Source organism: Asticcacaulis endophyticus, assembly GCF_014652575.1.
Classification (GTDB): Bacteria; Pseudomonadota; Alphaproteobacteria; order Caulobacterales; family Caulobacteraceae; genus Asticcacaulis; species Asticcacaulis endophyticus.
This window is the reverse complement of the sequence record NZ_BMZB01000001.1, coordinates 1,041,393-1,272,078: the sequence shown is the minus strand read 5'-3', so window position 1 is coordinate 1,272,078 and position 230,686 is coordinate 1,041,393. Positions and strand designations below refer to the sequence as shown.

At 57.6% G+C, this 230,686-nt stretch carries 202 protein-coding genes, 2 tRNA genes and 2 riboswitches (2 of these 206 only partly in view); of the genes, 100 read left to right on the top strand and 104 right to left on the bottom strand.

Going from position 1 to position 230,686, the window contains the following annotated elements; all coding sequences use genetic code 11:
* Nucleotides 1-90, bottom strand: the 5' portion of a protein-coding gene (locus IE102_RS05740) for a molybdenum cofactor biosynthesis protein MoaE (protein WP_229807578.1). The gene continues 375 nt to the left of window position 1, outside the view; the window shows 90 of its 465 coding nt (coding positions 1-90); it begins with the start codon at nucleotides 88-90; the stop codon falls past the left edge of the window.
* Between the two features lie 346 nt (nucleotides 91-436).
* On the opposite strand from IE102_RS05740, the gene IE102_RS05735 reads away from it, so the two are divergent.
* Entirely contained in the window at nucleotides 437-1,645 is a 1,209-nt protein-coding gene (locus IE102_RS05735) for a polysaccharide biosynthesis protein (RefSeq protein WP_189485458.1), read from the top strand.
* Nucleotides 1,646-1,707: 62 nt separating this feature from the next.
* Here the strand turns inward: IE102_RS05735 and cydX are convergent, their stop codons facing one another.
* From cydX to IE102_RS05720, 3 genes are all read right to left on the bottom strand, one after another.
* Nucleotides 1,708-1,830: a cytochrome bd-I oxidase subunit CydX gene (gene cydX, locus IE102_RS05730; RefSeq protein ID WP_189485457.1), complete on the bottom strand. Its 123-nt coding sequence runs from the start codon at nucleotides 1,828-1,830 to the stop codon at nucleotides 1,708-1,710.
* A 71-nt stretch (nucleotides 1,831-1,901) separates the two neighbouring features.
* Nucleotides 1,902-3,050 carry a cytochrome d ubiquinol oxidase subunit II gene (gene cydB / locus IE102_RS05725; RefSeq protein ID WP_189485456.1) on the bottom strand — a complete coding sequence of 383 codons (1,149 nt, stop codon included), beginning with the start codon at nucleotides 3,048-3,050 and terminating at the stop codon, nucleotides 1,902-1,904.
* A 23-nt stretch (nucleotides 3,051-3,073) separates the two neighbouring features.
* Nucleotides 3,074-4,663: a cytochrome ubiquinol oxidase subunit I gene (locus IE102_RS05720; protein ID WP_189485455.1), complete on the bottom strand. Its 1,590-nt coding sequence runs from the start codon at nucleotides 4,661-4,663 to the stop codon at nucleotides 3,074-3,076.
* Nucleotides 4,664-4,954: 291 nt separating this feature from the next.
* Here IE102_RS05720 and IE102_RS05715 point away from each other — a divergent pair, with 291 nt between their 5' ends.
* From IE102_RS05715 to IE102_RS05705, 3 genes are read left to right on the top strand one after another with little or no spacing between them, the layout of a single operon-like run.
* Complete coding sequence (locus tag IE102_RS05715; protein ID WP_189485454.1) at nucleotides 4,955-6,643, top strand: ABC transporter ATP-binding protein/permease; 1,689 nt, start codon at nucleotides 4,955-4,957, stop codon at nucleotides 6,641-6,643.
* Nucleotides 6,640-8,208: an ATP-binding cassette domain-containing protein gene (locus tag IE102_RS05710; protein ID WP_189485453.1), complete on the top strand. Its 1,569-nt coding sequence runs from the start codon at nucleotides 6,640-6,642 to the stop codon at nucleotides 8,206-8,208. The genes IE102_RS05715 and IE102_RS05710 overlap by 4 nt, the downstream gene beginning before the upstream one ends.
* Before the next feature lie 57 nt (nucleotides 8,209-8,265).
* A complete protein-coding gene (locus tag IE102_RS05705; protein WP_189485452.1) occupies nucleotides 8,266-9,129 on the top strand; it encodes an isoaspartyl peptidase/L-asparaginase family protein in 864 nt (287 codons plus the stop codon).
* Between the two features lie 7 nt (nucleotides 9,130-9,136).
* On the opposite strand, the gene IE102_RS05700 is transcribed toward IE102_RS05705, so the two are convergent.
* Nucleotides 9,137-9,541 carry a YbaN family protein gene (locus IE102_RS05700; RefSeq protein WP_229807577.1) on the bottom strand — a complete coding sequence of 135 codons (405 nt, stop codon included), beginning with the start codon at nucleotides 9,539-9,541 and terminating at the stop codon, nucleotides 9,137-9,139.
* A gap of 188 nt (nucleotides 9,542-9,729) precedes the next feature.
* On the opposite strand from IE102_RS05700, the gene IE102_RS05695 reads away from it, so the two are divergent.
* Entirely contained in the window at nucleotides 9,730-11,988 is a 2,259-nt protein-coding gene (locus tag IE102_RS05695; protein ID WP_189485451.1) for a bifunctional diguanylate cyclase/phosphodiesterase, read from the top strand.
* Here IE102_RS05695 and IE102_RS05690 read toward each other — a convergent pair.
* Nucleotides 11,954-12,352, bottom strand: coding sequence for an acyl-CoA thioesterase (locus IE102_RS05690; RefSeq protein WP_189485450.1), 399 nt, complete (start codon nucleotides 12,350-12,352; stop codon nucleotides 11,954-11,956). The two genes, IE102_RS05695 and IE102_RS05690, sit on opposite strands and share 35 nt — an antisense overlap.
* 465 nt (nucleotides 12,353-12,817) lie before the next feature.
* On the opposite strand from IE102_RS05690, the gene IE102_RS05685 reads away from it, so the two are divergent.
* Nucleotides 12,818-13,219 (top strand): response regulator, encoded by a 402-nt coding sequence (locus tag IE102_RS05685; RefSeq protein WP_189485449.1) that lies wholly within the window; start codon nucleotides 12,818-12,820, stop codon nucleotides 13,217-13,219.
* A 161-nt stretch (nucleotides 13,220-13,380) separates the two neighbouring features.
* Nucleotides 13,381-14,136, top strand: a complete 756-nt coding sequence (locus IE102_RS05680; RefSeq protein WP_189485448.1) for a helix-turn-helix transcriptional regulator — start codon at nucleotides 13,381-13,383, stop codon at nucleotides 14,134-14,136.
* Here the strand turns inward: IE102_RS05680 and alkB are convergent.
* From alkB to IE102_RS05665, 3 genes are read right to left on the bottom strand one after another with little or no spacing between them, the layout of a single operon-like run.
* Nucleotides 14,129-14,773 carry a DNA oxidative demethylase AlkB gene (gene alkB, locus IE102_RS05675; protein WP_189485447.1) on the bottom strand — a complete coding sequence of 215 codons (645 nt, stop codon included), beginning with the start codon at nucleotides 14,771-14,773 and terminating at the stop codon, nucleotides 14,129-14,131. The two genes, IE102_RS05680 and alkB, sit on opposite strands and share 8 nt — an antisense overlap.
* Nucleotides 14,774-15,499 (bottom strand): 2OG-Fe(II) oxygenase, encoded by a 726-nt coding sequence (locus tag IE102_RS05670; RefSeq protein WP_189485446.1) that lies wholly within the window; start codon nucleotides 15,497-15,499, stop codon nucleotides 14,774-14,776.
* Nucleotides 15,486-16,019, bottom strand: a complete 534-nt coding sequence (locus IE102_RS05665; protein ID WP_189485445.1) for a methylated-DNA--[protein]-cysteine S-methyltransferase — start codon at nucleotides 16,017-16,019, stop codon at nucleotides 15,486-15,488. The genes IE102_RS05670 and IE102_RS05665 overlap by 14 nt, the downstream gene beginning before the upstream one ends.
* 243 nt (nucleotides 16,020-16,262) lie before the next feature.
* Between IE102_RS05665 and IE102_RS05660 the strand changes: the two genes are divergently transcribed.
* Nucleotides 16,263-17,753, top strand: a complete 1,491-nt coding sequence (locus IE102_RS05660) for a DNA-3-methyladenine glycosylase 2 family protein (RefSeq protein WP_189485444.1) — start codon at nucleotides 16,263-16,265, stop codon at nucleotides 17,751-17,753.
* 60 nt (nucleotides 17,754-17,813) lie between these two features.
* The gene (locus IE102_RS05655; RefSeq protein ID WP_189485443.1) at nucleotides 17,814-19,613 is read left to right on the top strand and encodes a monovalent cation:proton antiporter-2 (CPA2) family protein; all 1,800 of its coding nucleotides are present in this window, start codon (nucleotides 17,814-17,816) and stop codon (nucleotides 19,611-19,613) included.
* Here IE102_RS05655 and IE102_RS05650 read toward each other — a convergent pair.
* The 3 genes from IE102_RS05650 to IE102_RS05640 all read right to left on the bottom strand — a co-directional run bounded on the left by IE102_RS05650 (nucleotide 19,610) and on the right by IE102_RS05640 (nucleotide 25,344).
* Nucleotides 19,610-21,046 (bottom strand): hypothetical protein, encoded by a 1,437-nt coding sequence (locus IE102_RS05650; RefSeq protein ID WP_189485442.1) that lies wholly within the window; start codon nucleotides 21,044-21,046, stop codon nucleotides 19,610-19,612. The two genes, IE102_RS05655 and IE102_RS05650, sit on opposite strands and share 4 nt — an antisense overlap.
* A 132-nt stretch (nucleotides 21,047-21,178) precedes the next feature.
* Complete coding sequence (locus IE102_RS05645; RefSeq protein ID WP_189485441.1) at nucleotides 21,179-23,512, bottom strand: S9 family peptidase; 2,334 nt, start codon at nucleotides 23,510-23,512, stop codon at nucleotides 21,179-21,181.
* A 14-nt stretch (nucleotides 23,513-23,526) separates the two neighbouring features.
* Complete coding sequence (locus IE102_RS05640) at nucleotides 23,527-25,344, bottom strand: DUF885 domain-containing protein (RefSeq protein WP_189485440.1); 1,818 nt, start codon at nucleotides 25,342-25,344, stop codon at nucleotides 23,527-23,529.
* Nucleotides 25,345-25,465: 121 nt separating this feature from the next.
* On the opposite strand from IE102_RS05640, the gene IE102_RS05635 reads away from it, so the two are divergent.
* The gene (locus tag IE102_RS05635) at nucleotides 25,466-26,566 is read left to right on the top strand and encodes an alpha/beta fold hydrolase (protein WP_189485439.1); all 1,101 of its coding nucleotides are present in this window, start codon (nucleotides 25,466-25,468) and stop codon (nucleotides 26,564-26,566) included.
* Between the two features lie 59 nt (nucleotides 26,567-26,625).
* Here IE102_RS05635 and IE102_RS05630 read toward each other — a convergent pair whose 3' ends face one another.
* The 3 genes from IE102_RS05630 to IE102_RS05620 form a co-directional block, all read right to left on the bottom strand.
* Nucleotides 26,626-27,135: a DUF6438 domain-containing protein gene (locus tag IE102_RS05630; RefSeq protein WP_229807576.1), complete on the bottom strand. Its 510-nt coding sequence runs from the start codon at nucleotides 27,133-27,135 to the stop codon at nucleotides 26,626-26,628.
* 66 nt (nucleotides 27,136-27,201) lie between these two features.
* A complete protein-coding gene (locus IE102_RS05625; protein ID WP_229807575.1) occupies nucleotides 27,202-30,318 on the bottom strand; it encodes a glycoside hydrolase family 2 TIM barrel-domain containing protein in 3,117 nt (1,038 codons plus the stop codon).
* Between the two features lie 8 nt (nucleotides 30,319-30,326).
* Nucleotides 30,327-32,747, bottom strand: coding sequence for a glycoside hydrolase family 127 protein (locus IE102_RS05620; protein WP_189485436.1), 2,421 nt, complete (start codon nucleotides 32,745-32,747; stop codon nucleotides 30,327-30,329).
* 95 nt (nucleotides 32,748-32,842) lie between these two features.
* On the opposite strand from IE102_RS05620, the gene IE102_RS05615 reads away from it, so the two are divergent.
* Nucleotides 32,843-34,621: a DUF885 domain-containing protein gene (locus IE102_RS05615; RefSeq protein ID WP_229807574.1), complete on the top strand. Its 1,779-nt coding sequence runs from the start codon at nucleotides 32,843-32,845 to the stop codon at nucleotides 34,619-34,621.
* Nucleotides 34,622-34,655: 34 nt separating this feature from the next.
* Here IE102_RS05615 and IE102_RS05610 read toward each other — a convergent pair whose 3' ends face one another.
* The gene (locus IE102_RS05610) at nucleotides 34,656-36,998 is read right to left on the bottom strand and encodes a twin-arginine translocation signal domain-containing protein (protein ID WP_189485435.1); all 2,343 of its coding nucleotides are present in this window, start codon (nucleotides 36,996-36,998) and stop codon (nucleotides 34,656-34,658) included.
* Nucleotides 36,999-37,157: 159 nt separating this feature from the next.
* Entirely contained in the window at nucleotides 37,158-40,118 is a 2,961-nt protein-coding gene (locus tag IE102_RS05605) for a TonB-dependent receptor domain-containing protein (protein ID WP_189485434.1), read from the bottom strand.
* Nucleotides 40,119-40,347: 229 nt separating this feature from the next.
* On the opposite strand from IE102_RS05605, the gene IE102_RS05600 reads away from it, so the two are divergent.
* A complete protein-coding gene (locus IE102_RS05600; protein WP_189485433.1) occupies nucleotides 40,348-41,337 on the top strand; it encodes a cupin-like domain-containing protein in 990 nt (329 codons plus the stop codon).
* Here the strand turns inward: IE102_RS05600 and IE102_RS05595 are convergent.
* Entirely contained in the window at nucleotides 41,334-41,573 is a 240-nt protein-coding gene (locus IE102_RS05595) for a hypothetical protein (RefSeq protein WP_189485432.1), read from the bottom strand. The genes IE102_RS05600 and IE102_RS05595 overlap by 4 nt on opposite strands.
* Nucleotides 41,574-41,879: 306 nt before the next feature.
* On the opposite strand from IE102_RS05595, the gene IE102_RS05590 reads away from it, so the two are divergent.
* Nucleotides 41,880-42,512: a TetR/AcrR family transcriptional regulator gene (locus IE102_RS05590; protein WP_189485431.1), complete on the top strand. Its 633-nt coding sequence runs from the start codon at nucleotides 41,880-41,882 to the stop codon at nucleotides 42,510-42,512.
* 2 nt (nucleotides 42,513-42,514) lie between these two features.
* Nucleotides 42,515-43,219: a DUF6445 family protein gene (locus tag IE102_RS05585; RefSeq protein ID WP_189485430.1), complete on the top strand. Its 705-nt coding sequence runs from the start codon at nucleotides 42,515-42,517 to the stop codon at nucleotides 43,217-43,219.
* Between the two features lie 389 nt (nucleotides 43,220-43,608).
* Here the strand turns inward: IE102_RS05585 and hisS are convergent, their stop codons facing one another.
* Entirely contained in the window at nucleotides 43,609-45,126 is a 1,518-nt protein-coding gene (gene hisS, locus IE102_RS05580; RefSeq protein WP_189485429.1) for a histidine--tRNA ligase, read from the bottom strand.
* A gap of 274 nt (nucleotides 45,127-45,400) precedes the next feature.
* On the opposite strand from hisS, the gene IE102_RS05575 reads away from it, so the two are divergent.
* The 4 genes from IE102_RS05575 to IE102_RS05560 are packed head-to-tail and all read left to right on the top strand — an operon-like array spanning nucleotide 45,401 to nucleotide 50,463.
* Nucleotides 45,401-46,609 carry an efflux RND transporter periplasmic adaptor subunit gene (locus tag IE102_RS05575; protein ID WP_189485428.1) on the top strand — a complete coding sequence of 403 codons (1,209 nt, stop codon included), beginning with the start codon at nucleotides 45,401-45,403 and terminating at the stop codon, nucleotides 46,607-46,609.
* A gap of 12 nt (nucleotides 46,610-46,621) precedes the next feature.
* Nucleotides 46,622-48,577, top strand: coding sequence for a MacB family efflux pump subunit (locus IE102_RS05570; protein WP_229807573.1), 1,956 nt, complete (start codon nucleotides 46,622-46,624; stop codon nucleotides 48,575-48,577).
* A gap of 3 nt (nucleotides 48,578-48,580) precedes the next feature.
* Nucleotides 48,581-49,936 carry an efflux transporter outer membrane subunit gene (locus IE102_RS05565; RefSeq protein ID WP_189485427.1) on the top strand — a complete coding sequence of 452 codons (1,356 nt, stop codon included), beginning with the start codon at nucleotides 48,581-48,583 and terminating at the stop codon, nucleotides 49,934-49,936.
* 41 nt (nucleotides 49,937-49,977) lie between these two features.
* Nucleotides 49,978-50,463: a hypothetical protein gene (locus IE102_RS05560; protein ID WP_189485426.1), complete on the top strand. Its 486-nt coding sequence runs from the start codon at nucleotides 49,978-49,980 to the stop codon at nucleotides 50,461-50,463.
* Here the strand turns inward: IE102_RS05560 and IE102_RS05555 are convergent.
* The 3 genes from IE102_RS05555 to IE102_RS05545 all read right to left on the bottom strand — a co-directional run bounded on the left by IE102_RS05555 (nucleotide 50,452) and on the right by IE102_RS05545 (nucleotide 55,002).
* Entirely contained in the window at nucleotides 50,452-52,527 is a 2,076-nt protein-coding gene (locus IE102_RS05555) for a protein-disulfide reductase DsbD family protein (protein ID WP_189485425.1), read from the bottom strand. The genes IE102_RS05560 and IE102_RS05555 overlap by 12 nt on opposite strands.
* 8 nt (nucleotides 52,528-52,535) lie before the next feature.
* Nucleotides 52,536-53,678 (bottom strand): flavodoxin-dependent (E)-4-hydroxy-3-methylbut-2-enyl-diphosphate synthase, encoded by a 1,143-nt coding sequence (gene ispG, locus IE102_RS05550; protein WP_189485424.1) that lies wholly within the window; start codon nucleotides 53,676-53,678, stop codon nucleotides 52,536-52,538.
* Nucleotides 53,679-53,742: 64 nt separating this feature from the next.
* Nucleotides 53,743-55,002: a helix-turn-helix domain-containing protein gene (locus IE102_RS05545; protein WP_189485423.1), complete on the bottom strand. Its 1,260-nt coding sequence runs from the start codon at nucleotides 55,000-55,002 to the stop codon at nucleotides 53,743-53,745.
* Between the two features lie 258 nt (nucleotides 55,003-55,260).
* On the opposite strand from IE102_RS05545, the gene IE102_RS05540 reads away from it, so the two are divergent.
* The gene (locus IE102_RS05540) at nucleotides 55,261-55,680 is read left to right on the top strand and encodes a hotdog family protein (protein ID WP_189485422.1); all 420 of its coding nucleotides are present in this window, start codon (nucleotides 55,261-55,263) and stop codon (nucleotides 55,678-55,680) included.
* A 171-nt stretch (nucleotides 55,681-55,851) separates the two neighbouring features.
* Here IE102_RS05540 and IE102_RS05535 read toward each other — a convergent pair whose 3' ends face one another.
* The 11 genes from IE102_RS05535 to IE102_RS05485 form a co-directional block, all read right to left on the bottom strand.
* Nucleotides 55,852-57,243: an aminotransferase gene (locus IE102_RS05535; protein ID WP_189485421.1), complete on the bottom strand. Its 1,392-nt coding sequence runs from the start codon at nucleotides 57,241-57,243 to the stop codon at nucleotides 55,852-55,854.
* Nucleotides 57,244-57,323: 80 nt separating this feature from the next.
* On the bottom strand, nucleotides 57,324-58,124 hold the full coding sequence (locus IE102_RS05530; protein ID WP_189485420.1) for a DUF3658 domain-containing protein: 801 nt from the start codon (nucleotides 58,122-58,124) through the stop codon (nucleotides 57,324-57,326).
* The gene (locus IE102_RS05525) at nucleotides 58,124-58,849 is read right to left on the bottom strand and encodes a gamma-glutamyl-gamma-aminobutyrate hydrolase family protein (protein ID WP_189485419.1); all 726 of its coding nucleotides are present in this window, start codon (nucleotides 58,847-58,849) and stop codon (nucleotides 58,124-58,126) included. Before IE102_RS05525 ends, IE102_RS05530 begins: the two co-directional genes overlap by 1 nt.
* A complete protein-coding gene (locus IE102_RS05520; protein ID WP_189485418.1) occupies nucleotides 58,850-59,995 on the bottom strand; it encodes an ABC transporter ATP-binding protein in 1,146 nt (381 codons plus the stop codon). It lies immediately after the preceding gene.
* 8 nt (nucleotides 59,996-60,003) lie between these two features.
* Nucleotides 60,004-60,879, bottom strand: a complete 876-nt coding sequence (locus tag IE102_RS05515; protein WP_189485417.1) for an ABC transporter permease — start codon at nucleotides 60,877-60,879, stop codon at nucleotides 60,004-60,006.
* A complete protein-coding gene (locus tag IE102_RS05510) occupies nucleotides 60,879-61,787 on the bottom strand; it encodes an ABC transporter permease (RefSeq protein ID WP_189485416.1) in 909 nt (302 codons plus the stop codon). Before IE102_RS05510 ends, IE102_RS05515 begins: the two co-directional genes overlap by 1 nt.
* Before the next feature lie 133 nt (nucleotides 61,788-61,920).
* The gene (locus tag IE102_RS05505) at nucleotides 61,921-63,015 is read right to left on the bottom strand and encodes an ABC transporter substrate-binding protein (RefSeq protein ID WP_189485415.1); all 1,095 of its coding nucleotides are present in this window, start codon (nucleotides 63,013-63,015) and stop codon (nucleotides 61,921-61,923) included.
* Nucleotides 63,016-63,147: 132 nt separating this feature from the next.
* Nucleotides 63,148-64,521 (bottom strand): glutamine synthetase family protein, encoded by a 1,374-nt coding sequence (locus tag IE102_RS05500; protein ID WP_189486013.1) that lies wholly within the window; start codon nucleotides 64,519-64,521, stop codon nucleotides 63,148-63,150.
* A 138-nt stretch (nucleotides 64,522-64,659) separates the two neighbouring features.
* Nucleotides 64,660-65,988 (bottom strand): aspartate aminotransferase family protein, encoded by a 1,329-nt coding sequence (locus tag IE102_RS05495; protein ID WP_189486012.1) that lies wholly within the window; start codon nucleotides 65,986-65,988, stop codon nucleotides 64,660-64,662.
* 190 nt (nucleotides 65,989-66,178) lie between these two features.
* Nucleotides 66,179-67,624: an NAD-dependent succinate-semialdehyde dehydrogenase gene (locus IE102_RS05490; RefSeq protein ID WP_189485414.1), complete on the bottom strand. Its 1,446-nt coding sequence runs from the start codon at nucleotides 67,622-67,624 to the stop codon at nucleotides 66,179-66,181.
* 12 nt (nucleotides 67,625-67,636) lie between these two features.
* The gene (locus IE102_RS05485) at nucleotides 67,637-69,163 is read right to left on the bottom strand and encodes an aldehyde dehydrogenase (protein ID WP_189485413.1); all 1,527 of its coding nucleotides are present in this window, start codon (nucleotides 69,161-69,163) and stop codon (nucleotides 67,637-67,639) included.
* A 145-nt stretch (nucleotides 69,164-69,308) separates the two neighbouring features.
* Between IE102_RS05485 and mnmA the strand changes: the two genes are divergently transcribed.
* A complete protein-coding gene (gene mnmA / locus IE102_RS05480) occupies nucleotides 69,309-70,517 on the top strand; it encodes a tRNA 2-thiouridine(34) synthase MnmA (RefSeq protein ID WP_189485412.1) in 1,209 nt (402 codons plus the stop codon).
* Between the two features lie 143 nt (nucleotides 70,518-70,660).
* Here mnmA and IE102_RS05475 read toward each other — a convergent pair whose 3' ends face one another.
* The 5 genes from IE102_RS05475 to IE102_RS05455 all read right to left on the bottom strand — a co-directional run bounded on the left by IE102_RS05475 (nucleotide 70,661) and on the right by IE102_RS05455 (nucleotide 75,378).
* Nucleotides 70,661-71,158 carry a winged helix-turn-helix transcriptional regulator gene (locus IE102_RS05475; protein ID WP_189485411.1) on the bottom strand — a complete coding sequence of 166 codons (498 nt, stop codon included), beginning with the start codon at nucleotides 71,156-71,158 and terminating at the stop codon, nucleotides 70,661-70,663.
* Between the two features lie 129 nt (nucleotides 71,159-71,287).
* Entirely contained in the window at nucleotides 71,288-71,806 is a 519-nt protein-coding gene (locus IE102_RS05470; protein WP_189485410.1) for a hypothetical protein, read from the bottom strand.
* Nucleotides 71,807-72,374: 568 nt separating this feature from the next.
* On the bottom strand, nucleotides 72,375-73,487 hold the full coding sequence (locus tag IE102_RS05465) for a DegT/DnrJ/EryC1/StrS family aminotransferase (RefSeq protein ID WP_189485409.1): 1,113 nt from the start codon (nucleotides 73,485-73,487) through the stop codon (nucleotides 72,375-72,377).
* A gap of 3 nt (nucleotides 73,488-73,490) precedes the next feature.
* On the bottom strand, nucleotides 73,491-74,750 hold the full coding sequence (locus IE102_RS05460; RefSeq protein ID WP_189485408.1) for a hypothetical protein: 1,260 nt from the start codon (nucleotides 74,748-74,750) through the stop codon (nucleotides 73,491-73,493).
* Between the two features lie 130 nt (nucleotides 74,751-74,880).
* On the bottom strand, nucleotides 74,881-75,378 hold the full coding sequence (locus IE102_RS05455) for an Lrp/AsnC family transcriptional regulator (protein WP_189485407.1): 498 nt from the start codon (nucleotides 75,376-75,378) through the stop codon (nucleotides 74,881-74,883).
* A 178-nt stretch (nucleotides 75,379-75,556) separates the two neighbouring features.
* On the opposite strand from IE102_RS05455, the gene IE102_RS05450 reads away from it, so the two are divergent.
* The 10 genes from IE102_RS05450 (at nucleotide 75,557) to IE102_RS05405 (ending at nucleotide 84,768) form a co-directional block, all read left to right on the top strand.
* Nucleotides 75,557-76,576, top strand: coding sequence for a glycosyltransferase (locus tag IE102_RS05450; RefSeq protein ID WP_189485406.1), 1,020 nt, complete (start codon nucleotides 75,557-75,559; stop codon nucleotides 76,574-76,576).
* Between the two features lie 128 nt (nucleotides 76,577-76,704).
* A tRNA-Met gene (locus IE102_RS05445) sits at nucleotides 76,705-76,781 on the top strand.
* A gap of 304 nt (nucleotides 76,782-77,085) precedes the next feature.
* The gene (locus IE102_RS05440; protein ID WP_189485405.1) at nucleotides 77,086-77,595 is read left to right on the top strand and encodes a hypothetical protein; all 510 of its coding nucleotides are present in this window, start codon (nucleotides 77,086-77,088) and stop codon (nucleotides 77,593-77,595) included.
* A complete protein-coding gene (locus IE102_RS05435; RefSeq protein WP_189485404.1) occupies nucleotides 77,595-77,828 on the top strand; it encodes a helix-turn-helix domain-containing protein in 234 nt (77 codons plus the stop codon). The genes IE102_RS05440 and IE102_RS05435 overlap by 1 nt, the downstream gene beginning before the upstream one ends.
* A complete protein-coding gene (locus tag IE102_RS05430; protein WP_189485403.1) occupies nucleotides 77,825-78,826 on the top strand; it encodes a TraB/GumN family protein in 1,002 nt (333 codons plus the stop codon). Before IE102_RS05435 ends, IE102_RS05430 begins: the two co-directional genes overlap by 4 nt.
* A gap of 138 nt (nucleotides 78,827-78,964) precedes the next feature.
* The gene (gene groES, locus IE102_RS05425; protein WP_189485402.1) at nucleotides 78,965-79,255 is read left to right on the top strand and encodes a co-chaperone GroES; all 291 of its coding nucleotides are present in this window, start codon (nucleotides 78,965-78,967) and stop codon (nucleotides 79,253-79,255) included.
* Nucleotides 79,256-79,354: 99 nt separating this feature from the next.
* Complete coding sequence (gene groL / locus IE102_RS05420) at nucleotides 79,355-81,001, top strand: chaperonin GroEL (RefSeq protein ID WP_189485401.1); 1,647 nt, start codon at nucleotides 79,355-79,357, stop codon at nucleotides 80,999-81,001.
* Between the two features lie 190 nt (nucleotides 81,002-81,191).
* Nucleotides 81,192-81,362 carry a hypothetical protein gene (locus tag IE102_RS05415; RefSeq protein ID WP_189485400.1) on the top strand — a complete coding sequence of 57 codons (171 nt, stop codon included), beginning with the start codon at nucleotides 81,192-81,194 and terminating at the stop codon, nucleotides 81,360-81,362.
* A gap of 136 nt (nucleotides 81,363-81,498) precedes the next feature.
* Nucleotides 81,499-83,952, top strand: coding sequence for a PhoX family protein (locus IE102_RS05410; RefSeq protein ID WP_189485399.1), 2,454 nt, complete (start codon nucleotides 81,499-81,501; stop codon nucleotides 83,950-83,952).
* 123 nt (nucleotides 83,953-84,075) lie between these two features.
* Complete coding sequence (locus tag IE102_RS05405; protein WP_189485398.1) at nucleotides 84,076-84,768, top strand: peptidylprolyl isomerase; 693 nt, start codon at nucleotides 84,076-84,078, stop codon at nucleotides 84,766-84,768.
* A gap of 9 nt (nucleotides 84,769-84,777) precedes the next feature.
* Here the strand turns inward: IE102_RS05405 and IE102_RS05400 are convergent, their stop codons facing one another.
* From IE102_RS05400 to IE102_RS05385, 4 genes are all read right to left on the bottom strand, one after another.
* Nucleotides 84,778-85,548: a metallophosphoesterase family protein gene (locus tag IE102_RS05400; protein WP_189485397.1), complete on the bottom strand. Its 771-nt coding sequence runs from the start codon at nucleotides 85,546-85,548 to the stop codon at nucleotides 84,778-84,780.
* The gene (locus tag IE102_RS05395; RefSeq protein WP_189485396.1) at nucleotides 85,545-86,465 is read right to left on the bottom strand and encodes a diacylglycerol/lipid kinase family protein; all 921 of its coding nucleotides are present in this window, start codon (nucleotides 86,463-86,465) and stop codon (nucleotides 85,545-85,547) included. The genes IE102_RS05400 and IE102_RS05395 overlap by 4 nt, the downstream gene beginning before the upstream one ends.
* 68 nt (nucleotides 86,466-86,533) lie before the next feature.
* Nucleotides 86,534-87,088, bottom strand: coding sequence for a lipocalin family protein (locus IE102_RS05390; protein WP_229807572.1), 555 nt, complete (start codon nucleotides 87,086-87,088; stop codon nucleotides 86,534-86,536).
* 51 nt (nucleotides 87,089-87,139) lie between these two features.
* Complete coding sequence (locus tag IE102_RS05385) at nucleotides 87,140-87,571, bottom strand: response regulator (protein WP_189485395.1); 432 nt, start codon at nucleotides 87,569-87,571, stop codon at nucleotides 87,140-87,142.
* 209 nt (nucleotides 87,572-87,780) lie between these two features.
* Here IE102_RS05385 and IE102_RS05380 point away from each other — a divergent pair, with 209 nt between their 5' ends.
* Complete coding sequence (locus tag IE102_RS05380) at nucleotides 87,781-87,984, top strand: hypothetical protein (RefSeq protein ID WP_189485394.1); 204 nt, start codon at nucleotides 87,781-87,783, stop codon at nucleotides 87,982-87,984.
* Nucleotides 87,985-88,134: 150 nt separating this feature from the next.
* On the opposite strand, the gene IE102_RS05375 is transcribed toward IE102_RS05380, so the two are convergent.
* The gene (locus tag IE102_RS05375) at nucleotides 88,135-88,890 is read right to left on the bottom strand and encodes an EF-hand domain-containing protein (RefSeq protein WP_189485393.1); all 756 of its coding nucleotides are present in this window, start codon (nucleotides 88,888-88,890) and stop codon (nucleotides 88,135-88,137) included.
* A gap of 310 nt (nucleotides 88,891-89,200) precedes the next feature.
* Between IE102_RS05375 and IE102_RS05370 the strand changes: the two genes are divergently transcribed.
* Both IE102_RS05370 and IE102_RS05365 read left to right on the top strand, forming a co-directional pair.
* Nucleotides 89,201-89,857, top strand: a complete 657-nt coding sequence (locus IE102_RS05370; protein ID WP_189485392.1) for an EF-hand domain-containing protein — start codon at nucleotides 89,201-89,203, stop codon at nucleotides 89,855-89,857.
* 313 nt (nucleotides 89,858-90,170) lie between these two features.
* Nucleotides 90,171-90,932: a prephenate dehydrogenase gene (locus IE102_RS05365; RefSeq protein ID WP_189485391.1), complete on the top strand. Its 762-nt coding sequence runs from the start codon at nucleotides 90,171-90,173 to the stop codon at nucleotides 90,930-90,932.
* Here the strand turns inward: IE102_RS05365 and IE102_RS05360 are convergent.
* Complete coding sequence (locus IE102_RS05360; RefSeq protein WP_189485390.1) at nucleotides 90,929-92,788, bottom strand: cation:proton antiporter domain-containing protein; 1,860 nt, start codon at nucleotides 92,786-92,788, stop codon at nucleotides 90,929-90,931. The two genes, IE102_RS05365 and IE102_RS05360, sit on opposite strands and share 4 nt — an antisense overlap.
* A 273-nt stretch (nucleotides 92,789-93,061) precedes the next feature.
* Nucleotides 93,062-93,138: transfer RNA gene (locus IE102_RS05355), tRNA-Arg, on the bottom strand.
* Between the two features lie 180 nt (nucleotides 93,139-93,318).
* Here IE102_RS05355 and ggt point away from each other — a divergent pair.
* Both ggt and cobB read left to right on the top strand, forming a co-directional pair.
* Nucleotides 93,319-95,040, top strand: a complete 1,722-nt coding sequence (gene ggt / locus IE102_RS05350) for a gamma-glutamyltransferase (RefSeq protein WP_189485389.1) — start codon at nucleotides 93,319-93,321, stop codon at nucleotides 95,038-95,040.
* Entirely contained in the window at nucleotides 95,037-95,774 is a 738-nt protein-coding gene (gene cobB / locus IE102_RS05345; RefSeq protein ID WP_189485388.1) for a Sir2 family NAD+-dependent deacetylase, read from the top strand. Before ggt ends, cobB begins: the two co-directional genes overlap by 4 nt.
* A gap of 140 nt (nucleotides 95,775-95,914) precedes the next feature.
* On the opposite strand, the gene IE102_RS05340 is transcribed toward cobB, so the two are convergent.
* Nucleotides 95,915-96,445, bottom strand: a complete 531-nt coding sequence (locus IE102_RS05340) for a hypothetical protein (RefSeq protein WP_189485387.1) — start codon at nucleotides 96,443-96,445, stop codon at nucleotides 95,915-95,917.
* Nucleotides 96,446-96,456: 11 nt separating this feature from the next.
* Complete coding sequence (locus IE102_RS05335) at nucleotides 96,457-98,178, bottom strand: sensor histidine kinase (RefSeq protein WP_189485386.1); 1,722 nt, start codon at nucleotides 98,176-98,178, stop codon at nucleotides 96,457-96,459.
* A 183-nt stretch (nucleotides 98,179-98,361) separates the two neighbouring features.
* On the opposite strand from IE102_RS05335, the gene rpmH reads away from it, so the two are divergent.
* From rpmH to yihA, 4 genes are all read left to right on the top strand, one after another.
* On the top strand, nucleotides 98,362-98,496 hold the full coding sequence (rpmH, locus tag IE102_RS05330; RefSeq protein ID WP_189485385.1) for a 50S ribosomal protein L34: 135 nt from the start codon (nucleotides 98,362-98,364) through the stop codon (nucleotides 98,494-98,496).
* Between the two features lie 86 nt (nucleotides 98,497-98,582).
* Entirely contained in the window at nucleotides 98,583-98,960 is a 378-nt protein-coding gene (rnpA, locus tag IE102_RS05325) for a ribonuclease P protein component (protein ID WP_189485383.1), read from the top strand.
* Between the two features lie 55 nt (nucleotides 98,961-99,015).
* Nucleotides 99,016-100,929 carry a membrane protein insertase YidC gene (yidC, locus tag IE102_RS05320; protein ID WP_189485381.1) on the top strand — a complete coding sequence of 638 codons (1,914 nt, stop codon included), beginning with the start codon at nucleotides 99,016-99,018 and terminating at the stop codon, nucleotides 100,927-100,929.
* Nucleotides 100,926-101,582, top strand: coding sequence for a ribosome biogenesis GTP-binding protein YihA/YsxC (gene yihA, locus IE102_RS05315; RefSeq protein ID WP_373295593.1), 657 nt, complete (start codon nucleotides 100,926-100,928; stop codon nucleotides 101,580-101,582). The genes yidC and yihA overlap by 4 nt, the downstream gene beginning before the upstream one ends.
* Here the strand turns inward: yihA and IE102_RS05310 are convergent.
* Nucleotides 101,579-102,565 carry a glycoside hydrolase family 43 protein gene (locus IE102_RS05310; protein WP_189485377.1) on the bottom strand — a complete coding sequence of 329 codons (987 nt, stop codon included), beginning with the start codon at nucleotides 102,563-102,565 and terminating at the stop codon, nucleotides 101,579-101,581. The genes yihA and IE102_RS05310 overlap by 4 nt on opposite strands.
* 192 nt (nucleotides 102,566-102,757) lie before the next feature.
* Here IE102_RS05310 and argB point away from each other — a divergent pair, with 192 nt between their 5' ends.
* The 6 genes from argB to IE102_RS05280 all read left to right on the top strand — a co-directional run bounded on the left by argB (nucleotide 102,758) and on the right by IE102_RS05280 (nucleotide 107,746).
* Nucleotides 102,758-103,702, top strand: a complete 945-nt coding sequence (argB, locus tag IE102_RS05305) for an acetylglutamate kinase (RefSeq protein WP_189485375.1) — start codon at nucleotides 102,758-102,760, stop codon at nucleotides 103,700-103,702.
* Nucleotides 103,699-104,346 carry a pyrimidine 5'-nucleotidase gene (locus tag IE102_RS05300; RefSeq protein ID WP_189485373.1) on the top strand — a complete coding sequence of 216 codons (648 nt, stop codon included), beginning with the start codon at nucleotides 103,699-103,701 and terminating at the stop codon, nucleotides 104,344-104,346. The genes argB and IE102_RS05300 overlap by 4 nt, the downstream gene beginning before the upstream one ends.
* A gap of 89 nt (nucleotides 104,347-104,435) precedes the next feature.
* Nucleotides 104,436-104,786, top strand: coding sequence for a hypothetical protein (locus tag IE102_RS05295; RefSeq protein WP_189485371.1), 351 nt, complete (start codon nucleotides 104,436-104,438; stop codon nucleotides 104,784-104,786).
* Nucleotides 104,783-105,592, top strand: a complete 810-nt coding sequence (locus IE102_RS05290; RefSeq protein ID WP_189485369.1) for a DUF2145 domain-containing protein — start codon at nucleotides 104,783-104,785, stop codon at nucleotides 105,590-105,592. Before IE102_RS05295 ends, IE102_RS05290 begins: the two co-directional genes overlap by 4 nt.
* A 78-nt stretch (nucleotides 105,593-105,670) precedes the next feature.
* Entirely contained in the window at nucleotides 105,671-106,519 is an 849-nt protein-coding gene (gene dapD / locus IE102_RS05285) for a 2,3,4,5-tetrahydropyridine-2,6-dicarboxylate N-succinyltransferase (protein ID WP_189485366.1), read from the top strand.
* A 117-nt stretch (nucleotides 106,520-106,636) separates the two neighbouring features.
* Nucleotides 106,637-107,746, top strand: a complete 1,110-nt coding sequence (locus IE102_RS05280) for an aminotransferase class I/II-fold pyridoxal phosphate-dependent enzyme (RefSeq protein WP_189485364.1) — start codon at nucleotides 106,637-106,639, stop codon at nucleotides 107,744-107,746.
* Nucleotides 107,747-108,140: 394 nt separating this feature from the next.
* On the opposite strand, the gene IE102_RS05275 is transcribed toward IE102_RS05280, so the two are convergent.
* Nucleotides 108,141-109,745 (bottom strand): peptide chain release factor 3, encoded by a 1,605-nt coding sequence (locus IE102_RS05275; protein WP_189485362.1) that lies wholly within the window; start codon nucleotides 109,743-109,745, stop codon nucleotides 108,141-108,143.
* A gap of 247 nt (nucleotides 109,746-109,992) precedes the next feature.
* Nucleotides 109,993-111,618 (bottom strand): family 43 glycosylhydrolase, encoded by a 1,626-nt coding sequence (locus IE102_RS05270; RefSeq protein WP_189485361.1) that lies wholly within the window; start codon nucleotides 111,616-111,618, stop codon nucleotides 109,993-109,995.
* 97 nt (nucleotides 111,619-111,715) lie between these two features.
* On the opposite strand from IE102_RS05270, the gene IE102_RS05265 reads away from it, so the two are divergent.
* Nucleotides 111,716-113,296, top strand: a complete 1,581-nt coding sequence (locus IE102_RS05265) for a GH39 family glycosyl hydrolase (RefSeq protein ID WP_189485359.1) — start codon at nucleotides 111,716-111,718, stop codon at nucleotides 113,294-113,296.
* Between the two features lie 8 nt (nucleotides 113,297-113,304).
* On the opposite strand, the gene IE102_RS05260 is transcribed toward IE102_RS05265, so the two are convergent.
* On the bottom strand, nucleotides 113,305-114,336 hold the full coding sequence (locus IE102_RS05260) for a glycoside hydrolase family 43 protein (RefSeq protein ID WP_189485357.1): 1,032 nt from the start codon (nucleotides 114,334-114,336) through the stop codon (nucleotides 113,305-113,307).
* A 202-nt stretch (nucleotides 114,337-114,538) separates the two neighbouring features.
* Between IE102_RS05260 and IE102_RS05255 the strand changes: the two genes are divergently transcribed.
* Nucleotides 114,539-115,504: a DUF2971 domain-containing protein gene (locus IE102_RS05255; RefSeq protein ID WP_189485355.1), complete on the top strand. Its 966-nt coding sequence runs from the start codon at nucleotides 114,539-114,541 to the stop codon at nucleotides 115,502-115,504.
* A 26-nt stretch (nucleotides 115,505-115,530) separates the two neighbouring features.
* On the opposite strand, the gene IE102_RS05250 is transcribed toward IE102_RS05255, so the two are convergent.
* On the bottom strand, nucleotides 115,531-116,340 hold the full coding sequence (locus IE102_RS05250; protein WP_229807571.1) for an SGNH/GDSL hydrolase family protein: 810 nt from the start codon (nucleotides 116,338-116,340) through the stop codon (nucleotides 115,531-115,533).
* Between the two features lie 213 nt (nucleotides 116,341-116,553).
* Here IE102_RS05250 and IE102_RS05245 point away from each other — a divergent pair, with 213 nt between their 5' ends.
* Complete coding sequence (locus tag IE102_RS05245) at nucleotides 116,554-118,386, top strand: ABCB family ABC transporter ATP-binding protein/permease (RefSeq protein WP_189485353.1); 1,833 nt, start codon at nucleotides 116,554-116,556, stop codon at nucleotides 118,384-118,386.
* Nucleotides 118,387-118,676: 290 nt separating this feature from the next.
* Here IE102_RS05245 and IE102_RS05240 read toward each other — a convergent pair whose 3' ends face one another.
* The 4 genes from IE102_RS05240 to IE102_RS05225 form a co-directional block, all read right to left on the bottom strand.
* Nucleotides 118,677-120,731: a glycoside hydrolase family 43 protein gene (locus tag IE102_RS05240; protein ID WP_189485351.1), complete on the bottom strand. Its 2,055-nt coding sequence runs from the start codon at nucleotides 120,729-120,731 to the stop codon at nucleotides 118,677-118,679.
* Between the two features lie 165 nt (nucleotides 120,732-120,896).
* A complete protein-coding gene (locus IE102_RS05235) occupies nucleotides 120,897-121,676 on the bottom strand; it encodes a 3-hydroxybutyrate dehydrogenase (RefSeq protein WP_189485350.1) in 780 nt (259 codons plus the stop codon).
* Between the two features lie 42 nt (nucleotides 121,677-121,718).
* Nucleotides 121,719-122,099: a phasin family protein gene (locus tag IE102_RS05230; RefSeq protein ID WP_189485349.1), complete on the bottom strand. Its 381-nt coding sequence runs from the start codon at nucleotides 122,097-122,099 to the stop codon at nucleotides 121,719-121,721.
* A gap of 148 nt (nucleotides 122,100-122,247) precedes the next feature.
* Nucleotides 122,248-122,655 (bottom strand): Tat pathway signal protein, encoded by a 408-nt coding sequence (locus tag IE102_RS05225; protein ID WP_189485347.1) that lies wholly within the window; start codon nucleotides 122,653-122,655, stop codon nucleotides 122,248-122,250.
* Nucleotides 122,656-122,797: 142 nt separating this feature from the next.
* Between IE102_RS05225 and IE102_RS05220 the strand changes: the two genes are divergently transcribed.
* From IE102_RS05220 to IE102_RS05210, 3 genes are read left to right on the top strand one after another with little or no spacing between them, the layout of a single operon-like run.
* A complete protein-coding gene (locus IE102_RS05220; protein ID WP_189485345.1) occupies nucleotides 122,798-123,718 on the top strand; it encodes a response regulator in 921 nt (306 codons plus the stop codon).
* A 32-nt stretch (nucleotides 123,719-123,750) separates the two neighbouring features.
* Nucleotides 123,751-124,899 (top strand): hypothetical protein, encoded by a 1,149-nt coding sequence (locus IE102_RS05215; RefSeq protein WP_229807570.1) that lies wholly within the window; start codon nucleotides 123,751-123,753, stop codon nucleotides 124,897-124,899.
* A 38-nt stretch (nucleotides 124,900-124,937) separates the two neighbouring features.
* Complete coding sequence (locus IE102_RS05210; RefSeq protein WP_189485342.1) at nucleotides 124,938-126,101, top strand: hypothetical protein; 1,164 nt, start codon at nucleotides 124,938-124,940, stop codon at nucleotides 126,099-126,101.
* Nucleotides 126,102-126,125: 24 nt separating this feature from the next.
* On the opposite strand, the gene IE102_RS05205 is transcribed toward IE102_RS05210, so the two are convergent.
* From IE102_RS05205 to IE102_RS05195, 3 genes are read right to left on the bottom strand one after another with little or no spacing between them, the layout of a single operon-like run.
* Nucleotides 126,126-126,419: a type II toxin-antitoxin system RelE/ParE family toxin gene (locus IE102_RS05205; protein WP_189485341.1), complete on the bottom strand. Its 294-nt coding sequence runs from the start codon at nucleotides 126,417-126,419 to the stop codon at nucleotides 126,126-126,128.
* Nucleotides 126,416-126,697: a ribbon-helix-helix domain-containing protein gene (locus IE102_RS05200; RefSeq protein ID WP_189485339.1), complete on the bottom strand. Its 282-nt coding sequence runs from the start codon at nucleotides 126,695-126,697 to the stop codon at nucleotides 126,416-126,418. Before IE102_RS05200 ends, IE102_RS05205 begins: the two co-directional genes overlap by 4 nt.
* 54 nt (nucleotides 126,698-126,751) lie before the next feature.
* Nucleotides 126,752-128,917 carry a prolyl oligopeptidase family serine peptidase gene (locus tag IE102_RS05195; protein WP_189485338.1) on the bottom strand — a complete coding sequence of 722 codons (2,166 nt, stop codon included), beginning with the start codon at nucleotides 128,915-128,917 and terminating at the stop codon, nucleotides 126,752-126,754.
* 225 nt (nucleotides 128,918-129,142) lie between these two features.
* On the opposite strand from IE102_RS05195, the gene IE102_RS05190 reads away from it, so the two are divergent.
* The 4 genes from IE102_RS05190 to IE102_RS05175 all read left to right on the top strand — a co-directional run bounded on the left by IE102_RS05190 (nucleotide 129,143) and on the right by IE102_RS05175 (nucleotide 134,661).
* Entirely contained in the window at nucleotides 129,143-129,763 is a 621-nt protein-coding gene (locus IE102_RS05190) for a hypothetical protein (RefSeq protein ID WP_189485336.1), read from the top strand.
* Nucleotides 129,764-129,766: 3 nt separating this feature from the next.
* Nucleotides 129,767-130,072 (top strand): winged helix-turn-helix domain-containing protein, encoded by a 306-nt coding sequence (locus tag IE102_RS05185; protein WP_189485335.1) that lies wholly within the window; start codon nucleotides 129,767-129,769, stop codon nucleotides 130,070-130,072.
* A 264-nt stretch (nucleotides 130,073-130,336) separates the two neighbouring features.
* Nucleotides 130,337-131,521, top strand: a complete 1,185-nt coding sequence (locus IE102_RS05180) for an efflux RND transporter periplasmic adaptor subunit (RefSeq protein ID WP_189485333.1) — start codon at nucleotides 130,337-130,339, stop codon at nucleotides 131,519-131,521.
* A complete protein-coding gene (locus tag IE102_RS05175; protein ID WP_189485331.1) occupies nucleotides 131,521-134,661 on the top strand; it encodes an efflux RND transporter permease subunit in 3,141 nt (1,046 codons plus the stop codon). The genes IE102_RS05180 and IE102_RS05175 overlap by 1 nt, the downstream gene beginning before the upstream one ends.
* A 3-nt stretch (nucleotides 134,662-134,664) precedes the next feature.
* Here the strand turns inward: IE102_RS05175 and IE102_RS05170 are convergent, their stop codons facing one another.
* The 6 genes from IE102_RS05170 to IE102_RS05145 form a co-directional block, all read right to left on the bottom strand.
* Entirely contained in the window at nucleotides 134,665-135,555 is an 891-nt protein-coding gene (locus IE102_RS05170) for a peptidylprolyl isomerase (protein ID WP_189485329.1), read from the bottom strand.
* Nucleotides 135,556-135,620: 65 nt separating this feature from the next.
* Nucleotides 135,621-136,265 carry a hypothetical protein gene (locus IE102_RS05165; RefSeq protein ID WP_229807569.1) on the bottom strand — a complete coding sequence of 215 codons (645 nt, stop codon included), beginning with the start codon at nucleotides 136,263-136,265 and terminating at the stop codon, nucleotides 135,621-135,623.
* A 75-nt stretch (nucleotides 136,266-136,340) separates the two neighbouring features.
* Nucleotides 136,341-136,847, bottom strand: a complete 507-nt coding sequence (locus tag IE102_RS05160) for a P-loop nucleotide/nucleoside kinase family protein (protein WP_189485326.1) — start codon at nucleotides 136,845-136,847, stop codon at nucleotides 136,341-136,343.
* Between the two features lie 196 nt (nucleotides 136,848-137,043).
* Complete coding sequence (locus IE102_RS05155) at nucleotides 137,044-137,742, bottom strand: DsbA family oxidoreductase (RefSeq protein ID WP_189485324.1); 699 nt, start codon at nucleotides 137,740-137,742, stop codon at nucleotides 137,044-137,046.
* Between the two features lie 85 nt (nucleotides 137,743-137,827).
* Nucleotides 137,828-138,145: a hypothetical protein gene (locus IE102_RS05150; protein WP_189485322.1), complete on the bottom strand. Its 318-nt coding sequence runs from the start codon at nucleotides 138,143-138,145 to the stop codon at nucleotides 137,828-137,830.
* A 32-nt stretch (nucleotides 138,146-138,177) separates the two neighbouring features.
* The gene (locus IE102_RS05145) at nucleotides 138,178-140,220 is read right to left on the bottom strand and encodes a glycoside hydrolase family 2 protein (RefSeq protein ID WP_189485320.1); all 2,043 of its coding nucleotides are present in this window, start codon (nucleotides 140,218-140,220) and stop codon (nucleotides 138,178-138,180) included.
* Nucleotides 140,221-140,362: 142 nt separating this feature from the next.
* Here IE102_RS05145 and IE102_RS05140 point away from each other — a divergent pair, with 142 nt between their 5' ends.
* The 4 genes from IE102_RS05140 to IE102_RS05125 all read left to right on the top strand — a co-directional run bounded on the left by IE102_RS05140 (nucleotide 140,363) and on the right by IE102_RS05125 (nucleotide 142,887).
* The gene (locus IE102_RS05140; protein ID WP_189485319.1) at nucleotides 140,363-141,091 is read left to right on the top strand and encodes a polysaccharide deacetylase family protein; all 729 of its coding nucleotides are present in this window, start codon (nucleotides 140,363-140,365) and stop codon (nucleotides 141,089-141,091) included.
* A 135-nt stretch (nucleotides 141,092-141,226) separates the two neighbouring features.
* Nucleotides 141,227-141,613 carry a MerC domain-containing protein gene (locus IE102_RS05135; protein ID WP_189485317.1) on the top strand — a complete coding sequence of 129 codons (387 nt, stop codon included), beginning with the start codon at nucleotides 141,227-141,229 and terminating at the stop codon, nucleotides 141,611-141,613.
* 48 nt (nucleotides 141,614-141,661) lie between these two features.
* On the top strand, nucleotides 141,662-141,973 hold the full coding sequence (locus IE102_RS05130) for a Dabb family protein (RefSeq protein ID WP_189485315.1): 312 nt from the start codon (nucleotides 141,662-141,664) through the stop codon (nucleotides 141,971-141,973).
* Nucleotides 141,974-142,026: 53 nt separating this feature from the next.
* Nucleotides 142,027-142,887 carry an alpha/beta hydrolase gene (locus tag IE102_RS05125; RefSeq protein WP_189485313.1) on the top strand — a complete coding sequence of 287 codons (861 nt, stop codon included), beginning with the start codon at nucleotides 142,027-142,029 and terminating at the stop codon, nucleotides 142,885-142,887.
* Here IE102_RS05125 and IE102_RS05120 read toward each other — a convergent pair.
* Nucleotides 142,868-144,262 carry an L-serine ammonia-lyase gene (locus IE102_RS05120; protein ID WP_189485312.1) on the bottom strand — a complete coding sequence of 465 codons (1,395 nt, stop codon included), beginning with the start codon at nucleotides 144,260-144,262 and terminating at the stop codon, nucleotides 142,868-142,870. The genes IE102_RS05125 and IE102_RS05120 overlap by 20 nt on opposite strands.
* Before the next feature lie 19 nt (nucleotides 144,263-144,281).
* The gene (locus IE102_RS05115) at nucleotides 144,282-144,707 is read right to left on the bottom strand and encodes an RrF2 family transcriptional regulator (RefSeq protein WP_189485310.1); all 426 of its coding nucleotides are present in this window, start codon (nucleotides 144,705-144,707) and stop codon (nucleotides 144,282-144,284) included.
* Nucleotides 144,708-144,906: 199 nt separating this feature from the next.
* On the opposite strand from IE102_RS05115, the gene IE102_RS05110 reads away from it, so the two are divergent.
* Entirely contained in the window at nucleotides 144,907-145,995 is a 1,089-nt protein-coding gene (locus IE102_RS05110) for an ABC transporter substrate-binding protein (RefSeq protein WP_189485308.1), read from the top strand.
* Nucleotides 145,996-146,050: 55 nt separating this feature from the next.
* Complete coding sequence (locus tag IE102_RS05105) at nucleotides 146,051-147,310, top strand: dicarboxylate/amino acid:cation symporter (RefSeq protein WP_189485307.1); 1,260 nt, start codon at nucleotides 146,051-146,053, stop codon at nucleotides 147,308-147,310.
* Here IE102_RS05105 and IE102_RS05100 read toward each other — a convergent pair.
* Entirely contained in the window at nucleotides 147,300-147,728 is a 429-nt protein-coding gene (locus IE102_RS05100; RefSeq protein WP_189485306.1) for an organic hydroperoxide resistance protein, read from the bottom strand. The genes IE102_RS05105 and IE102_RS05100 overlap by 11 nt on opposite strands.
* 150 nt (nucleotides 147,729-147,878) lie before the next feature.
* Here IE102_RS05100 and IE102_RS05095 point away from each other — a divergent pair, with 150 nt between their 5' ends.
* The 4 genes from IE102_RS05095 to IE102_RS05080 all read left to right on the top strand — a co-directional run bounded on the left by IE102_RS05095 (nucleotide 147,879) and on the right by IE102_RS05080 (nucleotide 152,886).
* A complete protein-coding gene (locus IE102_RS05095) occupies nucleotides 147,879-148,340 on the top strand; it encodes a MarR family winged helix-turn-helix transcriptional regulator (protein ID WP_189485304.1) in 462 nt (153 codons plus the stop codon).
* Nucleotides 148,337-150,358 carry a glycoside hydrolase family 97 protein gene (locus IE102_RS05090; RefSeq protein WP_189485302.1) on the top strand — a complete coding sequence of 674 codons (2,022 nt, stop codon included), beginning with the start codon at nucleotides 148,337-148,339 and terminating at the stop codon, nucleotides 150,356-150,358. The genes IE102_RS05095 and IE102_RS05090 overlap by 4 nt, the downstream gene beginning before the upstream one ends.
* 84 nt (nucleotides 150,359-150,442) lie before the next feature.
* A complete protein-coding gene (locus IE102_RS05085; protein ID WP_229807568.1) occupies nucleotides 150,443-151,240 on the top strand; it encodes a MipA/OmpV family protein in 798 nt (265 codons plus the stop codon).
* A gap of 50 nt (nucleotides 151,241-151,290) precedes the next feature.
* Nucleotides 151,291-152,886, top strand: coding sequence for a sodium:solute symporter (locus tag IE102_RS05080; protein ID WP_189485300.1), 1,596 nt, complete (start codon nucleotides 151,291-151,293; stop codon nucleotides 152,884-152,886).
* Here the strand turns inward: IE102_RS05080 and IE102_RS05075 are convergent.
* Nucleotides 152,879-153,376 carry a GNAT family N-acetyltransferase gene (locus IE102_RS05075; RefSeq protein WP_189485299.1) on the bottom strand — a complete coding sequence of 166 codons (498 nt, stop codon included), beginning with the start codon at nucleotides 153,374-153,376 and terminating at the stop codon, nucleotides 152,879-152,881. The genes IE102_RS05080 and IE102_RS05075 overlap by 8 nt on opposite strands.
* 152 nt (nucleotides 153,377-153,528) lie before the next feature.
* On the opposite strand from IE102_RS05075, the gene IE102_RS05070 reads away from it, so the two are divergent.
* On the top strand, nucleotides 153,529-154,692 hold the full coding sequence (locus IE102_RS05070) for an aminotransferase (RefSeq protein ID WP_189485297.1): 1,164 nt from the start codon (nucleotides 153,529-153,531) through the stop codon (nucleotides 154,690-154,692).
* On the opposite strand, the gene IE102_RS05065 is transcribed toward IE102_RS05070, so the two are convergent.
* Nucleotides 154,679-157,465 (bottom strand): bifunctional diguanylate cyclase/phosphodiesterase, encoded by a 2,787-nt coding sequence (locus IE102_RS05065; protein WP_189485296.1) that lies wholly within the window; start codon nucleotides 157,463-157,465, stop codon nucleotides 154,679-154,681. The genes IE102_RS05070 and IE102_RS05065 overlap by 14 nt on opposite strands.
* Before the next feature lie 264 nt (nucleotides 157,466-157,729).
* On the opposite strand from IE102_RS05065, the gene modA reads away from it, so the two are divergent.
* Nucleotides 157,730-158,473 (top strand): molybdate ABC transporter substrate-binding protein, encoded by a 744-nt coding sequence (gene modA, locus IE102_RS05060; protein WP_189485294.1) that lies wholly within the window; start codon nucleotides 157,730-157,732, stop codon nucleotides 158,471-158,473.
* A 2-nt stretch (nucleotides 158,474-158,475) separates the two neighbouring features.
* A complete protein-coding gene (gene modB, locus IE102_RS05055; RefSeq protein WP_189485292.1) occupies nucleotides 158,476-159,153 on the top strand; it encodes a molybdate ABC transporter permease subunit in 678 nt (225 codons plus the stop codon).
* 167 nt (nucleotides 159,154-159,320) lie between these two features.
* Here the strand turns inward: modB and IE102_RS05050 are convergent, their stop codons facing one another.
* Nucleotides 159,321-160,532 (bottom strand): nitrate/nitrite transporter, encoded by a 1,212-nt coding sequence (locus IE102_RS05050; protein ID WP_189485290.1) that lies wholly within the window; start codon nucleotides 160,530-160,532, stop codon nucleotides 159,321-159,323.
* 275 nt (nucleotides 160,533-160,807) lie between these two features.
* On the opposite strand from IE102_RS05050, the gene IE102_RS05045 reads away from it, so the two are divergent.
* The 6 genes from IE102_RS05045 (at nucleotide 160,808) to IE102_RS05020 (ending at nucleotide 167,325) form a co-directional block, all read left to right on the top strand.
* Complete coding sequence (locus IE102_RS05045) at nucleotides 160,808-161,395, top strand: ANTAR domain-containing response regulator (protein ID WP_189485289.1); 588 nt, start codon at nucleotides 160,808-160,810, stop codon at nucleotides 161,393-161,395.
* On the top strand, nucleotides 161,395-162,534 hold the full coding sequence (locus IE102_RS05040) for an ABC transporter substrate-binding protein (protein WP_189485287.1): 1,140 nt from the start codon (nucleotides 161,395-161,397) through the stop codon (nucleotides 162,532-162,534). The genes IE102_RS05045 and IE102_RS05040 overlap by 1 nt, the downstream gene beginning before the upstream one ends.
* A 347-nt stretch (nucleotides 162,535-162,881) precedes the next feature.
* Nucleotides 162,882-164,129, top strand: coding sequence for an alginate export family protein (locus IE102_RS05035; protein ID WP_373295581.1), 1,248 nt, complete (start codon nucleotides 162,882-162,884; stop codon nucleotides 164,127-164,129).
* Between the two features lie 29 nt (nucleotides 164,130-164,158).
* Entirely contained in the window at nucleotides 164,159-165,445 is a 1,287-nt protein-coding gene (locus tag IE102_RS05030) for a CmpA/NrtA family ABC transporter substrate-binding protein (RefSeq protein WP_189485285.1), read from the top strand.
* Nucleotides 165,446-165,459: 14 nt separating this feature from the next.
* Nucleotides 165,460-166,392: a nitrate ABC transporter permease gene (gene ntrB, locus IE102_RS05025; protein WP_189485283.1), complete on the top strand. Its 933-nt coding sequence runs from the start codon at nucleotides 165,460-165,462 to the stop codon at nucleotides 166,390-166,392.
* 123 nt (nucleotides 166,393-166,515) lie between these two features.
* On the top strand, nucleotides 166,516-167,325 hold the full coding sequence (locus IE102_RS05020) for an ABC transporter ATP-binding protein (RefSeq protein ID WP_189485281.1): 810 nt from the start codon (nucleotides 166,516-166,518) through the stop codon (nucleotides 167,323-167,325).
* 228 nt (nucleotides 167,326-167,553) lie between these two features.
* Here IE102_RS05020 and IE102_RS05015 read toward each other — a convergent pair whose 3' ends face one another.
* Nucleotides 167,554-169,302, bottom strand: a complete 1,749-nt coding sequence (locus IE102_RS05015) for a bifunctional protein-serine/threonine kinase/phosphatase (protein WP_189485279.1) — start codon at nucleotides 169,300-169,302, stop codon at nucleotides 167,554-167,556.
* 266 nt (nucleotides 169,303-169,568) lie between these two features.
* On the opposite strand from IE102_RS05015, the gene nirB reads away from it, so the two are divergent.
* Genes nirB through IE102_RS04990 form a run of 5 tightly spaced genes read left to right on the top strand, consistent with a single transcriptional unit; the run spans nucleotide 169,569 to nucleotide 176,398 of the window.
* Nucleotides 169,569-172,049 (top strand): nitrite reductase large subunit NirB, encoded by a 2,481-nt coding sequence (gene nirB / locus IE102_RS05010; RefSeq protein WP_189485278.1) that lies wholly within the window; start codon nucleotides 169,569-169,571, stop codon nucleotides 172,047-172,049.
* Nucleotides 172,049-172,381 (top strand): nitrite reductase small subunit NirD, encoded by a 333-nt coding sequence (nirD, locus tag IE102_RS05005; RefSeq protein WP_189485276.1) that lies wholly within the window; start codon nucleotides 172,049-172,051, stop codon nucleotides 172,379-172,381. Before nirB ends, nirD begins: the two co-directional genes overlap by 1 nt.
* Before the next feature lie 6 nt (nucleotides 172,382-172,387).
* Nucleotides 172,388-175,045, top strand: coding sequence for a nitrate reductase (locus tag IE102_RS05000; RefSeq protein WP_229807566.1), 2,658 nt, complete (start codon nucleotides 172,388-172,390; stop codon nucleotides 175,043-175,045).
* Nucleotides 175,038-175,808, top strand: a complete 771-nt coding sequence (gene cobA, locus IE102_RS04995; protein ID WP_189485275.1) for a uroporphyrinogen-III C-methyltransferase — start codon at nucleotides 175,038-175,040, stop codon at nucleotides 175,806-175,808. Before IE102_RS05000 ends, cobA begins: the two co-directional genes overlap by 8 nt.
* The gene (locus IE102_RS04990; protein WP_189485273.1) at nucleotides 175,784-176,398 is read left to right on the top strand and encodes a molybdenum cofactor guanylyltransferase; all 615 of its coding nucleotides are present in this window, start codon (nucleotides 175,784-175,786) and stop codon (nucleotides 176,396-176,398) included. The genes cobA and IE102_RS04990 overlap by 25 nt, the downstream gene beginning before the upstream one ends.
* Here IE102_RS04990 and IE102_RS04985 read toward each other — a convergent pair.
* The 3 genes from IE102_RS04985 to moaA are packed head-to-tail and all read right to left on the bottom strand — an operon-like array spanning nucleotide 176,381 to nucleotide 179,210.
* Nucleotides 176,381-177,610: a molybdopterin molybdotransferase MoeA gene (locus IE102_RS04985; protein WP_189485271.1), complete on the bottom strand. Its 1,230-nt coding sequence runs from the start codon at nucleotides 177,608-177,610 to the stop codon at nucleotides 176,381-176,383. The genes IE102_RS04990 and IE102_RS04985 overlap by 18 nt on opposite strands.
* Nucleotide 177,611: 1 nt before the next feature.
* The gene (moaB, locus tag IE102_RS04980; protein ID WP_189486008.1) at nucleotides 177,612-178,178 is read right to left on the bottom strand and encodes a molybdenum cofactor biosynthesis protein B; all 567 of its coding nucleotides are present in this window, start codon (nucleotides 178,176-178,178) and stop codon (nucleotides 177,612-177,614) included.
* Between the two features lie 6 nt (nucleotides 178,179-178,184).
* The gene (gene moaA / locus IE102_RS04975) at nucleotides 178,185-179,210 is read right to left on the bottom strand and encodes a GTP 3',8-cyclase MoaA (RefSeq protein ID WP_189486007.1); all 1,026 of its coding nucleotides are present in this window, start codon (nucleotides 179,208-179,210) and stop codon (nucleotides 178,185-178,187) included.
* Nucleotides 179,211-179,330: 120 nt separating this feature from the next.
* Here moaA and IE102_RS04970 point away from each other — a divergent pair, with 120 nt between their 5' ends.
* Together IE102_RS04970 and IE102_RS04965 are read left to right on the top strand one after the other, a co-directional pair.
* Entirely contained in the window at nucleotides 179,331-179,576 is a 246-nt protein-coding gene (locus IE102_RS04970; RefSeq protein WP_189485270.1) for a MoaD/ThiS family protein, read from the top strand.
* A gap of 87 nt (nucleotides 179,577-179,663) precedes the next feature.
* Nucleotides 179,664-181,673 (top strand): putative bifunctional diguanylate cyclase/phosphodiesterase, encoded by a 2,010-nt coding sequence (locus IE102_RS04965; protein WP_229807564.1) that lies wholly within the window; start codon nucleotides 179,664-179,666, stop codon nucleotides 181,671-181,673.
* Nucleotides 181,674-181,682: 9 nt separating this feature from the next.
* Here IE102_RS04965 and IE102_RS04960 read toward each other — a convergent pair whose 3' ends face one another.
* Nucleotides 181,683-182,786 carry a M14 family metallopeptidase gene (locus tag IE102_RS04960; RefSeq protein ID WP_189485268.1) on the bottom strand — a complete coding sequence of 368 codons (1,104 nt, stop codon included), beginning with the start codon at nucleotides 182,784-182,786 and terminating at the stop codon, nucleotides 181,683-181,685.
* Nucleotides 182,787-182,868: 82 nt separating this feature from the next.
* Here IE102_RS04960 and IE102_RS04955 point away from each other — a divergent pair, with 82 nt between their 5' ends.
* Nucleotides 182,869-183,609 carry a helix-turn-helix transcriptional regulator gene (locus IE102_RS04955; RefSeq protein WP_189485266.1) on the top strand — a complete coding sequence of 247 codons (741 nt, stop codon included), beginning with the start codon at nucleotides 182,869-182,871 and terminating at the stop codon, nucleotides 183,607-183,609.
* Nucleotides 183,610-183,732: 123 nt separating this feature from the next.
* The gene (locus IE102_RS04950; RefSeq protein ID WP_189485265.1) at nucleotides 183,733-183,990 is read left to right on the top strand and encodes a hypothetical protein; all 258 of its coding nucleotides are present in this window, start codon (nucleotides 183,733-183,735) and stop codon (nucleotides 183,988-183,990) included.
* Between the two features lie 272 nt (nucleotides 183,991-184,262).
* On the opposite strand, the gene IE102_RS04945 is transcribed toward IE102_RS04950, so the two are convergent.
* The 6 genes from IE102_RS04945 to IE102_RS04920 form a co-directional block, all read right to left on the bottom strand.
* Entirely contained in the window at nucleotides 184,263-185,354 is a 1,092-nt protein-coding gene (locus tag IE102_RS04945; protein ID WP_189485263.1) for an alpha-hydroxy acid oxidase, read from the bottom strand.
* Nucleotides 185,351-186,031 carry a Fe2+-dependent dioxygenase gene (locus IE102_RS04940; protein WP_189485261.1) on the bottom strand — a complete coding sequence of 227 codons (681 nt, stop codon included), beginning with the start codon at nucleotides 186,029-186,031 and terminating at the stop codon, nucleotides 185,351-185,353. Before IE102_RS04940 ends, IE102_RS04945 begins: the two co-directional genes overlap by 4 nt.
* Before the next feature lie 96 nt (nucleotides 186,032-186,127).
* Nucleotides 186,128-188,443 carry a catecholate siderophore receptor Fiu gene (locus IE102_RS04935; protein ID WP_189485259.1) on the bottom strand — a complete coding sequence of 772 codons (2,316 nt, stop codon included), beginning with the start codon at nucleotides 188,441-188,443 and terminating at the stop codon, nucleotides 186,128-186,130.
* Nucleotides 188,444-188,701: 258 nt separating this feature from the next.
* Nucleotides 188,702-189,592, bottom strand: a complete 891-nt coding sequence (locus IE102_RS04930) for a DUF4198 domain-containing protein (RefSeq protein WP_189485253.1) — start codon at nucleotides 189,590-189,592, stop codon at nucleotides 188,702-188,704.
* Between the two features lie 23 nt (nucleotides 189,593-189,615).
* On the bottom strand, nucleotides 189,616-190,359 hold the full coding sequence (locus IE102_RS04925) for an energy transducer TonB (protein WP_189485251.1): 744 nt from the start codon (nucleotides 190,357-190,359) through the stop codon (nucleotides 189,616-189,618).
* A gap of 139 nt (nucleotides 190,360-190,498) precedes the next feature.
* Nucleotides 190,499-191,521 carry a LacI family DNA-binding transcriptional regulator gene (locus IE102_RS04920; protein WP_189485250.1) on the bottom strand — a complete coding sequence of 341 codons (1,023 nt, stop codon included), beginning with the start codon at nucleotides 191,519-191,521 and terminating at the stop codon, nucleotides 190,499-190,501.
* A gap of 439 nt (nucleotides 191,522-191,960) precedes the next feature.
* Here IE102_RS04920 and IE102_RS04915 point away from each other — a divergent pair, with 439 nt between their 5' ends.
* The 4 genes from IE102_RS04915 to IE102_RS04900 all read left to right on the top strand — a co-directional run bounded on the left by IE102_RS04915 (nucleotide 191,961) and on the right by IE102_RS04900 (nucleotide 199,499).
* Nucleotides 191,961-195,083 carry a TonB-dependent receptor gene (locus IE102_RS04915; RefSeq protein WP_189485249.1) on the top strand — a complete coding sequence of 1,041 codons (3,123 nt, stop codon included), beginning with the start codon at nucleotides 191,961-191,963 and terminating at the stop codon, nucleotides 195,081-195,083.
* A 215-nt stretch (nucleotides 195,084-195,298) separates the two neighbouring features.
* Nucleotides 195,299-196,834 (top strand): tryptophan halogenase family protein, encoded by a 1,536-nt coding sequence (locus IE102_RS04910; RefSeq protein ID WP_189485247.1) that lies wholly within the window; start codon nucleotides 195,299-195,301, stop codon nucleotides 196,832-196,834.
* Entirely contained in the window at nucleotides 196,827-198,365 is a 1,539-nt protein-coding gene (locus IE102_RS04905; RefSeq protein ID WP_189485245.1) for a tryptophan halogenase family protein, read from the top strand. The genes IE102_RS04910 and IE102_RS04905 overlap by 8 nt, the downstream gene beginning before the upstream one ends.
* Nucleotides 198,366-198,656: 291 nt before the next feature.
* Entirely contained in the window at nucleotides 198,657-199,499 is an 843-nt protein-coding gene (locus IE102_RS04900; protein ID WP_189486005.1) for an alpha/beta fold hydrolase, read from the top strand.
* Nucleotides 199,500-199,591: 92 nt separating this feature from the next.
* Here IE102_RS04900 and IE102_RS04895 read toward each other — a convergent pair whose 3' ends face one another.
* Nucleotides 199,592-200,050: an Lrp/AsnC family transcriptional regulator gene (locus tag IE102_RS04895; protein WP_189486004.1), complete on the bottom strand. Its 459-nt coding sequence runs from the start codon at nucleotides 200,048-200,050 to the stop codon at nucleotides 199,592-199,594.
* Between the two features lie 134 nt (nucleotides 200,051-200,184).
* Here IE102_RS04895 and alr point away from each other — a divergent pair, with 134 nt between their 5' ends.
* Together alr and IE102_RS04885 are read left to right on the top strand one after the other, a co-directional pair.
* Nucleotides 200,185-201,306 carry an alanine racemase gene (gene alr, locus IE102_RS04890; protein WP_189485243.1) on the top strand — a complete coding sequence of 374 codons (1,122 nt, stop codon included), beginning with the start codon at nucleotides 200,185-200,187 and terminating at the stop codon, nucleotides 201,304-201,306.
* The gene (locus IE102_RS04885; RefSeq protein ID WP_189485242.1) at nucleotides 201,303-202,550 is read left to right on the top strand and encodes a D-amino acid dehydrogenase; all 1,248 of its coding nucleotides are present in this window, start codon (nucleotides 201,303-201,305) and stop codon (nucleotides 202,548-202,550) included. The genes alr and IE102_RS04885 overlap by 4 nt, the downstream gene beginning before the upstream one ends.
* On the opposite strand, the gene mgrA is transcribed toward IE102_RS04885, so the two are convergent.
* Together mgrA and IE102_RS04875 are read right to left on the bottom strand one after the other, a co-directional pair.
* Nucleotides 202,547-203,581, bottom strand: a complete 1,035-nt coding sequence (gene mgrA / locus IE102_RS04880) for an L-glyceraldehyde 3-phosphate reductase (RefSeq protein WP_189485241.1) — start codon at nucleotides 203,579-203,581, stop codon at nucleotides 202,547-202,549. The two genes, IE102_RS04885 and mgrA, sit on opposite strands and share 4 nt — an antisense overlap.
* On the bottom strand, nucleotides 203,578-204,408 hold the full coding sequence (locus IE102_RS04875; RefSeq protein WP_189485239.1) for a kinase: 831 nt from the start codon (nucleotides 204,406-204,408) through the stop codon (nucleotides 203,578-203,580). Before IE102_RS04875 ends, mgrA begins: the two co-directional genes overlap by 4 nt.
* Before the next feature lie 187 nt (nucleotides 204,409-204,595).
* Between IE102_RS04875 and IE102_RS04870 the strand changes: the two genes are divergently transcribed.
* Nucleotides 204,596-205,381 (top strand): response regulator, encoded by a 786-nt coding sequence (locus IE102_RS04870; protein ID WP_189485237.1) that lies wholly within the window; start codon nucleotides 204,596-204,598, stop codon nucleotides 205,379-205,381.
* Nucleotides 205,382-205,498: 117 nt separating this feature from the next.
* Complete coding sequence (locus tag IE102_RS04865) at nucleotides 205,499-205,777, top strand: GlsB/YeaQ/YmgE family stress response membrane protein (protein ID WP_189485236.1); 279 nt, start codon at nucleotides 205,499-205,501, stop codon at nucleotides 205,775-205,777.
* Nucleotides 205,778-205,782: 5 nt separating this feature from the next.
* Here the strand turns inward: IE102_RS04865 and IE102_RS04860 are convergent, their stop codons facing one another.
* Nucleotides 205,783-206,106, bottom strand: coding sequence for a DMT family transporter (locus IE102_RS04860; protein WP_308429901.1), 324 nt, complete (start codon nucleotides 206,104-206,106; stop codon nucleotides 205,783-205,785).
* A 27-nt stretch (nucleotides 206,107-206,133) separates the two neighbouring features.
* A riboswitch (guanidine-III (ykkC-III) riboswitch) is annotated at nucleotides 206,134-206,230 on the bottom strand.
* An 85-nt stretch (nucleotides 206,231-206,315) separates the two neighbouring features.
* On the opposite strand from IE102_RS04860, the gene IE102_RS04855 reads away from it, so the two are divergent.
* Nucleotides 206,316-206,651 (top strand): DMT family transporter, encoded by a 336-nt coding sequence (locus IE102_RS04855; protein WP_189485235.1) that lies wholly within the window; start codon nucleotides 206,316-206,318, stop codon nucleotides 206,649-206,651.
* Nucleotides 206,648-207,112 carry a DUF4442 domain-containing protein gene (locus IE102_RS04850; RefSeq protein ID WP_189485234.1) on the top strand — a complete coding sequence of 155 codons (465 nt, stop codon included), beginning with the start codon at nucleotides 206,648-206,650 and terminating at the stop codon, nucleotides 207,110-207,112. Before IE102_RS04855 ends, IE102_RS04850 begins: the two co-directional genes overlap by 4 nt.
* Here IE102_RS04850 and IE102_RS04845 read toward each other — a convergent pair.
* Nucleotides 207,109-207,390 carry a response regulator transcription factor gene (locus IE102_RS04845; RefSeq protein WP_189485233.1) on the bottom strand — a complete coding sequence of 94 codons (282 nt, stop codon included), beginning with the start codon at nucleotides 207,388-207,390 and terminating at the stop codon, nucleotides 207,109-207,111. The genes IE102_RS04850 and IE102_RS04845 overlap by 4 nt on opposite strands.
* A 328-nt stretch (nucleotides 207,391-207,718) precedes the next feature.
* Between IE102_RS04845 and IE102_RS04840 the strand changes: the two genes are divergently transcribed.
* From IE102_RS04840 to IE102_RS04830, 3 genes are all read left to right on the top strand, one after another.
* Nucleotides 207,719-209,341, top strand: a complete 1,623-nt coding sequence (locus IE102_RS04840) for a sensor histidine kinase (RefSeq protein WP_189485232.1) — start codon at nucleotides 207,719-207,721, stop codon at nucleotides 209,339-209,341.
* Entirely contained in the window at nucleotides 209,338-209,970 is a 633-nt protein-coding gene (locus tag IE102_RS04835) for a response regulator transcription factor (RefSeq protein WP_189485231.1), read from the top strand. Before IE102_RS04840 ends, IE102_RS04835 begins: the two co-directional genes overlap by 4 nt.
* Nucleotides 209,971-210,068: 98 nt before the next feature.
* A complete protein-coding gene (locus tag IE102_RS04830) occupies nucleotides 210,069-210,461 on the top strand; it encodes a response regulator transcription factor (protein WP_189485230.1) in 393 nt (130 codons plus the stop codon).
* On the opposite strand, the gene metE is transcribed toward IE102_RS04830, so the two are convergent.
* The 5 genes from metE to IE102_RS04805 form a co-directional block, all read right to left on the bottom strand.
* The gene (metE, locus tag IE102_RS04825; protein ID WP_373295580.1) at nucleotides 210,458-212,761 is read right to left on the bottom strand and encodes a 5-methyltetrahydropteroyltriglutamate--homocysteine S-methyltransferase; all 2,304 of its coding nucleotides are present in this window, start codon (nucleotides 212,759-212,761) and stop codon (nucleotides 210,458-210,460) included. The two genes, IE102_RS04830 and metE, sit on opposite strands and share 4 nt — an antisense overlap.
* Before the next feature lie 96 nt (nucleotides 212,762-212,857).
* Nucleotides 212,858-213,058: riboswitch (cobalamin riboswitch) on the bottom strand.
* A 95-nt stretch (nucleotides 213,059-213,153) separates the two neighbouring features.
* Nucleotides 213,154-214,518 carry an NADPH cytochrome P450 oxidoreductase family protein gene (locus IE102_RS04820; protein WP_189485228.1) on the bottom strand — a complete coding sequence of 455 codons (1,365 nt, stop codon included), beginning with the start codon at nucleotides 214,516-214,518 and terminating at the stop codon, nucleotides 213,154-213,156.
* A gap of 3 nt (nucleotides 214,519-214,521) precedes the next feature.
* Nucleotides 214,522-215,547 carry an FAD:protein FMN transferase gene (locus IE102_RS04815; protein WP_189485227.1) on the bottom strand — a complete coding sequence of 342 codons (1,026 nt, stop codon included), beginning with the start codon at nucleotides 215,545-215,547 and terminating at the stop codon, nucleotides 214,522-214,524.
* Between the two features lie 3 nt (nucleotides 215,548-215,550).
* Nucleotides 215,551-216,081 (bottom strand): DUF2271 domain-containing protein, encoded by a 531-nt coding sequence (locus IE102_RS04810; protein ID WP_229807563.1) that lies wholly within the window; start codon nucleotides 216,079-216,081, stop codon nucleotides 215,551-215,553.
* 44 nt (nucleotides 216,082-216,125) lie between these two features.
* Complete coding sequence (locus IE102_RS04805; protein WP_189485226.1) at nucleotides 216,126-216,743, bottom strand: PepSY-associated TM helix domain-containing protein; 618 nt, start codon at nucleotides 216,741-216,743, stop codon at nucleotides 216,126-216,128.
* Nucleotides 216,744-216,938: 195 nt separating this feature from the next.
* Here IE102_RS04805 and ybaK point away from each other — a divergent pair, with 195 nt between their 5' ends.
* The gene (gene ybaK, locus IE102_RS04800; RefSeq protein WP_189485225.1) at nucleotides 216,939-217,412 is read left to right on the top strand and encodes a Cys-tRNA(Pro) deacylase; all 474 of its coding nucleotides are present in this window, start codon (nucleotides 216,939-216,941) and stop codon (nucleotides 217,410-217,412) included.
* A gap of 33 nt (nucleotides 217,413-217,445) precedes the next feature.
* On the opposite strand, the gene IE102_RS04795 is transcribed toward ybaK, so the two are convergent.
* The 10 genes from IE102_RS04795 to IE102_RS04750 form a co-directional block, all read right to left on the bottom strand.
* Complete coding sequence (locus tag IE102_RS04795; protein ID WP_189485224.1) at nucleotides 217,446-217,586, bottom strand: DUF2256 domain-containing protein; 141 nt, start codon at nucleotides 217,584-217,586, stop codon at nucleotides 217,446-217,448.
* Complete coding sequence (locus IE102_RS04790) at nucleotides 217,583-219,121, bottom strand: cryptochrome/photolyase family protein (protein WP_189485223.1); 1,539 nt, start codon at nucleotides 219,119-219,121, stop codon at nucleotides 217,583-217,585. Before IE102_RS04790 ends, IE102_RS04795 begins: the two co-directional genes overlap by 4 nt.
* The gene (locus IE102_RS04785) at nucleotides 219,118-219,822 is read right to left on the bottom strand and encodes an SDR family NAD(P)-dependent oxidoreductase (protein WP_189485222.1); all 705 of its coding nucleotides are present in this window, start codon (nucleotides 219,820-219,822) and stop codon (nucleotides 219,118-219,120) included. Before IE102_RS04785 ends, IE102_RS04790 begins: the two co-directional genes overlap by 4 nt.
* Nucleotides 219,823-219,876: 54 nt before the next feature.
* Nucleotides 219,877-220,365 carry a polyhydroxyalkanoate granule-associated phasin gene (locus tag IE102_RS04780; RefSeq protein WP_189485221.1) on the bottom strand — a complete coding sequence of 163 codons (489 nt, stop codon included), beginning with the start codon at nucleotides 220,363-220,365 and terminating at the stop codon, nucleotides 219,877-219,879.
* Nucleotides 220,366-220,397: 32 nt separating this feature from the next.
* A complete protein-coding gene (locus IE102_RS04775) occupies nucleotides 220,398-221,021 on the bottom strand; it encodes a glutathione S-transferase C-terminal domain-containing protein (RefSeq protein WP_189485220.1) in 624 nt (207 codons plus the stop codon).
* Between the two features lie 72 nt (nucleotides 221,022-221,093).
* Complete coding sequence (locus tag IE102_RS04770; RefSeq protein WP_189485219.1) at nucleotides 221,094-221,720, bottom strand: glycoside hydrolase family 19 protein; 627 nt, start codon at nucleotides 221,718-221,720, stop codon at nucleotides 221,094-221,096.
* Nucleotides 221,721-221,730: 10 nt separating this feature from the next.
* Nucleotides 221,731-223,170, bottom strand: a complete 1,440-nt coding sequence (locus IE102_RS04765) for a hypothetical protein (RefSeq protein ID WP_189485218.1) — start codon at nucleotides 223,168-223,170, stop codon at nucleotides 221,731-221,733.
* 173 nt (nucleotides 223,171-223,343) lie between these two features.
* Nucleotides 223,344-223,880, bottom strand: coding sequence for a DUF1993 domain-containing protein (locus IE102_RS04760; RefSeq protein ID WP_229807562.1), 537 nt, complete (start codon nucleotides 223,878-223,880; stop codon nucleotides 223,344-223,346).
* Between the two features lie 143 nt (nucleotides 223,881-224,023).
* Entirely contained in the window at nucleotides 224,024-225,718 is a 1,695-nt protein-coding gene (locus IE102_RS04755; protein ID WP_189485217.1) for an alkaline phosphatase D family protein, read from the bottom strand.
* 156 nt (nucleotides 225,719-225,874) lie between these two features.
* On the bottom strand, nucleotides 225,875-226,621 hold the full coding sequence (locus IE102_RS04750) for a Bax inhibitor-1/YccA family protein (protein WP_189485216.1): 747 nt from the start codon (nucleotides 226,619-226,621) through the stop codon (nucleotides 225,875-225,877).
* A 190-nt stretch (nucleotides 226,622-226,811) separates the two neighbouring features.
* Between IE102_RS04750 and IE102_RS04745 the strand changes: the two genes are divergently transcribed.
* The 3 genes from IE102_RS04745 (at nucleotide 226,812) to IE102_RS04735 (ending at nucleotide 229,525) form a co-directional block, all read left to right on the top strand.
* Nucleotides 226,812-227,846, top strand: a complete 1,035-nt coding sequence (locus IE102_RS04745; RefSeq protein WP_189485215.1) for an aldo/keto reductase — start codon at nucleotides 226,812-226,814, stop codon at nucleotides 227,844-227,846.
* Nucleotides 227,847-227,856: 10 nt separating this feature from the next.
* Nucleotides 227,857-228,678: an HpcH/HpaI aldolase/citrate lyase family protein gene (locus IE102_RS04740; protein WP_189485214.1), complete on the top strand. Its 822-nt coding sequence runs from the start codon at nucleotides 227,857-227,859 to the stop codon at nucleotides 228,676-228,678.
* Nucleotides 228,679-228,745: 67 nt separating this feature from the next.
* Complete coding sequence (locus IE102_RS04735) at nucleotides 228,746-229,525, top strand: EAL domain-containing protein (protein WP_189485213.1); 780 nt, start codon at nucleotides 228,746-228,748, stop codon at nucleotides 229,523-229,525.
* 3 nt (nucleotides 229,526-229,528) lie between these two features.
* On the opposite strand, the gene rarD is transcribed toward IE102_RS04735, so the two are convergent.
* Complete coding sequence (rarD, locus tag IE102_RS04730; protein WP_189485212.1) at nucleotides 229,529-230,452, bottom strand: EamA family transporter RarD; 924 nt, start codon at nucleotides 230,450-230,452, stop codon at nucleotides 229,529-229,531.
* 135 nt (nucleotides 230,453-230,587) lie between these two features.
* Nucleotides 230,588-230,686: the final stretch of an aspartate-semialdehyde dehydrogenase gene (locus IE102_RS04725; RefSeq protein ID WP_189485211.1), read on the bottom strand. 930 nt of this gene lie beyond the right edge of the window; the window shows 99 of its 1,029 coding nt (coding positions 931-1,029); its start codon lies beyond the right edge, outside the window; it ends in the stop codon at nucleotides 230,588-230,590.

Sequence of the window (230,686 nt, the reverse complement as noted above, 5' to 3'; positions counted from 1 at the left end):
AGCACCATCCGCCGCCCCATCGGAAAACTCACGAAACGCGTGGGTGCTGTCTAAAACCTCCGGCAACAGTCTTACAATCATATGATCCATGCTTGCACCATAACTGAGACCTCTGGCGCAGGCAAAGCGCTGAAATGGCCCAAAAGGCAAAAGCGGTTTTATAACACCGCAAGAATCGCACTCTGTGCTTATTTGGTGACGCAAACGCGATTTATGCCCGCCTGAGCATTTACAACCTGAGATTTTTTATGAGTTCCTTATTTTAAACAAGATTTGCGCCCAAAGCGCTCTCATTATCAAACACAAAAACCACAGAAAGCTTCGAAATCGGCGAAATCAGGCATTTTATTAGTGTCATTTACCCTTGCTATGATAGGCTGATTTCGTAATTTGAGTGCTGATTGTTTTCGTTAGACTATTTTTCGGTTTGGATTAGATGGGCCCTGTGCATTTCCAGATGTTGCGCCTTTTGGCCTCCACACCCTTTTTTGGAAAAAAGCCGCAGCGTCTGACCATCCCGTCCGCTGACGATCAAATTGCCTATAAGAACCTCCTTCATCGCCCGCAGGTCAGTCTGGATCTGAGTGAACTTAAAGAATTCTATAAGGGTAAACGCATACTGATTACCGGCGCCGGCGGATCGATCGGTTCGGAAATCGCCCAGCAGGTCGCCGACATGGGCGCCACCCACGTAAGTCTGGTTGAAAATTCCGAACTGGCGCTGTACTCCATCGACCAGAGCTTAAGCCTCAAGGCCCAGTTCGCCATGACCAAGCGGGCGATCCTGTGCGACATCCGCCGCAAGGACCGCCTGATGAGCGTTGTGCGGACAGAGCGTCCCGACATTATTTTCCATGCCGCCGCGCTAAAGCACGTACCGATGGTTGAGCAGAACCCATCCGAAGGCGTGCTGACCAATGTGCTGGGCACCCAGAACCTGATCGAAGTCGCCAATGCCTGCAAGGTGGCGCAACTGGTCATGATTTCGTCGGATAAGGCTGTGGCTCCATCGTCGCTAATGGGGGCGACCAAGCGCCTGGCCGAACATCTGATCCGCCACAATGGCCTCAAGTCGTCGGCCTACACTCAGGCCTGCGTCGTGCGTTTTGGCAATGTGCTGGGCTCGACAGGCTCGGTCGTGCCGCTGTTCCGCGCCCAGATTGAGCGTGGCGGCCCGATCACCATCACCGACCCCAAGGCCGAACGCTTTTTCATGACGATCCTTGAGGCGGTTCAGCTTGTGCTGCAGGCTGCCTTACAGAACACCAAATCCAGCGCCGATATGCCGAACCTCTATGTGCTTGAAATGGGCACGCCGGTAAGAATCGTCGATCTGGCCAAGCGCATGATCCGACTCTATGGCCTCAAGGCCGGACGCGACATCGAAATCAAGTTCATCGGCCTGCGTGATGGTGAGAAACTGACCGAAGACCTGACCGATATTGACGAGACTCAAGCGCCGGTCATGCCAGGCATTTTTGAGGTCGTCAGCCAGAACGAAACCCACGTTATTGAACCGGAAGATCTGGAGCGGCTGTTCCAGATTGCCTCTAAGTCCGAGGATGATCTGGTGCGATCCCTGCTGTTTTCGTTCGTCAACAAGATCCACCGGCCGCACGCAAATCTCACCGCAGCCGCCGAGTAGGCCACACTTATAATAAAAGCCCCGGAATATCATTTCCGAGGCTTTTGATCAGATCGCGCCGATCACTCCTTAAACGGGTCTTCGGCATCAGGATCGTCTTCGGTCAGAAACTCAAACCAGATGCCGTTGAGGACGCCGAAGGTCACCGCCAGACCCAAGCCCAAAACCCACGTAAAATACCACATTTTATCTCTCCTGTTCCGGTCGCGCCGCAGTCAAAGGGGGCACATGGGGGAAAGTTATTTCCCCCATGATCTTAATACATATCCGGGTTCGTTCTGATGTTCTCGATCCCTACCCGGCCAAACAGAACCTTGTAAACCCATGCCGTGTAGGCCAGCACGATCGGCAAAAAGACCAGCGTCACCCCCAGCATGATAAACAAAGTCAGGTGCGAACTGGACGCCGTCCACACCAGAAGGCTTGACTTGGCATCCAGGGTCGACGGCAGGATGATCGGGAACATTGACGCGCCAACGGAACCAATGATCCCGAAAATCCCAAACGATGATCCGCCAAAAGCCAAAGGCTCTGATTTAAGTTTGAGCCCCACCAGCGCCAGCACCGGGCCAGCAAAGCCCACAATTGGCGCGATCCACATCCACGGATAGGTGGCATAGTTGGTAAGCCAGCCGCCCGCCATCGGGACAACCTCGGCGCGGCGTGGGTTGGAGACGCCGCCCGCGGCCACATCACCGACCACCTGATAGCCAATATTACCGAACTTCAAGAACACAAAGCCTAGCGCAAACAAAACGATCACCGCGATCCCGGCCACAAAACCGAACTTCATAGAACGTTTGTGAACCTCGCCGCGCTCCAGCTTAAGGCCAAGCCAGGTCGCCCCTTGCAGGACCACCATCGCCACCGAGGTCAGGCCGCACAAAACGGTGAACGGCGTAAACAGCCCCAAAAGACCGCCCTCATAGGTAATGCGCAGATCGCTGTCGAGGCGGAAGGGTGCACCACTCAGCACGTTGCCAATGGCCACACCAAAAACAAGCGTCGGTACGAATCCACCGATGAACAGCGCCCAGTCCCAGTTGCGCCGCCACGCCTTTTCGGGCCGCTTAGAGCGGTACTTAAAGCCCACCGGCCGCAGGATCATGGACATCAGCACCACGAACATCGCCAGATAAAAACCGGAGAAACTGACCGCATAGACAAAGGGCCAAGCCGCAAAGATGGCCCCGCCACCGAGGATGAACCAGACCTGATTGCCTTCCCAGGTCGCTGACACCGTATTGATGACCGCGCGACGTTCTTCGTCAGTTTTAGCGACAAACGGCAGAAGGGCGGTTACCCCCATGTCGTGGCCATCGGTGATGGCAAACCCGATCAGGAGTATGCCGATCAAAGCCCACCAGATAACGCGCAGGGTTTCAAAATCTAAAGGTATTTCCATGATTATTCTTCCTGAATATCTGTTTAAGCGGGCCCGGTGACGCCTTTGCCGCCCTCAAGCGGGCTGGCTTCGGCTTCGTCGTGCATGTGGCCCATCTTGGCCGGATAGGGGCCCTTTTTGATCGTCTTGATCAGCAGCTTAACCTCAATGACCGCCAGCGCGCCGTACATCAGGGTAAAGCCGATAATGGTGATCCATATCTGCGACTTGGTCAGGCTTGAGGCGCCCATAAAGGTCGGCAGAACCCCTTCGACGGCCCAAGGCTGACGCCCGATTTCGGCCAGCATCCAGCCCGCTTCGATAGCAATCCACGGCAGAGGCATAGCCAGCACACACAGACGCAGGAACCAGCGTGTATGCTCGGCCTTACGCAGCGACACCAAAAGAAAAGCTACCGCAAACAGGACAATCATAGCCACCCCGATGCCGGCCATAACCCGGAACGTCCAGAACATGACCGGCACGTTGGGGATGACATCCAGTGACGCCGCAACAATCTGCTCATTGGTCGCTGTACGCGGATCACTGACATATTTTTTCAGCAGATAGCCATAACCCAGATCGCGCTTATGGGCTTCGAACTGGGCACGGGCGGCCATATCGGTTTCATTGACTTTGAGCTTTTCAACCGCGTCATAGGCCAGAATGCCCGAGCGAATACGCCCTTCGGCCTGATCGACCAGATCAAGGATACCCACCACCGGGCGATCCAGACTGCGGGTCGAAATCAGCCCCAGAACAAAAGGCACCTTGATTTCCAAGTCGGTATGCTGGGTCTGCATGTTCGGGATGCCGAACAGGGTCAGACCCGCCGGTGCCGGTTCGGTGTGCCACATGGCCTCTAACGCGGCCAGTTTCATCTTCTGGTTATCGGTCAGGGCATAACCTGACTCATCGCCCAGAACCACCACCGACAGGGAGGACGCCAGACCAAAGGCTGCCGCCACCGCCATGGAACGCCTGGCGACACTGACCCATTTGCCCTGCAACAAGTAAATGGCCGAGACCCCGAGCACAAAGACCGCCGCACAGACATAGCCCGCCGATACCGTATGGACGAACTTGGCCTGAGCGATCGGGTTAAACAGCACCGCCATGAAGTCGTTGACTTCCATGCGCATGGTCGCCGGATTGAACTCTGATCCGACCGGATTTTGCATCCAGCCATTGGCGATCAGAATCCACAGGGCCGAAAGATTGGTGCCCAACGCCACCAGAAAGGTCACCATCAGGTGCCCGACGCGCGACAGCTTATCCCAGCCAAAGAACATCAGGCCGACAAAGGTGGCCTCCAAGAAAAAAGCCATCAGCCCTTCGATCGCCAGCGGAGCCCCGAAGATGTCGCCCACAAAGTGCGAAAAATACGACCAGTTGGTGCCGAACTGGAACTCCATGGTCAGGCCCGTAGCCACGCCCAGCACAAAGTTGATCCCGAACAGCGTCCCCCAAAAACGGGTGACGGTCCGCCAGATTTCCCGGCGCGTCAGCACATAGACGCTTTCCATGATGACCAGCATGAAGGACAGGCCGAGCGTCAGCGGCACAAACAAGAAGTGATAAAGCGCAGTCAAAGCAAACTGCAGACGCGATAGCTCGACGGTACTTAAATCCATAATAATCCCCCGTGCCCGTTCAACATTCCGATAATTATCCTATACAAATCGTATTCCTGTCATGCGGCATAGTGTCACGAAATCCGTGTGAAACCTTTATGACAATAGACACGTACAGACAGCTTGACTAATTTCACGACGCTTTTGAGAGCCAAAATCACTTAACAGCCCACCCGAAGCGCCCTAATGTCCGCGCTAAGTTTTTGGTTTGTCGCGTTTTTTAACGACGAACCGGCGTCCACTTCGTCGAAAACGCTCTAACAGTAAGCTCACGCCAGATACAGGAACCAAATGTCGCACCCCACGGGCACCTCAGCTACGCCCCCGCCGGAACTAACGCCCGCCAGATGCCTCAGACAGTGGCAAACCCTGGCCAAAGGCCCGTCACGTCTGGCGGCCCTGCTGAGCCTGTTAGACGTGGCCGCTGCCGTCGGATTTGCCGGTGCCTTAAGCGCCATTCTGGGCGGTTTAAGGCTTTATGGTGCCGATGGAGCGCATCTTTTAGGGCCGGTGCTGATTCTGGTGGCGTCCCTCTGCGCCAAAGCCGCTTTAGGCTATGTAATTCAAAAACTTAACCACAGGGCAGCGCGCGCCATTATCCTTACAGTTCGTATGGATATTACCGGAAGACTGCTGCGCGGCCAAGGACTTTCCTCAACCCACGCGGTAAAACTTACGTCACTGTTTGAAGATACCGAAGCGCTGGAGGGATACTACGCCCGCTTTCTGCCCGCGCGCACACTGGCGGCGATCACACCCCTCATCCTGATTGCGGTCGTGGCGGTGATGAGCCCGCTGTCGGCGCTGATCCTGATGGGCACACTGCTTCCCTTTGTCGCACTGATGGCGCTGTCGGGCCTGACGACTTCGGCCCAGTCACGCCAGCAGCTTGATGCCTTGTCGCGCCTGTCCAGCCTGTTTGCCGATCGGATGCGCGCCTTGCCCCTGATCTTGAGCTTCGACAACGGCCCGGCCCAGACCACCGCCGTCAACCGCGCCGCCCGCGAAGTGTCCGAGCGCACTTTAAGTGTGCTAAAAATCGCCTTTACCGCCTCCGGGATTCTGGAGTTTTTCAGCGCGCTTGGCGTGGCGCTGGTGGCGGTCTATTGCGGTTTTGCCCTGCTCGGACTCCTGCCCTTTCCGGTAGCGGAGGTTCTGGATTTCAAGGGCGGAGATGCCTTTACGGCGGCGTTTTTTGCGCTGGCCCTAAGCCCCGAAGTCTATGCGCCCATGCGCCGCCTCAGTGCCGCCTATCATGATCAGCAAACCGCCGTGGCGGCGACCGAGCGGCTGATACAGCTCACCCCGCGCCTGAATTATGCGGCCACGGTGATGCCAGTGACGACCGTGCCCACCATCCGATTTGAGGACGTCGTCGCCCGTTTCGAGGATGATCCTGATTACCGCATCGGGCCGGTCAGCTTTGAGGTAGCCCCCGGTGAGGTCATAGCCATAACCGGCGATACCGGCTCCGGCAAATCGACCCTGCTGCGCCGCCTGCTTAATCCATCAGAGGCCTTTGATAGTCAGATTTTGGTCAGCGGAACGCCACTTACGGCGGGCACGACCATTGCCCCGTCGATTGCGTGGATGTCTCAGCACACGCCGATGGTGGCGGGGACGATCCGCGACAATTTGCGGCTGTCGAGCACGGCGTTAAATGATACCGACATGCAGGCTGTGCTTGATATCACCGGGGTGTCGGCCATCATTGCCTCACGGACGGACGGGCTGGACCACCGCTTAGATGAGCGCGGATCGGGGCTGTCGGGCGGTGAGCGCCGCCGCATCGGGCTGGCGCGCGCGCTGCTGAAACCCGCGCCGATTTTGATACTGGATGAACCGACCGCCGATCTGGATGCTCAGGCCGAAGCAGACATTATCAAAGCGCTTAAATGGGGCTTTAAGGGCCGCACCGTCATCATGGCGACCCACTCACCCGCCCTGATGGCTCTGGTAAATAAGGTGGTGCGGCTATGAGCGCCTTTAAGACCTATTTCAAGCAGGCCACCCGACCGTTCCGCAGCGATCTGATGACCGCAGGTTTAAGTGCCGCCGCCGTCAGTGTCGCCGCCGTTTGCCTTTTGGGGGTATCGGGCTGGTTTCTGGCCGGGGCCGCGATGGCCGGTGCTGTCGGTGGCGCGGCCATGCAGATGTTCAACTATCTGCTGCCGAGTGCGGCCATCCGGTTTCTGGCCATTGCACGCACGCTTTTGCGCTATGTCGAACGCTACAGCGGCCATGCGGCGGCCTTGCGCGCTCTAGCGGTTGTGCGCCCACACCTGTTTTCACGCATCGTCGCCGCTGATCCGCACCACACCCTAAAACTCAGCCGTGGTGAGACCTCGGCGCGTTTTGTGCAGGATATCACCGTGCTGGAAAACCGGCTGGTGGCCCAGAGTGCGCCCGCTTCGGCCATCGGCGGGATTATGGCGGCGATACTGCTCTGCCTGTTTCTGTCACCATGGGCTGCGGTTATTTTCATCATAGGTCTGGGGGTGACACTTGGGGCGGGTATGTGGCTGGGGCAGACAACGGCCCGCAAGGATCAGGCCCAGCGCGAACAGGCGATTATGGGCGGTCTTAAGCAACGGTTCTTTGAGATTCTGCCTCTGACGCCGGATATTGCCGCCTATGACCTGAGCGAGCGCCTTTTGGCCGACATGGCCGCGCGTGAGCATGATCTGGCCGTCGCAAAATCCAGTCAGATATCTCTGGATGGTCTGATCCAAAGTGTGTCGCTGGTGGCTATGGGGGTGACACTGGCTGTACTGTTTCTGACCCACCGCGGTCATGACCTGCCCCTGCTGGCGCTGGCGGCACTTTCGGTTACAGTCGGGTTTGAAAGCTCAGCCCCCTTGCTCAAGGCCTTTGCCCAAAGGCGTGTTTTTGATGACGCCGAAACCCGTGTCGCTGATCTGTACGATCAGGCCATGCCGCGCACCACCGATACCCATGCCCCCCTTACCGACTGTCTGCTGACCGTTAAGGGTCAAAGTTTCCGACTGAACCGCGATACCCGCCTGCTGATTTCCGGTGCGTCCGGGGCAGGGAAAACCCGGCTGATTGAGACGCTTATGGGGCTGCGGCCCGTGGGTGCGGACATGGGCCAATTTGACCGCAACCTGTTCGCCCTAAGCCCGCAGGATGCCACACCGCTCAACGGCACCATCCGAGACAATCTCAAGATGGCGTTCTCAGCCGAGGCCCTCAAAACCCGCTCCAAGGCCGAGCTTGACGTGATGATGTTCGCGGCGCTTAGCGATGCGCAACTGACGTCAAAAGCCCTTGATCTATGGATTGGTGACGGCGGGGTTACGCTATCGGGCGGCGAGAAAAAGCGCCTCGGCATCGCCCGCGCCCTGTTGCGGGACGCGCCCATACTGATCCTTGATGAACCGACCGAAGGGCTGGATGCTGAGACCGAAAGCCGCCTGATTGAGGCCTTGGAGACGCGGCTGAACGCCGAACCGCGCGGGCTGATCCTTATCAGCCATAAACCTGCGCCCCGCCGTCTGTGCCGTGATGTTTTGAATATGGATTGACCGCGTAAAGGCACAGGGATAAGGGCAGTTTCACCAGAGACTATCCCGGAGATGATCATGATCGCTTTTGCCCTTCACGGCGGTGCCGGTGCCAAGGCAGGCCGCGACTATAGCGCCGAAATCGCTGACATGCGCGCCATTGCTGAGACCGCTCGCGCGGCGCTTATGGGCGGGGCAACCGCGCTCGATGTCGTCACCGACACCGTGCACGCCCTTGAAGATTCCGGGCTTTATGTGGCGGGCAAGGGGGCCTCACCCAACCTCAACGGTGAGTTTGAACTGGATGCCAGCCTGATGGACGGCAAGGACAAGCGCTGCGGGGCGGTGGCCGCCTTGCAGGGCTATGCCAACCCGATCGATGTCGCCCGCGCGGTGATGGAGCGCACCCCCCATGTCTTTTTGGCCGGAGACGGCGCACGCCGGTTTGCGCAGGGCCAAGGCTTTGAAGCCCTGAGCAATCCGGAAAGCTATTTCACCCGCGCCGGATTGTTTGAATCCAATCACCCACCGGGGACTCTGGCCCACGGCACGGTCGGTTGCGTGTGCCTTGATCAGTATGGAAATCTGGCGGCGGGCACCTCAACCGCAGGCGTGTTCGGCAAATTACCGGGGCGGGTCGGGGACACGCCGGTCATTGGCTCAGGCACCTGGGCGGATGGTGATGTCGCGGTCTCCTGCACCGGTCAGGGCGAATATTTTATCCGCGCGCAGGTCGCCGCGCAAGTGGCCTACCGCCTGAAGGCCGGTCAGTCTTTACGCGATGCCACAGCGTCGGCCCTGCAAGAAGTCGTCGATTTTGGCGGCGAAGGCGGGCTGATCAGCGTTAGCCGAACCGGCGAAGTACAGGTGCCGTTCCGCTCAGCCGGGATGAAACGGGCATGGTTTAGCGGCGATGAGGCTATTCAGTCGGAAGCCTTCTAATTTATTTTTATTCCGGCCGCGTCGCCACATAGACCGCGCAGGCGGCCATAGCCACCAACACACCCGCAGCCACGTAAATATTCGGTCGCGCGCCCCAGTAGAACAGGCCATAGCCAACAGCCATGCCGCCCACAGCCATGACCTTGGCCGGACGGGATATGGCCTTGCGCTCATGCCAGTTGCGCAAGGTCGGCCCAAAGCGAGGATGATTGAGCAGCCATGCCTCAAGCCGGGGCGAGGACTTGCCAAAGCACCACACCGCCATAATCAGAAAAATGGTCGATGGCATCAGTGGCAAAAACGCGCCGACAATCCCCAACCCGAACATGGCCAGCCCCCCCACCAGCCAGATCAGGCGCGCAGGCGTCATTCGGTACTTATCCGCCGGATTTGTGGGATCATCAGCGCTCATGACAAACCTTAGCGCCCTTTGTGCAACTCATTCTCACACCTTAGCAGAGTCCCAAGCGAAAGAAAGCCGCAATCCGCGTCTGCGACATAAGGGCACGTACGGCTTCACCGGGGCCGTTAAGCTTAACATTTATCATTTTATTCAACCTGTCATGGCATACTGAACACCAGATTGAGCGGGCAGGGACGATGACCGGACAGAGCCAGAATACGCACGACACTATTCCCGCTAGTATCTCCGCCCTCATAGCCGGAGCGATCCACCAGACCCATGTGGCCGTTATCGTCATGGATGTGCGCGGACGGTTTGTTTACGCCAATAACGCCTTTTCCGCCCTGACCGGACTTGACCAACGCACCCTGCTTAAGCGCTCAATCTATGATCTGTGCCGTGATCAGTTGGCTTCACGCGGGGCGATTGAAAGTGCTCTGAAAACCCTGCGCCGCAAATCCTCATGTGATGGCGAAGTCCTGCTTTATAACCGCGATCATCACCCTATCTGGGGCGGCTTTTCCGTCACTAAGGTTCGCGATGACGCAGGCAAGCTGTGGCTGGTGGCCACCGTTACCGACATTACCTATGGCAAGTTGTACGAGAGCCTGCAACAAAAGGTGCTGGAGGCTTTGATTCAGGACAAGGCCTTAAGCGACATCCTGACCCTGATCTGCCTTGAGGCCGAAGAGCTGTTGCCCGGCATAACCATGTCGATCCAGCGGATTGACCAAGATGGCCGCATCCGCCCTCTGGCCGGGCCGCACTTGCCCGACAGCTATAAACAGGCCCTCAACGGTGCCGCAATCGGCCCGTCAGTCGGATCGTGCGGCACCTCGGCCTATCGCGGGGAGCCGGTTCTGGTCAACGACATCGCCACCGACCCGTTATGGGAAGGCTATACCCAACTGGTCGCGCCGCTGGGCTTCAATGCCTGCTGGTCGACACCGGTTAAGGACAGGTGCGGCCGCGTGGCAGGCACCTTTGCCTTTTATAGCCATACCGCCATCACCCTGACACCGTTCATACAGAGCATGGTCGATATCTGCACCCGCCTGTGTGCGCTGGCGTTTGAAAAGCGTGACTATGAAGACCGGTTGCAGTTTTTGGCCCACCATGACGCCTTAACCGCCCTGCCCAACCGCACCTTTTTTCAGCGCCGCCTGAGCGAAGAGGCTATCCGCGCCCGCCGCCGTAAATCAGCCCTGGCGCTGCATGTCATCGACCTCGACCGCTTTAAGGAGGTCAATGACACTCTGGGCCATCCGGTCGGTGATGATGTGCTCAAAATCGTAGCGCGCACCCTGATCGAACATTCCAGCAAGACCGATGTCATCGCCCGGCTTGGCGGGGATGAGTTCATGCTGCTCCAGACTGGTGTAAAGTCTGCCGAAGATGCCAGGCTGCGCGCCGAGCATCTGATCCACGCCGTGCGTAACGCGATCATGGATCACGTCCCGCTGACAGCCGGCATGGTCAGCGCCAGTCTGGGCTATGCGCTCTACCCGCAGGATGCCGCCAATATCGACCTTCTGATCCGCCATGCCGACATGGCCCTTTACCGCGCCAAGAGTGAAGGCCGCAACCGGGCCTGCGCCTTTGACGCCAGCATGGCCGATGCCGTCAATCACCGTCGGCGCCTTGAGCACGACCTGCGCGAAGCCTTAAGTCGCGACGATCAGGCGGCACCTCTGGGCCTGTCTCTGGCATATCAGCCGCAACTGCGCCTGAGTGATCAGAGCCTGATCGGATTTGAAGCGCTGGCGCGCTGGAACCACCCGGAGTTTGGGGCCATCGCCCCAGACATTTTCATCCCCATCGCCGAGGAGGCCGGGCTGATTGTGCCTCTGGGCGAGTGGATACTGAAGGAAGCCTGCACCACAGCCGCCACATGGGACACGCCGCTAACCATCGCGGTCAACCTGTCGCCGCTACAGATATTTGACGGCGATCTGGCCCATCATGTCCATGACGTTCTGGTTCGCACAGGGCTTGCGCCGTCACGGCTGGAACTGGAGGTCACCGAAGGCGTGCTGATCCAGAATACTGACCGGGCGCTGCATATTCTGCGGCGTCTTAAGATGCTGGGCGTCAGCATCGCCATGGACGATTTCGGCACCGGCTATTCGTCCCTCAGCTATCTGCAGATTTTCCCATTCGACAAGATCAAGATCGACCGCGCTTTCATCAGCGACCTTGAGCGCAACGGCCACGCCAAGGCCATTGTGCGGGCTGTCATTGGTCTGGGTCACGCTATCGGGGTGCCGGTACTGGCCGAAGGGGTCGAAACCGAGAGCCAGCTTGAGATATTGCGCAGCAATGGCTGCGACGAGGCCCAAGGCTTTCTGATCGGACGGCCCATGCCGCAGGCTTCGATTGCGTCCTACCTGTCGCTGTGGGCCCACCCCGCCTCAACATCGCTCAGCCAAACGTCTCAAAAAATGTTCCGCGCGTAAGCTTGGCATCGATCTTACAGATAACATCGACATGGGCTTTGAGACACACGGTCCGTTCCGGCAAGCGCGTGATGACATGTTCAAACCGTGCCCGCGGGCCGTGGCGCTGAACGGTTGAGGCCACTTCAAACCGCTCTCCGCCGGTGAGTGGCGACAGAAACGTCAGATCCATGTGCGCCACCATCAGGAAGATATTACGCGCCACCAGATCCTTGAAATGCACCCCGTGCGCCTCCAGAAATTCATGACGCGCATGTTCGCAATAGACCAGATAATTGGCGTTATTGACCACCCCTTGGGCGTCACATTCCGAATCACGCACCTTCATTTCGATAACAAACGGTGCGGCGTCGTGAGTGGTCATACCTATCTCCGGTAAAGGACAAACCATAGTTTACCCAGTGATTGGCCAAAATAGCGAGCACATACCTTAAGGGCAAGATACTCATAAAAACAAAACCTTAAATCGGCCCCATTGGGTACTTGCTCACATTTAGTGCATATAAAATCATACCACATCCGGTCTGACAGGCTCAAAAAACCTCAAGGATACAGTGTCCCGTAACTACGTGACATGACGTCCACGGATAATTCCCCCATAAAGCGAACATCCGGTTTGAGACGTTATGAGTGCGCGTCTCTGATGGAGCAAAGGGCGTTTTTCTTTGTTCCTGTGCGGGGTCAATGTACCGCTCCCCCCCTGAGTACATGGCCCCGTGCAACGGATGTTGTTTATCGCGTGAAGGCTTTCCATAAAAACCGCTAATTTTTCTGGAATACCTCACGATCAGTTCAAGCGTACCTTTTGTTCCCCATAAGGATTACGGCTGTGACCACTGCCCCTCTTCCACGACTGCTGATCATTGATGACTGCGACGCCAATCTGGTGTTCGTGCGCTATATGATGACCGCCCTTGGGGCAGATTTCGACATTGCCCGCTCCGAAACCGAAGCCAAGGCTTTACTGGCTGGCGAATCGTATGGTGCCGTGCTGATCGACCATCAGCCGTCGCGGATCAATGCTCTGGGACTCCTCGACTGGATGAGCGGCCTTGAGGTCAAACCGAGGGCGCTCGTGACCACAACCGATCCGTCGCGCCAGATCATCCAGCGCCTGTTTGATGCCGGATGCGATCATTTCCTCCACCGTCCGCTCAGCGCCAATGCCTTGTGTCGGCTTATCCCCGACATGCTGTTTGGTCACACGGACGGCCTGGCTCTGGCCGGGTAACTTGGCCGGATAACCGGAGCCGAATACATTCCACCGCTGATAACGCTGTCTTGAAAGGGATAGTCTTGTTTTGATGTGGTGTCCGCCGCCCGCATGGGCTAGACAGGGTTCGACGCCAATCGAATCCCGATAGCGCGTGACCGAAACATGGGGCGGGAGTCATGGGCCGGGCAACAAAGAGTGATGAACCGGGTCTTCAGGACTATCTGGACCGGATTCACCGTGCCGAAAACTTCGATGACATATGGGCGTTACTCAACCGGTTTCGCGCCCACAAGGGCTTCACCAGCCTGACCTACATGCATATTCCCCCGCTGGGCGCGCTTGATCAGGAAAAGCCCCTGATTGCCTCCGAAGGCTTTGCCCAGGACTGGGTCGCGCACTTCATAGAAAATGATTACATCAGTATCTCGCCGGTTATGGAGTATGCGCGCACCGCCATAACCCCATTCTGCTGGTCTGAGATTATGAACGAAGACCTGCGCGATACCACGACATCACCGGAAATCCGTAAGTATGTGACGAATTATCTGGCTTATAATGTGGGTGACGGTCTGGCGTTTCCACTTTATGGGCCGATGGGGCGGCGCGCTCTGTGTTCGGTCGGACTGCCTGAAATCAAAATGGCTATCCCTGCAGTTTTACGGCAGGAATTGCAGATCATCTTTCAGGGGGCGCACTTACGCTACTGCGACATCATCCTGCAAAGCCAGTCAAAGCAGGCCGACCTGTCGCCGCGTGAGGTCGAAATCCTCAGTTGGGTGGCGCGGGGAAAGTCCAACAGCGTCATCGCCAACATCCTTGAGGTCTCGACCCACACCATCGATACTCACATGCGCCGGATCTATGCCAAGCTGAATGTCACCGACCGGGTGGCCGCCGCTATTTACGGCGTCGGGGCCGGTATTCTTAAATAGCCCGCCGAAAGGTCAGGTTGTACCGTCGCGCGCCGATGCCCGGACAGCGACCGGGTTTCAGCGGGGCGATGCCATGAAACCTGAGCCGAGACGCCCCACCGAACACCACCACATCGCCATGCCGCAAGATGATCTTTTGCGTCGGATCAGTCCGCGCCATGCCGCCCCACAGAAAGACCGCTTCAAGGCCCAGCGACACCGACACAATAGGCTGGCTGAGATCGGTTTCATCGCGGTCCTGATGCAGGGACATGCGCGCCCCCGGCTCATAGAGATTGATCAGGCAGGCGTCCGGTGTGAAATCCTCAAACCCGGCCAGACGTGCCGCCTCAACCGCCAGGTCACGAAACCCGTCCGACATCTCAGGCCACGGCCTGCCGGTCTGCGGATCGCAGGCCTCATAGCGATAGCCGCGCCGATCCGACACCCAGCCCGCAGCCCCGCAATTGGTCATGGCTGCCGACATCGGCTTGCCCCCCGGCGTCATCAGGCGGCGAAACGGCGCCTGTGTAGCCACGCTTTCAATGCCGGTGATCAGCGCATCGGTCTCCGAAACGGCAAATCCGCGCATGAGCACCGCGCCATCGCTTAAGGCTTCGGGGCCGCTCTGCCCAAACAAATCAAGTGTGTCTGCCATTCAGGCCGCATCGTGGAAAATAATACCGGCGGCAAAGCGCTCCCCCGACCGTATCGGGCTGACGCCGTGGCGCATGGTGACGCGGTAAGGGCCGCGCGCCCCCCTGACCGGACGGTGATGGACGGCTATGACCGCCCCGTCGCCCCGATGCAGCGGCACAACCTCGGCCCGCGACTGCATGCGCGGTCTTTGCTCAGTGAGCACCAGTTCCCCGCCGGTGAAATCCTCATCCGGCTCCGACAACAGCACAACCACCTGCAACGGAAAGACATGCTCCCCGTACAGATCCTGATGCAGGCAGTTATAATCACCGTCATGATAGCGCAGCAGCAACGGCGTCGGCCGCCCCTGCCCTGCGTCATGGCAGCGCGCCAGAAACTCATCAAGCCGCAATGGATAGCGCGTGGCGATATCCATATAGGCATTCCAGCGATTGGCGACCGGGGCCAGCATCTCATAAAGCTCATGACGCAGGGTCGAGATCAGCGGCGGCAGGGGATAGGTGAAGTATTTGTACTCGCCCTTGCCGAAGCCGTGGCGTGCCATATGGATGTGGCTGCGAAACGCCGGATCGGCCGCCCACAGGTTTTTGAGATCAGCGCAATCTTCGGCACTGATCAGGCCCGGCAGCAGGCCCCAGCCCTGCGCGTCCAGTTCCCGCATCAGACGCGGTGTATCGGCCAGACGCGGATTGTCGCGCATTATGCAAAGATCAAGCGTGTCCATGACCTCTCTCCTCACGTTGCAGCAGGGATTGTTTGCGCTTAACCCCCCAGCGATAGCCGGTGAGCGATCCGTTTCGCCCGATAATGCGGTGACAGGGAATGACGACCGCGATACGGTTGGCACCACAGGCGGCAGCTACCGCGCGCACGGCCTTTGGATTGCCAACACGCTCCGCCAATTCGGAATAGGTCAGGGTCTCACCTGCCGGCACCGTCATCAGGGCCTGCCACACGCTTTGCTGAAACGCCGTGCCGCGCAGATCAAGCGGACCGTCATAAGCCGCATCGGGCGCATCAATCAGGGCGATGGCTTGCGCCAGAACGGCTTTAAGCCCGGATACGTCTTCGATCAGTTCCGCATTGGGAAATCTGAGGGCCAGTTGATCCCTTAAGGCTTTCGGATCGTCATCGATCATCAGGCTGCACAGACCGGCTGTGCTTTGGGCAACCAGCACAGCCCCCAGACTCGACGGGCCCGTGGCGTAATGGATGGTTTCGGCAGGTGGTGAACTTTTGGGCATAAGCGCCTCCGGGCAGGATTATATCAGAGGTCGATTATGGCGAATAATGAATTCTAACACCGGCCATTTTCGGACATTATATTTACGTTCTCCATTGTGTGAGTTATACCTCCAAGCCAATCTTTAAGTTGGCAAGGGCGACTGCCCGCCGCCGCCCCTGCGACGAGCCTCGCGGCGCTTGAGCGTAAATATAATGTCCGAAAATGGCCGGTACGCGCTCAAAAACATGCTAGTCTTTTCCCCATGACCCGCGAAGACACCTATTATAACGCCTCCCTTGCCCGCGACGTGCGCTTTGACGGCGTGTTCTTCATGGGCGTGACCTCGACCGGCATCTACTGCCGTCCGATATGCCCCGCCAAAAAGCCGAAGCCCGATAATTGCCGCTTTTTTGACAGCGCCGAAGCCGCTGAAAAAGCCGCGTTCCGCCCCTGTCTGCGTTGCCGGCCGGAGCTGGCACCCGGTCTGGCCCCCATCGATGATTCTGGTCGCATCGCCAGCCTGATTGCCCACCGCCTCGAAGAAGGGGTGATCGCGGGCGACAGCGGACTTGAGGACATCGCCGATCAGTTCGACCTGAGCGCCCGTCAGATCCGGCGCATTGTGCAGGCGGAGCTGGGGGTGTCCCCCATAGAACTGATCCAGACGCGGCGACTGCTGCTGGCCAAGCAGTTGCTGACCGAAACCCGGTTGCCGGTGACCGAGATTGCCTTTGCCAGCGGATTTTCCAGCCTGCGCCGGTTCAATGACGCGTTTCAGAAACACTATGCCCTGACCCCTTCGGCCTTGCGAAAAACCGCCGGATCTGCGGATTCGGCCAGTTCTGCGGATTCAGATAGCCTATCGCTGCAACTGAGCTATCGCCCGCCCTATGACTGGGACGGCATACTGGCCTTTCTGAAGGGCCGCGTCATGACCGGCGTCGATGTTGTCGGCGAGGATTTTTACGCCCGCACGATTGAACTGGGCGGCCACACCGGCTGGGTGCGGGTGCAAAATGCTGCGCACAAAAATGCCCTTATGGTCGATATCGCGCCCGCCCTTTTGCCGGTGCTGCCCGCCCTTCTGGGGCGGCTAAAAAACCTATTCGACCTTCAGGCCCGCCCCGATGTGATCAATGCCCGACTATCCGAAGCCCCCCTGCTCAAACCGTGGGTCGAGGCCAATCCCGGCCAACGCGTGCCGGGTGCCTTCGATGGTTTTGAAATGACGATGCGCGCCATTCTGGGCCAGCAGGTGACCGTAAAAGCCGCCACAACCCTGTCGTGCCGCTTTGCCGAAGCCTTTGGCGCGCCGGTTGCCACCCCTATCGAGGGCCTGACGCGCCTTAGTCCGCGCCCGGAACAGATCGCTGCCGCCACGGTCGATGACATTGCCCGCTTAGGCATTATCAGCAGTCGCGCCAAAAGCATGATTGCTGTAGCACAGGCTGTTGCCTCTGGCGCGTTAAGCCTTGAGGCCGGTTTCAGGCCAGAAAAGGTCGTGACGCACCTCACCACTATCCCCGGCATTGGCCCATGGACCGCCCATTATATCGCCATGCGCGCCCTGAGATGGCCGGACGCCTTCCCAAAGGAAGACATCGCTGTGCTCAATAACCTCAGCCGCGATCTGCCTAAACGCCTGACGCCGAAACAGGCGGAAGCGGCTTCGCAAAACTGGCGGCCGTGGCGGGCCTATGCGGTCATGCACATCTGGAATCGCCCACAATTCAAGTCAGACATAGCAAATTAAGGCTTGGCAGATGTGGCGGTTTCCCGTCTGATACTTCCGTGAATTTTCAGGGAGTTTTACATGTCCGAAGCCGCCCACGGCGTTGATCTGCTGCCGGTCGTGGCCCTGTTGGGCGCAGGCGTCATTGCCGTGCCATTGTTTAAACGGCTGGGGCTCGGCTCGGTGCTGGGCTATCTGGCGGCGGGTATCCTGATCGGCCCGTTTGGCTTCAAAATCATTTCAGAACCGGCCACGGCCCTGCATGTCGCGGAACTGGGCGTAGTGATGTTCCTGTTCATCATCGGGCTTGAGATGCGGCCCGCCAGATTGTGGGCGCTGAGGGGCGAGATATTTGGTCTGGGCGTGGCTCAGGTTGGCCTGTGTGCGCTTTTGCTAACCGGCGTGGGCATGGCCACCGGCTTTCCGGTCGCCGCCTCCTTTGTGGCCGGGGCAGGCTTTGTGCTGACCTCAACCGCCATCGTCATGCAGTTGTTGCAGGAGCGCAAAACCATCAATGAACCGGCGGGCCAGAAGATGGTCTCTATCCTTTTGCTCGAAGACCTCGCCATTGTACCGTTGTTGATCCTCGTGACCTTTCTGGCGCCGGTCGTGCCGGGCCATGCGGGCGGCATAGACTGGGTGGCGATCGGGATCGGGCTTGGGTGCCTGATCGGTCTGTTTGTGGCGGGGCGTTATCTGCTCAATCCGATGTTTGCCCTGCTCGCCAACGCTCAGGCGCGTGAAGTGATGACGGCGGCGGCTCTGCTGGTCGTGCTGGGGTCAGCCTATGTGATGCAGCTTGGCGGGCTGTCCATGGCCATGGGCGCGTTTCTGGCCGGTGTGCTTTTGTCGGAATCGCATTTCCGCCATCAGCTAGAGGCCGATATCGAGCCGTTCAGAGGCATTTTGCTGGGGCTGTTTTTTCTGGCGGTCGGCATGTCGCTTGATCTCAATATCGTCGCCGCCAACTGGCAGATGATTGCCTTTTATGTCGCGGCCTACATGATCGTGAAGGCAGGGGCCATCTATGCGGTGGCGCGCCTTATGAAATCCAACCACGGTCACGCCTTGGAACGCGCGGTCTTCATGGCGCAGGGCGGGGAATTTGCCTTTGTGCTCTATGCGGCGGCGACGTCTGCCGGGATCATTACGGGTGAGCAAAACGCCATACTGACCGCTATCGTTATCCTGTCGATGGTGCTGACGCCACTTACCATCATCAGCCTGAAATATATCATGCCCAAGGCCATCGAAGACACTGAAGGTCTGGACGCGCCACAGGACAACGAAGGCCATGTCCTGATTATCGGCTTTGGTCGCGTCGGACAGGTCGCCAGCCAGATGGTCATGGCCGCGGGCTATAAGGTCTCGACCATCGATAATGATGTCGAAATGATCCGCAGGGCGGGTGAATATGGCTTTAAGGTCTATTATGGTGACGGGGCCCGCCTCGATATTCTGCATGCTGCGGGTGCCCATCATGCCCAGGCCATACTGGTCTGCGTCGATAAGCCTGATGAAACCCTAAAGATTGTCGAGCTTATCAAGGCGGAGTTCCCGCTGATCCCCGTCCTGACCCGCGCCTTTGACCGCTATCAGGCGCTCAAGCTGGTCGCCGCTGGTGTCGATTACCAGATTCGCGATACCTTTGAGTCGGCGCTGGTTCTGGGCGCAAAAGCGCTGGAAACCCTTGGCGAAGATGACGAGGCCATATCTGAAATGGAGCGCACCGTGCGGGAGCGCGACGAGGTACGCTTTGAAATTGAGCTGACCGGCGGGCTTGATGCCGGTAAGCGCATCTTCTACGGCGGGGCCGACTACCTCAGCCGCCGCCGTAAAGCGGAGGCCGAGGTCGGAATTATAGCTGCAACCCCGAATTAATCCTGTTTAGTGCCATTGCCCTTGATCGAGCACTTTTCCGGAACCCCAGGATTGGTGGCCGCGATGTGGCAGGGCACGGCGGGATTAAGAGCGGTGCGCGCCTTGTTCAGCACGGCGATATAGCCACGGGTGTTGATGCAGGCGATTTCCATCACCACCTGCCCGGCGTTTTCAAAGGCATAGCGGGCCTCACCGATCACGCAGTCGGGCTTGATCGATTTGTGACCAACCGACAGGGTTTGCAGATGGGCCTTGAGGTCATCGGGGGTCGTAAGCGTGCAGTCGAGCTTATTGACGGTCGCCACATAGCAGTCAAAATTCTCAAACTTTTCCGCCTTGCCCGCATCGGGAATGAAGGCCATCAGGCCATAGACGGCCTCCGGGCATTTGAACTCAGCCACATCGCGATTGGTGGCGCTGTCACGCCCGATGCGACGAAAATCAGTGAAGGTGCAGGCGACGTTATTTTGGCTCAGCGCCTGCGTATAGGCCGTCTGATATTTGGCCTTGGCTTCATCGGCTTTCGCCTTACCGGCCGCCGCCAGAGCCGCCGTATCGGTGAATTTGCAGCCGCCAATCGTGGCCGCCTTATCGCAGCCGACCGTCGCCTTGAAACCGGCGTCAAGGTCGGTCACCATGACAAAACCGGCCTTCCCCTGACAGCCGATTTCATAATATTCGGCATCCCTGGTGGCGCCGACAAAGCGGGCATTGGTCACCGTGCAGTCGGGTGCGTTCTTTTTGACCAGAGGGTTCAGAGTCTGGGCCGCCAGTTCCAGCGTCGTCAGTTCACATTTGAGCGCCGTATCAGCGGTTTTGAGGCAGTTCATATAGCCGACGGTTTTATCGGCAGCCTTATGGGTCGGGACGGTAAAAATGCCGCCGGAGACGCCCTTACAACTGATCTCATAAACTTCGGTATTGGTGGCGGGGCTGTGGCTGATGAAACGCGCCCCGGCAATCTGACAGTTGGGGATTTTGGACTTGGCCGTATCGGTCAGCCAGTAATGGGCCGCGCGGTTGGCCTTAAGCTTACAGACCGGACTGCCGGGCGACGCCTTAGCCAGTTCTGCGGCCTGCAGGCAGCCCATAGGGTCGCCGACCAGTTTTGATTTCGCGCTCAGCAGCACATAACCGCGCTGATCCTTACAGACCACCTCATAGACATCCGCCGCCACGGATTTACCGTCCTGCACGATCTCGACGGCGGGCAAGGTACCCGCCTCGGTGATTTCACACGGCATCTGGTGCTGTTCGATCAGGCGGGCAGTCACCTTAAGCGCCTCGGCGGCATCGCGTTCGCGTATCAGAGCGGCCTGACGCTCGCGTTCCTGTTGACGGGCGCTGGTTTGCGCGTGTGCGGTCGAAGCGGCCATAACGGCGGCACAAAGCGTTACCGCCAGCGCCATATGGCGCATAGCTTTCCTGATCATCTCCTGAATCCCTGTTGCCTTTTTGAGCGATATCGCCGTTAATTATAGGACAAATTAACGCGCAAATTAGATCAAAATCAAGCGAAAATAATCCGCACTCGTCACAAGCAATACAGGGAAGCCCGACTTAACCTATTTTCCCAATGCCGGTTTGGCGGCGGTTTGAGGCAGGGCGTTCCAGTCAGGCGTGACCTCGCCCTGAAGGTGGCGGATGAAGAAATCGTACTGGCGGCGCAGGCCATAGGACACATCGCCTGTGGTTCTGAGCGCTCCATGACCATCGTTCGGCACGATCAGCAGATCGAAATCTTTGCGCGCTTTGATCAGAGCATTGGCGACCTGCATCGTTGAGGCCGGATCGACATTCATATCAAGCTCACCTGTGACCAGCAGGATATTGCCGGTCATGTTTTTGGCATTATCAACGCCGGATGAGCGCGAATAGCTGTCGTCAATCGGCCAACCCATCCAGGCTTCGTTCCAGCCGATCTTGTCCATGCGATTGTCGAAGCAGCCTGCATAGGCGACCGCGACCTTGTAAAAATCAGGCTGGAACACCAGCGCACTCAATGAGTTCTGCCCGCCAGCCGAGCCGCCATAGATGCCAACACGGCTGATGTCGTAATAACTATATTTCGCAGCCGCGGCCTTATGCCAGGCGATGCGGTCAGGAAAACCGGTATCGCCAATATCTTTCCACGCCGCATCATGAAACGCCTTGGAGCGATTGAGCGTGCCCATGCCGTCAATCTGCACGACGATAAAACCCATGTCGGCCAGGGCCTGCATCCCCACGACCTTATCGCCGCTGGAGTGCGGGCCGAACGGCCAGAAGGTCTTAGGGACAAACGATGAATGCGGCCCGGCATAGATGTTTTCAATGACCGGGTATTTTTTAGCGGGATCAAAGTTCTGAGGCCGGACGATCACGCCCCAGATGTCGGTTGTGCCGTCACGCCCTTTGGCGGTGAAGACTTCCGGCGGCTTGAAACCGGCCGCCAGCAACCGCGCAATATCGGGCGTTTCAAGCTGCGCCACCTCAGTCCCATCGGCCTTATGCAGCTTGGCGACATTGGGCAAATCGACGCGCGAATAGGTATCGACATAGAACTGCATGTCCGAAGAGAACGCGACATCGTGAAAGGCGTCGGTTTTGGTGATGGGCGTCAGGTTGCGGCCATCGAAATCAATGCGGTAATAGTGCTGAAAATACGGGTCTTCGCCTTTGCGCATGCCATTAGCGGCAAACCATATCTGGCGTGTTTTTTCATCGACCTTGATGACCTGACGCACGACGAACTCGCCTTTGGTGATCTGGTTTTTGACCTTACCGGTTTTGGCGTCATAGAGATAAAGATGGTTCCAGCCATCGCGTTCTGACATCCAGATGACTTCTTTGCCCTCGCCGCCGACATCCAGCGCCAAACTGCGGCTGTAGCTGTTGATGAAGGTTTTGCTGGTGTCTTCGGCGACCACGCGCGGCTTACCTGACGCGGCCTCGATCTCAATCAGGCGGTAAACCTGATGGCCGCGCTGATCGAACTCAAAGCGCACGCCAGCACTGTCCTTGCGCCACTTCAGGTCGCCCATCTGAATCGGATTGGCGAACAGCTCAAACGGCACATTGATCTGGCGCTTGGCAGCCACATCGAACAGGACAGGCCGGTCGATATCGATGGCATCACCGGGTTTGGGGTAAAGCTGGACATCGACCTTGGGCTGAACCTGATCGGGCGGAGAGGAAATCACGCGGGTGACTTCGCGGCGATAGCCGGGGGTGACGCGATAGGCCGCCAGCTTACCCGAATCCGGTGCCCAGACGATCGATTCCGGATCATAGAAATTGCCCTCGGAACCGTCGGTCGACAGGACGGTAACCGCCCCACCGCTTGCGGGTTTTACGGCGATATTATAGCCCTGAACGAACGCCAGCCACTTACCATCCGGCGACGGTTTGGGGGTATTATCGGCGGGCACCTTCAGATCACGTACAACCCCAAAACCACGCGGCTGACGCTTATCGACTTGCGGCGCGCACACATAATCCGACAGCGTGCATATCCATGTCACCTCGTTGAGACGCGCGCTCACCGTCTGCGCATCGGTCATCTGCATGGTGGTGAAGTTCTCAGTGAACGGCAGCTTTAAGCCGGTATAGGTTTTCCCCATGGCCTTAGTGTAGGCCGCCGCCAGCCTGTCATGGTCAAAGGCCGGAGCCTTGGTTTGGGTATCGGCATCCAGCATCACAAATTCAAATCCGCCCGGCACGGTGCGGCGATAGACGTACTTGTGCGTCCCGTCGATCCAGTGACCGGGCTCTGCGATATTTTGCGCAAACCCGACCCACGCTTCACGCAGGCCGATCGAGCGTTCATAATCGCTAACGGTCGGGGCCGCCGCCATGACCGATGCTGTGAAGGCGAGTGTTAGGGCAGCCACAGCCACCGCGCTGAGGTATTTTTTCATGGACATTCCAGACATCAGTTGGCCACAGGTGTCGTCGTGGCGTTATTTTGCACACGTACTTTTTCAGCGGCGATATAGGCTTTCATTTCCGACTCAAAGGTGGTTAGCGGCACTGAGCCCATATTCAGAATTGTGTCGTGGAAGGTGCGCTGATCAAACTCCGCCCCCAGCTCAGCCTCCGCTAAGCTGCGCATCTCACGCATCTTAAGCTCGCCCAGCTTATAGGCCAAAGCCTGCGCCGGCCAGGCGATATAGCGGTCAATCTCGTTCTTAATATCAAGCGGCGCCAGAGCGGTATTTTCGGTCAGATAGTCCATCGCCTGCTGACGGGTCCAGCCCTTGGTGTGCATACCGGTGTCGATCACCAGACGCACGGCGCGCCACATCTCAAAAGTCTGACGGCCAAACTCCTCATAGGGGGTTTCGTAAATGCCCATCTTGGTGCCCAGCCATTCGGTATAGAGCCCCCAGCCTTCGCCATAGCCTGAAAAGCCTGTGCCGCGCCTAAAATCAGGCCGTGGCGGGGCTTCTAAGGCGGCGGCCGCCTGATAGCTGTGGCCCGGTGTACACTCATGCAGGGTCAGGGCCGCAAGGTTGTAAAGCGGGCGCGACGGCAGGTCGTAAGTGTTCATCAGGCAGCTATCAAGGCCGCCACGACCCGACGTATAGATGGGTGCGACCGCATCCGGCACCGGCAAAATGGCATGGCGATAGCGCGGCAGGACGTTGAAGAAATCCTTTAGTTTTCCGTCGGCTTTTTTGGAGACATAGGCCGAGTAGGACAACAGTTCACGCGGGGTCTTGGCATAGAACTGCGGATCAGTGCGCATGAACACCAGAAACTCAGGGAAGGTGCCGGTAAAGCCTGAATCCTTCATGGTCTGTTCCATGTCGGCGCGGATACGGGCGACTTCTTTCAGGCCGATCTGGTGGACCTCATCGGGTGTCAGGTCGAGGGTAATGAACTCCTGCATCCGCGCTTTGTAAAACGCCTTGCCGTCCGGCAGGCTATAGGCAGCGATATCGCGCCGCGCCTTGGGCTGATATTCCTTGGTGAAGAAGGTATGCAATTTGACGTAGGCCGGGGCGACCACATCAAGGATGACGGTTTGCGCTTCGGCCTTCAACGCGGCAGCCTCTGCGGCGGGAATGGTGTCCGGCATTTGGGCAAAGGCTTCATAAAACGGATTGGTCGTGTCAGCCTTGGTGTAGGCTTCCATCGTCTTTTCGCGGCCGATGGTCGAAACATAGGGCACGGTCCAGCCACGCTTGAGGCCCGCCTTCATATTGACGGTGTTCTCATCGAAATAGCGCGGGATGTCCTTCATGCGGCTTAAGTATTTGCGATAGTCCTCCGCCGTGCGGTACGGCGTGCGCGGGTTCATGCCGGTCCAGAAAAAGCTGTCGGAATTGAACGGTGCTTCATAGGTTTTGAAGCGGATCTGATTGGCTTCGGCCGATACCGACGCCAGAAACACGTCGTAATTGATCTTTTCATCATGGGATAACTGCGCCACCGGCAGCTCTTTGAGTTCGGCCAGCACCTTATCCCAATAGGCCAGACGGCGGGCATAGGTTTGTGGCGTGACGCTGGGCAGTTTATCCGAACTGGAGCCCCGGCCCGGCCCCGAGCGGCCATACTCCGCCTGACGCCAGGTCCACTCGGCTTCATAAAGCGCTTTCAGGCGCTGATCGGCGGTTTGCCCCGCTTGGGCGACTGGCGGGCTTGCTATCTGCGCCAAAGCGGGCTGAGCCAAAACGGCCTTAGATAGGGCCAGCGGAGAGACCGCGCACACCAAACCCAGAAAAAGTGAAACTGCTGATCGCGCCATAATCCCTGCCACCTGTTTGAACATCACCGAATTGTATGTTGTATACGATATACTTTGGTGTCAACACTTAGCCCGCCCGTTCACGCGTCTTTTATCGCGCAACCGCTTACCGGAGCCCGTCATGACCAAACTGAGGTTGAAATCCTTTAAAGTACATCTGGCTACCGCTCTTATCGGAGCGGTTTTGGCATCCAGTCCCGTCATGGCGTTTGATGCCAGTGCCGCCAAACAGGCCAGCGTGACCCTGAAGGATTTTCGCTTTAAGTCCGGCGAAACCTTAAGCGAATTGAAGATGAATTATCGCACGTTGGGCACGCCGCACTATGATGCCAAGGGTCAGGTCGATAATGCGGTTATGATCCTGCACGGCACCGGTGGCTCAGGCGCGCAGTTTCTGGTGCCGCAGTTTGCAGATGAGCTTTACGGCCCCGGTCAGCCGCTCGATATCACTCGCTATTTCATCATCCTGCCTGACAATATCGGTCATGGCGCGTCGTCTAAACCCAGCGATGGGCTGCGCATGGCGTTCCCGAAATATGATTATGACGACATGGTCGAAGCCCAGCGCCAGATGCTGAAAAGCGCGCTTAAGATCGACCATCTGCGGCTGATTTTCGGCACGTCGATGGGCTGCATGCATATTTTTGTGTGGGCGGAGGCGCACCCTGATTTTGCCGACGCCCTCATGCCCATGGCGTGTCAGCCGGTTGAGATCGCCGGCCGTAACCGCATGTGGCGCGTCGCTGCTATGGATGCCATCCGTGCTGATCCGGTCTGGCAAGGCGGCAACTACACAACCCAGCCGGTTCAGGGCCTGCGCACCGCGGCGGCCCTGTCGGTCATGGCGGGCAGCGCGCCTGAATATCTTCAGGCCCAGTTCCCGACCCGCGCACAGGCTGAGGTCAATATCCGTGAACGGATTGAAAAGGATATTGCGTCGCGTGATGCCAATGATTTCATTTATCAGTTCGACGCCTCACGCACCTATAATCCGTGGCCTAACCTGGAAAAAATCACCGCACCGACCGTTTGGATCAATTCCGGCGATGACTTCATCAATCCGCCAGAGTTGGGCATACCGGAAAAAGCCCTGCCGCGCCTGAGCAGCGTGACCTATCGCCTGATCCCGTCGTCACCAGACACGCGCGGCCACGGCACCCACACCTGGGCGAAGTTCTGGAAGGATGACCTGACCGCCCTGCTGAAAAAGACGCAGAAATAATCAGGCTTATTTTATCGCACTTTTGAGTCCAAAAACCGCTTCACACTTTTGGAAAGTGCTTACCCGCGCGAAACGCCGGGCCGGGTTTCCTGCTTGGCCCAGTCACTAATGCCCAGAGTTTGTGGCAGGCTTTCCAGAACCTTGTTAAGCTGGTCATTGGCGGGTGAGCGGCAGCCCTTGTCATGCTGAAGCACGGTTTCAGTGCCATCGGTGGCGGTCCAGGCGATGCGGTAATGCTGCTGATCGCTGATGCGCTGCTCGCACTGGGTATCCGCCGTTTGTCCGCGGGTTGGTTTGAACGCCGACAGCTTTTGACTGACGGCGCGATAACCGCGCGGCCCTTTATCAAGGGTGCGGGTCCCTAAAACCGCTGTGTGGCGCTCGCCGTCATAGCTGACCAAACCCTGCGGCGTCACCGACACCTTATAGACCGGGCAGAACCCAAAGCAAGGCCCGACCGACACGGACAAGGTCTCGGTGGCATCGGGAGTTGCACCGCCCATCGGCATGGCCGCGCACCCACCCAAAACCAGCGCCGCCACACCCATAACCGCCATTAGCTTAATCATCACAGACCTCATGAAACCTATGGAACACAGCATCAGGCCGCAATGTGTCGCCGGTGTGACCTGCCCTTATTTATCAACAGGCGAGATGGTAAAGCTATAGGTCAGGGGCGCATGCGGGATGCGGTATTTCATCAGCGGCCGCCCGACCCAGTTCCAGCCAGTATCGCCACCTACACCCGTTTGCACGGCATCGATCATCAGCGTGCCGTTGCCGTGGGGCGTAATATCGGAACTATGGCGCTTGCCCACCGGTTGCAGATACAGATCCTCAACCGGAAAGGCCAGGGCATTGGCCGATAAGGGCTGATGACCAGTCACCTTAAGCCCCGCACCGGCATCGGTTTTAAGGGCTATCCAGCGCACATCGGTCTTGTTGCCGCTCTCCTGCGGGCGGATATAGTCGTGATACTGATCCGCGACCTTGCCCGCATAGAGGCCGATGGCCGCGCCGGTCTTGCGATCCCAGTAGCTTTCCTGCGGCCCGCGACCGTACCATTCGATGTTAGCCAGTTTTGGATTGCTGGTGAACTTCATCCCAACCCGCAGCGGATCGGGCAGATCATCACGCACCGGCACATAGTCGGCCTTAACCTCCAGCCTACCATCGCCATAGAGCCTGTAGGTGGTGGTGAATTTCACCGACCCCGCCCCGACGCGCCAGCCGACCCGGACATCGCCATCACTGGAAACATCAAAAGTTTCCAACGTGCGCTTTTCGCTCAAACTCTTCCAGATCGCGTGGCTGGTGGCCACGCCGGTGCCGTCATCATTGTCGGTCAGGCCGCGCCAGAAATAGGGCGTACCACCGCTAAGCAAGGTCTCACCGCCGACCGCATAGGATTTGATCTCACCGGTTTTGGCATCGAGCGTCAGACGCGTAGGCCCCGCGGACAGTTCAACCTGAGCCGCAGATCTTGCAACCTTCACCGAACCCGTAGGCGTTACCGGTGAAGGCTTTGCGGCCTGCATCACAAACTGCGTCCAGCCCATCGATGAGCCTTTGGGCAGGCCGGGCATACGGTCGTCTTTAGCCACGGCATAAAGCGTAAGTACATATTCCGTCGACGGATCATAGCTGACAGCACCCAGATCAAGCGCAATGTCTGATCGGCCTGCCGCCGGGGCATTGACGCCACTAAGCGTCCCCGTTTTGACGGTGATGCCATCGCGTTCCAGCTTCCAGCCGAAGTCATAGCCGCTAAGATCAATCAGGTCGTTGCGATTGACCCCCGTGACCTTACCGGATTGGGGGTCGCCCTCAAACACCACCGGCGAATAGACTTTTTGCAGCTCAAAATATTCCGGATCAGGGGTGCGGTCGGCCTGAATGACGCCGTCCCCGATGGTCGCCGTATCTTCCCATGAGCCATCGGCATAATCAAAGCCCTGCGCCCAATATTCTTTGCCCGCATCGTTTGTGCGGATCATCGACTGATCAACCCAGTCCCAGATAAAACCGCCCTGCAGCTTTTTGTGAGCGCGGATGGTTTCCCAGTATTCCTCAAGATTACCGAGCGAGTTGCCCATAGCGTGCGCATATTCGCACTGGATCATCGGCTGGCTATAGCGATCATCCTGAGCATAGTCGGCCATCTTTTCGATGTCGTCATACATGGGCGCATAGATATCGACATAATCGTTCGGACGATGCTCTTCCCCGATCGTGCCGTGGCCCAAGAAATTGATCAGGCGTGTCTTATCATTATCGCGAATCCACTTAGCCGATTTTTCAAACGCAGGCCCGATACCGGCTTCGTTGCCCAGCGACCAGAAGATGACCGAGGTGACGTTCTTATCGCGCTCAACCATGCGCGAAACGCGGTCAAGATGGGCCGCGTACCAGTGCGGCTTATAGCCCAGTTGCGCCTTATAACGCTGATCGATGTCGCGGATCATGGCCATATAGGTATGGCTCTCAACATTGGCCTCATCCATGACATAGAGGCCGTATTCATCGGCCAGATCATAGACGTGCGGATCGTTCGGATAGTGCGACAGGCGCAGGGCATTGACGTGGGCCTGCTTCATCAGTTCCATGTCCTTGCGCGTCGTCTCCGGCGACAACACGCGGAAGGTGTGCGGGTCATGCTCATGGCGATTGACGCCCTTGATCATCACACGCTTGCCGTTGACCTGAACTTCGCCGTTGCGCATTTCAACGGTGCGAAAGCCGATTTTCTTTGAGGTTGCCGAGATCAGCTTGCCCTTGCCGTCACGATATTCAATGACCATGCGGTATAGGTTCGGCGCCTCCGCTGACCACGCCTTGACGTTTTTGAGGGTGCCGGACAGCTTCGCCGCCGCCGCTGTCGTGGCACGACCGGAGGTTTTCAAAACCGCGACATCGCCGTCGTAAACGGTTGCCGTGATCGTCCCCGATCCCTTGGTGCCGCCCAGTTCAGCCTCAAGGCTAAATACCCCGTCCGTATAGGTCTTATCGAGCAGGCCCTTGACGGTGTAATCGGCCAAGCGCGTTTTGGGCTCGGCATAGAGATAGACGCTGCGCTCAAACCCCGACAGGCGCCAGAAATCCTGATCCTCAAGGTAAGACCCGTCAGCATAGCGATAAAGCTCAATCGAAATGGTGTTTTTGCCGGCCTTGACATACTTCGTCAGATCAAACTCCGACGGCAGTTTGGAGTCTTCGGAATAGCCGACCTTTTCACCATTGACGAAGATGTAATAGGCCGCCCCCGCCGCCCCGATATGCAGAATGACATCGCGGCCATCCCAGCCCGCGGGCAGGTCAAAATCACGGCGATAGGAGCCGACCTCATTGACCTCATGCTTGACGAACGGCTCATTGGCCCCGAACGGATACCCAGCCGCGCTAAAGATCGGCGTACCGTAACCCTGCGCCTGAAGTATGCCCGGCACCTGCGCCGTGCCCCAGCCGGAGACGTCATAGTCGGGCTTATAGAAATCGACCGGACGGGTTTCCGGCGTCTTTGAAAAGACAAACTTCCAGGTGCCATCCAGCGACAGATAGTTGGCAGAAGCCGCCATATCGCCCGCCACCGCCTTATCGACCGTTTCATAATTGAAGAAGGTCGCTTTCATGGGCAGGCGATTAACGGCGACCACTTCCGGCTGCTCCCACTCGGCACGGCCAGATACATCGGGCGCGGCCAAAGCTGCTACCGGCAAAGACATGACCGTAGCCAAAAGGAGCGAACGCCACATTACCGAACTCATGCCTTATCACCCTTATCTGCTGTAAACATACGCACCCCGAATACCGGGCCGCACCGGCTCATGGCCGCGGGCTCAAAGCGGATACGCACCTTTGACTTGCCGCGCGTCAGCTCAATCGGTACGCCATAGTCGATATCGAAGAACTCACCCGGTTTTGTGCCGGTCAAGAGCTGATGGGCGATCCGCACACCCTCAATGCTGATATAGAAACTCTTATTGACCTCTGAGCCCCAGTAAGTGGCTTGCAAGGTCAAAGGCCCGGCCTCCTTACCGTCTTTGGTGACGGCCATGTCGAACTCAAAGAAGCCATCGGTGCGGGCATCACGGCCCTTACGACCCCGATAGGTCACCGGATAGGACGCCCCGCCGGTCGTCAGATTATGATCCCGCTCCGGCTGCATCTCACCCAGATACATGACATCCATAGACCGCTCGGCCAGCGCCTTCAGACGGGCCTGCTCGGCCTTGACCTCAGCTTGCGCCACCACCCATTCGGCATCGGTATAGCGGTTGAAATAGACGGCGATGCGGCGCTCATACTGGGCATAAAACGGCTTAAGCGTGACATCGCCCGGCCGGCCCAGACCTTGCGTGCGGTAGATGGCGTTTTCACCGGCCACAGGTTTAAGCCCCGCCAGAATATCGGCCCCGACCAGCACCGGCGGAGTACCTTCCCAGACTTCGCCGCGAGTCGGCGGCCCGGCTTCGCCCAGATCGGCGGCCAGCACCATCGGTCCGCGCAGGATCGACACGACCTTATCCGTACCTGGCGGGGTTTCCAGGCGCAGTTCCAGCGGCAGATCCAGCGTCACCACATCGCCCGCCCGCCATTTCCGGCGGATCAGGGCATAGCCTTTTTGTGTCGTCGCCAGAGCCGGTTTGCCGTTCACCAGCACCGTATGAGACCTGGCCCAGCCGGGGATACGCATCGCGACGGTAAAGGTGCGCGTACCATTAAGGCGCTTAAGCTTCAGCGCCACCTGACCTTCATACGGGTACTGGGTGGTCAGTTCAAAATCGGCCTTTTGCGCCGTCCATGCCGCCGTCGACGGGATATAGAGATTGACGAACAGGGTATCGTCCTGCTGCCAATAGATCGACTCGCCGTGCTTGGAATGGGTCTCGGTGCCCGACAGCAGACAGCAGGTGAAGGTTTCAAACGGAGTCGAATACCGCCGCGCCGTCCCTGACATTAGCGGCATCATATAGGTGAACATGCCGGTCTCAGGATGCTGATGGGCCAGCATGTGATTGAGATGGGCGCGCTCATAATAGTCAAACCACGCCCCGTCCGGTGACCAGCTATAAAGGTGCCGGGTCAGCTTGAGCATATTGTAGGTATTGCAGCTTTCGCAGGTCTGCTCGGTGATGTGACCGGCGGCATTATCCGGCTCGAAAAAATGCTCGCGGTCAGCATTGCCGCCGATGACATAGGAATGGTGCTTGACCACCCGCTCCCAGAAATAGCCGGACGCTTTCGCATAGCCCAGCTCACCGGTGATTTCATGCAAACGCGCCAGACCGATCAGCTTCGGCACCTGCGTATTGGCATGCAGATTGGCCAGTTCATCACGGCCTTCGGTCAGCGGCGCCATGACCTTTTTGTGGTAAAACGTGACTTGCGCCATCTTTAGCCAGCGCGGGTCTTGGGTGCGGCTGTAAAGCTCGGCAAAGCTTTCATTGATGCCGCCAAATTCGCAGTCGAGCACAGTCTGGATTTGCGCCTCACTCAGCGGCGCAAACACCTTTTCGATATAGCCCGACAGGCCAATCAGGATCGCAATGCCCTTATCGTTGCCGGTATAGGTTTGGGCGTCCATCAGACCGGCATAGAGCTTGTGCCAGTTATAAAATGGCACCCAGCAGCCGTTGAGATCAAAGCCCATGGACCGGATATCACCCGCCATGATTTCAGGGAAGATTTCTTTGCCATCCACGACCGTGCCGTCTTTGCGTTTGCGCATAAAACCGGCGACATAACCGTCACCGTGAGCGGCCTGACATTTGGCCAGTTCGTCGATGATATAGATGATACGCGTCACACATTCAGCGTGGCCGGTCTGAGCGTACATCAGTGACAACGCACTTAAGTAATGGCCCAGAGCTTCCCCTGCGATGGTGTCCGATTCCCAGCCGCCATAGATCTCGCCCTTAACCGGCAGCCCTGCGAACTTATGATAATTGTGCAGCAGGCGATCAGGCTCCAGCGCCATCAGGTAACGCTGATTGACCTCAATCGCATTAAGGAACGGCGACGGCAACAGGCGCACATCCTTCAGCGGCAACGACGCGGCTTTGGCGGGCAAGACCGCGCCAGAATTCGCGTGCACAAGTCCCGGCACCGTCGCCGCCATAGCGCCAAACGCGGCACTGCTCAGTAATGACCGACGTGACAGATTAAGGGGGGATTGGGTCATGGCAAGCCTCTCACGGACAAAGGATGTTGCACAGGATTAATTATACCGTATACAATTTCAACATAGCTGTAATATTTCATGAGGCAAGTCTAAAGATGCCGTTAGTTCCCCCGACACCGGTGCGCCCACTGCTGATGAGCCTATACCTGACCACCAGTTTGTTTTCAGGCACGATGGCCACGGTTGCGGCTGCCGAAAGCGCGGCAGCCGCTGCATCTCCCGATGCAGCATTCACCGCCATCTATGAGGCGGAATGGACATGGCGGCAAAGCCTTGGCCCGCGCGAAGGCGACGAAACGCCGGACCGCCTGCCCGACGTCTCAAAGGCTGCGCAGAGCGCCAAACTGAAAAAGTGGCTTGAGGTTAAGGCCGCCCTTGACCGCATCGATCCGAAGACACTGTCTGGCGAACAACAGATCAACTATATCGTCTACCGCCATCAGATCGACACCCAACTGACAGATCAGAATTTTCGCAATTTTGAGATGAACTTCGGCTTCTGGAACGGCCTGAGCTGGGGCACCCCCAAAAACCTGCGCACCGAAGCTGAGTATCGGCGCTATATCGCCTGGCTGAACGACGTGCCGCGCTTCTTTGATCAGAGCACGGATAATCTCAGTGCGGGATTGAAACGCGGCTTTACGCCCTCGCGCATTTCCATTCAGGGGCGCGACTCGTCGGTAGCCATCCCTTATGATGGTAAGGCGGTAGAGGATACCAATTTCTATGCGCCGTTCAAAACCCTGCCCGCCTCGATCCCCGCGCAGACACAGGCTGAATTACGCCGTCTGGGACTACAGGCCATCACCGATAAGGTTATCCCCGCGCATAAAAAACTGCTGGTTTTCTTGCGCAGCGAATATATGCCCAAGGCGCGCACCACGATTGCGGCCTATGACCTGCCCGACGGTAAAAGCTATTATCAGGCCCTGATCCGTGAGTATGTCACGCTGGATATGACGCCTGACCAGATTCATCAGATCGGCCTCGACGAAGTGGCCAAGATCAGGGCCGAAATGCTTGAGGTCATGAAGCAGGTCAAGTTCTCCGGCACGCTACAGGAATTCAACGATTTCCTGCGCACCGACCCGCAGTTCTATGTCAATACACCGCAGCAATTCCTTGATCGCGGCGCGTGGATTTCAAAAGAATTTGACGGCAAATCCGCCACCTGGTTCGGTCGTCTGCCGCGTCAGCGCTTTGCCGTTATCCCGACGCCGGAAGCCATCGCGCCGTTCAATACCGGCGGCAATGGCGGGCCGGGGGTTCTGATCCTCAACACCTATAATCTTAAATCGCGTCCGCTCTATACCCTGCCCGCACTGGTGTTGCACGAAGGGGCACCGGGCCACGCCATGCAGATGCCGTTTGCGCTGGAAAACAAAACCCTGCCGGAGTTTCGTCAGAACGGTTATATTTCGGCTTACGGCGAAGGCTGGGCGCTGTATGCCGAACGGCTGGGGGTCGAGATGGGCATGTATCACACCCCTTATGAACATTTCGGCATGCTGACCTATCAGATGTGGCGCGCCTGCCGACTGGTGGTCGATACCGGCATGCATGCCAAGGGCTGGACCCGTGATCAGGCGCTGGCGTTCCTGCGCGATAACACGGCACTCAGTGAGCATGAAATCACCACCGAGACTGACCGCTACATCAACACGCCGGGTCAGGCGCTCAGCTACTATATGGGCGAACTGGCGATCTGGAAGGCCCGCCGCCGGGCCGAAGCCGCATTGGGCGACAGGTTCGACATCCGCAATTTCCACGACGCCATGCTCGATCTGGGTTCGGTACCTTTGCCGGTGATCGAGACGCGCACAGATCAGTTTATCGCGAGCGGCGGCCAAAGTCCGTACAGCGATGACAAATGAAAAGAGGGGCCGAAAAGCCCCTCTTCTTTTTATTTTAGGCTAACACCGCCTCAATAGTAAACGCCGCAACACCCGCTGGTGAGAACACCACGGTATCCTTTTGTCGGCCGACGATACGGGCGGATTTGCCGTTAATCAGCACCCGCCGCAGCGTCTTACCCTTGGGCACCCGCAACCGCAGATGAACCTCTTTTGGTCGCGACTGACCGGCAAACGCCACCTGACCGCGGATCGATGCCCCCTGCCCCTGTACGCTGAAATCAACCGCACCCCAGCGGGTCGGCGCGCCCGTTATGGCCACAGGTTCTCCCGATGCGATCCAGTCACGCGCGATCGCCCGTCCCAGATAAAGCGTGTCGGCATCGGAGGCTTCGAATACCAGCGCCCAGCGCACCAGCTTGGGGATCGTCAGTTGTGCCGGTACGCAATAGAGCGGCAGGCCACCGTCAATGTCCGACACCTCACCGGCCACCCAGGTGCCCGGCGTATGAGAATGATAGCGGTGCGAATGCAGGAACAGCAGATATTCCTCGATACGATCTGATCGCAACAATTGCTGGGCATAACCATAGGAGATAAAGCCCAACTGGTCGCGATTAGTTTCATTGGCCGGCGAGAAATTGGCCAGCACACCGATCGAGGTGCCGCCATGACCACGCACCGCATCGATGACTATGTCGGCCAGATCATCCGGCAGCACATCGGCGTGCAGCAACTCAGCATAGACGCGGTGGGCCCAGCCTTGCTCCGTACGTTGTTTCTTAGCGCGCGCTTCGGCCAGGGCCTCACGGTGGGTCTGCTTGAGGCCCGGCAAAACACCCAGATAGGCCGGTTTCAGGTCATGACGGACATTGGCGCGCACTGACTTGACCAACTGGGCCTGCAACTGATCGGCGCGGCGGTTCCAGCCTGCGGCCTGCCCCGCCTGATCCGGGCTGATCAGCGGCCAGACGCGCGCAAGGTCGCGCCAGCCCCGGATCGTGAACGAAGAATTGTTCCAGTACGGCTTCCACCACAGGCTGGGGTCCGGATGCAGACAGGCATCGGACTCGCTCCAGCCGTCGATCAGGCCAAAGCCCGCATCAGTCACCGGTTTCTTAAGGCTCAGATCATGCATTTCCGCCAACAGGACGGCGGTATTGCTGATCTTACCGGCATATTTTTTAAGGGTCGCCAGATCACCGGTGTAATGCAGATAGCGCGCCAGCAAGCTCAGGGTCAGACCAAACTGGGCCACTTCCGGCCCGCGCATATTGATCATGCCGTCATCATAGACAAACTGATCAAAATAGTTTTCCAGCACGGCCTTGGCCTGATCGAAGCGACCCCACTCCAGATTGGCGTAAAGCGATGAGGTCAGAATGTCCTGAAATCCATCATATTCCGGCCCGAAATAGTCGCGGTCAACCACGCCGTATTTGGGATAGACCCCGCGCGGACGGGTGATCAGTTCCTTGGCAAAGGCATGGCTGACCATGTCGGCCAAGGCTTTATCCGGCAGGGTCACCGCCGCCTGATCCTTGACCTCATTCTGCCAGTAACCGGCAAAGGCCAACAGAGCCGCATAAAAATCTTCAGCGCTCGGCACGGTGCGGCGCGGCGGGAATGGTGCGTAGGAATATCCGAAACTGGTCTTGACGGCCTTGCCGTTATCGTACTGTACGGTGCGGTGCCAGGTTTGCACCAACAGTTCATCGGGGGCCGTCACATCGGCAAACACCAGCAGGTCGTAATAGCGGGTGTCGGACACCTGAATGATCTTATGGATCGCGGGCAGCCAACCGCCGAGCAGCCCTTCCCAGCGGGTTTTAACCCCGTCATCGCCCTCCAGTTCCGGAAAATCATGTTCCGGCCGGTAGCCGCGCGTGCGCCCGTTGGGGAAGATCGGCATGGTGTCGCCCTGCTGACGGGTACCGACAAAATTGGTCCACGGCATCCGCCACCACAGGGATTCGCGCGTGTAGTTCCACCCCAGCGGCGGGGCGGCACGACGCACCTGCTCCGGATCAGGATCACCGTTTTCCAGCAGCTTATCCGCCAGCAAATCAGCGTCCGCCAGACAGATATCCTTGAGCGCCAGCCCCAGATAGGACGGCTTTATATCGTCGAAACAGGCCGCCAGACGTTTATCGAGGGCGAATGCGCCCTTCGTTGAGACAAAGCTGATCGGGCCGTCGCGGCGGCTCTGATCCTCATAGACCGTCCATTGCGTTCCGTCCGACGTAAAGGTCGACAGGCGCGATTGCCCCTGCGTCGATACCTGATCGACTGGCAACAGTTTAGGGGCTGCGATGGCGACAGGTGCTGCGGCGGCAACGCCTACCCCTGCCAGCGTTGATCCTTTGAGAAAGCTGCGGCGATTAAAGCTGCTTGGCATACCGGCCTCCGATATTTGATGCTGATGCAAATAAAAAAGCGCCGGACGTGCCTCAATCGTTTTGGCATGCCGACGCTTTGATTTCAGGCCCATCAAAGATGGACTGAAACGTAAAACGGGCAGGTAGCCGAAGCTACCCGCCCGTTCGGGGGGATTAGATTAGAACTTGGACGAAATCCCGATGAACAACATACGGCCCAATGGGTCGTAGGTGCTTGGGAAGGTGTTGCCGTTGCCGTTTTCAGCCAGCAGACCACCCATGATCGAAGGCGGGTCCTTGTCGAACAGGTTGTTGATACCGGCGCGGGCCACCAGACCGTAAGGCAGGTCCTTGGTCACAGCGATATCAATGTAGTTGTACGGCTTAATCTCGGCATTGAGGGTCGACTTGGTACCGGTCAGGTACTGATCTGTGCTGTTGGTGGACAGCTTGGTCTCACCAAAGTGACGCCAGTTGATCGACACGGTGGTCGGGGCCCAGATCTTGTCGCCCGGCACGGTCCAGGTGGCGCGCAGATTGTGACGCCATTCCGGAGACGGCTGACCGCAGGTGGCACCGTAGTAACCCTTACAGTCATAGGAACCCAGACCCGGCAGCACTTCGGTTTCGAGGGAGTCAAGCAGCGTGCCCACGAACGAGAAGTTTACGTTGCCGAAGCCCGCCGTCCAAAGGTAGCTACCCGAAAAGTCGATGCCTTTGGTTTCCAGATAACCGGTGTTGACGTTGGTCGAGATCACATAGCCGCCGCTGGTATCGCTGCCATACAGTGCGCCGTTGTTCGGGTTACGACGGATCAAACCACAGTAGAAGGCATCGCCCGTGTTCAGACACTGCGAAACCGCTGTTTGGGCCTGAACCGAACCGATATAGCCATCGATATGGATTTCATAATAGTCCACGCTCAGTGCCAGTCCCGGAACGAAGCCTGGGGTAAAGACGAAACCATAGGTCGTGGTTTCGGCTTCTTCAGGGCTCAGGTCAGGGTTACCGCCGCCCAGTGCCGTACCGACATCAGCCTGTGTATCGATGATGCCGAGGGCCAGTTGTGCCGGGGTAGCTCCCGTACGGGCACACAGGGTCGCGGCATTGGCGCCAAGGGCCCCAATCTGGCTAACAGAACATGGATCGATCAGAGCGACGTTGCCGACCGCCTGAGAGGCGAACAGTTCGGTGATATTCGCAGCGCGCATGGCCTTATTGTAGCTGGCGCGGAACAGGATATCGCTGGTCGGGGCGTAGCGGACTTCGAACTTAGAGGTCTCAGTCTTCTTTTCGCTGCCTTCCGAGGTCGACGACGAAACATTATAGGTCGAGCTGCGATAGCCGACAGAGGCGTTCAAAGAGCGGATAAAAGGCTTATCCGACACGATCGGAACTTCGATTTCGGTGAACCATTCATCGGCAGACACCTTACCATCCGCGTTAGACGCGTAGGAAAGCTGGCTTTCGTCACGGCGTTCATCAAGCGATTCCTTACGGTGCTCAGCACCCAGAACGATCGCCAGACCATCTGCTGCCCAAGGCGAGGTGATGCCATACTGGCCCAGATCACCGCTGACATAGGCGTTGAAGACATCGATGGTCTGCTCATTGCGCGTAAAGGTCGGCGCATAAACGAAGGTATAGGCTTCGGTCGATGGGCCATTGGCGCTGAAAATATCGAAAGGTTTACAGTTATTCGACTCATCAAAACAGACGGTTTGACCATTGCGCGTCACCGCGTTCAGAGCCTGCTCAGCCTTGTCCTGATTGATGTCGTTCTGATAGTTGAACTGACCAATCGTGGTTGCATGCATGTAGTTGGCGTCGTATCTCCAGCCTTCGACGATATCGCCACGCAGGCCTGCCGTGAAGCGGTAGTTGGTGTGACGCATATCATTGCGGCGCGGTTCGCCCGTAGCGGCCCGGTAGGACGCCCAGGTGGTCATATCCACACCGGCATTTCCGTAATTGGAACCACACAGCAGGTTACCCTGTTGAGCGCTCATGAACGGGTTGGCGCAGTTAATGGTGAAGTCACGGCCCGACCAGATAGCCGAAGGGGCCACTTGGCTTATCGAGTGATCATCCATGAACATGAAGCTGCCATAGACTTCGGCATGATCATTGAACATATAGTTGGCGAATGCACCGGCCTGATAACGCTCGGAGTTACGCAGGATGTAGTTGTCCGGCGCATAGTTATAGGCAAACGACGAGTCGTTGCTGACCCATGTCTTTGAGCCGTCTTTGGCGTTGGCAAGCGGCACGCCATTGCTTGGACCGCTTTGCGGTAAGAACCAGCCGTAAGCGTGTGTGCCAGACCCGCCGCAGCGGAACGAGCCGCCAGCCGGGTCGTTGAATTCGAGGGCGCAGTTAGAATAGTCGCGGGAATCCTGCCGGACAGCTTCCATCTTACGGTAGCCGAAGTAGCCGGTGATATTACCCTTGCCGTCGTCTACGTTGCCACCGGCCGCAATGTTGAAGTCGTACTTTTCACCATCCCAAACGTGATTGTCAGCCAGTTCAATGCCTTTATTGCCCTGAATGGTTCGCAGGCCGCCATTGTCGTTATGGTGGTTATAGATGCTGTATTGCGCATCGACGCGCACGCCGTTCAGCTTCTTGCGCATGATGAAGTTGACAACACCCGACATGGCGTCAGAGCCGTAAACCGATGACGCACCACCGGTCAGAACGTCCGTGCGCTCCACCAGAGTTGACGGCACAAAGTTCAGGTCGACACCCAGGGTTGGCAAGAAACGCTGACCGTCGATCAGCACCAGCGCACGGTTGCCACCCAGGCTGCGCAGGTTAACGCCCGCAGTGCCGTCGGAGTTATTCGACTGGTTTTCGTTATTGCCGGCTTCGATCTGCGGCAGCTTAGCGAGGAAGCTGTCAACGCCGGTGGCGCCCTGAAGCTTGACTTCGGCAGCATCGACCGTGGTGATCGGTGAGGCGCTCTTGAGATTCGGGCGGCGGATACGCGTACCCGTGACAACCACTTCCTGGACTGCCTCTTCGGCGGCCGGTTCCGCAGGGGCATCCTGCGCAAACACAGGAGCCGCCGAAAGGCCGGTGAGCAGGGCCGAAAAGGCCGCTCCGGCTAACATTAAGGCACGTTTCTTACTGATTTGCATAAAAATCCCCTTATGCTGATAGGCGATACGCTACCCGTCGCCCAAAGCGAGGGTGCAATATTTCTGACACAATCGTGACAGAACCACCGTATAGAGGTCGCGTCAATTATAAATTATACGATCATGCCTAATAACGTATACAATTATTCGTGTTGTGCCAAACTGATGCATTTTTGCCAACATAGGTGTTAAGGTAATCGACCGCCCCGCGCTTAACGGACAGGATTTCATGCCGGATCTAAAAGACTATCGTGACGTTACACCGGACCGGTTCAGCCAGATTCGGCGTGAGGCGACCCCGGCAGTACTTAAGGCGCAGGTCGCGCATTGGCCCGCCGTGCATATGGCGCAACACTCAGATGAGGCCGTCATTGACTATATAAACGGCCACGACACCGGCGAACCCGCCGGGGTCTATGTGGCACCACCGCAGGCGCACGGACGGCTATTTTATGGCATGGACACTCAGTCCTATAATTTCAGCCATGGCCCAGCGCCGATCCCGCAAATCCTGGCTGAAATTCTGAAGGCACGCGATAATCCTCACCCGCAGGGCATCAGCCTTCAGTCCGCGATCATTTCAAAGCACATGCCGGGCTTTGGCGTGGAAAACCGCCTCGACATCCTGCCAGACGTGGAGCCGCGCATCTGGATCGGTAACGGCGTGGTGACGCGGGCCCATAACGATCTGAATTATAATGTCGCCTGCGTGGTGGCGGGCCAGCGCCGCTTTCACCTGTTCCCGCCGGAGCAGGTGGTTAATCTCTATCCCGGCCCTTTCGACCGCACCATTGGCGGGGTTCCAGTCAGCATGGTCGATATCGAAAATCCCGACCTGGAGCGCCATCCGCGCTTTGCCGAGGCAAAGGCGCAGATGATCACGGTTGAGCTGGAACCGGGGGATGCGCTCTATATACCTTACGGCTGGTGGCATCAGGTTCATTCGCTGAGCCCGGTCAATGTCATGGTCAATTACTGGTGGAACGAGGCCACTCAGCCCGCCGCTCCTTATGAGGCGCTATATCATGCCATGCTGGCCATACGCGACCTGCCGGAGGATCAGCGCTCTCTGTGGAAGACTATGTTCGACTACTACATCTTCGGCAGTCATGGTGACCCGACCGCTCATCTGCGCCCCCATGACAAGGGCGTATTAGGCGATCTGACGCCCGGACTGATCCGCCGGTTAAAGTCGGCCATAGTCCGGGCATTATCTTAGTCGTTTCGGGCCGACCACAGAAGACCGAACAGGCGCATCAACACACCTGCGGTCAGAATACCGGCACCGATTTCGGCCTGCGCCTGATAGCGCCCAAAGTGACCGGACATATCATAGGTGTCGGACGGCAATTGCCCCGCGCTCATGAATACCGCCAGCAAAATGCCTACCGGCGCGATCATCAGGGCCGAGCCCAGAATCATAGTGGTGCGAGCCGAAAATTTAAAGCGAGCCATGTGTTTGCTCTTTGAAACCTGAATATCCCCACGCGGTGCCACGCGCACGGTAAGCCGGACGTTTCTGCAATAGGTTCAGGACTTCGGGCGGCAGCCATTGGCAAACTGCCGCCCGCCCCCGATCTGCCCCGCCATCCTCAAGGATCTGGATTATGCGGGCCACCCCATAGGCAGAAACATGAATGGACGCTTTAACACGGGGATACGATGTGTTATGAACGCCGTTCACGAATTGATATGTAGAATGTATTTGAACATTGTTCAATGGATATTTTGAACACAGTTCATTTTTATCAGGATGTGCTCATGCCGCCCGCTGCCCATACCGCCCCAACCCCGTCCACAGCGACCACCGCCCGCCGTCAGGCTCAGCTAGACGCTCTGATCGATTCCGCCGAAAAGCGTATTGCCGCCGAGGGCATAGACAGTCTCAAGGCCCGCGATCTGGCCGCCGATGTCGGCATTGCTCTGGGCGGGCTATATAATCTGGTCGAAGATATGGAGATGCTGTACTTGCGGGTAGCCCAGCGTACCATGATCCGCCTTGATCAGGCCCTGACGGAGGCCGCCGGATCAACCATGGTCACCTCAGAAGACGCTGTGGCGCGCCTTGAGGCCGTCGCCCATGCCTATTACCGGTTTGCGCGCAGCAATCTGCTGCTGTGGCGCGCCTTATTCGAGATGCGATTGAAAAGTCGCCCCCTGCCCGAATGGAACATAAGCGCGCAACTGGGCCTGTTTGGTCATATCGCCGCCCCACTTAAGCGTCTGATGCCGGATGCCGACGATATGGCCGTGACGGTTACCGCCCGCACCTTGTTTTCAGCGGTCCACGGCATCGTGGTCATTGCGTTGGAGGAACGTATCATCGCCATCCCCAGCCACGCCGTCGAAGACCAGATAAGCTGGCTGATGCGCGCCACCTGTAAAAGCCTGTGATTATGACGACGCCTAATTTTACGCCCGAATTCAATCCGGCGGCGCGCCTTGAGGCCCGTCACATCGGCCGCGAGCGACAGCCCCTGCTGATTATCGATAATGTGCTGAAAAACCCGCAGGGCGTGCTGGCACTGGCCACCCAAACCCCGTTCATCCGGCCCGACAACTCTGCCTATCCGGGGCTGAACGCGCCCATGCCGGTGGCTTACGGTCAGGCTCTGGCCATGGCCTTGCAACCCATCCTGCATCAGGGATTTGGGCTACCCAAATCAGCACCGCTGCAATTCCACAGCTTTTTGGCGCTGGCGACTCTGGCCGCCTCGGAACTCAAACCCTATCAGCGCATCCCGCATTTCGATTCGACTGATCCATTCCGGCTGGCCGTTGTGCATTATTTTTGCGATGGCCCTCATGGCGGCACCGGCTTTTTCCGGCAGCGCGCCACCGGCTTTGAAACGGTGAGCCCAAGTCAGATGAGCCAATTCGATCAACACGCCGCAGACGACCTGAGACGTGGCCTCCCCGACCATTACACCAGCGCCCAAACCCCGTCCTATGAGATGATCGCCGCCGTCGACGCCGCCTTTGATCGCCTGATTGTCTATCGCAATAATTGCCTGCATTCGGCCCTGCTCGGCGGCAGCCCCCTGACCGATGACCCACGCACCGGACGCCTTACGGTCAATACTTTTATCTCACCGGCCTGACGCATTATTGCAAAATCAAGCAAGCGCAATTACATTTTGACACATTTGTCAAAATGCTCACGGCAGGCTTATTTTTGATATTCAATTGATGCTGAAAACGGGCTTTTGGGTACAAAAAGTAAGGGCCTGTCTGAGGGGGATAATCTCTGACAGGCCCTTCTTTGTTATGCAGGCGTTTCCTCCCCGAAACGCCGGGAACCGACTTTCCTCTTCGGGGAAAGTTCCGTTCTCTTGAGACCGACAAAACAGTTTTTCGGCGGCGGTGTCAATAGATTTTATAACATTATGTCAAAAATAAAGTGGCCTTTTTGGGCTTGCGACATAAATACAACGCGTAACATTGTTACGCAGCGAATACTGCGCAGCATTTGACAACGCTGTCAAAGAATTTACAAAGATTTAACAATAGTTTTCAAATGGTTAATGGCCTCCTGACGCGGCAGCGTAACCTGCCCCGGACGGCCTTCACGCCAGGCTTTGTTATCTGAAATTTCCGCAGCCATTTCGCGCCCAAGATCAAGATCTTTGATGGTAACCGTACCATTGGCCAGCTCGTCGCCGCCAATCATGGCCACGGCCGGGGATAAACGACGGTCCGCATATTTCATCTGAGCTTTCATGCCTGACCTACCCAGATAAACCTCCGCCGGAATACCCGCGGCGCGGATTTCTGACGCCAGTTTGAAATATTCGCCCATATCCGAATCAGAAAAGGCAATGATGACCACTGGCCCGCGCACCGGCGACGCCTTGCCAGCTTCGGTTAGGGCCAAAGCCGCCGCCAGACGCGACACACCGAACGAGAATCCGGTCGCAGGAACCTTCTCGCCGGTAAAGCGGGCCACCAGATCGTCGTAGCGACCACCGCCACCTACGGAGCCGAATTTAACCAGTTCACCCTTTTCGTCGCGGGTTTCCAGCAGCAGTTCGGCTTCGAATACCGCACCGGTGTAGTATTCCAGACCACGCACAATCGAAGGATCGAAGATCGCATCGGCCTCTCCAACGCCCAACCCATTCAGAGTTGCGCCAATGCGGCTGAGATCATCCAGCCCCGCCATGCCTTCGGGCGAATTGGCCAGAACCGCCGCGAGACGATCCAGAACCACGGAACGCTCCGCATTACCCGCCGCCACAAAGGCCAGAACGGCAGCTATCGCCGCATCATTCAGATTGGCGCCCTTGGTGAAATCACCCGACTCATCCTTGCGCCCACCGCCCAGCAACAGTTCAACGCCCGTGAGACCCAGACGGTCCAGCTTATCGATAGCGCGCAACACACCCATCTGTTGCCCCGCATCAACCACACCAAGGCTGTTCAGCAAGCCGTTCAACAGCTTACGGTTATTGATTTTGAGCACCGTCGATCCGGCGGGCAGACCTGCGGCCTTGAAACCGGCCACGGCCAGGGCGATGATTTCAGCATCGGCTTCGGGGCGGTCAGTGCCGACGGTATCAGCATCGCATTGCATAAACTCACGCAGACGCCCCGGCCCCGGCTTTTCATTGCGCCACACCGGCCCGAAGGCATAGCGGCGGAAGGGCTTGGGCAAGCCATCCCAGTTCTGCGCCGCAAAGCGCGCCAGCGGGGCGGTGTGGTCATAGCGCAGCGCCATCCATTGCCCATTCTTGCCCTCAGAATCCGCATCATCCTCAACCGCGAACACGCCGACATTGGGGCGGTCGGCATCGGGCAGGAATTTCCCTAATGCATCGGCATATTCAAAGGCCGAGGTTTGCAGGGCCTCAAAGCCAAAATCCTCGTAGACTTTCGATACCGCCGTGATCAGGCGGCGCTCGGCCGCGATCTGTGATGCGCGCTTATCAGCAAAGCCACGCGGGGCGCGCGCTTCGGGGCGAAAGTCTTTGGGATCGGTTTCTGTGGATTTTGGGGCTTTATCGGTCATGCCGTGGCGATAGAACATCCGGCCTTAAGTGACAAGTTTTTTCAAAGCTCTCATCTGAAGGCTCGCCACAATAACTATCGTCAAACGTGCGGTTTGTAAAATCAGCCGACATAAGCTGAGCGTATTCGCATGTTAAGTCCCTTACATAAACCTGCTGTGGCGGGCGGAACTTATAATGGCAACCTTACAAAGCGCGGCCTATCCATAGTTCCTAAAAAACTGAAGTGTGTGCGCCCGTTGCCTTGCGGGGGCCGTCTGATGAGGCAATAGACTTATGGCGTCGAAATTTTTCCGCAAAGACAACAAAGCCCTGATGATCGGGCTGGGGGTTTTGGTTCTGGTTCTGACCGGATGGGGCCTCAAGGCCGCCTTCTTTTCCAAGCCCAAGGCCCCGCCGGTGATATCGGCCCCGGCTCAGATGGGCGATATTGAAAAGACGGTTCTGGCGACCGGATCGCTGGAGCCCTACACTCTGGTCAGCGTTGGGGCGCAGACCTCCGGGCGGGTGACCGCACTCAAGGTCGATCTGGGCGATCAGGTTAAAAAAGGCGCTCTGATTGCCGAGATTGACTCCGCCACGCAGAATAACGCCCTGCAAACCGCGCTGGCTAACATCAACAATGTCCGTGCCCAGCGCGCCGAAGGTGAAGCCCGGTTGGCGGCGGCCAAACTCAACTATGACCGTCAGGCCACACTCTATAAGGCCGATGCCGGATCGAAAGCCGACTTCGAGAGTGCCGAAACCGAATACAAAAGCGCTCAGGCCAGTTTGAAAGCCATCGACGCCCAGATCGCGTCGGCTCAGGTCTCGCGCAACACCGCCGAAGTTAATCTCGGCTATACCCGCATCACCGCCCCGATTGACGGCACAGTTCTGGCCATCGTCACCAAGGAAGGCCAGACCATCAACGCCAACCAGACGACCCCGACCATCGTCAAGATGGGTCAGCTTGACCGCATGACCATCAAGGCGGAAATTTCCGAGGCCGATGTCATCAATGTCCGCGAAGGTATGGAGGTCTATTTCACCACCCTGGGCGATTCGCGCAGGCGTTATAAGGCTACCCTGCGCTCCATCGCGCCTGCGCCGGATTCGATCAAGGAAAGCGACAGCGTCGATACCTCGACCGCCTCCAACGCCATCTATTATTACGGTATTTTTGATGTCGATAATGCCGACGGGGCCCTGCGCACCTTCATGACCGCCAATGTCACCATCGTGCTGGGCAGCGCCCGCAACGTCCTGACCATCCCGTCAACGGCGCTTGGCAAACCTGACCGTGACGGCAATTACACCGTTCAGGTGCTTGGGGCCGATGAGAAAATCACGCCGCGTAAGATCACCATCGGCCTCAATGACGGGAATAATGTCGAGGTCAAGTCGGGCCTGAAAGCCGGGGAACGGGTCGTCACCGCGCAAGCTGCCTCCGGCCCCAGCGATACCTCACAACGCATGCGACGCGGCCCGCAGGGCGGATTGTAAGGGCCGCTGATCATGAAACCGCCCGTCTTAAAAGTTGAAAAACTCCGGCGCGAATTTCCGGCCGGGGAAGGGACGATCACCGTCCTGAAAGACATCGACCTGACCATTGAGGCCGGGGAGATGGTCGCCATTGTCGGTCAGTCCGGTTCGGGGAAATCAACCCTGATGAACATACTGGGCTGTCTCGACCGCCCGACCGCGGGCGTTTACCGGGTTGGCGATCGCGAAACCGCCGCCCTTGAGCCTGATGAGTTGGCCGAACTGCGCCGTGAGCATTTTGGCTTTATTTTTCAGCGCTATCACCTGCTGGGGGATTTGAGCGCGCTCGGCAATGTCGAGGTGCCGTCGATCTATGCCGGCGTGCCGGTCGAGGCCCGCAAAGACCGCGCCCGCGCCCTGCTGGAACGCTTAGGCTTAGGCGACCGCACTCAGCACCGGCCCGGACAGTTATCGGGGGGCCAGCAGCAACGTGTGTCGATTGCCCGCGCCCTGATGAACGGCGGTGAGATCGTGCTGGCCGATGAGCCGACCGGCGCACTCGATACCAAGTCGGGCGAAGAGGTCATGCGCATCCTCAAAGGGCTGCACGCCGATGGCCACACCGTCATCATCGTCACTCACGACCGCGACGTGGCCGAACACTGCCAAAGGGTCATTGAAATCCGCGACGGTGAGATCATCGACGACCGTCCCGGTGCAGGCAAAGGCGAAACCGATCATGAGCCCCTACCCGCCCTGACCGCGCAAGGGCGTGACGGCATCGGTGCCCTGATCGATAGTTTCCGTGAAGCCTTTCAGATGGCGCTGCTGGCTATGAATGCCCACCGCATGCGCACCTTTCTGACCATGCTCGGTATCATCATCGGTATTGCCTCAGTGGTGTGTGTGGTCGCACTTGGCACCGGATCGCGGCAAAAGGTGCTTGAACAAATCTCCTCCATTGGCACCAATACGCTGGAGATCATGCCAGGGTCTGGCTTTGGTGACCGAAGATCGGGGGCTATCCGTACACTGGTGGTCGCCGATGCCGATGCGCTGGCAAGGCAACCCTATGTCGATAGCGTGACGCCAACCGTGCGATCTTCCGTCACCGTGCGCTACGGGGCTGTTGCCAATACGGGGCAGGTCAACGGCGTGGGTGCGCAATATTTCCGCGTCAAGGGCGTGAAACTCTCCAGTGGCCGCCTGTTTGGGGATGAGGAAATCGCCACCACCGCTCAGGACGTGGTCATCGATCAGAACACCGTCACTACGCTTAAATTCGCAGGCGATCCGATTGGTGAGGTCATTCTTCTGGGCTCCACGCCCGCCCGCATCATCGGCGTGGTCGAGGCCTCAAGCTCAGGCTTTGGCGGCGGCGGGGATTCGATGAATATCTACATGCCCTATACCGCCGTTAATGCGCGGATGCTGGGCACCACTACCTTGCGCAGCATTACTGTGCGGGTGAACGACGACACTGAATCCAGCATTGCCGAAGCCGGGGTAACGAACCTGCTCACCCAGCGCCATGGCACCAAGGATTTCTTCATCATCAATACCGATGAGATCCGCAAAACCATCACCGCCACTACCCAGACCCTGACGGTGCTGATTTCGGCGATTGCGGTGATTTCTCTGATCGTGGGCGGCATCGGGGTGATGAACATCATGCTGGTCTCCGTGACTGAGCGCACGTCGGAAATTGGCGTGCGCATGGCCGTGGGTGCGCGGCAGCGCGATATATTGCAGCAATTTCTGATCGAGGCGGTTCTGGTCTGCCTGATCGGCGGAGTGCTGGGGATTGTGGTTGCCTTGCTGTTTGGGGTGATTTTTGCGCAGTTCTCAACCGACTTCCGGCTGGTCTATTCGATGTCATCCATTATCGCAGCCTTTGGCTGCTCCACCCTGATCGGGGTCATCTTCGGCTTCCTGCCAGCGCGCAATGCCGCGCGGCTTGATCCGGTCGCGGCCTTAGCGAGGGATTAGACTATGAAAAAACACCTTATTGCCATTCTGCTGACGTCGGTAAGTTTAAGCGCCTGCCTGCACACGCCCTATGAGACTCCGTCGGTCAATACCCCGTCCGCGTTTCAGCACGCGGCCGCATCAGGCACCTATGCGGCCTCTGAGCGCTGGTGGGAAAGGTTTGGCGACCCTAAGCTTAATGCCGTGATTGATAAGGTACTGGTCAGCAATAACGATCTGACCGCCGCCGCCATTCGCCTGCGTCAGGCCAGACTGCGCACGGACGTGTATCGCCTTGACCAGTTTCCGCAGGCGTCTGGCAGCGTCGATGCCTCCCAACAGCTTAACGACACATCGTCCGGCGATAACGGCGAATCCTACAGCGCCCGTGTCGGGGCAAGCTATGAAGCCGACCTGTGGGGCCGTCTGGCCTCCCAGACCGATGCCGCCCGTTGGGAGGCCGAAGCCACCGCCGAAGACCTTGAGGCCACCCGCCTCAGCCTGATCGGGACGGCGGCGACCTTTTACTGGCAGATCGCCTATACCCATGACCGTATCCGCAATGCTCAGGCCAGTCTGGACTACGCCCAGCGCGTTCGGGCCATGATCAATGTCCAGCATGACGCCGGGTCAGTGTCCGGTATTGAGGTCAGTGAGGCTGAACAGACCGTCAATGCCCAGATCGCGGCCTTGAGCGAGCTTCAGCAGCAACAGGTCGAATATAGGGCCGCCTTGGCGCTGTTGATGAACGGTGATGCCGTGCCACAGGAGCAGGAAGCCACGACCCTGCCCACCGCTGACCTGCCCGCCATTGCCCCCGGATTGCCCGCCGAATTATTGGGCAGACGGCCTGACCTCAAGGCCGCGGAATATCGCTTAAGGTCGATATTATCGGGCGTGGATGCCACCCGCGCGTCTTACTATCCGGCGCTGTCCCTGACCGGCTCTGCGGGCGGGTCATCGACGGCGTTATCGGACGTTCTGAAAAATCCGATTGGCACTTTGGGCGCTGGGCTAACCCTGCCGTTCCTGAATTTCGCCCAGAACCGCCTCAACATCAAAGTCGCTAAAGCCGAATATGAAATCGCCGTGATCGACTTCCGCCAGACGATGCTTGAGGCCTTCACGGATGTCGATAATACTTTATCGGCCCAGTCCCAACTGGCCATTCAGGCCGCGCGGCTGGGGCAAAGCCTGGCCGCCGCGCAAAAGACTGAGGCGCTTTATGCTTTGCGTTATCGTACCGGCGCAGTCAGCCTGCGGATCTGGCTGGATGCACAGGAAAGCTTGCGGTCAGCGCAACAGGCCGTCGATGCCAACCGGCTGAACCGACTGATCACGCAGGCGACACTTTATCAGGCTTTAGGCGGCGGCGCATAGACGTTAACCCATTATTGGGCGGATTGGGGCATATCGGAACTATGAGATACGCCTTATTTGCCCTGACACTTATTGCCGTGCCGCTCAGCGCGTGCGCGACGACGCCTGCGCCGGTAAATGCCATCGCCAAAGAACAGCCCTATGCCGGGATCATCAAACAGGCGGGCAAATTGAAAACCCGCAGCGATACATACGCCAAAACCCCATCGCTAACACTTCTGACAAATGAGAAATTTCAAGCATTCACTGCGGAGGTAGGCAGTCTGTCCGAACAGAACCTGAAAGCCCATCTCGACATGAAAGCGCGCGGCACGGATAACGATCTGAAATGCGTGCTTAAGGGCGTATCGATTGATTTGAAACTCAAGCACGACGCCCTGATCGCCGCCAAAACCGACGCTGAATTGCAGCACACCCTGAATGAGCTTTCGGCCTTACTCAGCGACAATATCGACGTGATCACCACCCCGGCTACGGTTCAGTCGGGCATGGACTGCGTGCTGGAGTTTGGGGTGTCAGGCACCTGAGCCCATCATCTTTATGACCTCGCCCTTGTTCAGAAGTTGCGGCAGGATAACCGGCTCGGCGCCCTTCGGGCCATACCAGACATAGAGCGGCACACCAGAGCGGCCATAGCGGCTGAGGTACTGCGAAATGCGCGCGTCCTGATTGGTCCAGTCACCGACCATGTAGACCGTGTTGGTGGTCTTAAGTGCTGCGGCGAACTCATCGGTATGGAACACCAGCCGCTCATTGACCTTACACGACACGCACCAGGCGGCGGTCAGATCGACCATGACGTTTTTACCCTCAGCGCGCAGTTGGGCGATGCGTTCGACCGAAAAGGTTTCATAAGGCACATCAGCCTTTACTGCGGCGGGTGTGGTGACGGCGCGGGTCTGGGCGGCGGAGACGACCGCCAGCACAATACCTAACCCCAGTAATACCGGGCGCGTGACGGCGGGAATGAGGGTGCGTACCACGCCAAGGACGACCAGCCCCAGCGCAATAATCAACGCAAACAGGCCAAAGCCAGAGACCTGCTGGGCAAATACCCACACCATCCACAGAGCCGCCAAATACATCGGCACGGCCAGTATATGCTTGAACCTATCCATCCACGGGCCGGGCTTTGGCAGACGTTTCGCCAGTCCGGGCAGATAGGTAATGGCATAGGTCAGCCCCACGATCGGCAGGGCAAACCCGATACCCAGCGCCAGAAAGATCACAAAACTGACGAACCCGCCCTGCGCCAATGCGACGCCGATGGCGGTAGCCATAAACGGCGCGGTACAGGGTGCCGCCACCACCACCGCTAGAACGCCGGTCAGGAACGCGCCGATGTATGGGTTTTTCACCGCCACGCCCGCACCCAAGCCCTGAACGCTGGAACCGATATTAAACAGGCCTGACAGGTTAAGCGCCACCAACAACATAACGATGCTAAGGGCCGCCGTTACAAACGGCGACTGCAATTGAAAGCCCCAGCCGAGCGCAGATCCTAAGGCCTGCGCCACGCTGATCATCACCGCCAGCGCCACGAAGCTTATGATGACACCGGCCCCGTACAGCAGGGATTCGTGGCGGGCCAGACGATGATCCTGACCGGCCCGCGATACCGCCAGTATCTTCATCGACAGGATAGGAAAGACGCACGGCATAAGGTTGAGAATAATCCCGCCGACAAAGGCCAGGCCCGCCGCGATGATCACGCCCACCACCGATACCTCGCCGGATGCGGCGCTTAAAGATCCAAGGCCGCGCAGATTTAGCGGGATTGCGCCCTCATTGAGCGTGACCTGATAGCTGTCGCCGTTCGGAAAAGCGATCACACCGGATATGGGGCCGGTTAGCGGTTTATCGTCTGCCGTCGTCGCCTTGAGGGTAAAGCCATCGGCCCCGGTATCGAGCGCCTGATCGGCGGCAGGCGGGACGGCATTGGACGTAATGGGAAAGAAATAGGCACCATTTGGCTTTTCAAACATTTCGGAATTGTCAGGTGCTGGAAAGCCCAATTCGATTATATTACCAGTTTTGCGGAAATATCCAGCCGGTACCGGTTTCGGCAGAACCTCAAACGTCTTTTGAAAGGCCCGGTCTGCGCCACCCGGCGTCCCAACCGGAAGATTAAGGCTGACATTGACCGTTTCCGGCACACAGACTTTTTCACACACCAGGAAATCAATGCGGGCCTTAAGCGGCAATATATCGCCATCGTTCAGCGCGGTGCCATTGGTCAGTTTGTAAAAGAGATAGGTCTCACCGCTATAGCCATAATTGACCAACCCCATATAGGGCTGACGCTCCGGCGTTTGCCACTGCGCCGCCCCGACCGTCACCTTATCCGGCAGCGACCAGGTGACCACAGGTGCCAAACCCGTATCGCCGGGATTTTGCCAGTAGGTGTGCCAGCCTTTGAGCGGTTCATGGCGGACGGCGATCCAGATGTCGCCGCCTTTGGCCACCGCCTTATGCTCCGCCACCAGTTCGGTCGTCAGATGCGCGGTTTTCACCGGCTCGGCAGATACTTGCCCACCCCAAAACGCCATAAGGCACAGGACAAAAGCTCTTATGGCAGTTGCGGATTTCATGGTGATCTTTACTCTGCGGCGGCAACCGGCATCAGGGCATCCTGCTGCGCCTTCAGTTCCTCAGCCTTACGTTCTACGAGTTCGACGATGTGTTCGATCATATCAACATTGGCTAATTTATGATCAGGCTTGCCGGCCATATAGACCATGCCCGAACCCGCCCCGCCGCCGGTAAAGCCAACATCGGTAAACAAAGCCTCACCCGGCCCGTTAACGACGCAGCCGATGATCGACAGCGACATAGGCGTTGAGATATGAGCCAGCCGTTCTTCGAGTTTGGCGACGGTGTCGATGACATTGAACCCCTGTCGCGCGCACGATGGGCAGGCGATAATGTTAATGCCACGGTGACGCAGGCCCAGGCTTTTCAGGATATCAAAGCCGACCTTGATTTCCTCGACCGGATCAGCGGCCAAAGACACGCGGATGGTGTCGCCAATACCGGCCCACAGCAGATTACCCAAACCAATTGACGACTTGATCGTGCCGGTGCGCAGCGGCCCCGCCTCAGTCACCCCGATATGCAGCGGGCAGTCAATGGCATCGGCGAGCGCCTGATAGGCGGCCACGGTCAGGAACACATCCGACGCCTTGACCGAAATCTTGAACTCATGGAAATCGTGGTCGCGCAGGATATTGGCATGGAACAAAGCGCTTTCGACCATGGCTTCGGGGCATGGCTCGCCGTAGCGTTCCAGCAGTTCTTTCTCCAGCGATCCGGCATTGACGCCGATACGCATGGAGCAGCCATAGTCCTTGGCCGCCTGCACCACTTCACGCACCCGGTCGGCAGAACCGATATTGCCGGGATTGATGCGCAGACAGGCCGCCCCGGCCTTAGCCGCCTCAATGGCACGCTTATAGTGGAAATGGATGTCGGCGACGATGGGTATAGCGGTGTTGTCGACAATGGTCTTTAGCGCCTGAGTCGATTCCACATCCGGGCACGACACCCGCACAATATCGGCACCGGCTTCTTCGAGGGCCGCGATCTGACGCAGGGTCGCTTGCGCGTCCGAGGTCAGGGTGTTGGTCATGGACTGCACCGTGATCGGGGCATCGCCCCCGACCTCAACCGAGCCTACGCGGATTTTACGGCTTTTGCGGCGCTCGATCATGCGCCACGGACGAACATGCTGGTGAGAACTCATAGACCACCTCTGTAACCTGTCCCCTACTTAAGGCTTTTCGCCCCGCAATAAAAGGGGTTGAGCGTTAATAAGGTATGGTCTGATCTGCCGGCTGTTGCGCCGGTGGAGCCTGTACGGGCTGGGCGGGCTGATACGGGATCGGCTCGGTCGGCATCGGTCGCGCCCTTGGCTTTTCGATCTTGGGCCGCGGCGTGGCTACCGGACGGGCCTCGACCTGCTGGGCGTCCATCAGCTTGGCGGTCTGCTGAGCGCGTGCATTAATACGGGCGGTGGGCGTGGTATTGCCCTCCAGCCCACCGGCATATTCGCCGTCGTAATAAACTTCAAACGCCGTAGCATCGGACACATCGACCAGCATCGGCACCGCCGTGGCATTGGGGACGCGATAAGATTCCCCGGCCCCTAACTGACGGGCAAAATAGACCTGACCTTCGTTAGAGCGCAGCACCAGATTGACACTGCGCTTGGCCTGAATGACCACGCTCGATTGCTCCGGCGGGGCCCCAAAGACCGCCCCTTTGGGGTTGAAAGCTTTGCGCATCTGAAGACTGTCCGAAGGCGATGCGGCTCCCGTTCCGTTACGGGCCTTTTCAGCCTCAATTTCGGCAAAACCGACCTCCAGCCCCGGCGTGACATAGGGGACAGGAACGTCCTGATCCATTGGCGGCGCACCGGGCTTAGACACATAGACCACGCCGTCGCGCACGACCGGCACCCCCTGAGACCAGCCCTGAGTGGTCACCGTCGGCGTCTCCTCACGGGCCTTGAAAAGCTCCGGCTGACGCTGCAGCACATTCCAGATAATGACGGCCCCGACCACAACGATAGCCCCGGCAACATAGCGGCCATAAGATGGCTGCACCTCGTCCATCGCCGCCCCTATCGGGGCCCGTAAAGTTGGCGCCGGATCGGCCAGATCCCGCTTGAGCAAATCGGCCATGGTTTCTTCGTCAAGCCCCAGCGCCTTGGCATAGGCCTTGACATAGCCGATTGCAAACGGTCGGGCGGGCATGAGATCAAGCGCGCCGGTTTCAAACGCTTCGAGATAGCTGCGCCTGACACGGGTAATGTCAGCGACGTGTTCAAGGCTGAGGTTTGAGGCTTCGCGCGCCGAACGCAGGATATCCCCCAGCACCACCCCGTGATGCGGATCGCTGTGACCATATGAGGCGTGAAGATCGGACGCCAGAGGCTCACCGGCCAGCGAATCCGCGGCGGCCGCGGCCTCTACGGCGTCATAGTCCTGATACTGATCCTGCGTCATATTACCCTGATACTCGCTTCCGACATTAACGGCGTCCATACCTAAAGACCGCGCATTCATCTGTCCGATACTCCCGACTGAAACACAGGCCGTTTTCAGAATCAATACAACCTCATCAACGATGACATGATTGCACCGGTTTGAAACCGGTTTTTTACGCTTAAAGCCCTGCGCCGTATATTAGCGCAGATTTATGACGGATATTGCCCTTATCCGACAGACGACCTGTGCATAACAGCCATTGCCGCGCGCCAAAACTCAGCTTAAAGACAAATCATGATTTGAGGTTTTTGATACGAACACGACGGAGTTTTACCTATGCCTGCAGCCTTTGATGACTTATGGATCGGTCAGGTCGCCTCAATCGGTGCTGGCGTCATCAGTCAGGAGGACCTTGCGGCGTTTTGTAAGACCTACGCGCCGACCTGGGACTTAAAGGACGGCATACCCGATGCCCTGATCTTTACGCTGTGGTCGCGGCTTGAAACCGAAGCCTCGCAGGGCTGGCCGCAAACCAAGCGCTTGGCGGTCGATGCCCTGCGCTGGTCGCGCAATCCGCCGCCGGGTGAGTTGCTGCGCGGACGCCTGACCGTGATGGGCAAGGACGCGGTCGGTGATACCAAGGGCGTGGTCATTGCCCAGCACGACTTGCTGGATGAGGCCGGACGGCTGGTATTTTCGTGCCTGACGCGTTCGGTGTTTCAGCGCCTGCCCATCGCAAAACCGCCGCTGGACTAAATCGGATAAAAGTCCTTCGCGTCGCTCAGTGTACTTTTATCCGCATCAATAATGAAAAAATCCGTCCCCCAAATACTTTAAGGGGCGGCCCAGAGGGGATTTTTGCTTTTATACCTCCCCAGTTCACTGGGGAGGGGGACCACGCCAATTCATTGGCGTGGTGGTGGGGGCCTACAACGCCCGCAGCTTCGGCTCCGCCTCATTGAGCGACTGTTCGATGACGTCGACAATCCGGTCGATTTCCTCATGAGTGATGATCAGCGGCGGGCACATGACGATGCTGTCGCGGATGCCGCGCACCATCAGGCCGTTTTTGATGCACAGGTCGCGCACCAGTGGTCCGGCCGTGCCTTCCTTGCCACCAAAGCGATGGTTAGTGCCTTTTTCAGACACGATCTCGACCGCACCAATCAGGCCGAGCGATCTCGCCTCACCGACCAACGGATGGTCGTTCAAGCGCGTCAACGCCTTGGCGAGATAAGGGCCGGTGTCGTTACGCGTGCGTTCAACCAAGCCTTCGCGTTCGAGAATCTCGATATTGGCAAGTGCTACGGCCGCCGCCGCCGGATGGCCGGAATAGGTATAGCCGTGGACGAAATCGCCGCCGGTTTTCAGTACCTCGACAATCTTTGACGACACCCCGACCGCCGAAATGGGCAAATAACCTGACGACAACCCCTTGGCCATGGCGATGACATCCGGCTTGATGCCGTAATGCTGATGGCCGAACCATTGGCCCAAACGGCCAAAGCCGCAAATAACTTCATCGCAGATCAGCAGAATACCGTATTTGCGGCACAGGGCCTCAACCTTGGGCCAGTAGCCTTCCGGCGGAATGATCACGCCGCCCGCCCCCTGCACCGGCTCACCGATGAAGGCCGCAACCTTGTCAGGCCCCACGGCCAGAATACGGGCTTCGATATCATCGACGCAGACCTGCGCGAACGCCGCCGGGTCTTGGCCAAAGCCTTCGTTAAACGCATAGGGCTGGCGGACATGCTCAATGCCCGGCACCATCGGCCCACCCTGAGCGTGCATAAAGCTCATCCCACCAAGCGACATCCCGGCCACCGTTGAGCCGTGATAGGCGTTCTTGCGGCTGATGATGATATTGCGCTCCGGCTCGCCCTTAAGCTGCCAGTAATAGCGCACCAGCCGCAGCACGGTGTCATTGGCCTCAGACCCGGACGAGTTGAAAAACACATGCTGAAGGTCAGGATTGCCGACCGACATTTTCTGCGCGATCTTTGTAGCCAGCCGCACCGGCGGCGGCGTCACGGTCTTAAAGAAGGTGTTGTAATACGGCAGTTCCAGCATCTGCTCATAGGCGGCGCGCGCCAGTTCATCGCGCCCGTAACCGACATTGACGCACCAAAGACCAGCCATGCCGTCCAGCAGCGAATGGCCTTCGCCGTCATAGATGGTGGAGCCTTCGGCGCGGGTAATGATGCGCGATCCGCCGATATCTTCCAGCAGCTTGTAGTCCGCCTGCGCCGGCAAATGATGCGCCAGATCCAGGCGTTTCAGTTCGGCAATATCGTAGTTTTTAAGCGGCCGGTTCATGGGATTATTTCCGTGAAAATTGCGTGTGCACTGGTCTGCCAGAAATTTACGCCCGCGCCAATAAAATTGTGATCACAATTTTATTGGGTATGATGCCGTGGTCGCCTAAGCCATGTGCGTGCGGAAATATTGCTAACGCCTTTGGTCTCGATGGTACCCGCATCGAGCAATTCCTGAAGACGGAAGCGCAGCACCAGGTCACTTGTTTGAATAACACCTACATTACGCAACATATCAGCCATTACATTTCCGACGACACGATACGCCTTTATCCATCGGCCTTTGATATAGCTTAGTAACTCATCATCGAAACAATCAAGCTCCCGAGAAACCAGACCATTAATCGTCACCACCCGTATCGGCGCGTTCTCCTCACGTAGCGTCTCCCATAGACTCCGCCATGCCCGAAGCTCACTAAGAGCAGGCAGACGAGCATGATCCCAGAAGGCTTCGGACACAAACTCATTATCGCCAACGCGTGAAACACTACCCACCAGAAATCTCTGACCTTTTAAGGTGGTAATATAGCTATCGCTCAGATCGATAACTTCAAAAGTCTGATCGCCATTAAGCCTCAGCCATTCCAGAAAATTACAATATTCCCTGGGTTGACGGCGTGAGAACCAAACGACCCGACGACCATCGAACTTTAGCGATCTTTCCCAAAAGCTTTTGATCTGGTCATCCCATTCTTCATCAACATAGCCCAACGCAGGCTCAACATAAGCTTTACGCACTTCTGCATCAGCAAGTGGGCCAAATGACCAGTCAGCACCTAAACCAATAACATCTTCATCCTTGTCCACAGTTTGCAGGGCACGGCGCAAATGGACGGGGGCAGATAAGCTGAATACGATATGTAATGTGCGGCGATCAGCCATTACACCACCGCTTCACCGCGGGCGGCCTGACCTAGCCATTGGAAAAAGCTCTGCCGGTCGGGATAGTCGGCAGGGCGCCATTCCGGGTGCCACTGCACGGCCACGACCTGCGATCCGCCAAGATTGGCGCTGAAGGCCTCAACAATGCCATCAGGCGCCACAGCCTCCATAGTCAGGCCATCGGCCAGCCGCGCCACACCTTGAAAATGGACGGAGTTGACCCAGAGGTTGCCGCCCAACTGTTCCTCAAAAAAACCGCCGTCGATCAGGGTCACGTCGTGTCCAAACTCGAACATGTCGTTGAAAGTAGCGGTGTCAGGCGCATGGTGTTTAGGCCCCAGATCGCGCCGCAGCGTGCCACCCAAGGCGACATTGATTTCCTGAAAGCCGCGGCAAATGCCGAACACCGGTTTTTGCGCGTCGATCATGGCTTCGATCATGGCAAAAGATACACCGTCCCTGTCCACGTCGAACGGACCTTCGCCCGCCGGGGTGTCAGGATCATAAAACCGCGTGTAGATGTTGGAGGTCGATCCGGTCAGCATCAGGCCATCCAGTTTGCCCGCCAGAGTTTTAGCCTCAAACCCTGTGGTAATCGCCGGGATCAGCACCGCCAGACAGTCGGCATATTCAATCACGCTCTTGACGTAGCGATCCTTGACGGTCTGGGCGTTTTCACCGCCGACATCACGGTTGCAACAGGAAATACCGATCAGGGGTTTCATTTAACTTAGGAGCGCCGCAGGCGCGCAGGCATTGAACGACAGCCATACCTTTTCGTCCCAGGTGAAGTCTTCCTGATCCCAGCGCGTCAGGTTTGAGCGCAAGACCTTGACCATGCGTCCGCCCGCCACCTCAACCTCATACACGGTTTCCGAGCCCAGATAGACCAGATGCTTAATCTCACCGGCGATGATGTTGTAGCCTTCGGGCGCGTCTTCCATTTTAAGCGGCTTGGCATCCCATTTGTCGATCTCAATCTTTTCCGGCCGCACCGCCGCCCACACCGTCGCACCGGTCGCGCCCGTCACGCCGTGGTCGAGATAGATCGGCCCGATATCGGTGGTGTTGATGATGGCATGATCTGGCTCATCGACATCCAGCGTGCCTTCAAACAGGTTCACGCTGCCGATAAAATCGGCCACAAAGCGCGAATTGGGAAACTCATAAAGATCAAACGGGGTCGCCACCTGTTGCAGTAGGCCGCGGTTCATGACCGCGCAGCGCGTCGCCATGGCCAGCGCCTCATCCTGATCGTGAGTGACCATGATAAAGGTAATACCGACCTTTTCCTGAAGCAGGGTAAGCTCCGTGCGCATGGCATCACGCAGCTTGGCGTCAAGCGCCGATAACGGCTCATCTAGCAACAATACGCGCGGTTTTTTGACCAAGGCCCGCGCCAGCGCCACCCGCTGACGCTGACCGCCCGACATCTGATCAGGTTTGCGTTCCCCGAACCCGCCGAGCTTCACCAGTTCCAGCGCTTCCTGAGCGCGCGCCAGGCGTTCCCCCTTGGGCACCCCATCCATTTTCAGGCCGTAAGCGACGTTATCAAGCACGGTCATATGCGGAAAGACAGCATAGGACTGAAACACCATATTGACCGGCCGCTTATTGGGTGAGACCTGCGACACATCATGGCCGTCGATGAGTATCTGTCCATCCGACGGCATTTCAAACCCGGCCAGCATCCGCAGCAAAGTCGTCTTGCCGCAGCCCGACGGCCCCAGCAGCGAAAAGAACTCGCCCTCCTTGATGTCGAGCGAGACATTATCGACCGCGACGTTTTTGCCGAAGCGTTTGGAGACGTTTTTAAAGCTGATGATGGTTTTGCCCTGAGCCTCAGCCGGTTTTGCGGTTTCGTCAAACATGTTCAGCCTCACTTTTTGTCAGCAGCGCCATGACCGGCGGTCAGGGCGTCAGAGCCCTGGAATTTCAGCGCAAAGAAGGTCAGGATCACCGTTACCACGATCAGTATGGTTGAGGCGGCGTTGACTTCAGGGGTGACCGAGAACCGCACCATCGAATAGACCTTGACCGGGAAGGTGACCGTATCGGGCCCGGCGGTGAAGAAAGTAATCACAAAATCATCGAGCGACAGGGTAAAGGCCAGAAGCCCGCCCGCCAGCAAAGACGGCTTGATATGCGGCACCAGCACATCCAGCAGGGTTCGGATTTCTGACGCCCCCAGATCCTTGGCCGCTTCTTCCAGTTCGCGGTTAAATGACGCCAGACGGGCGCGCACCACCACCGCCACGAACGGGAAGGAGAACGAGACGTGGGCGATGATGATGGCCCCCAGATTGAGCGGCCAGATCATGCCTTGCGGCCACGGAAAGACCTTGGCGAAGAATACCAGCATCCCCACACCCATGCAGATTTCCGGCACAACGATCGGGATCGACATGGCCCCGTCCAGCGCCGTCTTGCCCGGAAAGCGGAACCGCCACAGAAGGATGGCCGCCATAGCCCCCACCACCACACTGATGATGGTCGAGAAAAACGCAATCACCAGCGAATTGGTGAAGGCCTGAATCAGGCTCTCATTCGTAAGGGCCTTAACGTAATATTTCAGGGTAAAGCCCTGCCAGACGATGTTACGTTTGCTGTCGTTGAACGAAAAGATCATCAGGGTGATCAGCGGCGCATACAGGAACACCGTCACCCCGACCAGCCAAGCCTGCATCGGCCACCGGCGCATATATTCGAGCGGGCCGGGCGGGGTCTTTTTAACCTTGGCAACAGACTGGGTCATCAGGCCGCCCTCCCCCGGTTTTGTTTGTCGAGCATGCCCTGAATGGCGATACCGATGAAGGTCAGATAGACCAGCAGGAACGACAGCGCCGCCCCGAATGGCCAGTCATTGGCGCGCTTGAATTGCCGTTCAATGACATTGGCGATCATCTGCGACTCCGGCCCGCCGAGCAGATCCGGCGTCAGATACGCGCCGAGTGCCGGAATGAAGGTGATCAGAATACCCGACGCGATCCCCGCCGCCGACATCGGCACAACGATCGACCACAGGGTCCGAAAATGCCCAGCCCCCAAATCGAGCGACGCCTCCAAAAGCGAGCGGTCCATCCGGTCCAGCGTCGAATAGAGCGGCAGGATCATGAACGGCAGGTGGACGTAGACCAGACCGAAAATCACCGCGAAATTATTGTGCAGCAGATCTAGCGGCTGAAACTCCCCCAAGGGGGCTAAGCCCACCAGCGTCATTAATCCACCGGCGTTCGTCCATAAAACCTCATAGGTTTGATTGACATAGCCTTCGGTGCGCAACACCGCAATCAGCGCATAGGTGCGGATCAGAAGGTTGGTCCAGAACGGCAGCATGATCAGCAGCAGCAGCCACGGCTTCCATTTATCGGCGGCAAAGGTAATGGCCAGCGCCACCGGAAAGCCCACGACCAGACACAGAAAGGTGGTGAGTGCGGCCACATAAAGCGATTTCACGAAGATGCCGAGATACAGCGGTTCCAGCGCGCGGGCGTAGTTTTTCCAGGTGCCGGTAAAGGCGATATCGACCAGCCCACGGTTTTCTCCGAACGAATAGAGCCAGACAATACCCATCGGCACGATAAAGAAAAAGGCCAGCCAAAACAGGGGCGCACTCAGCAGCAGCCCGAAAATTGACTTCGCCTGCCGCCAGCTTTGTTCCATCGCAGTCCCCTTGCAACGGCGCCCCCTCTCCCCGCACGCGGGGAGAGGGTTGGGGTGAGGGGCCGGGCGCCCGAATGCCCCTCATCCGATCCTTACGGATCACCTTCTCCCCGCACGCAGGGAGAAGGAAAGGCTAGGAAGCCCTGACCCGCGTAATAATTTCCTCAAACTGCGACGCTTTTTCCGCACCCTCGAACGCACCGTATTCGCACTTGGCCAGAATATCCGCCGGCGGGAAGATAACCGGATTGTTCTTATAATCGTCCGGCATCAGCGCCTTGGCGGCGGCATTCGGCGACGGATAGAGGATGGTCTTATAGATTTCGGCACCTACCTGCGCATCAAGGATGTAGTTGATGAAGGCATGGGCGTTGTTCGGACGCGGCGCATCGACCGGGATACACAGGGTATCGGAATTCAGCAGGCTGCCTTCTTTCGGCACCACAAAGCCGATGTCGTCATCTTCGGCCATAACTTGCGCGATATCGCCGTTATATTCGATCACGATATCGACGTCGCCGCCTTGCAGCATGTCCTGACCATTATCTTCGTGGAAAGCGCGGATATTGGGCTTTTGCTTGACCAGCATCGCTTCGATCTGGGTCAGCATGTCAGGCGAGATATTATTGAGACTGACGCCCTTATATTTCGCGGCCAGACGGATCAGGTCTGCGGATTCCGACAGGAGGGCGATCTTGCCCTTATATTCGGCGCTGTCGAAGACGTATTTCCAGCTATCCGGCACCGTCTTGAACTTGGATTTACGGTAACCGAGGCCCAGCACCAGCCAGGTATAGGGCACCGAGAACTTATTGCCCGGATCGAAGCTGGGGTTCAGATACTGCGGGTCGATATTTTTCATGTTCGGGATCTTGGCGTGATCCAGCGCTTTCAGCAGACCGGCCTGGCCCATGCGGGTGACAAATTCGTTCGACGGCACGATCACGTCAAAGCCGGAATTGCCCGCCTTAAGCTTGGCGAACAGTTCGTCATTGGTGGCAAATAGCTGCATGTTGACGTCGATGCCCGTGGCGGTCTTAAAGTCCGCCAGAGTCGTTTCACCAATATAGGTGTCCCAGTTATAGAAGTTCAGCTTGGGCTCTTCGGCCCCGTCGGTCGTGGCCTTTTCGGCGGGCTTGGAGCAGGCCGAAAAGCTGATGCCGACAGCCGCAGCCCCCAGCCCCGCGAGTAAGGAACGACGATTAGCCAGATGGCGAGGTGAACTCATATCCTGATCTCCGTGATATTCGCGGGCCTCATCATGAAACCCCCTTCATGAAACCGTAATATTAGTAACAGAATACGGGATTAACCCTCTGTCAACTCCTAAGTGTGATCACAGCGCCCGCAGCGCACAATCTTAAGCGTTTCTCAAATACCAGTCGTAATCGAGCGACGTGACCTCTTCGTAAAACCGCGCCTGCTCGGTGCGCTTGACCTTAACGTACATATCGACGAACCGATCGCCCAGATAGTCGCGCAAGGTGGCGGATTTGTCGAGATAATCGACCGCCGCATACCAGTTGGTCGGCAGGTTAGCCCCCGTCTTGGCGGCCACCTCATAACCATTGCCGACTACCGCAGGTCCCGGATCAGTTTTATTCGTAATGCCGTGGTGGGCGCAGGCCAGAATAGCGGCCATGACCAGATAGGGATTGGCATCGGCCCCGGCGACGCGGTGTTCGACATGGCGGGTATGCGACGGCCCTGCGGTCACACGGAGCGATACCGTGCGGTTATTCACCCCCCAGGTCAGGCCGACCGGCGCATAGGAATTGGCCTTAAAGCGCTTAAAGCTGTTGGCGCCGGGGGCCAGGATGCCCATGCAGTCGGCCAGATGGTCTTTCATGCCGCCGATCATGGTTTTCAGCAGATCAGAGCCCTGCGGATCATCAGACGCGCACAGGTTTTTGCCGTCTTTGTCGGCCACCGAAATATGAACATGGAAGCCCGACCCAGCGCGATCAGCCCACGGCTTGGCCATAAAGGTCGCCTCGATACCCAGCGACAAAGCCACGCCCTTGGCCATGCGCTTATAGAGCACGGCATCATCGCAGGCGCGTAAGGCATCAGGCTTATGCTTCAGGGTCAGCTCAACCTGCCCCGGTGCAAATTCTGAAATCGCGCCTTCGAGCGGGATATTCATGACATCGGCGGTTTCCCACAGGGTGCGGAAAAACTCACCGTGAGCCTCGACTTCGGGCAGACCGTAGACCTGAATGCCGCGTGGCGTCTCACCGGTGTTAAAACCCTTGGCCGGCATAAGCTGACCGTCGTGGCCGCGCTCAATGTCCACCAGATAATATTCCAGTTCGCACGCCACCACCGGCGTCAGGCCATCGGCGGCATAGCGATCCAGCACCCGCTGCAGCACATGGCGCGGATCAAGATCATTGGGCGTGCCGTCGAGTTCATAGAGCGACAGCATGACCTGACCGACATCATCACCCAGCCACGGCGCCTCTGTCAGCGTCCCCGGCACAGGACGCGCAATCCGGTCGGCATCACCGTCTTCCCAGACAAGGCCGGTCTCTTCGCAGTCGGCCCCAAGCGTATCGACCACCAGAATTGAGCCCGGCAGAAAACGGCCATATTCAAAAATCGGCAGCAGTTCATGGCGGCGCAGACGCTTGCCGCGCGGCACCCCGGTCATCGAGGTAAACAGGATCTCGAAATAGTTGAGATGCGGGTGAGCCTCAAGGAAGGCCTTGGCCTCATCAGGCGTGGCGACCATCGGATGCGGGGGCAAATAGGGTTCGGTCATGCTATGCTCATGGTTTCGTTCAGCCTATAGGCTGACGCGGTTGCAAGCCACACCTTAAGATCGAACCGCCCCGTCCGTCACGCGATATTCGCCATGTGATCACATTTTTTAATTTGGCCGGATGATGCGGCCAAATGCGGATATCGCCGCAACCAGACGCGCGACAGCCTCAGGCGATGTCAACGGGGATATCAGCATCATATTGTGAAAGGGCGCAATCAACAGGCCCTGATTGATCAGATAAAGATGAAAAGCTTTAAGCTCTAAAGGGTTCATAGCCGCGCGCATCTCTGCGGCTGTTCGCGGCGGATGACCCGCAAACACCAGTTCCACCCGTGCGCCGACATGTACAACACTCCAGTTCAGTCCCTTTACAGCGATAGCTGCCCGTAATTGGGCCACAAGGTCTTCTGCGCCTTTGATCATGTGTGCGAAAGCCGCCTCGGTCATGACTTCGGTCAGCATGACCTTCATGGCGGACATGGCCAGAGCATTGCCGGACAGGGTGGTGCCGATGCCACTTGAGCCCGCGCCGATGGCCGCCTGCGCCTGATCCATGCGGGCGGAGACCTCTTCGGTCACACCCCACACCGCGGCAGGCACGCCCCCGGCGATCGCTTTGCCGACCACGAACATATCGGGCTCAAGGCCGTGGGCGCGAGTATAGCCACCATAGCCCGACGACAGGGTGTGGGTCTCATCGATCGCCAGCAGGGTTCCGTATTTGCGTGTAAGATTACGCAAAGCTTCATGGAACCCGTCAATGGGCGCGATCATGCCGCAGTTGGTCATCACCGGCTCACACAACACGCAGGCGATATCACAATATTTCAGGGCATCTTCGAGGGCATCAAGGTCATTGAACGGAATGACGGTCGTGGTGTCGATGAAATCCGCCACCTGCCCGATCAGGCCTTTTTTCATGATCGGTGTGGCGTCCTCAAGTACCACAAAGGCGTCATCGACCATGCCGTGATAACAGCCATCAAAGATCAGGATTTTTGGCCTGTTGGTGATCGCCCGCGCCCAGCGAATGACGGCGCGATTGGCATCAGACGCAGTTGTGGCCATCTGCCATTTCGCCATCGCAAAACGCTGTGTCAGCATTTCGCCAACCTCAACCGCTGTCTCCGTCGGTAGCATAAAGCCGACACCGTTTGTCGCCTGCTCAGCTATGGCGCGGGCGATTTCGGGGCGGGCATGTCCGAACATTGACGGGGTGTCGCCCAAGCAGAAATCGTCATACTCAAAGCCATCGACATCCCACAGTTTTGCCCCTTCGGCGCGCGCGGCATAGATGGGGATGGGGGAGGCCCAGTCGCTCATCCAGTGCATGGGTGCCCCGCCTCGCCAAACCCTCCCTGATCTTTCGGCCAGGGCTTTGGTGTTTGGGCGGGCATCCAGAAACCGCGCCGTTTCCGACAGGATAAACTCCATCAGCGGCGTGTTCAGGGCATGGGCAGCGGCGGGTAGGGAAACACTCAAATTCTCCTCCCCTGTTTACGGGGGAGGTGGATGGCCGAAGGCCAGACGGAGGGGGCATAACGGCAAAGGTTCCCCCCTCCACCACTTCGTGGTCCCCCTCCCCCGTAAACGGGGGCGGAGAACAATAAACCCCACCCCACCATCACAGCGCCCCAAAGCTCAGGAACTTGGTTTCCATATATTCCTCAAGGCCCTCAATCGCGCCTTCACGGCCAATGCCGGATTCCTTGACGCCGCCAAAGGGCGCCACTTCGGTGGACATCACCCCGTCATTTAAGCCGACCATGCCGTAATCGAGCGCCCTCCCCACCCGCCAGGCGCGCGACACATCCTTAGTGAAAGCATAGGCCGCCAAACCAAACGGCGTGTCATTGGCCAGTTTAATCCCCTCCGCCTCGTCCTTGAACTTAATCAGGGACGCCACCGGCCCGAAGATTTCCTCATTAAAGATGCGCATGTCATGAGTCACACCGGTCAGGACTGAGGGCTTATAAAACAGCGGCCCCAACGCGGCATCCACACCACCACCAACGGTCAGTTTAGCGCCTTTGGCGGTGGCGTCCTTGACCAGCGCATCGACCTTATCGACCGCCTTTTGGTTGATCAGCGGCCCGATGGCGGTTTCCTCAGCCATGCCGTCCGCCAGCGTCAGCGCCCGCGCCGCCTTGGTCAGTTTGGCGGCAAAGGCATCAAAGATTCCCGCTTGCACCAGTATCCGGTTGGCGCACACGCAGGTCTGACCGGCATTACGGTACTTGGACAACATGGCACCCGCCACCGCCACATCCAGATCAGCGTCGTCAAACACTAGCACCGGCGCATTGCCGCCCAGTTCGAGCGATATCTTTTTGATGGTTGAAGCGCACTGGGCATAAAGTTTTTTACCGACCGGCGTCGATCCGGTGAAGGAGAACTTCTTGACCAGCGGGTCGGACGTCAGGATTTCACCAACCTCCGCGGCCTTGGTGGTGCAGATGATGTGCAACACCCCGTCTGGCAAGCCCGCCTGTCTGGCCAATTCCGCCAGCGCCAGCGCCGACAACGGCGTTTCCTCGGACGGTTTTAACACCACCGTGCAACCCGCCGAAAGCGCCGGTGCGACCTTGCGCGTAATCATCGAAATCGGAAAGTTCCATGGCGTGATGGCCGCCACCACGCCGACCGGCTGCTGGATGGTCACCAGTTGCTTACCCGGCACATTGGCGGGGATTGTGCGGCCATAGGCCCGGCGGCCTTCTTCGGCGAACCATTCGACAAAGCCCGCCCCATAAGCCACTTCGCCGCGGGTCTCGCGGATCGCCCGTCCCTGCTCTAGCGTAACGATTTGCGCCAAATCTTCGGTATGCTCAAGGATCAGGGCGAACCATTTTTTCAGGATATCCGAGCGCACCTTTTGCGGTTTCTGGCCCCAGTCCGTAAAGGCGGCATGGGCGGCGTCAATGGCTTTCAGCGTTTCTTTTGAGCCCGCATTATGGACGTGGCATAAGATTTCGCCGTTGGCCGGATTGGTGACCGAAAAACTATCGTGATTGGCATTTGTCAGGATGCGCTTACCCAGCAGGGCCTTATGGGCGGCGGTGAGGGACATGGTGCAACTCCCCTAAAAACTGATCGAGACGGACTTAAAATCGGCATATTTATAGAGCGCATGAAGGCTGCGATCGCGGCCAAAACCCGACTGCTTAAAGCCCCCGAACGGCAGGGTGATATCGCAGGCATCCCAGCCATTGATCCACACCAGACCCGCTTTTAAGGCTTTGGCCGATCGCATAGCCCGGCCGATATCGGCGGTCCACACGCCCGATGCCAGCCCATAGATGGTGTCATTGGCGATGCGGAACGCTTCGGCTTCATCCTTAAAGGTCAGCACCGACAGGACGGGCCCGAATACTTCTTCACGCGCCAGAATATTGTCGGGGGTGATATTGTCGATCAGGGTCGGTTCAACGTAAAAACCACCTGTATCAGACTGAACACGTCCACCGCCCATCAGCACCTGCCCGCCCCCGGCCTGACCTTTGGCGATGTAATCGAGCGCGGTATTCATCTGCCGCTCAGAGACCATCGCCCCGAACTGGGTATCAGGATCGTAAGGGTCACCGACGCGAATGGATTTGGCCACCGCCATGACCTTAGCGACGAACTCATCGCGGATGCCCTCTTCGACCAGCAAACGCGATGCGGAGGTGCAGACCTGCCCCTGATTGTAGAACACGCCCCAGGCGGCGTTTTGCGCGGCGGCATCGAGATCAGGGCAATCGGCAAACACGATCTGCGGCGACTTACCGCCCAGTTCCAGCGACACCCGCTTGAGGTTAGATTCGGCTGACGCCACCATCAGCCGCCGCCCAACCGGACCGGAACCTGTGAAGGCGATCATATCGACCTCCATGTGCCGCGCCAAAGCCTCACCCGCAATATGCCCGTAACCGGGGATAACATTGAACACACCGGCGGGCAGACCGGCCTCAATCGCCAAAGCCGCTGTATAAAGCGCGGTCATCGACGAATTTTCCGCCGGTTTCAGCACGATCGAATTGCCCATAGCCAGCGCCGGGGCGACCTTCCACATGGCCATATGCAACGGGAAATTCCACGGCACGATCGCACCTATTACCCCCAGAGGTTCATGGACCGCATAGGACAGGCGCGTATCCGGCGACGGGGCCACTTCGCCATAAATTTTATCGAGCGCTTCGGCATAGTAACGCACGGAATTGATGGCCAGCGGGATATCAACCGCGCGTGCATCGCGGATCGGCTTGCCGGTATCGAGCGCTTCCAAAAGCGCCAGATTTTCGGCATGTTCGGCCATCAGATCGGCCAGTTTGTGCAGGATTTTCTTTTTCGCTTTCGGGGCCATGCCGTTCCAGCAGCCATCCTCAAAGGCAGCCCGTGCCGACATCACCGCCCCATCGACATCGGCGCCATCAAAGGCTGATATCTGATTGGTCAGCGTCCCGTCGCGCGGGGCAATATTATCGAAGGTCGCGCCAGACGCTGCCGCCCTCCATTGCCCATCGACAAAACCTTTATCGGGCTTAAACACGGTTTTCAGGGCGGCGATAACGCTGGCTTTAGTGTCAGCCACAGCGGTTATCGGGATCAGGGGGGACGTCAGGCTCATGGAGATCGCACCACTCAGTAAGAGCTTGAATTTGTGATCACAATTAGGCCACCTGCGACCCCGCCTGTCAAGCGGCCGCCATAAGTTTGCAGCTTAAAGTAACCACCCCCTGTAATTTTAGTATCACTTGAATTATATGGAGCCGATGACACCGTGTCCTGTACCCGTAATCGAAGATGCCGATATGGCCGCCGCCATCGCTGCCGTGCGCGACAGCGTGGGCTTGCCCGTGGGCAGCCGCATTGTCGCGGCCATGTCCGGCGGGGTCGATTCGACCGTGGTCGCCGCTCTGCTGCATCAGGCGGGCTATGAAGTCATTGGCGTGACCCTGCAACTCTATGACCACGGTGCGGCGCTCAAGAAAAGCGGTGCCTGCTGCGCCGGTCAGGACATTCATGACGCCCGCGTGGCGGCTGAGAAAATCGGCATCCCGCATTATGTGCTGGATTATGAAAGCCGCTTCAAAGACAGCGTGATCGAGGAATTTGCGGACTCTTACCTGCGCGGGGAAACCCCGGTGCCGTGCATCCGCTGCAATCAGACGGTCAAGTTCCGCGACCTTTTGGATGTCGCCCGCGATCTGGGGGCCGAGGCCATGGCGACCGGCCACTATGTCGAGCGCGAATTGCGCGGCAATCAGGTGCAGATGCGACGCGCCGCCGATAAGGCCCGCGACCAGAGTTATTTCCTGTTTGCCACCACTCAAGAACAGCTTGATTACCTGCGCTTTCCGCTGGCGCGCATCCCAAAGCCGCAGGTGCGCGATCTGGCCCGCCAACTGGGCCTGAAAATCGCCCATAAGCCCGACAGTCAGGACATCTGCTTTGTGCCGGAAGGCAAATATACCAACCTGATCGACCGCCTGCGCCCTGCCGGGCATGCCAAGGGCTCAGGCCGCGACGCCGGTGATATCGTCCATATCGATGGCCGCGTGCTGGGTCAGCATGACGGCATCATCAGCTATACGATCGGCCAGCGCCGCGGACTCAATGTCGCGGTGGGTGAGCCTCTGTTTGTCGTGCGGCTTGATCCGGTGAAAAAGCATGTCATCGTTGGCCCGCGTGAAGCTTTGTTGACCGGGGCTCTGGCGCTGAAGGAACTGAACTGGCTGGGCGATGACGACAGCTTTATCGCTGCCGCCGCTAAAAAGACGGACGTGCTGGCGCGGGTGCGCTCGACCCGCCCGCCAGTGCCCGCACAGCTTGACCTCGATAGCGCCGGTCAGCCGATCATGCGCTTCATGGCGGGCGAAGAAGGCGTGGCGCCCGGTCAGGCGTGCGTTCTGTATGACCCGGAAGATACCGACCGCGTACTTGGCGGCGGCTTTATCGCGCGCACCGTGGCTCTTATTTAGTCCCTCGCCGGGCGGCGGCTACGCCACCTTGGCCGCCGCCGCAATGGCGGCTTACTTTAGTCCCTCGCCGGGCGGTGGCTACGCCACCTTGGCCGCGCCGCGGGTGGCCGCTTATCTTTAGTCCCTCGCCGGGCAGGTGCACTCTAATCAACTTTGCCCTTAAGCGCCTTGAGTTCGCCGATGGTGATCGCCTCTTCGTCGCGATCGAAGACCAGATCCTTGCGCTCCATGGCCTCGCCGCAGTGAGCGCAGTGGCAGATCGGCTCAACCAGCGGATGGCCGCAGCTTTTGTGGTATATCTCGACCCGCGATTTATGCTCACCGTAGACATATTTCTTGCCCCAGACATAGAGCCCGGTGATGGTCAGGGCCAGATCGGCCCCCTTGGCGGTCAGGATATATTCATAACGGCGTGGCCGCTCATTATAGACGCGTGCCGACAGCAGTTCTTCGGCCACCAGCATCTTAAGCCGCGACGCCAGCACATTGCGCGCCAGTCCCAGCTTTTCCTGAAATTGATCAAAGCGGGAAATCCCGCGAAAGGCGTCGCGGATGATCAGCAGAGTCCACGGATCGCCAACGACGTCCAGTGCTGCCGCCACGGCGCAATTTTGTGATGAATAGTCCGCAGACCGGCCCATGATCGTTATGCCCTCCCCTGAGCTTACGATGACATTGAAAGTCATCGTCTACAGGCAACAGGCTTAAGAATTTCCTTATTAAACTCTTAAATTTAAAAGATTTTTTATTAACCAAACTTCGGTTTAGACTTACCGGTCGAAGGCATAGAGCGCCGACAGGGCGCGACGCATCAGCACTTCGTCACTCGACACGAAATCCTGTTCAAAGGTTTTGCCGTTCCAGTAGACCAGAACGTCCATACCGGCATCAAGGCTGACCAGAACACTGTCATGGGGTGCACGGAAGCTGCCCGCCTCACAGGCCGCGCCATCGCCGCAGTCACGACGGAAGGCTTCATCACCCGCAACCCGCAGGTTACAGCCTTCTCTGGCCGATACCGACGTGACCTTAATGTCCTGAACGCCGTCCACACGGTTCAAACGGACACGGATATCGAGACGGTCACGGGCCTGATCCCGTACCACCATGACCTCATCACGGCGGCCATCACCATCAAAATCACCGCCCAGAGCCGCACCGGAAACCGGAGACAAGGATTCGGTGGTCATAACGGGCAATATCGTCTTGGCCGAAGCCATCTGCGCCCCGAACAGGACAGTAGAAGCCGCAAACACACCTGCAATGACTTTAAAAGCCTTCGTTTCCATCACTTTACCCTGTTACCGTTTACCTTTTATCCGAGTCATCGTGCCGGTTTGAACCAGTCCAGATGCCCTTAAGCTTTTGTTAAGCAGGTTTGATGCCAGCCATGACGGCTGAGCTTGTCATCAGACTGACACAAGGTTTAACGCAGGTAAAGTAAAACTGTTAACCATACAGCATTTTGAAATGCCGAAGATTTCATATATCGCAGTTACGTCAAATCGGATGCAGAGTCACCATCTTCCAGCCCCGGTTCAAACGGCCACAGGACATTGACAGGCGTTATATGAGCCCGCGACAGATGGGAGGCTTGCGGTAACGGTGGCCTAAACGGCACGCGATCGTTTTCGCTTATGAGCTGCGACAAGGTAACGGCCCCCAGGCTTAACAGAATCATCGGACTTACTCCCGGCGGATGGCGACGCGATAAATTGAGAATAAGTCGCATTTTTAAATTCTGGCAAGCCTTTTTTGATCAATCCGTTGTGATACCTCCAGGTTGCCGCTCGCAACCTGGCAAGGCCAAGCGGCCGCCCGAGCCTGCGAGGAAAGCCATGCGGCGATTGAGCTAAACTATAAAGGCCAGTAAACCACCCGCCGGATCAGATTATGCGCGGCCGGGGCCTGACGGGGACTGCCAAACGCCCGCAAGGAGGTCGCGCCACGGGTCACATCAATGCCCTGACGCCGTGCGCGCACCACCACCTCATCCGGGTCGCCGCACACCACCGGCATGACCCAGTAGGCGTTTTTTGTGGCCTCTGTGGCCAGCAGAGTCGCCCCCTTGGGCAGGCCGATCGCCACCTCTATGGCGCGGTTACGGCGTTTTCTCAGGTCATGCACTTGCCCCAGCCGCCGCGCCAGCAGCCTGAGCAAGGCACGCGGCGGACGGTAGCGGATCTGGGTCAGGATATTGCCTGCCGAAAACCCGCGCGCCAGCCGGCCTATGGTGGCGTCCGGGTCCTTACCCATCCCCTCCAGCATCCGGATAATCAGACCGTAGATCAGCGGTGACGACGCCAGCTTAAGCCCCGCAATCTTCGCCGCCCGCGCCCGCAACCAGCCATCGCCGCGCATAGGCCAGTGGTTGAGGATCGCGCTCATGGCCTCGGCCCGCTCAGGCGCTCTGACCACCGCCACCGCCCCGCCCAGCGCCGTGGCCCGCTTGACCGGGCCGAACGAAAACAGGCTGAGATCAACCGCCGGGTCGCCGCGATGGAAGTCGCCGCAAAAGGCCTGAGCCGCATCCTCAATCAGCACGGCCTCATGACGGCGGCAAACCTCGGCCAGCGGCTTTAAGTCCGATACCGCGCCATAAAGCTGGGCGATGACCACAATGCGCGCCCCACTGTCTTTTAGGGCCTGCTCAAGGGCTTGCGGGGTCGGCAACAGGGTTTCGGAGACGATATCAACGGCATGGACATCAAGGCCGTGGCTCTCGGCGATCATGCGCATGGTTTCGATATTGACCGCGCTCATGACCACCGATTTTGCCCCCAGTTCCGGGATCAGGGTGGTCAGTGCCGCATCAAACAGGGTGCGCACCGATAATCCCGCCACTACGGGCCGGTCACCCCCAAAGCCATGGGCAATCTTTAATCTTAGTGACGCCTCATCCTCGGCCACCGGCATGAACACTGACAACAGGTCTTTAAAACCGATATCGAGTTTCAGGCGGGGCTTCATTTTCTACGGCCTGAGATCAATTTCCCCGACAATCGCGGGGCCGGGGGTGACACTGAGCGGCGTGCCGTCCGCCCCGACATCCGACCACTGACTGCGGGCGATGAAGATCAGTTTATTGCCGACCACCTGAAGCCCGGTCGGTTCGCGCAGCCCTTCGCCCCCGCGCAGCAAGGTTTCAGCGCGGCTGATGGTTTTCCAGTCAGCCGACAGGCGCAGGCGCAAGATCCGGTCAGGCTTGATACCGTTCTGAACCGCGATCAGGTCATTGCCATGACGGGCCAGACCATCAATGCCCAGCAGGGTTATGTTGGCCGGGGCTTCCAGCCGGTCCATATCGCCGCTGTCGAGATTGATCCGGTAAAGCCCGGAACTGTAATCTGAGACAATTAGGACATTGCCCGCTTCGTTTTCGACCAACCCTTGCGGCGAGCCCATATAGCCTTCGGGGATCAAGACTTCGAATGCACCACTGTAATTATTGAGGCGCAGCACCTCGCCCTTTTGGCCATCGCTGACATAAAGATCGGTCTTGCCCGCGAAGATATCGCCGAACCGACGGGGTGCCACCTCGTCCGTAAAGCGCGCCTTGACCTGCCCGGTCACGCGGTCGATGTGCAGCACTTCGGCCACCGCCGGTTTGGCCGGATCATAGCCTTTGGTGACCGCCCCCGACGACGTCGCCACCCACAGGTCATCACCGCGCAAGGCTAGGCCATAGGCGCCCACACCGTCTGGCAAGCTATAGAGTGGGTTCAGCACGCCGTTATTGACGACATTAACCGCCCCTCGGCTCAGGGCGCTGAGGTAGGTCTTGCCGGACTTCGGCTCAATCGCCAGCCCTTCGGCGACGCTTAAGGCCGCATGACGCTGCACCGGCTTGAACGTGCCGATCGGTTCACTATTGGCCATCAGTTGCTGATCGAGCTTGGCGTCCCACAGGGGCGACAGTTGCGGATAGCTGGATTTGCTGACGACCATGCCGCGCGCCAGATAATCGCGCAGGCTGGCTTTCGCCTCCGCCGTCTTGCCCGCCCCGGCCCGCGCCTGAGCCGACAAAAGCAGCACGGCGCCCGATGACGGCATGATGATCAGGGCTTCGTCGCTGGCGGCGACCGCCTTATCCCATTCCTTGGCCTGCACGGCGCGGGCGGCTTCGATCCGCAAAGCCCGGAACCGGCCAAGATCAGAGTCAGGGTCAACCGTCTGGGCGGAAACCGGCAAGCCCGCGCACGCCATGACGCCTGCGGCCAAAACTGCACTCAATCGCCCCCAAAGCCGCCTCATATCCATCCTTTCTTTTGCCCTCGCCGGGCGGCAGCATCCGCCGCCTTGGCCGCCGCCGCAATGGCGGCTGATTGGAATGATTCATGAGAAAAATCATTCCAATCTAGTTTTACGAATTCGTCATACGGTCACCGATCACCAGCTTGAGCGGTACCGCCGTAGTGGTTTTAATGGACCTGACAATGATCCGGCTTTCAACTGAAGACACCAAATCGGAGGCAAGCAACTGATCCCGCAGGAAGTCGTCATAAGCATGCATGTCGCGTGTCATGATCCGCAGCATATAGTCTTCGCGGCCCGTGACCGTGGCGCACGACACCACTTCCGGCCATTTGTCGAGATTGGCCTCAAACGCCTCAAGGTTCTCGCGCGACGGCACCGACAACTTAATGCCGGCATAGACCTCAAAGCCCAGCCCCAGTTTTTCCGGATCAAGCACGGTGACGCGCTTTTTGATCACGCCGATGTCTTCCAGCCGCTTGATGCGCCGCCAGCATGGCGACGGCGACAACCCGACCTTTTCAGCGATTTCAGCCACCGACAGACTGGCGTCTTCCTGAATGAGATCAAGAATTCTGGCATCCAGCTCGTCAATATTATCGGACAACTTATTTTCTCCCAGGGGCAAAAACCGATAAAGTTTTCCTAAAACAGGGGCGTTTTTGCTAATATCTACCTAGTACATCCCTAAAGCCGCGCCAAGTCATGAAAAACGGTTAATGCGCAAAAATATGGATTTCCGAAGAAAACCGTCCTATCACCAGCGATTAGAAACGGAAGACAACATGCGCATACTTAATCTCATGCTGGCTAAAGGCCGTGGCGGTCTGGAGACCATGGCCGTGCGCTACCATCAGGCCCTGCTGGCTGCCGGTCATGAGGCCATGAGCCTTGGCCATCCGCAGGGCGAACTGGCGCGCCTAACAGCCCCCTTTGCGCCCATTGTCTCGCATTTCAGCCATGACCCGTTGGCTGCCCTTGCCGTGCGTCGTCACGTCTCGCAGTTTCAGCCTGACCTGATCCTGTGTCACGGTAACCGCGCCATCGCCACCGCCGTTCACCCCCTAAGCGGCGGGGCGGGTAAGACTGTCGCGATCGTCCATAATTTTCGCTTCAAACGCGATATCGCCAGGGCCCGCGCCGCCCTGACCGTCAGCCGCGCCGTGCGTGACGCCCTGCACAAAGCGCACCCGTTGCTTAAGATTTTCGACATGCCTAACTTCGCGCCACTGGAGGCCCGTCCGGTCAAGCCCGCCCCCAAAGGCGTGCCGGTCATCGGCGCGCTGGGGCGGCTGCATGTCAATAAGGGCTTTGATATCCTGCTTGAGGCGGTGGCTGAGTTGGTGCGCGGCGGACGTGAGGTGCGGGTACGTATCGCCGGAGACGGGCCGGAAAAAGTCGCGCTTGAAGCCCAAACCACCGCCCTTGGCCTTAATGATCGAGTTGAATTTTGCGGCTGGGTGGATAGCCCTGCCGATTATCTGTCGGGGCTTGATCTGTTTGTCCTGTCATCAAGGGTCGAACCCTTCGGCCTTGTGGTGACCGAAGCTATGGCCGCAGGCGTGCCCGTCGTCTCGTTCGATATCGACGGCCCGCGTGAGATTTTGCAGCCCACAGGTTCTGCCCCGCTTGGTGGGCTGTGCGCAGCGCAGGATGCGGGCGATCTGGCTCAGGCCATAAATGCCGCGATTGATGACTGGCCCGCCACCCTTGCCCGCGCTGAAGCGGCGCGCATGGCGGCGCTTGAAACCTATGGTCAGGACGCGGGGGCGGCACGTCTTTCACAGATATTATCGTCGCTTTGACAAATATTTCGGCCCTTTGCGAAAATCCGCCAAAATCGACTTGATGCCACCGGCCTTATTGGTTATAGGCGTGGCCCTTCCCCAAAGGCGTTGACTACTCCGCCGTGAAGGGCAAGGACAGAACCCGTGGTTGGGTAGCTCAGATGGTTAGAGCGGTGGATTCATAACCCACAGGTCGGCGGTTCGATCCCGCCTCCAACCACCACTTCTCTCTAATGTAATTTTGCAATCGGCAGGCCGTCAAGGCGCCCTCGTATAACCTGCGGAATTACTGCGTCTTTTTCTTTGCATCGGGTTATTCTGAAATCAGCCCCACCAAAAGGCTAAGACGCATCTACAATAAGCTTCTGCAAATGCCTTGACTTTAAGTTTTATATAAATTTATATACATATAAGATAAATACATTCTGCCAGCCCGGTGCTATTCCTTATGGCGCAGCAGGGGCAGGCGTTGAAATCGGAAATGGACAGCTTTGTCTAATCGAAAACACCATCGCACGGAGGACATCATGAAAAAACTATCGAATGTCGCGTACTGGCCGCTAAAGCTGATGGTGGGTTTACCGCTGACGGTATTTGCCATTGCGACCGTGGTTCAGTTGCCCAAGGTATGGAGCCTGCTGGGCGGCGATCCGCACATTATCGGGCTGGCGCTGGTTCAGGGCGGATTACCGCTGCTGCCGTTTTGTCTATATGCCATGGCCATCTGGTTTGCCGCCGATATGGTGGCGCGCATCATCCCCGGCCAGCCGCTGGAGCCGATCCTGATCAAAGGTTTAAAACGCAGCGGCCTGTGGCTGGGCGCAGGCTCCATAGCGCTATATGTGCGTTCAAGTGCATGGGCCTGGCACACTATATATGGCAACCACGGTTCGCAGCCCCTGGGCACGGCCAACTATACGCTGTTTGCCACGGTCACGCTGTTGGTCGGTCTTATTCTCTATAATCTTTCGGCGCGAATCCACTATATTCACGCCCAGCGCGACGCCCTGAAAACCGAACTGGACAGCTTTATCTGATGCCCGTCCGTGTAACGCTTGATGTCATGCTGGCACGCCGAAAGATGCGCGCCAAAGATCTGGCCGCACAGGTCGGCATATCGGAAACTCAGATGTCACTGCTGCGCACGGGTAAGGTCAAGGGCATGCGGTTTGATACCCTGTCGAAGATTTGCCTGCTGCTGGGATGTCAGCCCGGCGACATACTGGAATATGATGCCCGTGAAAGTGATTTAACCACTGGCATAGAGTGACGCCCTATTCCGGTCACGGTTTTGGCGACTATATTGTAGCCATGACCAAAGCCCTGCTCATCGCTGCCGCCCTTATGACGCTACCGCTTACTGCCCCTGCGCAGGAAACCGTATCAGCGCCCGAATTTGCTCAGGACGGCGCCGAATGGATCACCGAAGTCACGGTCACCGCCAACCTGCCGGGCCCGGCGATGTGGCGCGTCAAAAAAGACGACTCTGAGGTCTATATCCTTGGTGCTATGCCGGTGATGGTTAAGCGCATCCCGTGGGATGATGCCCGCATCCGCCGGGTGTTGAAACAGTCCAACGTCCTGTTGACCGCCCCCGAAGCCGAAGTCGGTCTGATCGGCCTGACCAAGCTTCAGATGAACAAGCGCCTGCCGATGGGGAAAAAGCTGGACGAAGTTCTGCCGGCTGATGTGTCGAAGCGGTTCTATGCGCTGGCGGATGCTCATGGTCTTGATCGCGACAAGTATAAGAAGGCCTCGCCGTTGTGGGCGGCGGCGGCCCTGCGCGCGGACATCTATGAAAAAGCCCAGATCGCCACGCTTGATCCTGAGAAAACTCTGAAACGGTTTGCCAAAGAGGATCAGCTAAAGACCCGACCGACCGGTTCCTATAGTGCGGCCAAGATCATCTCGCGCGTCGGTCAGTTCTCCACGGCACAGGAAATGTCCTGCGTGCGCGCCACGCTCGATGAGATTGAATTTTCCACAAAGAATGCCCGCGCAGCGACTGAGGCGTGGGGACGCGGCGACCTGAAAACCGTGCAGCGCCTGTCGCCGGATTCTGCGCTGCTAGCCTGCCTTGAAGGGGCCCCCTCAACCTCGGCCATGCTTGGGCGCACCATCGATCAGACCGTGGGATCGATAAATAAGGCCCTTGAGACACCCGGAAAATCGGTCATCGTCCTGCCGCTCAGCGCGCTCCTGTCGCAAGGCGGCGCCTTGCAAAAACTAAAAGCGCAGGGTCTGGAAATCACCGAACCCGCGCTTTAACCCTGAATAAAAAAATTCACACGAAATCACGACATCGCGCCTTGACTCTGCCCGTTGGCGGACCTACCTCAAGGGCGCGTTAGCACTCACGCACGTCGAGTGCTAACAGACCTTTCATTAATGAATCGGAGACATCTCATGAGCTTTCGTCCGCTGGGCGACCGCGTTGTGGTCAAAAGAGTAGAAGAAGAAGCCAAGACCAAGGGTGGGATCATCATCCCCGATACCGCTAAGGAAAAGCCGCAAGAAGGCGAAGTCGTCTCGGTCGGCCCTGGTGCCCGTAACGACAAGGGCGACATCGTCGCTCTGGAAGTCAAGGCTGGCGACCGCGTTCTGTTCGGTAAATGGGGCGGCACCGAAGTCAAGATCGACGGCGAAGACCTGCTGATCCTAAAAGAATCCGACATCTTGGGCATTGTGAACCGCTAGTTTTAGCGCACCGCTTGCCCCCTCCGGCCAGACAAGCTGGCCACCTCCCCCGTAAACAGGGGAGGAGATAATTCACGCAACCAACCTAGGAACACTAAAATGGCTGCTAAAGACGTATTATTTGCTTCCGACGCGCGCGATAAGATTTTGCGCGGCGTCAACATCCTCGCCAACGCTGTGAAGGTAACGCTCGGCCCCAAGGGTCGTAACGTGATCCTCGAAAAATCCTTCGGCGCACCGCGTTCGACCAAGGACGGCGTTTCGGTCGCCAAGGAAATCGAACTGGCTGACCGTTTCGAGAACCTCGGCGCTCAGTTGATCCGCGAAGTCGCGTCCAAGACCAACGACAAGGCCGGTGACGGCACCACGACCGCGACCGTTCTGGCGCAAGCCATTGCCGTCGAAGGCCTGAAATCCGTCGCTTCGGGCCGTAACCCGATGGACTTAAAGCGCGGCATCGATAAGGCCGTCATCATCGCCGTTGCCCAGATCAAGGCTTCGTCTAAGAAGGTCACCACCAACGCTGAAATCGCACAAGTCGGCACCATTTCGGCCAACGGCGACAAAGAAGTCGGCGAAATGATCGCTAAGGCGATGGAAAAAGTCGGCAACGAAGGCGTCATCACTGTTGAAGAAGCCAAGACTGCCGAAACCGAACTGGATGTCGTCGAAGGCATGCAGTTTGACCGCGGCTACCTGTCGCCTTACTTCATCACTAACCCTGACAAGATGGAAGCGGTCCTCGAAGACCCTTACATCCTGATCTTCGACAAGAAGATCTCGTCGCTGCAACCGATCCTGCCGGTCCTCGAAGCCGTTGTCCAATCGGGCAAGCCTTTGCTGATCGTCGCCGAAGACGTTGAAGGCGAAGCACTGGCTACCCTGGTGGTCAACCGTCTGCGTGGCGGCCTGCGCGTAGCAGCTGTTAAGGCCCCTGGCTTCGGTGATCGCCGTAAGGCCATGCTGGAAGACATCGCCATCCTCACCGCCGGTCAAGTAATCAGCGAAGACATTGGTATCAAGCTGGAGTCCGTCACGCTCGACATGCTCGGCAAGGCCAAGAAGGTCACGATCACCAAGGACAACACCACCATCGTTGATGGCGCCGGTGAAAAGTCCGAGATCGAGGGCCGCGTCGCTCAGATCAAGACCCAGATCGAAGAAACCACCTCTGACTACGACAAGGAAAAGCTGCAAGAGCGTCTGGCGAAGCTCGCCGGTGGTGTTGCCGTGATCCGCGTCGGTGGTTCGACCGAAGTCGAAGTTAAGGAAAAGAAGGACCGCGTCGATGACGCCCTGAACGCAACCCGCGCCGCCGTTGACGAAGGCATCGTCCCCGGTGGTGGTACGGCGCTGCTTAAGGCTTCGCTGGCCCTGACCGACCTTAAGGGTGACAATGATGACCAGACGGCCGGCATCAACATCGTCCGTCGCGCCCTGCAGGCCCCGATCCGTCAGATCGTGGAAAATGCTGGTGTCGAAGGCTCGATCGTTGTCGGTAAGGTGCTGGACAATGCTTCGCCAACCTTCGGCTTCAACGCTCAGACCGAACAGTATGTTGACCTCGTCGCTGACGGCGTGATCGACCCTGCCAAGGTTGTGCGCACAGCTCTGCAAGACGCGGCGTCCGTGTCCGGCCTGCTGATCACCACCGAAGCGGCTGTGGTCGAGTCCCCTAAGAAGGAATCGGCAGCGCCTCAAATGGGCGGCGGCGGCATGGGCGGTATGGGTGGTATGGATTTCTAATCCACGCCGTCGTAAGCCAAATGTTACAGAGAGAGAGCGGGTCGAAAGGCCCGCTCTTTTTTATGTAATTAATATTAAAATTTGAAAATCCATTCGCAATTGTTGAGTTAAATAATAATACAATTTTGCATAGAAACCTTATTATAATTTCGTCATAATTGATACGTTATTCAAATAAAGGATTACGATCATGACATTTGATTTTTCAAAGATTGATATAGAAACCCTCTATATTTACTGCGAGCGTATATTTACTATGGATAAACATTCCGACCTCGATCTGTCGCTCGCGAAAGCCGAGTTGCGACCCGCCATTGCCGCCGCCGCGATCCATCATCCCAAATTCAACCAATTCCAATAATTGCGGTTTCACGCTCCGGCGTTAAGCTCTGAATCCTAAATCATCGCCATCTGTCACAAAACAAATACAGACCTGGTAAAAGACCTACACACAACAGGGCCATTAATTACCTTTCATATCTTTATGGAGGGGCGCTGTGTCCGATATCAAACTTACCGGCCGTCATGATGACGGCGATTTTCAGTTAAATACATCGAACAACCCAAGCCTGAGCGATGTTATCGAACAGCGTAACTCCCGCCGCCAGATTCTGGGCGGTATGGCCTCAGTTGCCGCCCTGTTTGGCCTGAGCGCCTGCGGCAGCGACAATGACGACAAGGCCCCTCTGGCCGTAGTATCGGCGGGTGGCGCAGGCGCCACCACTTCCGGCCGCATGGTCACCCTGACCGGCACAGCATCCGGCTCCTCCAGCGTTGCATGGTCTCAAGTGTCGGGTCCTGCGGTTACGCTCACCGGCGCTGATACCGCCACCGCCACCTTCATGGCCCCCAGCGTCACCGCCGCCACCCCGCTGGTGTTCAGCTTTACGGCTAAGAACGCCGCTGGCTTTCCGTCATCGGCCAACGCGACCGTAACCGTCAGCCCAGCCGCCCTCGGCTTTACCGCCGTTTCAAAGAACAAGAACGATATCGTCACCGTCCCCGAAGGCTATACGGTGTCGGTGCTTTATCGTCTGGGTGACCCGATCCTGGCCGGCGTCGCCGCCTATGCCAATAACGGCACTGACACCAACTTTGCCGGTCGCGCCGGCGATCACCACGACGGCATGGCTTACTTCGGTCTGGCCGCTACGGGTGCGACCCGCGATGACAACAGCTCGACCCGCGGGCTTTTGGTCATGAACCATGAAAACATCACCGCACCGTACCTGCACGTGAACGGCGTTACCGCCGGGGCCACACGTCTGGAATCCGAGGCCATCAAGGAAATCGAATGTCACGGCGTCGCTGTGGTCGAAGTGACCCGCGCGACAACGGGTGGCTGGAGCTATGTTCAGGGTGGCGCGCTCAACCGCCGTGTTACACCGCTGACGCCGATGGTGTTCAATGGCCCGGTGCGCGGCGATGATCAGATCAAGACCGTCTATTCGGCAAACGGCACGGCCGGTCGCGGCACGATCAACAACTGCGCCAACGGCGTCAATGCCTGGGGCACCTACCTGACCTGCGAAGAAAACTGGGCCGGTTACTTCCGCCGCGCCGCTGGTGACAACGCCAACCGCACCGCCAAGCAAGTTGTGGCCTTTAACCGTTACGGCGTGACGCAAGGCGCTGCCGGCGCCAATAACTGGGCCAGCGTCACCGCTGCCAATGCCGCTGATCAAGCTAATTTCTCAAAGTGGAACGTCACGGTCGACACCACCAAAGCGGCTGATGGCACCGGTGATTACCGCAATGAAGCCAATCAGTACGGCTGGGTCGTAGAAATCGATCCGTATAATGCCAGCGCCACCCCGCGTAAGCGCACCGCTCTGGGCCGTATGGGCCACGAAGGCGCCTGGCCCGCCAACTTCGTCGCCGGTCGTAAGCCGGTGTTTTACATGGGCGACGATTCCCGCGGCGAATATTTCTATAAGTTCGTATCAAACACCCCTTGGAACGCTGCCGATGCCAACGCCACCGATCATCTGGCGGTTGGTGACAAGTACCTCGATAACGGCACGCTCTATGTCGCCCGCTTCGATGCCACTGGTCAGGGCGTGTGGCTGCCGCTGGTCTTCGGCACCGGTGTACTGACCGCTGCCAATCCGACCTACGCCTTCGCCAATCAGGCCGATGTGCTGATCAACACCCGTCTGGCCGCCGACGTGCTGGGTGCGACCAAGATGGATCGCCCGGAATGGGCCGCCGTCAACCCCGCTAATGGCGAGGTTTACCTGACCCTGACCAACAACAATGCGTCGAACCGTCCGCTGGCTGGTACCAACGCTGCCAATCCGCGTCACTATAATGATCCGGTAGGGGCTGCGAACAACTTCGGCAACCCGAATGGTCATGTGGTCCGCCTCAAGGAAGCCGGCAATAACCCCGAAGCCACCACCTTCCAGTGGGATATCTACCTGTTCGGAGCCGGTGCCGATCTGGACGCCACCAACATCAATATCTCCGGTCTTGATACCAGCAACGATTTCTCCAGCCCCGACGGACTGTGGTTCTCGCGCCCATCCAATGCCGGCGGCCTGGTTAATCCGCTGCTGTGGATTCAAACCGATGACGGTGCCTATACGGACGTGACGAACTGCATGATGCTGGCGGCCATGCCGGGCACGGTCGGCGATGGCGCCGCGCGCACCATCACCAATACCGGCACCGGTGGCGCTACCGCCACGCAGGCAACCTTTGTGGGTAAGGCACCGGGCATGCAGCTTCGCCGCTTCCTGGTCGGCCCAAAGGAATGTGAGATCACCGGCATCGACTCGACGCCGGATGGCCGCACCCTGTTCGTCAACATCCAGCATCCGGGCGAGTTGGGCTCACCGAACACACCGACTTCCAACTGGCCCTACAGCCAGTCGGGTACGGCGGCGGGTCGTCCGCGCTCGGCCACGGTTGTCATCACCAAGAACGACGGCGGTGTTGTCGCTCTGTAAGGGGTGAACCTGAAACCAGTCTGAAAAGCGCGGGTCATAAGATCCGCGCTTTTTTATTGGCTAATGGCTTGCCAAGCCGCCAAGGAATTTTGATACTCCGCTAAATTACGGAGCAGGAACGGGATGAGACGTCATTTTCTTTTGGGAGCGCTGGGGATTGTGGGTGCGGGTTTGAGCGCCTGTTTCCAGCCGCCGGAAGCCCCGAAAAAGCCGGGGCCCAGTAAACCGGCCGTCATGCCGACACCACCACTACCGCCCCCTCCGCCGGTTTTGCCTGATGTCACGACTGTGGCGCTTGAAACCTCAAAAGGCGAAATCGTCATTGAGCTTTACGGCAAAAAGGCCCCGATCACAGTCGCCAATTTCCTGCGCTACGTCGATTCCGGTAAATTCGAGGGCGCTAACTTTTGGCGGGCCATGAAGGCCCACAACGGCGGCTTTGTGCAGGCTACCGCCAACGGCCACAAGTTCGCGCCTATCGCCCATGAATCGACCAAAATGACCGGGCTTAGCCACACAGACGGCACGATTTCGATGGCGCGCTATGATGTTGGCACGGCCTCAAACGGCTTTACCATCTCGGTTGGCGACATGACCTATATGGACGCTGGCAAGGATGATCCGGACGGTTTCGCCGCCTTCGGTAAGGTCACCAAGGGCATTGAAGTGGTCAAAAAAATCCTGAACGGCAAGATCACCACACAGAAGTTTGAAAGCGGCTGGGATGGGCAAATGCTGGCCGAACCGGTCACCATCCTGTCGGCCAAACGTATTGATGGCTCAAAGCCGCCTGCGCCGGTTACCACGCCGGATTAGGTTGAAGGCCTATTTGCTATGACTCATAGCCTCAAAAATCGTGAATTGCCCCTTGTCATATCTGAGCATATCGATACGCACGCTGGTCGGCGCGAAATTCAGGATATTAAAGCCGTGCGGCTGCCTGCGTATCCGGTGGGACATGCCGGTCGAGGCATTAAGAAACAGGGTCGTGTGGCCATCCATGACACGCGGCTCAATATAGGCATGATGCTGATGTCCGGCCAGCACGACATCGACCCGCGCTTCGTCCACAGCGGATAAAAACCGCCTGACATTATAGAGGCTGACATCCAGCGGGAAGTCTTTTGAGTTCATAGCCGGATGATGGACGGTAACCACCCGCCACGGCGCATTTGAGGCGGCAAAGGTGCGTTTGATATCACGGCACTGGGTGCGGCTGATCGAGCCATTGGCCCAGTTCCAGTGCGGCAGAATCATACGGGCCGAATTGATGCCCTTAACCTGCACCAGCGCCGATTGAAACTGCGGGTTCAGTTCCTGAGCGATGAAGCGCTTATAGCGGCTAAACGGGCTTATGAAGCGTGTCAGATCCATACCCGGCAGGTCGTGATTACCGGGGATGCACAATAGCGGACAGGTCAGGCGCGAAAAGAAGGCCCGCGCCTGCTCGAACTCATCAACCGTCGCCGACTGGGTGATATCGCCGCTGGCAATCACCAGATCAAGCTCGGACCCATTCAGATGCGCCAGCAGTGCATCGCGCACCTCATCTTCGTGGGCCCCGAAATGCAGGTCGGAAATATGGGCTATCTTCATGCCGCCTCCGCATCCTGGGGCAACGGGACCAACATTTGAATATGGCGCGGCTTAATCGTGAATACGAGCGGTGTCATCAGTTCCGCGACTTCGCCGTCAATCGACACCAGTTCCTTTTTACGGTGAGTGGTGAGCGTCATGCGCTTACCGACCTGTTCGGACATATCGGGGTCTTTCAGCCAGTTCCCCACTATCAGCCGCAGCAACAGTCGTAAATGCGACAGACGCGACTTAGTGGTCGAGGCATAGATGGCCAGTTCGCCGCCTTGCAGAGACTGGCGCTTAAAATTGCTTTCGGTCCAGCTTGTGGTTTCGGCAAAGCGGTTGTTGGAGATCACCACGGCGGCCGCCCGGAACTTCAGCCGCGCCCCGTCGATCTGAAGCCTGATGCGCTGGCGTTTGTTCTTATCCAGATGATCAACCACAAACAGAAACAGGCGCGGAATCAGCAGGAAATTATAGCGGGTGCGGTTTTCTTCGCGAAACACCGACGCCTGCGGCATGGTGCCGATACTGGCGCAGCACAGGAAAATCTCGCCATTGACGAAGCCTGCATCAACATCCTGAATCTCGTGACCTTCGCCGTAGGCTGAAAGTGCCGCCTGAAGCGAATTGAGGTTCAGATCCTTAGCCATCAGGTTCATGGTGCCGAACGGCAAAACGCCAAAGGCTTTTTTCTTACCCACCAGAGCGGCCGCCGTTTCGCGGATGGTACCATCGCCCCCGCCGATCAGCAGCGGGGCATCTGACTTGGCCATCCGCATTAGCGTTTGCGCCATATCTTCGGGCTCACAGAAACACAGTTCCGCAACCGTGATGCCGCTGGCCTCAATCGCGCTCTCAATCGCAGGCTGACCCATATTGAGTACCGTGCCGGAGCGGTTATTGATGAGTATGTTGTAGCCGATATCAGCCATGATGCCCCTCTATTAACAAAGGGTACAGTGGCCCACCCATATGCAAAGATTCAATTAGGCGCGACGTGTCAGTGCTTAACCAAACGGATCAGCGCGGTGTCATACCCAAGCTCACCCGCGCGCGTGAAAAGCGTGTTGCGGTCGGCCTCAGACAGATTGGCAGTGCGGCTCAATATCCATAAATATCGCCCGGACGGCTCACCGACAATCGCCCAACTGTAATCCTCGGCCCGATCTAGCACCCAGTAATCCCCATAGAATGGGCCAAAGAACGACACCTTGAGTTTGGCATTCTGGCTGCCGTCCACAACCTTGGCCTTGCCCTTAGCGGTGGAGACGGGGCCGTCGACGGCGCCTTTGTGGCAGGTGTTGACCACCTCAATCTTACCATCCGGTAAGGGGCCATACCGCGCCGTGACCGCTTCACAGCCCTTTTCAAAGCCGTTTTCATAACGGCCGATTTCATACCACAGGCCTTGATAGCGGGCGATATCGACGACCTTGGCGGGCGGCGGCACAGCCGTATTCCCCACCGGCCCGCGCGACAGGGTCGAACAGCCACTTACCAGCATCGCCGCGCCCAACAATGCAGCGGGCATGATTACACTCATAGCTTTGCGCATGATTATATCTCCTGATGATTTATTCGTTGGGATGACCGGATCGGTTCACATTCAGGCCGATTTTGGCAACATACGCAGCAAGGCCAGCATATCGCCCAGGACATCGAAATTGACCGGCTTAACCAGATGCAGATCAAAACCCGCCTCGGCGGTTTTACGGCGCATGGCGTCATCGCCCCAGCCGGTCTGGGCTATAATTTTCACGCTGCGGGTTTCTGGTGCGGCGCGTAAGCCCTGACAGACCGCAATGCCATCCATGCCCGGCATACCGATATCGAGCAGGATCACTTCGGGCCTGAACTCACGCGCGATCTGCAGGGCGGTCGGACCATCATAGCAGGCCACAACTTCATCGCCCCAGCCCTCGATCGCCCATTTCAGTGTCATAGCCGACTGACGATTATCATCGACCACCAGAACCCGCAGACCGTTCTCAGCCACACCTTCGGGCCATGCCGCATCATTCGCTACACTTACGTTCATCAACCTAACCAAAGCCTTATCCGTCGCGTCCCTGCCATAGCGACACGGGATCACTTAGACGCCTGCCCATAAAAAATCAGTAGGGTAGCCCGACTTTGGCCGAAATTTTATCTTACTGACATTTTTGCGCGCCGCTTATAAGTTTTAACGTCCCGGAAATGACGTTTTGATAAGCTGCGTGCGCGTTAATTCAAATCACGGTCTGGCCTATGTCGTTTTTGTCCCGCCTTTATATGCCCAAAAAACTGATGATCGCCGCCTGGGTCATGGTCGCGACCCTGTCCCTTGCCATGATGGCTCAGTATTTTTGGGCCGTGGACACGATCCGCTACGTGATGACGGTGGTTTACTATCTGCTGCTCGATTATGCTTGGGCCAATATCCGTCGCGAATGGCAAAGGCTTGAGGATTAGGCTGCAACCTTCCGCAAAAAAACGAGCCGTTCTGGCTCGTTTTCGCTTTATAGACGCGCATTGAATCCAAAACCGCTGCACACTTTTGGCATGCGCTTAGTAGTCGCGCATTGTTTCCAAAAACCGCTGCACACTTTTTGGCATGCGCTTTTACGCCGCCACCGATGTGGTCGATGTCTGCTTTGTACCTTCTGACAGAGCCTGATAGACCGAGGTCATCCACTGGGCGGTCAGGTTCGCAATTTTAGACGCCGTTTCATCGCTTGTACTCGTGACGGCTTCGGTCGATGTCGCGGATGTGGCCTCAGTTACTTGGGGCGGGGGCCCCTTCGGCGGACCGTTAGCCTTCATAGTCTCGTCGAAGGCGGTTTTTTCGTCCTCAGTTACCGAACCATCGCCGTCGGCATCCATGTGACTGAACAGTTCCTCAATCATGGATGTGTCGGCACTGTCCTCAGATTCTGATGAGGCCAGCATTTCATCAAGACTAACCGTGCCGTCCTGATTGGTATCCAGCTCATCAAAGGTTTGCGGAGCTTGACCACCGCCACCACCACCGGCGGGCGGCGGGCCAGACGGACGCGTCCCTTCTTGTTGGCCAGCTTCCTGGGCCTGCAACATGCCGCCCATGGTCTCCGACGACATAGAACTGGTGAAAAACGCCAGACCTTCGTCTTCGGTGACCGAACCGTCACCGTCGGTATCCATGACCGAGAACCGGTCAGCCGCCGAAGCGCTCGCCGAAGACGATTGCGTCTTGCCTGATTTACTGGTGGCCTGCGAAGATTCCAGTTCTTCCAGGGTCATCTTGCCGTCCCCGTCGGCATCAATACTGCTGAACAGTTTTGAATGCATCTGCGACAAATAGGTGCTGGAATAGGCAGATGTCGAACTACCGATCTGCATATGTACCTCCTTTTATAGTTTCAGCCCAATTGCTAAAACACCTAAAAAAGGCCAGCACTTACTTAACAACCTGTTGAATTAACAACAATTTCAATAACTACACAAAATTATGGCTATACACATCAATATGCAGGCAATAAGCCCCTGTTTATTACAGCGAATACATAAAAACATATCCTTATTATCCGGCAGAATTGACCGGCCTGCACATTTTTCGCCCCCGCTCTTATTATTTCCTTACGGACATCAAATCACCATGAAATCCCCGCACAGATCGGCTTAAATGCGCTTACTGATAACGGAATAACCCATGACCCGCTTTTTTCTGCTCCTACCTTTGCTGGCGCTGACGGCCCCCGCATCAGCGCAAATGCCACCCGAAGGTGGCCCTGCCCGCCCCGTAATCAATCAGATTTTCTTTAGCCCGTCGGGTGAAGTTTTTCGCGCCAAAACCCCGGCCCCCTATCCGGTCGCCGACTGGTTCAAAAAGGCCGATGCCGACGGTGATGGCAAACTGACACGGGCCGAGTACGTGGCCGACGCCAAACGCTATTTCACCGTCATCGATAAAGACGAAAATGGCGCGATCTCCTCACCGGAAAATACGCGATATGAGGAAGAATTGGCGCCTGAAATCCTGGCGCATGTGCCGATGATCACCCAACCGCCAAAAGGCCGCACCACCGACGCCGAGGGCAAGCCCCTGACCAACCAGCCCTATCAACGCCAGATCACTGGGGCCGCCCAGTTCAGCCTGATCAATGAGCCGCAGCCCGTGCGCGGCGCCGACGCCAATTTTGACTTCAAGATCACCGCCGCCGAATGGGAGGCCGCCTCTCTGGCGCGGTTCCGTCTGCTGGATAAGGACGTTGACGGCGCCCTCACCCTCGACACCCTGTCGAAGACGCCGATGCAGCAGGCCCTTGAAGCCCCCCGCGATGGCAAGGGTAAAAAACGCCGCTGGTAACCCGGCGAACCTGGCGGCAAGTAGTATTAAATGATACAACTTGCCGCCAGACAGTATTTGTCACGCTCTATATTGTTGCGCCTGCAACAAACAGGCAAAGGCGTCAAATTAGGGCGCTTTTTTGCACGCAAGAGCCGGATTTAAGGCTGCTTTTTGCAATTTAATACCGGCGTTTGGTATAAGTTTTTATGCAACCCCACGCCTTTAGTATAAAAGCTTACGCTTTCGTAAGATTTACGACCCTTTCACCTCGCCTCAACTTTGGCGATGTGTTACCAAGGCGACCCTCCTCAACTATATACGGCGGCGTTGCGTGCCTAAAAAAGTTCATAAGCTCGGTTTGTTTGGTCTCGGCGCATTTGGCCGCCTGATTGTGCGTCATCTGTCGCCTTACTTTGACATACGGGCCTATGACCCCTCCCCCGAAGCCAGGGCCTATGCCAAACGCCACAATGTCGAACTGGTCTCGTTAGAGGAAGCTGCCGCCAATAAGATCGTTATTCTGGCGACACCTATCCGCACGCTGAAAGCTTTGGCCGAACAGATCGCCCCCCACGTGCCGCTCAATGCGCTGGTCATCGATGTCGGCTCGGTCAAGGTCAACCCGGCTCAATGGCTGACCGATGCCCTGCCCAAATCGGTATGCGTCCTGTGTACCCACCCGCTGTTCGGGCCGCAGTCGGCGCGCTACGGCATCCATAATATGGAAATCGTCGTCTGCCCGGTGCGCGTGCGCCATTTGCCGCCGATTGTGAAATTCCTTGAGAAAACCCTCGACCTCAAGGTGTCAGTGACCACCCCCGAAGTGCATGACCGGGCCCTTGCCGCCGTGCAGGGCCTGACCCACCTGATCGCCAAGGTGCTCAACGGCATGGGCCCGCTGCCGACCGAACACACGACGCGTTCCTATGATTTGCTGATGCAGGGGGTCGGTCTGGTCTCCGGCGACAGTGATGAGCTGTTTATGTCGATTGAGCGCGACAACCCATTCGCGGCCGAAATCCGTAAGCGCTTTTTCCATGAGATCGACAGTTTGCGCACCCGCTTAGAAAACGGGCACGGCGCTAAGGCCTAAACCACCTTTTCCGTGGGCTTAGGCTCGCGCTTGGTTGACCGCAGCACCCTCGATGCCCGCCCTTCAGGCGCATGAGCGGCCAGACGCGCCCGGAACTCATCGCGCTTATCGTGGATCGAGGCCAGCACCAGCCCCATCGGCACCCCCAGATCAACCAGCGTGTTTTCGGCCAGTTGCAGCGACGCCTCAATGGTTTCCGGCACCGCATCGGTAACACCCAGCTCATACAACCGCTCGGCATGGTGGGCGTCCCGTGCGCGCGCGATCAGGCAGATATCATCGCGCAATGACCGCACCGCCTTGACGACATTATCGGTAAAGGCGGCGTTCGATACCGTCACTACCACGGCTTTGCGATGCTCAAGCCCCAATCGCGCCAGAAACTCGACATTGGACGCATCGCCATACCAGGTTTCAAGATGTTGCGACCGCGCCCGTGAGGTCACCCTTGGGTTCACATCGACGATCGTGAAGCTGATATTGTGCCGCCCCAGCATATCGACCACCAGTTCCCCGACACGGCCATAGCCGACCACCAGCACCTCATTGGGGACCTCAGTGATAATGTCCGGCGCTGCCGACGGTTCAGCCTCCTTTTGCGGGCTGATGCGTTTGGTAAACCGGGTCACGGTTGAGCCGATCACCGGCAGCAAAAACAGGCTGATGATTGCCGCCAGAATGATCGCCTGACCTATTTGCGGATCGATCAGGTTGCGGCCCATGCCCTCATCGATGATGACGAACGCGAACTCTCCCGCTGGCCCCAGCAGGGCAGCGACTTCAAGTGCTGCGGCCCGCGGCAGGCCATAAAGCCGCGCCAGTGGGTAAACGACCACAACCTTGAGCGCGATCAACCCGCCCGCCAGCGCCAGAACCAGTACCGGCGAGGCGAGGACCGCATCGATATCAAGCCGCGCCCCGACGGTGACAAAAAACAGCCCCAGCAGCAGCCCCTTGAACGGCTCGATCATCAACTCAATTTCGCGCCGGTATTCGGTCTCAGCCAGCAGCAGCCCGCCCACAAACGCGCCCATCGCCATGGACAAACCGGCCATGACCGCTGCCTGCCCTGACATCAGCACCACCAGCAGACAGGCTGCCATGAAGATTTCCGGGCTCTTGGTAAGCGCCGCTGATTTAAACAATGGCCGCAACAGCATCCGTCCGCCCAGCACCAAAAGCGCCATAACCACAATCGACGGGATGATGGCCAGAACCCCCTGCACCCCGGTCGGCCCGCCTTCACCGCCCGCCAGCACAATAACGGTGATCAGGATCGGTGCCACCGCCAGGTCCTGCGCCAGCAGAACCGAAAACACGCTGCGACCGGTGGCGGTGTTGAGTTTTTTCAGTTCCGCCAGCACCGGCATGACCATGGCCGTCGATGACAAGGCCAGCGCCATAGCCAGCGCGATCGCACTTTCGGGCGGGCGCTTCATCATCAGGAACAGCCCAAACAGCACCAGCGTACACAGGATGATCTGCAGCATCCCAAGGCCGAACACCATCCGCCGCATGGCCTTAAGGCGTTCCCACGTCAGTTCCAGCCCAATGGCAAACAGCAGAAACACCACGCCCAGTTCAGCCAGATTATGGATGTCTTCGGATTGGGTGACCGTAAACTTGGCCAGCACCGGCCACATGTCGGCCAGCCGACCCAGCCCGTCCGGCCCCAGAATGACGCCGACCATCAGGAAGCCCAGAACCGGCGAAATCCGAAAGCGGTTAAACAACGGCACAAACACCGCCGCCGCCGTCAGAAACACGATCCCCACGGCATATTGACCGCTGATGGCCGCGGCATGTCCAACCACCGGCGCGGCCTGCACCGTGTGGGCGAGGATATCCGAGGCCATTACGCAACCGTCCTTTTCGTCATGGGGTTGAAAATCACATTCCTGTCCCCAAAAGAAAAGCCCCTAAGCTGATCAGAGCTCAAAAAAATCACGCAAAAAGCGTACGTCCACCTAACCGGATTCAAGTGACTTTAAAAATGGAGGGTATTTTGCCGCCAAGGCCGTGCAGTACTGACGCCTACGTTTGAAAGGTCATGTTTTCAGAAGGGTGCGTATAATGACGGCATTATTCCACTAAAAAAGCCTCCCGGACGGGAGGCTTTTTTAGTGGAATGGCGCACTCGGAGCGATTCGAACGCCCGACCCTCAGATTCGTAGTCTGATGCTCTATCCAGCTGAGCTACGAGTGCGCATTTTCCTTAGCCCTAACAGGCGTACCCGTCAGAGAGGGCGGACAATTAGTCGCTTAGACGCGCAAAGGCAAGATCAAAATGACGGCGCAAGCGCTATTTTTTCGGATTTCCTGTTGATCAAACCGTGGCTGTGTATTTGAGTTTGTCTTTTCGCACCTGCGTACTTAAGTTCAGCAAATGCATAATCATCTGTCCCGCCGTACCGCCCTCACCTCTGTTGTTGCCTTAAGCCTTCTCATCGGGGCCTGCTCGCACAGGCCCGTCACTGAGGGCGCGAAAACCACCCCGATCGTGGTGGCGGCCAACCCTCTGGCCGCCAAAGCCGGGATGGATATCCTAAAATCCGGAGGCACGGCCATTGATGCGGCAGTCGCCGTGCAAACCACGCTGGGGCTAGTCGAGCCGCAAAGCTCCGGCCTCGGCGGCGGGGCGTTCATGACCTATTATGACGCCAAGACCAAAACCCTGACGGCCTATGACGGGCGGGAGGTGGCACCGGCCACAGCAGACGGCAACCTGTTTATGCGCGACGGCAAACCCCTGCCATTTGGTGAGGCGATCGTGTCCGGTCGCGCCACTGGCGTGCCGGGCGCCGTCATTATGCTGGAGGCCGCCCATAAGGACCACGGCAAGCTGCCCTGGCACGATCTGTTCGGATCATCTATCGCGCTGGCGGAGAGCGGTTTCACCATTTCCCCGCGTCTGGGCAATTACCTGAAAAGCGAACGCTTCCCGCAGTCCAGGATCGAGGATTACCGCACCTATTGGGGCAATGGTCAGGGCGGGCTTAAAACCACCGGCGATATTCAGACCAATCCGGCCTATGCCGAGACCTTGAAAACCCTAGCCAAGGATGGGGCGGCGATTTTCAAGTCCGGGCCGCTGGTCGATCAGATCATCGCCCGCACCCATCAGGGGCCGCTGCCCGGTGATTTGCAGCCCTCAGATTTCGCCAGCTACCGCCCCCTTGAGCAGGCCCCGGTGTGCGGGCCGTACCGCGTCTATATAGTGTGCGCGCCGCCACCTCCCTCCAGCGGGGTGTCGTTGATTCAGGGCCTGCAATTGCTGGAGCGTTTCCCCATGAGCGCGTGGGGTAAGGATGATGCGCGCGGCTGGTCGGCCCTGATCGAGGCCGAAAAGCTGATGTATGTTGACCGCGATCAGTATGTCGCCGATCCGGTGTTTGTTCGCGTGCCGACTGAGGGATTGATTGATCCGGCCTATGTGGTGGAGCGTGCGGCGATGATCACCCCCGGCACGCCATCGCCTGCCCCCAAGGCGGGAACGCCGCCGACTAGTGTAGCGCTTGCCCCCGACAATACCCATGAACCGGCGGGCACCTCGCATTTTGTGATTATGGACGCCTATGGCAATGCGGTCAGCATGACCACCACGGTCGAAAGCTTTTTCGGCACCGGCCGGATGGTCGGCGGGTTCTTTTTGAATAATCAGCTTACCGATTTTTCGTTCTCGCCCGTCATGACGGATGGTCAAAAAGCTGCCAATGCCGCCCTTGGCGGTAAGCGCCCAAGGTCATCTATGTCACCCGTCATTGTGCTGGATAAGGATCGTAAGGTGGTGGCCCTGATCGGCTCACCCGGCGGGTCTAATATTCTGGGCTATAACCTAAAAACTTTGGTGGCGGTTCTGGACTGGGGGCTGAGTGTCAGCGATGCCGCCGCCCTGCCCAATGTCATTGCCCGTGGTGACAGCCTGCGCATCGAAACCGGCCGGACGAACCCTGCGGTGGTTACCGCTTTGACCGGCATGGGCTATACTATTACGGCATCTGCGGGCGAAGAATCCGGTATTCACGGCATTATGCGCAAGCCGGACGGCAGCTATGACGGCGGGGCCGATCCGCGCAGAGAAGGCGTCGTTCTCAAAGGTCAGCCATGAACATCGTCATCCTGACCGGCGCGGGAATTTCGGCGGAATCGGGCGTGCCGACGTTCAGAGCCTCGGACGGGCTGTGGTGTGGCCATCGCGTCGAAGAGGTCGCTACGCCCGAAGGCTATGCGGCCAATCCGGCTTTGGTGCAGGATTTCTACAATCAGCGCCGCCGTCAGTTGGCTGAGGTTAAACCCAATGCTGCCCACGAGGCTTTGGCGCGGCTGGCCAGTGCATGGGACGGCAATATCCTGCTGGTGACCCAGAATGTTGATGACCTGCATGACCGCACCCATGCCGCCCTGCCGCCAAAGGCCGGGTTCCGGCTGATCCACATACACGGCGAATTGCTGAAGGCACGCTGCACTGTGACAGAACGGGTGATCGGTTGGACCGGCGATATCGACCCGAACGCACCCTCGCCGTTTGATGACAGCGGGTTTTTAAGGCCGCATATCGTCTGGTTCGGGGAAATGCCGCTGGAGATGGAAGCGATCTATGATGCACTGAGCGACTGCGACCTGTTTATCTCGATTGGCACGTCCGGCAATGTGTATCCGGCTGCGAGCTTTGTTCAGGAAGCACGGGCCGCGGGTGCTCATACGGTTGAACTAAATCTGGAACCGTCACTGGGACACAGCCTGTTTGACGAGAAAATTCTGGGTCCCGCGACAGAGGTAGTGCCGACATTTGTTGGGCGGTTGCTGAGAACTCCCCCTGTTGCAGGGGGAGCTTCATTTTGACGTCAAAATGAAGAGGGGGTAACCTTGTCTGCCGTTTACCCCACCTTCCGGTTTGATAAATCAAACCTCCCCATGACTGACAAACGATTCACTGGATCGTTTGCTTGCGTCAAACCCCTCCAAGAGGGGAGGTTCTTAAGTTATGATACCGTAGCCGCCTTCACGCCCGCACCCTCAATTAGAACAAATAGTTCCACCAGCGCCTCGACCGGGGCGGTGCCAAAATCGACATGGATATCGTGTCCGTCGAGCAGCAGCGAATGGACGTGGCTGGAAAACTTCGAGTCCCAGTCGGTATTGGTTTCATCCGGATCGAACCAGGTTTCAAACCATTCCGCAAAGGCTTCGGGCGGCAAGGCCTCACCCTCCAGAGTCAGGGTCACATCATGCCAGTTCAGGCGCTGAACCGTCATTTCCAGTTCACCCAGTGATACCGAAATCGAGTCAAAACTGACCTCTTCGTCGGGTGTCATTTCAACAATCTGAACGCCATCGTCATTGGATGCATAGTCCGCGCAATAGAATTGCCGGTAAAGGCCGCTGTGATCGGAGAGTTGAAACTTGACTTCGGCCGAACCTTTGTCATGCAGGGCCTGCTGCTTTTCAATAAAGCTGGCAAACTGCGAGACATAACTATCCCGCGACAATTCCATCAAATCTTCAAAATCCAAAATGATAACCTTTAGCTTTTCAGAGGCAACCTGATCTCGAACGTCGTGCCGTCCGGGCCGGTTTGCGCCAGATGCACATCACCGCCATGAGTTTGCGCCAGTTCGCGCGCGATCGCCAGCCCAAGCCCGGAACCATCGGCCTGTGCCGAGGCCGAAAACGGTCTGAATAGCTGCTCGCGGATTTTCTCAGGGATGCCGGGGCCATCGTCGGACACGGTCAGGATCACCTCATCGACGGACTTTGTGGCCGTCAGGGTCACGCGACCGAGCGGCCCCTTGCGGGCTGTGGAATCATAGACCTGCCGGTTGGGCTGACGCTCAATGGCCTGACGGGCATTACGCATCAGATTGACCAGCAGCCGGTGCATGTGCTCAGGGTCGGCCTCGAAATGAAAGCCCTTGGGGGCCTTAAGCGCAAAGCGCACCGGCTCCGGCGATTTGGGCGTCAGGCCAAGCCCCGCATCTTCGGCCGCCGCATAGGCCATGTCGCGCAGTTTCAGGATCTGGAACCGCGGCGCCACTTCGTCGGATTTGCCGTAGTTGAGCACGTTTTGCGCCAGATTAAGCGCCCGGTCGAGCGCGCGCTCCAACCGCGGCAGGGCCTTGGCGACCATCGGATCGGGCGACTCCGCCAGCCGGTCAGACGCCATCTGGGCCGAGGTCAGCATATTGCGCAAATCGTGATTGATCTTGGAGACCGCCTGCCCCAAGGCGGCCAGTCGCGCCCGTGACGTCAGGGCGTGGCGAACCTCAGCCTGCATGGCGGCCAGTTCTTCTTCGATGTGGCCGATCTCATCGCGCCGCCCGGACAGCTTCGGGGCATTGGTCATGTCTTCGGGATTGGCTTTGAAGCTGGCGATGACTCTGGTCAGGTTCTGGATCGGGCGCACAATGAATATAGACAGGCCCACGAACACCAGAAGACCGGCGGCCAGGGATATGGTCATCGACATGCGCAGCATCGACCCCAGATAGGTCTTAAGTTCCTGTTTCAGCGGTTCGGCGGGCACGATGATTTCGATCAGTTCACCGCCTTTGCGCACCTTGGGCACGGCCTCGGTATGGATAAGCCGGTCGGACTGCCCCATCAGGGTGCGCCACGGCCCCCACAGATAGGCGATATCGCCGCGAATATCCGAGCGGCTGGTGCGCTGATCAATCACGTCAGGAATGACGGTGATATTAAAGTCCGACAGCACGTAGTCGCGGGTGCCCTGCTGGTTCTGGATCGCTAGATATTTCGCCCCGGCACTGGTCAAAAGCTGGCGCGACAAATCTTCGGTCACGGTCTTTTCGCTGGAGGCATCCAGCGCCAGTGAGGCGATTTCGGCCTGACGGATGCGGTCGATCAGCCAGCGCTCCTGAAACGAGGCCAATGACGGAATAAGAATAAGGACTTCGACCACCACCACGAATATGGCGCTGATGATCAGCAGCCGACCTGACAATCCGGTAAAAAACGTCCGCAGACGCCTTAATATACGCGCACCCCAGTACGCGCTGGTTCGGGCGGCATTATAAAGACGCTGCGCCCACTGTACGCTGGCATATGAACTATCCGACGTTCCGCCACGATGACCGCCATCACGCAAGGCCCAGCCATCGGGTTTCAACGCTGACGGCAGACCCAGCGGGTTGCTGTCCGGCACCTTTGCCTTATGTCCGGGCTTTTTTTCCGGCTTTCTGGACGTCGCGAGGTCGAACACCCGATACAATGCCTTTGGGTTAGTCATGGTCAGGGCGGACTTTTGAGCGGTCGCGCTTTGAATCCGTTTGAATTTTCATAATACATCATAGATTCTTATGGCGTAAGGCCTAAATGACGTTGACAATCGCGGCCTGTTGTCATATCCACGCGCCTCTTTACTAAGGTAGCTCAATTCATTGAGGGCTATCGTCCTTAATCGGAGCAGACCATGAAACGCACCTACCAGCCAAGCCGACTCGTGCGCAAGCGCCGTCACGGCTTCCGCTCGCGCATGGCCACCAAGAACGGCCAAAAAGTTGTCGCACGTCGCCGCGCCAAGGGTCGTAAGCGCCTGACTGCCTAATCAGCGTCACCGCTTTATACCTCGCATAATATTCAAAGAGCCCTTGGTTTAACGACTTTGGGCTCTTTGTGCATCTGGGCCTTATCATGATTAAGCGTTTGACCGATCGCGCAGATTTCCTCGCCGCCGCCAAGGCCCCTTACCGGGCGCAAGGCTGTGTGGTGGTGCAGATGCGTGCGCGTGAGGACGGATCGGACGACATAAGGGTCGGTTTTACCGCCACTAAAAAGGTCGGCGGGGCCGTGGTCAGAAACCGCGCCAAACGCCGCCTGCGGGCCGCGGCGCAAGCGCTGATCCCTGAGCTTGGCGTGGCCGGCCATGACTATGTGCTGATCGCGCGGGCCGATACGCCTGTGAAAGACGCACCCCCTAAGCCCGGCACCTGTTCGCGTGATTGGCAAGGTTTGCTTGACGATATAAGACGTGCCCTGATAAGGCTGTCGCCCAAACAAAGCCCGCGCTGATGGCGGGCCGCTCCACCGGACAATTTGTACCTTAACCTCTGAATAAAGACTGTCGATGACGCCCAACAAGACCGCCGACAACCGCAATATGTTCCTCTTTATCGCCCTGTCGATGGTGATATTGTTTGGCTATCAGTTCTTTGTCCTGAACCCGCAGATGGAAAAGGAACAGGCCGCGCGTGAAAAAGCCGCCGCCGTCGCCAAGGCCAACACGCCTGTGGCCGGTGCCGCACCTGCGCCCGTAACGCTGGCTGCCCCCGTCGCGCGTGAAAAGGCCGTCGGCCTGACGCAGCGGGTGCAGATCAATACGCCGTCTCTGAAAGGGTCACTGTCGCTGACCGGCGCGCGCTTTGATGATCTGTTCCTGACCAAGTATAAGGAAACGATCGACAAGAACTCACCGGCGGTTGAACTGTTCCGCCCGGAAGGGGCCAAGCACGCCTTTTTCGCCGATTCCGGCTGGCTGGGCCAGAATATCAATGGCCTGCCAAATGCCTCGACCCAATGGACGCTGCAATCCGGCACGGTTTTGAGCGTCGGTAAGAATGTTGTCTTAGGTTACGACAATGGTGCGGGTCTGCGCTTTGAGCGCACCTACGCCGTCGACGAAAACTACATGATCACCATTACCGAAAAGGTCATCAATACGTCCGGTGTGGCGGTTACCGTTGCTCCCTATGCCAGCGTCACCCGTCAGGGTGTGCCGGATCAGCTCGGCACGAACATGATACTGCACGAAGGCGGGGTCGGCGTGTTCGACAACAAGCTGAAAGAATTCAAGTACAAAGACTGGCAGAAGAAAAAGACGTTTGAAGCGGAATCAACCGGCGGCTGGCTCGGCATCACCGACAAATACTGGATGGCCAGCGTCATTCCGGCCCAGAACGAAAAGGTGAAAGCCGCCTTCCGCGCCTCAGAAGTTGAGGGCGTTCAGGTCTTGCAGGCCGGTTATGTGGCGAATGCCATCACCATAGCATCCGGCACGCAGATCACTGAGGTTCACCACCTGTTTGCCGGTGCCAAGGTCGCCACCATCCTTACCGCCTATCAGGAAAACATGGGTCTGCCGTCGTTCGATAAGGCCATCGACTGGGGTAATTTCTGGTTCCTGACCCGCCCGATGTTCTGGACCCTGGATAAGTTGTTCCAATTCATGGGCAATTTCGGTCTGGCCATTCTGGGCCTGACGGTTGTGGTCAAGCTGATCTTCTATCCGTTGGCGCACAAGTCATACGAATCCATGACCAAGATGAAGATGCTTCAGCCCAAGGTCGAGGAACTGAAGAAAAAGTATGAGGGCGACGCCCAAAAGATGCAGATCGAAATGATGAACATGTATCAGAAGGAAAAGGTCAATCCGATGACCGGCTGCCTTCCGATGCTGCTGCAAATTCCGGTCTTTTATGCCCTTTATAAGGTGCTGTTCGTCACCATCGAAATGCGTCATGCGCCGTTCTTTGGCTACATCAACGATCTGTCGGCGCGCGATCCGTCGACCATTTTTAACCTGTTTGGCCTGATCCCCTACGATCCGGCGACCGTGCCGCTGATTGGCTCGATCCTCGGCGGGCCCTTGCATATCGGTATTGTGGCCATTCTTTACGGCTTCACCATGTGGCTGACCCAAGGCATGAACCCGCCAGCACCCGACCCCATTCAGCGCAAGATCTTTGCCTTCATGCCGCTGATGTTCACCTTCATCATGGCGCCGTTCGCGGTGGGCCTGCTGATCTACTGGACCTGGTCGAACGTGCTGACCATCGCCCAGCAATATTCGATCATGCACCGCCTGAAGGTCGAGAACCCGATCGATACCTTTATCGGTAAGTTCCGGAAACCGACGGCTGAGACGACGCAAACCGCGACCGTCACGGCCACGGCTGGCGACGATGACGGCAAGGTTATCAAGGGCGAGGTCATCTCAGGCGGCGGTACTAAGCGCAGCCGTAAGGCTAAAAAGGATACCTGATTTTGACTGACGAACCGCTTTACAGCGAAGACGTTCTGGAGGCCGCGCGGATACAGTTCGCGCGGCCTGTCCGCTTTCTCATGGGCGCGGCCCAGATTGAGCAGTTGCCGCCCGACGACCTGCCCGAAGTGGCCTTTGCCGGACGCTCCAACGTCGGCAAGTCCAGCCTTATCAACGCGCTGGTCGGTCAAAACCATCTGGCGCGGGCCTCAAATGAGCCCGGCCGCACGCGCGAGGTTAATTTCTTTGTGCTGGAAGAGAAACTCCGTCTGGTCGACCTGCCCGGCTATGGCTGGGCGCGCGCGTCCAAGACCACGGTCAAGAAGTTCCAGAATCTGGGCCGTGACTACCTGCGCGGCCGCCCCAGCCTTAAGCGCGCCTATCTGCTGATCGATGCCCGTCACGGCCTGAAAAGCGTCGATAATGAGCCGATGGATGCGCTCGATCTGGCCGCCGTCAGCTATCAGATCATCCTGACCAAGGCCGATAAGATCAAGCCCGCCGAGCTGGAAAAGGTCGTGGCCGAAAGCCAAAACGCCATCAAAAAGCGTCCGGCGGCCCACCCGCTCGTGATCGCCACCTCTTCGGAAAAAGGCTTAGGCATCCCTGAACTGCGCGCCGAGATCATGATGGCGTGCGGGGTCACGCTTTAGGGCTTAGGCCCTACCGACACCCCGGCCTTGGTTTGCGTGATCGGCTTAATCGTACCGTCAGCATTATAATAAAGCGGCTCAACCCTGACCGCGCGGCGATAGCTGCCGCCCTTCTGGTCGCCAATGGACCATGCGCCATCGTGGTAGAAGAAATAGGACTGGCCCTTAAAGTCGATGATCGCCGGGTGGATCGTGGTGCTGTTCTCGGCCATGCCGGTCAGTTTCCCGCGATAGGTCCACGGCCCCTGAACGGATGATGCCGTGGCAAAGGAAATGTACTCACCGGCATCACCTTTGTCCCACGACGCATAGGACACGTAGTACATGTCGCCGCGCTTATGCAGCCACGGGCCTTCGGTATAGTGAGGCAGGCTGACCTCAGTAATAGGGCCGTCCAGTTCAATCATATTGGCTTTAAGCTTAACCAGATAGGCCTTTTCATTGCCCCACATCAGCCATGAGGTGCCGTCATCATCGGTAAAGACGGTCGGGTCGATATCGCTCCAGTCGTGTTTGGCGTCAGGCGTCATGTCGTTGGTGATCAGCGCTGTGCCGCGAGCATCGACGAACGGGCCGGTCGGGCTGTCCGATACGGCCACGCCGATGGCCATGGCCGTGTCCGGCTTATTGTGCTTGGCGGTGGCGTAGAAATAGAATTTGCCGTCCTTTTCGACCACCTGTGAGGCATAGGCGTCGCTGCGCGCCCACTTGAAATCGGTCGGTTTCAGTACCACGCCGTGGGACGTCCACGTCTTCATATCCGTGGTCGAGTAGGCCAGCCAATCGGGCATATTGTAGCGTTCGGTGGTGGAGACATCACGGCCGACATAGAGGTAAACCTTATCCCCGACCACCAGTGCCGCCGGATCAGCCGAGAAGATATCGCGGATAATAGGGTTTGATCCCAAAGCGTCAGATTGGGCCAGCACCGGCCAGGCCGCTGTCAAAGCCAGAATAAGGGCGGATGCGCGCAACGCAATCATAACGAACTCCCATGTTTGTTTTTTATTTGTCTGACTTATTAAACCAAATAGGTCAAGCCAATTTACGTCCCGATAAATCGCCACCGACCTCAATCATATAATGACATGCCCATCTATATATTGTATGCGGCGCGTGATGTAGCTGTCACAGTTTACAGCGATAATTTCCGGTAAGGCTCACATACACGTCTGATGATCAAGCAAACCCAATCCGACACCGAACTCGAAGAAAAAGGCTGGGCGACGGCAAAAACCCTGGCCGAAGCCCTGCCCTATATCCAGATCTACGACCGTGAGATCGTGACCATCAAGTACGGCGGTCACGCTATGGGCGATGAGGCGGTGGCCAAGTTGTTCGCGGGCGATATCGTGCTGCTGAAACTGCTGGGGATTCATCCGGTAGTGGTCCACGGCGGCGGGCCGCAGATTTCGGCCATGCTCAATCGGGCAGGGGTTAAATCGACCTTCGTGGACGGCCTGCGCGTCACCGATGATGCGACCATGGAAATCGCCGAAATGGTGCTGTCTGGGGCGGTCAATAAGGAAATCGCCAACTGGATTACCCGCGCCGGCCGCGAAGCCGATGTGCGCGGCGTCGGCCTGTCGGGTAAGGATGCCGGGTTGCTGACGGTCGAAAAGGCCACCCGCATTAAAAAAGACCCGGACTCGATGATCGAGCAGGTCGTCGATCTGGGCTATGTCGGTGAGCCAAAGGTGGTGGATGACAAATTGCTCCGCACACTGATCAATGACCCTGAGCATGATTATGTGCCGGTAATTGCCCCTATCGGCGTAGCCGAAGACGGCCTGACCTACAACATCAATGCCGATACCGTCGCGGGTGCTGTGGCCGGTAAGCTCAACGCCAAGCGTATGTTGCTGCTGACCGATATCGCCGGGGTTCTGGATGGTGACAAAGACCTGATCCGCCAGATGACGGTGTCTGAGGCCCGCCAACTGATCGAAGATGGCGTGGCGGTTGGTGGCATGATCCCCAAGCTTGAAACGGCCATTGCGGCGATCGAAGCGGGGGTTGAGGCCGTGGTTATTCTGGATGGCCGCCGCCCCCACGCCATGCTGGTGGAGTTGTTCACCGAACATGGCGCGGGAACGCTGATCACCCGTGACCCACAATGAGTTTGAGTGCGGTTGGGCACGCTGATATCTGGCTGTTCGACCTCGACAATACGCTGTATCCGCCCGAAGCCGAGGTCATGGCGCTGGTCGAAGGCAAGATGACGGCCTTTGTGATGCGTCAGACCAACCTGTCGCGTGACGAAGCCTACCAGCTCCAGAAATCGTACCTGTATGAGCACGGCACGACTCTGGCTGGCTTGATGGCCCATCATCAGATCGACCCCTATGCGTTTCTCAACGAAGTCCATGATGTCAGTCTGGACGGCCTGTTGCCCGATGAGGCGCTGAACACAGCTATTGCCGGACTTGAGGGCCGCAAGCTGGTCTTCACCAATGGCGACGAGCATCACGCTTACCGGATTTTAGACAAGCTCGGCATGACGCATCTGTTTGAAGATGTGTTTCACCTCGGCCATGCCGACCTGATCCCTAAGCCTAATCTGGCCACCTTTCACCGCATGATGCAAAAGCACGCCGTGGTAGCCGAACAATCGGTGTTTTTCGAGGACAGCCCCAAGAACCTGAAACCAGCCGCAGAGCTTGGCATGACCACGGTTCTGGTCGGGCCCCATGCGGCGGATAATGTCGATGAGTTCGTCCATCATCGCAGCCCGTCGCTGAAAATTTTCCTGCATACGGATTAACAAATTGAACGACGTTCACAATATAGATTGACTTCGCGCATTAATTGAACAATGTTCATATTGCGATATCCCATCGCACGGAGATCATTATGTTCAAAGCCCTTACCCCCGCGATCATTGTTAGCGCCGCCCTCCTGACCAGTCAGGCGCAAGCTGCCGACAGCCTCGACAACACCTCAAAAGCTGCCGGTGAGTCCGTAATCGCCACCGCCAAACTGGCCGCGTCCGGCGTTCAGGTCGTCGCCGGTGTCGCCGCCATCCCGGTCATGGGGGTGGGCTCTGCCGCCCAGAGCACCGGCGAGATAATGCAGGACTCCGGCGAAGCGGTCTGGACCGCCGCCAACACCCCGCTTGAGGTGTCCGATGAAACCGTCGTCGCTCAACCGGCCCCGGTCGTGCCCTATGACGCGCAAGCCTCCCAAAAGGCTAAAACCCAATGAAACGGATTACATTTTGCCTTGCCCTGATGGGGGCGGTGATAACAGCCCCCGTTCAGGCTGCCGACTCCGGTTTCAGCGCCCAAGGCACCGCAGGCCGGTTCACCCCCGTCGAAGTTGCCGATTTTGCCAAACAGATTGAGCGCGATCTGGCGTCACAAAATGCCCGACTAGCCATCGTTTACCGCGCTGGTCGACCCCGCGATAAACTGCCCGACGGGATTTCCTATACCCACGGCGCGTTCTGGATTTACGGCGATATCCAAACGGCGGATGGCCGCACCGTTAAGGGCTATGCCGTCCATAATCTTTATCACGGTGATGGCAAGAGCCTGCCCATGGACCAATCCCTTTTGAAACAGGACTTCCCGTTCGATTTTATCTCCGGCTCAACCGCCGATGATGTGGCGGTGATCATCCCAAGTCCGCAAATGCAGCAGCGCCTGATCGCCACCATCATGTCCCCGACCTATGCGAAGATGCACATCCCGCGCTATTCGACCGTGTCCAATCCTCATGATGCCAAATACCAGAACTGCAATGAATTCATGCTGGATGTGATCGCGTCCGCGGCCTGGCAAACCGATAACTACGCCCAGATCAAGGCCAACCTGAGCGCCCATTATCAGCCGACCCTGGTGAAAACCAACGCCGTCATGCGCCTGTTGGCGCCGGTTGTGGATTCGCGCTTGCCGATGGATGACCACAAAGGCCAGATCCGTACCGCCACCTATGAAAGCATGGCGACCTTCATGCAGGATCAGGGGCTGATGCAGGAAACCTATGTGATACAGCGGGATGTAAAATAGCTTGATCAGCGGGGCCTATGCCCTTAAGTCGTGGCGATGTTTTTTGACGCGCGTCTGCGCTCCCCGAAGGATACCGCCATGTCTGATCTTGCCGCCTTTCACGACGATATCGAAGCCGCCTGGGCGGTACGCGATACGCTGACACCCGCCTATCACGGCCCCTATCGTGAAGCGGTCGAAAAGGCGCTCGGCCTGCTCGACAATGGCCGTTTCCGTGTGGCCGAAAAGATCGACGGCGTTTGGGTCACCCACGAATGGCTGAAGAAAGCCGTCCTTTTGTCATTCCGCCTCAGCGCCAACCACCTGATGCACACGGGTCGCGGCCTGTTTGAGCAGGCCCCGATCGGCCCGTTCTGGGATAAGGTGCCCAATAAGTTCGCCAAGTGGAAGGCTGACGACTTTACCGACGCCGGTTTCCGCGCCGTGCCGGGCGCCATTGTCCGCCACGGTGCCTTTATTTCCAAGAACGTCGTCCTGATGCCATCATTTGTGAATATCGGCGCATATGTCGGCGAAGGCTCGATGGTCGATGGCTGGTCAACCGTCGGATCGTGCGCCCAGATCGGCAAGAATGTGCACCTGTCGGGCGGCGTTGGCATTGGCGGGGTCTTAGAGCCTCTGCAAGCCACCCCGACCATTATCGAAGACGACTGCTTCATCGGCGCGCGCTCCGAAGTGGCCGAAGGCGTCATCGTCGAGCAGGGCTCGGTGCTGGCCATGGGCGTTTACCTGTCGGGTTCAACCAAGATCGTCAACCGTGAGACCGGAGAAATTCACCGTGGCCGCGTGCCTGCCTATTCGGTCGTTGTGCCCGGCACTCTGCCTGACCCCAAGGGTGGCCCGTCGCTGTACTGTGCCGTCATCGTCAAGACGGTCGATGCCCAAACCCGCTCCAAGACCGGCATCAACGAGCTATTACGCGACTAATCTTTACCTATTCGCATAAATTATGCCCGCCGCGACGCCGTGGCGGGTATTTTCGCATTTGAATAAAGGTTTCAAATGCGCCTATGCTCGTGACTTGGGATTCACCGGAGGCGGGCTATGACCAACGACATCAACGGGCCTTCGCGGCGGGCGGTCGCGACCATTCTGGCGCTGGGTGCCAGTGCGGCACAGTTTGTCAGACCGGCTCTGGCCCAGCCGGTGACCGTCAAGGCCGATGTTCGCATCGACGCCAATGAACATCCCGAAGGCCCGATAGCACAGGCCGTGACTGCCGCTACCGCTGCCCTATCAAAATCCAACCGCTATGCGCCGGGAACCGAGCGCGAAGACCTGATCACAACCATCGCCGCCATTGACGGCGTGAAACCCGACATGGTCGTGCCGTGGCCCGGATCGTCCGACCCGTTGTACCGCCTTGTGCGCGCCTATAGCTCAGCCACACGCGGGCTGGTGGTCGCCGCCCCTGTGTTTGAAATGGCGGCCGGCATTGCCACCGATGCCGGATATAAGGTCACCCCTGTGCCGGTGCGCCCGTCGGATCTGGCCCACGATGTCAAGGCCATGCTGGCTGCCGATCCGAATGCTGGCCTCTATTATATCTGTAATCCCAACAATCCGGTCGGCACCTTGACGCCTCTGGCCGACATCGAATGGCTGGCCGCCCATATCAAATCCGATGCCATATTGCTGATCGATGAGGCCTATATCGACTATACGCCGGCGCAGAAATCGACCGCCCTGTTGGCGAAATATCCCAATGTCGTGATCCTGCGCACCTTCTCAAAGGTCTATGGCATGGCCGGGATGCGCATGGGCTATACTCTGGCCAGGCCCGACCTGATCAAGCCGCTGATGGACTGGGGCAGCCCCTCGCCCTACATGCTGCCAGTCCCCGCGATTGCGGCGGCCACCGCCTCGCTGAAAAACTACGGAGAGATCACCAAACGGGTCGAGGCGATCGCCATCACCCGCGACTGGACCATCGCCCGCCTTGAAGCCCTTGGATATAAATCCACCAAGGGCCTGTGTAACTGCTTTATGGTCGACTGGCGCACCCCCGCCAAGCCGGTGCAGCAGGCAATATTGGCCAAAGGCGTCGCCATCGGCCGCAACTGGCCGGTATGGCCGAACATGAGCCGCATCACAGTTGGCACACCGGCGGAAATGAAGGCGTTCATCGCGGCGGTTGAGGCGGTGAAGCCGTAAGTTATGAGACACCTCACCGCTTAAGGCCTTCAATTCACACTCCCCCAACTTGTTGGGGGAGGTGGCAGCCGTAAGGCTGACGGAGGGGGCTTAAAGGCGTACGGAGGTATCAGCGGTAGTTGCCGAGCAAAATGCCAATTATTAGCGCGCCTAGTAACAGTCCACCTACAGATAGTGAGCCTTTGACTCCGTCTCTAGCGCCGCCGGTTATGTAGCCTCCCCCAAATGCCCCAAAGAGCAGCCAGCTAAACCATCCCAGAGACGCCCACCGAAACTGTAGCTTTTGCCCCCAAAGCTCGAATTGGTAACCGTGCCAAAAGAACCCGGCAAAAGACAGGATCATAATCCCTATCCCAATCCAATTTTGTCTCCTCATTGTCCCCCCTTATCGGAACTACCCTCGTTCTTTGGTTCTCAAAAACTGCACATCGGGATAGCGTTCGGCGACATAGTTGATTTCCCACGCCGATTTGCCGAGGAACACCGGATATTCGTCGATGTCGGTGCCCATGGCGCCGCGATGCTTGCCGGCAAAGTCCTCAACCTTGGCGGCGTCGCCACCCAGCCAGCGGGCTTCGGCGTAAGGCGACGGCTCGAACACACAGTCCAGACCATATTCATTGGCCAGACGGTCGGCCATGACTTCAAACTGAAGCTGGCCCACGGCCCCTACGATAAAGTCCGACCCGATCGACGGCCTGAACAACTGGGTCACGCCTTCTTCGGCCAGCGATTCCAGCGCTTTTTTCAAGTGCTTGGCCTTGAGCGGATCTTTGACTCGCACTCGTTGCAGGATTTCCGGCGCAAAGTTCGGCAAGCCCGCAAAGCGCACCGTGCCGGTTTCCGACAACGAGTCCCCAACCCGCAATACGCCGTGGTTGGGGATGCCGATAACGTCGCCGCCAAAAGCATCTTCGGCCAGTTCGCGGTCGGACGCAAAGAACATGATCGGCGCGTTGACCGACAACTGCTTACCGGTGTTCTGAACCTTAAGCTTCATGCCGCGCTGGAACTTGCCCGAGGTCAGTTTCAGCATGGCGATGCGGTCGCGGTGGTTGGGGTCCATATTGGCCTGAACCTTGAACACAAAGCCGGTGACTTCTTTTTCGGTCGGGTCAACAAGGGTCTCGACCCCGGCTTTTGACGCCTTGACCTTCTTGGGGGCGGGCGCGAAATTGCCAATCGCTTCAAGCAGTTGGTTGACACCGTAGTGGCGCAGGGCCGAGCCGAAAATCACCGGCGTCATGTGGCCTTCTAAGAACGCCTCGACGTCAAATGGCTTGAAACCGCCCTCCAGCAATTCGGCGGTGTCTTTCAATTCGCTCAGTTCGTCATCGTTCATCCAGCCCTTGGTGACGGCCTCATCAACGGGGGCGGGGGCGTCGTGGCCCTGATCATATTCGGCGCCGGAGTCGCGCTTGGTGAACGGGTAAAACAGGCCGGTTTTCAGCTCGATCATGCCGCGGAAACGGTTGCCGGAACCTGCAGGCCAGTACAGCGGCGACGGGTCAAGCTGCAGCTTTGACGCCACCTCATCCAGCAGGGCCAGCGCGTCTTCGGCTTCGCGGTCCATCTTGTTGATAAAGGTGATGATCGGGATGTCGCGCAGGCGGCACACTTCAAACAGTTTCAGGGTCTGCGGCTCGATGCCCTTGGCGGCGTCCAGCACCATGATGGCGGCGTCGGCAGCGGTAAGCGTGCGGTAGGTGTCCTCGCTGAAATCTTCGTGGCCCGGCGTATCGAGCAGGTTGAACATCTTATCGTCGTGTTCAAAGGTCATCACCGACGACGACACCGAAATCCCGCGTTCTTTTTCGATCTTCATCCAGTCGGAGCGGGTGCGGCGATTTTCACCGCGCGCCCGCACTTGGCCTGCGGCACGGATAGATCCCCCGGCCAGCAGCAGATGCTCGGTCAGGGTTGTCTTACCGGCGTCCGGGTGGGAGATGATGGCGAAGGTTCTGCGGCGGGGCGCTTCGGTCGAGGGGGTATTTGACATGCCCGTGGCGATAAGGCTTTGCGGGTAAAATGTCAAAGGTGTGGTTGAATTCAGGCAAAGATGCCCCCCTCCGTCTCGTCGCTAAAGCGCCGAGCCACCTCCCCCGTAAACAGGGGAGGAGAAGGAAGTCTGCCCTATCTTATACCTCCTCAACGTGTTGGGGAGCCGGGCGGCCGGTGCCGGGGACCGCACGAAATCGCGCAGCGATAAGATGTGGTGGTGGGGGCCTTCACCGCGCCGTCTCAAATCACGCGTTGAGGGCGCGATAACTGAAATCCCGCAGGGTCACAGCGCCATCGCCGGTACAGTAGATGCCCAGCTTAAGCCCCAGAAATCCGCCAAAGACATTGTGATTCAGACCCGCCACTTCCATGCGGGTCGGGTGACGCAACCAGGTTTTGCCGCCATCGACCGAGTGATGATAGGTGACGACGTTTTCATCATTGGTCAGGCGCACCCGCACGGTTTTTGAAGCGACCGGCTGACGGTTCCAGGGCTGGTCTTCGGCATATTGCCAGGTGCGGGTTTGCGCCCCATCGAACCCTACCCCGACAAAGGCCTTATGGTTATAGAACAGAAGGATTCCGGCCTCCGCCGCCCCGTCCAGTTCCAGCGTCACTTCGGCCTCATAGGATCGGTCACCGACCGCACAGGTCAAGGGCGAGGAATCGGCGGGCGACGTGCCACGACCTGCGATGCGCAAGGATTTGTTATCGCGTTTCACCCGCGTCATCTCATCGGGTTTCGGGTCATGAAAGCACCATTGCACGCCGAACCGATCACGGCTGAAATCATCGGACAGGGCAAAACCGGCTTTACTCAACTTCCCACCGTTGGGCTTGGGCAAGGGCTTTGACAGGTCACCACCTAGCGCCCGGAACCAGTCATCCGGTGTCCATTCCATCGGCTCCAGCAGGGTCTGGCGGCCCAGCGTGCGGAAGCCGTTTTCATAGCCGTGATAGACCAGCCACCAGTCACCTGATGGCCCCTCAATAATGGTCGCGTGCCCCTTTGACCACCATGGCTCCTCAGTCTTCAAGGTACGCACCAGCGGATTGTGCGGGCAGTGTTCCCACGGGCCGTGGATGGACTTTGAGCGGGCGGCGATGACCATGTGGCCGGTCACCGGCCCGGCGGTGCCACCCACAGCGGTGACGAGATAGAAATACTCACCGTGCCGCAGCAGTTTCGGCCCTTCCGGGGCGAAGTTTTCGGTGATCCAGTCGTCGGGGTACACCCACGGCTGATAGGCGGCCTCAAGCGCACCGTCGGTCGCCAGACCGTCATCGCTCAGGCGGACTTTTCGGATGCCATTGACGAACAGATAGCGCTTACCGTCTTCACCGACGATATGGCCGGGGTCGATGCAGCCGCGGATGTTAAGATCGACCGGCTCGCTCCACGGCCCTTTGATATCGTCGGCCCAGATGGCATAGATCGACCATTCCCCGCCATCGGGTGCCGCCGGAATATAGATGAAATAGCGGCCATTGTGCTTACACAGATCTACCGCCCAGATGGTGCCTAGCGGCTTAAACAGGGTCGGCCCTATCGGTGTCCAGTTGACCAGATCGGTCGAGTGCCAGATGATCAGACCGGGGTAGGAATAGAACGACGAAAACGTCATGTAATAGTCGTCGCCGTCTTTCAGGATCGTCGGGTCAGGATGATCGCCCGCCACGATCGGGTTGAGATAAGTCCCATCCCCCAGATCGCCCTTGCGCTGTCCTTCGATGCCGCGCCCCCAGTTTGGCGTTTCGGGTGCGTTTGCCGATGCCTGAGCGGCAAACGCCTGGGCCTGCCCCGCCAAAGGCACTGCGGCCGCACCGGCCAGCAGAGATTTAAATATCGTGCGACGTGAAGCTTCGGTCATGTTTCGGTTCCCTGTTTTTGCCGGGTTTATATAGCTTGACCCCGTGCAAATGATAGCGCTATCAATTGTAGTATAATCATATAATCGGGAGAGGCAAATGGCACAAACCTTCACACGGCGCACCGTCTCGGCACTTATGGCGTCCAGCGTTCTGGCAGGCGCAGCACCCTATGCCCGTGCGCAAGCGACATCGCGTCAGGTCACGCTCGACCTGACCAAAGCGACCACGCCGGTTGACCGCTTTTTCGATTTGTCAGTGGGTGCTGATTATCCCGGCGTCACGATCCGCGACGCCAATCTGGCCCAGCTTAAAACCGCCGCCCATGAACTGGGGTTTCGCTATCTGCGTTTCCATGACATTTTCCATGATGATCTGGGCACCGTAAAGCTGGTTGATAAAAAGGTCGTCTATGACTGGACGAAGATCGACTATCTCTACGACACCATGCTCAAATACGGCATCAAGCCGTTCATCGAACTGGGCTTTACACCGTCCGCGATGAAAACGTCGGATCAGACCCTGTTTTACTGGAAAGGCAATACCTCCCACCCGCGCCCCGACATGTGGAAGGCGCTGATCAATGAATTTGTGCGCCACCTGATCAGCCGTTATGGCATCGAAGAAGTCCGCACCTGGTACTTTGAAGTGTGGAATGAACCGAACCTCGACGGCTTTTGGCAGTACGCCGATCAGGAAGCCTATTTTGCGCTGTACGGCCTGACAGCACGCACTATCAAAGCCATCGATCCGGCCCTGCGCGTCGGCGGGCCATCGACGGCAGGGGCGGCCTGGGTGCCGGAACTGCTGGCCTTTGCCAAGGCGACAAACACGCCGGTTGATTTCGTCACCACCCATACTTACGGCGTTGATTACGGCTATCTGGACGAAGAAGGCAAGATGGATCTTCAGCTCTCGAAAAGGCCGGATGCCGTTATCGGAGATGTGAAAAAGGTGCGCGCCGAGATCGAAGCCTCACACCTGCCCGGTCTGCCGCTCATCTTCACCGAATGGAGCACCAGCTATAATCCGCGTGACCTAAGCCACGACAGTTACGTCGCCGCCGCCTATATCCTCAGCAAGCTCAAGAGCGTACAGGGCACGGCGCAGGGCATGAGCTACTGGGTCTATTCCGATCTGTTTGAAGAACCCGGCCCGCCATCGGCGGCGTTTCACGGCGGCTTTGGTCTGATGACCCGCGAAGGTATCCGTAAGGCGTCGTGGTTTACTTACAAATACCTCAATGCGTTGAAAGGATTTGAAATTCCGTCTGCGGACGCTCAGGTCTGGGCGGCAACTGAAAACGGCACGGTCAACGCCGTGGTCTGGGATTTTCAGCTTCCCGACCAGCAGGGCAAAAGCAACGGCACCTTCTTTAGCAAGCTGGTGCCCAATGCCCCCGCCCCCGACGTGACGCTGAACCTGACCGGCCTGAAACCCGGCAGATATGCGCTGAAAATCCACCGCACCGGCTATAAGAAAAACGACGCCTATTCGGCCTATGTCGAACTGGGTGCCCCGAAAGACCTGACGCCCGCTCAGATTAAGCAGATGCACGCCCTGACCAAAGACGCGCCGGAAACCCAAAAGACGATCCGCATCGGCGCGGACGGCAAGGGTGTCGTGTCTCTGCCCATGCATAGTAATGATGTGGTGCTGGTAAGCCTGACGCCGCAGTAGTCAGTTGCTTAGTCTTTCCACGCACCATTAGCGACCGGCTCACCAAAGTCCGGCACCCCATCAGCCGTATAGCCAAAGGGCTGAACACGGGTGTGGCGGTTCGGGTCGAACAGCGAATTCCCGATTATTTTCTGGTAGTCGCGGCCATGATAGACCAGCACATCGCGGCCCTGCTCATCGGTTATGAAGCTGTTGTGACCTGGGCCCCAGACCTTGTTTTTGGCTGAGCTTTTAAACACCGGCACCGGCGATTTCACCCACGACGATGCGTCCATGATGTCGGCGTCCTCGTTGGCGGTCAGCATGCCTAAGCAATAGTTCTCATCGGTAGCGCTGGCCGAATAGGTCAGGAACAGGCGGCCATTACGATGCAGCACGGTCGGCGCTTCGGCGACCTTATATTTGATAATTTCCCAGTCATAGGTCGGCACGGTCAGGCGCACCGGCGGGGCGGCCAGCTTTGACGGCGAGGCTAATGGTGCCAGATAAAGGTTCGAGTTGGTCTCAATGCCCGGTTCTTTTTGCGCCCACAACAGATAACGCGTGCCTTTGTGCACAAACGTCGTGGCATCAAGGTTAAACGTATCCCACGGCATTTCAACCAAGACCGGCTTACCCCAGCGGCCGGTCAGCGGATTGGGATCGGGGCTGGAGATGACATAGGTGCGCACCCGAAACGGCTCACCCTTATCGCCCGCGCCAAAGTAAAGATGCCACTGGCCGTCAAAATGGTGGATTTCCGGCGCCCAGATATAGCCCCCCATCTTGCCCTCCGCAGGGCGTTTCCAGATCACCACTTCACCGGCAGTTTGCAGACCGGCAATAGTGCGCGCCCGGCGTACGATCAGGCGGTCATATTCCGGCACCGTGGCAGTAAAATAATAGTAGCCGTCATCATGCTGCATGATCTGCGCATCGGCGCGCTGACGCACCAGCGGATTGATCGGTTTGGGCGGCGTTTGGGCAAAGGACGGCGTAGCCGCAGCGCTGGCGGCAGCGATCACAAAACCGCGGCGGGAAAAACGGGTAAGGTTCGACATTATATTCTCACAAGGACGTTTCAGTAGATTGGGTGCCCGATCCCGATATTATTATGGCTTCATCGCACGCTACGATCACCGCAGCGCCCAATATGTCGGACAAATTCTTTTTAGCGCACCGTATAGGATTGTCAAATTTAAGCATTTACAGCATAATCGCCCTATGAGGGCATTTTGTTAATTTTGCCGAAAAATAAATATAATGCGCTCACCTGATATCCGATCCCGCTACATCAGACTTTTTGTCCCTTTGTCGCCTGACCGGGTCGAAAAACTCCGGCAACCCAATAGCCGTTTCGTGCATTACACATCGGCTGATGCAGCCTTCAAAATACTAACCTCTGGCGAGGTCTGGATGCGCAACGCCAGGAATATGAACGATCTTTCCGAGGTCGAGCATGGCAAGGTATGTTTGCTGCGCGCATATCATAATTCCGAAATCGGGGGCCGTTTACAGGGCTTTCTGGATGGCATTTACCCTGGTTTTTCTCAGCGCCTGATAGGGCGCTTCAACGAAAGCGCGCCACAGTTTGAAGATGATACCTATCTGACATGCCTGTCGGAACATTACCCTCACGAAGATGCTTTCGGACGCCTGTCCATGTGGCGTGCCTACGCCCCTAAAGATGGTGTGGCGCTGGTCGTAAAGAGCGCTCCGTTTCAAGCGGATAATCGCAGGCTGGGCGCCTATTCCAGCCCTGTATTTTATGGCGGCCCCGAAGCGTTTTCAGCCGATTTCAACACCAAGATTGATGAAATTATCAGCGAACGGCACATGATTGAGGCGACACCCGAACATGAATTACAAGACTGGCGGCTTAACATGTTCCTCATTTCAATACTTTGCACTAAGCACAAAGCCTTTGATGAAGAGCGGGAATGGAGAATTATTTACAGTCCTGCCGATACGCGATCCGAAGTCATTACCTCTCGGTTAGTTACCCTCAACGGCGTTCCGCAGAAAATTCAGATAATTCCATTGAGAGACGATCCCGCAAACGGACTTGACGGTACAGATCTGCCGAATTTTCTGGAACGAATAATTATTGGGCCAACAAGCAATCCAGAGACTCTGAGAAAAACATTTATTGAGATTCTCGCAAATGCCGACGTACCCGATCCTGAAAACCGGGTCTTTACTTCATCAATTCCCTTACGCATGACATAACCGTTCGCCGTTATGGGCGTGACTAACTACTCCCTCGGCGTGATGACATAGGGCGCAATCTTGGGGTCGGCCTTGACCCACAGGTCGACCACCATCTTGCCGAAATAATCTGAGCCCTTGGGGCCGGTGTGGGTGTAGTCAAAGGCCTGCGCGCTGCCCTGGCCCTGAGAGGCATCGGTAAAGACGGCAGGCACGGTCGTGCCGGTCGGTGCGGCATCGAGCACGTTCTGCGGCACCGGCTGCCCGGCTAAGGTCAGGGATTCGGCGATGCCCATGGCCTGCACCTTTGACTGTCCTTCGGCATAGAGGTCGATCAGGGTGGTATCGGTAGTCCGCGCGATCAGGCGGGTAACCTGAGCCCACGGCAGCAGGTCGTTCTGTACCTTGAAATTCTTGAAATGACGCTGAGTCAGCGGTGTGACCAAAACCGGCACAGCCCCGGCTTTTTTCAAATCATAAACGTAGTTGCGCATATTCGGGCCGAACTCGGTCTCAATATCCGTATGACGTTCCGGGCGCTTTGAGCCGTCATTGTGGCCGAATTGGATCAGCACATAGGTTTTGTCGAAATTGCCGACCGGCAGATCGGCCATGACCTTATCCCACAGGCCTTCGACGCGGTAGCTTTTGGAGGAACGCCCCCCCCGCGCCGCATTAACACAGGTCACCGCCTCGGGCTTGAATTGGGCGCAGAAGCCTTTGCCGTAGCCGGATTTGTCGGTCATGGTCGAATCGCCGACCAGTATCACCCTGATGGGTTTAAGCGCCTCGGCAGCAAACGCGGGCGCGGTCAGGCAGGTCAATGCGGCGGCGATTAACAAACGGCGGGTCAACATCGGGCAGTCTCCCATATGATTATTTATGATCAAACTCTATCGGAACTGGACAAAAATTCAAAGGCTCAAAATAAATGGCCGCAAGGTTTGGTTTTAAAAGCGCATCGCCCTATATAGGCCTGACTCCCAAAGCCCTTGCCGAAAGCGCCTGACCTGATGGCTCCTCCCGCTCCCGATACGCAATCTCCCTCAAACGCGCCCCAAAACGGGCCTATGACGCGACCCCATGCCAGTTTTCAGGGTACGATCGACTTCCTTAAGCCATACCTTTGGCCCAGGGACCGCGCCGACCTTCAGATGCAGGTTGTGCTGGCGATGGTGTTCATGCTGCTGGGTAAGGTGCTGACGGTCTTTATTCCGTACACCTATAAATGGGCCACCAATGCCTTGTCAGGTGAGGGCGAGGCGCCGTCCATGATGGGGCTTTTGATCGCCTCACCGATCATTTTAGTCGTGGCCTACGGCGTGGCGCGGTTGCTGTCCAATGGCTTCAATCAGGTGCGCGATGCCTTGTTTGCCGCGGTCGGTCAACATGCCGTGCGGGGTCTGGCCAACCGCACCTTTGTGCATTTGCATAATCTGTCGTTGAGGTTCCACTTGCAACGCCGCACCGGCGGCCTGTCGCGGGTGATTGAGCGCGGTAAGACCGGCATTGAGACCATCATCCGCCTGACCATGATGATCGCTATACCGACGCTGATTGAGTTTGTGTTGACCTCAGCCATCATCGCTAACCAGTTCAGTATCATGTATGTAGTCGTGGTCGTGGTCACGGTGGTGATCTATGTCTGGTTCTCGGTCTGGGCGTCCAATAAACGCATCCAGATCCGCAAAGATATGAACGATGCCGACACCGACTCCATGTCCAAGGCCGTCGATTCTTTGCTGAATTTCGAGACCGTCAAATATTTCGGCAATGAGCGGCTGGAGTCCGACCGCTATAACAAAGCCACCGGCGATTACGAAAAGGCGGCCATCAAGACCTATACGTCTCTGGCCTGGCTGAACCTAGGGCAGGCGATTATCTTCTCGATCGGCATGACCATTGTGATGCTGATGTCGGCCTATGAAGTGTCACGCGGCACTCAGACGGTCGGTCATTTTGTGATGATCAACGCCTTCATGATGCAACTTTCCATTCCGCTTAATTTCATCGGCACGCTCTACCGCGAAATCACCACCTCGCTGGTGGACATGGACTCGATGTTCAAGCTGCTGGATGAACCCGCCGAAGTGGTTGATGATCCCAATGCTGCAGACCTCAAAATCACCGCAGGAGCCGTGGCGTTTAAAGATGTGGTGTTTTCGTACGATGCCGACCGGCCGATCCTGAAAGGGGTTTCGTTTGAAGTCCCGGCAGGGAAAACCGTGGCGATTGTGGGCCCATCGGGTGCCGGTAAATCGACCATTTCGCGGCTTCTTTTCCGGTTTTATGACGTTAAGGGAGGGTCGATTGAAATTGACGGTCAGGATATCCGCACCGTCAATCAGGCCTCGCTCCGTCACGCCATCGGTATGGTGCCGCAGGACACCGTCCTGTTTAACGACACCATCGCCTATAATGTTGCCTATGGCCGGGCGGGGGCGACGCGCGCCGAGATCGAAGACGCCGCCGATAAGGCCCAGATTGCGGGCTTCATCGCCTCCCTGCCCAAAGGGTTTGATACCGAAGTCGGTGAGCGCGGCCTGAAACTGTCGGGTGGTGAAAAACAGCGCGTGGCTATTGCGCGCACCCTGCTCAAAGCGCCGCCGATCCTGATCCTTGATGAAGCGACCTCGGCGCTAGATACCCATACCGAGCGCGAAATTCAGGCCTCACTGGATGAGGTGTCACAAAACCGCACGACACTGGTCATCGCCCACCGGCTCTCGACCGTGGTGGGGGCTGATGAGATTTTGGTGCTGAAAGACGGCGTGGTAGCTGAGCGCGGCACCCATCACCATCTCATGCGCCAACAGGGTATCTATTACGGCATGTGGGAGCGTCAACGCGCCGCCGACGAAGCCCGCGAAACCCTCGCCAAGGTCGAAGCCCAGGTGGAGTGATGGATTCACCGCGTAAATACAGATGGTTACTGTTATTTGGCGTGGCGGCTTCGGCAGCGATGCTAATTTGTGCTGTCTACTTCAAGAGCATCCCATTATGGCCTTTTCTCCTTTTGGATTGGCTCATATTGCTGGCCTTAGGACATGGCTTTAGTCGGGCGTCCGGTGAGCTAAGAAAAGTTTTGGGGCGGTATTCACTGTGGTTTCTTGCAATATTCATGGCGTCAGGATGGGCAGCCTTAATACTGAATCCGAAGATTCTTTGACCGATCAGCGATAGTCCTGTTTTCCTAATTCGCCGACCACACAAACCGCACCCCGTCCTTGCCGTCCGATTGCGGGCCGGGGCTATCGGCAGTGATGACTTGCGTTTTCGGATCAAGGCGCAGGAATCGGTGGTTGACCAGCGACATCAGCGCCAATTCTCCGGTCGGGGTCTCGATCCACTGAAAGCTTTCCGCGGTGCCGGGTTTGCCGTATTTCAGGCTGACCGAGGCATCATCGGCCGCGCTGATATAGGTGTTGCCGAACTTCAGCGCCGCGCGTCCCAATCCCATGTCGATGACTTCAAATGACACAGGTTGTCCGGACATCAACGCGCCGCCTTTGACCGACAGGCCCGCCGGCGACTGATCGCTTTTCAGAGTGATGGTACGGCCATAGGGGATCGGTTTCATCAGCCCCTGCGGATAGGGCTCATGGATGTCGATGGCATCGAAATCGGCATAGCCGCCCTCGGCCCCCATCGTGTTGTAGTTAAACAGGCTGTAGCGCACGCCCTGAAAGGTCTTGAGCTGAAAGACCATCGTAAATTCATCACCAATCGGTGTGAAGGTCGCGCCATCGGTCGAATAGCTGAAACGGGCTTTTTCGGTCAGGAAATTACAGTCGGCCCGCAGCCACACACGCGGCGCGGTGATCCTGACGCGCGCGGTCTTGCCGGTCTGCTGATCATGGTGGGTTAGTGCCAAACCGGCAGAGGTTTTTTCAACGCCGATCCACGCATAGGGCCGGTTGAGCAGAGCCAGTCCCGCCACATCGCCGTCTTTTAACCCGCCGGTTTCCAGAATAGCGGTCGGTGTTGACATCGGCCCGATCGCACGCTGGGTCAGGCTGTTTTTAGCGTTCCAGAACGAGGTCGCGGGCAGGGATTTCAGGCGCAGAAACCCGCGCCGCTCGGTCAGCGACCATTTGCCATCCACCGGCACATGGTTCCATTGCCAGATGGGCTTCAGCGCCTCACCCGAAAAGTTGTCGCTGCGTTCATAAGGTACGTTAATCGGCTGCGGTTCTGAAGTTTTCGGCTTGACCCAGGTGCGTGGGTTGCGCCCCAGATTGCCGGGTAAACCAAAGTATGGCCAGCCGTCTTTCCATGTAATCGGCGACAGGGCCAAAAGCCTGCCGACCGAGTTATAATCCATCATCGAAAAGCCCCACCACTCACCCGCAGGAGTCTGGACGATGCCACCCTGATGCAGCGACAGACGGCCATTGGGGGCGGGGTTTGGCGGGTTGATCACATAGGGGGCGGTGTCGCTTCTGGCCCACGCATCACTCAGGCGATGCCCCTCGATCATGCCGAAATCTTCGTCAATGCTGATGGCCGGATTGACCTCGTATGGCCCCCAAATATTATCGGCGCGGGCGGCCGGCATCTTCATCCGGCCGGAAAACCATGCTGAGGTAATGAAATACTTGCCACCAAATTTATAGAAATGCACCCCTTCACCCATGCCAGCGGTAGGGGGTATGATTTCCTTTTCGGAACCGGGAACGATGTCGGTCAGGTCGTCCGTCAGTTGCGCCATTTTGATGCCCTGATAGCCCCAGATGGCGTAGATTTTACCGTCGTCGTCAAACAGCACCGACAGGTCGTGCATGGAGCGCTTCATCTCGGTGCGCGTCCACGGCCCCTTCGGGTCGGTGGCGGTGAAAATCTGGGTTTTCTGGCCGTTCACATTGCTGAAAATATAAAACGTGCCGTTGTGATAGCGAAAGCTGGGCGCCCAGATGCCCTGACCATAGATGCTCTTGCCATCTTCCAGCCGGAACTGCGGGCCGAGGTCGAGTTTGTCGAGAGCGTAAGATACAAATTCCCAGTTGACGAGGTCTTTTGAGCGCAAAATCGGCAGGCCCGGCATGGTGTGCATGGTCGTGCCGGTCAGGTAGAACCAGTCGCCGACACGGATCATGTCGGGGTCGGAAAACTCGTCGTAAAACAGAGGGTTGGTAAAGGTACCGTTGCCATTATCGGCGGTCCAGGTCTTTGGTGAAGTTGTTTGCGCAAAGGCTGGTGCGGCCATCGCACTCAATAACGCGGCTATACACACTGATTTCCAGACCATGTTCGCTCTCCCTGATGTTTTGCTTTTTCAGCTTTTCAGGGGAGACTAAATGGCTGGAAATCTGTGCGCAACCGAAAAGTCTGACAATATTAGCAAGTAGCCCCCACCACCACGCGCAAAGTGTGTGCGCGGTCCCCCTCCCCAGCAAGCTGGGGAGGTAAAAAATTATGCTGTCCATCCCCCATCGACCGAAATGTGGGTGCCGGTAATCGACTTGGCCGCGTCCGAGCACAGAAAGGCAAAGGTTTCGGCGATATCGTCTTCGTCGACGAATTTCTTGGTCGGCTGGGCGGCTAGGAGGACGTTCTTGATAACCTCTTCCTCGGTGATGCCGCGGGCCTTAGCCGTGTCAGGGATCTGCTTCTCCACCAGCGGGGTCAGCACATAGCCGGGGCAGACGCAGTTGCAGGTAATACCAAACTCAGCGCCCTCAAGGGCAATCGTCTTGGTCAGGCCTAAGATGCCGTGCTTCGCTGCCACATAGGCCGACTTGAAGGGTGACGCCACCAGCGAGTGCGCTGAGCCCATATTGACGATCCGGCCCCAGCCTTTTTCCTTCATGGCCGCAAAGCTGTGGTGAATGGTGTGGTAGGCCGAGGTCAGGTTGATCGCGATAATGGCGTCCCACTTGGCGGCGGGAAATTCCTCAATCGGGGCCACGAACTGGATGCCGGCATTATTGATCAGGATATCGACCCCGCCCAGTTTCGACTGTGTGGTTTTCACCAGATCCTCGATCTGATCCGGCTTGGTTAAATCCGCACCGTGAAAGCCGACCTCGACGCCATAATCTTTGGCCATAGCCGCCCGGATGGCCTCGATCTCTGTGGCGTCACCCAGACCGTTGAGCATGACATGGGCGCCCTTGGCGGCGAGCGTTTTGGCCACAGCCAAGCCTATGCCGCTGGTGGAGCCGGTCACCAGGGCGGTTTTACCTTTTAGCATGGTTTAGTCCTTTAGAATGGGGAGGTTGAGGACAGGTAGACTCTATTCAGAGGGCGGCGTTTCGCTAGGTGGGGTGTCTGGCACATCGCCCTTGACGATGGACTTGGCGTTCGCGGCGGTATTTAGCGCCTGCTTACCGCATTGTTCGACAAACTGCATGGTCGTGCGGGCCTGATTTTCGGAATATTTGACACAGGTTTGCGTCCATTCTTTTTGCAGGTCGGTTAACCCTTGCGGATCACGCACGGCGGAGGCCTCTTTCATCAGGCGCACCGTGTCCTCGGCAAAGGCCGTGGTCTGGGAGGCGTAACGGTGCGATGAGGCGGTGATCATCTCAACCAGATTCAGCAGGCTGCGCGTCGCAAGCTGCTGCTGCGCACCCATAAGTTTCAGGCCTTGCTCGAATGGTCCGTGGTTAGTCATGGCGCAACCTTTCCCCATAAGGTGAAGCGAAAGGGTATGTTAGAGCGCATCCTAAAAAGTGTGAAGCGGTTTTTGGATAAGATGCGCGACGATACACAGAAAGGGCATTGTTGCGCCCGCAAAGGGCTTTTTCGTGGCAGATGCTGGATTAGTTGATCATCATCGTGCCAAGCAGCACGGTAGCCCCTGAACGCTTTAACACCTGATCGGTCGCGATCTGAAGCTCACGGGTGATAAAGCCCGGATCAACGAGGCTGTTTTCGCGCAGGCGCAGGCCATAGGACTGAATCCGGCTGACATAGGCATCGCGCAGACGGGGGATATAGGCGGGCACCAGTTCCGCCAGTTTCGGGTCTTTGACATCAAGGCCCATCTCAATAGTCATGGTCGAATGTCGCCCGTCGCGGCGCGGGATAAATACGCTGATCGGCGTCAACTGAGTAAAGCTGGGCCCTCCGCCTTTTTTCTTTTCCTTAGGCGCACTGGCCAGAGCCTGCGGTGCGACCGAGGCGAAGACTGGGAAAAGCAAGGCAGAGATAAGGGCGCGACGTTTCATGGCTTCACACTAACAAACCTTGGTTTATTTTGAGTAAGCCATCATGCTTAATTTCAATTAACTCTGATTTATCAAGGCTTAAAGCTTGAATTAACAGGTTTGCTATAGTCTTTTACGCATCTGCACAAGATCATACGGGCTAATGTCAAACCTGACCTACCAAACCTTGCGCGCGCAGCGAAAGATCAATCCGGCGACAGTGAACATACTGGTCGTTGAGGATCATGATGCCTCACGCCGCATGATTTTGGAGTTACTGCGCGGCGCCGGTTTCACGCGTCTGCTGCCTGCCCGCTCGGCCGAAGAGGCCATCGGGTTTCTGACCTCGCACAATCCGGATCTGATGGTTCTTGACTGGGAACTACCCGGTATGTCCGGCGTTGATCTGGTACGGGCCATGCGTCAGGCGGCGGTCAAGGATGATCCGCGGTTTCTCAATCCGCGCCTGCCGGTGCTGATGCTCACCGGACGGCAGAAGTCTCAGGACGTTACCCATGCCCGCAACTGCGGCGTAGATGAGTTTGTCATCAAACCGTTTTCGACGTCAGTACTGCTCAAGGCTGTGCTGGCAGCCCTGACGCGTAAGCGCAATTTCGTCGTTTCAGCCAATTATATCGGCCCGTGCCGTAGGCGCAAAACCCATACGACCTATCAGGGGGTTCTGCGCCGGATCGACGATATTGAAAAGTCCGCCGACAATCTGCAGCGCGAGATATTCCAGCAAACCCTGTCGGTTGAGCTGAATTCTCTGCGCGTTCTGATGCAGGCGCGCGGTGGACTGGATAAGAAACTGCTCGACTACATGGTCGGGCGGATTATGCACACCGAAAAGCGGGCGCACGCGCTACGCCTTGGGTTGATTGAACAGGCTACACACTCTTTAAACGATTATGCGGTAGCATTGGGTGAAGATACCGACCCCGAAGTGGTTGATATCCATCTGGATACACTTATCCGGTTGAATGAGATTGATCTCGCTGACCACCGCGAGGCCGCAAAGACCGTGCAGCATCTCGAACGCCTGGTAAGTAAGCGTAAGAAGCACCGCAAACTGACTGCCTGAAAGCCCATTATATGAACGCGTCCGCTCGGAAAATGAACGACAATGCCGCCGGGATGCAAACGGCCACCGGTCGTGATGTACGCAATCTGGCCAGTCTGGGCGAGACGGCATCGACCAGCCGGGTGCTCAACCTGTCGCAGATTTACCTGAGCAGTGCCAAGGACAAAGACTATCTGATGAAGCCCTTTTTCAAGGACTCGCAGATGAATAAGGCGATACTGGTCAAGCACACCCTGCGTTCAAATGAGCGCATGTTATTTTCCCGCCATCGCCGCACCGCCACCAAGGTTATCCTGCCGTTTGATCCGAATGACCTGAAACTGGGCGGCCGTTCGGTCTTCGTCAATCAGATCGGCTTCGACAGTTTTGCGCGCAGCTATTTCAACACCGACGACTTCAATCAGAACTACGATGTTCAGGTTCTGAAACTGCTGGATGTGCTGCCGTCACTTGATCCGTTTCTGGTCCGTGAGCACCTGTCGCGCAGCGGCTATAAACCGGCGCCGTGCTACCTCAAGATTTCTCCGGTCGATGTCCAGCAGATGATCGGCTTTGCCAATGCCGAGATTGAGCGTCTGGTGATCACCGCCTTTGGCGAAGCCCTGCAATATCGCTCGGTCAAGCTGGCCGGGAAAATTCTGTCCAATGAACTGGATAAGGAACTGTGGCCGCTCAGAGCTACCTTGCGCATGACCGACGAAGAATTCTCCGACGGCATTTTTTCATGGCGCGGGTTTTTGTATTTCAAATGGCGCCATATTGAGCTTCAGGAAGAGATGCGCAAAGTGCTGGACGGGCTGGCCAATTATCAGCCTTACAACACTTCAGAAGACAGCCTTAAAGAATACCTTAAGGAAGCCCGACCGCGTCTGGCGCGCAGCATCGTTGAAGCCATAAAGCGCGTCGGGCGGACGCTGGCCGTCTATGATCAGGCCTATGCCGCGTTAGTCGAGCAGAAAAACCCCGGCCCGTTCCGGCACTTTCTGATGGACGGCCCCAGCCTGTTTTATGAGCTGGGCGAGAATATCGGGATTCTGGGCCACATCGGTTCCTTCTGGAAATACCGCATGGTCCAAAGCGGTCCTCACATGCGGATGTCGGCGCCGGAATATGTCGATGTCCTCATGGATTTCGAGGACAGCCTGCTCAACATCACCCAACATGACAGCGTGGCCTTTTAGGATGGCCGCGCCCCCCTTCGCGTAACAAAGAGTACCCTATGGCCGCACTGGCAAAAGCCTTAACTCAGAGCCATTTCAAGACGACGCGCGAAGTGCGTAATCTTGGCAATCTGACCTTTACCTCGGCCACCAGCCGGGTGCTGAACCTGTCGCAGGTCTATGTCTTTTACGCGGATGATCCGACCTATAAGGAACAGCCGTTTTTTGAAAACAGCCAGCTTAACCGCGCTATTATCCTGAAACACAGCCTGCGGGTTAACGAGCGCGGACTTTATCACAATCAGCGCCGTCAGGTCACCAAGGTCATTCTGCCGTTCGATCCGCATGATCTGCGTCTGGGCGGGCGGTCGTTTTTCATCGACCAGATCGGCTTTGATCAGACGCTTAAGACCTATCTCAATATGGATGATCCAGGCAAAAGCCCGGACGTGCGTATTCTGAAATATCTCGATCAGTTGCCCTCGCTTGATCCGTTTCTGGTACGCGACACCCTGGCGCGCAAAGGCGTCAAGCCTGCTCTATGTTATCTGCGCCTGTCCTCAGCCGACCTGACGCGAATGGCCAGTTTCACCAGTGCGGAGATTGAGCGTCTGGTGCTTGAAGCCATCGGCGTTGATGCCGGTAAGGCGTCACTGAAACTCGGCAACAAGATTTTATCGGACAAGCTCGACCTCGAACTGCGGCCGCTGCAAAAGGCGCTGGGGATGTCCGACGAAGAATTCCGCGACGGCATATTCTCATGGCGCGGATTTCTGTATTACAAGTGGCGACATGTTGAGCTTCAGGACGAACTGCGCGAAGTGCTGACGGGCTTGGGTTCCTACCAGCCGTCGGGGTCGTTCGATGAACTGACCAAGGATTATCTGCGCAAAGCCCGCCCACGGATTGCGCGCGGCGTGGTTGATACCCTGACCAGAGCCGGGCGCACCCTGCACAGCTATGACACCGCCTATAATGCGCTGGTGCGCAGCCGTGATCCGGCGCCGTTCAGGCGCTTCCTGTTCAATGGCTTAAGTCTGTTTGCCGAACTGGGCGACTCGATCGGGACGCTCAATCACGTCTCGTCGTTCTGGACGTTCCGGATGCAAAAAACCCAGAATGGCCGCAAGCAGCTATCGAGCGCGGAATTTGCCGATATCATGATGGATTTCGAGGCCAGCCTCGCCCACGCCATCAAGAACCGCCATAGCCAGAATAATTAGATCTCAATTAGAACAGGCGCACAGTCACACGACAAACATCTGCGCATTGATATCGCGGGCACTATGCAGGACACGAACAATCCTTAACTCGGATGCCGTGCCCGCATAGAAAATAAGGTAGCGCTGAAACGGGGCCCGCCGAATATTGTCTCCCAATGTAACTATGGCCGGGTAAGCGGCCGGCGTGTCGATCAGGGCCCGGCAGGCCGCGTGAATTTCCTCGATAAAGGAAAGGGCACGCGCAGGATTATTGAGTGCAATAAAGTCGCCGATATCTTCGATATCCTGCGCCGCAAATTTCGTCAGCGTGAAAATCATTCGGCATCTGTTGAGGCATGGCTTTCAATCAGTGCGCTGTACTTGGACTTCAGCCGTGAATAAACATCCTCGGCAGACACTGTGGGGCTTTCCAGCCCCTGACGGATAAGCTGGCGCAATTCGTCGGATTCCAACTCATTTACCCTGCGCTTGAGTTTCCAGTCGCGCAGGGCTTCACGAATAACTTCGCTGGTGGTCGAATACTCCCCCGAAGCCACGGCAGATTTGATCGCCACCAGCATGTCACTGGGCAGGGCTATACTGATTTTATCGACCATGGGCGCCTCCTGCGCCAACGGTAGCAAAAATTCATACCCGCCTCAAGATGCAGACTATTTGTCCATCAGCTTTTGCATCAGATAGGTGTACTCGATGGCATTTCTTTTGGCGGTTTCGCGTAGGTTAGCCGCCGCCGCATGGCCGCCGTCGATGTTTTCGTAATAAAGAAACGGCAGGCCCATCTCCTGCATCTTCGCCGCCATCTTACGGGCATGACCGGGGTGGACGCGGTCGTCCTTGGTCGAGGTAACAAACAGCGGTTCCGGATATTTCACGCCGGTCTTCAGGTTGTGGTAAGGCGAGATCGATTTCAGGAACGCGCCTTCGACCGGATCAGCCGGATCGCCATACTCACCCATCCAGGACGCCCCGGCCAGCAGGGTATGATAGCGCATCATGTCAAGCAGGGGCACCTGAATGACGACCGCGTTCCACAGATCAGGCCGCTGGGTCAGTTGCACGCCCATCAAAAGCCCGCCGTTTGACCCGCCCATGATGCCGAGACGACGCGGCGAGGTCAGTTTGGCCGCGATGATATCCTCGGCCACCGCCTGAAAATCATCAAAGATACGCTGACGGTTAGTTTTCAGCCCGGCCTCATGCCACTGCGGCCCGAACTCCCCGCCGCCACGGATATTGGCCAGGACATAGGCCCCGCCGTTCTCCAGCCACAGCTTGCCCATGCCGCCGGAATAGGACGGGGTCATGGCGATCTCAAACCCGCCGTAGGCATAAAGCAGTGTTGGGGTATTGCCATCCAGCTTGGTATCCTGACGCGCCACAACAAAGTAAGGCACTTTGGTGCCGTCTTTGGAGGTCGCCCAGCGTTGATCGACCTTAAGGCCCTCAGCGTTAAAGCGGGCGGGGCTCGACTTGATCTTTTCGGCCTCACCGGTGCCGGCATCGGCGCGGTAAAGGGTTGACGGTTGGATGAACCCGGTCGAATAGGCGAAAATTTTATCGGAATCGTCATCGGCCGATGACACCGACAGGGTGGCATTTTCCGGCAGTTTGATGGCCTTATAGGACCACGCGCCACCCTTATAGCTGTAGCTTCTGACTTCACCGGTCACATTGGACAACAGTTGCAGGACGATGTGGTTTTTGGTTTGGGCAATACCTTCGACCGACTGGTGAGCATCCGGTGTAAACACGGCCACCGGTTCGATGTTTTTCGGGTCTTTCAATCCGGCCTTAAGGTCGAACGCGATCACGCTGCCGGAGGTGAATTTGGTACCCTTGGCACTCGTCCAGTCATCTTTCAGGCTATAGACCGCCTGACCTTCATAATAGGCCGACATTTCCGAGGTGAGCGGCAGGGGGAAGCTGACCGGGCCGTCAGATGTGATGAACTGATCAATGACCTCAAAAAATGACGGGCGGCGGGTCTGCATGTCCATGACATAATTGCCGTCGATGTCGCGCAGCACAGAACGATAGGCCATCATGTCGGCCGCATCGCCCCGGAAGATTTCTTTGGCGTCGTCAAGCTTTTGGCCGCGTTTCAATTCGCGGGTGACATAGGCATAGCCCGACGGCGTGACCTCCCCCGGTGTCCATTCGCGCGACACATAAAGCGTGTCCTTGTCCTTCCACACCACGACCTGCTTGCCTTCGGGCAGGTCGAAGCCGCCGTTCACAAACGACTTGGTGACCGTGTCGTATTCGCGCACGGTCACAGCATCCTTGCCGCCGTTCGACAGACTGATCAGGCAGCGGGTCTCATCGGGCGGCAGGCAGTTGGAGCCCTTATAAACCCAGTTTTTATCTTCGGCCTTCGACAGGGCGTCGATATCTAGGATGGTTTCCCACACCGGCTTATCGGCGGCGTAGGCGCTCCAGTCCGTGCGCCGCCAGATGCCGCGCACATGGTCGGTGTCCTGCCAGAAGTTATCGACCTTACCTCCCTTGGCAAAGCCTGGTGAGGCGATACGGTCCTTGGCTTCAACGATTTTGAGCACCGCCTCACGGTTTTTCTCAAAACGCGGGTCTTTCATCAACTGGGTAAGTGTGCGGTCATTTTGGGCGCGCACCCAGTCGAGCGCTTTTTCACCCTCGACCTCTTCCAGATATTGGCGCGGATCGGAAGCTTCGGCGGCAATCGTATTTTGTGTGGTCATTTCAGCCCTGACAGTCGCGGGCGACAGCACACCCATCAGCATGCACAGGCCCAGAAACGCGCCCTTATGAGCGCCGGAGAGGAGTTCGGTCTTAGTCATATAGGATAGCTTCGCCCCACAACAATGAAAGCCATAACCTTATTCGCAGAAATGCGGCAGGTTTCGTTGGGTATGAAACTAGAGCGCTAAACAATGTTTTGGCAAGATAACAAATCTGTAATCTCGGACCCATAAAAAGCACTTTACAAAATAAAGTTCTTTTGCAATTATAAACTCATGCTCAGGATGGGCGGGAATAATCATACGGCAAGGAGGCCGCGTAACATGTCAGATCCTTTGACGCTGAAAAACGATATCGATTATATGAAGGCCCTGGCTCAGGACGGCGGGCGCAGACCAATTATTAATGGCGGGTCCTTGTTCTGGGCAGGCATCACGTTTGGGGCGGCCAGCCTTATTCACTACGGCTTCTGGACTGAAGTGATCCCTATGCCCAATCCGTGGTTTAGTGCCGTCAACTGGCTGGGTGCCGGTCTGATCTATGCCGTTCTGGCCGTATTGAGTATTCGGGGTTCGATCAAAAAATACGGCCACGGCGGCTCCATGAATGTCGCTATCGGCAATATCTGGTCAGGCATTGGCTTTGCCATCTTTGTCATTGCCATGTGCCTGATCGTGGCGGGTACGCATCTGGAGCAAATGGAAGCGACCATGTCCATGCTGGCCCCGGCCATCCTTGTGCTATATGGCCTCGGCTGGTGGATAGTGTCGGCCATTTCCGGTCAGGGTTGGCTGAAATTCGTCTGTTTTGGGGCATTCTTAGGTGCCGCTGGCACCTCCTTCATGGCCGGTGAGCCTGAGCAGTTTCTGGCCTATGCCGCGTGTTTGATCCTGTTTGCGACTGTGCCGGGTCTGGTCATTATGTTGCAGGCCAAGAAAGTCTGAGGCATGGACGATTTTAATATCGAGCGTATCGACGATGTCATCCACGGGCGGTTAAGGCTGGGGGTCATGGCCTATCTGTCGACCGCCGGATCGGCTGATTTCACGACGCTCAAGCAAAAAACCCAGTCGAGCGACGGCAATCTGTCGGTACAACTGCGCAAACTTGAAGAGGCCGGGTATGTCGAGATCACCAAGGCGTTTGTAGGCAAGAAACCGCAAACGACGTTGATCCTGACTGAAACCGGACGCGCCGCCTTTGTGGCCTATCTTGAGGCCATGCGCAAACTGATTGATGAAGCGTCTCCCTGATTTAAAACTATCCTTGGCCCAAATCTTATCCCTGATCATTGCGTCCCTGTAATCATCAGAAACTTGAAAGCCCCCGGCGCGTTTCGGGGGCTTTTCTTTGTTTGGATGCTACTAAATGTCCTGTTGCTCTTTTTCATCGGTGAATTTTATTTTTTGCGAAGGATTTTCAGACGTGCCACGTTAAAGGCTTGGTAGCGAAATTGTCAGACCTTCGGTTGCGATTTCACCTCCCCTTGCGTTCAGCCTGATTTTCAAGAGACCCTTATGATCAAACCCGTCCCTTTGGCCATTGCTGCCGGTGTCGTTGTTGTCGCGGCCGCGGCCTTCTTTTTGTGGCCCAAGGGTGAAAGTGATGACAAGGGCAAGGGCCGCCCGCCGGTGCCGGTCGTGACGGTTCGGGCGGAAACCCGCACCATTGCTCATGACCTCAAGGTGGTCGGTTCGGTGACCTCGCTCAATTCTGTGACCTTGCGCCCGCAAGTTGACGGCGTGCTCACTCAGGTGCTGTTTGATGAAGGCGCGTTTGTCCAAAAAGGCCAATTGCTGGCGGTGATTGATGACCGCAGCCTCAAGGCCGCCCTGCAAAGCGCGCAGGCCCAACTGGCGACGAATAAATCCCGACTTCTGGTGGCGGAGACTGATCTCAAGCGCTATCAATCTCTGGCCGAAATCAACGCTATTCCGCAGCAGACCCTTGATCAGCAAAAGGCGGCGGTCGAGCAGGCCAAGGCTGCCGTCCAGATGGATGAGGCCGCGGTGGAAAACGCCCGCGTGCAACTGTCCTTTACCCGCATCACCTCACCGGTATCGGGCCGCATCGGCATCCGCCGCGTCGATCCGGGCAATCTGGTCAGCGCCTCTTCGACTGAGGGACTGGCGACCGTCACCCAGATCAACCCGATTTCGGTCGTCTTTTCCGTGCCGCAGACGGTGCAGGGCGATCTGATTGAAGGCATGAAGCGTTCCGGCGGCATTACGGTCAAGGCCGTGGACCGCGAAAAAGGTGAAGTACTGGCGACCGGACGGATCAGTGCGCTCGATAATGTGGTGCAGTCCGGCACCGGCACGGTGCAGATCCGCGCGACCTTTGACAATGCCGGTGAAACCCTGTGGCCGGGCCAGTTCGTGATTGCCGATATTTCCCTGAACGAAAGCACCAATGCCCTGACCCTGCCGACGGTGGCCGTGCGCCCCGGCCTCGAAGGGCCGTTTGTCATTAAAATCGTGGCTGATAAGGCGCAGATCGTGCCGGTCGAGACCGCCTATCAGAACGATGACTATGTGGTGGTCACCAAGGGCGTTGCGGCGGGCGACGAGATTGTCACCGACGGCCATTCCCGCCTGCAACCTGACGCCGCTGTCAAGCGCGTCAAGCCCGGTGGCGAAGACATCGCCACTAAAGGCGCTGCCAAACCAGCGGCCAAGGCTCCCGCACAAGGGGCCAAATAATGGATCATCCGCAGCCTAAAGAGACAAAATCGGGCCAGAGCACGGGCGAAGGCAGCTATTCCAGCTTTTCGTCGTGGTTCATCAACCGTCCGGTGGCGACGGCCCTTCTGACGCTTGCCATTGTGCTTTTGGGGGTGTTTGCCTTCCCGCGCCTGCCGGTTGCCCCCTTGCCACAAGCCGATTTCCCGACCATCAGCATCAGCGCGGGCCTGCCCGGTGCGTCGCCCGACACTATGGCATCCGCAATCGCCACACCGCTGGAAACGGCCTTTACAGCCATTCCCGGCATCACGGAAATGACCTCATCCAACTCGATCGGGTCAACCAATATCACCCTGCAGTTCGAGCTGAACAAGGATATCGATAGCGCCGCCCAGGAAGTACAGGCGGCGATCAATTCGGTGTCCGGTCGTCTGCCCGACGACATGCCGAACCTGCCGACCTGGCGTAAGCTCAACCCGGCGGACTCGCCGGTGCTGATCCTGACGATCAATGATCCGTACATGGACCTGACCCAGCTTTCGGACATGGCCGATGTCAATCTGGCCCGTCAGATCAATCAGTTGCCGGGCGTGGGCGAAGTGCGCATCTTCGGTGCCCAGAAACCGGCCATCCGTATTGGCGCTCAGCCTGACCGGCTGGCCTCATACGGTTTGACGATGCAGGATCTGCGCACCGCCCTGCAGGAAGCCTCGGTCAACCGCGCCAAGGGTACCGTGCCGGGGCGCAATACCCTGTCGACCTTTGCCACTAACGACCAGATTTTTTCCGCTGAGGACTATCAGAACGTCATCATCGCCTATCGTGACCAAACGCCGGTCTATATGCGTGATGTGGCAACCGTTACCTTGGGGCCGGAAAATCTCTATTCCGCCGCCTTCCCGAATGGTCAGCGCGGCTTAGGCATTGCCATTACCCGTCAGCCCGGTGAGAACGTCGTCAAGATCGCCGATACCGTCCGCGCCTCTCTGCCGAACCTGACCAAGGCCCTGCCTGCCACCACTAAGGTCGAAGTGCTCAACGACCGTACCCGCACCATCCGCGCCTCCCTGCACGAAGTTGAGCTGACGCTGGTCATTACCCTGATCCTCGTTGTGCTGGTCATGGGCCTGTTCCTGCGTCAGGTCTCGGCGACCCTTATTGTGGCAGCGGTGCTGGGCTCATCGCTGGTCGCGACCTTTGCGGCCATGTATGTGCTGGGTTTCAGTTTGAATAACCTGACCCTTGTGTCGCTGGTGATCGCCGTTGGCTTCGTGGTCGATGACGCCATCGTGGTGGTCGAAAACATCCACCGCCATATGGAACTGGGCGAAGATTCCAGAACCGCAGCCTTAAAAGGGGCGGGCGAGATCGGCTTTACGGTCTTGTCGATCACCTTCTCGCTGATTGCCGCCTTTATTCCGCTGCTGTTTATGGACGGGATTGTCGGACGGCTGTTCTTTGAATTTGCAGTGACCATCACGGTGTCCCTGCTGATTTCGGTGGTCATGTCCCTGACGCTGGCCCCCATGCTGGCCGCGCGCTTCATGAAGGCACCGAAACACCGCGATACGGGTAAGGATTTCTCGACCCGCTTGCAAAACCTCTATGACCGCAGTTTGCAGGTCGTGCTGCGCCATCAGGGTCTGACCCTGATCACCTTCTTTATCACCGTGGCCATTGCCGTTGCGGGCTATATGTGGATACCCAAGGGCTTCTTCCCGCTGCAGGATACGGCCTTTGTGCAGGGCTCTACTCAGGCCGCAGATGACATTTCCTACGAAGACATGCTGGTTAAGCAAAAGCTGCTTCAGGACATCATCGCCAAGGACCCGGCGGTTTCCGGCTTTAACAACATCATCGGTGGTGGCGGCGGTGGCGGCTGGTCGAACGGGCGCTTCTTCATCGTGCTCAAAGACCGCGGCGACCGCGATGTGTCGTCCGAAGAGTTCATCGACCGCATCCGTCCGCAGGCGGCGAAAATTCCCGGCATAACCCTGTCGCTGCGCTCGGCTCAGGATATCAACCTGTCGGCCGGCGGCGGATCAGCTCAGTACGTTTATGTGCTTAAGGGGCAGGACTACAACGAACTGGCCCAGTGGTCGGAGCGTATGACAGACGCCATGAGCAACAGTCCGGGCTTTCGCGACGTACGCCACAACCTGCAACTGGGGGCGCGGATGCAAAACCTGACCATCGACCGGGTGGCGGCAGCGCGCTATGGTTTTAACGTCGATGATATAGATCAGGCCCTATACGATGCCTATGCCCAGCGTCAGGTCAACGAATTCCAGACTCAGGTCAATCAGTATAAGATCATTCTGGGCATTGATGACGAACTGGCCAAGCGCGTCGACAGCATGGATTACTTCTATCTGCGCTCACCCCTGACGCAGGAAATGGTGCCGTTATCGGCAGTTACAACCCGCGAAGCTCCGACCTCCGGGCCGGTGTCGATCAACCGCTACGGTCAGTTTCCGGCAGTGACCATCTCCTTCAATCTGCCCAAAGGAGTGGCACTTGGGGATGCCATTGCGGACATTGAGCGTCTGCGCGGTGAAATCAATATGCCCGACACCATTACCGGTGAGCCGCAAGGGGCCGCCCTGATCTTTCAGGACTCGCTCAAGAGCCAGCCGCTACTGATCCTTGCGGCGGTGCTGGCGGTCTACATCATTCTGGGCGTGCTTTATGAAAGCTTCTCGACGCCGCTGACCATTCTGTCGACCCTGCCGTCGGCGGGGATAGGTGCGGTGCTGTTCCTGTGGCTGTTCCAGCTTGATTTCTCAATTATGGCCCTGATCGGGGTGATCCTGCTGATCGGGATCGTCAAAAAGAACGGCATCCTGATGGTCGATTTCGCGCTCGATGCCCAGCGAAACGGCGGCCTGAGTGCTGCAGACGCGATCTACAAAGCCGCCATCACCCGCTTCCGGCCAATTATCATGACCACGATTGCGGCCATGTTAGCGGCTATTCCGCTGATGATCGGCCACGGTACAGGGGCTGAACTGCGCCAGCCGCTTGGTGTGGCCGTGGTCGGTGGCTTGCTGGTGTCGCAGGTGCTGACGCTGTTTTCGACGCCGGTCATCTATCTGGCGCTGGACCGTCTGTTCCATGGCCGTAAAAAGCCAGCTCCGGTAACCCATCCGGCGGAATAGGCCTTACGGAACCTTACGGATCGGGGCGGTAGCGTTGCAGATGTCTATCGCCCCGGCCGATTTCACAAAGAATGTGCCAGAGCGATTGGCGCGCGCCTTAACCCAGTCGGCGAAGGTCGCACTGTCGGTATCCATGACCTGAAACTTCGGCCGCTCCGCTTCGGGCAGATCGCTGGCGAGGGTGACGGACGTAAACCGGCCCCCTTCGGGCGGGGTTTTATAAAAGCCCAGATCTTCGGTGCCGCGCGGACGGGCGCTGAGGTTTTCCATCCCCGCGATCACCCTTCCTACCAGCGTCACATTGCGGTCGAGCGCGCGCGGCGCCTGACCAATCACCGTATAAAGCTGGCTGCCTGAGCCGGTATCGGGGGCGACATCGCGCGCCACGCCGATCATGCCGTAACAGTGGGTCAGCCACTGGCTTTGGCCATCTGTCGCCACGGGCCATGACGCGACATGGCCGACCTTGGCGGCAAAGCTATCCTTATATTTCAGAGGCTTGAAATTTTTTGACGGCGTGTGCTCATATTCGGCGGGCGGGGTCTTGATCACTCCAGCCGGCAGGGGTGCTTCTTCGGCATCAGGATAGCCCCACTGGGTGACATAGTTGTCCTGCACCCGGATCAGGGCGGCGCTATTCAGCCAGCCGGTTTTCACCAGAGTCTTGATGTTGGCCACATGGACCGGCGCGAACTCCGGTGCCAGTTGCAGAACCGATGAGGTGCCGTCCTTAAAGCGGATCACGACCATATCTTCGGGCGGGATATCCTTCCAAGCGCTGGCCGGAGCGGCATCGACGATTTCCTGCGGCGACAGCGCGGGTGTGTCTGCGGCGGTAAGTGTTGCCAGCGCGACACCCAATCCAGCAAGTTTAATGGCTTTGGTAAGTGTCATGACAGCATCCCTTATGTTTGGAGGCATGAGATTACCGCTTGCCATGACCACCGCAAGCGAAATGATTAGCGCTTGGTTTTGGCTTTGGGCTTAGGCGCAGATTTAGCGGCGGCCTTTTCCGGAACGAACCAAAGTGGTGCGGCAGGCGGGGCGCAGTTTTTGGTGATGCCGACCCCTTTGAGATAGGCGCGGCGCACCCGCCCGGCTTCAATCGCCGTATCGATCTCGTTCTGGTATTTATCCGCGCCCGACACCTTACGCACAATGCCGCGGAAGGGCACAAGGCTGCCGCTGGCGTCGCGTACCGCCCCGACCGTGGCATGTCCGGCCAGATGTTTGGCCTTATCGGTCAGGCTACGCCCATCTGTCAGGGCCGGGGCGTCGAAATCGATGCCTAGAATGTCGCTCAACTGGCTGATTTCGTCCCCTAAAGCCTGACAGCTATCCATGCCGGTCAGGTCATAGGCATTGGCTGAGGCTTTGAGCAGAATCTCCGGTATCTCAAGCTTACGCAGGTTAAGATCGGTCATGGGCGTCATGACCGCCGATTGCAAATTGTCACCTTTGACATCGCTCATCCACTGCGAGGATTGGGTGCCTTCCTGAGCCTTGGAATCCTCTGCGGGTTTAGTCTCCGTCGTAGTTTGCGCCCATACCGGGGATGAGGCCGTCATCAGCCCTAAAATAATCGCAATGCCGCAAAGCTTCATAGACATCATCCCCTTGGTGGTAAAACGCCGGAACGATAACTACCCGGCCCTGCGCCGTCCACTGAATTGACACCTTCACACCAGCGCCATCAGTTCATGCCGGATCACCTCAAAACCTTCATCGGCATGAGGCGGCTCAAAGAAACCGCTCACGATGCCAAAATCGCGGCTGGTGGCAGCGAAATTGTGCGCGCCGCTTAAGCTACGGGCTTTCAGACGTTGGCGGCAGACCTCATCGGGCGTGTCGAGGTAATGCAGTTCATGACCGGCATTGGCATTGACGCAGAGCTGGCGCATCCAGCGACGCTGATTGCGGGTATTGGCCGGAAAATCGAGCACGACCGACAGCCCTGCCCGCAGCATATCCTCAACATGGGGGCCTATCACATCGCGCAGCTTGGCCGAATAGAACACATAGTCATCAAGGCTTGAGATCTGGTTCTTATAGAGCCGCGCCAGCCAGGCGTCTTCGCTGATCGCCACCGTATGCGGCCGGGTGGCCAGCTTCGTCGATAGCGTCGATTTACCGGCGGCGATCTTGCCGCACAGCATATAAAGTTTCGGCTGGGAATTTAGCGACATGATGGCTCCTTCAATGGAAAATACAAAGGAGACCGGTATAAAAAAACCCGCCTCCTGGGCGGGTTGGCGACGGTTCTGACCTCAGACGCGCGCTATCCCACCACCGGTTCGGTGATGATAATAATCGCGGCGGCTACGATGAAAGCGGTCTTGGTCATGGCTATCTGATTACAGGCTGTACGCTGACTTGTCCAGACTATATCTCACAGCCATCCGGTCCGCACACTTCACCCTCTGTGATTTGAGGCGCGATGTCTTTCCATGCGGACTCCAGCGCCTGCGTAAAAGCTTCCGGCGGCTGTGCTCCCGACAGGGCATAACGGTTGTTGAGCACAAAGAACGGCACGCCCTGCGCCCCTTTAGAGGTAATAAACTCCTGTTCCTCGCGTACCGTGTCAGCATAGCGATCGGTTTTCAGAAACGCGGTCACGGCCTCCGCCTCCAGCCCGACCTCTGCGGCCAGCGCCACCAGCACCGCATCGTCAAACAGCGACTGTTCTTCTGTAAAATTGGCGCGGTAAAGCCGTTCAATCATCTCGGCGGCCAGACCGTGATCTTCGGCCAGTTTGATCAGGCGGTGAGCTTTCAGCGTATCGCCGTTGAGGGTACTTTCCAGATGATAGTCAAGCCCAACGCTGGCCGCCATCTGAACCACCCGCGCCTGATTTTGAGCGACCTGCTCCGGGGTCATGCGGTATTTCAGTTGCAGCATGTCTTTGACTGGCGTCACCGGCTGATCGGGCGACAAGCGAAAGGCATGGTAATGGACCTCAACCTGATCGCGGCCCGCGAAATCTTTCAGAGCGATCTCGAACTGGCGCTTACCGATCCAGCAAAACGGACAGATGATATCCGACCAGATATCGACACGCAGGGTGTGGGGGTTAGCGGTCATGGATGAGCCTTTCGTTTCGGCCTATATCGTATCTACCTTATGGTATCTCAAGCGTTAGCAAAATTAATTAAGCTTCTCCGCTCAATCAGCATCCACCCATGTCTCTGATAGTAGTCACAACTTCATTGATGCAGACGTCTCGGCCATTACGATCATACCATCGATCGTTCTCACCAACATATTCAGCCGCGTAACGCATTATATCGCAAAAATTTTCTTCCCATACGTCGTAAACAGGTTCCCATTCCTGAGAGGAAAGCACCTTATCGACATACAAACGCCAACCTTTCATGTGACCTTCAGGATTATAATCGTCCGTCAAAGACTCTCGGTAAATTCCAATCTCATACCGGCTTTCTTTGCCTACTGAAGCGACAATATCGAGTGATTCAAGGTCTATCATATCGCAACTCGATTCGAGTTTAATCCAAATTACTAACGCACCAATGCCGGCACCGGCACTGATAACCGCCAAACAACCTTATCGGAGGTCTTGGGGCTTTCGGCAGTGACTTCGTTGATGCCTTCTTTAAGGATCACTGATTTGAAAATCACGATCCCGCCCACCGGCTTTTGGGTGCCGATGACCGCGCCGTTGAGTTTCAGGGTCACGCTTGACTGATTGCTATAGACCTTAACATCGGTCGAGGCGATTTTACGATCCGTATAGCGGCGTGAGGTGATGTAGACCAGCGGGGCCTGTGACCACTGGGCCTTATAGAAATAGAACGCATCCTTTTTGGTTCGGCGATCATAGGTGATCAGGCCCTTATCGTTGATGCCCGCCTGCTCGCCTTCGTTGCGGCCATCGGAGGCGGCATCAAAGCCCTGCCAGACAAACTTGCCCCAGATGAACGGCCGCGTCGACAGTTCGGCCCAGTTCGCTTCATGGTACAGGGTCTGGTACTGCTCAGGGTGCCAGCCGGAAGTAGGGTCGGTCCGCTCTGGCGGCTCCTGCTGATGACCCGCGCTGCCGCCCGCGCCATATTCAGTGACCGCAAACGGCTTTTCGGGAAAGGCCTTGTGGAACCCATCGGCCCAGGTGCCCATTTTTGAAAACTCATCAGAGTACCAGCCGAAGTAGCGGTTAAAGCCGATCAACTGACTCTGCATCGCCTTGGGGTCATTATCTGCCTGACAGCAATGGGCATAGATCGTCGGGCGGCTATCGTCTTCTTCGATGGCCACATTATTCAATTCCATCAGGATGTTGGCCACATAGGGTTCGGTCGCATAGACCTCATTGCCAATCCCCCAGGCGATGACGCTGGGGTGGTTGATGTTCTGACGGATCAGTTCACGCACCTGCTGGGCCGCATTGGCGCGGAAGGCTTGCGTATCCGCCACCGCGCTATTTACCGGCACTTCGGTCAGGATCAAAATCCCGCGCCGGTCGGCCTCCTCATAGGCACGCTGAGCATGGGGATAATGGACCAGCCGCACCCCGGTCACCCCCAGTTCATCCAGCATATCAAAGTCTTCGGAAATGTCAGTGTTGCTCATGGCCGCCCCGACACCAGCGCGGCTGGCATGCAGATTAACACCATGCACCGCATAGGGTTGACCGTTAAGTAACAGGCCGCGACCCGCATCAAACTCAACTGTGCGCACCCCGAACGGGGTTACCAGCCGGTCAAGCAGGCCACGGTCTTCGGACACTTCGGTGACGACATTATAAAGGTGCGGATCAAGGCGCCCATTCCACAATCTGGGCCTGACAATGATGCCGGCCTGGGTTAGTTGCACGACCTGCCCCGCCCGCAGACGCGCCCCTTTGGACAGGGCCAGCACCTCACGGCCTTCGCTGAAAACGCGGGTGCGGATGGTCAAATTGGCCGTGCCTTTGCGGCTGTTGCGCAAAGAGGTGACGATATTCAGCTCAGCTTCGCGCCGCGCATTAAGCGTGGCGGTAACCGCTACGCCGGGTGATCCGTGATCAAGCAAATCAAATCCGGCATCCGACGTCTGGATCAGCGACACACCGCGATATAGCCCGCCGAAGATAGTGAAATCCCCGCCCGACGGCGCGATATGCGGCCAGGCGGCATTATCGACCTTAACCGCAATAAGATTAGTACCGGCCTTGACCGCCGGCGTAATATCAAAGCGAAAGGTCGAATAGCCGCCATCATGGCGGCCGATGCGCGTACCATTGACAAACACTTCGGTGACCAGTGCCGCCCCGTCAAATTGCAGATAGAGCCGGTCGCGGGCGGTCAGGGGTTTGAGATCAAGGCTTTTGCGATACCACCCGGCCCCGCGATAATAGCTGCCGCCATCGGCGCCATCACCGGCATTGAAGGTGTGCGGCAAGGTGACCTTCAGCCATGTTTTATCGTCAAAGCTGGCGGCCGACGCCGTCGGAATGTCTTCACGTTTAAACAGCCAACCGGCATTGAGCGAAGAGGTCTGACGCGCCTCAGCGGCGGGCCCTATGATAGTCAAAACGGCCATCAGGGCCAGCAGGATCGCGCGCATTCCGTTCCCTCACATCTATATTACCGTTGTAAAGGGCAGGGCTTCCAAGTCAACCGACCCAAATTTTTCATAGCTCCCTCTGGTCGTTAGGGGCCTTTGCGGGCATAAAGATGACCACATAAAAATAAAACGGGGAAGTTACATGAAATGTTCAGCCTTTGCGGTCGCGGTCGCTCTGATGGCAGCAGTTAGCAGCGCTTATGCTTGCGGGCCTGACGCGCTGGGCACCACCCGCACACTCGCAATTTCAGGCGAAAAGGGTCAGGCCTATGGCACCGCCCAACACGGACCTTTAGCTCTGGCGAAAGATGAAGTCGTCATCACCTTTGACGACGGCCCGCGCCCGGAAACTACGCCGCGCGTGCTGGATGCGTTGAAAGCACAATGCGTAAAGGCCACCTTTTTTATGCAGGGCAATAACCTGACCGCCTATCCTGATCTGGCCAAGCAAGTTGTCGCGGACGGCCACAGCGCCGGTCTGCACAGCTATAAGCACGATCATATGAATCAGTTGTCGCCGGCTGATCAGGTCAAGGACTTTGATGCCACCCGCGACATTGCGTCCAAGGTTCTGGGTAAGGACGCCGCGCCGTTTTACCGGTTTCCGTACTTGGGGGAGACGCCCGATCTAATGAACGCGCTTAAGGTCAGCGGCTACACGGTCTTTTCGATCGACGCGGGTGCCAATGACTGGGAGGTTGGTGAAACGCCGCAAACCGTCACCGACCGCCTGATGAAAAATCTGGACGGTAAGGGTGGAATTATTTTGCTGCACGATGCGCAGGAGGTTACCGCTCAGGCCATGCCCTTGATCCTCAAAACCCTGAAAGACAAGGGCTATAAGGTGGTACATATCGAACCGGCTCGGTAATCGCACATTTTGCTTTTAGGTCTGGACACAGCTTAAGTGTTATAATATAACACAAACAAAGGACGGCCACGCCCTTGAAAAAAGTTATGCTATAACATATGTGCTGTGTTCAGTTACGATCAGGAATCTGCTTTTATGGGTCAGAGCCATTTTCATAAACCGACGACGCAGATGCTGGACGTCGCCTCCATCGGCCTGTCGGGCCTGTGTCTGGCGCACTGCCTGATCCTGCCGGTATTAGCGGCGGGCCTGCCGGTGTTTGGCCAGTTCAGCGAAAGCGAGCTGATCCATCAGATCTTGGTGCTTCTGGCTGCCCCTTTGAGCGTTTGGGCCTTCTGGCGCTCTGGTGGCTGGCGCGATTACCGCATCTCCGGCTTTGGGGGACTGGGCATTTTCCTGCTAGGGATCGCGGCCTTTTACCCGCCGCTCCTGCCTTATGAAGCCCCGCTGAGCATAGTGGGGGCGCTTATGCTTGCGGCCGCACACCTGATTAACGCCACCCGCAAAAAGGCTTTGCTTTAGGGGACAGGCCTCTTGTTTTCAGGCGCTCAAGATTCTATGACCTCAGCCATGATCAGACACATAGTCATGTTTAGCTGTAAGGACGGGATCGACCGCCTGACCGTCCAAAAGGGTTTGAGTATCCTCACCCAAATTCCCCACGCCTCAAAGCTGGAGATCGCCCTGAATGAAAAGGTCGATCAGCTTGGCAATGTCGTCGATGTGGTGGTTTACGGCGAATTTGAAGATCAGGCGGCGCTTGATGCCTACAAAGCCGATCCGCTCTATCAGCAATCGATCGATATCGTCCGCCCGATCCGCGAAATGCGCGTCGCCGCCGATTACGACACGGCCCATGCCGCCACTGAGGCGCTTGCTTAAATTCGGTTTATCGCTTTAGCTGCCCCAAAACTATAATTTGGGGAGCTTAATTCATGTTCAGAACCGCTATCGCGTTCGCCCTGTGGGCGGGCCTTGCTTTAAGCGCCCACGCTCAAGCCGTTACCCACCTGTGGCCAGGCGGCGCGCCGGGATTTGAAACCCTGAAAGATGAGCCTGAAAAAGCCGCCGACTGGTGGGTGCGCAGCGTCCATAATCCTTCGGTCACCGTCTATGCTCCCGATCCGGCTCGCCATAGCGCCACGGCCATTATTGTCGTGCCCGGCGGTGGCCATGAAAACCTGGTGTTCAATTCCGAAGGGGTTAAACCCGCGAAATATCTGCAAGGGCTGGGCGTCACCGCCTTTGCGTTGAAATACCGGCTGGGCCGCGAAGATAACGGCAAGGCCGATTACGATATCGAGGCCCATGGAGCGGCGGATTTGAGGCGCGCTATACGCTATGTCCGCGCCCATGCCACGGACTACGGCATTGACCCCAACCGCATCGGGGTGATGGGCTTTTCCGCTGGTGGCGAACTGGTCCACATGGTCAGTTTTTCAGGCTTTGACGGTGATCCTAAATCCGCCGATCCGGTGGAGCGGGTGAGCGCGCGGCCCGACTTTATTGTCGAAATCTATTCCGGCCCGCTGGGGCTGCCCGCAAAGTTCGACACCCCACCTCCGCCCGCGTTTCTGCTGACCGCCTATGATGACAAGGGCCCAGTTAAAACCTTCAACACCCTGCTTGATCTGTATGCGCCCTATGATGTGCCTGTGGAGGTGCATTATTTCGCCCGCGGTGGCCATGCCTTCAACATGGGCGACCGCTCACCGCTTAAATCCGTCCATGACTGGCCCGCACGGTTGCGAGACTGGTTAAGTGATAGCGGTTATCTCAGCACTCCACCACATTGACGGCCAAGCCGCCTTGTGAAGTTTCCTTATATTTTGAGGACATATCAAGGCCGGTCTGACGCATGGTCTCGATGACCTGATCGAGCGTGACCTTGTGTTCGCTGGAGTCGCGCAAAGACAGGCGCGCCGCATTGGCGGCCTTAACGGCCCCGATGGCGTTACGCTCAATGCACGGGATCTGCACCAGGCCACCGACAGGATCGCAGGTCAGGCCCAGATTATGCTCCATGCCGATCTCAGCCGCGTGTTCGATGTGCGCCGCCGTGCCGCCCCAGACCGCGCACAGCCCGGCCGCGCCCATCGAGCAAGCGACACCGACCTCACCCTGACAGCCCATTTCAGCCCCGGACAGAGATGCCCGCTGCTTATAGATCATGCCAATGCCCGCCGCCGTCAGCAGGAATCGTCCGATCCGGCCGTCGGCTTTCGTATCCTCATCCGTCCAGCCATCCTGCGCACAATAATAGCGGATCAGGGCCGGAATAATCCCCGCCGCGCCATTGGTAGGGGCGGTGACCACCCGGCCACCGGCGGCGTTTTCCTCGTTCACCGCCATCGCAAACACGTTCAGCCAGTCAAACAGGCGCTCGGATTCCTGATTGTGGCTCTCGCTCGTCAGGATCTCATAAAGGCTGGAGGCACGCCTGCGCACACTCAGGCCACCCGGCAAGATACCGTCGATCCGCAGGCCGCGATCAATGGAGCCATTCATCGCCTCCCAGATGCGCTTAAGTCCGACATCGGTCTCACCGCGCGGACGTTTGGCGTCTTCGTTAGCCAGCACCACGTCATAGACATTAAGGCCATGCTGCGCACAATGTTGCAGCAATTGCGCCGCTGAGGCAAATGGTAAAGCCCCCTTGCCTGCAATCCCGATCAGGTCGTTTTCAGGGGGCCGAGACAACTGCTCACTTGAGGCAATAAATCCGCCGCCGACCGAATAGAAGGTGCGCTCGAAAATCACCGCACCGCCCGCATCATAAAGCCGCACACACAGGCCATTGGGGTGCAGGCGCGGGACTATATCCCCGCGAAAATCGACATCCTGACGGAAATTAAACGGCACCACCGGCCCATTGTGCAGGGCGATTTCGGTGGCGGTTTTGAGCTGAATAAAGGTCGTTTCCGCCCAGTCTGGATCGACCGTATCGGGTTCCGCGCCCAATAGCCCAAGCACCGCCGCCTTATCCGAGCCGTGGCCAATGCCGGTCAGGGCCAGCGATCCCTGAAGCTCGATCCGCACGCGGGCGGCTTTGCTGAGCACACCGGCTGCTGCGGCATCCGCCAGAGCGCGGGTGGCGATGCGCATGGGACCAACGGTGTGTGAACTGGAGGGGCCGATGCCGATCTTGAAGATATCGAGAACGCTTAACATAGGCAGACCCTAATGAAACTTATGATACAGGTAAATTCGGTATGGGCCGGGCAATCGTCGCCCCTTCCAGCACCCGCGCTACCGCGTCACGGGCGGAGACCAGAATATTGCGCAACTGGCAATCTTCGGGGGTTGGGCAATCCTCGCACTCCGCATAGGCGGTACGGCTGGCGCAGGTCGTCAGCGCCAGAGGCCCGTCGACCAGACGGATGAGATCAGCAATGGAAATCAGATCGGCAGGCTTAGCCAAAGCATAACCGCCGGAACGTCCGCGGCGCGAAATCAACAGCCCTTCGCGGCGCAATTCCAGCAATATGCCCTCAAGGAAATGCAGCGGCGCCTTGATGCGCTCGGCCAGTTCCCCGGCCTGCAAGGTCTCACCCGCCGGTGCCTTGGCCAATTCCTGCATGGCGCGGATGGTGTATTTGGCTCGCTGGGATAACATTATCTGAGTATGGACGCCGTGAGTGAACTTTAGGTTCCATAAGCCAGAATCTGCACCGCCTCAAGGTTTTAACGCAAATCCTGACCGCAAGGCCTGCGATTGTTGACATTTTCTGAGCTTAGGGTTGAGTTTTTATCGCGATCAAATTTAAAACTAATATGATAGGAAATAATGATTACCGCCATCGAATAGTCTTATCATGCCCCATTCCCAGACACCGCCGCCGCCACGCCCCCCAAAGCCTCACTCAGGCCCCGCCCAACTGGTGTGGTATGCGCGCTGCCCGACGCTGACAGCGCTGGGGCTGATCGCCAATCGCGGCATACTTCAGCGTGAGTTTTTGCGCGAAAACATCAACGTCATTTCGGTGCGTGAAAATTCGACGCCAGCAGTGCGTCAGGGCCATCTGGATCACACCCTGCCTAACCTGATCCGCGAAGCCGATGCGGCCACGGCCCTGTGGGCCTACGGCTTAAATGGCCGCAGCCGTCTGCTGGCGCTGGGGGCGACTTATCATTCGGTGAGCGTGGTCGTGCCTCAGAAAAGTCCGTTACGATCCCTGCATGATCTCAAAGGGGTGCGATTGTCTGTGCCGCGTGAGGCGGGGTCATTTTCGCCTGCGCGGGTGCGGGCTTTGCGGGCCTGGGAGACGATAACCGCCTTCGCAGGCTCCGGCCCGGAGGCCGTGGAATTTACCAATGTGGTCTCCGATCATCCGTCGGTGCCGTTTGGCGACATCGCCCGCCGTGAGATCGAAGCCCTGCTGGGCGGGCAAACCGACGCCGCCATTCTTTATGGGGCCAAGGGGATTGAGTTGGCGCGGGCCGCCGGTTTGCGCGAACTGCACCGCTTTTCCGCTACCGATATTCGTCATGATGACAGACTGTCCGGACTGATCGAACTGCGGGCCGTGACGGTCGACGATCCGTTCCTTGAGGCTGAGCCCAATGTGGTGGCGCGGCTGTTGCGGCAGTTATCTGAGGCCCACCATTGGGCGCAAACCTTCCCGAAGGAAGCCCTCAACCAGATTGCGATCGAAGGCAAGGTCAGCGCCGATCTGGCGTTTGAGGCCTACGGTGATCTGTTCGTCGAAGGCGCACAAATCGGGCTGGAAGCGTTCCGCCAGAAGCCGCTTTCTGACCTTGAACAATGGCTGAAAACGCGCGGCTTTATTGCCGCCGATCTGTCGGTCGGGGACTGGCTGCGTTCGGATATTATCCAAAGCCTCCACCCCGCTCCTGCGGCGGAGAGACGCCACACGGAGGGGAGCGCCTTATCGTCGGTTTGACAGCTAAGGCTTAGCCCCTATATGTCTGTCTGGTCGCTCACCTCTGGTAATCTCCATGCTCAGCCTGCTCAATAAAACCCCGTTCTGGCTGCGCACCGTCATCGGGCTTGTGGCCGGTATTGCCGTCGGAGTGATTTTCGGCGAACGGGCCGTGCCCTATGTCGAGCCAATCGGCGATTTGTTTTTACGGCTGATCAAGATGCTGATCGTGCCGTTGGTGTTTTTCACCATCGCCTCATCGATTGCCAAACTCGGCCATCAGGACGGCGGCAAGACTGTCAAATTAGGCGTACAGACTATCCTGTGGTTTATGGTGACCTCAGCGCTGGCGGTGACGCTGGGGCTTGGGATCGGCCACCTGTTTCAGCCGGGGCTTGGCCTGACCGGATTGCCGCTGGCTGAGCTTAAGCCCAAAGACATCCCGCCGGTCGTCGATGTATTCTTAGGCATAGTCCCCACCAATATCATTGATGCCTTCGCCAAGGGGCAGGTGTTAAGCGTTGTGTTTGTCGCCATCATTGTCGGCGCGGCCCTTGCGGCTTTGCGTGATAAAACCGAATCCTTAAGCCGTATCGTTGATCAGGGCTCACAGGTCATGTTTCAGATCACGCGCTGGATCATCCGCCTGACCCCCATCGGGGTGTTTGGCCTGATCGGGTCGGTGGTCGGCTCATATGGGCTGGAAAGCCTGACGCCGTTATTAGGCTTCATCGGCGCGATTTACCTCGCCTGCCTGATCCATGTATTCGTGATCTATCCCATATTGCTCAAGCTGCATGGCCTGCGGGTGAGCGGGTTTTACAAGGGTGTGTTTCAGGCCCAGCAGACGGCGTTTTTTACCTGCTCATCGCTAGGCACCCTGCCCGTGTCGCTCAATTCAGCGATCAATAATCTCAAACTCTCGCCGTCCTATGCGGGCTTTGCCATACCACTGGGGGCCAATATGAAGATGGACGGCTGCGGCGCGATATATCCGGCCATAGCCTCGATCTTCACGGCCAACTATTTCGGGATTGAATTGACGCCCGCCCATATCGTGATCATCTATATCAGCTCTATTCTGGGGTCGCTGGCGACCGCAGGTGTGCCAGGGGTGGCGACCGTCATGCTGACCCTGACACTGACCGCTGCGGGCCTGCCGCTGGAAGGGCTGGCGCTTTTGGCCGCCATTGACCGCATCATTGATATGGTCCGAACGGCCACCAATGTGACGGGCCAGATCCTTATTCCAACGCTAGTGGCCCGCGAAAATGGCCTGATCGACAAGGAAAGCCCCTTGCTGATCAGGCCTGAAGTTAGCGTGATTAAACCCTAACCAAAGTCACTTCGATATTGCCGCGGGTGGCGTTGGAGTACGGGCAGACCTTATGGGCTTCGGCGATCAGGCGGTCGGCCGCTTCGGCCTCAACGCCCGGCAAGGAAATCTTCAGGGTGACTTCAAGGCCAAAGCCGCCGGGGGTCTGACCGATACCGACTGAGGAGTCGATAGTTGTATCGGCAGGGACCGCGACCTTATCGCGGCCGCCGACGAATTTCAGTGCGCCAATGAAACAGGCGGCATAGCCGATGCCAAACAATTGTTCCGGGTTGGTGCCCTCCCCGCCGGCACCGCCCAGTTCCTTGGGCGTCGACAGCTTGACGGAAACCTTGCCGTCATCGGTGGAGCCGGTGCCTTCACGGCCGCCGGTAGCGCGGGCATGGGCGGTATAGAGAGCGTTGATCTTGGTGGTCATGGTAGTCTCCTTTGGGGTTTGATATGAACGCGAATACATTTCGATGATGGATAATTAAATTGTGCACAATGTTTTGTCAATTTAATTGTGTGCAATTTAATTGATTTTTCCGTAAAAATATGATACCTATCTGATATTAAAGGATAAAAAATGTCAGAAACCCGCGAAACCCCCGAATTATGGCTGCATAACCAAATTTGTTTTGCGGTTCATTCGACCGCCCATGCCTTTACGGCGGCCTATAAGCCGCATCTGGACCCGCTTAATCTGACCTATCCGCAATACTTGGTCATGTTGCTGCTGTGGGAAAAGGATGATCAGTCGGTCAGCGAACTGGGTAAGCCTTTGTTTCTCGACAGCGGCACCCTGACCCCGCTGCTTAAGCGCTTGCAGGCGACCGGCTATATCAACCGCACCCGTGACCACAACGATGAGCGCGTCATGCGCATCACCCTGACTGACGCGGGTAAGACGCTGAAGCAAAAGGCCGTCTGTATACCGCATGAGATGCTGGAGACCATGGGCATGTCGGTCGAGCAGGTCATGGCCTTGGGGCAGGATGTACGCAAGTTAGGGCAGGCCCTGCGCTCTGATGCCGGTAGCCGCTCATGAGCCAGTCCGCCACGACAGCCTTTGCCGTTCCGTCGGCGCGCGCCGGTGAGGTGGTCGCCCATGCCGCCTCACCTGACGGATCGATCACCGTCCAAATCCGCATCGGCAATGAAGGCCATGCCACCTATGCCATTAGCCGCCATGGGCAGGAGGTTATCTCCCCGTCGAAACTGGGGTTTCTGTTTGCCGATCAGCCGAAATGGGAGCGCAACCTGACCCTGACCGCGCAGTCGCAATCCCAGCACGATGAGACCTGGGAACTGCCGTGGGGTGAGCGCCGGTTTGTGCGCAATCACTATACCGAACTGCGCATTGACCTGACCGAGCGCAACCGGCTTTTGCGCACAATTACCGTGGTGTTCCGCCTATTTGATAACGGCTTTGGTTTTCGCTATGAGTTCCCCGATCAGCCGCAATTAAAGACCGTCAATATCGTTGAAGAACAGACCGAGTTTGCCATAACCGAGCCTGCCACCGCCTGGTGGATACCGGCGGGAGAGTGGAGCCGGTACGAATTTCTTTACAACAAAACCCCGCTGGCCGAAGTGTCACAGGCCCACACCCCGATCACCCTGCGCACCGCTTCCGGCCTGCATCTGGCCTTGCACGAAGCGGCACTCATAGACTATTCGGCCATGTGGCTTCGGCGCTCGACCGGGCAGGTGTTGAAGGCCAATCTGTCACCGTCCGGTATTGGCCCCAAGGTGGTGCGCACGGCGCCGTTCAACACCCCGTGGCGGACGGTGCAGATCGCGGGTACCGCGGGTGGGCTGATTGAGAACGACCTTATCCTCAATCTAAATGAACCCAATGCGCTGGGGGATGTGTCATGGGTCGTGCCGCACAAATTCATCGGCATCTGGTGGGAGATGCACTTAGGATTGACGACGTGGGGGTCAGGGGAAACACATGGCGCCACCACGGAACGCGCCAAAGCCTATATCGATTTTGCGGCGGAACATGGCCTTCGCGGTGTGCTGATCGAAGGGTGGAACACCGGCTGGGATGCGGAATGGTTTGCAGACGGCAGCACCTTTGACTTCACCACCGCCTATCCCGATTTCGACCTTGAAGCCGTCGCCGCCTACGCCAAATCAAAAGGCGTGCGCATCGTCGGTCACCACGAAACCGCAGGCAATGCCGCGCTTTATGAATCCCAGCTTGAGGCCGCCCTTGATCTCTATCAGCGGCTGAGTGTCGATTCCGTCAAAACCGGCTATGTGTCGGATGCGGGCGGGTTTCGCACGATTGATGCGCAAAGCCGCGACCATTACGCCTGGCATGACGGGCAGGCCGCATCGCGTCATCATCTGAAAGTCGTGCTTGAGGCCGCCAAACGCCAGATCGCCATCAACGCCCATGAGCCGATCAAGGACACCGGCCTGCGCCGCACCTATCCCAACTGGGTTGCCCGCGAAGGGGCGCGCGGTATGGAATATAATGCCTGGGGCAATCCGCCCAATCCGCCGGAACATGAGCTTAATCTGGTGTTCACGCGCCTGCTGTCCGGGCCGATGGATTTCACGCCGGGGATATTGAGCTTAGAGGGCGTGAACCAGCCGCTCAATTCGACCGTGGCCAAACAACTGGCGCTATATGTGATCATCTATTCGCCGGTGCAAATGGCGGCAGATACGATCGAAAATTACCAAAAACATCTTGCGCCGTTTCAGTTTATCAAGGACGTGCCGACCGACTGGGGCGACACCCGTGTGCTGAATGGTGAGGTCGGTGAGTTTGTGACGATTGCGCGCAAAGACCGCGGATCGGCTGACTGGTATCTGGGCGCCGCCACCAATGCGCAACCGCGCCGTTTGGACTTGTCTCTCGATTTTCTGGATGCGAACAAGACCTATCAGGCGACCATCTATCGCGACGCGGACGATACCGACTACCGCACCAATACCCGCCATCACTATGTCATCCAGACGCGCACCGTATCCACCCATGACACACTTACCCTGAACCTCGCCCCCGGCGGCGGGCAAGCCATCAGATTTACACCGCAAAACCTATAGATACTTTGTTTTTGCAGGTGCTAAGGGTTGATCTGTCTGGGTAACATCCTATGTGGGTGCCAGCGCTCAAGGAAAGACACGACCATGTTGAAAACTGCCGCCGCCCTGATGACCTCTCTGGCCGTGATGACCACCGCTCACATGGCCCACGCACAGGCCCAGCCGTTCAAGGCTGTCGAAGCCCCTAAAACATGGACGCTCGATGTCGGCGCAGGCCCCGTCTATGGCTTTAGCCCCAGTGGCAAAGACCCTAATCAGGTGCGCGTCACGGCGTGGGGATCGTTCAACTATAAGAACCGCCTCTATGCCAACGGCCTTGACGGGCTGGGCTATAATGCCATTTTGCGCGATAAGGTGCGGGCGGGGTTTCAGTTGCGCCCACGCTATGCCGGACAATCAAATGTTGAGGGCCTCGTCCTGCCGGATCGTGGCTGGGACGCCGCCACCTATGCCTATGTGCGGGTGCTCGATAATGTCTCGATCGGCGGCCGGATCGGTCAGGACATCAGCGGCCAATCCGAAGGGACGGCCTGGCAGGTATCCGCTTCACGGCAGGACATCACCAAGGTCGGCCTGCTGCAAAGCCTTGCCTATGTGCGCGGCGGTGATAAAAAAACCAATCAGGCCTTTTTCGGTATCGACCCGGAAGAATCCGCCGCCACCGGCATTGCCCCCTATAATCTGGGCGGCGGCGTACAGAACGTGGGCGTGGCGTTTCTGATGATGACGCCCATCAAGCAATACGGCATCGGCACCTTTGTGAACGCCGAAAAAGCGCTTGGGGACGTGGCCGACAGCCCGCTCATTCAAGCGCGCGAAAACAAAGACATGGCCTATCGCTGGGGCATTGTCGTGGTGCGCCGTTTCCATTCTGACAACTAGCGCACACCTGCAAACCCTGTCATGTTGCCTGAAAAAACCGCAGGGGCGATATGGCAGGGTTTCAGTTATCTTGGGTAGATAGTGTTATCATCGCGGCCTATCTTATCGGGCTGGTCACGTTGGCGCTGATGGCCCGCACCGGCGCGCTAAATCCCGACAAGGCCCGCGACCACTTTCTGGCCGGTCGCTCGGCCCCGTGGTACATGATCGGCTTTGCGCTGTTTGCCTCCAACATGACCGCCGTCGGTATGATTGGCCTGCCCGGATCGGCCTATGCGCACGGGATTAATGTCCATAATTATGAGTGGATGGGCACGCTGGTTCTGCCGCTGTTTTGTGCGTTTGTGCTGCCGACCTATCTGTCCTCGAATGTGTTCACCGTGCCGGAGTTCCTTGAGCGGCGCTATTCGCGGTTTGCGCGCACCTATCTGTCGGGCCTGACCATTTTCCTGTGTGTGCTGGCCGACACGGCGGGCGCCCTGTTTGCTGGCGGCGTGCTGCTGCAAATCCTGTTGCCGGGTGCCGCCCTGTGGCAGATATCGTGTGTGCTAGCCTTGTGTGCGGGCATATTCCTGATCATCGGCGGCCTTCGTGCGGTAATGGTCACCGAAGCCATTCAGGCGGTCATTCTGCTGATCGGCGGCGTGATTGTCGCCGTACTGACCGTCAATGCCGCAGGCGGCTGGGAGGCTATCAAAAACGGCGTGCCCGCCTCACACCTCAGCCTGATCCGGCCCGATAACGACCCGGTCATGCCGTGGACGGGGCTGGTGACCGGCGGGCTGATCATCGGCTTTTATTTCTGGTGTACCAATCAGTTTATGGTGCAGCGGATGCTGGCGGCCCGGTCACTGGATCACGGGCGCTGGGGCGGGCTGTTTGCGGGTTTGCTGAAACTCAGTTCACTGTTTTTGCTGTGCATCCCCGGTGTGGCGGCCGTGCTGATTTTCCCCAGCCTTGCGCGCCCCGATCAGGTCTTCCCCAGTTTGATCCTGACGCTATTGCCAACAGGCATTTTAGGCATACTGATCGCTGCCTTTCTGGCCACCATTATATCGACGCTGGCGGCTAATTACAATGCGGCCTCGACTTTGGTGACCATTGATTTTGTGCGCCGGTTCAAGCCGGATATGAGCGATGCCGCCCTGATCCGTGCCGGCCGGATTACGGTCGTTATCCTCATGCTGCTGTCGATGTTGTGGGTGCCGATGATCGGGGCGATGCGCGACAGTCTATGGCAATATTTGCAGGCGATCCTCAGCTATTTCGTGCCACCGGTCGCCGCGGTATTTTTTGCAGGCCTGTTCTGGCGACGGGCCAATGACGCGGGCGCGAAAGCGGGGCTGATCATCGGCACACTATTGAGCGTGGTGTTTTTCATCAGTGTGGAAATCACCCACGCCGTAAACCTGCATTTTTTGAAAGCTGCGTTTGTGATCTTTGCAGTAAGTCTCATTGCGACCGCCATAGCCAGCCTGATGACGGCCCCACCGGAGGCTGAGCGCGTCAACCCACTGACCTTTTCCGGCGATCTGTGGCAACGGGAAACCTTGGCGCTTAAGTCATTGCCTTGGTGGCAGAACTACCGCATCCTGTCGGTGGCGTTGATTGTTGTCACGGCCCTGATGGTGTGGATGTTCAGGTAAGCCGCAACACGTTTTCGCGGATCGCCGTCTTGCGCGCTTCGGCATAGTAGCGGTCATGACCGATCAGGCTAAACCCGCATTTTTCCAGCACGCGCTGAGAGGCCAGATTGTCAAAGGCGATACGCGCAAACAGCGGGCGCCTGGGCTCGATCTCCAGAAACTGAATCAGGGCCTCGGTCGCAATCCCGTGCCCCCAGAATTCCCGCCCCAGCCAATAACCGACGCAGCGCACGCCCATACAGTCAAAGCTGACGATGCTGCCCGCGATCTGACCTTCCCACAATATGGTGCGGCGAAGGATGGTCGGGTCGGTACGGATATGGGTCCAGAACTTATCAAACGCGATGCGGTCGGACGGATTGCGCGGCGTGAACGCGGCCATATGGTTGGCCTCGGCATCCTGCTGCTGCGCGAAAAAGACATTGAGATCGCTGTGACCGACGTCGCGTAAGCTGATCTCGGCGGGTTTTGTTTTAAAACGCGCGAGCATGTTGTAAAGACCCTTTATGAAGGGCCGATACTGACTAAAAAAGGGTTAGCAAAAAGTTACCAACAGCCATTGATGCGGTAAAATTTAACACTTTAAACAAACTCCACCCCATAAATAAAAACAGCGTAAGCGCCAACCTTACCGGAGCCAGTATGAACCCCGTCTTTCGTGATCTGAAAACCTCGATCTTTGAAACCATGTCTTTGCGGGCGCGGGAACTTGGGGCCGTCAATCTGGGTCAGGGTTTTCCGGAAAGTGACGGATTTAAAGATGTCCGCCGGGCCGCCGCCGAAGCGCTGATCCACCAGTCAAACCAGTATCCGCCCATGCGCGGGCTGATGGAATTACGCCACGCGGTCGCGGCGTTTTATGGCCGCACGCAGAACCTTAAACTCGATACAGCCAATGTGCTGATCACCTCCGGGGCTACGGAGGCCATTTGTGCCGCCCTTTTGGCGCTGATCACCCCCGGCGATGAGGTGGTGGTGTTTGAGCCGATGTACGATGCCTATATCCCGCTGATTGAGCGCGCGGGCGGTGTACCCAAGATTGTACAGCTTAAGCCGCCGCACTGGCGCTTTGACGATGAGGATCTGAAAGCCGTCTTTTCGGATCGCACCAGGCTGGTCATGATCACCACGCCTAACAACCCGACGACGCACGCCTTGACGCGGGATGAACTGGAAAGCCTGGGCCGGTTTTGTGCGCAATATAATGCCGTCGTCATCAGCGATGAAGTGTGGGAAAATGTGGTCTTTGACCAGCCGCACTTAAGCGTTCTGCATATCGACAGCCTCAAAGACCGGGCGCTGAAAATCGGATCGGCGGGCAAGCTGTTTGCCCTGACCGGCTGGAAAGTGGGTTTCGTGTGCGGGCCGCAAGCTCTGATCGATCAGGTCGCCCGCGCCCATCAGTTCATCACCTTTACCACGCCGCCAAACCTGCAACATGGTGTGGCCTACGGTCTTGGTCTGCCCACCGCGCGTTTCGATGAGGCGCGCACGGAACTGCGCATCGCCCGCGATTATATGGCGACGCGCTTGGGTGATGCAGGGTTTGAGATTTTACCTGCCGATGGCAGCTATTTCTTGAACATCGACCTGACGCCGCTGAACCTTAAGATGGACGGGCTGGCCTTTGCACACCACGCCTTAGAGACCGGCGGCGTGGCGACTATCCCGCTTCAGTCCTTTTCCCCGACAGGGCGCGAACTGCCGATCCTGCGGTTGTGCTTTGCCAAGTCGCAGGCTACGCTCGATAAGGGGATCGACGGCTTGATCAGTGCTGCCCAAACCGCCGCACTTAAGCCGATTTAGCTCGTCTAATTTCCTCGCCGGACATGGGCGCCGGACGGCCCAGCAGGTACCCTTGCGCCTCATCGCAACCTTCTGCGCGCAGCAAACTAAGCTGGGTTTCAGTTTCGACCCCTTCGGCCAGCACCGGCACATTCAGGCTCTTACCCAGCGCCAGAATAGCCTTGATGATCGCCAGCGATTGCGGGCTTTGTTCGGCTTCCATCAGGAACGACCGGTCGATCTTGATCTTGTCGAACGGGAAGGAATTGAGCGTATCAAGCGACGAATAACCGGTGCCGAAATCATCAATGGCGATGGTCACCCCCAGCGCCTTAATCTGACGCAGGATATGCAGGGCGCGAACCTTATCACCGATAATGGTCGACTCCGTGATCTCCAGTTCAAGTCGCTTGGGTGACAGGCCGGTCTCGATCAGTATCTCATGCACCACCTGTACCAGATTGACATTGCCCAACTGCACAGGCGACAAATTGACAGCGATCTTGGCATCATTATCCCAGCTCGCAGCCTCACGGCAGGCGTTTCTCAAAACCCACTCCCCGATTTCGAGGATCGCACCGCATTCTTCGGCCACGGGTATAAAATCGACCGGCGACACAAATCCGCGCGTCGGGTGTATCCAGCGCAGCAGGGCCTCATAGCCGGTCGTTTCACCCGTCATGACGGATTTCTGGATCTGGTAGTAGACCTGGAATTCATCGTTTTTGATGGCTTCCCACAGATCCTTGGCGATGGCGCGGCGATCACGGGCCGCCTCATCCATGCGGGCTTCGTAAAAGCAGAACCGCTCGCCGTGGCTGGCCTTGGCGCGGTACAGCGCCAGATCAGCATTGTTCATCAACGGGTCGCGCTTATCAGCGTCCTGCGGGAAAATAGCGACCCCAAGGCTGCCTTCCGGCGTCAGTTCATAGCCATCGAGATCGATCATCGCGCTTAAGGAATCGTTCAGGCGACCGATGAAATCCATCAGCTCCGCCTCATCCTCAAACCGCTTAACTGCCGAAAACTCGTCACCACCAAAACGGGCGACAAATTCATCTTCGTGCAGCATCTCCTGCATCCGCGCCGACAAGGTTTTCAACACCTCATCCCCGGCGGCGTGGCCACGGGTGTCGTTAATTTCTTTGAACCGATCAAGGTCAATGGCGACCACCGCGACCTTAAGATGGTGGCGACGGGCCCAGTCCAGTTCCTGATTCAAATAGGTATTGAAGTGCTCACGATTTGGCAGGCCAGTCAGGCCATCGTGACGGGCCATGTGAGCGATGCGCTCCTCGTCGCGGCGCTGGGCCGTGATATCGGTATAGGTCGCCACCCACCCGCCTTGCGGCATAGGCCGATATATCATTGAGATGACCGTATTTTGCGAGGCTTCGACAACCAGGCTTCCACCGCCGGCCGTATACAGCAGGGCCTTGTGCTTGGCGTAGGCTTCGCGCACTGTTGCCCCATCCGGGACACTTCCGTCACGCGCGGCCAGCCCCTGCTCGATCAGGTGTCTGAAACTTGACCCCTCATAAACCGCGTCGGCGGGCAGGTTAAACATTTCGGTAAAGCGCGGATTACTGAGTACCAGTCGCTCATTCTTATCGAACACACACAATCCCTGCGACATGTGTGTCAGCGCCATGTCGAGATTGCCCGACATTTTCACAAGGCGCTCATGGTCCGCGCGGCGGGAGGTGACATCACGCGTGATTTTCGCAAAGCCGAGCAGGTTGTTATTTTCATCGCGCACCGGCGTAATAATGACGTGCGCCCAGAACGGTTCGCCGCCTTTGCGCAGACGTAAGCCCTCTTCCTCATAGCGGCCCGTTTCAAGGGCAATCGACAGGGCCGTCGCCGGGCCACCCGCTTCGCGCGTGTCATCAGGATAGAAACAGGAGAAATGCTTACCGACGATTTCAGCCGCCTTAAAGCCCTTAATGCGCTCGGCCCCGGCATTCCAGTTATTTACGTGGCCATGCTCATCCAGCATGTAGATGGCGTAATCCGTCACCCCTTCGACCAGAATTTTAAAAGTCCGCTCCGATGCGGCCACTACCGCTTCCATACGCCGTCCCTGAACCGCCGCCGACAAACACACCGCCAGGACCGACATGGCCGCTACGGCAATCGCCAGCGACATGCTGTCCGGTTTGAGCATCAGCCCGCCAATAACTCGCGCCGGATCGGGAGTAATCACTACCCCGCCCATAGCGGTAAAATGGTGGGACACAATCGCCAGCACCAACAGCCCGGTCGCGGCCGCAATCCCCTTCCAGGTCTTGGCGCGCGCCGCCACCATCAGGGCCACAGCCCCAAACGCCATGCCCAGAACGATCGATGCCAGAACCAGATCCATCTGCCAGGAAATATAGCCCGGCATCTGCATGGCGGTCATGCCCATATAGTGCATGCAGCCGATGCCCGCGCCAACCAAGGCGCCACCCGCAGCCTGCGCGCCCTTGAAATCCGCGGTCACCGCCAAAGCGATACCGGCCCCGGTCACGACAATCGCCATCACCAGAGACAAAACGGTCAGATTCAGGTCATAGCCCGTCGCCACACCCGGATCATAGGCCAGCATGGCAATAAAATGCGTGGCCCAGATACCAAAGCCGGTCGCAAGTCCTGCGGTCAGCAGCCATTTCAGACGCGAGGCACCATCCGTCGCCTTGGCGCGCTGCATCAGGTTCACCGCAGCAAAGGACGACACAAGGCAGACTATGGCGGCCAATGCGACCAAAACCCAATCGTGCTGATCGGTAAGGCAGGAAATAACGCGGAACATTCTGGCTCCAAAAAATCCATAAGTTGAATTCATCAACTAAAATCGCAACCAAATGGCGAATAATGCCGCCATAGGCCCGAATTCATTGGTCTTTTTATGAAATAATGATTTTTTTGGAGTTAACTGGCTGGCGTTGTTTAAAAATACTTCTAAGCTTACCTTACGTAAGCATTTATACTTATTGCAGCGCACAAAAATGATATTCGTTTGCCCTGACGGTTCATGACCTTTAGGATTTGAAGCCGCGCTATTTAAGGGGCTGTCATGTTGTTACGCCTGCTCATATGCCTGTTGTGGCTCCTGCCCATAACGACGATAAGCCATGCCGGTGAGGTCAAGGTGGCGGTGGCCGCCAACTTCACGGAACCCGCCAAAGACATCGCCGCTGCGTTCAAGGCGCGCACCGGCCATGAGGCGAGTTTGAGCTTTGGCCCGTCAGGTCAGTTCTACACCCAGATCATGAACGGCGCGCCCTATGAGGTCTTTATGTCCGCCGACGCCGAGCGCCCCATCAAGGCGGAACTGGAAGGACTGGGCGTCAACGGCACCCGTTTTGTCTATGCTTACGGGGCCCTGGTGCTGTGGAGCGCCGATCCAAAACTGATCGACCCGAAAGGTGCCGTTCTGAAAAGGGCAAAATTCAGCAAAATCGCTATCGCCGATCCGGGCACCGCACCCTACGGCGTGGCCGCCGTTGAAACGCTTAAAAAACTGGGCATTTATGAAGCGGTCGCCCCTAAAATCGTCAAGGGCACCTCGATCGCCCAGACCTATAATTTCGTCTCAACCGGATCGGCGGAGCTTGGGTTTGTGGCCTCATCGCAGGTATATCGCACAAAGGCAGGGTCGCGTTGGATAGTGCCGAAATCCTATTACACACCCATAGATCAGCAGGTGATCCTCCTGAAAACCGGCGATAAAAATCCGGCCGCGCGGGCGTGGCTGACCTTTCTGAAGTCGCAGGAAGCCATCCGGATTATCCGCTCATACGGTTATGAGGTCCGCTGAAGGTGGTAAGTTCCGAAGGTCTTGGGGACGCGGTCCACATCACGCTGTCGCTGGCAGCGGTGACGACGGTTCTGCTGCTGCTGATCGCCACCCCGCTGGCCTGGTGGCTGGCGCGCGGCCACAGCGTTTTTAAGGATGTGGTGACGGCGATCACCACCCTGCCCATTGTCCTGCCGCCGACCGTGCTTGGCTTTTATATGCTGGTGGCGATGGGCCCCAACAGTCCGCTGATGGTGCTGCTTGAACCGTTCGGCATCCGCACCCTGAATTTTACGTTTACCGGGCTGGTGATCGGATCGGTGTTCTATTCCCTGCCGTTTGCGGTGCAGCCGATACGCAACGCTTTTGCGTCTATTGACCCCAAGCAACTGGATGTCGCCTCATCTTTAAGCGCGTCACGCCTGCGCACCTTTTTTGAGGTGGTCGTGCCACAGTCACGCAGAGGGTTTGTGACCGCGGCGCTGCTGGTGTTTGCCCATACCATCGGTGAGTTCGGTGTCGTGCTGATGATCGGTGGCTCTATTCCGGGCAAGACCGAAGTGATCTCGATCCGCATCTACCAACTGGTCGAACAACTGCGCTGGGGCGAGGCCCATCAACTGGCGGCGGGCCTTGCGGTGTTTGCCTTTGCGATCATCATGACCCTGCTTTGGATGGACCGGCATAGGGCGAAGTCATAAAAAAACAGGATCTGCGAGGGGGCACGCAGATCCTGTTCAGGTTTCTCCGAAGATATCAGATAGTTTCAGACCAGACGCTTACGCTTACTAACACTTTTTAAAAGTCCCTCGCCGGGCGATGGCTCCGCCATCTTGGCCGCCACCGCAATGGTGGCTTAGACGAAAGTCTAAATCCGCGCGTCAGCAATGGCCGCACCCCAGGTCGTGCGCCAACGGCGCTTGATCAGGGTCAGACCAACAAACGCAACCACCGCCAGCACTGCAAAGCCGATCAAGCCGGGCTGATAGCTGCCCAGAGCCTGCTTTGAGACCCCAAGGCTGGCCGCCAGATAAAAGCCGCCGATGCCGCCGAACATACCGACCAGCCCGGTCATGACACCAATTTCATTACGGAAACGCTGCGGGACCAGTTGGAAGACCGCGCCATTGGCCATGCCAAGCGCGCTCATGCCGACGATCAGCACACCCAGCGTGGCATAGGCGCTGGGCAGCTTGACGCTCATGATCACGAGGGCCACCGCCGCCACCACATACATGATCGACAGGGTACGGATGCCACCGATTTTGTCGGCCAGACCGCCGCCAATCGGGCGCACCAGAGAGCCTGCAAACACGCACGCCGCCGTAAAGAAGCCCGCAATGACCGGCCCCAGACCATATTCGACGTTGAAATAGATGTTGAGCGAAGAACTCAGGCCCACAAACCCGCCGAAGCTGACGCCGTAAAACAGCATGAACCACCACGCATCGGGCTCTTTCAGGATGCTCAGATATTGCTCAAGCTTTTTCGGCGCGGGCTGATCCGGTGCGTCCTTGGCAAAGAGCATATAGATGACAAAGGCGATAATCAGCGGGATGGCCGCCAGACCAAACACGGTCGACCAGCCGAACGCCTTAGCCAATGACGGCGCAAACAAAGACGCAAATACGGTGCCGGAATTGCCGGCCCCGGCGATGCCCAGCGCTATGCCCTGATACTGCGGCGGATACCAGCGCGAGGCCAGCGGCAGGGCCACCGCAAACGACGATCCGGCCACGCCCAGCACAACACCCAGCGCCAGAATGCCTTCGTAGCTGTTGACGTTCAAAAGCCACGCCAGCAACAGACCGGCAATGACAATCATCTGGCTGATGGCGCCGGTCATTTTCGGCCCGATGCGGTCAACCATAACCCCGCTAACCATACGCAACAAAGCGCCGGTCAGGATAGGCACGGCGACCATGAAGCCTTTTTCGGCGGGTGTCAGGCCCAGATCGGCGGCAATCTGCACACCGAGCGCGCCCAAAAGCACCCAGACCATGAAGCTCATGTCGAAATAGAGAAAGGCAGAAAACAGAGTCGGGGCGTGCCCGGCCTTAAGGAACTCTTTGGAGATCATGACGAACCTGCGATGACAAGACGTGCGTAAACACGTGTGTGGGGGAATGTAAGGTTGAGTTACGACTGTCCGGTTCGTCCCGGAACACTGACCTTCGTTGGCCAGTTCCCCAATCGCTGTTATCCCACACATAAGCGATATGGCCCCCTCGCGTCAAGATGGCCTGATTTTTTTGTCACTTAAGCGTCATTTGATGCAACGTGCCCTCTTGCGCGACGCAGCATTTTTAGCATAGCCGTAAAGGGCGATTCACCGCCCGGCTAAAAGTTTCCCGCATGAACGTCCTGATTATCGATCCCGATGATGCCCGCGCGGCCCTTGTGGCCGAGGGCATACGCGCGGATAGCGCCCATCAGGACGCGACCATCCATCACTGGCCGCGGTTTGAACTGGCGCGCCTCAAGGACATCAACCCGGAGATGGTGATCATCGCCTGTGAGAGTCCCGACCGCGACACGCTCGATGCGCTCCAGATCGCCCATGAGCAGGCCCCGCGGCCGGTGGCCATGTTTGTGGATCGCTCAGACGCAAATACGACGGCTGAGGCGCTGGAAGCAGGCGTCGCCGCCTATATCGTCGATGGTTATTCGCCCAATCGGGTCGCCTCGATCCTGACGGTCGCCACCCATCGTTTTAACCTGATGCAGACCCTGCGGGCTGATCTGACCAAGGCCAAGGCAGACCTTGCGGCGCGCAAGAGTATCGACCGTGCCAAGGGTGTTCTGATGACCTCACGCGGGATCAGCGAAGACGACGCCTATAAGATTTTGCGCAAGCACGCCATGGATACCGGTCGGCCGATGGCTGCCGTCGCCGCCGATATTCTGGCTATATCCGGCCTTTTGAAACCGGGAGAAGGATAATGGTTCTAAGCCTGAAAATCGGTTTCAGCCCGCTCAACGACTCAGCCCTTGTGCTGCTGGGCGAGGCGCTGGGTTATTACAGCGCCGAAGGACTGGATGTGACCTTAAGCCGTGAGGCCAACTGGTCAAACATTCGCGATAAGATGTCGTATGGTTTGCTGGATGCGGCTCATGTACTGGCGCCCATGCCGCTGTCGCGGGGCTTAGGGTTGGGGCCGACCTTGGGTAAGATCATTGCCCCGATGGCGTTGGGGGCCAATGGCAACAGCGTGGTCGTGTCGCCGCATCTGATGACGGCGCTTATTCATGACGATAAGACCAAGCTGCTGGATACCGCCCGCGCCTTGCGTGACGAGATTTCGCGCAGGCGGGCGGCAAATGCTCCCAAAGTCGTGCTGGCCATGCCCTTTGCCTATTCGCCCCACCATTTCGTGCTGCGCCATTGGGTCGCGGCGGGGGGGATCGATCCTGACCGTCAGGTGCAGTGGGTGGTTCTGCCGCCGTCGCGCATGGCCGATGCCTTAAGGGATGGGGTGATCGACGGCTTTTGCTCCGGCTCGCCCTGGCCGCAGATGGCGCAACTTAACGGCGACGGACAGGTGCTGTTTTCTGACCCCGATTTCTGGACGCTCAAGCCCGAAAAGGTGTTGGGCGTGCGCGAACCGTGGGCCAATGAGAACCCTGACGGCGTGATTTCTCTGGTGCGCGCCCTGCTCAAAGCCGCCCAATGGGCTAAGGCGGCCGACACCGCCGATCTGGCCAAAATTCTGGCGCAACCGGGCTATGTCGGGGCGCCATTAGAGGCCATTGAGCTGGCCCTGTCGAGCGAAGGGGCGGGCCTGCTGCTTGATCCGCAAACCACAACCTTCCCGTGGATCAGCCATGCCAAATGGTTCATGGGCCAGTTTGTGCGCTGGGGGCTTACGACACCGGAACACGACTTTGACACCATTGCCCGCCAGATCTACCGCCCCGACCTGTGGCGGCAGGCGGCGGCGTCTCTGGGGCTCGATATTCCCACAACCGATGAAAAAACCGAGGGCGGCGAGCCGGTGCCGTGGACGCTGGACGCCTCACCCAACCCCATTTTAATGCCGGCCAATGAGTTGTTTGACGGCGGCATTTTCCGCAGTGCCTGACCGATCAGGGCTTTAATTTCAAACGAAACCACTTTGGCGCTTTGTCCGCAAGGGTCGCAAAGCCTTAAGAATGACGGTTTTGATGACCCTTTCGTGACATTTTTGCTGCACCGCACCGCCTGATATGAAAAATATTTCGCAAATGCACGAATTTCCATTGACGAAATGAAAAATCAGGATGAGGCTTACAGTACAGCCAAGGATGGCTAAAGTATTCTTATTCGCCAAGGACGGCGTTTAAACCTCCATCATAAAGACAGTGACGTCTCAAGTTTTGATCGCATCGGGTTTCGGTGTGAAAAATTCTTGAGGCGTTTTTTTTTGCTCACACATTGGGGATATTAAAAGTGGCAAAACTTAAGCCTATCGGGAACTTGCGCCTTTTTTTCTGCGCGACCACTGCATTAACATGTGCTGGCATCTCAACCTCATCTTTCGCCGAGGATACGATTACTGAGGCACTACAGGCTTCAAAGCCTATACTCGAATCGCGTCTGAGGTATGAAAACGTCGATCAACCCGGCTTGCGTGAAGGCAATGCCGTGACATGGCGCAACCGCGCCGGCTTTCAGTCGGGTGAGTTTAAGGGGTTCAAGTTACTGGCTGAAATCGAAGATGTCCGCGCGCTTCAGGACGACTACAACTCAAACCTGAACGGCAAGATCGCCTATCCGGTCGTTGCCGATCCGGAAGTGACCGAGGTCAACCGCCTGCAACTGACCTGGACGCCGACGGCCTACACGACCATCACCGTTGGGCGTCAGCGCATTGCCCTTGATGATCAGCGCTTTATCGGCACCGTCGGCTGGCGACAGGATGAGCAGACCTTTGACGCCGCCCGTATTGATACCGCCTTTGGCAAGCTAAAGCTGACCTACGCCTATATCAACCAGGTCAACCGGATCTTAGCCGAAGCGCGCGACTGGGATTCCAACTCCCACGTCCTCAACGCCACCTATTCGGTGTCAGAAGCCCTGAAACTACAAGCCTTTGACTACGCGCTTGAGTTCGATAATGCCGCCGCCTCTTCGACCAATACCTACGGGGTGCGCGCGACCGGCAGCCTGTGGGCCTCGATGTTCAAGCTGGCCTATGCGGCGCAATATGCCGAACAAAAGGACTACGCCAACAATCCGGCCGACTTCAAACTGGCGCAATATTCGGCTGATGTCAGCGCGACCTACGACATTTTCACCGCCAAACTGAACTACGAAGTGCTGGAAGGCAACGGCACGCAGGGCTTCATAACACCGCTGGGGATGGTCCATGCGTTTCAGGGCTGGTCGGATGTGTTCTCGGCCAATGGCGGCAACAAGACCCACGTCAATGGCATCAAGGACATGAATTTCAGCCTGATCGCCGCCACTCACACCAAGGTGCCGTGGCTGATGAATCCGACCTTTACGGTCATTTACCGCGACCTTGAAACCGAACGCACGGGTCAGGCATTGGGCACGGAATGGGATGCGCTGGCGACCGCAGGCCTGACCAAAAACCTCAGCCTGATGCTGAAATATGCTGATTTTGAGCGCGCCAACACCGCCGCCCCCGCCTCCCGCACCAAGCTGTGGGTCGGTCTCGAATACAAGCTTTAACCGCGAAGACTTTGAAGGACTTTACCACCATGACTGATATCAAATCCAAAGCTGTCGCGGCTGACATCCAGCCCTCACGCCGCACGCTCCTGACCGGCGCGGCCCTGACGCTGGCCGCCGCCAAGCTGGCCCTGCCGTCCGGGGCCTGGGCGGCCGGAAAGGGGCCGGAAGTGGCCTCGGCCCGTCTGGGCTTTATTGCCCTGACCGATGCCTCCCCGCTCATTATCGCCAAGGAACGCGGCCTGTTCGCCAAGTACGGCATGCCCGATGTTGAGGTGCTGAAACAGGCCTCATGGGGTGCTACCCGCGACAATATCGTGCTGGGCTCTAAGGGCGGCGGCATCGACGGTGCCCACATCCTGTCGCCTATGCCGTATCAGTTTACGCTGGGTGTGGGTGCCCGCCCGACCCCGATGTATATTCTGGCCCGCCTAAACACCAATGGTCAGGGCATCAGCGTCGGCAACGACCTGAAAAGCGTCTCCGTCGGCCTGAACGCGTCTGGCCTTAAGGCCAAGTTCGCCCAGATGAAAGCCGCGGGCAATATGGCCAAGGTCGCCATGACCTATCGCGGCGGCACCCATGACCTGTGGCTGCGCTACTGGCTGGCGGCGGCGGGCGTGAACCCTGATACGGATTGCTCAACCATCGTCATTCCGCCGCCCCAGATGGTCGCCAATATGAAGGCTGGCACGCAAGATGCCTTCTGCGTGGGTGAGCCGTGGAACGGTCAACTGGTCAATCAAAAGATCGGCTATACCGCCACCACAACGTCTGAAATCTGGATGAACCATCCTGAAAAAGCCTTGGGGATGCGCGCTGATTGGGTTGATAAATACCCAAATGCTGCCAAGGCTTTGATCGCGGCCTGCATGGAAGCGGCCCAGTGGTGCGACGCCAACCGTCAGGCCATGTGCGCTATCGCCGCGGGCCGTCAGTACATCAATGTGCCGATAAACGATATTGTCCCGCGCCTTCAGGGCAAGATCAATTATGGCGATGGCCGCAATGTCACGGGTTCACCGCACCTGATGAAGTTCTGGGCCGATTTCGCCGCCTTCCCGTTTAAGTCGCACGACGCCTGGTTTGTCACTGAGAACAAGCGCTGGGGCATTATCGATGATGCGGTGAATACGCAGGCGCTGGTGAACAAGGTCAACCGCGCTGACCTGTGGCGCGAAGTGGCCAAGCAATACGGCATCAAGACCCCGGCCTCAGACTCACGCGGTGTCGAGAAATTCTTCGATGGCAAGGTCTTCGATCCGGCTAACCCTGCCGCCTACCTTAACAGCCAGCCGATCAAGAAACTGGCTTAACGCGGAGACCTGACATGGCTTTCGATACACCTAAACTGGTAACCGGGGAGGCATCTGTGCCAGAGACTCACACCAAAGAGGCCTCGCCTGTACCCGCGCGTGCCACCCCACGTGACCCGATCGCGCTCGCCCAGCAAAAGCAGATCAATGCCGCCAAGCTGCGTAAGTTTGCGGATAAGGTCTCGACCTGGCTGATGCCAGCCCTGACCATTGCCGCCTTCCTGCTGATCTGGGAAGTGATCGCCAACGCCTTTCCGGGCGGTCTGCCGGCGCCATCTATGGTGCTGATGGAATCTCAGGAACTGATTTTCAACCCGTTCTATGATCGCGGCGGGGTCGACAAAGGCCTGTTCTGGCATGTCATGACCTCGCTCAGCCGGGTAGGGATCGGCTTTGGTCTGGCGGCGATTGCGGGCGTGCTGTTGGGCGCATTCATCGGCACGGTCGATCTGGCGCGTAAGGGCCTTGATCCGATCTTTCAGGTCTTTCGCACCGTGCCGCCGCTGGCCTGGCTGCCGATTTCGCTGGCGGCCCTTCGTGAAGCGGAACCTTCGGCCTTGTTTGTCATTTTCATCACCTCGATCTGGCCGATTGTCATCAATACGGCGGTCGGTGTGCGCAATATCCCGCAGGACTACCTAAATGTCGCCAAGGTATTGCGCCTGCATCCGGTTGAGTTCTTTTTCCAGATCATGCTGCCCGCCGCCACTCCGCATATATTCACGGGTCTGCGCATCGGGGTAGGTATGAGCTGGCTGGCCATTGTCGCCTCAGAAATGCTGCTGGGTGGGGTCGGGATCGGCTTCTTCATCTGGGATCAGTATAATTCGTCGCGCATGTCCGACATCATCGTCGCCCTGATGTGGGTCGGCATGGTCGGGTTTATTCTGGACCGTCTGGTGGCCATGCTGGGTCAATATGTGTCGCGTGGGACTACGGCGGATTAATCTAAACTCACGGAAAAGTCCCTCGCTGACGCTCAGTGTACTTTTCCGTGGCCCATACGGCCGAAGTCAGGCTTGAGGCGGCTCTACGCCTGACTTCGGCATCTTTCATATTTGAGGCAAGTCATGCAAAAACCCATTCTTTCCCTTGAAAACATCTATGTCGATTTTGAGCGCGACGGGGTGATTTCCCATGTGCTCGACAATGTGTCCTTAAGCGTTCACACGGGCGAGTTTATCTCGATCATCGGCCACTCCGGCTGCGGGAAATCGACGCTTTTGAACGTGGTGGCGGGGCTGGTGCCTGTCACTATGGGTGCCGCCCTGCTGGAAAACAAGGAGATCAACGGCCCCGGCCCGGAGCGGGCTGTGGTATTTCAGAACCACTCCCTGCTGCCGTGGATGACGGTCTATGAGAACGTCAAGCTGGCGGTCAACAAACTTTATGGCCACTCTGAGAGCATGAAAAAGGTTCATGAGCGCGTCATGAACAATCTCGATCTGGTCAAGATGACCCACGCCAGGGATAAGCGCCCTGGCGAGATTTCCGGCGGCATGAAACAGCGCGTCGGCATTGCCCGCGCGCTCAGCATGGAGCCCAAGGTGCTGCTGCTGGATGAGCCGTTCGGCGCACTTGATGCCCTGACCCGCGGCCATCTTCAGGACACGGTCATGGAACTGCACGACCGTATCAAGGCGACGGTTTTGATGATTACCCACGATGTTGATGAAGCCGTGCTGCTGGCGGATCGGGTGGTGATGATGTCGAACGGCCCCAAGGCGACCATTGGTAAGATTGTTGATGTGACTTCACCGCGTCCGCGCGTTCGCCGCGAGCTTTACAATGATCGTAGCTTCATGGGTTGCCGTCAGGAGATCGTCAGCTTCCTTGAGGAACACGACCGCGTGGTCAAGTTCGAGCCGGTTCCGGTATAATATTTATACCTCCCCAATGCGCTCAAGCAGCGTAGCGGTAGCGCACTAAAATGCGCCGGGGAGGGGGACCGCACGAAATCGCGAAGCGATGAGATGTGGTGGTGGGGGCTCTTTGCTGTTGTCAACCTGACAGATCTGAGTGAAAATCTTCTTACGTTGCCCCCCTCCGTCATTTCGCTACGCTCAATGCCACCTCCCCCAACAAGTTGGGGGAGTATGTTTTTGTAATTACCCCAACCGATCCAGCAAACCCCGCATCAGTTCCGGCGTGATTTGCAGTCCGCTACCCAGCACCAGCAACAGAACGATAAACAGGATCAGCGTCGTCAACTGCCAGAAGCGCTGTGGGAAACGCTCGAAATAGCGCTTTTTGATCGAGGTCGGGGCCGCCGCATAGGCCCCACTTTCCAGCTTGAACGCCATCTCGAACCCATCCTGAAAACGCTCAGTGGCATCGGGGGCTAAGGCCTGCACAATCAGGCTTTCCAGCCACGCCGGCAGGTCTTTACGCTTTTTCAGCAGCGAATCCGGCCGGGTCAGATTCGGCTTGGTGAACGGCTCCGATTCGCCATACGGAAACGCCCCGCCGGAGAACATGCGGTAGATGGTCACGCCGAGCGCAAAAATATCGGATTGCTCATTGCCCCATTCGCCGTCGAACATTTCCGGCGACATATAGTTGGCCGTCCCCGGCGGAATAATGCCTATCGGCTGATCCAGCAGCGGCAGACGCGCAAAACCGAGATCAAGCAGTTTCAGCCCGCCATCGCGCAGCAAAATGATATTATCCGGTTTGACATCACGATGGATGACGCCCGCGCGGTGCAGCGACCCCAGCGCCTTGGCCAGCTTGATGGCGATATCGAGCCCCTCGGTCAGCGATACCACCGGCTTACGCGACAGACGTTTTTCCAAGGTCTCGCCCTCATAATAGGGCTGGGCCACATAGAGGCAGGTCTGACGCTTGGGCGGCAACAACAATACCGAACCGATCCAGATATGCTGCACGCGACTGGCCACCCAGGTCTCACGCACAAAGGCCTGACGCGCCGAGGTATCGGCCTGAAGATTATGAGGTTTAGGGAACTTAAGGATGACCGTGCGCGGCTCATTCAGGTCACGGGCGCGGAAGACGCGGCTATAGATGCCGTCCGACAGCATGGCCTCCAGCTTAAAGCCGTCAATTTCTTCGCCCACCTCCGGCGGATCGCGCATGGGCAGGCGCGATATGAAGGCATCCAGATCCTTGACGGTGGCGGGCGGCAGTTCGAAAATATCGATAATCAGCGCGGTCGTATTGTCATCCCCGCCTAGTTCCATCGCCAGATCAATCAGCTTTTTGGCCGTCTCATCAGGGGACAGGCGCTGCGCCAGAATATTGCCGATCTGGGTGTCGTTGAGCTTACCATGCACCCCGTCGGAACAGAGCAGCAGCCGATCATGGGGCATGACATCGTGAACGCGATAATCAATGCGCACCGCCTCATCAAACCCGATAGCGCGGGTGATAAAGTTCGAGGCCTCGGCTCCGTCCGGCTTGTGGTCGCGCGTCAGCAGCCCTATCGCCCCTTCGCGCAGGCGGTAAAGGCGGGTGTCACCAATGTGAAAGCTGTGCAGCCTGCGCCCCTTGATGACTATGCCGGTAAACACACAGGCCATGCCCTTGAGGTTTTCGTCCTTGATCCCTTGCAGGTGAATCCAGTGGTTGATGCTTTCCAACGCGCGTCCGGCGGTCTTTTGCGGTGACAGGGCTTCGGACTGGCTTAAGTAATCATCGATGAACGAGCGTACAGCCAGTTCGGCGGCCACACGCCCGCCCTTGCGTGAGCCGACCCCGTCCGCCACCGCCGCCACCAGCCCGTGGTGCGAGCGCGCATCGGCCAGGCACGCGGCGGCGAAATCCTGATTATCGTTACGTCGGCCGATATGGCTGCTATAGCCTATGGCGGCCTTAAGACGTGTGGTGGCAACGGCCATAGCGACATATCCCCCGCTCTGTTTTGGCTATCTAAACTGAAAACAACGCGCCGCACAATTTCAGTTTGACATTTTTGCAAAAGACAGGCGTAATAAAACCACAGACCAATGAGGGTCTAACGAAATTCGCCGTTTCCGGTCAATGATGACAGGTGATGGCTCCATAGGACAAAGATGTCCCGCAACCCGTAAAGGCTCCGCGCCCCAAGGGTTGCGGGATTTTTTTTGGCCAAAACGCAACCTTTCACCCCTTGAGGGCCGCCGTTATGGACAATAAACAACGCATTGTGGTGATCGGGGCCGGCATGGCCGGTGGCCGCATCGTCGAGGAAATCTTAAAGCGAGATTCGTCCAGCTTTGACATTTCGATCATTGGCGCCGAAGCCTGCGCCACCTATGACCGCATCCAGTTGTCGCCGGTTCTGGCCGGTGAGAAAAGCTTTGACGATATCGTCACCCACTCTGACGCCTGGTACGATGCCAATGGCGTCAAAACCCATTTCGGCTACTGGGTGCAGTCCATTGATCGCGTGGCCAAGCAGGTCGTCCTCCATGACGGTCAGGCCATCGGCTATGATCATCTGATTTTGGCGACAGGCTCTGATCCGATCCGCCTGCCCCTGCCGGGGTCAGACCTTCAGGGGGTGGTCGCCTTCCGCGATCTGCACGATGTCGACCTGATGACTAAGGCCGCCAATGCCGGTGGCGAAGCGGTCGTGATCGGCGGCGGCCTGCTGGGTCTGGAGGCCGCTTACGGGTTGGCCAAGCGCGGTATGAAATCGACTGTCATCCACCTAGTCGATGTGCTGATGGAGCGGCAGCTTGATGAGGCCGCCGGGCGTTTGCTGGAAAAAGCGCTGCTGGAGCGCGGTGTGATCTCGGTTCTCAGCGCCCAGTCCGAAGCCATTGTCGGAGAAACCCATGTCGAGGGGCTGAAACTCAAAGACGGTCGCGTCATTCCGGCGTCATTGCTGGTCATGGCCGTCGGCATCCGTCCCCATGTGGAACCGGCCAAATCGGCGGGCCTTACGGTCGAGCGCGGTATTGTGGTCGATGACCAGATGCGCACCTCAGACCCCAGCATCTTCGCGGTCGGTGAGTGCGTGCAGCATCGCGGGGCCTGTTACGGCCTTGTTGCCCCCATCTGGGATATGTGCCGTACTTTGGCCGATGTGCTGACGGGTAAAAACCCGGACGCCGCCTATTACGGCTCAGAACTGGCGACCCGTCTGAAAGTCTCCGGCGTTGATCTTTATTCCGCCGGTCAGTTTGGTGGCGGCGAAGGCTGCGAAGACATCGTTTTCCGCGATCCCGGTCGCGGTGTCTATAAGCGCGTGGTGGTCAAGGACAACAAGCTGGTCGGTACGGTTTTGTTCGGCGAAGCCGCTGACGGGGCCTGGTATTTCGACCTGATCAAAAAGGGCGAATCCATTGCCGATATCCGCGACACCCTGATCTTTGGGCAGGCGGTGACGGAGGCCCTGGCCGGCATGGACCCTAATGCCGCCGTTGCAGCATGGCCCGACGACACGGAAGTGTGCGGCTGTAACGGCGTTACCAAGGGGGCTGTGGTTGAGGCGATCTGCGGTGGCGCGGACAATCTCGATAAGGTGCGCGGCTGCACCAAGGCTTCGGCGTCGTGTGGGTCGTGTACCGGCATTGTCGAGCAACTGCTAAAGGTCACTTTGGGCGATGCGTTCAAGGCCCAGACCGGCCCCAAGCCGATGTGCAAATGCACCGATCACGGCCACGCGGTCGTGCGAAAAGCCATTGTTGAGCAGCAGATTAAGACCATCCCTGACGTTATGCAGGCGATGAAGTGGACGACACCTGATGGCTGTTCCTCCTGTCGTCCGGCGCTGAACTATTACCTGCTGTGCGCCTGGCCGCGCGAATATCAGGACGATCCACGCTCACGGTTTGTCAATGAACGCAACCACGCCAATATCCAGAAAGACGGCACCTATTCAGTCGTGCCGCGCATGTGGGGCGGGGTGACTTCGGCCAAGGAACTACGCGCCATTGCTGATGTCTGCGACAAGTTCGATGTGCCGATGGTCAAGGTCACCGGCGGTCAGCGGCTGGATCTGTTCGGCATCAAAAAAGCCGATCTGCCCGCCGTCTGGGCAGATTTGAATGCCGCAGGCATGGTCTCCGGCCACGCCTATGCCAAGGCCCTGCGCACGGTTAAGACCTGCGTTGGCTCCGAATGGTGCCGGTTCGGGACACAGGATTCGACCGGGCTGGGCATCAAGCTGGAGCAGGACACCTGGGGCTCATGGATGCCGCATAAGTTCAAGATGGCGGTGTCAGGTTGTCCGCGCAACTGCGCCGAAGCCACCATCAAGGACTTTGGTATTATCTGCGTAGATTCAGGTTACGAGCTGCATGTCGGCGGCAATGCTGGCATCCATCTGCGCGGCACAGATCTGCTGTGCAAGGTCGCAACCGAACAGGAAGCGCGTGACTATTCCATGGCCTTTGTTCAGCTTTACCGCGAAGACGCCTGGTATCTGGAACGCACCGCCCCGTGGATCGAGCGCGTCGGGTTGGAGTTCGTTAAGACCCAACTGTTCGACGAAGAAACGCAGGCTGACCTCAAGGCGCGGTTCCTGGAATCGCAGGCCGTATTTCAGGTTGATCCGTGGGCGGAACATGCGCCGAAATCGGAACCCGCCAAGGTCTTTTCACCACTGGCCGATCTGCGCGACGGTGTGTCTCAGGAAACTCTCAAGGAGCAAGCGTGATGAACGCCAATGTCACTTTGAACTGGATAGATGTCGGCGCGGCGATTGATATCCCCTATCAGGGAGCCCGCCGCGTTGATACTGACCTTGGGGCCATCGCCGTCTTTCGCACGGTCGATAACGAATACTACGCCGTGATGGACAAATGCCCGCATAAGGGTGGGCCTTTGTCCGAAGGCATTGTCCACGGTCGCCACATCGCCTGCCCGCTGCATAACTGGTCGTTCAGCCTGCAAACCGGCGAAGCGGTGGGGGCCGATGCGGGCAAGGGCTGCACCCCTACCGTGCCGCTTAAAATCGAGAATGAGCGCATCTTTTTAGGGATGAGATAGGTTATCGTGCCCCCTTCCCCCCAATCGACAACCTGCCCCTACTGCGGCGTTGGCTGCGGGGTTAAGGCTGTCGTCAATAACCGTCAGATGACTGTGACCGGCGATGAGACCCATCCCGCCAATCAGGGTCGGCTGTGCTCCAAAGGCACGGCCCTTGGCAATACGTTTAGCCTCGAAGGACGGTTGCTGGAGCCGCGAATCCGCCGCAACGGCCAGTTTGAAACGGCGACATGGGATGAGACGCTGGAGACCGCCGCCGCAAAATTTGCGCAAGTCATCGCAGATCACGGCCCTGATGCGGTGGCGTTTTATGTGTCGGGACAGTTGCTAACGGAGGACTATTACGCCGTCAACAAACTGGCCAAGGGCTATATCGGCACGGCCAATGTCGACACCAATTCACGCCTGTGCATGTCGTCCGCCGTCGCGGCCCACAAGCAGGCGTTCGGGGCCGATCTTGTGCCCGGTACCTATGACGACCTGACGGAAGCCGACATGCTGGTGTTCTCAGGTCACAACGCCGCCTGGACCCATCCGGTACTGTACCGCCGGATTGAAACCAGAGACAACCAGTTTCGCGTCTGCATCGACCCCAAGCGCACCGATACCGCTAAGGCCGCCGATCTGCATCTGATGATCAAGCCGCAAACCGATGTGCGGCTGTGGAACGGATTGTGTGCGCATCTGATCGCCCGCGACGCGCTCGATCATGATTTTATTGATCAGCATACTGAGGGCTATTCACGCCTGATGGCGGCCTTAAGCGCCGACGACCAGAGCCTTGATGCTATCGCCGAAGACTGCGGAATTTCGGTGACTGATCTCAAAACATTTTACGACGCTTTCCTGCACACGCCCAAGGTCGTCAGTCTGTTTTCGATGGGCTCAAACCAGTCGTCGCAGGGCGTACATAAGGGGCTGGCGCTGATCAATGCCCACCTGTTGTCGGGCAAGATCGGCAAGCCGGGGGCCGCACCGTTTTCGATTACCGGCCAGCCCAACGCCATGGGCGGGCGCGAGGTCGGGGGGCTGGCCAATATGCTGGCGGCGCATATGGATTTTGATGAGGCGTCGAAATCCCTCGTCCAGCGTTATTGGGGATCGCCCACCATCGCGCCCAAGGCCGGCCTCAAGGCCGTCGATATGTTTGAGGCCGTGCGCTTAGGTAAGATCAAGGCCATCTGGATCATGGCCACCAACCCGATGGTGTCGATGCCCGACACTAATAAGATTCATGAGGCCCTAACCAACTGCGAACTGGTGGTCGTGTCGGACGTCTTCGCGCGTACCGACACCATGAACATGGCCCATATCCAGTTACCTGCCGCGGCCTGGGGCGAAAAAGATGGCACGGTCACTAATTCAGAGCGCGTCATTTCGCGTCAACGCAATCTGGTGCCCCTGCCGGGTTCTGTGCGACCTGACTGGGCGATTGTGTCTGAGGTCGCCCGCCGCATGAATCCTGACTGGGTATCGGCGTTCAATTGGGCAGGGCCGGATGAGGTTTTTGCCGAACACGCGGGCCTGACAGCGTTTGAAAATGATGGCAAACGCTTCCTTGATCTGGGCGGCCTCACCGGCATGTCGAAGGCTGAATATGACGCCCTTCAGCCGGTGCGCTGGCCGTTTAAAAAGGGTGGCCTGCCGGGGGATCGTCTGTTCGCAGATGGTCAGTTCAACACCCCAAATGGTCGCGCGCGATTGGTGCCGCCGATTGTGCGCAGCCCCGCCAATCAGACCACGGATGATTTTCCGTTTCACCTCAATTCAGCCCGCGTGCGCGACCATTGGCATACCCTGACGCGCACGGCCCTGGCACCGGAACTGAACCGCCATCTGACCGAGCCTTTGCTGGATATCCACCCCGAGGATGCCCGTCGTCTGCATATCAAGGACGGACGGCTGGCGGTCGTGACCACGGCCTATGGGGAAGCCATCCTCAAGGCCCGCGTGACCGATGATGTGCGTGAGGGCAGCCTTCATATTCCGATGCACTGGACCAAGCAGTTCGCACCCTTTGGCCGCTCAAACCAACTCATCAACCCCGCCGTTGACCCGATATCGGGCCAGCCGGAATTCAAGCACACGCCCGCCAATGTCCGCGCCTATAACGAAGCCTGGCACGGCTTTGTCATGACTCCGCGCGACTTTGATGGGGAATTGCCGACTTGGAGTGACGACACCATCTGGCGGCGCGCCACCCACGCCCATGCCGACTGTTTCGAGTTCGCCGGAATTGCGCCGGTCGATATGTCGGGGATTGAGGCGTGTCAAACTCTGGATGACGTCACCACCGGCCTGACGCGGCGGGTGCGGGTTGAGGACGGGCGTCTGACGCGGGTGGTTTTCGTCGCCCCGATCCATAAGAAATTGCCACCGCGTGACTGGCTTCTGGAGCGCTTTGGCGATGCCGAGCTTGAGGCCGCGCACCGGGCGGCCCTGCTGATCGGGCGGCTGCCGGGGATGCAGGACAAGGGCCGGATCATCTGCGCCTGCCGGTCGGTGGGCGAAATCGCCATTAATGCCGCCATAGATGACGGAGCCAAAACTGTCGAAGACATCGGTGACATCACCACTGCCGGCACGTCATGCGGGTCGTGCAAGGGTGAACTGAAACAGTGCCTGCTGAAACGGGTAATCACAAAGGAGCCGGTTCATGCGTGATGGTTTTGTATCCTTAGTTGGCGCAGGCCCCGGCGATGCCGATCACCTGACGCTGGGGGCGCTCAAAGCCCTGCAATCGGCGCAGGCCGTGCTTTATGATGCGCTGGTCAGCGAAGATATCATCGCCCTAGCCCCAGCTAAATGCGTCAAGATTTGCGTCGGCAAACGCGGCGATCGTTTGTCCGTACCCCAAGATAAGACTAATGCCCTGATGGTGCGGCTGGCGAACAAAGGCCTGCACGTCGTTCGCCTAAAAGGCGGCGACCCGTCGGTATTTGGCCGTGTCGAAGAAGAGCGCGACTACCTTGAAGCCCATAATATTGCGCACAAAACCCTGCCCGGCGTGACCGCAGCCTCGGCGGCGGCAGCCCAGTTTTCCTTCCCGCTCACCCACCGCGGTGAGGCCCGTTCGGTCACCTTTCTGACGGGCCGCACCAAGGATGGCTCGATCGACCTGAAAGAATCCGCCGTCTGCGATCCGCAAACATCGCTGGTGTTTTATATGTCATCGCACAATGCCGCCCATATCGAAGCGCGGCTTTTATCGGCGGGCCGCAGCGGCGATACACCGATCATCATTGTTGAAAATGCCGGTCGCACCCACGCCCGCGCCATCAAGGGACGTTTGAACGAACTGGCCGCAGAGGTGATGCAAGCCGCCTTTAACGGGCCCGTGCTGATTGGCGTCGGCGAGGCTTTCCGCTTTGCACGGCTGAACGCGGCGGCTACAATTACGGCATGGTCACAGGTACAGACAGCATGATTGTGGGGGTGATCCTGGCGGGGGGGCAGGGCCAGCGGATGGGCGGCAATAAGCCGTTTGCCATCTATGATCACGCGCCCCTGATCAGCCATGCCATAGCCGCCCTGACCCCGCAGGTGTCGCAGCTTCTGGTCAATGCCGGTGAGCCGATATCGGCGGTGGCGACGCAGTTGCGGACCCTGAAAACGCCGCTGATCTATGATGATCCGGCCATCGCCAATCTGGGGCCCTTAAGCGGCATCCACACCGGTCTGAAAGCGGCGATCCGGCTTAAGGCCAAGTCCCTGATCAGCCTGCCGTGCGACATGCCGCATATTCCGGTCACAATGGTCAAATCACTGGTCACGGCCCAGATGGTGTCGGGCGCGGATATTATTTACATCAAGGGTCAGCGCGATCATCCCTTATGCGCCCTGTGGCAACCGTCAGTGTTTGCGACCCTTGATCAGGCCTTGCGTCAGGCGGATGGTGGCCTGGGCGTTTTGCGGTTTTTGAGTACGCAAAAAATCAGCACCCTCACCCCCAACGATGAGCGTGCCTATACTAATATAAATAGTCTGGCCGATCTGGGCTTACACCAGCCGATCTAGCGCCAAAACCTGTACCAGATCGCCGGTCTTTGCGGCCGAAGCCTCGGAAGGGCGGCGCAGCAGGGCATTGGATTTGGCAAATACCGTCACCAACGATGAGTCCTGATCGCGCAGGGCGGTGACCTTAAGCTGACCCTTGTCATCATGGGTGATCACCGCCCGCAGCCAGCCTTCACGCGGGCCATTGGCGGGTAGTGCGGCGCTCAGTTTGGCCGCAAGCATAGGCCGGGGCTCATACCGGCCCAAAGCCGCTTCGATATAGGGCCGCAGAAATAACTGCGCACAGACCATGGCCGAGGCCGGATTACCGGGCAGACCTAGCACGCGGGTGCCGTCTTCGAGATTGCCCAACCAAGTCGGCTTACCGGGCCGGATATTGATGCTAGCGAAATCGACCTGAAGCCCCAGTTGTTCCAGCGCCGGTTTGACCAGATCATAGTCCCCGACACTGGCCCCACCGATGGTGACAATCAAATCGGCTTTCACGTTTTTTAGCGCCTTATGGATCGCCTTGAGGCTGTCGCCCGCTGCACCTAAAAATCTCGCCTTGCCCCCCCACTGTTCAATCAGGGCGATCAGAGCGTGGGAGCCGGATTCAAAAATCTGATCGGATTTCGGTTTGTCCCCCACCCGCACCAGTTCATCACCATTGGACAGGATCGCTACGACCGGCTTTTTGCGCACAATAACTTTATCGTAACCTGCTGCCGCGATCAGCGACAGCGCCCACGGATCAAGAATCTGACCAGCCTCAAGCAACACATCCCCCGCTTTGAAATCACCGCCACGCGGACGGATATTATCGCTTTTCGAGGCCCAGCCATCGGGTTGCACGAAAATGAGATCCAATTGCCGGTCGACATTTTCCTGAATGATAACCGCGTTTGCCGCATCCGGTACTGGCGCGCCGGTAAAAATACGCACCGCCTCACCGACAATCAGATCGCCTTTGAAGCGCCGGCCGGCCAGACTTTCGCCGACAACCGTCAGCGGTTCATTTTGCAAGGCTTCATCGCTGATCAGATCAACCACCGCATAGCCATCCATAGCCGAGGCATTGAACGGCGGCTGATCGCGGGTCGGCAGCACATCTTCGGCCAGCACACGCCCGCCCGCGTTTTCCAGCTTGACCTTTTGGGTGCGCGGTTTCGGGGCCACCATGCGCAGAAAGTCGGCAGCCTGATCGACGGATATCCCTTTGAGCGCAGCCATTCTATTTCTCTTTTAATCTGGGCATCAGTTCGACCATGTTGCACGGCCCGTGACGGCTATCCAGTTGCCAGCGGATGACCTTATCCCAGCCATCCTTGCACGCACCGTTTGAGCCCGGCAGACAGAACACAAACACCCCGTCGATCAGCCCCGCCAAGGCCCGCGATTGCAGGGTCGACAGGCCGACCGTCTGGAAACTGACCATATGGAAAATGGTCGAAAAGCCTTCGATACGCTTATCAAACATCGGCTCAACGGCTTCGGGGGTGACGTCGCGGCCGGTGATACCGGTGCCGCCGGTGGTTATGATCACATCGACCTCACCGGAGGCAATCCAGGTGCGGATCGCGCCGCAGATGTGCTCAACATCATCGCGCACAATATTGCGCGCCGCCAGATGATGACCGGCGTCCGTAATCCGCCGCGCCAGCACATCGCCGGAGGTGTCGTTTTCCGCCGTGCGCGTGTCGGATACGGTGAGTATGGCGATATTAACGGACTTGAACGGGCGGTCTTCGTGGATACGACCCGCGCCGATATAGGTGCGGTCAGTGTCGGTAAGGGGCAGCAAAATCTATCCTCCGGTGACGGACATGGTACGGTTGCCTACGCCGCGCACTGTACCTGATTCAATCAGGAATTCATGGCGGCGGGGTTTGTGACTTAGGGCCTCGGTATAGGCGGCATCAAGACCAGCATCGGTCGGATCAGCCCGCAACGCGGCGGCCAGATCGACGTGGTCGTCCTGCCCCAGACACATGTAAAGCTTACCCGTTGCGGTCACCCGCACCCGGTTGCAGTCGTCGCAGAAATTGTGACTAAGCGGCGTGATCAGCCCCAGCTTACCGCCGGTTTCCGCCACACGGTAATAGCGCGCGGGCCCGGCGGTTTTTTCCGTCAGCGGCTCAAGGCTCCAGAACGACGACAGGTCGCGTACGACATCGCGCAACGATACAAACTGATCCTCACGGCCCGCAATATCGTCGCCCAGCGGCATGGTCTCAATCAGCGACACATCTATCCCGCGGCCATGCGCCCAGGTGATGATATCCGAAATTCCCGCACGGTTATCACGCGCCAGCACAACCACATTCAGCTTGATTTTAATGCCTGAGCCTTGCGCCGCCTCAATCCCTTCGATCACCTTGGCAATATCGCCGCCGCGCGTAATGCGCCGGAACACATCGGGCTTCAGGCTGTCCATCGACACATTGATGCGTTTGATATTCGCCGCCACCAGATCGGGCACGGCGTCTTTCAAAAGGGTACCATTGGTGGTCAGCGTTAGTTCCTCAAGGCGGCCGGTTTTGACATGTGCGCCGATCCGTTTCAGAAAGTCCAATATACCTTTGCGCACCAGCGGTTCACCGCCGGTAATGCGCAAGGTCTTAACCCCCTGATCCATCAGAAACAGGCTGAGGCGCTCCAGTTCCTCATAGGACAACAGCGCCGATTTGGGCAAAAAGGTCTGACGCTCGCTCATGCAGTACGTGCAGCGCAAGTCGCAGCGATCCGTCACCGAAATCCGTACATAGGAAATGCGGCGGCCATGAACATCGGCGCGGGGCGTTGGCGGTGTATTTTCGGGCAAAAACGTCATCATAAACCTGTTAGTCAGGCTACATCAAAAGCCTGAAGATGAACAGAAAAACCGCGCGAATGTGACTGTAAATTCGTCTTATCTGACTATATGGTTACAGGGCCATCATTAGGAAACCACATGATCCGCGTTTTATTCTTCGGAAAAATATCCGACCTGATCGGTCAGCGTGAAATCACCGTGCCGCATGAGGCGGGCCTGACACTCCACCGGCTGCGCGATACGGTATTTTCAGACCTCATGGCCGCTCAGGCCCTGAAACCATCTGATATTCACATGAGCGTCAACCAGACCAAGGCGCGCGAAGACATCGCCTTGAATGATATCGATGAAGTGGCATTTTTCTCAGTTTTTTCAGGCGGTTAAACACAACGGCGAATCTTGAAAACACCGCCTGCGTCTGTAAAGGTTTATTTATCTAAGCCTGCTAGAATTCCCTCAATCGAAGAATTCGTGAACGGACGTTTTGTCCGCCGTCCGCAGGTTGAGCCCTTGTCCCCGTCGCCCTTTATGCGCTTGATAAATCTTTTCCGTGTTCAGTCGGATAATCCGGCGCTGGTGCGCGCTCAGTTTGAGGCCTTCACCAAACAGGCCCCCATTCTCTATTTTATCCTGACCACCAATGCGCTGACGGTCTCGTATACCTATTACGGCGAAGCCCCGATATGGCTGGCCGTTTATATACCCGTCACGTTTGGCATCCTGTGTGCCGTGCGTCTCAGGGTGTGGTGGCAGCGGCGGCACGCGCAATATGACGATGCGCAGATCTTAAAACAACTGCGCCTGACCCATAAACTGGCCGTCGGACTGGCGATCGGGTTTACAGCCTGGAGTCTGGCGCTTTACCCCTACGGCGATCCCTATGCCCAGGGGCTTATTGCGTTTTTCATGGCCCTGACGGTCATTGGCTGCATTTTCTGCCTGATGCATGTACGCTCCGCCGCACTTCTAGTGACCCTGATCGTCAACACGCCGTTCATCATCTTTTTTATGTTTGAAGGCCACGCGGCCTTACGGGCGGTGGCGGTCAATCTGGCGCTGGTGTCGATTGCCATGATCTTTATTCTGATGGTCTATTACCGCGATTTTGCCAATCTGGTGCAGTCGCGCAAGGATCTGACCGTCAAGCAGGAAGAGACCGAACGCCTGAGCGACGATAATTTTCGCATCGCCAATCTCGACAGCCTGACTGACCTGCCGAACCGTCGGCGTTTCTTTGCCGCACTTAACCTGACCTTTGAAATCTGCCACAAAAGCGGCGACCGCTTTGCCATTGGCATTGTCGATCTGGACGGGTTTAAGCCGGTCAATGACACCTATGGCCACGCGACCGGCGACCGGGTTCTGATCGAGGCCGGTCGCCGTTTGCAAAGCCTGTGCGGCTCAAATATCATCCTGTCGCGGCTGGGCGGTGATGAGTTCGGGCTGGTCGTCACCGGCAACCCCAGCGACTCAGACCTTATGGCTCTGGGGCAAAAGCTGGGCGAAATCGTGCGCCTGCCCTATGACATTGGCGCATCCCACGCCCAGATTTCAGCCTGTATCGGCTTTGCCACCTTCCCCGATTCCGCCAATACGCCCGATGGTTTGTTTGAGCGCGCCGACTATGCCCTCTATTACGCCAAACGCCATCTGCGCGGTCAGACCGTGCTGTTCTCGCAGGCCCATGAGAAACTGATCCATGAGCACAGCGTGGTCGAGCAGGCCTTGCAGGTGGCTGATCTCGATTGCGAATTGTCCGTGGTCTATCAGCCGATCGTCGATGCCCGCACTGGCCGCATCGCCGCGTTTGAAGCCCTCGCCCGTTGGCAAAGTCCGTTTCTGGGGGCTATCGGCCCGGACCGGTTTATCCCCATTGCTGAGCGTGCCGGCCTGATCCGGCCGATGACGAAGGTGCTCATCCAAAAGGCGCTCAAAGCCGCGGCCTCATGGCCCGATCATGTGCGCATTTCGATCAATCTGTCGGCGCAGGATATCTCCGTGGCCGAAGGCGTGGTGCAGATCATCGCCTGCGTCAACCAGAGCGGGGTTGACCCTAAGCGCATCGATTTTGAGATCACCGAAACCTCTATCACCAGCGATTTCGCGCAGGCCCGCCGGGCGATTGATGCCCTCAAGGCGCTGGGCTGCGGGATTTCGCTCGATGATTTCGGCACCGGCTATTCCTCGCTCAGCCACGTCCACCGTTTGCCGCTCGATAAGATCAAGGTCGACAAGAGCTTTATTTCGGACATCGACATCAATCCGGCCAGTTTCAAAATCGTGCGGTCTCTGATCGTGCTGTGTCAGGACATGGGCCTGACCTGCGTCATGGAAGGCGTGGAAACCGAAGCCCAGTATGAAATATTGAGCGAACTGGGCGGCGACTATATTCAGGGCTGGTATTTCTCAAAGCCGATGTCCGGCGATCTGGTTCTGCGTTACATGGAACAGGACCAACCCGCCCGCCGCCAAAAGGCGTGATATCTTTAATTAAATAACAACGCTCAACGCCTTCAGACAGGCTGCCCCCAGATCAGCACTGGCCTGCGGCGACCAGCCCTGTTCAGGATCGGACACATCAAGGCTATCCTTGAACGGCATCTCCAGCGTCATGCCAACACAGCCATAGCGACGGGGCACGGCACGCGCGCAGATGGTCGGGGCGTCATCGCCGCCGAAATTGGGCGGATAACCATGTACCGTCTGAAAGGCCGGTGAGGCCTTCAGCAGCGCGGCATAATAGTCCTGACAGCCTGTCTTTTGGGCCGGGGTCGATTTCACATCGATATCGCAGCCATCCATAAAGACATGAGGAATGGCTTCATCCCCGTGGACATCCATCATGAAGTCCACGCCGGTATCGTCCATGGACTTAAGGATAGCCGCGACTTCGGGCGCATTTTCGGGCGGAATATGCCATTGCCGGTTCAGATCAAGGCCTGCCGCATTGGCGCGCAGATTGCCGTGGAACGCCCCATCGATATTAACCAGCGGCACCAAATAGATGGTCGCTTTCGACAGGAGCTCCACCACTTCCGGATCGGAGGTTTTCATCAGGTGGGCCACCGCCCCCTCCATCCACCAACTGGCCATGGTTTCGCCGGAGTGCTGCCGCCCCAGAAACCACACTTTTTTGCGGCCATTGCCGAACCGCAGACGCGAAATGGGTCGGCCCTCGGTCGAATGACCGATGATGTCGAGTTTGGCGCCTGCCCCCGCGGCCCGGTGCAGCAGTTCCTCATGGCGGTTCAGGCCATAGGGGGCAAAATAGGCAAACCACACGGCCGGCGTTTGCGGCGTATAGCTGATAATCAGATCGCCGTTTTCATAGCGGGTATCGCACTGGCGCCAAACCTGCCCGTCTTCTGAGACGCGGGCGCGGTAATTATCCCAGCCACCGGGGTATGAGCATTGATCAACGTCTTTGAGGGTCAGGGTCAGCGGCTGCCCCGCCTCACAGTCGACGCGAAAATAAAACCACTGGCTCCAGCCCGCGCGGCTATCTTTACGGATGCGCAGATCGGCCTGAGCGCCGTCTATCGCCACGACCTCAATATTACCGCCATCGAAATCAGAAGACACTGCCAAAGCCATTATTATCTACCTTATAACCTTAGTCGTTGTCGTGATCACAATTGCCATGTAGCGTGACCCCAACAAAGCCTTAATTCAAGTCATGCTGCATACACCAGGTACACATCGCTTCGAAGATTTTATTACGGATACGGCACGCGCCGCAACGGCGGATGACCTGTTTGGCACGTTCACCGGTGCCATGAACAGGTTTGGCTATGATCTGATTAATTTTTCGGTTCCGCGCGATCTGGATATACCGGCCGAATTTAACCGCACAGGCTTGCTGGTCAACTATCCCGAAGACTGGCAAAAACACTATGAAGAAAAAGGACTGGCGCGCTTTGACCCCGTACTGCGCGCCGCGGCCACCCACCATTGGGGGTTTTTGTGGTCGGATCTGGAAAAACAGCAATCGCTGGATAAGGTGCAGATAAGCCTGATGCGGCTGGCCGAAGATGCCGGATTGAATAACGGCATTGGCGTCCCGTTCAAAGGAAGACGCGCCCAGATCGCAGGTGTGGCGCTGGCCAGTACGGAACGCACCGATGCCTGTCTTGGAAACCTTGATCTGATCAGCGCCTATTGCACCCAGTTTTACGCCGCCTATAAACGCCTGTTCGCCCGGCCTGACATCGCAACCTTCACTGTGCTTACCCCCAAGGAAGAAGAAATCCTGCTATGGGTCGCTGCCGGCAAGACCGATGAGGACATTGCCACCATCCTGACCATTAGCCGCAATACCGTCGATACCCATATGCGCCACATCTTTCGCAAGCTTGAGGTCACCAACCGCGTTCAAGCGGTCGTCAAAGCCGTCATGGCAGGCATAATTCATCCCTGAATCAGCAAATATACATGGCCGCATCACGTATTCTCGTGATGCACACGCATAGTGATTCCGATTAGCCTCACATTTGCGGTTTCGAGGGCGGGGGCTTTAGGGCGCAGACAGGGAATACAACTTATGAACCCGACAAAGCCGGAAGTCTTTTCTCTGGATGATCTCGATAATGGTGAGCAGACCATCCATAATGTCATTGCCGCTTTGGATTACATCAAATCGATCGCCGAGGCCGAAGGCGAGACCGAAGTCGCCGAATTGATTGGGGCGACCTTTACCATTTGCCTCAACACCTATTCCCTGACCAAGCGCTTGCAACTGCGTGAAAAGATCGAGCGCGACATGGGCCTAAAGGCACAAATCCTTAGCCGTCGCAACTAAAGCGATTTTCAGTTGTCAGCATGCTCTCAATCAATATAAGTTTATTGATAAAAATAATTTTAAGATTAATTTAATATAAAAGAAACCCGTCAGGTGTGTGCGTCCTGACGGGTGCCTTATAGTGTGGCCAGTTTGGGCGCAAGCCTTGGCCTATAGAGGGAGTCGATAGGTAAAAGGTTCGCCGGACATAACCACCCTAAGACCGATTTTCACATCTGGCAACAAAATCCACATTGATTTTCATGGCTGTTATTTTAAGGCCACAGTTATGATCATGCCGTAATTAAATGCGTTCGTGAGATATCCTTTAAGGTTGCGCAGCCACTTAAGGCCATGACCACTTCCAGTTCTTCGTGCAGGGTACGGATGGCATGGGCCACGCCCAGCGCACCCGCCGTCGCCAGAGCGTGCATCACCGGACGGCCAATCATCACCGCAGACGCCCCCAGCGCCAGTGCCTTGAAAATATCGCTGCCGCGCCGGATACCGCCATCGATCAGCACCGGCCCGCGCCCTTGGGCGGCGTAGACTATGGCGGGCAAAACATCAATTGTTGCAGGTAGGCCGTCAAGAATCCGCCCACCATGATTGGATATAACCACACCCGCCGCCCCGACCTCAAAGGCCCGCACTGCATCCGTGGGCGTCAGTATACCCTTAAGCATCACCGGCAGGTAAGTTTGCCCGGTCAGCCATTCCATGTCGGCCCAGGTCGGCGCCTGCGCCATCAGGCCATCAAACACTACGCTCTGACCGGCAGAAAGCGGCGGCAAGGTTACGGGCGGCGACGTGACATTGACCGCTCTCACCCTATCCGGCAGCGTAAATCCGGCCCGTTGCTCACGATTGCGCAGACCCGCCAGCGGGGCATCGACCGTGACCATCAGCCCGGCAAACCCAAGGGCTTCGGCGCGGCGCACCATCTCAAGCACCGCGCCCCGATCCGGTTGCAGATAGAGTTGCAGCCACAGCGGGCCGGTGGCCTTGGCCGCAATCTCCTCAAACGACACCGACGCCAGCGAGCTTATGACCATGCCCGCCCCGACCGCGCCAGCCCCCATAGCGGTCGCCGCCTCCCCGTCCGGATGGAACAGTTTATGATAGGCCATCGGTGCCACACATATCGGATGCGGCAAGGCCTGCCCCAGCAACTCAAGCCGGGTATGGCCGCCCGCCACATCGCCCAGCACATGACCAGCCAGTTTGATGCGCTGATAGGCCTGCGCATTATCAGTCACGGTCAGTTCATCACCCGCCCCGCTCATCAGATAGACCCAGGCATTGTCATCCAGCCGCGCGCGGGCATAGCGCTCATAGTCGCTGAGGCTAACGATATCGCGGGGAATGGCGGTGAGAATAGTCACAGGTCAGCCCATTGCCGCAGCAGATTATGATAATGCGCCGTCAGGGTCACCACTTCGGCACTGTCGCCGAGGGTCTGGCGCAGTTTCAGAATGGTCATATCCAGATCGAATAACATCTGACGGCGGGTATCGTCCCTGACCATGCTCTGCACCCACAAAAACGACGCCAGCCGCACGCCTCGCGTTACTGGTTCGACCCGGTGCAGGGAGGTTGATGGATAGAGTATGGCATCACCGGACTTAAGTTTCACCTCATGAGCGCCGTAAGTATCCTCAACAATCAGTTCACCGCCATCATAGTCTTCGGGATCGTTCAAAAACACCGTGCAGGATACATCGGTGCGCACGCTGATCTGTTTGAGCGGATCGAAATGGATGGCACTGTCGACATGATTGCCGTAATGCCCGCCGCCTTCGTAGGCATTAAAGCGCGGTGTCAGAATAATGTGCGGCAGGGCGGCTGAGATAAACAGCGGATGGGCTTTGAGCGCCTTGGTGACCATATCGGCCAGAATCTGAGACTGGGGCGCATCGGCGGGCAGTTGGCGATTATGCTTGACCTGCACGGCTTGCGGCCCGGCGGTGGCCGCTCCATCATGCCACGATGCTGTGTTCAGGCCTGCGCGGATAGACTCAAGCTGATCACGGGTCAGAATTTCAGGGATATGCAGCATCATAGCGGTCGCCTCCTGATACCGTTTTACAGCTTTTCTTAATAAAAACAGCCCCCGTCATGACAACGGGGGCCGTTCTTTTTGTCGCACCAAGCCTGATTAGAACTTGTAGCTCAGGCTTAAGGTTGCCGCCCGTGGTTGCCCCATGGTCAGGCGTGCACCGGAGTTATTAAGCGTGGAGATATAGTCTTCGTCGAAGAGGTTATAGACATTCAGACGCAGAGCCACATCGCGGTTGAAATCATAGGCTGCCATGGCATCCACCACCCAATAGGACGGGATTTCAGGTACGTTTGAGGTTGAGACATTGGCCGTCGGATCGACCACACGCTTTTGGTCAGACGTGTAGCGCGCGCCGCCACCAATGGTCAGCTTCGGTAGCACCTTATAGGTCGTCCACACGGTGCCGGTCAGGTCCGGAGACCAACGAGCCGCCGCGCCATTGGCGTTGTTACCCGTCGAGCCTTCGGTGATCTCTGTGTCCATGGTCGCAAGGCCGCCCATGATGCTCCACTTGTCGTTGATCTTACCGACCACGCTCAGTTCCACGCCTTCGACAATACGCTTACCGAACTGGACTACGCGCACCGCAGAAGACGGATCAGAATCAATCGCGATTTCATTTTCATGTTCCGTGCGGTAGTAGGCAGCCGTCAGCGACAGATGCTCATTCAGCAAATCCCACTTCGTACCGACTTCGTAGTTCAGAGTTTCCTGCGGGTCCATGTTGGGATTCGCCGTAGAAGTAGCGCTTTCACTCAGGGTAAAGTTTGCACCACCCGGAGGCGTCACCGAATTGGCAATCGACGCGTAGATCGAACCGTTCGGCAGAGGCTTATAGACCGCGCCGACATTCCAGCTAAATACCGTATCATCGGCCTCGACATTGACAACCTGCTTCGTAGTTGGGGCGGTCGTCGGAACAGAAACAACATTGGTTTCGGTCGAATAGGTGTCCGAACGGAAACCAGCATTGAGCAGCCACTGATCGTTCAGCTTAATCGTATCAAAGGCATACAGCGAAAGGGTAGTCGTCTTGCCTTCCGTAAAAGCACCGGTGGCCAAAAGGCCCGGCAGAACGTCATTGGCGTTCGGATTATAGAGGTTAGCCGCAGGCACCGCAGGCGCCGTTGCCCCTACCAGTGCCGTGGCCAGAGTCTTAGTCTTCTGACGCTCATACATGACTTCGGCACCTGCCGACAGGTCATGCTCAAGTCCGCCTGTGGTGAATGACGTGACGATGCTGATCTGATTGGCCAGGATTTCATTTTCCTGATCCACACCCTGACGCGAACGGCTCAAAGTCCAGGTTGCAGGGTCAATATTATATACCGCCGGAGTGGAACCAACAGCCGCTATACCCGGCGTGATAGCATTGATACCCGTCAGCACACGATCCATCGAGGTTTTGCCGTAACGTGCCGTATTGGTAACGAAAGTGTTTTCGTTCAGGTCATGCTCAAACTTAATCGTTAGCATATTGGCTTCGGTTTTTTCGAAATCATTGACCGAGCCATAGAAGTTTTCACGATCAACCTTGGCGCCAGCGCGTACAGCCGCAACAATTTCTGCCGAAGGCGGATTAGTCGTCGGCGGGCTGTAATAATACCCTTCCAGACCGATGCTGGGGATGCCGCCATCAGGGACATTGTCCTGCTTCACATGTTGGGCAAAGGCATAAAGGCGGGTGCGGGTGCCCAAACCGAAGGCCAGAGACGGCGCAAAACCGTAACCGGAATTATTAACCTCATCACGCCCTGGAACATCATTGTCCTGAGAGAAAGCGTTCAGACGGAAGGCAACGGTGTCACCCAGCTTGTGGTTGACATCAACCGCAGCACGCAGGCCGCCTTCGCTCGTAAGGTTGGCCTGAAGCGAAGATGCCTCCTGAAGGGTCGGTAGTTTGGACACCAGATTGATGTAGCCCGAAGACGAACCCCGGCCACCATCCGAACCGGACGGGCCCTTAGCCACTTCGATCTGTTCGATGTTAAAGGTATCGCGGGTCACGGCACCCAGATCGCGAATGCCATCGAGGAACAGCGAAGACTGTGCCGAAAAGCCGCGCATCTGGAACGTATCACCTGATGACGTATTACCGTTTTCACCCAGTTGCATGGTGATGCCCGGCGTATTGCGCAGGGCTTCCATCAGGGTCGTGGCGCCCTGCTCCTGAATGATGTTCTTAGTGATGACCGTCACAGTCTTAGGCGTATCGACCAAGGCTTGCGTATATTTAGGCGAGGTCAGTTCGGCCTTATACTTATCAACCGTGGCTGTGACCGTGACTTCTTTCAGGGTTTTTTCTTCGGCCGCCTGAGCGTGGGCGATGAGGGGCATTGCCGGAAGGGCTACGGCGGCGACGGTGGCCAGATAGCGATTGACGCTGTGTTTACGGCTGCGGATTTTGGTCATGGGTTTTGGTTTTCCGTACTTGTGAATATCGAGAGACTATCAGCCGCATCCCGCAGTTAATAATCATTCGCAAGCCCGATTAAACCTAACCCCGCTATTTGCAAGTGCAAAATGACCGGTTTTTGACTTTCATTATCAACTTGTAAAAAATGTGGCAAAAAACCAACACATTTCACAGCCGACACAAATGCACGCGTAAAGAAAAGGGCCACTCATCGCGAAATGAGCAGCCCTTTACCGTTCAATTTACCGCCTTAACTACTGCGGCATGACCTCAAGCGTGACCGAATAGGACATGCGCAGCGGAGCCATCGGACCACGCGGCGCCCCCATGCCACCACCTTGGCCACCCGCCGCCGGACCACCGGCGGGCGCGTCATCATCGTCGGCTTCCGGACGCGGTGGATAGCTGGTGTTGACCCAATAGGCCCCGGCCAGTTCCCACTTGATCGAAAACTCACCGTTGGCATCGGTTTTCAGAACCTGATCCTTAAGCGCGCCGCGATAGCGCACCCCGCCGGGAACGATCTTGATCGACAGGCCTGACGTCGGCTTGCCGTCAACCAGCACGCGGAACTTGGCGGTCTCCCCCAGCACCAGATCGGTTGTCGGTTGCAGCGGCAGGATCTCAAGGCCCTTACCGATTGCCTTGATGTCGGTCGGTGCACCTGATGTCACAAAGGTCTCAACCCGGCCAAAGTTGCGCGATACGGTCAGCCCTTCGGCATTTGCCGGGACTTCCTTGGCAAAGGTCTCTTCGGTGCCGCGGAAGTTGACGTCCTGGCCGTCCTTTTTGTAGCGGGCCATGACCGAATTATTGACCGACGCGATGCGGTAAGTGCCGGGCTTAAGCAGCTTAACATCAAAGGTCGAGCGCAGCTTGCCCGTTGAGACGTTCTCCGCCTCAACCGCCGCCCCATCCGGGCCGGTGATTTGCAGGCCGGTCAGGCGCATGGCGTTATGGTCAGGATAGAACAGGCCATTGGAAGACGCCGCATCAACCGTCACATAGGTCGGGCGTTGCGGGTTGGTGGAGTTTTCTACTTGAGTGGCCGATGGCAGCAGCCATTGACTGTGGGCAACTGCGCTAACTGGACCGAGTGCGGCCAGAAGCGCCAGCGAACTGATAAGACCTTTGGTGAATTTCATGTCGTTAAGGTTCCCGATGAAGACTAAGATTTCAGATTAAAGCGAATGGGTACATTGACCCACGATTCGACGACCTGCCCGTTGCGACGAGCGGGGGTAAATTTCCAGGTTTTGACGGCCTGTCTGGCGGCACCATCCAGACGCATAGAACCGCTGGAGGTCTTAACCTGCACCTCACCGACGCCACCGTCGGCGCGCACCATAAGCCGAAGCCAGACAACGCCCTGTTCGCGCATCTGCACGGATTTGGGCGGATAGGGCGGGGCCGGATTACGCGACAAGGCCTGATCGACATCGACCTCAACAAATCGCTCTGCGGCGGGCGCCGGTACTGGTGATGGCTGGGCAACCACCGGAGCGGCGGCAACGGTTTTAGGCGATTCAACCGCGGCCATGACCAGAGGAGCGACATCTGAGACCACAGGCACGTCAACCGTGCGGGTCTTGATGGGCGACATCGCAACCGGCTGAGGCACGGGCGGTGTCGGTGACGGCTTAGGCTTATCGGGCTCGATCTGCGGCAGGTACATCTCGACCAGCATCGCTTCATCAAGGGAGGCCTGAGCGGGTGGTGCTACAAAGCGCATAGTCACAAAATAAAGGCCGATACCGGCATGAACGGCGATGGATAAAGCGACGGCAATGGCCAATGGCGACACGCGCGCGGCCTTAACCGCAGAAGGCTTAAGGGCGCGTCCCGTTTCAGGTTTAGTATCTGGCCTAGTCTTTGGCCCAATATTTGGCGCGAACGCCGCCTGCACACCCATGCCCACTACCCGCAATGATATCCGGCAGGCTGGGTAGCACCTATGCAAATAATTCGCAAGTGCATGGGTGGTAAAATTAACGTCTTCTTACCGTTTTTACCCCGTCAAAACGTCCCTGCATCATCAGACTTTCGGCCCATCAGCCTTTTAAAACGGGCCCGCTCGATTCACGGACGACCAGTTCATGCGGCGTCAGATATGTGCTGACGAAACCCGACTGCGTGCTTTGCTGATCCCAGGTATCGACCAGATGCACCACCTTGCGGGCCATCTCAAAGTACGGCTGGGCGATCGTCGTCAGTTGCGGCCAGACAGCAGAGGCAATCGGCGCATCATCAAAACCGACCACCGACAGGTCACCGGGTATGCTGAGGCCCCGGCGATGCGCGACCATAGCGACCGCCGCTGCCGTTTCATCATTGGCCGCAAAAATCGCGGTCGGCGGCTCCGGTAAGGACAGCAGCGTCTCCGCCGCCTCGATGCCCTTTTTGAACATGAAGTCACCGCTGGCGAACAGCTCTGGCTTTGGGCGCGGCAGGCCCCTGGCGTCATAGGCCTCGATGACACCAGAGCGCCGCAAAATCGTGGCCGAGTGATCAGGATGGCCGGTGATATGGCCGATGCGTGTATGGCCCAGAGAAAACAGATATTCGATGATCTGACGCGCCGCCGCCCGGTCATCCATGACCACCGACGGAAAGTGCGGATCATGGACCGAGGGCGCAATCAGCACAGCCCGCGCGCCGCGCTCACGCAGCAAATCCTTAAGCGGCGTGAAATCACACAAGGTGGGCAGCAAGATCAGATCGCGCACCCGCCCTTCGGTCAGAAAGCGATCCACTCGCGCCTGCCAGTCCGGCATGACGCCTTCGAACAGCTCGACCGTCATATATTTGCCCGCTTCCATGCAGGCGGTCAGCAGGGCCTGATGGAAACGGCTCTGGTAACCTGAGGCCGGATCTTCCAGCAGCAGGCCGATCGAGGAAAACCCACCCAGCCGCAACTGCCGCGCCGAGGCATTGGGGCTGTAATCCAGCGTCTTCATGGCCGCCAGAACCTGCTCACGGGTCGCCGTCTTTACGCGATCCGGCTCATTCAGAACCCGCGACACGGTCTTGGCGGACACCCCGGCCAGTTTTGAGACATCATATATGGTGGTCATGGTCGGTCAATTTACGGCATGGGCTTGAGGTTTTGGATTTTAAGGCAGATTCGCCCGTTCCAACATTGTTTATGATGCAGTGAAGCCACACATTTTGGTCAATGTCCAGCCATTTGGTCCCGCATTATGACATCGATGACATTTGTTATTGACAAAAATGAGGCATTTTGTGAAATCAACAACACTTCATGACGAAAACCATCCGTCGGAAGGTCAAAAAGCACGCCAAAAGTGCTATGACAGGGAAGACATTTTATGAATTATTCAATTTATTCAATACAAATCCCACTTCCTGCGAAAATGTCCGCAAGACATGATAACGTTACCATAAAAAGACAAAAACTTAGCGGGCAAGACAAAAAAGGGTTCGTAAGGTCAGGTTTCAAACACATGCAGTCAGTTTAAACCGCGTTCGAGAACAACTTACAGGGACGAAACTATGACACTCCAAACACGAAACCACCGCCCATATGGGCGAACCTTAAGCCGCAAGCTCAGTCTGGCGCTGGGGGCGGGCGTATCCGTGGCCGCACTCTCCTTAGCGCTATCCACCGCCGCCACCGCACAGGACACGACCGCTGCCGACAGTGATATCGAAACCGTGGTTGTGACCGGCGTGCGCGCCTCGCAACTGAAATCGGTCGGCATCAAGCGCAAAGAAGTCGCCATGGTCGATGCGATTTTATCCGAAGATATCGGCAAGCTGCCCGACACCACCATCGCCGATTCGGTTCAGCGTATTCCGGGCGTGCAGATCCGCCGTGACGCGGGCGAAGGCTCGACCGTCGATATCCGCGGCCTGTCGCAGGTCATCACCCTGATGAACGGGGAGCAATATCTGTCGGCCGGTAACCTTGGCTCGGCCCAGCCGAACCTGCTGGATGTGCCGTCGCAACTGATGAACTCAGTTGTCGTCTATAAATCGACCGAACCGACCAATGCCCTGTCGGGGATTTCCGGTACTATCGACCTGCAAACGCGGCGTCCGTTCCAGTTTGGGCAAGGCCTGACTCTGGCCGGGGCGATTGAGGGCCAGCGCGGCGAAATGAGCGAAGGCGATGACTATGTCGCCAACGTGCTGGGGTCATGGCGCAATGACAATATCGGTTTCATGGCGTCGATCGCGCAATCGAATGTCAATCTGGCTAACAACTTCTCCGGCGTGGTCGGCCTGTCCGGCAACAACGACTGGGGCGGCTCGGCCCCGCAGAACTTTGTGTCGCCGCACGGTTTCGAAAGCTTCAGCCGCACCAATGAGCGCAAGCGTCTGGGCGCCAGTCTGGCGTTCGAGGCCCGCTTTGGCGAAGGCTATACCTTTGTAGCCGAAGGCTTTTACGCCAAGCTTGAAGACTATAACCGCGCCATCGGTATCAATATCTCAAACCGCTGGGACGGTGCCGCCTTTGGGGTCTGGGCCCAGCCGGATGTCTCTGCCGACAGCGGCCAAACCGGCTCCAATGGCCGTCCGTGGCTGACGGTCGATGAATACGACGTCAACGCTCACTGGGTGAACTCGTTCACCGTCAACCGCACCAATACGTCTGAGTCCTATAACTATAATCTGGAACTCAAATACGATAATGGCGGCAAGTTCACCTACGAAGCCCGCCTGATTTCGGCTGACGCCAACCGCCTGAGCATGAACGGTCAGGTTCAGGGCGACCTGTCGAATTGGCAGTACGCACCGGGCCGGTTCAACCTGTTCCGCAATGCCGACGACCGCACACGCGGCACCTTCTATCCGAAGGAAATCTGCGACACCTTTGATGCCTCGCGCCGCTCGAACAGCATTACCGGCAATCAGGGCGGCTGCTATATCAATCCGAACCCGCAGGGTTACGGCGAGAACCCGCAGCTTCACTATGACATCTCAGGCGAAAGCCCGGTCTGGTCAGGCTTTGACACCCCGATCACCGGTGGCTTAGGCGCGGGCAAGACCATGACCGATTACATGGCCAACCTCGGCTCCTACGCGGTCGGTGCGTTCTCGTCCGAAGGCAATAACGAAGCTGAATCGACACTTCAGGTTGCGCGTTTTGACGCACACTACACCTTCGACGAAAAGGCCTTTGGCCTGTTCACCAAGGTTGACGGCGGCATCCGCTCCTCCAAGCGCGACGTCTCGATCACCCAGTTCCACCTGTTCTCCGACTTCTATGCCGGCAAGCAGGATCAGAACGGTGTCGTCCAGAGCGCTGGCTGTGCAGCCCAGTGGAAAGCCATCGACGTAGTCATGGACAATCCGCGCTGCGCCCGCGGCGAAATGGTGCCTTCGGCCACCAACCCCAGCGTCATGGTGTTCCAGCCCTATACGGTCAACCGCCCGACCCGCCTTGATCAGTACAATAACCCGATCTTCGTGACCGATCTGGGTGGCATCACGTCGGGGATTCCCGGCTTCTGGGCCGCTGATCCGCGTGACTTTGACGATGCGGCGGCGTTCATGAAGCGCGTCTTCGGTGGCGCTAACCGCGTCATTGTGCCGGGTCAGTCCTACGATGTCGACCTGACCGAAAACTCCGCCTATCTGGCCGGTGATTTCGAAGTCGGTGAAAAGATCCGCGGTAATGTCGGCGTGCGCGTCATCAATACCAAGATCGATGTCCGCCAGAATGTCACCGATCCAACCCAGTATCCTTATGGTGACACCAACGAAGACATCGGTGATGTCTACGATCAAAACCGCTACACGGATGTTTTGCCGTCGTTCAACATGATCTATGACTATTCTGACAAGCTGCGTTTCCGCTTTGCCGCGGCCAAGACCATGCAGCCGCTTGACCTTGGTTCCTACGGCGGCGGTCTGAAGATCAACACCGCCGACAGCGGCTCCGGTGGCCGGATCGTGACCAGCGCCGAACGTAGCGGCAACCCAGGCCTCAACCCCTGGCGCGCCAAGAACTTCGATGCCGCAGCCGAATACTATCTCGGCCGCGCCTCGATGGTGAACGTGGCCCTGTTCTATATCGACATCGAAAGCTTCGTCACCGGCGGCTCAACCACCGGACGTTTCCCGAACCCGGATGGTTCACCGGAATATGACGTGCCGGTTTCGCTCAACATTCAGGGCGACGGAGGTAAGGTACAGGGCGTTGAAATCGGCGGTAAGCTCGCCTTCGATGACTTCCTTGACGGCGGCATTTTGTCGAACTTCGGGGTCGATACCAACTACACCTTCTCGCCCTCGACCGAAAACCGTCGCGGCATTGATGGTGACAAGTTGCCGTTCGTCAACAACTCAGAGCATCAGTACAATCTGGTCGGCTGGTATCAGGACGAAAAGTTCCAGTTCCGCGTCGCCTATAACTACCGCTCGGACCGCGTGCAGGGTCTGGCGACTTTGAGCGGCGACAACATCCCGACCTATCAGGAAGAAAGCTCATATGTCGATGTCAACGCGACCTATGACATCAATCCGAAGCTGTCGCTGTATCTCAACGGCTCCAACATAACCGGCGAGATCGAGAGCTATTACTACAAGTTTGCTGAGGGCAAGACCCAGTTTGCTTATCAGAACGAGTATGAGCCCCGTATCACCCTCGGCGTTCGCGCCAAATGGTAAGGGCCTAAATCCTTTAGGATACGTTCGTTGCGTAGCCTAAGCCTTTGGCGCGACGCCTATGGTGTCGCGCCAATCCTTCCCAACTGAACTGCGAAAGGGAGCCTCCCTCCCTTTTCGCAGCTTTTTGGGCCGCTTTTTAAAGCCACTTTTTCGAGTTGATCCGCGCCTCGGATGCGCCCATCCTCGCCCAAAATATAAACATCAGGAAACGCGTTATGGATAAGGCCATCAGCACCATTGTCATCGCCGGTGCCGGCACGGCGGGCTGGATGACGGCGGCAGCCCTTGCCAAGCATTTCCAGAATACGCCGATAAAAATCCGGCTCGTCGCCGCCTCAGACATCGGCACAATCGGCGTCGGCGAAGCCACCATTCCGACCATCCGCACCTTTACCCAAAGCCTTGGCCTAGATGAGATGGAGATGGTGCGCGCGACCCGCGCCACCATCAAACTGGCCATCGCGTTCAAGGACTGGAACCACAAAGGCACGACCTTTTTTCACCCCTTTGGCGGCTATGGCGAGGACTTCGGTGACGTGGCGTTTTTACAGGTCTTGAGCCGCCTGCGCGCTGAGGGCCACACGCCCAATCTCGATGACTATTGTTTGGGCGCGGCGCTCGCCAAGGCCGGAAAATTCGCCATGCCCGCAGGACAGGCGCCTTTTTACGGCGCGTTCTTTGACTGGGCCTATCATCTGGATGCCGGACTCTACGCCGACTATCTGCGCAGCTTTGCGATGGGTCTGGGGGTTGAGCATATAGACGCCCGTATTGATGCCGTGAATCTTGATCCAGGCACCGGCCATATCCGCTCACTCAGCCTAAATACCGGCACCACAGTCGACGGAGACCTGTTTATCGACTGCACCGGCTTTCAGGCTCTGCTGATCGGTAAGGCACTGGGCGTCGGCTATGAGGACTACGGTCAGTGGCTGTTCTGCGACCGGGCCTATGCCGTCCAGTCGGAAACCACCGGCCCGGCCCCTGCGCCCTATACGCAGGTCACCGCCCGCGACGCCGGCTGGCAGTGGGGCATCCCGTTGCAGCACCGACACGGCAATGGTTATGTCTATGCGTCGAACTTCACCGATGATGATACGGCGCTTGCAACCCTCACCGCCAATGTGCCGGGCAAGATGCTGTTTGAGCCGCGTCAGATCAAATTCCGCCCCGGCAGGCGCGCTCAAGCCTGGGCCAAAAACTGCGTCGCCATCGGCCTGTCGTCAGGATTTCTGGAACCGCTGGAATCGACCTCGATCGCGCTCATTCAAACCGGTATCGAAAAGCTGAAACAGCTATTTCCCAATAAGGGTTTTCACCCTGCGTTGACCGACGAATATAATGATATGTCGCGGCGCGAATTTGAGCGGGTGCGCGATTTTATCATCCTGCACTATTACGCTTCTGATCGTGACGACACCGAATTCTGGCGCGCCTGTAAGACCATCCAACTGCCCGAAACCCTGCGCCATAAGATCGAGCTTTATAAGGCCCGCGGCCACTTCGTGCGCTACCGTTGGGAGATGTTCCACCCGCAAAGCTGGCTGGCCATTTATGACGGGTACGACTGGCACCCGCAGGCCTATGACCCGGCCACTGACGGCCTGAAAGGCGATGACATGATCGAGGCCTGCACACAGATGGCCGACTTCATAAAAACCACCGTCGCCAAGGCCCCGACCCATCAGGACTATCTCGACTACTGCAACCGCATGGCCAATCCCGCAAGAGCGAGTGCGCAACATGACTGATAACGCTTTGAAAAGAATCGTCATTGTCGGTGGCGGCACCGCCGGATGGATGTGCGCGGCGATCCTGTGTCACTACCTGCCCAAAGGCCGGTTCGAGATCGCCCTAGTCGAGTCCGAGCAGATCGGCACCATCGGCGTCGGGGAATCGACCGTGCCGCCAATCCTGGAATTACTGCGCAATCTCGGAATCAACGAGCAGGACTTTATTCAGGCGACGCAAGGCTCGTTTAAGCTTGGCATCCGCTTTGATGACTGGAGGAAAAAGGGCGAGACATACTTCCATCCGTTTGGAAACATCGGCGGCCCGGTCAGGGCCTCGAACGGCACCGCCCTTGATTTCTATCAACTCTGGCTACGCGCCAAACAGGCGGGCCATCAGTCCGGGCTTCAGGACTTTGCCCCGGCCGCGGTTATGGCCCATGCGGGCAAGTTCATGCTACCGCAAAAGGCGCGCAATACGCCCATCGGCTCGGCGGCCATGTCGCTGCATATCGATGCGTCTCTGGCGGCCAAATTCCTGCGCAGCCATGCCGAAGCCAATGGTGTCATCCGTCATGAAGGCATCGTCGGTCAGGTGCATCAGCATGACACCGGCTTTATCCGCAGCGTCGAACTTAAAGACGGGCGTGAGATTGCCGGTGATCTGTTTTTAGACTGCACCGGCTTTCGCGCCCTGCTGATCGGGCAGACGCTGAAGACCGGCTTTATCGACTGGTCCGATGAATTACTGTGCGACCGGGCGGTGGCAGTGCAGACCGAAAACATCAACCCACCCCATCCCTACACCTATGCGCAAGCGCAAAGTTCAGGCTGGCGCTGGCGCATCCCGCTTCAACACCGGGCAGGCAATGGCTATGTCTTTTCATCCCGGCACATTTCTGATGATGACGCGGTCGCCTCCCTGATGTCGCAGGTTGAAGGTGAGGCTGTCACCAAGCCGATGATCATTCCGTTCAAAACCGGGATGCGTTCGGAACTGTGGTCAAAAAACTGTGTTTCGGTCGGGCTGGCGTCCGGCTTTATCGAGCCATTGGAATCGACCGCCATTCACCTGATCTACCGGGCCATGGATTTCCTGCTGCGCTATTTCCCTGAGCGCGACTGCGACCCGACCCTAATCCGCGAATATAACCGGCGTATGGCCACCGACTACACTGAGATCAAGGATTTTGTCGTCCTGCATTATTGCACAACCGAACGCGATGACACCCCATTCTGGCGCGATGTCCGCAAAGCCCCGGTGCCGCAGACCTTACGAGAAAAGCTTGAACTGTTTCGCCTCAATGGCGCCTTACGCGAAGGGGTTGATGAACTGTTCCGCGCCCCGTCGTGGCAATCGGTGATGGAGGGCATGGGCGTGCGGCCGCGCAGCTATTTACCGCAAGCCAATCACATCAGCCACAGCGACCTTGAGGCGACGCTGAGCGCCGTATCGCGACAATTGCCCGCTTTTGTCGACACATTGCCCAGCCACGGCGAGTTCCTGCGCCAACATTGTCCGGCCCGCTTGCCCAAGGTGGCGGTCGCGTAACCTATACGCAGGTATAGGCAAACTCATCCCAAAACCCCGCCCTATCCCCCGTTGCCGCCCGCGACCGGACGCACGGCAGTGGCTATAGTCCCGCACGTAATCACGCCCCGAAGCCATTTCAGCGCGGGTCGTCCGGAGACTTTGATCATGACCGATATTCTGAAATCCTCCCGCCGCACCGTGCTGATGGGCGGCACCGGCCTGATCGCCGCAACCAGCCTCAGTGGGGCCAGCCTAAGCGGTGCCGCCGCGGCCCAATCCTCAACACCTCAACCGTCAGGAACCAAATCCATGTCCACCAGCTACGTCAAGACCAAGGACGGCGTCGAAATATTTTACAAAGACTGGGGCCCAAAGACCGCCCAGCCGATTGTCTTCCACCACGGCTGGCCGCTTTCCGGCGATGACTGGGACGCCCAGATGCTGTTTTTCATGCACAAAGGCTTTCGCGTCATCGCCCATGACCGCCGTGGTCATGGCCGTTCCAACCAGGTCGGAGACGGTCACGACATGGATCATTACGCCGCCGATGTCTCGGCTGTGGTTGAGCACCTTGATCTGAAAAACGCCGTCCATGTCGGCCATTCGACCGGCGGCGGTGAGGCCCTTCACTATGTCGCCAAATATGGCCAGCCCCAGGGCCGCACCGCCAAGCTGGTGCTGATCGGGGCCGTGCCGCCACTCATGGTCAAGACGCCCGCCAATCCCGGTGGTTTGCCAATCGAAGTGTTTGACGGCTTCCGCGCGGCTCTGGCCGGCAATCGCGCCCAGTTCTATCTCGATGTCGCCAGCGGCCCGTTCTATGGCTACAACCGTCCTGGTGCCGCCGCATCTCAGGGCATTATCCAGAACTGGTGGCGGCAGGGTATGATGGGCGGCGCCAAGGCACACTATGACGGGATTAAAGCGTTTTCGGAAACCGATTTCACCGAAGATCTCAAATTCGTCGATGTGCCAACCTTTGTCATGCACGGCGACGACGACCAGATTGTACCGATTGCCGATTCCGCCCTGTTGTCGGCCAAGCTGCTGAAAAAAGGCACGCTTAAGGTCTATGAGAAATTCCCGCACGGCATGTGTACCACCAATGCCGATGTCATTAATGCCGACCTTCTGGCCTTTATTAAGGGCTGAGCCCTTGAGCGCATGCCAAAAAGTGTGAAGCGGTTTTTGGATTCACATGCGCGTAATCTAAAAAATAGCCGTGCAGACAAAGCTCTGCGCGGCTATTTTTTGCGCTGGCTCGCCAGCACATTGCGGATTGAAAAGCTGGAGTGGATGCGCTGCACCCCCGGCAGTTTAGACAGCACGTCATTATGGATGCGTTCAAATTCATGGGCGCTGTCGACATCGACCCGCAGCAGATAATCAGAATCACCCGTCATCAGCAGACATTCGCGAATTTCCGGATGGCGGCGCACCGCGCTTTCAAACCTTGAAAAGGAGGCTTCGGTCTGCTTCTCCAGCGAAATGCGAATGATGACCGCAATGCCGTCCTCGCCCAGACTGTCACCTACCAGCGCCGTATAGCCGCGGATGACGCCCGATTGTTCCAAAATATTGATCCGCCGCAAGCAGGCCGAGGGCGATAACCCCACAGCCTTGGCCAGGGCCGCATTGCTGAGGCGGGCATTTTCCCTCAGATGACGGAGAATATTGCGATCGATCGCATCGAGAGCCTGCATCACGAAAACTCCACATTATTCGCAGATTGTTTCAATATCCCGCTTAATTACGCATTTTCAGCGACAAAACAATCTGACATTCAACGATCATTGCCCTATCCTTACATCAGAAACCAAACTTTTGCGGGCGGTTGATGCGCGATCTCAATTCACAAACCCTATTATCGGGTGCCGGAGGCTGCCTTCGCATAGATCTTGCGGCGCTGGCCGATAATTACGCGCGCCTGAAACAACAGGCCCCGCACGCCGTGGCGGGTGCCGTGGTCAAGGCCAATGCCTATGGCCTTGGGGTTATCCCGGTCACCCAAACCCTCTATGCCGCCGGATGCCGTGAGTTTTTTGTGGCACTTGCCCATGAAGCGTTTGACTTGCGCCCGCACCTTCCCGCCGACGCGCGGCTTTATGTGCTGAACGGTCTGTCGCCGGGTGCCGAAGGGCCATGCGCTGAGCAGGACATTATTCCGGTTTTGAACTCTGCCGGACACATCACCCGCTGGGCCGATCAGGCGCGCGCCCAAGGCCGCCCCCTGCCCTGCGCGCTTCAGGTCGATACCGGCATGTCGCGCTTAGGGTTGTCGCCAGATGAACTGGATGCCTTTCTGGCGGCACCTCCCCAAGGGCTCGATATTCGCCTGTTGATGAGCCATCTGGCCTGCGCCGATGAGCCGGATAATCCCGCCAATGGCTATCAGCTTAAGGCCATGCAACGGGCGATGGAACGCCTTCCCAATGTGCCGGTCAGTTTTGCCAATTCCGGCGGGATTTTCCTGAACGCTGACTATCATCACGACCTGATCCGGCCGGGTATCGCGCTTTATGGCGGCGCCCCCCACGACGGACAGCCCAATCCTATGCAGCCGGTTGCACGCCTTGATATCGCCGTCACCCAGACCCGTACCGTGCCTGCGGGCGCTCACATCGGTTATGGCGGCACGTTTATAGCGGAACGCGAGATGCGGCTGGCAACCCTGTCAGCCGGTTATGCCGACGGCCTGCCGCGCGCTTTGAGCAACCGGGGTGCGGCGTGGTTTGACGGCGTGCGTTTGCCGATCTTAGGCCGCGTATCGATGGACAGTATGATCATCGATATCTCCGCCCTGAAACCGGATGCGCTACAGGCGGGCAGCTTTGTCGAACTGATTGGCCCACATCAGTCGATTGATGATCTGGCGCGCGATGCAGGCACTATATCCTATGAAATCCTGACCCAGTTGGGGTCGCGCTACTTCCGCCACTACATTCCGGTATCGTCATGAAAATCATTATCTTAGGTGCCGGTGTTATCGGCGTGACCTCGGCCTGGTATCTGGCCAAGGCGGGGCATGAGGTCACGGTGATCGACCGGCAGTCCGGCCCGGCGCTTGAGACCTCATTTGCCAATGCCGGTGAGATTTCGCCCGGCTATTCTTCGCCCTGGGCCGCACCCGGCATTCCGCAAAAGGCCGCAAAATGGCTGTTTATGAAGCGTGCCCCGCTGATCATCCAGCCGATGTTTGATGCGGCGACCATCCGGTGGATGTGGTCGATGCTGATGAACTGCAATTACAGCGCCTACCATACCAACAAAGGCCGGATGGTGCGCATTGCCGACTATAGCCGCGACTGCCTGATCGCGCTGCGCGGGGAAACCGGCATAGACTATGACCACCGCGAACTGGGCACCTTGCAGGTTTTCCGCACCCAGAAACAGATGGACGGGGTCGGCAAGGACACTGAGGTTCTCACTGAGGGCGGCGTGCCGTTTGAGGTGCTCGACCCCGCCGGATGTGCGCGTATTGAGCCGGGGATTGATACATCGAAAATCGTCGGGGGCTTACGCCTGCCGCAGGACGAAACCGGCGACTGTTTTATCTTTACCAATGCCTTAGCGACCCGATGTGAAGCTCTGGGGGTCAAGTTCATCTTTGACACCGCCATGACCGGGTTGCGGCGTGAAGGGGAGCGGATCGTGGCACTTGAAACGTCCAAGGGTGACTATGAAGCCGATGCCTTTGTGTGTGCGCTCGGCAGCTACAGTCCGGCGTTTCTGAAACCGCTTAGCCTCGATGTGCCGGTCTATCCGGTCAAGGGCTATTCGATCACCGTGCCGATCGTGGATGAGGCGCGCGCGCCCATGTCAACCGTGATGGATGAGACCTATAAGATCGCCATCACGCGCTTAGGGTCACGCATCCGCGTCGGCGGCATGGCCGAAATCGCCGGTTTTTCCAAGGAACTGCCCGCCACAAGACAAGAGACTTTGACCTTTTCGGTCGAAGACCTGTTCGGCGGGGCGGGTGATCAATCTCAGGCCAAGTTCTGGTCGGGCCTGCGCCCCATGACGCCCGACGGCACGCCGGTGATAGGGGCCACGCGCTATTCTAACCTGTGGCTAAATACCGGCCACGGCACGCTCGGCTGGACCATGTCGTGCGGTTCCGGGCGGGTGCTGGCCGACCTGATTAGCGGGATTAAGCCTGAGATCGAAACGTCGGATTTAAGCCTCAATCGTTATGGCTAAGATTTAAGTTCCGACGACACCTTCCAGATATTAAGCCCGCCATCGACAGCATGGGTGTCGATCTGCGCCAGTTCCTCCGCGCTGAAATCAAGGCGATCAAGGGCCTTTAGCGAATCCGCCAATTGCTCGACATTGCGCGCCCCGATCAGGGCCGAAGTCACCCGCGGGTCGCGCAGCACCCAGGCAATCGCCATTTGCGCCAGCGACTGACCACGGCCTTGGGCGATCAGGTCTAACTGGCGGATACGCTCAAGATTTTCCAGCGTGATCAGGCCCTGCCGGAACGATCCGGCCTTGGCCGCGCGGGCATCGGCGGGCACACCATTGAGATATTTGCGCGTCAAGAACCCCTGCGCCAACGGTGAAAAGGCGATGCAGCCCGTGCCTAAATCCTCAAGCGTCTCCAGCAACCCGTCCTCGATCCAGCGGTTGAGCATCGAATAGGACGGCTGATGAATCAAAAGCGGCACATTTTCCGCCGTCAAAATCGCGGCTGCCTTGCGCGTCAGTTCCGGCGAGTAGGAGGAGATACCGACATAGAGCGCCTTGCCCTGCTGGTGCAGGCTGATCAGCGCGCCCATCGTCTCTTCCAGTGGGGTTTCCGGATCGACCCTGTGCGAGTAAAAGATATCGACGTAATCCAGCCCCATACGCTTAAGGCTCTGGTCACAGGACGCGATCAGGTACTTGCGCGACCCGCCGATGCCACCGTACGGCCCCGGCCACATGTCCCAGCCGGCCTTGGTCGAGATAACCATCTCATCACGATAGGGCTTGAAATCGGACGCTAAAACCCTGCCGAAGTTTTCCTCAGCCGATCCCGGTGGCGGGCCATAGTTGTTGGCCAGATCGAAATGGGTAATGCCCGCATCAAAGGCATGGCGCAGCACGGCCCGGCCCGTTTCAAACACATCCGTGCCCCCGAAATTCTGCCACAGCCCCAGGGATATGGCGGGCAGTTTCAGCCCCGAACGCCCACAGCGGCGATAAGGCATGGCGTCATAGCGGGCAGCGGCGGGGGTATAGGTCATCGGTTATCCTCTCCTGAGATTGCCGCCGTCACGCGCCGATCGGTATCAAGCTTAAGCACCAGATCGGCACGGGCGGGCATTTCGCTCAGGATATGCCGGGTCAGGCGCTCATAGGCAAGGACAAAGGCAGCGACCTCATCATCGCTCATGACATGCTCGCCGGTGCGGCCTTCCTTGGCCAGACGTTGTTTCAGGTCATGTTCCTGCTCAGTGCGCCAGCGCGTCACCACCTCGAAATCGGGCGCGGCCAACAACACCAGCCGGTCGATATAGCCAAACAGCCGCGCATAGCTGCCCATCAAGGCCTGATTGACATAGCGCCGCCAGATGCCGTCCGGGTCGTTCTCGGTCTCAAAGCCGTTTACGGGATCGATCAGGTCGTCATAGGCTTGTGAGATCGCCCCCACGCACCAGCCCTCAAACAAAACCACATCGACCGGCCCGGTCACCGGCGTCCAGGCTTGCGACGGATGCGGCTGATCGACCGCCTTATCAAAGCGTGGCAACAGGGTCGCGCGACCGGCTTTCAGGTTTTCAAGCAGCCGCTCCCCCAGAGGCGCATCGTGGGTCATGGGCACACCGCGCGTCGCAAACAAAGGATGATAGCGGACGGCAATGTCGGATCGCCTTTGCCGCGACAGATAAAGGTCATCCAGCGACAACACCGCCACCCTCACCCCCTCATCTTCCAGTCGTTGCCGCACCTCAGCCGCAAGGGTCGACTTGCCGCAACCTTGCGCGCCGCAAATGCCGACAATGAGCGGCTTAGCCGCATCGACACGCCACCTCTGCAATGCTGAATAGACGGTATCGGCGGCTTTGGTCATAGGTTTGCCTTAAGATGTCTGACCGATAATATTATGATCATATCGCAAGCTTATCCCTGCACCTGCAAAACAGCAAGCGCGGCAAGACCTGTAACCGCATACAGGTTTATTATAAACGGCTCATTTTTTACTTATTAACTGAAGACCGTCATAATAGTATCTGAAACAGGAGCTTTCAGACGTCATTATGAGCCATAGTAGTGTTCTGGTTCTAAATCCAAACCGGGCCGAAGCGCAGCATATAGCGACCATGCTGGATGCTCAGAAATGGCCCGCTATCGTAAGCTTTGACCCTTCAACTGCGCTTGACCTGCTGAAATCGGAACGCTTTAAGCTTTTGATGTTTGAGGCCAATATCGACGGGGTCAATCTGACCGACCGGATTGATGACATCCGCAGGTTGGCGCCGTCTACGCCGCTTCTGATTGTGGCCCATGATCAGTGGGGCCCCAAGGCGCTGGAGGCTCAGATCACAGGTGCCAAAGCCGCTGGAGCAGAGTTCACCCTGACCAAGCCCTTCAGCAAGGACCAGCTCAAGACCATCCTTGATGAGACGGCCAGCTATCACCGTGCGCGTCGAACCGAGCATCACATTCTGGTCATCGAAGACGATGAATTGCTGCGCACCAAGGTTACGCTGGTGCTGCGTCAGGTCGGCTATACGGTCTCCGAAGCGGTCAATATGGAAGATGCCTTTTTCGACCATAATCTGAGCCTTCTGGACATGGTCATAACCTCGATCCTGATACCCGGTATCGGGGGCATCGCCGGTATCGGCCAGATCCGCAAGGACTGGCCCCACATCAAGGTGATCGCCATGTCGCAGGACGCCAACTCCAAAATCAGCGCCCTGCATGTGCTGGCCGCCGCCGAAGTTGCCGGTGCCAATGCCATTTTGCCCAAGCCTTTTGCCATACCGGATTTTCTAAAAATGGTCGCTTCGGTCATCAAGACAGGCTCGGCCACAGCTTAAGGTAAAATATTAAATTCTATAGGTTATTTATAACCTGTGACGCGCTGACCCATTTTAATCTTACATGCGGCCACGCACGGTTACCCTTTAGAATTTGACCGTACCGAAGGTACACTTATGACAGATATGCAGATCGGCTGGATCATCGCCATGGCCACCGGCGCCCTGATTGGAGCGGTGGCCGGGCTGATTGCGATCATGGCTAAAACCAACAGCAAACTGTGGTTTAACGTGGTGCTGGGCGTATTCGGTGCCATCATGACCTATACGGTCAGCTTCTTGCTGGGCATAGGCGCTGGCACTGCCGGGGCCGTTGTCATCGGCACGGCGGGGGCGATATTCTTTTTAACGGCGCACCACATCATACTGAACCGCCGAACCTGGGCGAAATGGTAGTCAGATCAGTGCGCGGTCGATTTCAGGCCAATGATCGCGACCAGCAGCATGACCAGAAATAACACCCTTAACGGCGTCACTGCTTCCTGAAACAGGAAAATACCGAGGATTGCCGCCCCCAATGCACCGATGCCAACCCAGACCGCATAGGCCGTGCCGATCGGTAAAACTTCCGCCGCTTTGGCCAGCAGATACATGCTCAAGGCCAGCGTGATCAGGGTAAAGGCAGACGGTATGGGCTTGGTAAAGCCTTCTGTGTACTTGAGGCCAATCGCCCAGCAGACTTCTAACACACCGGCGATAATCAGATAAATCCACGGCAAAGACATTGCGCGCATCCTTTCAAACTATGAAACAATGCGTCGTCTTGTCTTTCGGCGGGAAAGCCGCAGCGCAAGGCTACCGGGTACGGCGCGTCTCGTCCGGTGAGGGTCATATAGATTAAGGCCGTCTTTGAGTAAAGACCGCGTTAGCTGCCGCAAGGTCAGTCTAGTCAGGCCGCATTGGGTAGGATAAGCCTTTTCCAAAAGGAGTCCCCATGCACCCTTACCTTACGCTTATCGGCGCGATTGTTGCCGAAGTGATCGCCACCTCAGCGCTTCAGGCCTCACAGCAATTCACCAAACCACTCTACAGCATCATAGTGTGCATCGGCTACGGTACGGCTTTTTACCTGATGTCGCTAACGCTAAAGTCACTGCCGGTCGGGATTGTCTATGCGGTCTGGAGCGGATTGGGGATCGTGCTGATATCATTCGTTGGATGGCTGGCGTTCAAGCAGAAACTCGATCTGCCCGCCATCATCGGCATCGCCCTGATCATTTCAGGCGTCGTTGTAATGCAGGTCTTTTCAAAGTTGGCGCATACCGCATGAGTAAGCCATTCCTCGTTAAGAACATCAACTTCTATCCGCCGCTGCTGGGGGCCGGGATCAAGGTCACGCGCACAAGCAATGACTATACCGAGATCGATGTCGCCATGAAGCTGACCTGGTGGAATCGCAACATTGTCGGCACTCAGTTCGGCGGGTCGCTCTATGCCATGACCGATCCGTTTTTCATGCTGATGCTGATGATGCAACTGGGTAAGGACTATATCGTCTGGGACAAGGCCGCCTCTATCCGCTTTGTCCGACCGGGCCGCGGCAGGGTGCGGGCTCTGTTTCGCCTGAGCCACGCTGAGGCCATGCAGATCCGCGATATGGCCGACCTGAACGGCAAGACCGAACCGGTGCTGAAAGTCGATATCATCGACGATGACGGCCAAATCATCGCTGAGGTCGATAAGACGCTTTATGTGCGCAAAAAGGGCGAAAAGACCAAACCTAAGACCTAAACCACTATGCCAAGCTTTTCGGCGCGAAAAGCCGCTTCGGCACGGTTGCGCACCGACAGCTTTACAAAGATGTTCTTTACATGGGATTTGACCGTTTCCGGCGTGATCCCCAACCGGCGGGCGATGACCTTATTGGACATACCCTGACCAATCAGACGCACCACGCTGACTTCGCGCAGGCTTAAATGCTCAGATCTGGAGGGCTCCGATTTGGTGGGCGTGCGAAACGGTGAGGCCGCATAGGACGAAACCAGGGCTTCAATCGGCTGAGTTTGCATGACGTTTTCTCCTGTGTCATTCGTGTCGACGCAAGGCCGCCGCCGAAGCGATCATGCCGTGCCAGTGAATTACGCAGATACAAAAATGGGCCGGGGTAAAAAAGTATGGGCGAAACGGCCCCGATCGTTCTTATCTTGGCTCACAGGTGCCGTGACGGCAATTCTACTTGAGGAGACATAACCTTAAGGTTTAGGTTCAGGGAACCCTATACCAAGGTATAGGCCGACAAAGGTCGCAAAGCCTGAAAAACAATGGCGCACCGCGTCATAATAGCATATCTTGTTTCGCTAATATACCTTTCCATAGTTCGCTTTGTGGGCGTTATTCATGTCCTCCGCTCCTCATCTGCCCGCATGGCTGACGCTGAACGGCAACGGTAAGCCGTTGCTGGCTGAGGATATGCTGTTTTTTCAGGCCTGCACGGCGGTACTGATCGTCGCCATCTTCCTGATAGACACGCTGGTGCCACTGGGGACGGCCGTGGCGGTGCTTTATGTCGTGGTGATTCTGATGTCGGCCAATTTTTGCCGGCGCAAGGGCCTGATCGCCCTGTCGGGCCTGTGCGTGACTCTGACGATCATCAGCTACATCATGGGCCATGGGCAGGATCTTACGCGCGGACAGATCGATGAGGTCACCGCCCCACCCTTCATTCGCGCCCTGATCAGCATCGCTGCGATCGTCATCGCCACCGCGCTGGCACTTAAGACCCAGTCGGCCACCCGCATATTGCAGGCCAACGAGCAGCGCTTTCGCTCGATCTTTGAAACCACGCGCTTTGGCATCTGGGAAGAAGACTATACTGCCGTCGTGGCCCGCTTTAGTCAGTTGCGCGCCGAAGGTATAACGGACATCGACCGCTATATCGCCAGCCATCCGGAATTTGTGATCGAGGCGGTCGGGCTGGTCCGGATCATCGATATCAATGAAACGGCGGTGAAACTGGTCAAGGGGACGCGTAAGGATGAGTTCATGTCCTCGCTCAACACCATTTTCGTGCCGGAGACTATGCCCTCATTTGAGGCTTTGTTACGGGCGCTGGCGCGCGGTGATCCGTCCTGCGAAACCGTCACCCAGATCCGCGCACTGGACAGCGAATACCGTGACATCGTGTGCGCCACGACCTTCCCGATCGATGACCCGACCTTTGCCCATGTGCTGGTGTGCGTGCTTGATATCACCGACCGGGTGCAGGCCCAGACCGATCTGGCCAAGGCTCAGGCCGATCTGGCCCACGTCAGCCGCATGACCACTTTAGGCGAACTGACCGCCTCCATCGCCCATGAGGTCAATCAGCCTCTGGCAGCCATCGTCACCAATGGAGAAGCGGCCCTGCGCTGGCTGGGGCGGCCTGAGCCGGATATGCACGAAGCTAAGAGTGCCATTACCCGCGTCATCAGCGAAGGCCGGCGCGCCAGCGATGTCATCTGGAAACTGCGGGCCATGTCGGTAAAGTCAGAGCCCCAGTCCAAACCGCTCGATATCAACGATATCATCCATGATGCGGTGTTGCTGATGCAGCACGAAATCAACAGCCATCAGGTGACGTTGCGGCTTGAGCTGTCCGACCCTCTGCCGCAGGTCACCGGCGATAAGGTGCAGCTTCAGCAGGTCGTGATCAATGTCATGCTCAACAGTATCCACGCCTTAAGCGACCTCAGCGGCCATAGCCGCCGCCTCACGGTCACCACAGCCCTTGATGATGACCATAATGTTAGAACCACCGTTGAGGATAATGGGCCGGGCATTGCCGCCGATCATCTGGAGGCGGTTTTCAGCCCGTTCTTTTCAACCCGCGATGATGGCATGGGCATGGGACTATCGATTTGCCGCTCAATCATCGAAGCCCATAACGGCCAGATCTGGACGGCCCCGCCGAAAGGCAACGACAAGGGAACGATCATGCACTTCACCCTGCCGCCCGCCCCGGCTCAGGTCGCCGGCATATGACCGCGCCTATGGACAGCGCCCATGTGTTCGTCGTCGATGATGACGGCGCCATCCGCGAGGCCTTATCGAGCCTGTTCCGCTCCATGGGATTTGACGTCAGAAGCTTTTCGACCGCCATGGAGTTTATGGCCCACGATCTGCCGGATTTGCCGTCCTGTCTGGTGCTCGATATACGCCTGCCCCTGATCAGCGGCCTTGAGTTCCAGAGCCAACTGGCGCGTCAGAACATCCATATCCCCATCATCTTCATGACCGGACACGGCGATATTCCGATGTCAGTGCGCGCCATGAAAGCCGGCGCGGTCGATTTCCTGACCAAGCCGTTTCGCGATCAGGACATGCTGGATGCGGTCGCCTCAGCCATCAGCTTTGATCGCAGCCGCCGTCTGGATGAAAAAAGCCTGCTGAGCTTACGCGAACGCTATAGCACCTTGAGCCCGCGCGAGCAGGAGGTCATGGCCCATGTCACATCAGGCCTGCTGAATAAGCAGATCGCCGGAAAAATGTCGCTCAGTGAAATCACCATCAAGATTCATCGCGGCCACGCCATGAAGAAGATGCAGGCCCGGTCACTGGCCGACCTGGTCACCATGGCCCGCAGTCTGGGACTGGGCCACAATGGACACTAAACCATCGTATTATATCCCTTGTGGCTCGCGGCTGTCATAGTGAGGCCTGTAACCGGCGGCCATACCGACTTCCGGAATCTCATAAAGGGTCCGGCCCGGTGTGCCATTCCGCGCTTTCCCCCGCGCCAGGCGAGGTCGTCATCGCGGTCATCGATGATGATGCGTCTGTGCGCGCGGCCCTGATCAGCCTGCTGCGCGCCTTCGGTTATGGCGCTCAACCCTTCGCCTCGGCCGAGCAGTTTCTGAGCGACGCCCTGCATGACACGATCGGGCTGATCATCACCGACGTGCAAATGCCCGGCATGGGCGGCCTTGGCCTTCAGGACCGGATGCGCAGCCACGGCCCAAATATTCCGCGGCTGTTTATCACTGCCTATCCGGAAAAAGACATTGAGGCCCGCGCCCTGGCGGGCGGGGCCTCCTGTTTCCTGCGTAAGCCGTTTGAGGCTGAAACGCTGATCGCCTGCGTCGAAGCGGCCCTTAAGGGTTAAGCCGGTTCGCGCAAGGCTTTCGCCGCCGCCACCATATTGACCAAAGCGGGCCTGACCTCATCCCACTTGCGGGTTTTCAGGCCGCAGTCGGGATTAACCCACAACTGGGCATCACTCAGCCGCTGCCGCGCCAGAGACATCAACTCGGTCATCTCACTCACGTCTGGTACGCGCGGTGAGTGGATGTCATAGACGCCCGGCCCGATCTCATTGGGGTACTTTTTCGACCTGAACACATCGAGCAGTTCCATCTTGGAGCGCGAGGTTTCGATCGAGATGACATCGGCGTCCATATTGGCGACCGCGTCCATGATGTCGTTGAACTCCGAATAGCACATATGGGTGTGAATCTGGGTGTCATTGGACACGCCGGTCGAACATAGCCGAAACGCCTCGACCGCCCAGTCGAGATAGGCTTGCCAGTCCGCGCGCCGCAGCGGCAGGCCTTCGCGCAGGGCCGCCTCATCGATCTGGATCATCTTGGCACCTGCGGCCTCAAGGTCTGTGACCTCATCGCGGATGGCCAGCGCAATCTGACGGCAGGCTTGGGATCGCGGCACGTCATCGCGCACAAACGACCAGTTGAGGATGGTCACCGGCCCGGTCAGCATCCCCTTGACCGGTTTGGTTGTAAGGCTTTGGGCATATTGCCACCACGCCACGGTCATCGGTTGAGGCCGCGAGACATCACCAAACAGCACCGGCGGGCGCACGCAGCGCGAGCCATAGGACTGCACCCAGGCGTGCTTGGTAAAGGCAAAGCCGGATAGCTGCTCACCGAAATACTGGACCATGTCGTTACGCTCGAACTCACCGTGGACCAGCACATCAAGCCCGATGTCCTCTTGCCAGCGGATGGCGCGTTCGGTCTCGGCTTTCAGGAAAGTATCATATCGTGCATCGTCGATGGCACCCTTGGCATGATTTGAGCGGGCCTTGCGAACCTCAGAGGTTTGCGGGAATGAGCCTATGGTGGTGGTCGGAAAGGCCGGCAGGTTAAACGCCTGACGTTGCAGGTCGGCGCGAATGGCAAAGGCATGTTTGCGTTGCGTCTGATCGGGTGTCACGGCCAAAACTCGAGCCTTAACCGCCGCATCATGGACCTTGGGCGAGGCGGCACGGGCCTGCGCGGCGTCTGCGGAAGCGGTCAGTTCAGCCGCGACATTGCCGCCTGACAGCGCTTTGGATAGCACCGACAGTTCGTCCATTTTTTGCAGCGAAAAGGCCAGCCAGGATTTGACATCCTCATCGAGTGCTGTCTCCAAATTAAGGTCGATCGGCACATGCAGCAGCGAACAGGACGGGGCAATCTGAAGGTTGCCACGCGTCGCAGCGGCGGTCAGGCGCTCAAGCACGGCGGGCAAATTGGCGCGCCAGATATTGCGGCCATCGATGACACCCAGCGATAGGGTAAGCGATTTGGGGGCGGCTTGCACAACCGCCTCAAGCTGTTCCGGTGCGCGCACCAGATCGACATGCAGGCCCGCGACCGGCAAGTTTACCGCCGCCTCCAGATTATCGCCCAAGCCGCCAAAATAGCTTGCCAGCAGGATGCTGATCTGCGGCACCTCTTTGGCAAACGCGGCATAGGTTTTTTTCAGGGCCGCCGTCGTTTCAGCATCACCATCCAGCACCAGCACCGGCTCATCGATCTGCACCCAGTCAGCGCCCGCCGCCGCCAGCGCTTTCAGCACCTCGATATAGACCGGGATTAGCCGCTCAATCAGCGACAGGGGGTTAGCCACACCCTTACCCAGCTTAAGATAGGTCACTGGCCCGACTAGAACCGGACGGGTGTGATAGCCGAGAGCCTTAGCCTCTAAAAATTCTTCGACGGCCTTTAATGATGTCAGTTTAAACGTCTGATCATCGGTAAATTCCGGCACCATGTAGTGATAATTGGTGTCGAACCATTTGGTCATTTCCTGCGCCGGCACGCCGTGCCCGTTGCCATGAACATGGCCGTGGGCGCAGGTTTCTGTGTGACCCGCCTGGCTGCCACGCGCCATCGCGCAATAGGTGTCGAGGTCCGCCGCCTCGCCATAGATGGCCGGGATGGCGCCGACCATCAGGCTGGTGTCCAGCACCTGATCGTAGAACGAGAAATCATTCGACGGGATGATATCGACCCCACGGGCCTTTTGCCGCGCCCAGTTGACGGCGCGCAAATCTTTGGCGGTTTGCTGAAGAGTCGCTTGGTCGAACTTGCCCGACCAGTAGGATTCGAGGGCGAATTTTAGTTCGCGCTTAAGGCCGATACGCGGGGTGCCTAAAGATGCGACGGGGATAATGGATGACACGGTAACCTCTGTGCTGTGAGCGTCAGGTTCTGGCCATGCGTCTGCGCGCCCGGCGGTTGCGGGTGAAAGACGCACCGCCTGAGCCCTCCGCTCCGGGTGAAATATGAGGTCGCTGGCAGGTCTCCTGGCTCACGGGTCAAGGCTTAAGTTCGCCTTCTCAGGGGCATAAGTCCCCAATGGCATATGAACCTTAGCTTACCGCGCACAGTTGCGGGGGCAGCGCCGGAATTGAACCGGCTTCCCTCTTAGCCGCGACGGCTTGGCAACCGACGCAGAACCACGACACCGCAGCTATAGGGTGCGCGATTTGAAGAGTCAATAAAGATATAAACATATCTTTATATGATTATATCTTTCTCAGATTTCGACTAACCGTGCACTTGCGGTATGTGTCAGTAAAGATCGCGGCGATAGCGTCCATCAGCCAGAGCCTGATCCGCCCAGTCATCGCCCATGATCGTGCGCAGGGCCTTATCTACCCCCTGCCCCATCGACAGCCCGCCACAGACCATAACCGCACCGCCACCCGTCAGAAAATCGCGTGCCCGATCAGAGGCCGCACTTAACGCATCCTGCACATAGGTGCGCTGGCCGCTGTCGGGCCTTGAAAAACATAGCGTCAGATCACTTAAGTCACCGGACTGCACGCGCGCCGTCAGCGCCTTGCACAGGGCGCCATCGCGGATCGGATGGCGCTCACCATAGATGACCCAGTTGCCTTTGCGGTCCGCCGCCAGACCCGCATCGATATGGGCATTAAGCCCCGCCAGCCCCGACCCCGCCGCAATCAGCAGCAACGGCCCGTCCCCGTCAGGCGTATGAAAGTTCTTATGGGATTTTGTGCGCAACAAAATCGTCTCATCCACGCCCAGATCATGGGTCAAAAGCCCTGAGCCCAGACCGCGCGAGCCGTCATCCTTGATCACTTCGCGAACATAAAGCTCGACCACGCCCTGCGCAGGCAGGGACGCCAGCGAATAGTCACGGACATGGCCATCTGTCGTCATAATCTCGGCCAGATCACCGGCCTGCCAGTCGGGCAAGTCGCCGCTTTCGGGCTCAAGCACCACGCGGTAAAGTTTCGAGGCATCACTGTCGGGATTGAGGCATTCGCGCGCTTTCAATTGCCACGCACCGTAAGCCGCTTTCGGATCAAATGCCTCCGACTTCGCCCCCAGATCCGACAGGTTTTCATACCACCGGTTCAGCGCCGCCGGATCAAGATCATCAACCTCGATCACCTCAAAATAGGGCTTGGCCCCGCTGGCCCGCAGCCAGTCATCCAGCCGGCGCCCAAACGCACAAAAATCGGCATAAGACTTATCGCCCAGCGCCAGCACCGCATAATCAAGGTGACTGAGCACAGAGCCATCGCTCATGACCTTGGCCTCGAACCCCAAAACGCTATCCGGCGCATCGCCGTCGCCGGTCGTAGACGCCACGCATAGAACATGCTGCGCGCTTTCCAGATCGCTGAGTTTCAGGTCGGCCATATCGATAATGCGCGCCACCTGCCCGCCGTCACTGAGGCGTTTCAAGGTCGCCGTCGCAATCTCTTCGGCCTGACCGGTCTGGGAGGCATAGACGACCAGCCACGGCGTCGCCCCCGCCGCCGCCTCACTCTTAAGGCGCGCTTTTTTCTGCTCGCCCGCCCAGATCACCGCGCACATGATCAGATAAAGCGCAACTGATCCCAGCACCCAGGCCCATGTGACCGGATCGCCCTGCACCTCGGCTATGATCTGCGACAATCCCATATCTTACTCATCAGTCCCATAGGCCGCCATCCGCGGACTTAAACGCTCAATAATATGCTTAACCTCCCGCACCATAATCAGGGCGGCGACGCCGTGCTGCGCACAAAAAGCCATCGCACGATCGGTCCCCATAACCATCAACGCCGTGGCCAGAGCATCGGCCCGCCAGCAGTCTTTGTCCATCACCACTGCCCCCGCCATGCGGTTATCAAGCGGGCAGCCCGTGAGGGGATCAATCGTATGCGCATAGGATTTATCATCATGGACAAAATAACGCCGCCAGTCGCCGGACACCGCCACCGCATGATCGCATAAAGCGATCAAATTTCGCCCACCGGATGCCCCCGGTACCTGGTCAACCTCTACCCACCACGGCTGACTGTCCGGGCGCGCCCCGATCCCTTTCAGTTCGCCGCCCACTTCGACCAGAGCCGAGACCACGCCAAATTCATCCCGCAGAATATCCATCACACAATCGACGGCATAGCCCTTGGCGATTGCGTTGAGATCAAGCCGCAGACCTTCGGGATGGATCAGCCCGCCGTCCTGAACCACCAGATCACGCCAGTCAGAAGGTCGCGCTTTCAGCCCGTCCCGCACCGGCTCAGGCGGCAGGCCGGTATCGACCGCGCGCGACCCAAACCCCCAGGTCTCAACCGCCTCCAGCAGGCACGGATCAAACGCGCCTTCGGTGAGTTGCGCTACCTCGACCGCCTTAGCGACCACATCCAGCAACATAGGCGGCAGCGTCACATGCTGCCACGGGCCAGCCCCGTTGAACCGGCACAAATCCGATGACGGCCTGTAGGGCGACATCTGGATATCGATCTCGCTAAGGCACGCCTCAATCCGCGCGCGCACCTCAGCCACATCGCCCCGCCCCAGCACCGCCTTGACCTGCCATGAGGTGGCAAAGGCCTGCCCGCTCAGGGTCGTGATATGCGCATCCACCGGCGGCTTTTGCGGCACATCCACCGGCGGGATAAAGACCCGCACGTCTTCAGGCAATTCAGGCGCAGCCAGAGTCACGACTTACGGCTTATAGGTGTAGCTGATGGCCCCCAGCTCGCTGGCACCTTTGCCCGAACCGTTCGACGCCTTGGTCAGATTTAGCGGTACGCGCACGATCTCAAGACCACCGGCTTCGCGCGAGGCTTCGATGACGAGGTTATACTGGCCCGGCTTGATGCCTTTCAGGCCATTGGCCTGCGTGAAGTTCACCGTCTGGCGGCCCGGTGCCTTGGTGGCCGAGGCCAGACCGTCCGGCATGGTGGTCAGGGAGCGCCCGCTTTTGCGCCACCATGCGCGCATGTCTTTGAGCCACTTCTTGCCGCCGTCGTCCTTCATCTTGACGTCGTACCAGACAAACAAATTACCAGCGTGGGCACCATCGGCGGTTTCAATCCAGCCGGCCACATAGGGCTTATGGTATTCAGCCACGGTCAGGCGCGGCACTTCGACGGTGACGGCCAGTTCGGCGGCAGATGCGCCCGCCGTGGCCCCCATACCCCCAGCCACGGCAAGCGCTGCCCCCCAACCCGAAACCTGAGTAACTTTGAACATGACTCTACCCTTATCAAAATACCGGCCGCATCCCGCAGCCGTTGTTAATGTACAAAGACCATAAACAGGATGAACGGGGCCAAAACCCCAAATCCGATCAATGGCCAGGTGATGGCGCGGGACTTGGCATAGACCCACAAAAGCCCGAACCCGGTCAGGCAGAAGATCACGCAAAACAGCGCGATAATATCGATGAACCACGACCAGGCCGGACCGGAATTACGGCCCTTATGCAGGTCATTGAGAATGGCGATGACGCCGCGATCGGTGCGCTCATAGGTCATAAGACCGGTGTCGCGCTCAATTGATACCCAGGAATCAACGCCCGGCTTGGGCATGGGGATATAGATTTCAGTCTCGCTAACTTCGGCCTCGTAGCCTTCAACATCAATGCCGGAGGCTTCCAGGATCATGTGAACCGCCGGCACCGGCAGATCGGCCTTATCCTGCGCTGCGTCCAACGCGCCCAACTGGGCGGCGGTCAGGGTAACTTCTTTGGTGTCGATCTTGGGCTTGGATTCGATGTCTGTGGCGTGGTTGAGCGTGTAGCCGGTCACCGAGAACAGGAACATGGCCATCAGACAAACTGCCGAACTGATCCAGTGCCACTGACGCAACTGATTGCGCCAAAAGGACGCGCCTAAGCCAGAAAAAGACGACATTGACGAAAAGAAACCCGCAAACCCGAATTGAGAATTATTCTTAATAACATGAGGTTTTTATGATCACAAGCTTTGCATTGCAATATTTTGACGGAAAAATACCTGTTTTTGCCCCACCGGATCGTCACAAACGTCAGCCTACCTGACTTGACGGGAAGCCCTCAGCGTTTAGGAAGGCGACAAAGGAAGTTCGCCATGTCTAAGACCACACCTGCCACAGCCGCCCTGAACAAGGCCGCCATCGCCTTTGAACTCTTCCCCTATGATTATGATCCGAACGCCCCGCGCGTTGGGTTGCAGGCGGCGCAAGCGCTCGGCAAAGCCCCGGAGCAGGTCTTCAAGACCTTGATGGCTGAGGTCGATGGTAAGCCGGTATGCGTGGTGGTGCCGTCGGATTGTGAAGTCAGCATGAAAAAACTGGCGGCCACCTTTGGCGGTAAATCGGCCAATATGATAAAACCTGCCGATGCCGAGCGCCTGACGGGCTTCAAGGTCGGCGGCATCAGCCCGTTCGGCCAGAGAAAAGCCACACCAACCGCGATTGATGAGACCGCCACCCTGTTTGATCAGGTGCTGATTAATGGCGGCCAGCGCGGCTTATTGGTAGGATTATCGCCGGATGATGCGTTGCGGATAACGGGTGCCAAACTGGCGGATTTAACGGCGTAATTTAAGAACCACCCCTGAAGCAAGGGAGGTTCTTTAAGCCTTTCGGCACCGATCTGAGCAATACTTAACCTCGTCCCAGACCTTTGCCCACTTTTTGCGCCAGTTAAACGGACGACCGCAAGTCACGCAGACCTTAGACGGCAAGTTTGATTTGGTATAGCGGGTGGTTTTCACAGTTCCCCCTGACGCATCAGGTGCCTGACCGCATCAGCGCGGGCGCGGTAAGCCGCCTGCTTTGCCTCCCCCATCCGATCCCAGGTCGCATAGGCATAGTTCAGCCGGTGATGGCCTTTGAAGCGATCACGGTGGCGGTTCATGAAATCCCAATAGAGACTGTTGAACGGGCAGGCGCGTTCACCCGTCGCATCCTTGACATCATAGTGACAGCTTTGGCAGAAGTTACTCATTTTCGAGATGTAGTTACCGCCCGCCGCATAGGGTTTCGACGCCATGATCCCGCCATCGGCGTGCAGCGCCATGCCGAGCGTATTGGGCAGTTCCACCCATTCATAGGCATCGGCATAGACCGCCAGATACCACTCATGGACCTGACGTGGTTCAATCCCCGCGAGCAGGGCAAAATTACCGGTGATCATCAACCGCTGAATATGGTGGGAATAGGCATGATCCAGCGTATGGGTGACCGCCTGCTTGACGCAGTGCATTTTGGTATCGGCGTCCCAGTAAAACCACGGCAAACCCTCATGAGCCTCAAGCACATTCATGTCGGCATAGTCCGGCATGTGCCGCCAGTAAATGCCGCGCACATATTCGCGCCAGCCCAGTATCTGACGGATAAAGCCTTCGACGGCACTGAGGGGGGCTGCGCCTGCGCGATACGCCGCCTCGGCCTTTTGGCAGACCTCCAGCGGATAGACGAACCCGACATTGATATAGGCCGCCAGCAGCGAGTGATAAAGGTACGGTTCATCCGTCACCATCGCGTCCTGATAGGTGCCGAACGACGGCAGGCAATGGGTGATGAAATGATCCAGTTCCTTGAGTGCCTGCGTGCGGGTAACGGCGAAATGAAAGGGTTCCAGCCGACCGATATTATCCGGGAAACGCGCCCTTACCAGATCGAGCACCTCGCGGGTGATGGCGTCCTTTTTAAAACTGAGACGTTTCGGTGCGGTCAGCCCCTTAACCGGCGGCTGGCGATTATCCTTATCGAAATTCCACTGCCCGCCGCAGGGTTTGCCGTGCGCATCCATCAGCAGGTTATAGCGCGCCCGCATGTGGCGATAAAAAAACTCCATCCGCAGTTCTTTTTTGCCATAGGCCCAGGCGGCAAATTCATCGTGCGAACACAAAAACCGCGTGTCGGGCAGGATCGTCAGCGGGATATTAAGCCGCGTTTGCAAATCTTCAAACGCCTCTTTCAGGCGCCATTCTCCGGCTTCGGTCACCTGAACTTCGGACACACCAAGGTGCCTCACCGCGCGTTCGATCTCACCGGTCAGGCTGTGGCTGTTGTCGGGGTCATCCAGTTTGACATAGCGCACCGTGTAGCCCGCCTGCGTCAAAGCCTGCGCATAATGGCGCATGGCGGCAAAGACAAAGGCGATCTTTTTGACATGGTGTTTGACGTAAGTCGCTTCATCACCGACCTCAGCCATCAGGATCACATCCTTTGCCCGGTCAGCGGTGCGGACAATCTCCAACCGCGTAGATAACTGGTCGCCTAATATGACGCGTAGAACCGTCATATCTTGGTACGGGGCCGGATACCGCCTAAGCCTCCGTCAACGCCCAGTACCTGACCCGTGATCCAGTCATTGGCCGGATCGAGCAGGAACACAATCGCGCGGGCAATATCATCGGACGTGCCTAGCCGTCCCAGAGCGTGCATGGATTCGGACACTTTTCGCGACAGGTCATTAGCTGTTAGCGCTTTCGTCATGCGCGTCTGCACCAGACCGGGGGCGACCGCATTAAAGCGCAGATTTTGACCGGCATAGGTCGCCGCCGCCGAGCGCATCAACCCTTCAACGCCCGCCTTGGCAGCGGCAATGGCTTCGTGGTTGGCCAGGCCTTCGTGGGCGGCGGCTGAGGATATCAGCACCACCGACCCGCCCGCCGTCATATGTTTGGCGGCAGCGCGCACGACGGCAAAGGCGGTGGTAAGCGATGCATCGATCACGGCCCGGTACTGATCGGCGCTGGTCATATGGGCCGGCTTTAACCACAGCGATCCGGCGCAATTGACCACGCCGTCGATGGGTCCGTGCGTTTCCGTCGCTTTAGAAAACGCCTGCTCAACCGCCGTAAAATCCGTTGCATCCAGCGCGATGTCACCGGATTGAGGCTGGCGGGCGGTTGACGTGACCACATGGCCCTGAGCCGTCAACAGATCTTTGGTCGCCAGGCCTATATCGCTTGAACCGGCAATAACAAGAAAATGCGCCATCACACCACCCTTATCTAATCAGCTTAGATACGATGGCCCGCCGCAAATGGATTGTTATTTGCCCTTGGTACCAAGGCGCTTGGCATTGGCGGTGGCGCGGCGATGGATAGGCTTCAGGCCCCGGTTCACAAGCGTCGCCGTCGTGTGGCTAAGGTGTGACGCACTGACCGCGCTGTCGGTCAGGGTCTGCATCAGCTTGGCCTGCCGGGTCATCATCTGCTCAGGCGTTTGACTGAAGGCCAGCGACATAAAATCACTGGTGCCAGCCATCATGTGCTTGAAGGTCTCAGTGCCAATCTGCTGGTTCAGACCCATCATATAGCGGGTCATGGCGAACATCGATTCGTGCGCCGCCTCGACCTTTTCCTGCGACATCAGGTTAAACTCAGCCTGATCCGCCGCACTGGGGATCGGATCAGAGTTCATCATCTGAGTGGTACGATGATTGATGACATGGGCCGAAGCCATCATCATCTCGGTGGTCTTAAAGGCCAGATCCGTCCACACAGTGAACGGGTTAGCCGGGGCACGGAAAGGCTTCATTTGTTTTTTTATCTTTCAACTCACATGCCGGATCAGACCTGCGGAACTAACATACCACGCCCAACCGCCGGACGCGCAGCTATTTTATCAATGTAAGCCTGAACATAGTTAAAACCGTCTAAAAGGGCCTCAGCCTTATAGCCGGTGGTCAAACCCGCCAACCACGGAAAGATGGCCATATCGGCGATCGAATAGTCATCCCCCCCAACGTATGCGGCGTCGGACAGGCGCTTATCGAGCACGCCCAGCAGACGACGCACCTCACCGGTATAACGCTCAACCGCATAGGGGATTTTTTCCGGCGCATAGACGGTGAAATGGCCGAATTGCCCGAACATCGGCCCCATGCCGCCGACCTGCCAGTTGAGCCATTCCAAAACCTTATAGCGGGCGGCGCCGGATGCAGGCAGGAATTTCCCCGTCTTTTCCGCCAGATAAATCAGGATCGCGCCCGATTCAAATACGCTTAAATTCCCCGCCTCTTCGTCAACAATGGCCGGGATTTTGTTGTTAGGGGAGATGTTGAGAAAGTCCGGCGCGAACTGCTCATTCTTGGAGATATCGATCGGAAACACCGTGTAGGGCAGACCAAATTCTTCGAGCGCTATGGAAATCTTGCGGCCATTGGGCGTGCGCCAGGTATAAAGATTGATCATCGCGGGGCTCCAGTTTTAAGCAAAACCCAAACATGGGACGCCCGCGCGGTAACGGCAAGCGCAATGCGCGAATTAAAGCCAGATGGCCTTGGTTTTATTCAGCCATGCCTGCCGCTGGTCAAGGCCGTGGCGGGCGGGGCCGTTTATAAGGCGGGTGACTTCGGCAATGTCATCGGCGTCAGCCGCCGTATTGATGTTGCGCGTCAGCCAGAACCTTGCGGCCGCCTGTGCGGCAGGGCCTGCCTGCCCCAGCAGTTCCGGGTGGGCGATGACCGGCAGGCCGGAATAGGCTTCGACCTCGCGGTAATTATTCTTGCCTGTAATCATCATGAAGCCGCGTCCGCGATAGCGATAGCCGTCGCCGGAAGCTTCGTTGCCGTTGCCGAGCCGGTTGGCATAGATGCAGTTACCAATAGCCACCGGCCCTTTGGCAATCAGGGCCTGCGCGTGGGCCGGGCCTTTGACATTGCTGAAGGTTTTATCGAGATAGGCGGCGTTTTTATAGTTGGTGCTTTCAACCAGCGCCGAAAACCCGGCACTTTCGTGGGCGATCTGGGCCATGAAATGCACCAGCCGCTGGGCGGTGTCGATTTCCGCATCGGCCAGCACATCATTGATGGCGTCGGCATAGCTCAAGGCCCGGTCAGGCCGGATTTTCGGCACCATGGCGATTAAATGCGCCTGAACAACATCCACCATGCTTTCGCCCCTAACTGTCTTCTCTGGGGCGTTCATGGGGATCGATTGCCGCCAGTGCTTCCTGATCTTCTGGCTTTGAGACTAGGCGCGCGGTAATCAGCGGGGATGAGGCTGAGGATACATAGCCGCCGGAATAGTTGACGACCGCCGCGGGGGCCGGTGACGTGGGCGGAGTTTCGCCAATAATATTCCACAGATTGGGAGAGCCGGTTGAGGTCGCGTCTTTGGGTTTTTGGGTTGAGCGGATGACCATCAGGCGATTCAAAATATCAAACCAGAATGGCGCGCCCAGGGTGATAGCAAACGCGGTCATTAGCCAGCCCAGCATAATGGTCAAAAGACCGATGGTATTACGCAGGAAATTGCCGCCAAAAACCAGCGCGTCTTCGGCGTCCATACGCACGTCCAGCAGCTTGACCAGGTAATTAAACTGGGTGCCGAACCAGCCCTGAACGCCCGTCGGATTAGCGGGCGTCTCAACCGTGGCGTCGGCGGCGTCTTCGGGTACGGCGATGTTGAAAAAGCGCTCCATCGACTCCAGCGTATTGTCGTTCCACCCCAAGGGCAGGCCGAGCGTGTCGATATAGTCTTTTTCGGTTTTGAGGTTTTGCCAGGTCTTGGCCATGTCGGCATTGGCCGCAGGCTCGGTCAGAACCGCCGGCGGGGCCACCATGGCCGGTACAGAGGCCGTTGAGACATCGGCGGCCACCTCGGACGACGGCAAGGCGTCAATCGTGATCGGCCGGGGTTCGGTCTGGACGCGGCTATGTTCGATATAGGCTTCGGCCTTAGCCACCGCCACCTTACGCAAGGTCGGGTCGCGGTACAGGCTGTCGGCGATGACGAACGTATTGATATTCAGGATGACCGAGGCGGCTAAACCTGACCAGAACACGATCTTATGGGTATCGCGCCGATACCAGCCCGACACCCGCACCATCGACGCATCATACCAGTTTTCGATCTGTTTCTGGGCCTGAGCATAGTCACCGCCGCTGGAGCACAGGGCAAACTGCACGACCTTTTTCAGCCGCTGATCTTCCAGACGCTCAGACGCCTCCAGCAGATTGTTGACATCGCGGCCCTCAATCGTCGAATAGCCACCCTTATCCGCCACGATATCAAGCACGGCGGCGGCAAAACTGTTGGAGGATATATAGGACGGCAGGTTACGTCCGGCGCGGAATTTACGCTTATCCGGCGTCGAATAATCGCCCTGATACAGGGACTGGATCAGGGGATGGGTATAGAAGTCCTTGACCAGCGCATACTTCTCAGCGCCGCGCCCATGATGGCGCCCCAGCATTTCGGTGATGCCACGCTCCAGCATCCGGCCACGGCTTTTGACAAAGCCTTCCAGCGATTCCCGCGCAATAGTCGTGATGACGCTGATCAGCAGGTACACAAAGACCAGCCCAGCCGCCACCTCTATGGAATCGGGAAACACCATTTCACCCCCAGCCGTTCAGGCCGCCTTAACGCTTCCGCATTCGCCGGAAACTTCAACCCACGCCACCCTACTATGCCTGAGTATTAACCAAAATTAACCACAGTTCAATGACGAGACAGCCCTGCGCGGACGATCCGGGCAGGGCTGTGGCAATTTGGATGATATCTGTTGTCTTATCTTGGGCCGAGGTAATCCAGCTTACCGATCTTCACGCCCTTATGGCGGATGATGCCATAGGCGGTCGTGACGTGGAAAAACAGGTTCGGCAGGACAAAGCCGGTCAGGTAGTCAAAGCCCTTAAAATGCAGCTCACCGCCGCGCACCTTTAAGGTCACATCGCGGGTTTCAGCGCCCGTAAACAGCTCACGATCCAACGATTTAATAAACTCGATCGTCTTATCAATGCGCTGATGAAGCTCATCGAAGGTGGTTTCGATATCAGCAAATGACGGGTTTTCGACACCTGCCAGCCGCGCCACCGCGCCCTTGGCCGTGTCGGTCGCCAGTTGCACCTGATTGACCAGGGCCAGCATGTCTTCGATCAGGCGCGCGCCCAGCATGTCTTCGGGTTTTAAGCCATTATCCTCGACGTGGGCTTCGGCTTTGTCGAGCAGATGCGACAGGTTTTTGAGCGCCCGCACCAGAACAGGGACGGTCATGGAATACATATCGACGGATACGGCGGGTTTTTCGGGAGCAAGCAGGGACATGGGTGTTTCCTCAAGAGCGCATTTCGAAAAGTGTGCAGCGGTTTTGGCTCCGCCGAACTGCGTTTCGGATTCAAATGCGCGTTAAAATAATGAACAATACGATGCTCATGAGGTGCGCCCTAACCGTGCCGTTTTCAAGCCCTTCACACGACTGTGAGCGGCCCCGCACGCTTATTTTCGGCGCGGGCCACAAAGGTTTTTTGCGACGCCGTCGTAAACTCGCGCGAGGTGACGGTCGAGACCGTCATCCACTCACCGATCATCTGATCCGGCGTCAGGGTCAGGCGGATAAAGCCGTTATAATTGTCATCGGCATCAAGGACTTCCGGGTTGACCTCGGCCAGTCCCTTGGCCAGTTCATAGCCCGGCAGGATCTTATCCAGCCAGCGGGTCGGGCTGGTGATCGAGGTCACGCCCAATTCGACGCCGACCGGCTCACCCTGCGCATCATGAAGCTGATTGGCCCAGGCGCAGTGACTGTCGCCCGAAATCACCACGGCGCGGGCATTGGTGGCCTTGATCATATCGTAAAAGCGCTCGCGCTCGGCCGGATAGCCGTCCCAGGCATCGAGATTGAGCGGCAGAGGCGGGTTCTGGCTGAACAGGCCCATCATGGCCGTCAGGTACTTTTGCGCCTCTTCGGGCATCAGCGGCATGAGGGTTTTGATTTTCTCAGGCCCCAGTACCTTATTGACATCGGGGCCAGCGACGCGGGCCATGACGACCTGATTGCCGAGCACCTGCCAGCGCACATCGTTGTCCGTTGACGATTGCAGGGTCGATTTCAGCCACTGGCGCTGCTCAGGCCCAAACAGTTCGCGGGCCGGATCGTTGAGCTTTTTGCGGAAAGCTTCGACATCAAGCTGGCGCGTACCGTCGGGCAGGTCGATCATCTCAACATCATGCTGGTAATCAAGCTGCTTTGAACGCGCCAGCAGGCGGGTTTCGACCATGATCAGTTCGGCCAGCTTCCCAAAGCGGAACGAGCGATAGATGGCGTCTGACAATTGCCCCGGTTGCGGGTCGCGGATCGGCATCCATTCGCGGTAGGCTTTTAAGCCCTTGGCCTTGCGTTCAAACCAGTCGCCTTCACCGGCATTGTGGTTCTCGGCGCCGCCGTACCACGGATCGTTGGTGATTTCGTGGTCGTCAAAGACGCAGATCCACGCGGCGCGGGCATGGGCGGCCTGAAGGTCTGGATCGGCCTTATACTGCGCATGGCGCAGGCGGTAGTCATCCAGGCTTACAATCTCATGAGGCGGTTGCGGGATGCGGCTCAGCATCTGGCCATTGGTCATGCCGTAGGCGGTAACCGCGGCGCCATATTCATAGATGTAGTCGCCCAGATGCACAACGACATCGACTTCGGGCAGTTCGGCAATGGCCTTATAGGCATTGAAATAGCCGTTGGGATGCAGCGAACACGACGCCACCGCCATGACCAGCTTATCGGTGTTTTCGGGCAGGGTTTGGGTGCGCCCTGTGGGCGAGGTCGCCTCACCGCCGCGGAAGCGGTAATAATAGGTGGTGCCGGACTTAAGGCCCGCGGCATCGACCTTGACCGTATAGTCGCGACCCGCATCGGTCGTGAATTTGCCGGTGGTTATGATATTGGCGAAGGCTGCATCGGCGGCAACATCATAGCTGACTTCGGTCGAAGATTGCGCGCCCGACAGCCGCGTCCACAGGATCACGCGGTCTTTGAGCGGATCACCCGAGGCGACACCGTGGGCGAAGTGCAGGCCTTTGAGCTGCGGCGAAACCTCAGAGGCCCCCAAGGCGGGCGCACTACCTACGGCAGCCAGTGACAGTAACGCGCGACGACGCGACAGCTTCATAGTGTAGCCCCCTGATCCAGCGATCAGAACGGTTGATTAAACCGCGTCGATGTCAGGGGTATTGCACATCTGTGATAGTTTTGTGTGCAAAGGGTTAACGCAAAACCCCTCCGGATGGGTATCCGGAGGGGTCATTTTCGTCAGTCTGAATCCCGATTAATCTCGGCGCACGCCCATAAAGGCCAGCAGGAACTGGAACAGGTTGATGAAGCTGATGTAGAGCGACAGGGCACCATAGTTGGTAGCCATAGCCGTACCGGCCTCATCGCCGCCCAGCGCATAGTAGGTGCGCTTAAGGCTTTGGGTCTCAAACGCGATCAGGGCCGAGAAGATCAGCACGCCAGCGCCTGAGATCAGCAGATAGAAGATCGGCGACTTCATGAACATGTTGACCAGCGAGGCAATGATCAGGCCGATCACGGCCATGAACAGGAACTTACCCCAAGCCGACAGATCCTTTTTGGTGGTGTAACCAAACAGGCTGAGCGCACCAAAGGCCGCCGCCGTCACAAAGAAGGTCGTGGCGATCGAACCGCCGGTGTAGACAAGGAAGTTAGCGCCGGTCGACAGGCCGATAAGAGCGACAACCAACCAATAAAGAGCGGTCGTAGTCGCGACCGTTGGGTTTTTCATCACAAAGCCTGCACCCAGCAGGATCACCACCGGCGCAAAGGTAATGACATAGCCAAGGATGGTATAGCCCGCAAAGCGACCATCGGCGGTAATGTTGAACATCAGTTGCTGAATGGCAGGCACATTCGCTGCGGCCCAGGCGAGTACGCCCGTCAGGACGAGGCCCAGCCCCATCTTATTGTAGACGCCGAGCATGAACTTACGTAAGCCCTCGTCATAGGCGAGGTCAACCGTAGGTGCCGAAGAGTATTGACCTTTATAGTCACTCATTAGAAAAATTTCCCTTTTGCCGTTTCCAACCATATGGAACTTAAAGCTTAGTGTAACATATTATATGGTGAAATTGCCATTTCTTCGCAAGTCCCGCCTTCACAATTCTATAAAGGCTTCGTGATACGGGACAAATCCATGACATCTGAGGGTATTAAGATGCCCTACCGCTTCGCTACTTGAGGGCTGTATGCAATATTCCGAACTGGGCCGCACCGGCCTTAAAGTCTCCCGCGTGTGCCTGGGCACCATGACCTGGGGGCAGCAAAATTCAGAGGCCGAGGGCCACGCCCAGATGGACTATGCGGTATCCCGCGGTATCAATTTCTTTGATACGGCTGAGGTTTATGCCGTGCCGCCCAAGGCCGAAACTTACGGGGCGACCGAAACCATTATCGGCAACTGGTTCAAGGCGACGGGAAAGCGTCAGGACATCGTTCTGGCCTCCAAGGTCACTGGCCGCGAAGACATGATGAAATGGATCAGGGGCGGCCCGCGCCACACCCGCTCTCATATTGATTCCGCCGTCGAAGGCTCGCTCAAGCGCCTGCAAACCGACTACATTGATCTCTACCAGTTGCACTGGCCTGACCGGCGCTATCCGGGGTTTGGGTTCCACAGCTATGTTGACTACGACGCCGACTATGAGGCGTTTGAGACCATTCTGGAAACCCTCGATTCGCACATCAAAAAGGGCAATATCCGTCATTTTGGCGTGTCGAATGAGAGCCCGTGGGGCCTGATGCGCTTTATTGCCGAGAGCGATAAGCGCGGCCTGCACCGTCCGGCGTCGATCCAGAACTGTTATAACCTTGTCACGCGCGTGTTTGAATATGGACTGGCCGAGGTGTCTTTGCGCGAACAGGTAGGTCTTCTGGCCTATTCGCCGCTGGCGCAGGGTTATCTGACCGGAAAGTATCAGGGCGGGGCACGGCCGGACGGGGCACGCAAAACGCTGTTTGAACGGCTGGGGCGTTATGAACGGCCGGGCGGGATCGAAGCGGTTGATGCCTATGTGGAACTGGCGCGCACGCTGGACTGGTCGCCGGAGCAGTTCGCGCTGAAATTCGTCGATACCCGCCCATTTGTGACCTCAACCATCATCGGGGCGACCACGATGGAGCAACTTAAAACCGACATCGACGCCTTTGACCTTGAGTGGACCAAGAAGCTGGAAGCCCAGGTCGATAAGGTGTTCAAAATCCACAGAAGTCCCGCAGCGTAAAGGCGTACCCATGTTCCGTTCCGTTTTGTTTATCCCCTGCGGCAATCCCAAGGCCTTGTCCAAAGCCCATAACCTTAAGGCCGACGCCCTGATCTTTGACCTTGAGGATGCCGTGGGCGATACGGTCAAGGCGGCAGCATTGGAAGGGTTGATTGAAACGGCAGGAGCCGGTGATTTTGCGACCCCTTACCGCATGGTACGGGTCAATCCGGAGACGGCGGAACCGGATTTAAAAGCCTTTGGCGACCTGTTTGCCGCCGGACGCCTGCACGGTATTGTCATCCCCAAGGTCGCCAGCCCGCAGGCGATTGAGGACATGGCCTTCATGATGCCCGAAGTTGATTTGTGGGCCATGATCGAAACGCCGATGGGCGTGGTCAGGTTGCCGGACATTGCCAAACTGTCCGGTAAACAGCCGCTCAAAGGGCTGATCGCCGGGCCCAATGATTTGCGCAGCGGCCTGCGCGCCGCCTCGACGCCCAAACGCATTGAACTGCGTTATGCCTTAAGCCAGATCGTGCTCTATGCCCGCGCCTATGGGCTGATCGCGCTCGACGGGGTTTATAACGCCTTCAAGGACGAAGACGGTTTCCGCGCCGAATGTACGCAGGGCAAGGCCCTGGGCTTCGACGGTAAAACCCTGATCCACCCGTCTCAGATCGAAGGCTGTGAGATCGCCTTCTCGCCCAATGCCACCGAGATCGCATGGGCGCAAGCCGTGCTTGAGGCCTATGAGCAGCCGGAAAATGCTGCGGCCGGTGTGGTATCGGTGAACGGTGAGATGATCGAGCGCCTGCACCTTAAGCGGGCCCGTGAAATCCTGAGTTTGTAGTCGCGTGTGGAAAAATTTTTAATGATTTCAGTGTAGATTTGCTCAATCTAGCATCTGGAGTCATCGCATGGCTGATAAAACCTCTTGTAACGGCTGCCGTGACGGAGTCGGCTTCGAGTTGCCGATCACCATGGCTTTTCAGCCGATAGTCGATGTGGCGGAAGGCTCCGTATTTGCTCATGAAGCCTTGGTTCGCGGCGTTAATGGCGAAGGTGCTGGGCAGGTTCTGTCTCAGGTATCAGACCAAAACCGCTATGCCTTTGATCAGGCCTGCCGGGTAAAGGCCATTGAGCTTGCCGCCGGTCTGAAGTTCGCCCAAAACGGCACGCACCTGTCTATTAATTTTCTGCCCAACGCCGTTTATGAGCCGCGCGCCTGTATCCGCCTTACTCTGGCGACGGCGATGAAATATGACTTTCCGCTGCGAAACATCATTTTTGAATTCACGGAAACCGAAAAGCTGGACACGGTTCATCTGTTGAACATCTTACGGTCCTATCGCGCCATGGGTTTTAAGACGGCGATTGATGACTTTGGGTCAGGCTATGCGGGCCTTGGCCTGCTGTCGAAGTTCCAGCCGGATCTGGTCAAGATCGATATGGATCTTATCCGCGATATCGATAAAGACCGGGTCAAGCGGGTTATCCTTAACAACACGATCAAGATACTGACCGAACTTGATATTCAGGTCATTTGCGAAGGTATCGAAACCCACGCAGAATACACCGTGCTAAAGGACATGGGCGTGAAACTCATGCAAGGCTACCTGTTTGGACGCCCTGCGGTTGCAGCAGCCCCTGAGCCGATGTGGCCCGGAAATCATGCCGGGCTGAAAAACACGGCATAAACCTTATGCGGCCGTTTTCAGTTCCTTAAACCGCCGCCAGGCCCCGAAGGCAAAAATCAGCGCCCCGCCCCAGATAAAGGCGAACGACAGCGCCCGCAGTGGCGTGAACAGTTCGCCCTGAAACAGGCCGATGCAAAAGCTGATGGTTGGGGCGATGAACTGGATAAAGCCCATAGTCGATAGGGCTAAACGGCGCGCCACGAATGAAAACAGCGCCAGCGGCAGCACGGTCACCGGCCCGGTCACAAAGAACCAGAAGGCATTGGACGGCGCATCGAAGAAGTGCCCCTGCCCGCTCGCCTCAAACCACCACAGATAGATGATCGACGGCACAAACAGGAACACGCACTCAACAAACAACCCGCCCAGGGCTGTGACCACCAGTTGCTTACGGATGATTCCGTAGGCCGCAAAACTTATTGCAATCGTCAGGCCAATATAGGGAATATGGCCCAAAGCGAGCGCCTGCACACCGACACCGATCACCGCCATGCCGATGGCGATCTTGCCGTAGATGTCGAGCCGCTCACGGAAAAAGGCCGCCCCCACCGCCATATTGATCAGCGGGTTTAGGTAGTAACCAAGCGAGGTTTCCATGGTGTGCTGATTGGTCACCGCCCACACGAACACACCCCAGTTGATGGCGATCATGACCGACGATAACAGGAGCAGCAACGCCAGCTTCGGCTTCAGGAAATAGGACATCGCTTCGGGCAGTTGCTTGGTCAGGATCACCAGCCCGAACGACCACAGCAGCGCCCAGACTGAGCGGTGGGCCATGATCTCCAGAGCGCCCGCATCAATGGCTTTGAGCGGCAGATAGGCCAGCGGCGCAAAGCCCCACACGCCGTAGCACATGATGGCCAGCCCTATGGGCGAGGTCAGGAAAGAACCAGAAGGTTGTGAAGATGCGCCGGGGGAGGACATGGCATTATACTTTGCAAAATGTATCAAACGATACAGGTCATCGGGTACAAGATTATGAAGGGCCAAACAACGAAAAACCGGCAGAACCTTTGGGGTTCTGCCGGCTAAAACGATCACCTTTTATGAGCGATCTTTTTAAGCTGTAACTGGCGTCAGAACCCCGCGTTCATCAAGAAGCTGTGCAATCTGCACGGCGTTGAGTGCCGCACCTTTGCGCAGGTTGTCGGACACGCA

Excerpts from the sequence above, each read along its gene's own strand:
- IE102_RS05585 (WP_189485430.1), top strand. The coding sequence starts at position 42,515 with ATGACGACGCCTAATTTTACGCCCGAATTCAATCCGGCGGCGCGCCTT.
- IE102_RS05235 (WP_189485350.1), bottom strand. The coding sequence starts at position 121,676 with ATGCTAAAAGGTAAAACCGCCCTGGTGACCGGCTCCACCAGCGGCATA.
- IE102_RS04960 (WP_189485268.1), bottom strand. The coding sequence starts at position 182,786 with ATGGCTTTGGCAGTGTCTTCTGATTTCGATGGCGGTAATATTGAGGTC.
- IE102_RS05095 (WP_189485304.1), top strand. The coding sequence starts at position 147,879 with ATGTCAGAAACCCGCGAAACCCCCGAATTATGGCTGCATAACCAAATT.
- IE102_RS05360 (WP_189485390.1), bottom strand. The coding sequence starts at position 92,788 with ATGGCCTCGGATATCCTCGCCCACACGGTGCAGGCCGCGCCGGTGGTT.
- IE102_RS05470 (WP_189485410.1), bottom strand. The coding sequence starts at position 71,806 with ATGGAAACGAAGGCTTTTAAAGTCATTGCAGGTGTGTTTGCGGCTTCT.
- IE102_RS05270 (WP_189485361.1), bottom strand. The coding sequence starts at position 111,618 with ATGACCGAAGCTTCACGTCGCACGATATTTAAATCTCTGCTGGCCGGT.
- IE102_RS04770 (WP_189485219.1), bottom strand. The coding sequence starts at position 221,720 with ATGGTGGATGTTGTTCAGGCGCATTTAATCGCCATGGTGCCGAAAATC.
- IE102_RS05250 (WP_229807571.1), bottom strand. The coding sequence starts at position 116,340 with ATGTTGACCCGCCGTTTGTTAATCGCCGCCGCATTGACCTGCCTGACC.
- IE102_RS05490 (WP_189485414.1), bottom strand. The coding sequence starts at position 67,624 with ATGTCCCTCACCGCCGCCCATAAGGCCCTGCTGGGTAAGCGCATCCTG.
- IE102_RS05300 (WP_189485373.1), top strand. The coding sequence starts at position 103,699 with ATGAGTTTGAGTGCGGTTGGGCACGCTGATATCTGGCTGTTCGACCTC.
- IE102_RS04835 (WP_189485231.1), top strand. The coding sequence starts at position 209,338 with ATGACCGCGCCTATGGACAGCGCCCATGTGTTCGTCGTCGATGATGAC.
- IE102_RS05690 (WP_189485450.1), bottom strand. The coding sequence starts at position 12,352 with ATGACCACTCACGACGCCGCACCGTTTGTTATCGAAATGAAGGTGCGT.
- IE102_RS04925 (WP_189485251.1), bottom strand. The coding sequence starts at position 190,359 with ATGGGTGTGCAGGCGGCGTTCGCGCCAAATATTGGGCCAAAGACTAGG.
- ntrB (WP_189485283.1), top strand. The coding sequence starts at position 165,460 with ATGGCTTTCGATACACCTAAACTGGTAACCGGGGAGGCATCTGTGCCA.
- IE102_RS05280 (WP_189485364.1), top strand. The coding sequence starts at position 106,637 with ATGACCAACGACATCAACGGGCCTTCGCGGCGGGCGGTCGCGACCATT.
- rarD (WP_189485212.1), bottom strand. The coding sequence starts at position 230,452 with ATGTCCTCCCCCGGCGCATCTTCACAACCTTCTGGTTCTTTCCTGACC.
- yidC (WP_189485381.1), top strand. The coding sequence starts at position 99,016 with ATGACGCCCAACAAGACCGCCGACAACCGCAATATGTTCCTCTTTATC.
- IE102_RS05230 (WP_189485349.1), bottom strand. The coding sequence starts at position 122,099 with ATGACTAACCACGGACCATTCGAGCAAGGCCTGAAACTTATGGGTGCG.
- rnpA (WP_189485383.1), top strand. The coding sequence starts at position 98,583 with ATGATTAAGCGTTTGACCGATCGCGCAGATTTCCTCGCCGCCGCCAAG.
- IE102_RS04760 (WP_229807562.1), bottom strand. The coding sequence starts at position 223,880 with ATGTCCCTGCTTGCTCCCGAAAAACCCGCCGTATCCGTCGATATGTAT.
- IE102_RS04985 (WP_189485271.1), bottom strand. The coding sequence starts at position 177,610 with ATGGCTGCGCTCAAAGGGATATCCGTCGATCAGGCTGCCGACTTTCTG.
- IE102_RS05605 (WP_189485434.1), bottom strand. The coding sequence starts at position 40,118 with ATGCAAATCAGTAAGAAACGTGCCTTAATGTTAGCCGGAGCGGCCTTT.
- IE102_RS05615 (WP_229807574.1), top strand. The coding sequence starts at position 32,843 with ATGCCGTTAGTTCCCCCGACACCGGTGCGCCCACTGCTGATGAGCCTA.
- IE102_RS05290 (WP_189485369.1), top strand. The coding sequence starts at position 104,783 with ATGAAACGGATTACATTTTGCCTTGCCCTGATGGGGGCGGTGATAACA.
- IE102_RS05715 (WP_189485454.1), top strand. The coding sequence starts at position 4,955 with ATGTCGCACCCCACGGGCACCTCAGCTACGCCCCCGCCGGAACTAACG.
- IE102_RS04885 (WP_189485242.1), top strand. The coding sequence starts at position 201,303 with ATGAAAATCATTATCTTAGGTGCCGGTGTTATCGGCGTGACCTCGGCC.
- IE102_RS05620 (WP_189485436.1), bottom strand. The coding sequence starts at position 32,747 with ATGACCCAATCCCCCCTTAATCTGTCACGTCGGTCATTACTGAGCAGT.
- IE102_RS05385 (WP_189485395.1), bottom strand. The coding sequence starts at position 87,571 with ATGAACGTAAGTGTAGCGAATGATGCGGCATGGCCCGAAGGTGTGGCT.
- IE102_RS05555 (WP_189485425.1), bottom strand. The coding sequence starts at position 52,527 with ATGAAATCCGCAACTGCCATAAGAGCTTTTGTCCTGTGCCTTATGGCG.
- IE102_RS05370 (WP_189485392.1), top strand. The coding sequence starts at position 89,201 with ATGACCCGCTTTTTTCTGCTCCTACCTTTGCTGGCGCTGACGGCCCCC.
- IE102_RS04905 (WP_189485245.1), top strand. The coding sequence starts at position 196,827 with ATGACTGATAACGCTTTGAAAAGAATCGTCATTGTCGGTGGCGGCACC.
- IE102_RS04875 (WP_189485239.1), bottom strand. The coding sequence starts at position 204,408 with ATGACCAAAGCCGCCGATACCGTCTATTCAGCATTGCAGAGGTGGCGT.
- IE102_RS05595 (WP_189485432.1), bottom strand. The coding sequence starts at position 41,573 with ATGGCTCGCTTTAAATTTTCGGCTCGCACCACTATGATTCTGGGCTCG.
- IE102_RS05515 (WP_189485417.1), bottom strand. The coding sequence starts at position 60,879 with ATGACCCAGTCTGTTGCCAAGGTTAAAAAGACCCCGCCCGGCCCGCTC.
- IE102_RS04805 (WP_189485226.1), bottom strand. The coding sequence starts at position 216,743 with ATGTCGTCTTTTTCTGGCTTAGGCGCGTCCTTTTGGCGCAATCAGTTG.
- IE102_RS05530 (WP_189485420.1), bottom strand. The coding sequence starts at position 58,124 with ATGGCTGATCGCCGCACATTACATATCGTATTCAGCTTATCTGCCCCC.
- IE102_RS05705 (WP_189485452.1), top strand. The coding sequence starts at position 8,266 with ATGATCGCTTTTGCCCTTCACGGCGGTGCCGGTGCCAAGGCAGGCCGC.
- IE102_RS05215 (WP_229807570.1), top strand. The coding sequence starts at position 123,751 with ATGAACGACAATGCCGCCGGGATGCAAACGGCCACCGGTCGTGATGTA.
- IE102_RS04840 (WP_189485232.1), top strand. The coding sequence starts at position 207,719 with ATGTCCTCCGCTCCTCATCTGCCCGCATGGCTGACGCTGAACGGCAAC.
- IE102_RS05510 (WP_189485416.1), bottom strand. The coding sequence starts at position 61,787 with ATGGAACAAAGCTGGCGGCAGGCGAAGTCAATTTTCGGGCTGCTGCTG.
- IE102_RS05670 (WP_189485446.1), bottom strand. The coding sequence starts at position 15,499 with ATGGACACGCTTGATCTTTGCATAATGCGCGACAATCCGCGTCTGGCC.
- IE102_RS05645 (WP_189485441.1), bottom strand. The coding sequence starts at position 23,512 with ATGAAAAAATACCTCAGCGCGGTGGCTGTGGCTGCCCTAACACTCGCC.
- IE102_RS05395 (WP_189485396.1), bottom strand. The coding sequence starts at position 86,465 with ATGGCTGATATCGGCTACAACATACTCATCAATAACCGCTCCGGCACG.
- IE102_RS05535 (WP_189485421.1), bottom strand. The coding sequence starts at position 57,243 with ATGAACCGGCCGCTTAAAAACTACGATATTGCCGAACTGAAACGCCTG.
- IE102_RS05040 (WP_189485287.1), top strand. The coding sequence starts at position 161,395 with ATGGTTCTAAGCCTGAAAATCGGTTTCAGCCCGCTCAACGACTCAGCC.
- cydX (WP_189485457.1), bottom strand. The coding sequence starts at position 1,830 with ATGTGGTATTTTACGTGGGTTTTGGGCTTGGGTCTGGCGGTGACCTTC.
- IE102_RS05625 (WP_229807575.1), bottom strand. The coding sequence starts at position 30,318 with ATGTGGCGTTCGCTCCTTTTGGCTACGGTCATGTCTTTGCCGGTAGCA.
- IE102_RS04845 (WP_189485233.1), bottom strand. The coding sequence starts at position 207,390 with ATGCAAACTCAGCCGATTGAAGCCCTGGTTTCGTCCTATGCGGCCTCA.
- IE102_RS05015 (WP_189485279.1), bottom strand. The coding sequence starts at position 169,302 with ATGGCCGTTGCCACCACACGTCTTAAGGCCGCCATAGGCTATAGCAGC.
- IE102_RS05150 (WP_189485322.1), bottom strand. The coding sequence starts at position 138,145 with ATGATAGACCTTGAATCACTCGATATTGTCGCTTCAGTAGGCAAAGAA.
- IE102_RS05735 (WP_189485458.1), top strand. The coding sequence starts at position 437 with ATGGGCCCTGTGCATTTCCAGATGTTGCGCCTTTTGGCCTCCACACCC.
- IE102_RS04955 (WP_189485266.1), top strand. The coding sequence starts at position 182,869 with ATGCTGCATACACCAGGTACACATCGCTTCGAAGATTTTATTACGGAT.
- nirD (WP_189485276.1), top strand. The coding sequence starts at position 172,049 with ATGAACGCCAATGTCACTTTGAACTGGATAGATGTCGGCGCGGCGATT.
- IE102_RS05210 (WP_189485342.1), top strand. The coding sequence starts at position 124,938 with ATGGCCGCACTGGCAAAAGCCTTAACTCAGAGCCATTTCAAGACGACG.
- IE102_RS05720 (WP_189485455.1), bottom strand. The coding sequence starts at position 4,663 with ATGGATTTAAGTACCGTCGAGCTATCGCGTCTGCAGTTTGCTTTGACT.
- hisS (WP_189485429.1), bottom strand. The coding sequence starts at position 45,126 with ATGACCGATAAAGCCCCAAAATCCACAGAAACCGATCCCAAAGACTTT.
- IE102_RS05565 (WP_189485427.1), top strand. The coding sequence starts at position 48,581 with ATGAAAAAACACCTTATTGCCATTCTGCTGACGTCGGTAAGTTTAAGC.
- IE102_RS05695 (WP_189485451.1), top strand. The coding sequence starts at position 9,730 with ATGACCGGACAGAGCCAGAATACGCACGACACTATTCCCGCTAGTATC.
- IE102_RS05505 (WP_189485415.1), bottom strand. The coding sequence starts at position 63,015 with ATGAGTTCACCTCGCCATCTGGCTAATCGTCGTTCCTTACTCGCGGGG.
- mgrA (WP_189485241.1), bottom strand. The coding sequence starts at position 203,581 with ATGACCTATACCCCCGCCGCTGCCCGCTATGACGCCATGCCTTATCGC.
- IE102_RS05680 (WP_189485448.1), top strand. The coding sequence starts at position 13,381 with ATGGGCCGGGCAACAAAGAGTGATGAACCGGGTCTTCAGGACTATCTG.
- alkB (WP_189485447.1), bottom strand. The coding sequence starts at position 14,773 with ATGGCAGACACACTTGATTTGTTTGGGCAGAGCGGCCCCGAAGCCTTA.
- IE102_RS05240 (WP_189485351.1), bottom strand. The coding sequence starts at position 120,731 with ATGGTCTGGAAATCAGTGTGTATAGCCGCGTTATTGAGTGCGATGGCC.
- IE102_RS05570 (WP_229807573.1), top strand. The coding sequence starts at position 46,622 with ATGAAACCGCCCGTCTTAAAAGTTGAAAAACTCCGGCGCGAATTTCCG.
- IE102_RS05440 (WP_189485405.1), top strand. The coding sequence starts at position 77,086 with ATGAAAAAACTATCGAATGTCGCGTACTGGCCGCTAAAGCTGATGGTG.
- IE102_RS05020 (WP_189485281.1), top strand. The coding sequence starts at position 166,516 with ATGCAAAAACCCATTCTTTCCCTTGAAAACATCTATGTCGATTTTGAG.
- IE102_RS05260 (WP_189485357.1), bottom strand. The coding sequence starts at position 114,336 with ATGTCGAACCTTACCCGTTTTTCCCGCCGCGGTTTTGTGATCGCTGCC.
- IE102_RS04950 (WP_189485265.1), top strand. The coding sequence starts at position 183,733 with ATGAACCCGACAAAGCCGGAAGTCTTTTCTCTGGATGATCTCGATAAT.
- IE102_RS05500 (WP_189486013.1), bottom strand. The coding sequence starts at position 64,521 with ATGGTCGCCACGCCTGATGAGGCCAAGGCCTTCCTTGAGGCTCACCCG.
- IE102_RS05220 (WP_189485345.1), top strand. The coding sequence starts at position 122,798 with ATGTCAAACCTGACCTACCAAACCTTGCGCGCGCAGCGAAAGATCAAT.
- IE102_RS04745 (WP_189485215.1), top strand. The coding sequence starts at position 226,812 with ATGCAATATTCCGAACTGGGCCGCACCGGCCTTAAAGTCTCCCGCGTG.
- IE102_RS05380 (WP_189485394.1), top strand. The coding sequence starts at position 87,781 with ATGTCGTTTTTGTCCCGCCTTTATATGCCCAAAAAACTGATGATCGCC.
- IE102_RS05135 (WP_189485317.1), top strand. The coding sequence starts at position 141,227 with ATGGGTCAGAGCCATTTTCATAAACCGACGACGCAGATGCTGGACGTC.
- IE102_RS04900 (WP_189486005.1), top strand. The coding sequence starts at position 198,657 with ATGTCCACCAGCTACGTCAAGACCAAGGACGGCGTCGAAATATTTTAC.
- IE102_RS05205 (WP_189485341.1), bottom strand. The coding sequence starts at position 126,419 with ATGATTTTCACGCTGACGAAATTTGCGGCGCAGGATATCGAAGATATC.
- IE102_RS04855 (WP_189485235.1), top strand. The coding sequence starts at position 206,316 with ATGCACCCTTACCTTACGCTTATCGGCGCGATTGTTGCCGAAGTGATC.
- IE102_RS05140 (WP_189485319.1), top strand. The coding sequence starts at position 140,363 with ATGAAATGTTCAGCCTTTGCGGTCGCGGTCGCTCTGATGGCAGCAGTT.
- IE102_RS05655 (WP_189485443.1), top strand. The coding sequence starts at position 17,814 with ATGTCCGAAGCCGCCCACGGCGTTGATCTGCTGCCGGTCGTGGCCCTG.
- IE102_RS05145 (WP_189485320.1), bottom strand. The coding sequence starts at position 140,220 with ATGCGCGCGATCCTGCTGGCCCTGATGGCCGTTTTGACTATCATAGGG.
- argB (WP_189485375.1), top strand. The coding sequence starts at position 102,758 with ATGATCAAGCAAACCCAATCCGACACCGAACTCGAAGAAAAAGGCTGG.
- ispG (WP_189485424.1), bottom strand. The coding sequence starts at position 53,678 with ATGAGTTCTCACCAGCATGTTCGTCCGTGGCGCATGATCGAGCGCCGC.
- IE102_RS05400 (WP_189485397.1), bottom strand. The coding sequence starts at position 85,548 with ATGAAGATAGCCCATATTTCCGACCTGCATTTCGGGGCCCACGAAGAT.
- IE102_RS05255 (WP_189485355.1), top strand. The coding sequence starts at position 114,539 with ATGCGCTCACCTGATATCCGATCCCGCTACATCAGACTTTTTGTCCCT.
- IE102_RS04935 (WP_189485259.1), bottom strand. The coding sequence starts at position 188,443 with ATGACCAAAATCCGCAGCCGTAAACACAGCGTCAATCGCTATCTGGCC.
- IE102_RS05405 (WP_189485398.1), top strand. The coding sequence starts at position 84,076 with ATGAGACGTCATTTTCTTTTGGGAGCGCTGGGGATTGTGGGTGCGGGT.
- IE102_RS04940 (WP_189485261.1), bottom strand. The coding sequence starts at position 186,031 with ATGATGCTGCATATCCCTGAAATTCTGACCCGTGATCAGCTTGAGTCT.
- cobA (WP_189485275.1), top strand. The coding sequence starts at position 175,038 with ATGCGTGATGGTTTTGTATCCTTAGTTGGCGCAGGCCCCGGCGATGCC.
- IE102_RS05660 (WP_189485444.1), top strand. The coding sequence starts at position 16,263 with ATGACCCGCGAAGACACCTATTATAACGCCTCCCTTGCCCGCGACGTG.
- IE102_RS05390 (WP_229807572.1), bottom strand. The coding sequence starts at position 87,088 with ATGCGCAAAGCTATGAGTGTAATCATGCCCGCTGCATTGTTGGGCGCG.
- IE102_RS05130 (WP_189485315.1), top strand. The coding sequence starts at position 141,662 with ATGATCAGACACATAGTCATGTTTAGCTGTAAGGACGGGATCGACCGC.
- groL (WP_189485401.1), top strand. The coding sequence starts at position 79,355 with ATGGCTGCTAAAGACGTATTATTTGCTTCCGACGCGCGCGATAAGATT.
- IE102_RS05125 (WP_189485313.1), top strand. The coding sequence starts at position 142,027 with ATGTTCAGAACCGCTATCGCGTTCGCCCTGTGGGCGGGCCTTGCTTTA.
- IE102_RS04870 (WP_189485237.1), top strand. The coding sequence starts at position 204,596 with ATGAGCCATAGTAGTGTTCTGGTTCTAAATCCAAACCGGGCCGAAGCG.
- alr (WP_189485243.1), top strand. The coding sequence starts at position 200,185 with ATGCGCGATCTCAATTCACAAACCCTATTATCGGGTGCCGGAGGCTGC.
- IE102_RS04850 (WP_189485234.1), top strand. The coding sequence starts at position 206,648 with ATGAGTAAGCCATTCCTCGTTAAGAACATCAACTTCTATCCGCCGCTG.
- IE102_RS05090 (WP_189485302.1), top strand. The coding sequence starts at position 148,337 with ATGAGCCAGTCCGCCACGACAGCCTTTGCCGTTCCGTCGGCGCGCGCC.
- nirB (WP_189485278.1), top strand. The coding sequence starts at position 169,569 with ATGGACAATAAACAACGCATTGTGGTGATCGGGGCCGGCATGGCCGGT.
- IE102_RS05700 (WP_229807577.1), bottom strand. The coding sequence starts at position 9,541 with ATGAGCGCTGATGATCCCACAAATCCGGCGGATAAGTACCGAATGACG.
- IE102_RS05640 (WP_189485440.1), bottom strand. The coding sequence starts at position 25,344 with ATGGCGCGATCAGCAGTTTCACTTTTTCTGGGTTTGGTGTGCGCGGTC.
- IE102_RS04920 (WP_189485250.1), bottom strand. The coding sequence starts at position 191,521 with ATGACCACCATATATGATGTCTCAAAACTGGCCGGGGTGTCCGCCAAG.
- IE102_RS04750 (WP_189485216.1), bottom strand. The coding sequence starts at position 226,621 with ATGAGTGACTATAAAGGTCAATACTCTTCGGCACCTACGGTTGACCTC.
- IE102_RS05665 (WP_189485445.1), bottom strand. The coding sequence starts at position 16,019 with ATGCCCAAAAGTTCACCACCTGCCGAAACCATCCATTACGCCACGGGC.
- IE102_RS05030 (WP_189485285.1), top strand. The coding sequence starts at position 164,159 with ATGACTGATATCAAATCCAAAGCTGTCGCGGCTGACATCCAGCCCTCA.
- IE102_RS04735 (WP_189485213.1), top strand. The coding sequence starts at position 228,746 with ATGGCTGATAAAACCTCTTGTAACGGCTGCCGTGACGGAGTCGGCTTC.
- IE102_RS05175 (WP_189485331.1), top strand. The coding sequence starts at position 131,521 with ATGGATCATCCGCAGCCTAAAGAGACAAAATCGGGCCAGAGCACGGGC.
- IE102_RS05180 (WP_189485333.1), top strand. The coding sequence starts at position 130,337 with ATGATCAAACCCGTCCCTTTGGCCATTGCTGCCGGTGTCGTTGTTGTC.
- IE102_RS05295 (WP_189485371.1), top strand. The coding sequence starts at position 104,436 with ATGTTCAAAGCCCTTACCCCCGCGATCATTGTTAGCGCCGCCCTCCTG.
- IE102_RS05170 (WP_189485329.1), bottom strand. The coding sequence starts at position 135,555 with ATGACACTTACCAAAGCCATTAAACTTGCTGGATTGGGTGTCGCGCTG.
- IE102_RS05075 (WP_189485299.1), bottom strand. The coding sequence starts at position 153,376 with ATGCTCGCGCGTTTTAAAACAAAACCCGCCGAGATCAGCTTACGCGAC.
- IE102_RS05105 (WP_189485307.1), top strand. The coding sequence starts at position 146,051 with ATGCTCAGCCTGCTCAATAAAACCCCGTTCTGGCTGCGCACCGTCATC.
- IE102_RS05195 (WP_189485338.1), bottom strand. The coding sequence starts at position 128,917 with ATGACTAAGACCGAACTCCTCTCCGGCGCTCATAAGGGCGCGTTTCTG.
- modA (WP_189485294.1), top strand. The coding sequence starts at position 157,730 with ATGTTGTTACGCCTGCTCATATGCCTGTTGTGGCTCCTGCCCATAACG.
- IE102_RS04790 (WP_189485223.1), bottom strand. The coding sequence starts at position 219,121 with ATGACGGTTCTACGCGTCATATTAGGCGACCAGTTATCTACGCGGTTG.
- cydB (WP_189485456.1), bottom strand. The coding sequence starts at position 3,050 with ATGGAAATACCTTTAGATTTTGAAACCCTGCGCGTTATCTGGTGGGCT.
- IE102_RS05335 (WP_189485386.1), bottom strand. The coding sequence starts at position 98,178 with ATGACTAACCCAAAGGCATTGTATCGGGTGTTCGACCTCGCGACGTCC.
- IE102_RS05575 (WP_189485428.1), top strand. The coding sequence starts at position 45,401 with ATGGCGTCGAAATTTTTCCGCAAAGACAACAAAGCCCTGATGATCGGG.
- IE102_RS05485 (WP_189485413.1), bottom strand. The coding sequence starts at position 69,163 with ATGAGCCTGACGTCCCCCCTGATCCCGATAACCGCTGTGGCTGACACT.
- rpmH (WP_189485385.1), top strand. The coding sequence starts at position 98,362 with ATGAAACGCACCTACCAGCCAAGCCGACTCGTGCGCAAGCGCCGTCAC.
- IE102_RS05635 (WP_189485439.1), top strand. The coding sequence starts at position 25,466 with ATGACCAAACTGAGGTTGAAATCCTTTAAAGTACATCTGGCTACCGCT.
- IE102_RS05310 (WP_189485377.1), bottom strand. The coding sequence starts at position 102,565 with ATGATTGCGTTGCGCGCATCCGCCCTTATTCTGGCTTTGACAGCGGCC.
- IE102_RS05650 (WP_189485442.1), bottom strand. The coding sequence starts at position 21,046 with ATGATCAGGAAAGCTATGCGCCATATGGCGCTGGCGGTAACGCTTTGT.
- IE102_RS05475 (WP_189485411.1), bottom strand. The coding sequence starts at position 71,158 with ATGGGCCGGTCTGCGGACTATTCATCACAAAATTGCGCCGTGGCGGCA.
- IE102_RS05610 (WP_189485435.1), bottom strand. The coding sequence starts at position 36,998 with ATGCCAAGCAGCTTTAATCGCCGCAGCTTTCTCAAAGGATCAACGCTG.
- IE102_RS04820 (WP_189485228.1), bottom strand. The coding sequence starts at position 214,518 with ATGGGATTGTCGCAGATCATAGCCGAGGTGCAGGGCGATCCGGTCACA.
- IE102_RS04765 (WP_189485218.1), bottom strand. The coding sequence starts at position 223,170 with ATGGTGTTTCCCGATTCCATAGAGGTGGCGGCTGGGCTGGTCTTTGTG.
- IE102_RS05065 (WP_189485296.1), bottom strand. The coding sequence starts at position 157,465 with ATGTTCCGCGTTATTTCCTGCCTTACCGATCAGCACGATTGGGTTTTG.
- IE102_RS05435 (WP_189485404.1), top strand. The coding sequence starts at position 77,595 with ATGCCCGTCCGTGTAACGCTTGATGTCATGCTGGCACGCCGAAAGATG.
- IE102_RS04915 (WP_189485249.1), top strand. The coding sequence starts at position 191,961 with ATGACACTCCAAACACGAAACCACCGCCCATATGGGCGAACCTTAAGC.
- IE102_RS05155 (WP_189485324.1), bottom strand. The coding sequence starts at position 137,742 with ATGACCGCTAACCCCCACACCCTGCGTGTCGATATCTGGTCGGATATC.
- IE102_RS05375 (WP_189485393.1), bottom strand. The coding sequence starts at position 88,890 with ATGCAGATCGGTAGTTCGACATCTGCCTATTCCAGCACCTATTTGTCG.
- mnmA (WP_189485412.1), top strand. The coding sequence starts at position 69,309 with ATGACACCGTGTCCTGTACCCGTAATCGAAGATGCCGATATGGCCGCC.
- IE102_RS04860 (WP_308429901.1), bottom strand. The coding sequence starts at position 206,106 with ATGTCTTTGCCGTGGATTTATCTGATTATCGCCGGTGTGTTAGAAGTC.
- IE102_RS05050 (WP_189485290.1), bottom strand. The coding sequence starts at position 160,532 with ATGATCTCCAAAGAGTTCCTTAAGGCCGGGCACGCCCCGACTCTGTTT.
- IE102_RS05465 (WP_189485409.1), bottom strand. The coding sequence starts at position 73,487 with ATGAAGCCCCGCCTGAAACTCGATATCGGTTTTAAAGACCTGTTGTCA.
- IE102_RS05200 (WP_189485339.1), bottom strand. The coding sequence starts at position 126,697 with ATGGTCGATAAAATCAGTATAGCCCTGCCCAGTGACATGCTGGTGGCG.
- IE102_RS05560 (WP_189485426.1), top strand. The coding sequence starts at position 49,978 with ATGAGATACGCCTTATTTGCCCTGACACTTATTGCCGTGCCGCTCAGC.
- IE102_RS04930 (WP_189485253.1), bottom strand. The coding sequence starts at position 189,592 with ATGAAATTCACCAAAGGTCTTATCAGTTCGCTGGCGCTTCTGGCCGCA.
- IE102_RS05540 (WP_189485422.1), top strand. The coding sequence starts at position 55,261 with ATGCCTGCAGCCTTTGATGACTTATGGATCGGTCAGGTCGCCTCAATC.
- IE102_RS05120 (WP_189485312.1), bottom strand. The coding sequence starts at position 144,262 with ATGTTAAGCGTTCTCGATATCTTCAAGATCGGCATCGGCCCCTCCAGT.
- IE102_RS05630 (WP_229807576.1), bottom strand. The coding sequence starts at position 27,135 with ATGATTAAGCTAATGGCGGTTATGGGTGTGGCGGCGCTGGTTTTGGGT.
- IE102_RS05070 (WP_189485297.1), top strand. The coding sequence starts at position 153,529 with ATGAACCCCGTCTTTCGTGATCTGAAAACCTCGATCTTTGAAACCATG.
- IE102_RS05190 (WP_189485336.1), top strand. The coding sequence starts at position 129,143 with ATGTCAGATCCTTTGACGCTGAAAAACGATATCGATTATATGAAGGCC.
- IE102_RS05110 (WP_189485308.1), top strand. The coding sequence starts at position 144,907 with ATGCCCCATTCCCAGACACCGCCGCCGCCACGCCCCCCAAAGCCTCAC.
- IE102_RS04865 (WP_189485236.1), top strand. The coding sequence starts at position 205,499 with ATGACAGATATGCAGATCGGCTGGATCATCGCCATGGCCACCGGCGCC.
- IE102_RS05415 (WP_189485400.1), top strand. The coding sequence starts at position 81,192 with ATGACATTTGATTTTTCAAAGATTGATATAGAAACCCTCTATATTTAC.
- IE102_RS05590 (WP_189485431.1), top strand. The coding sequence starts at position 41,880 with ATGCCGCCCGCTGCCCATACCGCCCCAACCCCGTCCACAGCGACCACC.
- IE102_RS04895 (WP_189486004.1), bottom strand. The coding sequence starts at position 200,050 with ATGCAGGCTCTCGATGCGATCGATCGCAATATTCTCCGTCATCTGAGG.
- IE102_RS05600 (WP_189485433.1), top strand. The coding sequence starts at position 40,348 with ATGCCGGATCTAAAAGACTATCGTGACGTTACACCGGACCGGTTCAGC.
- IE102_RS04740 (WP_189485214.1), top strand. The coding sequence starts at position 227,857 with ATGTTCCGTTCCGTTTTGTTTATCCCCTGCGGCAATCCCAAGGCCTTG.
- IE102_RS05080 (WP_189485300.1), top strand. The coding sequence starts at position 151,291 with ATGGCAGGGTTTCAGTTATCTTGGGTAGATAGTGTTATCATCGCGGCC.
- IE102_RS05115 (WP_189485310.1), bottom strand. The coding sequence starts at position 144,707 with ATGTTATCCCAGCGAGCCAAATACACCATCCGCGCCATGCAGGAATTG.
- IE102_RS05450 (WP_189485406.1), top strand. The coding sequence starts at position 75,557 with ATGCGCATACTTAATCTCATGCTGGCTAAAGGCCGTGGCGGTCTGGAG.
- IE102_RS04970 (WP_189485270.1), top strand. The coding sequence starts at position 179,331 with ATGATCCGCGTTTTATTCTTCGGAAAAATATCCGACCTGATCGGTCAG.
- moaA (WP_189486007.1), bottom strand. The coding sequence starts at position 179,210 with ATGACGTTTTTGCCCGAAAATACACCGCCAACGCCCCGCGCCGATGTT.
- IE102_RS05545 (WP_189485423.1), bottom strand. The coding sequence starts at position 55,002 with ATGAATGCGCGGTCTTTAGGTATGGACGCCGTTAATGTCGGAAGCGAG.
- IE102_RS05525 (WP_189485419.1), bottom strand. The coding sequence starts at position 58,849 with ATGAAACCCCTGATCGGTATTTCCTGTTGCAACCGTGATGTCGGCGGT.
- IE102_RS04780 (WP_189485221.1), bottom strand. The coding sequence starts at position 220,365 with ATGAAGCCTTTCCGTGCCCCGGCTAACCCGTTCACTGTGTGGACGGAT.
- IE102_RS04990 (WP_189485273.1), top strand. The coding sequence starts at position 175,784 with ATGGTCACAGGTACAGACAGCATGATTGTGGGGGTGATCCTGGCGGGG.
- cobB (WP_189485388.1), top strand. The coding sequence starts at position 95,037 with ATGAACATCGTCATCCTGACCGGCGCGGGAATTTCGGCGGAATCGGGC.
- IE102_RS04810 (WP_229807563.1), bottom strand. The coding sequence starts at position 216,081 with ATGTTCAAAGTTACTCAGGTTTCGGGTTGGGGGGCAGCGCTTGCCGTG.
- IE102_RS05225 (WP_189485347.1), bottom strand. The coding sequence starts at position 122,655 with ATGAAACGTCGCGCCCTTATCTCTGCCTTGCTTTTCCCAGTCTTCGCC.
- groES (WP_189485402.1), top strand. The coding sequence starts at position 78,965 with ATGAGCTTTCGTCCGCTGGGCGACCGCGTTGTGGTCAAAAGAGTAGAA.
- ggt (WP_189485389.1), top strand. The coding sequence starts at position 93,319 with ATGCATAATCATCTGTCCCGCCGTACCGCCCTCACCTCTGTTGTTGCC.
- IE102_RS05265 (WP_189485359.1), top strand. The coding sequence starts at position 111,716 with ATGGCACAAACCTTCACACGGCGCACCGTCTCGGCACTTATGGCGTCC.
- IE102_RS05100 (WP_189485306.1), bottom strand. The coding sequence starts at position 147,728 with ATGACCACCAAGATCAACGCTCTCTATACCGCCCATGCCCGCGCTACC.
- IE102_RS05185 (WP_189485335.1), top strand. The coding sequence starts at position 129,767 with ATGGACGATTTTAATATCGAGCGTATCGACGATGTCATCCACGGGCGG.
- IE102_RS05275 (WP_189485362.1), bottom strand. The coding sequence starts at position 109,745 with ATGTCAAATACCCCCTCGACCGAAGCGCCCCGCCGCAGAACCTTCGCC.
- IE102_RS05085 (WP_229807568.1), top strand. The coding sequence starts at position 150,443 with ATGTTGAAAACTGCCGCCGCCCTGATGACCTCTCTGGCCGTGATGACC.
- IE102_RS05520 (WP_189485418.1), bottom strand. The coding sequence starts at position 59,995 with ATGTTTGACGAAACCGCAAAACCGGCTGAGGCTCAGGGCAAAACCATC.
- IE102_RS05710 (WP_189485453.1), top strand. The coding sequence starts at position 6,640 with ATGAGCGCCTTTAAGACCTATTTCAAGCAGGCCACCCGACCGTTCCGC.
- ybaK (WP_189485225.1), top strand. The coding sequence starts at position 216,939 with ATGTCTAAGACCACACCTGCCACAGCCGCCCTGAACAAGGCCGCCATC.
- IE102_RS04910 (WP_189485247.1), top strand. The coding sequence starts at position 195,299 with ATGGATAAGGCCATCAGCACCATTGTCATCGCCGGTGCCGGCACGGCG.
- IE102_RS05045 (WP_189485289.1), top strand. The coding sequence starts at position 160,808 with ATGAACGTCCTGATTATCGATCCCGATGATGCCCGCGCGGCCCTTGTG.
- IE102_RS05495 (WP_189486012.1), bottom strand. The coding sequence starts at position 65,988 with ATGGAGTTTATCCTGTCGGAAACGGCGCGGTTTCTGGATGCCCGCCCA.
- IE102_RS04755 (WP_189485217.1), bottom strand. The coding sequence starts at position 225,718 with ATGAAGCTGTCGCGTCGTCGCGCGTTACTGTCACTGGCTGCCGTAGGT.
- IE102_RS04785 (WP_189485222.1), bottom strand. The coding sequence starts at position 219,822 with ATGGCGCATTTTCTTGTTATTGCCGGTTCAAGCGATATAGGCCTGGCG.
- IE102_RS05165 (WP_229807569.1), bottom strand. The coding sequence starts at position 136,265 with ATGAAGCTTTGCGGCATTGCGATTATTTTAGGGCTGATGACGGCCTCA.
- IE102_RS05245 (WP_189485353.1), top strand. The coding sequence starts at position 116,554 with ATGACGCGACCCCATGCCAGTTTTCAGGGTACGATCGACTTCCTTAAG.
- IE102_RS05160 (WP_189485326.1), bottom strand. The coding sequence starts at position 136,847 with ATGTCGCTAAATTCCCAGCCGAAACTTTATATGCTGTGCGGCAAGATC.
- IE102_RS04775 (WP_189485220.1), bottom strand. The coding sequence starts at position 221,021 with ATGATCAATCTTTATACCTGGCGCACGCCCAATGGCCGCAAGATTTCC.
- dapD (WP_189485366.1), top strand. The coding sequence starts at position 105,671 with ATGTCTGATCTTGCCGCCTTTCACGACGATATCGAAGCCGCCTGGGCG.